The sequence below is a fragment of the Agromyces sp. GL_144 genome, from assembly GCF_057834305.1.
Genome location: NZ_CM174399.1, coordinates 1,139,951 through 1,370,636, shown reverse-complemented (window position 1 = coordinate 1,370,636; position 230,686 = coordinate 1,139,951). Strand labels below are relative to the sequence as shown.

The 230,686-nt window shown below is 71.2% G+C and carries 188 protein-coding genes, 3 tRNA genes, 1 other RNA gene, 2 pseudogenes and 1 riboswitch (2 of these 195 cut by a window edge); of the genes and pseudogenes, 73 read left to right on the top strand and 121 right to left on the bottom strand.

Annotation, left to right across the window (positions count from 1 at the left end; all coding sequences use genetic code 11):
- From AC3IPY_RS06075 to AC3IPY_RS06065, 3 genes are all read right to left on the bottom strand, one after another.
- Positions 1-1,693, bottom strand: the 5' portion of a protein-coding gene (locus tag AC3IPY_RS06075; RefSeq protein WP_489187373.1) for a glycosyl hydrolase family 18 protein. 857 nt of this gene lie to the left of the window's left edge; only the first 1,693 of its 2,550 coding nucleotides appear in the window; the start codon lies at positions 1,691-1,693; its stop codon lies off the left edge, out of view.
- 138 nt (positions 1,694-1,831) lie between these two features.
- Entirely contained in the window at positions 1,832-4,318 is a 2,487-nt protein-coding gene (locus AC3IPY_RS06070) for a helix-turn-helix transcriptional regulator (protein ID WP_489187371.1), read from the bottom strand.
- Between the two features lie 126 nt (positions 4,319-4,444).
- Positions 4,445-5,326: an aminodeoxychorismate lyase gene (locus AC3IPY_RS06065; RefSeq protein ID WP_489187370.1), complete on the bottom strand. Its 882-nt coding sequence runs from the start codon at positions 5,324-5,326 to the stop codon at positions 4,445-4,447.
- Between the two features lie 74 nt (positions 5,327-5,400).
- Here AC3IPY_RS06065 and AC3IPY_RS06060 point away from each other — a divergent pair, with 74 nt between their 5' ends.
- On the top strand, positions 5,401-6,228 hold the full coding sequence (locus AC3IPY_RS06060; RefSeq protein ID WP_489187369.1) for a MerR family transcriptional regulator: 828 nt from the start codon (positions 5,401-5,403) through the stop codon (positions 6,226-6,228).
- A gap of 49 nt (positions 6,229-6,277) precedes the next feature.
- Positions 6,278-7,291 carry a transglutaminase-like domain-containing protein gene (locus AC3IPY_RS06055; protein WP_489187368.1) on the top strand — a complete coding sequence of 338 codons (1,014 nt, stop codon included), beginning with the start codon at positions 6,278-6,280 and terminating at the stop codon, positions 7,289-7,291.
- A 179-nt stretch (positions 7,292-7,470) separates the two neighbouring features.
- Here AC3IPY_RS06055 and AC3IPY_RS06050 read toward each other — a convergent pair whose 3' ends face one another.
- Together AC3IPY_RS06050 and AC3IPY_RS06045 are read right to left on the bottom strand one after the other, a co-directional pair.
- Positions 7,471-8,115, bottom strand: coding sequence for a DNA-directed RNA polymerase subunit beta (locus tag AC3IPY_RS06050; RefSeq protein ID WP_489187367.1), 645 nt, complete (start codon positions 8,113-8,115; stop codon positions 7,471-7,473).
- A gap of 10 nt (positions 8,116-8,125) precedes the next feature.
- A complete protein-coding gene (locus AC3IPY_RS06045) occupies positions 8,126-8,509 on the bottom strand; it encodes a hypothetical protein (RefSeq protein ID WP_489187365.1) in 384 nt (127 codons plus the stop codon).
- A 6-nt stretch (positions 8,510-8,515) separates the two neighbouring features.
- Here AC3IPY_RS06045 and AC3IPY_RS06040 point away from each other — a divergent pair.
- Positions 8,516-8,587 (top strand) — tRNA-Lys (locus AC3IPY_RS06040).
- Positions 8,588-9,161: 574 nt separating this feature from the next.
- On the opposite strand, the gene AC3IPY_RS06035 is transcribed toward AC3IPY_RS06040, so the two are convergent.
- Positions 9,162-10,211, bottom strand: a complete 1,050-nt coding sequence (locus AC3IPY_RS06035; RefSeq protein WP_489187364.1) for an LLM class F420-dependent oxidoreductase — start codon at positions 10,209-10,211, stop codon at positions 9,162-9,164.
- A gap of 342 nt (positions 10,212-10,553) precedes the next feature.
- Between AC3IPY_RS06035 and AC3IPY_RS06030 the strand changes: the two genes are divergently transcribed.
- The gene (locus AC3IPY_RS06030; protein ID WP_489187363.1) at positions 10,554-11,732 is read left to right on the top strand and encodes a MarP family serine protease; all 1,179 of its coding nucleotides are present in this window, start codon (positions 10,554-10,556) and stop codon (positions 11,730-11,732) included.
- Between the two features lie 87 nt (positions 11,733-11,819).
- Here the strand turns inward: AC3IPY_RS06030 and AC3IPY_RS06025 are convergent, their stop codons facing one another.
- Positions 11,820-12,752 carry an aldose 1-epimerase family protein gene (locus AC3IPY_RS06025; protein WP_489187362.1) on the bottom strand — a complete coding sequence of 311 codons (933 nt, stop codon included), beginning with the start codon at positions 12,750-12,752 and terminating at the stop codon, positions 11,820-11,822.
- The gene (locus AC3IPY_RS06020; protein ID WP_489187360.1) at positions 12,749-13,606 is read right to left on the bottom strand and encodes a DeoR/GlpR family DNA-binding transcription regulator; all 858 of its coding nucleotides are present in this window, start codon (positions 13,604-13,606) and stop codon (positions 12,749-12,751) included. The genes AC3IPY_RS06025 and AC3IPY_RS06020 overlap by 4 nt, the downstream gene beginning before the upstream one ends.
- 151 nt (positions 13,607-13,757) lie before the next feature.
- Here AC3IPY_RS06020 and galT point away from each other — a divergent pair, with 151 nt between their 5' ends.
- Positions 13,758-14,966 (top strand): galactose-1-phosphate uridylyltransferase, encoded by a 1,209-nt coding sequence (gene galT, locus AC3IPY_RS06015; protein ID WP_489188255.1) that lies wholly within the window; start codon positions 13,758-13,760, stop codon positions 14,964-14,966.
- On the top strand, positions 14,963-16,141 hold the full coding sequence (galK, locus tag AC3IPY_RS06010) for a galactokinase (protein WP_489187358.1): 1,179 nt from the start codon (positions 14,963-14,965) through the stop codon (positions 16,139-16,141). Before galT ends, galK begins: the two co-directional genes overlap by 4 nt.
- A gap of 100 nt (positions 16,142-16,241) precedes the next feature.
- Here the strand turns inward: galK and AC3IPY_RS06005 are convergent, their stop codons facing one another.
- Entirely contained in the window at positions 16,242-16,919 is a 678-nt protein-coding gene (locus AC3IPY_RS06005; RefSeq protein ID WP_489187356.1) for a helix-turn-helix domain-containing protein, read from the bottom strand.
- A 223-nt stretch (positions 16,920-17,142) separates the two neighbouring features.
- Entirely contained in the window at positions 17,143-17,673 is a 531-nt protein-coding gene (locus AC3IPY_RS06000) for a YbaK/EbsC family protein (RefSeq protein WP_489187355.1), read from the bottom strand.
- Between the two features lie 93 nt (positions 17,674-17,766).
- Here AC3IPY_RS06000 and AC3IPY_RS05995 point away from each other — a divergent pair, with 93 nt between their 5' ends.
- The gene (locus AC3IPY_RS05995) at positions 17,767-18,303 is read left to right on the top strand and encodes a gamma carbonic anhydrase family protein (protein WP_489187353.1); all 537 of its coding nucleotides are present in this window, start codon (positions 17,767-17,769) and stop codon (positions 18,301-18,303) included.
- On the opposite strand, the gene AC3IPY_RS05990 is transcribed toward AC3IPY_RS05995, so the two are convergent.
- The 5 genes from AC3IPY_RS05990 to glyA all read right to left on the bottom strand — a co-directional run bounded on the left by AC3IPY_RS05990 (position 18,238) and on the right by glyA (position 24,403).
- On the bottom strand, positions 18,238-19,683 hold the full coding sequence (locus tag AC3IPY_RS05990) for a DUF6716 putative glycosyltransferase (RefSeq protein WP_489187352.1): 1,446 nt from the start codon (positions 19,681-19,683) through the stop codon (positions 18,238-18,240). The genes AC3IPY_RS05995 and AC3IPY_RS05990 overlap by 66 nt on opposite strands.
- Positions 19,680-20,552, bottom strand: a complete 873-nt coding sequence (locus tag AC3IPY_RS05985; RefSeq protein WP_489187350.1) for an N-acetylneuraminate synthase family protein — start codon at positions 20,550-20,552, stop codon at positions 19,680-19,682. The genes AC3IPY_RS05990 and AC3IPY_RS05985 overlap by 4 nt, the downstream gene beginning before the upstream one ends.
- A 14-nt stretch (positions 20,553-20,566) precedes the next feature.
- Positions 20,567-21,916 carry a cytidylyltransferase domain-containing protein gene (locus tag AC3IPY_RS05980; RefSeq protein WP_489187349.1) on the bottom strand — a complete coding sequence of 450 codons (1,350 nt, stop codon included), beginning with the start codon at positions 21,914-21,916 and terminating at the stop codon, positions 20,567-20,569.
- Positions 21,917-22,104: 188 nt separating this feature from the next.
- Positions 22,105-22,989: a bifunctional methylenetetrahydrofolate dehydrogenase/methenyltetrahydrofolate cyclohydrolase gene (locus AC3IPY_RS05975; protein WP_489187347.1), complete on the bottom strand. Its 885-nt coding sequence runs from the start codon at positions 22,987-22,989 to the stop codon at positions 22,105-22,107.
- A gap of 139 nt (positions 22,990-23,128) precedes the next feature.
- The gene (glyA, locus tag AC3IPY_RS05970; RefSeq protein ID WP_489187346.1) at positions 23,129-24,403 is read right to left on the bottom strand and encodes a serine hydroxymethyltransferase; all 1,275 of its coding nucleotides are present in this window, start codon (positions 24,401-24,403) and stop codon (positions 23,129-23,131) included.
- A gap of 71 nt (positions 24,404-24,474) precedes the next feature.
- Positions 24,475-24,556: riboswitch (ZMP/ZTP riboswitch) on the bottom strand.
- Between the two features lie 360 nt (positions 24,557-24,916).
- Here glyA and AC3IPY_RS05965 point away from each other — a divergent pair.
- On the top strand, positions 24,917-26,506 hold the full coding sequence (locus tag AC3IPY_RS05965; RefSeq protein ID WP_489187344.1) for a beta-N-acetylhexosaminidase: 1,590 nt from the start codon (positions 24,917-24,919) through the stop codon (positions 26,504-26,506).
- Between the two features lie 105 nt (positions 26,507-26,611).
- On the opposite strand, the gene AC3IPY_RS05960 is transcribed toward AC3IPY_RS05965, so the two are convergent.
- The 4 genes from AC3IPY_RS05960 to AC3IPY_RS05945 form a co-directional block, all read right to left on the bottom strand.
- Positions 26,612-28,345: a cation:proton antiporter gene (locus AC3IPY_RS05960; RefSeq protein WP_489187342.1), complete on the bottom strand. Its 1,734-nt coding sequence runs from the start codon at positions 28,343-28,345 to the stop codon at positions 26,612-26,614.
- A gap of 67 nt (positions 28,346-28,412) precedes the next feature.
- A complete protein-coding gene (locus tag AC3IPY_RS05955) occupies positions 28,413-29,321 on the bottom strand; it encodes a carbohydrate ABC transporter permease (RefSeq protein ID WP_489187340.1) in 909 nt (302 codons plus the stop codon).
- Positions 29,322-29,323: 2 nt separating this feature from the next.
- Positions 29,324-30,307, bottom strand: a complete 984-nt coding sequence (locus AC3IPY_RS05950; protein WP_489187338.1) for a carbohydrate ABC transporter permease — start codon at positions 30,305-30,307, stop codon at positions 29,324-29,326.
- Positions 30,308-30,365: 58 nt separating this feature from the next.
- Positions 30,366-31,613 carry an extracellular solute-binding protein gene (locus AC3IPY_RS05945; RefSeq protein WP_489187337.1) on the bottom strand — a complete coding sequence of 416 codons (1,248 nt, stop codon included), beginning with the start codon at positions 31,611-31,613 and terminating at the stop codon, positions 30,366-30,368.
- Between the two features lie 399 nt (positions 31,614-32,012).
- Between AC3IPY_RS05945 and AC3IPY_RS05940 the strand changes: the two genes are divergently transcribed.
- From AC3IPY_RS05940 to AC3IPY_RS05900, 9 genes are all read left to right on the top strand, one after another.
- Positions 32,013-32,882: an SIS domain-containing protein gene (locus AC3IPY_RS05940; protein ID WP_489188253.1), complete on the top strand. Its 870-nt coding sequence runs from the start codon at positions 32,013-32,015 to the stop codon at positions 32,880-32,882.
- 8 nt (positions 32,883-32,890) lie between these two features.
- Positions 32,891-33,856, top strand: a complete 966-nt coding sequence (locus AC3IPY_RS05935; RefSeq protein WP_489187335.1) for an ROK family protein — start codon at positions 32,891-32,893, stop codon at positions 33,854-33,856.
- Positions 33,853-34,902: a 1-phosphofructokinase family hexose kinase gene (locus tag AC3IPY_RS05930; protein ID WP_489187334.1), complete on the top strand. Its 1,050-nt coding sequence runs from the start codon at positions 33,853-33,855 to the stop codon at positions 34,900-34,902. The genes AC3IPY_RS05935 and AC3IPY_RS05930 overlap by 4 nt, the downstream gene beginning before the upstream one ends.
- Positions 34,899-35,753: a class II fructose-bisphosphate aldolase gene (locus AC3IPY_RS05925; protein ID WP_489187333.1), complete on the top strand. Its 855-nt coding sequence runs from the start codon at positions 34,899-34,901 to the stop codon at positions 35,751-35,753. The genes AC3IPY_RS05930 and AC3IPY_RS05925 overlap by 4 nt, the downstream gene beginning before the upstream one ends.
- Positions 35,750-36,538: a DeoR/GlpR family DNA-binding transcription regulator gene (locus tag AC3IPY_RS05920; protein ID WP_489187332.1), complete on the top strand. Its 789-nt coding sequence runs from the start codon at positions 35,750-35,752 to the stop codon at positions 36,536-36,538. Before AC3IPY_RS05925 ends, AC3IPY_RS05920 begins: the two co-directional genes overlap by 4 nt.
- Positions 36,535-37,695 carry an N-acetylglucosamine-6-phosphate deacetylase gene (locus tag AC3IPY_RS05915; protein ID WP_489187331.1) on the top strand — a complete coding sequence of 387 codons (1,161 nt, stop codon included), beginning with the start codon at positions 36,535-36,537 and terminating at the stop codon, positions 37,693-37,695. Before AC3IPY_RS05920 ends, AC3IPY_RS05915 begins: the two co-directional genes overlap by 4 nt.
- A gap of 444 nt (positions 37,696-38,139) precedes the next feature.
- Positions 38,140-40,074, top strand: coding sequence for a sigma-70 family RNA polymerase sigma factor (locus AC3IPY_RS05910; protein ID WP_489187330.1), 1,935 nt, complete (start codon positions 38,140-38,142; stop codon positions 40,072-40,074).
- A gap of 28 nt (positions 40,075-40,102) precedes the next feature.
- The gene (gene purU, locus AC3IPY_RS05905) at positions 40,103-40,975 is read left to right on the top strand and encodes a formyltetrahydrofolate deformylase (RefSeq protein WP_489187329.1); all 873 of its coding nucleotides are present in this window, start codon (positions 40,103-40,105) and stop codon (positions 40,973-40,975) included.
- Between the two features lie 165 nt (positions 40,976-41,140).
- Entirely contained in the window at positions 41,141-41,506 is a 366-nt protein-coding gene (locus AC3IPY_RS05900; RefSeq protein WP_489187327.1) for a YrdB family protein, read from the top strand.
- Between the two features lie 117 nt (positions 41,507-41,623).
- On the opposite strand, the gene AC3IPY_RS05895 is transcribed toward AC3IPY_RS05900, so the two are convergent.
- Entirely contained in the window at positions 41,624-42,676 is a 1,053-nt protein-coding gene (locus AC3IPY_RS05895; protein WP_489187326.1) for an ABC transporter permease, read from the bottom strand.
- 110 nt (positions 42,677-42,786) lie between these two features.
- Between AC3IPY_RS05895 and AC3IPY_RS05890 the strand changes: the two genes are divergently transcribed.
- Entirely contained in the window at positions 42,787-43,377 is a 591-nt protein-coding gene (locus tag AC3IPY_RS05890; RefSeq protein WP_489187325.1) for a TetR/AcrR family transcriptional regulator, read from the top strand.
- 148 nt (positions 43,378-43,525) lie between these two features.
- Here AC3IPY_RS05890 and AC3IPY_RS05885 read toward each other — a convergent pair whose 3' ends face one another.
- From AC3IPY_RS05885 to AC3IPY_RS05850, 8 genes are all read right to left on the bottom strand, one after another.
- Positions 43,526-44,311, bottom strand: a complete 786-nt coding sequence (locus AC3IPY_RS05885; RefSeq protein ID WP_489187323.1) for a glucosamine-6-phosphate deaminase — start codon at positions 44,309-44,311, stop codon at positions 43,526-43,528.
- Complete coding sequence (locus tag AC3IPY_RS05880; RefSeq protein ID WP_489187321.1) at positions 44,296-45,222, bottom strand: ROK family protein; 927 nt, start codon at positions 45,220-45,222, stop codon at positions 44,296-44,298. Before AC3IPY_RS05880 ends, AC3IPY_RS05885 begins: the two co-directional genes overlap by 16 nt.
- Positions 45,219-46,748, bottom strand: coding sequence for a glycoside hydrolase family 3 protein (locus AC3IPY_RS05875; RefSeq protein WP_489187320.1), 1,530 nt, complete (start codon positions 46,746-46,748; stop codon positions 45,219-45,221). The genes AC3IPY_RS05880 and AC3IPY_RS05875 overlap by 4 nt, the downstream gene beginning before the upstream one ends.
- Positions 46,745-47,569, bottom strand: a complete 825-nt coding sequence (locus AC3IPY_RS05870) for a carbohydrate ABC transporter permease (RefSeq protein ID WP_489188252.1) — start codon at positions 47,567-47,569, stop codon at positions 46,745-46,747. Before AC3IPY_RS05870 ends, AC3IPY_RS05875 begins: the two co-directional genes overlap by 4 nt.
- Positions 47,570-47,670: 101 nt before the next feature.
- Positions 47,671-48,654 carry a carbohydrate ABC transporter permease gene (locus tag AC3IPY_RS05865; protein ID WP_489187319.1) on the bottom strand — a complete coding sequence of 328 codons (984 nt, stop codon included), beginning with the start codon at positions 48,652-48,654 and terminating at the stop codon, positions 47,671-47,673.
- Between the two features lie 131 nt (positions 48,655-48,785).
- Entirely contained in the window at positions 48,786-50,033 is a 1,248-nt protein-coding gene (locus tag AC3IPY_RS05860; protein ID WP_489187318.1) for an extracellular solute-binding protein, read from the bottom strand.
- A 69-nt stretch (positions 50,034-50,102) separates the two neighbouring features.
- Positions 50,103-51,338: an ROK family transcriptional regulator gene (locus tag AC3IPY_RS05855; protein WP_489187317.1), complete on the bottom strand. Its 1,236-nt coding sequence runs from the start codon at positions 51,336-51,338 to the stop codon at positions 50,103-50,105.
- 272 nt (positions 51,339-51,610) lie between these two features.
- Complete coding sequence (locus AC3IPY_RS05850) at positions 51,611-52,828, bottom strand: NADP-dependent isocitrate dehydrogenase (RefSeq protein ID WP_489187316.1); 1,218 nt, start codon at positions 52,826-52,828, stop codon at positions 51,611-51,613.
- A 196-nt stretch (positions 52,829-53,024) separates the two neighbouring features.
- Here AC3IPY_RS05850 and AC3IPY_RS05845 point away from each other — a divergent pair, with 196 nt between their 5' ends.
- Both AC3IPY_RS05845 and AC3IPY_RS05840 read left to right on the top strand, forming a co-directional pair.
- Positions 53,025-53,477 (top strand): GNAT family N-acetyltransferase, encoded by a 453-nt coding sequence (locus AC3IPY_RS05845; RefSeq protein ID WP_489187315.1) that lies wholly within the window; start codon positions 53,025-53,027, stop codon positions 53,475-53,477.
- 41 nt (positions 53,478-53,518) lie between these two features.
- On the top strand, positions 53,519-53,836 hold the full coding sequence (locus AC3IPY_RS05840) for an MGMT family protein (RefSeq protein ID WP_489187314.1): 318 nt from the start codon (positions 53,519-53,521) through the stop codon (positions 53,834-53,836).
- A gap of 111 nt (positions 53,837-53,947) precedes the next feature.
- Here AC3IPY_RS05840 and AC3IPY_RS05835 read toward each other — a convergent pair whose 3' ends face one another.
- The 3 genes from AC3IPY_RS05835 to AC3IPY_RS05825 all read right to left on the bottom strand — a co-directional run bounded on the left by AC3IPY_RS05835 (position 53,948) and on the right by AC3IPY_RS05825 (position 57,301).
- Positions 53,948-55,732, bottom strand: a complete 1,785-nt coding sequence (locus AC3IPY_RS05835; RefSeq protein ID WP_489187312.1) for a sensor histidine kinase — start codon at positions 55,730-55,732, stop codon at positions 53,948-53,950.
- Positions 55,732-56,394 carry a response regulator gene (locus tag AC3IPY_RS05830; protein ID WP_489187310.1) on the bottom strand — a complete coding sequence of 221 codons (663 nt, stop codon included), beginning with the start codon at positions 56,392-56,394 and terminating at the stop codon, positions 55,732-55,734. Before AC3IPY_RS05830 ends, AC3IPY_RS05835 begins: the two co-directional genes overlap by 1 nt.
- A gap of 220 nt (positions 56,395-56,614) precedes the next feature.
- A complete protein-coding gene (locus AC3IPY_RS05825) occupies positions 56,615-57,301 on the bottom strand; it encodes an IclR family transcriptional regulator (protein ID WP_489187308.1) in 687 nt (228 codons plus the stop codon).
- Positions 57,302-57,408: 107 nt separating this feature from the next.
- On the opposite strand from AC3IPY_RS05825, the gene AC3IPY_RS05820 reads away from it, so the two are divergent.
- The 6 genes from AC3IPY_RS05820 to AC3IPY_RS05795 all read left to right on the top strand — a co-directional run bounded on the left by AC3IPY_RS05820 (position 57,409) and on the right by AC3IPY_RS05795 (position 65,486).
- Positions 57,409-58,491 (top strand): Ldh family oxidoreductase, encoded by a 1,083-nt coding sequence (locus AC3IPY_RS05820; RefSeq protein WP_489187307.1) that lies wholly within the window; start codon positions 57,409-57,411, stop codon positions 58,489-58,491.
- Positions 58,488-59,747 carry an iron-containing alcohol dehydrogenase gene (locus AC3IPY_RS05815; RefSeq protein ID WP_489187305.1) on the top strand — a complete coding sequence of 420 codons (1,260 nt, stop codon included), beginning with the start codon at positions 58,488-58,490 and terminating at the stop codon, positions 59,745-59,747. The genes AC3IPY_RS05820 and AC3IPY_RS05815 overlap by 4 nt, the downstream gene beginning before the upstream one ends.
- Positions 59,744-61,171 carry an NAD-dependent succinate-semialdehyde dehydrogenase gene (locus AC3IPY_RS05810; RefSeq protein WP_489187304.1) on the top strand — a complete coding sequence of 476 codons (1,428 nt, stop codon included), beginning with the start codon at positions 59,744-59,746 and terminating at the stop codon, positions 61,169-61,171. Before AC3IPY_RS05815 ends, AC3IPY_RS05810 begins: the two co-directional genes overlap by 4 nt.
- A 222-nt stretch (positions 61,172-61,393) precedes the next feature.
- Complete coding sequence (locus AC3IPY_RS05805; protein WP_489187303.1) at positions 61,394-62,710, top strand: amidohydrolase family protein; 1,317 nt, start codon at positions 61,394-61,396, stop codon at positions 62,708-62,710.
- A complete protein-coding gene (locus AC3IPY_RS05800) occupies positions 62,707-64,419 on the top strand; it encodes a GMC family oxidoreductase (protein WP_489187302.1) in 1,713 nt (570 codons plus the stop codon). The genes AC3IPY_RS05805 and AC3IPY_RS05800 overlap by 4 nt, the downstream gene beginning before the upstream one ends.
- Complete coding sequence (locus tag AC3IPY_RS05795; RefSeq protein WP_489187301.1) at positions 64,416-65,486, top strand: alpha-hydroxy acid oxidase; 1,071 nt, start codon at positions 64,416-64,418, stop codon at positions 65,484-65,486. Before AC3IPY_RS05800 ends, AC3IPY_RS05795 begins: the two co-directional genes overlap by 4 nt.
- A 70-nt stretch (positions 65,487-65,556) precedes the next feature.
- Here the strand turns inward: AC3IPY_RS05795 and AC3IPY_RS05790 are convergent, their stop codons facing one another.
- The 4 genes from AC3IPY_RS05790 to AC3IPY_RS05775 form a co-directional block, all read right to left on the bottom strand.
- On the bottom strand, positions 65,557-65,976 hold the full coding sequence (locus AC3IPY_RS05790) for a hypothetical protein (protein ID WP_489187299.1): 420 nt from the start codon (positions 65,974-65,976) through the stop codon (positions 65,557-65,559).
- Positions 65,977-66,096: 120 nt separating this feature from the next.
- The gene (locus AC3IPY_RS05785) at positions 66,097-67,311 is read right to left on the bottom strand and encodes a sugar ABC transporter permease (protein WP_489187298.1); all 1,215 of its coding nucleotides are present in this window, start codon (positions 67,309-67,311) and stop codon (positions 66,097-66,099) included.
- Positions 67,308-68,897, bottom strand: a complete 1,590-nt coding sequence (locus AC3IPY_RS05780; protein ID WP_489187296.1) for a sugar ABC transporter ATP-binding protein — start codon at positions 68,895-68,897, stop codon at positions 67,308-67,310. The genes AC3IPY_RS05785 and AC3IPY_RS05780 overlap by 4 nt, the downstream gene beginning before the upstream one ends.
- A complete protein-coding gene (locus AC3IPY_RS05775; RefSeq protein ID WP_489187294.1) occupies positions 68,882-69,967 on the bottom strand; it encodes a substrate-binding domain-containing protein in 1,086 nt (361 codons plus the stop codon). The genes AC3IPY_RS05780 and AC3IPY_RS05775 overlap by 16 nt, the downstream gene beginning before the upstream one ends.
- Before the next feature lie 241 nt (positions 69,968-70,208).
- Between AC3IPY_RS05775 and AC3IPY_RS05770 the strand changes: the two genes are divergently transcribed.
- From AC3IPY_RS05770 to AC3IPY_RS05750, 5 genes are all read left to right on the top strand, one after another.
- The gene (locus tag AC3IPY_RS05770; RefSeq protein ID WP_489187293.1) at positions 70,209-71,087 is read left to right on the top strand and encodes a FadR/GntR family transcriptional regulator; all 879 of its coding nucleotides are present in this window, start codon (positions 70,209-70,211) and stop codon (positions 71,085-71,087) included.
- 80 nt (positions 71,088-71,167) lie between these two features.
- The gene (locus AC3IPY_RS05765) at positions 71,168-72,076 is read left to right on the top strand and encodes a fumarylacetoacetate hydrolase family protein (RefSeq protein WP_489187292.1); all 909 of its coding nucleotides are present in this window, start codon (positions 71,168-71,170) and stop codon (positions 72,074-72,076) included.
- Positions 72,073-72,771, top strand: a complete 699-nt coding sequence (locus AC3IPY_RS05760; protein ID WP_489187291.1) for an RraA family protein — start codon at positions 72,073-72,075, stop codon at positions 72,769-72,771. The genes AC3IPY_RS05765 and AC3IPY_RS05760 overlap by 4 nt, the downstream gene beginning before the upstream one ends.
- A 28-nt stretch (positions 72,772-72,799) precedes the next feature.
- Positions 72,800-73,852 carry an amidohydrolase family protein gene (locus AC3IPY_RS05755; protein WP_489187289.1) on the top strand — a complete coding sequence of 351 codons (1,053 nt, stop codon included), beginning with the start codon at positions 72,800-72,802 and terminating at the stop codon, positions 73,850-73,852.
- Positions 73,849-74,172: a NifU family protein gene (locus AC3IPY_RS05750; RefSeq protein WP_489187287.1), complete on the top strand. Its 324-nt coding sequence runs from the start codon at positions 73,849-73,851 to the stop codon at positions 74,170-74,172. Before AC3IPY_RS05755 ends, AC3IPY_RS05750 begins: the two co-directional genes overlap by 4 nt.
- 54 nt (positions 74,173-74,226) lie before the next feature.
- Here the strand turns inward: AC3IPY_RS05750 and AC3IPY_RS05745 are convergent, their stop codons facing one another.
- Positions 74,227-76,032, bottom strand: a complete 1,806-nt coding sequence (locus tag AC3IPY_RS05745) for an ABC transporter ATP-binding protein (protein ID WP_489187285.1) — start codon at positions 76,030-76,032, stop codon at positions 74,227-74,229.
- Positions 76,029-77,900: an ABC transporter ATP-binding protein gene (locus AC3IPY_RS05740; protein WP_489187284.1), complete on the bottom strand. Its 1,872-nt coding sequence runs from the start codon at positions 77,898-77,900 to the stop codon at positions 76,029-76,031. The genes AC3IPY_RS05745 and AC3IPY_RS05740 overlap by 4 nt, the downstream gene beginning before the upstream one ends.
- Positions 77,901-78,325: 425 nt before the next feature.
- On the opposite strand from AC3IPY_RS05740, the gene AC3IPY_RS05735 reads away from it, so the two are divergent.
- Genes AC3IPY_RS05735 through AC3IPY_RS05720 form a run of 4 tightly spaced genes read left to right on the top strand, consistent with a single transcriptional unit; the run spans position 78,326 to position 85,854 of the window.
- The gene (locus AC3IPY_RS05735; protein WP_489187282.1) at positions 78,326-81,349 is read left to right on the top strand and encodes a hypothetical protein; all 3,024 of its coding nucleotides are present in this window, start codon (positions 78,326-78,328) and stop codon (positions 81,347-81,349) included.
- Positions 81,346-84,126 carry an FtsX-like permease family protein gene (locus AC3IPY_RS05730; RefSeq protein ID WP_489187280.1) on the top strand — a complete coding sequence of 927 codons (2,781 nt, stop codon included), beginning with the start codon at positions 81,346-81,348 and terminating at the stop codon, positions 84,124-84,126. The genes AC3IPY_RS05735 and AC3IPY_RS05730 overlap by 4 nt, the downstream gene beginning before the upstream one ends.
- A gap of 4 nt (positions 84,127-84,130) precedes the next feature.
- The gene (locus AC3IPY_RS05725; RefSeq protein ID WP_489187279.1) at positions 84,131-85,159 is read left to right on the top strand and encodes an ABC transporter ATP-binding protein; all 1,029 of its coding nucleotides are present in this window, start codon (positions 84,131-84,133) and stop codon (positions 85,157-85,159) included.
- Entirely contained in the window at positions 85,156-85,854 is a 699-nt protein-coding gene (locus AC3IPY_RS05720; protein ID WP_489187278.1) for an ABC transporter ATP-binding protein, read from the top strand. Before AC3IPY_RS05725 ends, AC3IPY_RS05720 begins: the two co-directional genes overlap by 4 nt.
- Here AC3IPY_RS05720 and ddaH read toward each other — a convergent pair.
- The 12 genes from ddaH to AC3IPY_RS05660 form a co-directional block, all read right to left on the bottom strand.
- Positions 85,826-87,079, bottom strand: coding sequence for a dimethylargininase (gene ddaH, locus AC3IPY_RS05715; protein WP_489187277.1), 1,254 nt, complete (start codon positions 87,077-87,079; stop codon positions 85,826-85,828). The two genes, AC3IPY_RS05720 and ddaH, sit on opposite strands and share 29 nt — an antisense overlap.
- Before the next feature lie 31 nt (positions 87,080-87,110).
- Positions 87,111-88,280: a Glu/Leu/Phe/Val dehydrogenase family protein gene (locus tag AC3IPY_RS05710; RefSeq protein WP_489187276.1), complete on the bottom strand. Its 1,170-nt coding sequence runs from the start codon at positions 88,278-88,280 to the stop codon at positions 87,111-87,113.
- A 732-nt stretch (positions 88,281-89,012) separates the two neighbouring features.
- Positions 89,013-90,623 (bottom strand): bifunctional phosphoribosylaminoimidazolecarboxamide formyltransferase/IMP cyclohydrolase, encoded by a 1,611-nt coding sequence (gene purH / locus AC3IPY_RS05705; protein ID WP_489187275.1) that lies wholly within the window; start codon positions 90,621-90,623, stop codon positions 89,013-89,015.
- Positions 90,620-91,210 carry a phosphoribosylglycinamide formyltransferase gene (gene purN, locus AC3IPY_RS05700; protein WP_489187273.1) on the bottom strand — a complete coding sequence of 197 codons (591 nt, stop codon included), beginning with the start codon at positions 91,208-91,210 and terminating at the stop codon, positions 90,620-90,622. Before purN ends, purH begins: the two co-directional genes overlap by 4 nt.
- A 129-nt stretch (positions 91,211-91,339) precedes the next feature.
- Complete coding sequence (locus AC3IPY_RS05695) at positions 91,340-92,815, bottom strand: cell division protein PerM (protein WP_489187271.1); 1,476 nt, start codon at positions 92,813-92,815, stop codon at positions 91,340-91,342.
- Positions 92,816-92,846: 31 nt separating this feature from the next.
- Complete coding sequence (locus AC3IPY_RS05690; RefSeq protein ID WP_489187270.1) at positions 92,847-94,475, bottom strand: hypothetical protein; 1,629 nt, start codon at positions 94,473-94,475, stop codon at positions 92,847-92,849.
- 233 nt (positions 94,476-94,708) lie between these two features.
- Positions 94,709-96,259, bottom strand: a complete 1,551-nt coding sequence (locus tag AC3IPY_RS05685; protein WP_489187269.1) for an APC family permease — start codon at positions 96,257-96,259, stop codon at positions 94,709-94,711.
- Positions 96,260-96,614: 355 nt separating this feature from the next.
- Entirely contained in the window at positions 96,615-97,517 is a 903-nt protein-coding gene (gene sucD, locus AC3IPY_RS05680; RefSeq protein WP_489187268.1) for a succinate--CoA ligase subunit alpha, read from the bottom strand.
- A gap of 21 nt (positions 97,518-97,538) precedes the next feature.
- Positions 97,539-98,705 (bottom strand): ADP-forming succinate--CoA ligase subunit beta, encoded by a 1,167-nt coding sequence (sucC, locus tag AC3IPY_RS05675; RefSeq protein WP_489187267.1) that lies wholly within the window; start codon positions 98,703-98,705, stop codon positions 97,539-97,541.
- Positions 98,706-98,987: 282 nt separating this feature from the next.
- Entirely contained in the window at positions 98,988-100,082 is a 1,095-nt protein-coding gene (locus tag AC3IPY_RS05670) for an FUSC family protein (protein WP_489187266.1), read from the bottom strand.
- Entirely contained in the window at positions 100,079-100,621 is a 543-nt protein-coding gene (locus tag AC3IPY_RS05665) for an NUDIX domain-containing protein (RefSeq protein ID WP_489187265.1), read from the bottom strand. The genes AC3IPY_RS05670 and AC3IPY_RS05665 overlap by 4 nt, the downstream gene beginning before the upstream one ends.
- 8 nt (positions 100,622-100,629) lie before the next feature.
- Entirely contained in the window at positions 100,630-103,137 is a 2,508-nt protein-coding gene (locus AC3IPY_RS05660; RefSeq protein ID WP_489187264.1) for an ATP-dependent helicase, read from the bottom strand.
- Between the two features lie 118 nt (positions 103,138-103,255).
- Between AC3IPY_RS05660 and AC3IPY_RS05655 the strand changes: the two genes are divergently transcribed.
- Positions 103,256-104,671, top strand: a complete 1,416-nt coding sequence (locus AC3IPY_RS05655) for an MFS transporter (protein WP_489187262.1) — start codon at positions 103,256-103,258, stop codon at positions 104,669-104,671.
- A 15-nt stretch (positions 104,672-104,686) separates the two neighbouring features.
- Complete coding sequence (locus tag AC3IPY_RS05650; RefSeq protein ID WP_489187261.1) at positions 104,687-105,508, top strand: carbohydrate deacetylase; 822 nt, start codon at positions 104,687-104,689, stop codon at positions 105,506-105,508.
- A 40-nt stretch (positions 105,509-105,548) separates the two neighbouring features.
- On the opposite strand, the gene AC3IPY_RS05645 is transcribed toward AC3IPY_RS05650, so the two are convergent.
- Together AC3IPY_RS05645 and sp36 are read right to left on the bottom strand one after the other, a co-directional pair.
- The gene (locus AC3IPY_RS05645; protein WP_489187259.1) at positions 105,549-106,019 is read right to left on the bottom strand and encodes a RidA family protein; all 471 of its coding nucleotides are present in this window, start codon (positions 106,017-106,019) and stop codon (positions 105,549-105,551) included.
- Complete coding sequence (gene sp36 / locus AC3IPY_RS05640; RefSeq protein ID WP_489187258.1) at positions 106,019-106,252, bottom strand: Sp36 family protein; 234 nt, start codon at positions 106,250-106,252, stop codon at positions 106,019-106,021. The genes AC3IPY_RS05645 and sp36 overlap by 1 nt, the downstream gene beginning before the upstream one ends.
- Before the next feature lie 150 nt (positions 106,253-106,402).
- Between sp36 and AC3IPY_RS05635 the strand changes: the two genes are divergently transcribed.
- The 3 genes from AC3IPY_RS05635 (at position 106,403) to AC3IPY_RS05625 (ending at position 110,242) form a co-directional block, all read left to right on the top strand.
- Positions 106,403-109,069 (top strand): transglycosylase domain-containing protein, encoded by a 2,667-nt coding sequence (locus AC3IPY_RS05635; RefSeq protein WP_489187257.1) that lies wholly within the window; start codon positions 106,403-106,405, stop codon positions 109,067-109,069.
- Positions 109,066-110,043 (top strand): metallophosphoesterase, encoded by a 978-nt coding sequence (locus tag AC3IPY_RS05630; RefSeq protein ID WP_489187255.1) that lies wholly within the window; start codon positions 109,066-109,068, stop codon positions 110,041-110,043. The genes AC3IPY_RS05635 and AC3IPY_RS05630 overlap by 4 nt, the downstream gene beginning before the upstream one ends.
- 125 nt (positions 110,044-110,168) lie before the next feature.
- Positions 110,169-110,242: transfer RNA gene (locus tag AC3IPY_RS05625), tRNA-Pro, on the top strand.
- Between the two features lie 226 nt (positions 110,243-110,468).
- On the opposite strand, the gene AC3IPY_RS05620 is transcribed toward AC3IPY_RS05625, so the two are convergent.
- The 5 genes from AC3IPY_RS05620 to AC3IPY_RS05600 are packed head-to-tail and all read right to left on the bottom strand — an operon-like array spanning position 110,469 to position 116,617.
- Entirely contained in the window at positions 110,469-111,164 is a 696-nt protein-coding gene (locus tag AC3IPY_RS05620; protein WP_489187254.1) for a 4'-phosphopantetheinyl transferase family protein, read from the bottom strand.
- Entirely contained in the window at positions 111,161-111,415 is a 255-nt protein-coding gene (locus AC3IPY_RS05615) for an acyl carrier protein (RefSeq protein ID WP_489187253.1), read from the bottom strand. The genes AC3IPY_RS05620 and AC3IPY_RS05615 overlap by 4 nt, the downstream gene beginning before the upstream one ends.
- Positions 111,412-113,169 carry an acyl-CoA dehydrogenase family protein gene (locus tag AC3IPY_RS05610; RefSeq protein WP_489187252.1) on the bottom strand — a complete coding sequence of 586 codons (1,758 nt, stop codon included), beginning with the start codon at positions 113,167-113,169 and terminating at the stop codon, positions 111,412-111,414. The genes AC3IPY_RS05615 and AC3IPY_RS05610 overlap by 4 nt, the downstream gene beginning before the upstream one ends.
- Complete coding sequence (locus tag AC3IPY_RS05605) at positions 113,166-114,890, bottom strand: acyl-CoA dehydrogenase family protein (protein ID WP_489187251.1); 1,725 nt, start codon at positions 114,888-114,890, stop codon at positions 113,166-113,168. The genes AC3IPY_RS05610 and AC3IPY_RS05605 overlap by 4 nt, the downstream gene beginning before the upstream one ends.
- On the bottom strand, positions 114,887-116,617 hold the full coding sequence (locus tag AC3IPY_RS05600) for a fatty acyl-AMP ligase (RefSeq protein ID WP_489187250.1): 1,731 nt from the start codon (positions 116,615-116,617) through the stop codon (positions 114,887-114,889). The genes AC3IPY_RS05605 and AC3IPY_RS05600 overlap by 4 nt, the downstream gene beginning before the upstream one ends.
- A 234-nt stretch (positions 116,618-116,851) precedes the next feature.
- Between AC3IPY_RS05600 and AC3IPY_RS05595 the strand changes: the two genes are divergently transcribed.
- The 5 genes from AC3IPY_RS05595 to AC3IPY_RS05575 all read left to right on the top strand — a co-directional run bounded on the left by AC3IPY_RS05595 (position 116,852) and on the right by AC3IPY_RS05575 (position 123,072).
- Positions 116,852-118,090, top strand: coding sequence for a polysaccharide pyruvyl transferase family protein (locus tag AC3IPY_RS05595; RefSeq protein ID WP_489187248.1), 1,239 nt, complete (start codon positions 116,852-116,854; stop codon positions 118,088-118,090).
- Positions 118,091-118,229: 139 nt separating this feature from the next.
- A complete protein-coding gene (locus AC3IPY_RS05590; protein ID WP_489187247.1) occupies positions 118,230-118,790 on the top strand; it encodes an acyltransferase in 561 nt (186 codons plus the stop codon).
- Positions 118,787-120,007 (top strand): glycosyltransferase, encoded by a 1,221-nt coding sequence (locus AC3IPY_RS05585; RefSeq protein ID WP_489187246.1) that lies wholly within the window; start codon positions 118,787-118,789, stop codon positions 120,005-120,007. Before AC3IPY_RS05590 ends, AC3IPY_RS05585 begins: the two co-directional genes overlap by 4 nt.
- Before the next feature lie 354 nt (positions 120,008-120,361).
- The gene (locus AC3IPY_RS05580) at positions 120,362-121,879 is read left to right on the top strand and encodes a sugar transferase (RefSeq protein ID WP_489187244.1); all 1,518 of its coding nucleotides are present in this window, start codon (positions 120,362-120,364) and stop codon (positions 121,877-121,879) included.
- A gap of 35 nt (positions 121,880-121,914) precedes the next feature.
- Positions 121,915-123,072: a glycosyltransferase gene (locus AC3IPY_RS05575; protein WP_489187243.1), complete on the top strand. Its 1,158-nt coding sequence runs from the start codon at positions 121,915-121,917 to the stop codon at positions 123,070-123,072.
- Here AC3IPY_RS05575 and AC3IPY_RS05570 read toward each other — a convergent pair.
- Genes AC3IPY_RS05570 through AC3IPY_RS05540 form a run of 7 tightly spaced genes read right to left on the bottom strand, consistent with a single transcriptional unit; the run spans position 123,021 to position 130,787 of the window.
- Positions 123,021-123,974: a glycosyltransferase family 2 protein gene (locus AC3IPY_RS05570; RefSeq protein WP_489187242.1), complete on the bottom strand. Its 954-nt coding sequence runs from the start codon at positions 123,972-123,974 to the stop codon at positions 123,021-123,023. The two genes, AC3IPY_RS05575 and AC3IPY_RS05570, sit on opposite strands and share 52 nt — an antisense overlap.
- A gap of 30 nt (positions 123,975-124,004) precedes the next feature.
- Positions 124,005-124,955 (bottom strand): glycosyltransferase, encoded by a 951-nt coding sequence (locus AC3IPY_RS05565; protein ID WP_489187241.1) that lies wholly within the window; start codon positions 124,953-124,955, stop codon positions 124,005-124,007.
- Entirely contained in the window at positions 124,952-125,827 is an 876-nt protein-coding gene (locus AC3IPY_RS05560; RefSeq protein ID WP_489187240.1) for an SGNH/GDSL hydrolase family protein, read from the bottom strand. The genes AC3IPY_RS05565 and AC3IPY_RS05560 overlap by 4 nt, the downstream gene beginning before the upstream one ends.
- The gene (locus AC3IPY_RS05555; RefSeq protein WP_489187239.1) at positions 125,824-127,473 is read right to left on the bottom strand and encodes a lipopolysaccharide biosynthesis protein; all 1,650 of its coding nucleotides are present in this window, start codon (positions 127,471-127,473) and stop codon (positions 125,824-125,826) included. The genes AC3IPY_RS05560 and AC3IPY_RS05555 overlap by 4 nt, the downstream gene beginning before the upstream one ends.
- Positions 127,470-128,330: a glycosyltransferase family 2 protein gene (locus AC3IPY_RS05550; RefSeq protein ID WP_489187238.1), complete on the bottom strand. Its 861-nt coding sequence runs from the start codon at positions 128,328-128,330 to the stop codon at positions 127,470-127,472. Before AC3IPY_RS05550 ends, AC3IPY_RS05555 begins: the two co-directional genes overlap by 4 nt.
- Positions 128,327-129,940 carry an O-antigen ligase family protein gene (locus AC3IPY_RS05545; RefSeq protein WP_489187236.1) on the bottom strand — a complete coding sequence of 538 codons (1,614 nt, stop codon included), beginning with the start codon at positions 129,938-129,940 and terminating at the stop codon, positions 128,327-128,329. Before AC3IPY_RS05545 ends, AC3IPY_RS05550 begins: the two co-directional genes overlap by 4 nt.
- Positions 129,941-129,947: 7 nt before the next feature.
- Entirely contained in the window at positions 129,948-130,787 is an 840-nt protein-coding gene (locus tag AC3IPY_RS05540; RefSeq protein WP_489187235.1) for a hypothetical protein, read from the bottom strand.
- Between the two features lie 263 nt (positions 130,788-131,050).
- Between AC3IPY_RS05540 and AC3IPY_RS05535 the strand changes: the two genes are divergently transcribed.
- From AC3IPY_RS05535 to AC3IPY_RS05505, 7 genes are all read left to right on the top strand, one after another.
- Complete coding sequence (locus AC3IPY_RS05535; protein WP_489187234.1) at positions 131,051-132,265, top strand: glycosyltransferase family 4 protein; 1,215 nt, start codon at positions 131,051-131,053, stop codon at positions 132,263-132,265.
- A complete protein-coding gene (locus tag AC3IPY_RS05530; RefSeq protein WP_489187233.1) occupies positions 132,249-133,184 on the top strand; it encodes a glycosyltransferase family 2 protein in 936 nt (311 codons plus the stop codon). The genes AC3IPY_RS05535 and AC3IPY_RS05530 overlap by 17 nt, the downstream gene beginning before the upstream one ends.
- Entirely contained in the window at positions 133,181-134,518 is a 1,338-nt protein-coding gene (locus AC3IPY_RS05525) for a wax ester/triacylglycerol synthase domain-containing protein (RefSeq protein ID WP_489187232.1), read from the top strand. Before AC3IPY_RS05530 ends, AC3IPY_RS05525 begins: the two co-directional genes overlap by 4 nt.
- Positions 134,519-134,520: 2 nt before the next feature.
- Positions 134,521-135,120, top strand: a complete 600-nt coding sequence (locus AC3IPY_RS05520) for an acyltransferase (RefSeq protein ID WP_489187231.1) — start codon at positions 134,521-134,523, stop codon at positions 135,118-135,120.
- On the top strand, positions 135,117-136,271 hold the full coding sequence (locus AC3IPY_RS05515; protein WP_489187230.1) for a glycosyltransferase: 1,155 nt from the start codon (positions 135,117-135,119) through the stop codon (positions 136,269-136,271). Before AC3IPY_RS05520 ends, AC3IPY_RS05515 begins: the two co-directional genes overlap by 4 nt.
- A 90-nt stretch (positions 136,272-136,361) precedes the next feature.
- Positions 136,362-138,134: an Ig-like domain-containing protein gene (locus AC3IPY_RS05510; RefSeq protein ID WP_489187229.1), complete on the top strand. Its 1,773-nt coding sequence runs from the start codon at positions 136,362-136,364 to the stop codon at positions 138,132-138,134.
- 73 nt (positions 138,135-138,207) lie between these two features.
- The gene (locus AC3IPY_RS05505; RefSeq protein ID WP_489187228.1) at positions 138,208-139,509 is read left to right on the top strand and encodes a UDP-glucose dehydrogenase family protein; all 1,302 of its coding nucleotides are present in this window, start codon (positions 138,208-138,210) and stop codon (positions 139,507-139,509) included.
- 61 nt (positions 139,510-139,570) lie between these two features.
- On the opposite strand, the gene AC3IPY_RS05500 is transcribed toward AC3IPY_RS05505, so the two are convergent.
- Positions 139,571-140,821: a hypothetical protein gene (locus AC3IPY_RS05500; protein ID WP_489187227.1), complete on the bottom strand. Its 1,251-nt coding sequence runs from the start codon at positions 140,819-140,821 to the stop codon at positions 139,571-139,573.
- 237 nt (positions 140,822-141,058) lie between these two features.
- Between AC3IPY_RS05500 and AC3IPY_RS05495 the strand changes: the two genes are divergently transcribed.
- Together AC3IPY_RS05495 and AC3IPY_RS05490 are read left to right on the top strand one after the other, a co-directional pair.
- Entirely contained in the window at positions 141,059-141,607 is a 549-nt protein-coding gene (locus AC3IPY_RS05495; protein ID WP_489187225.1) for a VanZ family protein, read from the top strand.
- Positions 141,608-141,688: 81 nt separating this feature from the next.
- Positions 141,689-143,005: a UDP-glucose dehydrogenase family protein gene (locus tag AC3IPY_RS05490; RefSeq protein ID WP_489187224.1), complete on the top strand. Its 1,317-nt coding sequence runs from the start codon at positions 141,689-141,691 to the stop codon at positions 143,003-143,005.
- Positions 143,006-143,084: 79 nt separating this feature from the next.
- On the opposite strand, the gene AC3IPY_RS05485 is transcribed toward AC3IPY_RS05490, so the two are convergent.
- From AC3IPY_RS05485 to AC3IPY_RS05460, 6 genes are all read right to left on the bottom strand, one after another.
- Entirely contained in the window at positions 143,085-144,050 is a 966-nt protein-coding gene (locus AC3IPY_RS05485; RefSeq protein ID WP_489187222.1) for a nitroreductase family protein, read from the bottom strand.
- A gap of 140 nt (positions 144,051-144,190) precedes the next feature.
- A complete protein-coding gene (locus AC3IPY_RS05480) occupies positions 144,191-144,982 on the bottom strand; it encodes an HAD hydrolase family protein (protein ID WP_489188250.1) in 792 nt (263 codons plus the stop codon).
- Positions 144,983-145,050: 68 nt separating this feature from the next.
- Complete coding sequence (gene galU, locus AC3IPY_RS05475) at positions 145,051-145,944, bottom strand: UTP--glucose-1-phosphate uridylyltransferase GalU (RefSeq protein ID WP_489187221.1); 894 nt, start codon at positions 145,942-145,944, stop codon at positions 145,051-145,053.
- Positions 145,945-146,085: 141 nt separating this feature from the next.
- Positions 146,086-147,234, bottom strand: coding sequence for a heparan-alpha-glucosaminide N-acetyltransferase domain-containing protein (locus tag AC3IPY_RS05470; protein WP_489187220.1), 1,149 nt, complete (start codon positions 147,232-147,234; stop codon positions 146,086-146,088).
- Between the two features lie 40 nt (positions 147,235-147,274).
- Positions 147,275-147,793 (bottom strand): hypothetical protein, encoded by a 519-nt coding sequence (locus tag AC3IPY_RS05465; RefSeq protein ID WP_489187219.1) that lies wholly within the window; start codon positions 147,791-147,793, stop codon positions 147,275-147,277.
- A gap of 93 nt (positions 147,794-147,886) precedes the next feature.
- Complete coding sequence (locus tag AC3IPY_RS05460; protein WP_489187218.1) at positions 147,887-149,614, bottom strand: DUF4012 domain-containing protein; 1,728 nt, start codon at positions 149,612-149,614, stop codon at positions 147,887-147,889.
- On the opposite strand from AC3IPY_RS05460, the gene AC3IPY_RS05455 reads away from it, so the two are divergent.
- The gene (locus AC3IPY_RS05455) at positions 149,574-150,059 is read left to right on the top strand and encodes a hypothetical protein (RefSeq protein ID WP_489187217.1); all 486 of its coding nucleotides are present in this window, start codon (positions 149,574-149,576) and stop codon (positions 150,057-150,059) included. The two genes, AC3IPY_RS05460 and AC3IPY_RS05455, sit on opposite strands and share 41 nt — an antisense overlap.
- A gap of 161 nt (positions 150,060-150,220) precedes the next feature.
- Entirely contained in the window at positions 150,221-151,285 is a 1,065-nt protein-coding gene (locus tag AC3IPY_RS05450; protein ID WP_489187216.1) for a polysaccharide pyruvyl transferase family protein, read from the top strand.
- Here the strand turns inward: AC3IPY_RS05450 and AC3IPY_RS05445 are convergent.
- The 9 genes from AC3IPY_RS05445 to AC3IPY_RS05405 are packed head-to-tail and all read right to left on the bottom strand — an operon-like array spanning position 151,270 to position 162,407.
- A complete protein-coding gene (locus AC3IPY_RS05445; RefSeq protein ID WP_489187215.1) occupies positions 151,270-152,739 on the bottom strand; it encodes a lipopolysaccharide biosynthesis protein in 1,470 nt (489 codons plus the stop codon). The two genes, AC3IPY_RS05450 and AC3IPY_RS05445, sit on opposite strands and share 16 nt — an antisense overlap.
- Positions 152,736-154,817, bottom strand: a complete 2,082-nt coding sequence (locus AC3IPY_RS05440) for a glycosyltransferase (RefSeq protein WP_489187214.1) — start codon at positions 154,815-154,817, stop codon at positions 152,736-152,738. Before AC3IPY_RS05440 ends, AC3IPY_RS05445 begins: the two co-directional genes overlap by 4 nt.
- Positions 154,814-156,130 (bottom strand): hypothetical protein, encoded by a 1,317-nt coding sequence (locus tag AC3IPY_RS05435; protein WP_489187213.1) that lies wholly within the window; start codon positions 156,128-156,130, stop codon positions 154,814-154,816. Before AC3IPY_RS05435 ends, AC3IPY_RS05440 begins: the two co-directional genes overlap by 4 nt.
- Before the next feature lie 5 nt (positions 156,131-156,135).
- A complete protein-coding gene (locus AC3IPY_RS05430) occupies positions 156,136-156,951 on the bottom strand; it encodes a glycosyltransferase (protein WP_489187212.1) in 816 nt (271 codons plus the stop codon).
- The gene (locus AC3IPY_RS05425) at positions 156,944-157,861 is read right to left on the bottom strand and encodes a glycosyltransferase family 2 protein (protein WP_489187210.1); all 918 of its coding nucleotides are present in this window, start codon (positions 157,859-157,861) and stop codon (positions 156,944-156,946) included. The genes AC3IPY_RS05430 and AC3IPY_RS05425 overlap by 8 nt, the downstream gene beginning before the upstream one ends.
- Entirely contained in the window at positions 157,858-159,330 is a 1,473-nt protein-coding gene (locus AC3IPY_RS05420; RefSeq protein ID WP_489187208.1) for a sugar transferase, read from the bottom strand. The genes AC3IPY_RS05425 and AC3IPY_RS05420 overlap by 4 nt, the downstream gene beginning before the upstream one ends.
- On the bottom strand, positions 159,324-160,256 hold the full coding sequence (locus AC3IPY_RS05415; protein ID WP_489187207.1) for a beta propeller repeat protein: 933 nt from the start codon (positions 160,254-160,256) through the stop codon (positions 159,324-159,326). The genes AC3IPY_RS05420 and AC3IPY_RS05415 overlap by 7 nt, the downstream gene beginning before the upstream one ends.
- A complete protein-coding gene (locus tag AC3IPY_RS05410; RefSeq protein WP_489187206.1) occupies positions 160,246-160,878 on the bottom strand; it encodes an arsenate reductase/protein-tyrosine-phosphatase family protein in 633 nt (210 codons plus the stop codon). The genes AC3IPY_RS05415 and AC3IPY_RS05410 overlap by 11 nt, the downstream gene beginning before the upstream one ends.
- The gene (locus AC3IPY_RS05405) at positions 160,875-162,407 is read right to left on the bottom strand and encodes a tyrosine-protein kinase domain-containing protein (protein ID WP_489187204.1); all 1,533 of its coding nucleotides are present in this window, start codon (positions 162,405-162,407) and stop codon (positions 160,875-160,877) included. The genes AC3IPY_RS05410 and AC3IPY_RS05405 overlap by 4 nt, the downstream gene beginning before the upstream one ends.
- A gap of 124 nt (positions 162,408-162,531) precedes the next feature.
- On the opposite strand from AC3IPY_RS05405, the gene AC3IPY_RS05400 reads away from it, so the two are divergent.
- On the top strand, positions 162,532-163,260 hold the full coding sequence (locus tag AC3IPY_RS05400) for a CPBP family intramembrane glutamic endopeptidase (protein WP_489187202.1): 729 nt from the start codon (positions 162,532-162,534) through the stop codon (positions 163,258-163,260).
- A gap of 68 nt (positions 163,261-163,328) precedes the next feature.
- Positions 163,329-164,831: an MFS transporter gene (locus AC3IPY_RS05395; RefSeq protein ID WP_489187201.1), complete on the top strand. Its 1,503-nt coding sequence runs from the start codon at positions 163,329-163,331 to the stop codon at positions 164,829-164,831.
- A 54-nt stretch (positions 164,832-164,885) separates the two neighbouring features.
- On the opposite strand, the gene AC3IPY_RS05390 is transcribed toward AC3IPY_RS05395, so the two are convergent.
- From AC3IPY_RS05390 to AC3IPY_RS05365, 6 genes are all read right to left on the bottom strand, one after another.
- Positions 164,886-165,500: a thymidine kinase gene (locus AC3IPY_RS05390; protein WP_489187200.1), complete on the bottom strand. Its 615-nt coding sequence runs from the start codon at positions 165,498-165,500 to the stop codon at positions 164,886-164,888.
- Between the two features lie 105 nt (positions 165,501-165,605).
- On the bottom strand, positions 165,606-166,769 hold the full coding sequence (locus tag AC3IPY_RS05385) for a hypothetical protein (protein WP_489187199.1): 1,164 nt from the start codon (positions 166,767-166,769) through the stop codon (positions 165,606-165,608).
- Positions 166,766-168,109, bottom strand: a complete 1,344-nt coding sequence (locus AC3IPY_RS05380) for a sensor histidine kinase (protein WP_489187197.1) — start codon at positions 168,107-168,109, stop codon at positions 166,766-166,768. Before AC3IPY_RS05380 ends, AC3IPY_RS05385 begins: the two co-directional genes overlap by 4 nt.
- Positions 168,110-168,289: 180 nt before the next feature.
- Entirely contained in the window at positions 168,290-169,882 is a 1,593-nt protein-coding gene (locus AC3IPY_RS05375) for an Rv2578c family radical SAM protein (RefSeq protein ID WP_489187195.1), read from the bottom strand.
- Between the two features lie 355 nt (positions 169,883-170,237).
- Positions 170,238-170,648: an arsenate reductase ArsC gene (locus tag AC3IPY_RS05370; protein WP_489188248.1), complete on the bottom strand. Its 411-nt coding sequence runs from the start codon at positions 170,646-170,648 to the stop codon at positions 170,238-170,240.
- A 20-nt stretch (positions 170,649-170,668) separates the two neighbouring features.
- A complete protein-coding gene (locus AC3IPY_RS05365) occupies positions 170,669-172,096 on the bottom strand; it encodes an FAD-dependent oxidoreductase (RefSeq protein WP_489187193.1) in 1,428 nt (475 codons plus the stop codon).
- 83 nt (positions 172,097-172,179) lie between these two features.
- Here AC3IPY_RS05365 and AC3IPY_RS05360 point away from each other — a divergent pair, with 83 nt between their 5' ends.
- Positions 172,180-172,527 (top strand): metalloregulator ArsR/SmtB family transcription factor, encoded by a 348-nt coding sequence (locus AC3IPY_RS05360; RefSeq protein WP_489187191.1) that lies wholly within the window; start codon positions 172,180-172,182, stop codon positions 172,525-172,527.
- Between the two features lie 283 nt (positions 172,528-172,810).
- Here AC3IPY_RS05360 and AC3IPY_RS05355 read toward each other — a convergent pair whose 3' ends face one another.
- From AC3IPY_RS05355 to AC3IPY_RS05300, 12 genes are all read right to left on the bottom strand, one after another.
- Positions 172,811-174,742: an ABC-F family ATP-binding cassette domain-containing protein gene (locus AC3IPY_RS05355; RefSeq protein WP_489187190.1), complete on the bottom strand. Its 1,932-nt coding sequence runs from the start codon at positions 174,740-174,742 to the stop codon at positions 172,811-172,813.
- A gap of 351 nt (positions 174,743-175,093) precedes the next feature.
- Positions 175,094-176,572 (bottom strand): malate:quinone oxidoreductase, encoded by a 1,479-nt coding sequence (locus AC3IPY_RS05350; protein ID WP_489187188.1) that lies wholly within the window; start codon positions 176,570-176,572, stop codon positions 175,094-175,096.
- A gap of 234 nt (positions 176,573-176,806) precedes the next feature.
- Entirely contained in the window at positions 176,807-177,808 is a 1,002-nt protein-coding gene (locus tag AC3IPY_RS05345) for an N-acetylglucosamine kinase (protein ID WP_489187187.1), read from the bottom strand.
- A complete protein-coding gene (locus tag AC3IPY_RS05340) occupies positions 177,805-179,061 on the bottom strand; it encodes a family 4 glycosyl hydrolase (RefSeq protein WP_489187186.1) in 1,257 nt (418 codons plus the stop codon). The genes AC3IPY_RS05345 and AC3IPY_RS05340 overlap by 4 nt, the downstream gene beginning before the upstream one ends.
- A gap of 178 nt (positions 179,062-179,239) precedes the next feature.
- Positions 179,240-180,457 (bottom strand): ROK family protein, encoded by a 1,218-nt coding sequence (locus AC3IPY_RS05335; RefSeq protein ID WP_489187185.1) that lies wholly within the window; start codon positions 180,455-180,457, stop codon positions 179,240-179,242.
- 49 nt (positions 180,458-180,506) lie between these two features.
- The gene (locus AC3IPY_RS05330; protein ID WP_489187183.1) at positions 180,507-181,340 is read right to left on the bottom strand and encodes an ABC transporter ATP-binding protein; all 834 of its coding nucleotides are present in this window, start codon (positions 181,338-181,340) and stop codon (positions 180,507-180,509) included.
- The gene (locus tag AC3IPY_RS05325) at positions 181,337-182,233 is read right to left on the bottom strand and encodes an ABC transporter ATP-binding protein (protein WP_489187182.1); all 897 of its coding nucleotides are present in this window, start codon (positions 182,231-182,233) and stop codon (positions 181,337-181,339) included. Before AC3IPY_RS05325 ends, AC3IPY_RS05330 begins: the two co-directional genes overlap by 4 nt.
- Complete coding sequence (locus AC3IPY_RS05320) at positions 182,230-183,267, bottom strand: ABC transporter permease (protein ID WP_489187181.1); 1,038 nt, start codon at positions 183,265-183,267, stop codon at positions 182,230-182,232. The genes AC3IPY_RS05325 and AC3IPY_RS05320 overlap by 4 nt, the downstream gene beginning before the upstream one ends.
- The gene (locus AC3IPY_RS05315; RefSeq protein ID WP_489187180.1) at positions 183,260-184,255 is read right to left on the bottom strand and encodes an ABC transporter permease; all 996 of its coding nucleotides are present in this window, start codon (positions 184,253-184,255) and stop codon (positions 183,260-183,262) included. The genes AC3IPY_RS05320 and AC3IPY_RS05315 overlap by 8 nt, the downstream gene beginning before the upstream one ends.
- 49 nt (positions 184,256-184,304) lie before the next feature.
- Complete coding sequence (locus AC3IPY_RS05310; protein ID WP_489187178.1) at positions 184,305-185,984, bottom strand: ABC transporter substrate-binding protein; 1,680 nt, start codon at positions 185,982-185,984, stop codon at positions 184,305-184,307.
- Positions 185,985-186,534: 550 nt separating this feature from the next.
- Positions 186,535-187,203, bottom strand: coding sequence for a bifunctional 4-hydroxy-2-oxoglutarate aldolase/2-dehydro-3-deoxy-phosphogluconate aldolase (locus AC3IPY_RS05305; protein WP_489187176.1), 669 nt, complete (start codon positions 187,201-187,203; stop codon positions 186,535-186,537).
- Positions 187,200-188,153 carry a sugar kinase gene (locus tag AC3IPY_RS05300; RefSeq protein ID WP_489187175.1) on the bottom strand — a complete coding sequence of 318 codons (954 nt, stop codon included), beginning with the start codon at positions 188,151-188,153 and terminating at the stop codon, positions 187,200-187,202. The genes AC3IPY_RS05305 and AC3IPY_RS05300 overlap by 4 nt, the downstream gene beginning before the upstream one ends.
- Positions 188,154-188,275: 122 nt before the next feature.
- Between AC3IPY_RS05300 and AC3IPY_RS05295 the strand changes: the two genes are divergently transcribed.
- From AC3IPY_RS05295 to AC3IPY_RS05280, 4 genes are all read left to right on the top strand, one after another.
- Entirely contained in the window at positions 188,276-189,664 is a 1,389-nt protein-coding gene (locus AC3IPY_RS05295; protein WP_489187173.1) for a type III PLP-dependent enzyme domain-containing protein, read from the top strand.
- Positions 189,664-191,391, top strand: a complete 1,728-nt coding sequence (locus tag AC3IPY_RS05290; RefSeq protein WP_489187171.1) for an N-acyl-D-amino-acid deacylase family protein — start codon at positions 189,664-189,666, stop codon at positions 191,389-191,391. The genes AC3IPY_RS05295 and AC3IPY_RS05290 overlap by 1 nt, the downstream gene beginning before the upstream one ends.
- Before the next feature lies 1 nt (position 191,392).
- The gene (locus AC3IPY_RS05285; RefSeq protein ID WP_489187169.1) at positions 191,393-192,124 is read left to right on the top strand and encodes an IclR family transcriptional regulator; all 732 of its coding nucleotides are present in this window, start codon (positions 191,393-191,395) and stop codon (positions 192,122-192,124) included.
- Between the two features lie 130 nt (positions 192,125-192,254).
- Complete coding sequence (locus AC3IPY_RS05280; RefSeq protein ID WP_489187167.1) at positions 192,255-192,638, top strand: RidA family protein; 384 nt, start codon at positions 192,255-192,257, stop codon at positions 192,636-192,638.
- A 186-nt stretch (positions 192,639-192,824) separates the two neighbouring features.
- On the opposite strand, the gene AC3IPY_RS05275 is transcribed toward AC3IPY_RS05280, so the two are convergent.
- Both AC3IPY_RS05275 and AC3IPY_RS05270 read right to left on the bottom strand, forming a co-directional pair.
- Positions 192,825-193,880 (bottom strand): aspartate-semialdehyde dehydrogenase, encoded by a 1,056-nt coding sequence (locus tag AC3IPY_RS05275; RefSeq protein WP_489187165.1) that lies wholly within the window; start codon positions 193,878-193,880, stop codon positions 192,825-192,827.
- 259 nt (positions 193,881-194,139) lie between these two features.
- Positions 194,140-195,414 (bottom strand): aspartate kinase, encoded by a 1,275-nt coding sequence (locus AC3IPY_RS05270; RefSeq protein ID WP_489187164.1) that lies wholly within the window; start codon positions 195,412-195,414, stop codon positions 194,140-194,142.
- 147 nt (positions 195,415-195,561) lie between these two features.
- On the opposite strand from AC3IPY_RS05270, the gene AC3IPY_RS05265 reads away from it, so the two are divergent.
- Positions 195,562-196,062: a hypothetical protein gene (locus AC3IPY_RS05265; protein ID WP_489187163.1), complete on the top strand. Its 501-nt coding sequence runs from the start codon at positions 195,562-195,564 to the stop codon at positions 196,060-196,062.
- Between the two features lie 33 nt (positions 196,063-196,095).
- Here AC3IPY_RS05265 and AC3IPY_RS05260 read toward each other — a convergent pair whose 3' ends face one another.
- From AC3IPY_RS05260 to AC3IPY_RS05250, 3 genes are all read right to left on the bottom strand, one after another.
- Complete coding sequence (locus AC3IPY_RS05260) at positions 196,096-196,458, bottom strand: nuclear transport factor 2 family protein (RefSeq protein ID WP_489187162.1); 363 nt, start codon at positions 196,456-196,458, stop codon at positions 196,096-196,098.
- Positions 196,459-196,572: 114 nt separating this feature from the next.
- On the bottom strand, positions 196,573-197,169 hold the full coding sequence (gene recR, locus AC3IPY_RS05255) for a recombination mediator RecR (protein ID WP_434070118.1): 597 nt from the start codon (positions 197,167-197,169) through the stop codon (positions 196,573-196,575).
- A gap of 3 nt (positions 197,170-197,172) precedes the next feature.
- Complete coding sequence (locus AC3IPY_RS05250) at positions 197,173-199,881, bottom strand: DNA polymerase III subunit gamma and tau (RefSeq protein ID WP_489187161.1); 2,709 nt, start codon at positions 199,879-199,881, stop codon at positions 197,173-197,175.
- A 78-nt stretch (positions 199,882-199,959) separates the two neighbouring features.
- Between AC3IPY_RS05250 and AC3IPY_RS05245 the strand changes: the two genes are divergently transcribed.
- Positions 199,960-200,334: a TraR/DksA family transcriptional regulator gene (locus AC3IPY_RS05245; RefSeq protein ID WP_489187160.1), complete on the top strand. Its 375-nt coding sequence runs from the start codon at positions 199,960-199,962 to the stop codon at positions 200,332-200,334.
- Between the two features lie 106 nt (positions 200,335-200,440).
- Here the strand turns inward: AC3IPY_RS05245 and AC3IPY_RS05240 are convergent, their stop codons facing one another.
- The 9 genes from AC3IPY_RS05240 to AC3IPY_RS05200 all read right to left on the bottom strand — a co-directional run bounded on the left by AC3IPY_RS05240 (position 200,441) and on the right by AC3IPY_RS05200 (position 214,501).
- Positions 200,441-202,030, bottom strand: coding sequence for an MFS transporter (locus tag AC3IPY_RS05240; RefSeq protein WP_489187159.1), 1,590 nt, complete (start codon positions 202,028-202,030; stop codon positions 200,441-200,443).
- Entirely contained in the window at positions 202,027-202,647 is a 621-nt protein-coding gene (locus AC3IPY_RS05235) for a helix-turn-helix domain-containing protein (RefSeq protein WP_489187158.1), read from the bottom strand. The genes AC3IPY_RS05240 and AC3IPY_RS05235 overlap by 4 nt, the downstream gene beginning before the upstream one ends.
- A gap of 159 nt (positions 202,648-202,806) precedes the next feature.
- Entirely contained in the window at positions 202,807-204,279 is a 1,473-nt protein-coding gene (locus AC3IPY_RS05230) for a phytoene desaturase family protein (RefSeq protein ID WP_489187157.1), read from the bottom strand.
- Positions 204,280-204,286: 7 nt separating this feature from the next.
- Complete coding sequence (locus AC3IPY_RS05225) at positions 204,287-205,372, bottom strand: HTTM domain-containing protein (protein WP_489187155.1); 1,086 nt, start codon at positions 205,370-205,372, stop codon at positions 204,287-204,289.
- Positions 205,369-206,127, bottom strand: a complete 759-nt coding sequence (locus AC3IPY_RS05220; RefSeq protein WP_489187154.1) for a DUF5819 family protein — start codon at positions 206,125-206,127, stop codon at positions 205,369-205,371. The genes AC3IPY_RS05225 and AC3IPY_RS05220 overlap by 4 nt, the downstream gene beginning before the upstream one ends.
- 85 nt (positions 206,128-206,212) lie before the next feature.
- Entirely contained in the window at positions 206,213-210,052 is a 3,840-nt protein-coding gene (locus AC3IPY_RS05215; protein ID WP_489187153.1) for a choice-of-anchor G family protein, read from the bottom strand.
- A gap of 343 nt (positions 210,053-210,395) precedes the next feature.
- Positions 210,396-211,592 (bottom strand): acetate/propionate family kinase, encoded by a 1,197-nt coding sequence (locus tag AC3IPY_RS05210; protein ID WP_489187152.1) that lies wholly within the window; start codon positions 211,590-211,592, stop codon positions 210,396-210,398.
- On the bottom strand, positions 211,589-213,754 hold the full coding sequence (pta, locus tag AC3IPY_RS05205) for a phosphate acetyltransferase (RefSeq protein ID WP_489187151.1): 2,166 nt from the start codon (positions 213,752-213,754) through the stop codon (positions 211,589-211,591). Before pta ends, AC3IPY_RS05210 begins: the two co-directional genes overlap by 4 nt.
- Before the next feature lie 9 nt (positions 213,755-213,763).
- Complete coding sequence (locus tag AC3IPY_RS05200) at positions 213,764-214,501, bottom strand: hypothetical protein (protein WP_489187150.1); 738 nt, start codon at positions 214,499-214,501, stop codon at positions 213,764-213,766.
- Positions 214,502-214,772: 271 nt separating this feature from the next.
- On the opposite strand from AC3IPY_RS05200, the gene AC3IPY_RS05195 reads away from it, so the two are divergent.
- The 6 genes from AC3IPY_RS05195 (at position 214,773) to AC3IPY_RS05170 (ending at position 219,313) form a co-directional block, all read left to right on the top strand.
- Positions 214,773-216,131 (top strand): flavin-containing monooxygenase, encoded by a 1,359-nt coding sequence (locus AC3IPY_RS05195; protein WP_489187148.1) that lies wholly within the window; start codon positions 214,773-214,775, stop codon positions 216,129-216,131.
- A complete protein-coding gene (locus AC3IPY_RS05190; protein ID WP_489187146.1) occupies positions 216,128-217,108 on the top strand; it encodes a bile acid:sodium symporter family protein in 981 nt (326 codons plus the stop codon). Before AC3IPY_RS05195 ends, AC3IPY_RS05190 begins: the two co-directional genes overlap by 4 nt.
- Complete coding sequence (locus tag AC3IPY_RS05185; RefSeq protein WP_489187145.1) at positions 217,105-218,070, top strand: SDR family oxidoreductase; 966 nt, start codon at positions 217,105-217,107, stop codon at positions 218,068-218,070. The genes AC3IPY_RS05190 and AC3IPY_RS05185 overlap by 4 nt, the downstream gene beginning before the upstream one ends.
- 44 nt (positions 218,071-218,114) lie before the next feature.
- Positions 218,115-218,211, top strand: an RNA gene (gene ffs / locus AC3IPY_RS05180) — signal recognition particle sRNA small type.
- Positions 218,210-218,294 (top strand) — tRNA-Ser (locus AC3IPY_RS05175). The genes ffs and AC3IPY_RS05175 overlap by 2 nt, the downstream gene beginning before the upstream one ends.
- 497 nt (positions 218,295-218,791) lie before the next feature.
- On the top strand, positions 218,792-219,313 hold the full coding sequence (locus AC3IPY_RS05170; protein WP_489187143.1) for a hypothetical protein: 522 nt from the start codon (positions 218,792-218,794) through the stop codon (positions 219,311-219,313).
- Between the two features lie 40 nt (positions 219,314-219,353).
- On the opposite strand, the gene AC3IPY_RS05165 is transcribed toward AC3IPY_RS05170, so the two are convergent.
- The 4 genes from AC3IPY_RS05165 to AC3IPY_RS05150 form a co-directional block, all read right to left on the bottom strand.
- Positions 219,354-220,034 (bottom strand): GNAT family N-acetyltransferase, encoded by a 681-nt coding sequence (locus AC3IPY_RS05165; RefSeq protein WP_489187141.1) that lies wholly within the window; start codon positions 220,032-220,034, stop codon positions 219,354-219,356.
- A gap of 71 nt (positions 220,035-220,105) precedes the next feature.
- Positions 220,106-222,073, bottom strand: a complete 1,968-nt coding sequence (locus tag AC3IPY_RS05160) for a helicase HerA-like domain-containing protein (protein ID WP_489187139.1) — start codon at positions 222,071-222,073, stop codon at positions 220,106-220,108.
- 41 nt (positions 222,074-222,114) lie between these two features.
- A complete protein-coding gene (locus AC3IPY_RS05155; RefSeq protein WP_489187138.1) occupies positions 222,115-222,615 on the bottom strand; it encodes a hypothetical protein in 501 nt (166 codons plus the stop codon).
- 67 nt (positions 222,616-222,682) lie between these two features.
- Positions 222,683-223,141: an SRPBCC domain-containing protein gene (locus tag AC3IPY_RS05150; protein WP_489187137.1), complete on the bottom strand. Its 459-nt coding sequence runs from the start codon at positions 223,139-223,141 to the stop codon at positions 222,683-222,685.
- Between the two features lie 327 nt (positions 223,142-223,468).
- Here AC3IPY_RS05150 and AC3IPY_RS05145 point away from each other — a divergent pair, with 327 nt between their 5' ends.
- Together AC3IPY_RS05145 and AC3IPY_RS05140 are read left to right on the top strand one after the other, a co-directional pair.
- Positions 223,469-224,422 carry a helix-turn-helix domain-containing protein gene (locus AC3IPY_RS05145; protein WP_489187136.1) on the top strand — a complete coding sequence of 318 codons (954 nt, stop codon included), beginning with the start codon at positions 223,469-223,471 and terminating at the stop codon, positions 224,420-224,422.
- 77 nt (positions 224,423-224,499) lie between these two features.
- Positions 224,500-225,726: a DNA polymerase domain-containing protein gene (locus AC3IPY_RS05140; RefSeq protein WP_489187135.1), complete on the top strand. Its 1,227-nt coding sequence runs from the start codon at positions 224,500-224,502 to the stop codon at positions 225,724-225,726.
- A 75-nt stretch (positions 225,727-225,801) separates the two neighbouring features.
- Here the strand turns inward: AC3IPY_RS05140 and AC3IPY_RS05135 are convergent, their stop codons facing one another.
- The 6 genes and pseudogenes from AC3IPY_RS05135 to allB all read right to left on the bottom strand — a co-directional run.
- On the bottom strand, positions 225,802-226,899 hold the full coding sequence (locus AC3IPY_RS05135) for a hypothetical protein (RefSeq protein ID WP_489187133.1): 1,098 nt from the start codon (positions 226,897-226,899) through the stop codon (positions 225,802-225,804).
- Positions 226,900-227,184: 285 nt separating this feature from the next.
- Positions 227,185-228,207, bottom strand: a complete 1,023-nt coding sequence (pucL, locus tag AC3IPY_RS05130) for a factor-independent urate hydroxylase (protein WP_489187132.1) — start codon at positions 228,205-228,207, stop codon at positions 227,185-227,187.
- Positions 228,208-228,217: 10 nt separating this feature from the next.
- Positions 228,218-228,559, bottom strand: a complete 342-nt coding sequence (gene uraH / locus AC3IPY_RS05125) for a hydroxyisourate hydrolase (RefSeq protein ID WP_489187131.1) — start codon at positions 228,557-228,559, stop codon at positions 228,218-228,220.
- The gene (uraD, locus tag AC3IPY_RS05120) at positions 228,556-229,071 is read right to left on the bottom strand and encodes a 2-oxo-4-hydroxy-4-carboxy-5-ureidoimidazoline decarboxylase (protein WP_489187130.1); all 516 of its coding nucleotides are present in this window, start codon (positions 229,069-229,071) and stop codon (positions 228,556-228,558) included. Before uraD ends, uraH begins: the two co-directional genes overlap by 4 nt.
- Positions 229,068-229,556 (bottom strand): annotated as a pseudogene (locus tag AC3IPY_RS05115) (peroxiredoxin); the annotation flags it as partial. The pseudogene AC3IPY_RS05115 and the gene uraD, both read right to left, overlap by 4 nt.
- A gap of 252 nt (positions 229,557-229,808) precedes the next feature.
- Positions 229,809-230,686, bottom strand: a pseudogene (allB, locus tag AC3IPY_RS05110) (allantoinase AllB) (its annotated part continues 475 nt past the right edge of the window); the annotation flags it as partial.

Sequence of the window (230,686 nt, the reverse complement as noted above, 5' to 3'; positions counted from 1 at the left end):
TCTTCGTCACCGGGTCGAACTTGTGCGCGTAGGTGCCCACGAGCGGACCGGTGGGCGAGCCGTAGCTCGCGGCGTAGTCGCCGACCTTGCCGTTCTGCAGGTTGAGCACGTGCCAGATCGGGTTCGCGCCCGCGGCCATCTGGATGCCCATGGCGTCGACGTCGTGCCAGAGGTTGTCGATGCCGCCCGCGCCGTTGCCGCATTTGGCGGTGCCGCCGATCGTCGCACCCGTGCCGAAGGCGCATTTCGTCTGGTCGGGCAGCGCCGCAGTGCCGCCGAGCCCGTCGACGCCGCCCGTCACACCCGTCCAGCCGCGCGTGTAGAACGGCACGCCGAGGTTGATGCGGCCGGCCTGGATCGCACCGCGGAAGTAGTGGTACGCCCAGTCGCCGTTCAGGTAGCCGATGTTCTTGTACGCACTGTAGACGCCGCCCGCTGCGAGCTCGGGGTCCTGGCCGTTGTCGAACAGCGGCGCGTTGCCGGCCACGTACTCGTTCCATGCGCCGTGCAGGTCGTAGCTCATCATGTTGACGTAGTCGAGGTACTGCACGACCTGGTGCACCTCCTGACCGCGGAGCAGCCAGCCCGACGCGGGAGCCGCGACGGTGAGCATGTAGTACTGGCCGTCTGCGGCGCCCGCCCGGTCGAGCTTCTCGCGAAGCGTCTTCATGAGCTTGACGTAGTTCGACCAGAGCACGCCGCGTCGAGCGTCGGAGTAGCCGAAGTCGTCGGGGTTGCCGGCCTTGCTGTTGCTCGTGGCGTACTCGTAGTCGATGTCGACGCCGTCGAAGCCGTACTGGCGGATGAACGCGACCGCCGAGTCGGCGAACGTGTCGATCTTCGCCTGCGACTCGGTCATCGTGTAGAAGCCGCCGTCGCCGACCCGCGAGCCGTCGGCCGCGAAGTGGCCGCCGGTCTCGGCCCAGCCGCCGACCGAGACGAGGGATTTCACGCCGGGGTTCGCCTTCTTGTACTTCTCGAGCAGGTTGAGGTGGCCCTTGTACGGCAGTGCCGGGTCCATCTCGGCACCCGCGACTCCGGGCCAGGTGAGCTCGGTCGCCGCGTCGCCGGCAGCCTCCGCGCCGACGGACACCTTGCCCGCACCATCGATGTGGGCGAAGGCGTAGTTGATGTGGCTGAGCTTCGTCCACGGGATGTCGCTCGCGAGGTACCTCGGCGCCCCGTTCTCGCCCGTGCGCCAACTCGTGAAGTAGCCGATCACTCGATGCTCGAGGCCGTTGGGCAGCTTCTCACGGCCGGCGGTGTCGTAGACGTCGCAGTAGGGCACGTCGACGCCCGGGGTCTGGTAGAGACCGTCGGGGCGGCACTGCTCGTCGGGGTTCGTGGTCCACGGGGTGCCGGGCTCGGGATCGGGCGTCGGAGTGGGCGTGGGCGTCGGGGTGGGCGTGGGCGTCGGGGTCGGGGTGGGCGTCGGGGTCGGCGTCGGCGTCGGGTCGGGCGTCGTCGCGCCGCAGGCCCCGTTGCTCTCCCACGGCCCCCACTGCTCGGTGCCCGGCACGTTGTTCTGCGTCCACCACTTGGCCGTGTAGTTCACGCCCTGGTGGGAGGCCTTCTCGCCGCCGGTGTAGGTGGTCGCCGCGCTCCAGGCGGTGGCGCACGGCTCGGCCGCGTTCGCCACCATCGGGGGGACCAGTGCCGCCAGGAGCAGGCCGACGCCGGCCGCGGCGGTCACGATCCGCGCGCGCATTCGACTGGGTGTTCGCATGTCGTTCCCGTCTGATTCGGATGTCTCGTCCCGCACCGCGCGGGCAGCCCGACGCTAGTGCAGGGCGCGACGGCGACGAATCAGCACATCCACGCATACGCAGGACTACGTAGGCGTGCCCGACATGCGCCCGCGCATGCGGTGGGCGAGCACCGCGAGCTCGACGCGCGAGTGCACGGCGAGCTTGGAGAACACGCGCCCGACGTGCACCTCGACGGTGCGCACCGAGACGAAGAGCCGAGCAGCCGCGTCGCGGTTGGAGATGCCCTCGACGACGAGCATCGCGACCTCGAGCTCGCGTTCGGTCAGCACCCGCGCCCAGGCGTCGCGGCACTCCGCGAGATCTGAGGAGTCGGGTTCGGCCGGACGCGCGAGCGGCGTCAGCGGTCGAGCGGATGCCGCGGTCCCACCGGACCCGATGTCGGTGACGTCCGCTCGGCCGACACGCCGGCCATCGTCCGCGGGGTGTGCGCCGGCGACCCGGGACGGGGCGCCTTCCGTCCGGAGACGGCCGGGCGCAGTGAGGTCGTCGGTCCGAGCGCGAGCCGCCTGCGCCGCACGTTCCGCCGCGACCGCTCGGAGCCATCCGATCGCGCCGCTGTCGCCGAAGAGGTGCTCGGCGGCCACGAGGTGCCGATCGGCCCGATCCGCCGCGCCGAACGACGCGCTCACGCGCGCGAGCATGAGTTCGGTGCGGGCCCGTTCGTATGGCGAGACGATCTCCCGCGCCCGTTCGGCGACCACGGCATAGTCCTCCTCGAACGCCGCGCGATCGATGCACCGCATGCGGTGCCGGAGTTCGCTCGCGAGCCTGGCATCGGGCGTTCGCCGCGCCGACTCCCGGCGCGCGCCGGTGGGCGCATCGCCGGCGTCGGCGAGGTGCTCGGCCGCGGCGTCGAGGCCGGGCAGGTGCAGGCCGGATCCGAAGCCGCTGTGGGCCCGCTCGTCGGCGAGCGCGACGAGCGTCTCCGCTTCGGCACGGCGCCCCAGCAGGTGCGCCGACATCGCGCGGTCGATGAGGTCCTCGCGCCGGACTCCGAACGCGGGCTGCGGCAGCGCGGCCTCGAGCGATCGCGCCCACGGCCCGATCTCGCCCGTGGAGATGAGCTCCAGGCGCCGGGCGAGCGCCGCGCCGAGGCCGCCGAACGCGAGCGCGACGGGCAGGTCGGATGCCGCCTGCCGCAGGCCGCTCGCCGCTCGCCGGACCTCACCGGCCCAGAGTTCGAGGAGCGCGATCGCGACGGCCCGCTCGGCGCGCATGAGCGGCGTGCGCTCCACGCATGAGGAGGCCGGCGCGTCGGCACCGCCGACGAGTTCCCGCCGCATGCCGAGGCTGCGGGCCGCACCGCCGGCGCCGCCGCCGAGACCACGTTCGAGCGCGGACGTCAGGGCGCGGATGCCACCGAACAGGGTCGCCTCGGGAATGAGCGCCGAATCGGGCAGCGATGAGTCGGCACCGTCCGTGGGCGCGTGCGGAAGGTCTGCAGCGAACCCCACCGGGCCGAAGAGCGCGCACCAGGCGTACATGATGCGCCACTCGTCGCGCTCGAGGTCCGAGCCGTCGAGCAGGGCATGGGCTTCCGCGAGCCTGCGCGCCGACCGATGCATCGCCCCCTGCTCGGCGAGGAGGCCGGCCGCCAGCAGCACGGCCCGCAGGAGTCCGGCGCGGCCCGCGTCATCGCACGGGTCGAGCTCGCTGCGCTCGAGTCGCTCATCGAGTTCGCGGTCGGGCACATCGCCGGTCAGCATGGCCACCGCGATGAGGTAGTCGCCGAGCACGGCGGTGCGACTGCGCTCGTCGCCCGTGCGGAGCACGACGTCGAACCAGCGCTCGGCCTCCTCGACGAATCCGGCGTGCAGGGCCGCGCGCCCGGCCATGTGCCGCGCCAGGACGGCTTGGTCGCCGAAGGCGTGGCTCACGGCCTCGCGGGCGACCGAGTGGGCCCATTCGGCTTCGCCGGCGGCATCCGCTCGTCTCGCGATCTCGAGGAGCGGCTCGACGAGGTCGCTCGAGCCCTCGAGCGTGGCCAGCGACCGATGCCAGACCGCGAGGTCGCCGACGCCCGTCGCGCCGTAGGCCTCGGCGAGCGCGTCGTGGGCCGCGGTGCGGTCGGCGAGCGACGCATGCGCGTGCGCCCAGACCCGGGTGCGGGGGTCGGCGAAGGCGAAGTGACCCGCGACGAGCAGCAGGTGGCGGCTCAGGCGGCTCTCGACGAGCTCGGCCATCGACCGGCCGGTCGCGGCGAGCAGCACGTCGCTGCGATCGTCGACGCAGACGGCGGCGATGACGAGCGCCTGCCGTTCCCAAGGGGCGAGACGTTCACCGGCGGGGCCGACGGCCGCATCGATCGCGGGCACCAGCGGCAGCGGGTCGGGCAGCGAGGCGAGGCCGAGCCGCTGCGAAGCGCGCAGCTCAGAGGCCACCTCGATGATCGCATCGGCGTCGCCGCCGAGCCCCAGTCCGAGTCGAGCGGCGACGTGCGGCGCGACGACGATGCCGCGCCGCGCAAGGAGTTCGACGATCGCGGTCGAGCCCTCGAACGCCTCGACGGCGGCGCGATGACGTGGTTCCCTGTCCGGTTCCTCGTGCATGGGTGCCACCCTCCGCTCGCTCACTTCACTGATCGCGTGGGGTTATGTTAGCAACATTTACAAACCAGCGTCGAGAGGGAATTCATCCGAGCGCAATTCCCCGTTCAGGGGTCGCTCACGCGGGGCTCAGTCGCGCGGTGTCAGCAGGTAGGCGTTGAACGCGCGCGTCTCGTCGGCGTCGTACGGGAAGACGGCGCCGTCGAGCTCGGTGACGCCCGCGGCCAGTCGAACGCTCGAGACGAGCCAGATGGCGTCGGCCGTCGCGAGCTCGTCGACGCGGATGTCGCGGTACTCCGTGAGCCGCCCGATCTCGGCGAGGTGGTCGAAGAGGCTCATCTGCGTGGTGCCGTGCAGGATCGCGCCCGACGGCGCGGGGGTCGAGTACACGTCGCCGTGACGAAGGATCACGCTCGAGGTCGGGCCCTCCATCACGAACCCGTCGGACGAGGTGAAGATCGTGTCGTCGGCGCCGCGCCGGTGCGCCTCGCGCAGCGCCGCCATGTTCGTCGCGTAGCTCAGCGTCTTCGCGCCGAGCAGGAGCCACGGCGCCTTCGCCGCGGCATCGTGCGCGTAGCCGCGATCGAGCGTGACGACGCCGATGCCCTGCTCGCGCACGCGCGTGAAGTCGGCTGCCGGGGCCGCATGCAGCCAGGCGGTCGGCGCCGGCCCGTGCTCGACGCCGCGGCTCAGCACGAGCTTCAGGGCGAACTCCCCCTCGGCAGGCAGCAGCTCGACCGCCGCGGCGATCGCGGCGCGCCACTGCGGCAGGTTCGGCTCGGGAAGCTCGCAGATCACCGCCGAGTTGCGCAGCCGCTCGAGGTGCGGACCGGTCTCCTGCGCGTGACCGTTCGTGACCGAGATCGTCTCGAAGACGCCGTCGCCGCGCTGCGTCGAGAGCTCGCCGACGCGCAGCGCGGGGGCCTCGGCCGGAACCTCGCGGAACGTCGACGCGAAGTCGTCGACTCGAGCGTCGGCGGGCAGCGGTTCGAGCAGGAGCGTCACGGTCATGCAACGATGCTACGCGGATGCCGCGGGGCCGATCGCACGCTGCCGAGAGACCTCCGACCCGCTAGCGTCGAGCCATGCACGAACTCGGCACCGGCGAGATGTCGCGCGCATCGGGGCTCTCGCCCAAGGCGCTGCGACTCTACGAGGCGAACGGACTGCTCGTCCCGGCATCCGTCGACCCGGCGACCGGGTACCGCAGGTACGGCGAGGCGGAGCTCGCCCGAGCCCGATCGATCCAGGCGCTGCGGCGCATCGGGATGCCGATCGCGCGCGTGCAGGCCATGCTCGACACGCCGCGCGACGCGCTGCGGCGCGAACTCACCCAGTGGTGGAACGCCGAGCGGGCCACGTTCGCCGAGCGCAGCCAGGTCGTCGATCTCGTGGCCGACGACGCGGCGAGGGCGCAGGTCGACCGTGACGCCGCCGAGGCCGCGACGGAACGCGTGCGACTCGTCGACCGGCCTGCACGCAGGATGGCCGCCATCACGCGAGTGGTCGAGCAGTCGGAGCTCCTTCCGACGACGGTCGCCGACGTCATCGCCCTGCGCCGCCATCTCGCCGAGCAGGGCGCGAGCCCCGTCGACGCCCACCAGCTCGTGTTCCACGACCCCGTCGGCTTCGGCCTCCCCGGCCGCATCGAGACCGCGGTGCCCTACGAGGGCAGCGCCGACCCGGTCGACGAGGTCGTGCTGCGCATGGAGCCCGCGCAGCGCCTCGCCGCCGTCGACGTCACCGCCGAGGAACTCGCCTACCCCGCACTGCTGCGGTTCTACGAGGCCGTCGGTCGCGCCGCCGAGCGGCTCGGGGGCGCGACCGGGGCGCCGCGCGAGCTCTACGAACGGCCGTGGAGCACGGCGACGGGAGACCTCGTCGCCACGATCGCGATCCCGGTTCCGTCGTGATCCCGGCTGGGCTTGACTCCGCCCTTGGGGCAGGCCTCACGCTCGTGGCATGACCGAACACCCCATGACCTGGATCCAGACCGCCGACCCCGCCCGAGCCTCGGCCAGGGCCGACCTCGTCGACCGCTATCGCGTGCACTCGGAGTTCTCCGATCCGGGCGAGCACGCCCCGCTCCTCCGCGACGTCGGCACCGACTTCGCGGCGCTGCATCGCGTGGTGACCGGCGTCATCGACCACTACCGCGCGACCCCCGGCGGCGTCGGTCCCGACCAGCTCGCGGACATCGACCGCCGTTGGCTCGGCTCGCTGCTCGACGCCCTCGCCGAGCGGCAGCCCGGCGCGCTCGACGCCCCGCGCGAGGCATCCTGCCGTGTGGGCGGATGCTGCCGCGACCACTCGTTGCTCTCGGTCGCGGTGCTGCGCGAGCACGGCATCCCGGCGCGCACCCGCCTCGGGTTCGCGGGCTACTTCGCCCCCGGGTACCTGCACGACCACGTCGTCGCCGAGCGCTGGGACGAGGCCGAAGGCCGCTGGCGGCGGTTCGACCCCGAACTGGAGCAAGCGGGGTTCGACTTCGCCGTGGACGACCTGCCCCAGGGCGGGGAGTACCCGCGGGGCGGCGCGACCGGATTCCGCACCGCCGCCGAGGCGTGGAGCGCCCACCGCGCCGGGCTCACGGACCTCGCCGATCACGGCGTCGGGCCGGGCACCCCTTACTTCGGCCCCGCCTTCGTGCAGCGGTACGTGCTCGCCGACCTCGCCCACCGGCAGCGCTGCGAGCTGCTGCTCTGGGACGCCTGGGGCGCCATGGCCGCCACCGACGACGACCTCGACGACGAACGCCTGGCCCTCGCGGACCTCGTCGCGGGGCTCACGGTGCGAGCGGATGCCGGTGACGCCGACGCCGACGCGCAGCTGGACGAGGTGTGGGCGCGCCATCCGGGTGTGCGGCCCGAGCGCGTCATCGAGACCTACTCGCCCGCCGGACGCTTCGGACGCACGGACCTGCAACGACGGATCACGGTGTGGGACGAGGGCGGAACCGCAGAACGCATCGCCTGAGACATGGGGTAGCCGGCCGCAGGAACGCCTCTCGGCGCGAGGCCGCTCGGAGCGGCGAATATTGGAGCCCGGGGTTACTGCGGCCGGCCACGTCAAGTCTAAACGAGGCGGAGGGGTGGTCTATTCCGTGCGCCCAGCCCGAGCCTTTCCCCCGCGGCCGATGCCCATGCCGCGCGCAGTCAGTCGAGCGCGTCGCGGCGCCAGAGGCGGGCGCAGGCGAGGAGCTCGTCGGCGAGCTGCGTGAGCCGCAAGGCCCGCCGCGTGAGTTCGCCCGGCCGATCGGGATGCACCGAGTCCGAGGCATCCGCGTCGTCGGCGATGCTCGCGAAGCCGGCCGCCACGACCCGGCAGAACGCAGCGGCCCGGTCGAGCGCGACGGCGAAGTCGCCCGTGAACACGCCCTGCAGGATGCGGTCGGCGAGCTCGCGCACCTCGTCGGGGCCTGCAGGCGCCGGGGCGCCCGCGACGACCTGGTCGATCGTGTGCGAGACCTCGGCGCCGCGCCGGTAGCCGAGACTCACACCCTGCGGGTCCTGACGGATGAGCGTGCGCAGCAGGTAGACCCGCCAGAGCGCGCCCGGCAGGCTCTTCGCCGAAGCATGCGACCAGAGTTCGGCGATCGCGTCGATGCCGTGCTCGTCGGTGTACGACACGAGGCGCGCGACCACCTCGGGGGCGGGGTCCTCGCGCACGCGCGCGAGCAGCGCCGACGCGGTGTCGTGCGCCATGCGGCTGAGCTGCGCGGGATCTTCGCCGCCCACGATCGCGTCGAACTTGTGCGGGGCGAACCTGGTCGGCCGGTGGAAGCTGTCGTCTGAGGCCATCCACGCAAGGCTACTCCGCCGGCCGGGCGTCGCCTGCGGCACGCCTACTCAGGTAGATCGTTCGCCAGGTGTTGCCTTGACGGGCGTACGTCACGCGCGCGTGACAATTACGACAACGCACGTCGCATTTCGCGATCTCGGCCATGACGCGTGCGATCGAATACCCGTCTTGCGCCAGCTTCATGACTTCAGCAGTCTTGTTCTCGTCTTCGCGATGGTCGAAGTCGAGGACGCGACGGATGTGCGCCTCGCGATTGTCGGCGTAGTACCGACGAGCACGCGCGCGATTGCAGGCACGGCAGATGTTCTGGAGACCGTCGGTGGAGGCGCGCCGGACGTTGAACTCGGTCAGTGGCCTAGACTGCTTGCAGCTTGTGCATCGTTTCTCGATCATGAGCTCGCCCCCGTAGCTCAGAGGCAGAGCAGCTGACTTTTAATCAGCGGGTCGGGATGTCGGAATTCCCCGGGGGCACTCGCGGGTTCTTGGTCTCGATGCCGTCCTCGAATACCAGCCTCAGCTTTTTCGGCCTTCATCGCGCCGCTCCCAACACATTCGATCTGCGTTGCGGCAGGCTACCGGGAGCCGCCGACAGGGCTCGCGGCGCGGGCGCTCGTCCGTGACGGCCAGCAGCTCGGCTCACGAAAACAAGCGATGCGGTGGGTGTCCGTGCGTCTCCCTGACAACCGAGAACCGGCGGCACAGGTCGGACTGACCACGCAGAACGAGACATACAACCTGTCGGTCAACTGCCGTGCGTGAAGATCGGGGCACCGCCCGACGGGGATCCGGCCCCGTCACAGCGAGGATCGGACGCTCCCGTCCCGGCGGCTCCTCCCCAAGTGTCCCCTTGGTTCGCACGACCTCGTGCGAATACGCATCACGGTACGCCTGGCGACGCCGTTACACCAGAGTCGGCGCTGGATTCTCGGCGAAATCGACCGGTTCGAGACATCCGTTGTCATGATCGGCGGGTGAGAGCGCGACCACGTTGTCGACGACGCACCGGGGAATGCGTGTCCTGGGCGTCGGCGACGGGGAAGGAGGCTCAGCCCACGATCTCGCGGAACGCCGACATGAGCCCGACGCGCTCGGCCGACGAGCGCGCGAGCGGCGTGACGGCGAGCGTCGTGACGCCCGATTCGCGGAACGCCGCGACGCGCTCGGCGACCTCGGAGGCCGTGCCGACGAGCGAGATCGCCCGCACGAGCTCATCGGGCACGGCGGCGATCGCCTCGTCGCGACGACCCTCGAGGTAGAGGTCTTGAATGCGCGCGGCATCCGCCTCGAAGCCGTAGCTCGAGATCAGGTCGTTGTAGAAGTTCTTGCCGCGCGCGCCCATGCCGCCGACGTAGAGCGCGAGCTGCGGCTTCACCGAGGCAAGGGCCATCGCCGCCAGCTCCGGCCGGTCGGTGATCGCGAGCGCCGGGCTCGCGTAGACGTCGAGCGCACCGAGCTCGTCGGAGCGCTTCGCGCCGCCCGCGGCGAGCGCACCGCCCCACACGTCGGCCGCCTTCTCGGGGTGGTAGAACATGGGCAGCCAGCCGTCGGCGATCTCGGCCGTCTGCTCGACGGACTTCGGCCCGAGCGCGGCGACCGAGATCGGGATGCGGTCGCGCACGGGGTGGTTGATGAGCTTCAGCGGCTTGCCGAGTCCGGTGCCCTCGCCCGCCGGCAGCGGGATGCGGTAGTTGCGGCCCTGGTGGATGACGGGCTCGCGACGCCAGGTCATGCGGCAGATCTCGATGATCTCGCGGATGCGACCGACCGGCGCGTCGTACTTGACCCCATGGAAGCCCTCGATGACCTGCGGACCGGATGCCCCGATGCCGAGCTCGAACCGGCCGTCGCTGACGTAGTCGAGGCCCGCCGCGGTCATCGCGGTCAGGCTCGGCGTGCGCGTGTAGAGCTGCAGGATGCCGGAGGCCAGCGTGATGCGCGAGGTGCGCGCCGCGAGGAATCCGAGCTGGCTGACCGCGTCGAACGAGTACGCCTCGGGCATCGCGATGAGGTCGACGCCGGCCTGCTCGAGTTCGACGACCTCGTCGGCCACCTCGCGGAATCCGCCCGCGTAGTTCAGGAACATGCCGACGCGCATGGGTCACTCCTCATCGTGTGAACGCCCGAACGGCCCGGGCTGGTGTCGAGGCTAGCCGACCGCCGCGCTCGGGCGGCGGGCGATTGTGCGGCGTCCACGAGCCGGCGCGGCGTCGACGCATCGAGCATGGTGGAATCGCGCACACGCGACGCGCGGCCGGCCTCGGCTCGGCTCGGCTCGGCTCGGCTCGGCTCGGCTCGGCTCGGCTCGGCTCGCAGCATGCTCAGAGGCGGATGCCGCAGGCTGGACTCCTCGGCTCACGCCGACGTGCGGCGCCCCGGCCCTGACACGCGACCTCGCAACGCCCGACCCGATCATGCCGACCCGAAGAACGGAGCACCGATGGACTGGAGCCTGGTGCTCGACATCCTCCTCGTCATCGTCTTCATCGGCGCGGTCGCGAACGGCTACCGTGCCGGCCTGCTGCGAACGGCGGCGGGACTCATCGGCGTCGTGCTCGGCGCGGCCGCGGCGGCCCTGGCCATGCCATGGGTCACCGGCCTCGTCGCCGCTCCGGAGTGGCGCGCACCCGCAGCGCTGGGCGCGGCCCTGCTGCTCATCGGCATCGGCGCCTCGATCGGCGGCGCCATCGGCGCGGCCCTCGGGCGCGGTGCGGCGGCCGTGAAGCTCGGCATCGTCGACCGCCTGCTCGGCGCGGTCGGCAACCTGCTCGTCACGGTGTTCGTGGTGGTGCTCGTCGCCTCGGGCGTCTCGGCCATGGGCGTGCCCGTGCTCTCCCCCGCGATCGCGGGATCGCGCGTGCTGTCCACGGTCGATGCACTGACCCCCGAACCCGCGCAGCGCTTCCTCGCCGAGGTGCGCAGCGCGGCCGTCGGCGAGGCGCTGCCGTGGCTCGTCGACGTGCTCGAGGTGCCCGAGGTCGCGCCGCAGGTGCCGTCGGGCGAGGTCGACGATCCCGAGATCGTGGCGGCCGCGGCATCCGTCGTCCGCATCACCGGCACGGCCTTCGAATGCGGCGTCTCGATGTCGGGCAGCGGGTTCGTCATCGCGCCCGACCGCATCGTGACGAACGCGCATGTCGTGGCCGGGGTGAGCGAACCCGTCGTGGAGACGCCGGGCCTCCCGGCACGTTCGGGCCGCATCGTGGCCTTCGACGCCGGCCTCGACCTCGCGGTCATCGCCGTCGACGACCTCGACGCCGCCCCGCTGCCGATCGCCGACCCGCCGACCGGGTCGCAGATCGCCGTGGCGGGGTATCCGTTCGGCGGTCCGCTCGATCTGCGCCCCGGCACCGTCATGGCCGAGGGGCCGGTGACCTTCGTCGAGGGCGGCGGATCGTCGACCCGCGACGTGATGACCCTCGCGGCGCAGGTCGATCACGGCAACTCGGGCGGGCCGGTGCTGACGGGCGACGGCGCGGTGGGCGGCGTCGTCTTCGCCAAGTCGGAGGGCGTCGAGAACGTCGGCTTCGCCATTCCGGTGTCGACGCTCACCGCGTTCGCGGGCGACGCGACCTCGCTCGTGCGGCAGGTCGGCTCGGGCAGCTGCGCGACCGGCTGAGCTGGGCGCCGCCGAGCGGGGCGCCGCTGAGCTGGGCGCCGCCGAGCTGGGCGCCACCGAGCAGCGCGAGCGGTCGGGCGGATGCCGCTACTCGGCCGTGAACCCCTCGAAGCGGATGCCCCACGAGAGCTCCCACGCCTCGCCAGGATCGAGCCAGCGCAGTCCGCGCCCCGAGTTGAACGCCTCGGCAGGCGCCGTCATGGGCTCGATCGCGATGGCGACGTCACCCTCCTCGCCCGGGAAGCTGCGGCTCGTGAAGACCTGCACGTACTCGAACTCGTCGTCGGCCCAGACCGACACGCGTCGGCCGTCGGGTGCGGTGAGCGAGTGCAGGACCTCGCCGTCGCGGCTCGCGACCTCGCCGAACGCATCGTCGAGCTGGAGGTCGCCGACCCGGCGCCCGTCGCGGAGATCCCATTCGGTGCCGTCGACCGGCACCTCGCCCGTGGGCAGCAGCCGCTCGTCGACCTCGATGTGGCTGGCGGCGTCGAGCCGCAGCACGAGGTCTGCCGTGGGCACGCCGCCGATCTTGAGGAACGGGTGCGTGCCGATGGCGACCGGGGCCGCCTCGCCGCCCTGGTTCTCGAGGTGGTGGGTGACGCGGAGCCCGTCGGCGACGAGCTCGTAGTGCACCGCCGTCTCGAGCAGGTACGGGTAGCCGAGCTGCGGGAACACGGTCGCCGCGAGCGTGACCGAGTCGCGCTGCTGGTCGACGAGCCGGTACTCGGTGTAGCGCAGCAGCCCGTGGATCGCGTTGTTCAGCTTGGGCTCGGTGATCGCGAGGCGGTGCTCGACGCCGTCGTTCGTCCAGATGCCGTCGCGGATGCGGTTCGGCCAGGGCACCAGCACGATGCCCGCCCCGCTCGGCGGCGGCACGTCTTCGGCGAACGGGGGCACGAGGTCGATGCCGTTGATGCTGAGGGCGCGGATACCCGCGGCGACGCCGGTGATGGTCGCGCTGAGGTCACCGCTCGCGGTCGAGGTCTCGAGCACGAACTGCTCGCCCGTGGGAAGCGTCATGCCTCCACTCTAGGGTCTCGAGCGGGGCCGTTCGCGAGCACGGTCGCGAGCCCCGCCTCGTGCAATTCCTCGACGAGGGCCGGCGGCGCCGCGGCATCCGTGATGAGGGTGTCGAAGGCGTCGACGGCGGCGATCCTGCCGAGGTGCACCTCGCCGAGCTTGGCGGCGTCGGCGACGACGACCGAACGGGCGGCGGCGCGCAGCATGAGCGTCTTCACCGAGGCCTCTGGCAGGTTCGCGTTCGTGACGCCGTGCACGGGGTCGACCCCGTTGCATCCGATGAACGCGAGGTCGACGTGCACCTCGTCGAGCATCGAGCCGGCGAGCGGATGCACGAGCGAATGCTGCTTCGGCCTCAGGGTTCCGCCGGTGACGATGACCGTGAACCGCGGGATCTCGGGCTCGAGCTCGAGGGCGATCGACAGGCCGTTCGTGAAGATCGTGACGTCGTCGAGGTCGCCTCGCGCCCGCAGCGCTCGGGCGATCTGCAGCGTCGTCGTGCCGACGTCGAGGATGATGCTCTGGCCGCTGCGCACGAGGGACGCCGCGAGCACGCCGATGAGCCGCTTCGGTTCGACGGATGCCGCGAGCGCCTCTTCGAACGTCGGTTCGCGTTCGGGGCGCTCGGCCTCGATGAGCGACGAGATGGGAACCGCGCCGCCGTGCACCCGCCGGATGGAGCCCTGCCGCTCGAGCGCGTCGAGGTCGGCGCGCGCGGTGACGGTCGTGACGCCGAAGACGCCGCTCAGCTCGGCGACGCGCACGAAGCCGCGTTCGGCGACGAGGGCGAGCGCACGTTCGCGCCGTTCGGGCGCGCTCAGCGCGGTGTGTGGCCCGGTCGCGACATCCGTCATATGGGCATCTTCGACGACGCAGGCGCATTTTGCAATACGAAACCCGGTTGTTTGCAAAACGAAGATCGCGTAGGGTTGCCGCGTGCACGACACCGAACCGGGTTCCGCCTCCGCCTCTTCCTCTGCCTCTGCCTTCGTCGCCGACGACCGCATCGCGGTGCGCCGGGCCGAGCTCGCCGACGGCCGCGAGCTCATCTACTTCGACGACGCCGACACGACGCTGCCGTCCGAGCGGGCGGTCGACGAGCGCGCGCTCGACCCCCGCCCGGCGAACGCGCATATGCGGCAGGACCCGCTCACCGGCGAGTGGATCTCGATCGCGGCCGCCCGGCAGAACCGCGTCTTCCTGCCACCAGCGCATCTCGATCCGCTCGCCCCGCAGACCGCCGAGAACCCCTCCGAGATCCCGAGCGTGTACGACGTCGCCGTGTTCGAGAACCGGTCGCCGTCGTTCGGACCAGAGCTCGCCGACCCTGATTCGCTCGGTGCCTCACCGGCCGAGACGCTCGCCGATCTCCGCCGCATCGGGCTCGAGCGCACCCGCACCTCGGTCGGCCGGTGCGAGGTCGTCTGCTTCAGCCCCGCGCACGAGGGGTCGTTCGGCTCGCTGAGCCGCTCGCGCGCCCGCACCGTCATCGAGGCGTGGGCGCAGCGCACCGCGGCGCTGTCGGCGATGCCCGGCGTCGCGGAGGTCTTCCCGTTCGAGAACCGCGGGCGCGAGATCGGCGTGACGCTGCCGCATCCGCACGGGCAGATCTACTCCTACCCCTACGTGACCCCGCGCACCGAGCGGCTGCTCGCGGCGATCGACGACTACGGCCCCGGCCTCATGGCCGACATCCTCGAGCGCGAGCGCAACGGCCCCCGCGTGCTGATCTCGGGCGAGCACTGGACCGCGTTCGTGCCGTTCGCCGCGCGCTGGCCGATCGAGATCCACCTGCTCCCCCACCGGCACGTGCCCGACTTCGCGGCGACCTCGCTCGCCGAGCGCGACGAACTCGCCGGCCTCTACCTGCGCCTGCTGCGCGGCGTCGACCGGCTCTACGACACCCCCACGCCGTACATCGCCGCCTGGCACCAGGCCCCCGTGCACGAGCATCGCGACGATGTGCGCCTCATGCTGCAGCTGACGAGCCCGCGCCGCGCGGCCGACAAGCTCAAGTACCTCGCCGGGTCCGAGGCGGCGATGGGCGCGTGGATCGGCGACGTCACGCCCGAGGCGGCGGCCGACGCGCTGCGACGCGCGATCGCCGAGGCGGATGCCGTCGTCGACACCGACTCCGCTGCCGACTCCGCACTCACCGCCGACCCCGCTGTCGGCCCCGCACCCACGACCGACTCCGAAGGAACTCGAGCATGACCGACGCCGCCAACGCCGTGGACCCCGCCGCAGAGACCGCCGCCGGCTTCATCGAGCGGTACGGCCGCAACCCGGTCGGCGTCTGGTCGGCCCCCGGACGCGTCAACCTCATCGGGGAGCACACCGACTACAACGACGGCTTCGTCTTCCCGTTCGCGATCGACCAGCGGGCCTGCGTCGCCCTCGGCGCCCGCGACGATCGTGTCGTACGCGTCTCCTCGACGTTCACGAGCGAGGTCGTCGAGGTGCATCTCGACGAGCTGTCGCCCGAGTCGCTCGACGGGTGGTCGGCCTATCCCCTCGGCGTCGCGTGGGCCCTCGGACAGTTCGGCGCCGATCTCGCCTCGGTGCCGGGCGTCGACCTGCACATCTCGAGCACGGTGCCCGTCGGGGCCGGCCTGTCGTCATCGGCGGCGATCGAGTGCTCGGTCGCCCTCGCCCTCGACGAGCACTGGCGGCTCGGCCTCGATCGGCCCGCACTGGCCAAAGTCGGTCAACTCGCCGAGAACCGCGTCGTCGGAGCGCCGACCGGCATCCTCGATCAGTCGGCCTCGTTGCTCTCGCAGGTCGACGCGGCGGTGTTCCTCGACTGCCGCAGCCTCGACGCCGAGGTGATCCCGCTGGGGCTCGTCGCCGATGGCCTCTCGATCCTCGTCATCGACACGAACGTCACGCATGCGCATGCGACCGGCGGGTACGCCGCAAGGCGCGCGTCATGCGAGGCGGGCGCGAGGGCGCTGGGCGTCGAGTCGCTGCGCGACGTGCGCGTGGACGACCTCGAACGCGCGGCCGCCGTGCTCGATGACGAGACCTTCCGCCGCGTGCGACACATCGTGACCGAGAACCAGCGCGTGCTCGACACGGTCCGCACGCTGCGCGAGCACGGCGCGGGCTCTATCGGACCGCTGCTCGACGCCTCGCACGTCTCGATGCGCGACGATTTCGAGATCACCGTGCCCGAGATCGACCTCGCGGTGAGCACCGCGCAGGCGAACGGCGCGATCGGCGCGCGCATGACCGGCGGCGGCTTCGGCGGCTCCGCGATCGCACTCGTCATCGACGCGCTCGTGCCCGTGGTCGAGCGCGAGGTGCGCACGGCGTTCGCCGAGCAGGGCTTCGGCGCACCGACGACCTTCGTCGTGCGCCCGAGCGACGGCGCCAGGCGCGACGTCTGAGCGCCGCCTCGGCACCGGGCACCTCGATGCCGGCCATGCCGCTGCGCGTGGGCCTGCCGCGTCTGGCATCGTCGCACCCGGCATGCCCGGTCCTTGGCGCTCACTTCGTCCAACCCGGCCGAGCAGCGTCAAGGCTCTGATCAGTCTCGTGGAACGATGCCTCGCATCGGCATGAGCAGTCCGGCACGCAACCCTCCGACTCCCAGCAGGCGACCGGACAAGCGCAGTCGACGCTGAGCAGGTCCGAAGTTCGGATCGCCGCGCGATTCCGCCGCGCCTCCCGATCGGTTTCAACGGCGTGGAGCAATTCCTGTCGCGTCGGTTGGTCATCGAGGACCTGGTCACCGGTCATCTGCGAACTTGCTCGCCGTCGCCGGTCGCGCGCTTCACGGTGCTGATACGAGGCGATCGGTTCGACACGATCACGATGCCCGACGAGCAACCTGGAGAGCGGCGGACGAACGTGCGCCTCAACGTCGAGGTGTGCGGGAAGACGTCGGTCGGCATTGTCTCGAATCGCGTCCGATGAAATCGATCTCACCTCCGCACCATCCTCGTCGAGGACCGCGAGGCGCAATCCACCGAGCTGCAGGATCCTATCGAGCACCTCGACATCGACCGGTCGTTGAGCGTTCTCCATGCGCGCCACCTGCGACTGCGAGAGCCCGATTGCGGCAGCGAGCTCGCGCTGGTTCAGGTCGCACCTGCGGCGAATGCGCAGGATGTACCCCACCGAGTCTGTTCGACGCGCCTGCCCGGAGGCGTCGTGTTCGGCCATCAGTCCTCCGTCGAGGTCTCCTGCTCACCGCCCCTCGCAGTTCGGCCAGCCCAAGGGAATCAGAGCGCGTCGCCCTTGTGACGATGCGCAGACTCCGACACTGACCCCGCCACAGCATCAGTGTCGGAGTCTGCGACAGGTTGTGACCGCAGCGGAGCAGCCGGCCCTTGGGGAGGAGCTGTTGCGACGGGCGCGGATGGCGCGGGGGTCGGGGAGATGCAGGCTACGCCTCCGAAGGGACGACGGGGTGGGGCGTGCCGGCCGTGATGCGCACGAGCTCGTCGAAGGTCGTCGGGAAGACCGTCTTCGCGTGCCCGGCCGCCGCCCACACCTCGTCGAAGGCCGCGAGGTCGACGTCGACGTACGTGCGCACCGGCGTCGGATGTCCCACGGGCGCGACCCCGCCGATGACCTGCCCCGTCGCGGTCTTGACCACGTCCTTCGAGGCGCGGCCGATGACACCGCCGAGACGCTCGCCGAGCCATTCGGTGTCGACGCGGTGCGCGCCCGAGGTCAGCACGAGGATCGGCTCGTCGTCGAGCGTGAAGATGAGCGAGTTCGCGATCTGGCCGACCTCGACGCCGAGGGCGTCGGCCGCGAGCTGCGCCGTCGTCACGGCGTCGTCGAACCACACCACGCGCGGTTCCACGCCCTGCGCGGTGAGGGCGGCGATGACCGCGTCGACGGCCGAATGGCTCGGCGCGGGCGTGGCTGCGGCGGACACGGACTCGGCGGAGCTGGCATCGGTCGACATCCTCCGATCCTACGAGCGCTCGGAGCGGCGAACCGCACCCATGCTGCATGCGGCGCCCCGCCGGGCATCGACTCCGGCGCATAGGCTGGCGGCATGAAATCCGATCCCGCCTCCCGCGTGCTCACGATCGCCGACGTGCCGGCTCCCGTCCTCGACCCCACCGCGTTCGTCGCGGCCGGCGCCGTCATCGTGGGCGACGTGCGCCTGGCCGCTGAATCGAGCGTCTGGTACAACGCGGTGCTGCGCGCCGAGGCGGAACCGATCGTGCTCGGCGAGCGCTCGAACCTGCAGGACACCGTCGTCTGCCATGTCGACCGGGGCTTCCCGCTCACCATCGGCACCGACGTCTCGGTGGGACACGGCGCCGTGCTGCACGGCTGCACGATCGAAGACGGCAGCCTCATCGGCATGAGCGCAACCGTGCTGAACGGCGCGGTGATCGGCGCCGGCTCGCTCGTGGCCGCCGGCGCCGTGGTGCTCGAGGGCACCATCGTTCCGCCCGGCTCGCTCGTCGCGGGCGTCCCCGCCAAGGTCCGGCGCGAACTCACCGCCGACGAGCAGGCGTCACTGCACCGGAACGCGCAGGCCTACCTCGGTCACGTCGGCCTGCACACCGCTCCCGTCGACTGAGACCCAGGACGAAGGCCCGCTGCGGTCCACCCCCGTCGCAACCGGCACGGGCGACGGCCCGCCCGTCACGCGCCCGCGCAGGCGACGCATCCGCCGCACGACGCCGCGCGCCGGCACGCCCACGCCCCATGCGAGCGCTCCGAGCAGGCTCCGGTCGTGCTCGCCGAGCATGCGTCGACGCTCGAACGCGATGCGCAGTCGCCCGCCGGCGAGGTCCAGCCGACGCTCGAGGCGCCGGAGCGGCACGATCTCCCGCGCTTCGACGAAGGCCTCGAGCCGACGCAGCCAGTCGTCGGCGTCGGGCGGATGGAAGTAGTTGTCGGCGAGCCACGCGGCATCCGCCGTCCTGAAGCGGGAGGCGACGAGCTCGTCGGTGGATCCCAGCAGGCCGGAGCCCTCGAAGACCGTGTTGATCATCGCCGGCGAGACGCCGTAGTCGTCGACGAGCAGTGTCGGGATTCCGAGCGCGATCGCCTCGAGCGCCGCCGTCGAGCTCACGGTCACGAGGGCGCCCGCGTGTGAGAGCTTCTCGGCCATGGGGCCGTCCTCGACGACGAGGTTCACGGGCGCGCCGACCTCGGGCATGAGGTCGGCGTAGTCGAACGTCTCCTCGTGCGTCTGCGCCTCCCCGCGGCGAGCGCGCACCTTCACGATGACCCGCCGGCCGGGCTCGCGCCGCGCGAGCTCGGCGAACGCGGCCAGCAGGTGCACACGGTCCGAGCGCTCCGCCGGCACCTTCGCCTGCGTGGCGAACACGACGTCGCCACGAGCGGCTGCCTCGGGCACGGCGGGCTCCACAGGTGCGACGGGTTCTGCCGGCACGACGGCTGCCGCCTCGAGCCGCGCCCGCCCGCCGGCGAGGAACGGCAGCGTCGCGAGCGCGAAGGTCGTGCCGAAGCCGAGCTCGGCCGCGTTCGCGCGGAACTCGCGCACCTCGCGGCGACTGTGCAGCACGACGAGGTCGGTCTGCTCGCGGTAGACGACGGCCTTCGGCACGGCCGGGATCGTGAGGCCGGGGAACCCGCTCACGAGCACGGGCCGGTTCGGCCGCTGCTCGATGCGGGGCGCGACGACCCGCACGAACGGTCCGCGCAGCGAGAGCAGCACGGCATGCGGGTCGAACTCGTCGAGCAGTGCATCGAGCTCGTCGAGGCGAAGCACGAGGGCGTCCGCGGGCGTGAACCGGGTGCCGGCGAGCGCGTGGGCGAGCTGCGTCGCACTCGGCCGCACGGGCGAGGCGAGCACCGCGAGTTGCACGTGCCACGGGGCGGGCAGCTTCGAGGCGAGCGCCGCGCCCCACTTCACGTAGGAGTCGGAATCGGCGATCACGAGCAGGCGCCGGCTCGAGGCATCCGCTCGCTTCGGGGCTTCGACGCTCACGCCGGCACCCGGCGGAGCTTCGCGCGCGGCGCCTCCTCGCCGGGGAACACGCGCTTGACGCCGTCGCCCATGGCGTCGCCGATGATGCGGATGTCGCGCACGAGGTGCTCGAAGCCCTGCGGCTCGAGCGAGGCCGCCTGGTCCGATCCCCACATGGCACGATCGAGGGTGATGTGGCGTTCGACCGCGACCGCGCCGAGCGCGACGGCGGCGAGCGAGATCTGCAGGCCCCGCTCGTGCCCCGAGTAGCCGATCGGCACGCCCGGGTAGCGCGCGTGCAGCGTGTCGATCATGCGCAGGTTCGCCTCCTCGGGCGGCATCGGGTAGCTCGAGGTGGCGTGCATCAGCACGAGCCGGTCGGTGCCGAGGCGGTCGACGGCCCGGTCGATCTCCTCGATCGTCGACATGCCGGTCGAGGCGATGATCGGCTTGCCGGTCGCGGCGAGCGCGTCGAGCAGGTCGAGGTCGGTGAGCGAGGCCGAGGCGACCTTGTGGGCGACCACGTCGAGCCGCTCGAGGAACCCGACCGACGGCACATCCCACGGGGAGGCGAACCAGTCGAGGCCGGCGCGCATCGCGTACGAGGCGATCTCGAGGTACTCGGCCTCGCCGAACTCGACTCGGTGGCGGTACTCGAGGTAGGTCATCGTGCCCCACGGCGTCTCGCGCTCGACGTCGCGCATGTGCTCGGGCGTCGCGATCTCGGGCGTGCGCTTCTGGAACTTCACCGCCTGCGCGCCGGACTCGAGCGCGACGTCGATGAGTCGCTTCGCGATCTCGACGTCGCCGTTGTGGTTCAGGCCGATCTCGCCGATCACGTACACGGGCTGCCCCGGGCCGATCAGCGAACGTCCGATGCGGACCGACATGTGGTGCTCCTTCGTCATCGCGCGGTGGCGGGTTCGCGGTGGTCTTCGCGATAGTCTTCGCGGTGCTCGTCCCGGCGCTCTTCGCGCCGTGCGGCGAGCTCGCGCGAGGCGAGGATGAGGTCGGCCGCCTCGCGCACGGCTCCGTGGCCGCCTCGACGGCCCAGCACGTGCCTGGCGGCGGCGAGCACGTCGGGCACCGCGTCGCGCACCGCGATCGGCCAGCCCACCAGTTCGAGCGCCGGCAGGTCGTTGCGGTCGTTGCCGAGGTAGGCGATGCGATCCAGGCGGATGCCACGACCCGACGCCCAATCGGCGAGCGCCTCGCCCTTCGCCTCGACGCCGTGCAGGCACTCGACGCCGAGCTTCTCGGCCCGGCGGGCGACGACGGGATCCGCCTCGCGGCTGAGGATCAGCACCGGCAGGCCGGCAGCGCGCAGGCGGGCGATGCCGGCGCCGTCCGAGCGGCTCACGCGCACCGACTCCCGGCCGAGGGTGTCGACCCAGGCGGTGTCGTCGGTGTGCACGCCGTCGAAGTCGGTCACGAGCGCGTCGACGTCGATGATCGGAGGCCCGGGCGCGACCGCCGCGTCGATGGCGGGTGCGAGCAGTCGTGCGCGCGCGAGGTCGGCCGCGTCGTCGATCTCGATCGCATGGTCGGGATGCACCCGCTCGATGCCGATACGGCCGAAGAACCGGTGCCCCGCCTGTGCGAACCCGTCGGCGCGCATGACGTAGAACGCGCCCGTCTCGGCGAACTCCGGCTCGCGGTCCTGCCGACGCGGGCGAGCGGATGCCTCGTGGTTGACGCCGACCATGCCGCGGGGCGCCTCGCCGCGGGGTTCGGGCGCCTCTGCTCCGCCGGGCGCCTCGCCCCCGCCCTGCGCTTCGCGCCAGAGGAACACATGACTCGGCGCGGCCGAGAACACGACATCGGCCTCGCCGTGCAGCACGCGCTCGACCGCGGCGTCGAGCGAAGCCGGATCGATGAACGGCGACGTCGCCTGCACGAACACGAGCACCTCGGGCCGAACTCCCGTGTGGGCGGCGACGCTGTGCAATGCGTGCAGCAGGGCGGACTCCGAGGTCGCCGTGTCGCTCGCGAGGTCGTCGGGGCGCCTGACCACGCCCGCGCCGGCGGCCTTCGCCGCTTCGGCGATGCCGTCGTCGTCGGTGGAGACCAGCACGGCGTCGATGCGACGGGCGGAACCGGCTGCCCGCACCGCGCGCGTCACGAGCGGGACCCCGCCGACCTCGGCGAGGTTCTTGCCCGGCAGCCCCTTGGATCCGCCCCGTGCGGGGATCACCGCGACCACCCGCGGGGCGGGGTGCATGGCGCGGCCCGAGGGCCGCCCGTCTTCGAGCATGCTGCGACGCTACGGGCGACGCGTTGCCGCCCGATGAGCGTGCGGTGAACGCCGGGCGACCGTCAGGCGACGCGCACCGGCGCCGGCACCGTCCGTCACCCTGCTCTGCCGGCCCGCCCTGCAACCAGAACGACGGATGCCACGAGCCTCGGCCCGCGGCATCCGCCGTTCTCAGTGCGTGGTGCCGGTCAGCCCGCCAGGCGCAGCTCGGCCGCCTTCACGACGTTCGCGAGCAGCATCGCGCGGGTCATCGGGCCGACGCCGCCGGGGTTCGGCGAGAGGTGGCCTGCGACCTCGGCGACCGCGGGGTCGACGTCGCCCGTGAGGCGGCCCTTGCCGGTCGCCTCGTCGAGCACGCGCGTGATGCCCACGTCGAGCACGGCGGCACCCGACTTGACCCAGTCGGGCTTCACGAGATGCGGCACGCCGACGGCGGCCACGACGATGTCGGCCCGCCGCACCTCGGCGGCGAGGTCGATCGTGCGCGAGTGCGTGAGCGTGACGGTCGCGTCGAGGCCCTTGCGCGTGAGCAGCAGCCCGAGCGGGCGCCCGACCGTGATGCCGCGGCCGATGACCGTGACGTGGCGCCCGGCGATCGGCACGTCGTAGCGCCGCAGCATCTCGACGATGCCGGCCGGGGTGCAGGGCAGCGGCGACGCGAGCTCGCCCGAGACGCCGAGCACGAGGCGCCCGAGGTTGGTCGGGTGCAGCCCGTCGGCGTCCTTGTCGGGGTCGATGAGCTCGAGCATCGCGTTCTCATCGTGGCCCGCCGGCAGCGGGAGCTGCACGATGTAGCCGGTGACCTCGGATGCCGCGTTGAGGTCGGCGATCGCGGCGCGCACGTCGGCCGGCGTGGCCGTGGCCGGGAGGTCGACGCGGATCGACTCGATGCCGACCTCGGCGCAGTCGCGGTGCTTGCCCGCGACGTACGAGCGCGAACCGGGGTCATCGCCGACGAGCAGCGTGCCGAGACCCGGCACGACGCCCGCGGTGCGCAGCGCCGCGATGCGGGCCGCGAGTTCGGACTTGACGGCGGACGCCGTGGCGACCCCGTCGAGCGTGATGGCGGTCATGGTTGTCTCACTCTCTGCTGCCCCGTCCGCAACCCAGGAGATCTGCGCCGACACGCCGACCGGAGCGTCGAGCGCCGGCGTGTCGCGCCGGAGGTCCTGAGTTGCGAACAGGTGAGCGGGTTGCTCGGAACGGCGACGTCTACTGGGCGAGGCCCGGGTAGAGCGGGAAGGCCGCCGTGAGGGACTCGACCCGCGAGCGGAGCTCGGCGACATCCGCCTCGCCCTGCAGCGCGAGCGCGATGATGTCGGCGACCTGCGTGAACTCGGCGTCGCCGAAGCCGCGGGTCGCGAGCGCGGGCGTGCCGATGCGCAGGCCCGAGGTGACCATCGGCGGGCGCGGGTCGAACGGCACCGAGTTGCGGTTGACGGTGATGCGCGCCTCGTGCAGGAGGTCTTCGGCCTGCTGGCCGTCGATCTTCGAGTTGCGGAGGTCCGCGAGCACGAGGTGCACGTCGGTGCCGCCCGTGAGCACGTCGATGCCCGCGGCACGCGAGTCATCCGCCGTGAGGCGCGAGGCGAGGATCTGCGCGCCGCGGATGGTGCGCTCCTGGCGGTCGCGGAACTCTTCGGAGGCGGCGATCTTGAACGCCGTGGCCTTGGCCGCGATGACGTGCATGAGCGGGCCGCCCTGCTGGCCGGGGAACACGTTGGAGTTGAGCTTCTTCGCGAGCTCGGTGTCGCGCGAGACGATGAAGCCCGAGCGCGGGCCGCCGATCGTCTTGTGCACCGTGCTCGACACGACGTCGGCGTAGGGCACGGGCGACGGGTGCAGGCCCGCGGCCACGAGGCCCGCGAAATGCGCCATGTCGACCCAGAGCTTGGCGCCGACCTCGTCGGCGATCGCCCGGAACGCGGCGAAGTCGAGGTGACGCGGGTACGCCGACCAGCCGGCGATGATGACCTGCGGCTTGTGCTCGAGGGCCTTGTCGCGCACGACGTTCATGTCGACGAGGAAGGTCTCGGGGTCGACGCCGTAGGAGACGGCGTTGTAGAGCTTGCCCGAGAAGTTGAGCTTCATGCCGTGCGTGAGGTGGCCGCCGTGCGCGAGCTCGAGGCCGAGGATCGTGTCGCCGGGGGTGGCGATCGCGCTCAGGACCGCGGCGTTCGCGGTGGCGCCCGAGTGCGGCTGCACGTTGGCGTACTCGGCGCCGAACAGGCTCTTCGCACGCGCGATGGCGAGCGACTCGGCGACGTCGACGAACTCGCAGCCGCCGTAGTAGCGGCGGCCGGGGTAGCCCTCGGCGTACTTGTTCGTGAGCACCGAGCCCTGCGACTGCAGCACGGAGACGGGGACGAAGTTCTCGCTCGCGATCATCTCGAGGTAGTCGCGCTGGCGACCGAGCTCGAGTTCGAGCACCTCGGCGATCTCGGGATCGACCTCGGACAGGGGGGCGTTGAAAACGGACTCGGCCAAGACTGGCTCCTTCAGTGACGGTACGGACCAAACGAGGGTTCTGCCTCGTGCGACTCGCGCGACGAAGCTTCCGTACCGGCCCAGGCGTGCGGTCGATGCGTGCCAGTCGCTCCCCGATGGGAATCCATCTCAACGCCAGTCGCGACCCCGCAAGCATAGCAACGGATGCCGCGAGCCGATCGTTCGATCCGACGCATCCGGTCATCGGCGCGGGCGCACGCCCGGCCGCTTCGCGCTGAGGTCCTCGACGGTTCGACCCTGTTGCTCGGCTCGCTCGACTGGCAGGATGGGAGGACCTGATTGTCAAGATCCCTTCCCTATCCGGCCATGGCGGCCGGCACCCGCACCCGCACCCGCACCCGAGGACGCATGCACCGACGCACCCGCACCACGACCCGAACCTCCGGCCGCGCTATCGTTGCCCGCGCGGCCACGACCGCCGCGGCCGCACTCCTCGCGGCCTCGGCGCTCACCGCGTGCACCGCAGCCGCACCATCCCAGAACGGAGACGCCGTGACCGGCATCGTCCCCGCGCCCGTCAGCGCCTCCTATCCCGCGGGCGCTGCGCCCTTCACGCTCGAGGAGTCCAGCCGACTCGTCGTCTCCGGCGACGGCGCCTCGGCCGTGGCCGAGACGTTCGCCGCGGTGGCACGCCCCTCGACGGGGTTCGAGCTGCCGGTCGTCGAGGCGTCCGACGGCGCCGAGCCCGAGGCATCCGACCTCGTGTTCGTGATCGCCGACGGCGAGGGGCCCGACGGCGCGGCCGAGGGCTACACGCTCGAGTCCGGCGCCGACGGCGTGCGGCTCGCGGCGGACTCCCCCGCCGGGCTGTTCTGGGCGACCCAATCGCTGCGCCAGCTGCTGCCCGCCGAGATCGAGCGAGCGGATGCCTCGAAGACGCCATCGGGCGGATGGACCGTGCCCGCGGCATCCGTCGCCGATGCACCCCGGTTCGCCTACCGCGGGTCGATGCTCGACGTGGCGCGCCACTTCTTCCCGGTTGAAGACGTGCTCGACCACATCGACCGCATCGCGCTGCTGAAGCTGAACGTGCTGCACCTGCACCTCACCGACGACCAGGGCTGGCGCATCCAGATCGACTCGTGGCCCGCGCTCACCGAGGCGGGCGCGGCGACCTCGGTCGGCGGCGACGGCGGCGGCTTCTACACGAAGGAGGACTACCGCCGCATCGTCGAGTACGCCGCGGAACGGTTCGTCACCGTCGTGCCCGAGGTCGACCTGCCCGGCCACACGAACGCCGCGCTGAACGCGTACCCCGAGCTGAACTGCGACGGCGTCGCGCCCAAGCCGTACGAGGGCGTCGAGGTCGGATTCTCCTCGCTCTGCGCCTCGGCCGACCGCGCCGAGGTCACCGACCGGTTCCTCGCCGACGTCACGCGCGAGATCGCCGAGATGACTCCGGGGCCGTGGCTGCACGTCGGCGGCGACGAGTCGCTGTCGACCTCCGAGGCCGACTACCTCGACCTCGTACGCCGCATCACGGCCGCCGGCGCGGCCACGGGCAAGACGATCATCGGCTGGCACGAGATGGGCGCCTCGCGCGAGCTGCCGGCCGGCACGATCGGCCAGTACTGGGACTACGTCGTCCCGCGGGAGCAGGCCGGCGAGCACACGACCTCGTTCGTCGAGCAGGGCGGAGGCGTCATCATGTCCCCGGCCGACGCCGCCTACCTCGACATGAAGTACCCCGACGACCCTGCCGGCCCGCTCGGCACGAAACTCGGCACCACGTGGGCCGACGGAGGGACGACCCTCGAGGAGGCCTACGGCTGGGAGCCGACCGCGATCGTGCCCGGACTCGGCGAGGCCGACATCCTCGGCGTCGAGGCGCCCGTCTGGACCGAGACGCTCGGCACCACGCCCGACCTCGAGTTCATGGTGTTCCCGCGCATCGCGGCCGTCGCGGAGATCGCCTGGTCGCCCGCGCCCAGCGCCGAGGCGCTGGCGTCGGCCCGTCCCGTGGTCGAGGGCGGCGCGCGCGACGTCGACGACTTCCACGCGCGCCTCGCCGGCCTCGGCACGCACCTCGACGCGTTGGGCGTCGAGTTCCGCCGCGTCGGCGGGGTGCCCTGGGTCGGCTGATCCGTTGAGCCCTCGGTCACCGACCGCGAGTGACGAGAGCGGATGCCTCGGGCGGTCCGGTTTCACAACCCTGCTCGACGACCGCGCCTGACGGTGCGGCGCCGCTCAGTGCCCCTCGCGGGGCGGGCGCAGTCGGGTCTCCTCGAGATCGAGCATCGTCTGCGCCTGCGCGAGGATCCGCGACGGGAAGGCGCCGTGGCGGCGGGCCTCGGCGAGCGCCGCGCGTTCGGCGTCGACGATCGCGAGCCGCAGCTGGCGGTACTCGTGATGCGGGGCGGTGTCGAGCGCGTCGACGCCGTCCTGATCGTCATGCGCCGCCTCCCAGGCCGATTCGGCGCGCAGGAACGAGGTCTGCCTGGCACGCTCGATCACGTCGGGGGACGGGTCGACGCCCGCGGTCGTCACGGGGTGGTCGAGCGCGGCGAGCCCGGCGTATCCGATCTGGTCGAGCAGGGTCGCCAGGGCGCGGCGGTCTTCGAGCTCGTCGCCTCCGCTGATGCCGAGCCACCGGATGAGCAGCGGCAGCGTGCCGCCCTGCACGACGACGGTGAGCACGGCGACGGTGAACGCGATGAGCACGAGCTGCTCGCGGTACGGCGTGGTCGGCGGCAGCGACTGCGCTGCCGCCAGCGTGACGACACCGCGCATGCCCGACCAGCCGAGCACGACGCCGCCGCGCCAGTCGATGTGCGCGTTGCGCAGTTCGTCGAGGTCGGCGCGCTTGCGCTCGTAGAACCGGCGGGCTCGCTTGCGGCGACGGGCTTCGGCGGCGTTCGCGGGTGGATGGTCGCGCGCGGCGAGCAGCGCGAGGTGCATGCGGTACGTCGAGACCTCGGCGCGTTGCGCGTCGCGCCCCATGAAGAAGAGCATCGGGAACACCCAGGCGAACCGTATGACGACCAGCACGACCGAGATGAGCGCACCGACGCCGATGGCATCCCAGACGCCGAACTCGGTCGACCGCACGTGCTCGACGAGCGAGCGGATCTCGAGCCCGATGAGCAGGAACACCGCGTTCTCGAGCATGAACTGGATCGTTCGCCAGTTGATGCGATCGCTGATGCGCGCCTGGGCAGAGAACGCGGTGGGGCTCGCGTGGCCCGTGTAGAGCCCGGCGACCACGACCGCGAGCACACCCGACGCATCCAGTTGCTCGGTCGGCATGAAGGCGACGAACGGCACGACGATCGACACGGCGGTGTCGAGCACGGGATCGCCGAAGCGGCTGCGCACCCGAACCGTGAGCCAGCCGACGGCGAGCCCGATCACGACCGCCACGACGACCGCGTAGAGGAAGTCGAGCGAGATCTCCCACGGGCTCAGCATGCCGCCCGCGATCGCCGCGACCGCCGATCGAAGCAGCACGAGCGCGGTCGCGTCGTTCACGAGCCCCTCGCCCTCGAGCACGGTGAGGATGCGCGGCGGCAGCCCGAGCCGGCGACCGACCGAGGTCGCCGCGACGGCGTCGGGCGGGCTCACGATCGCGCCGAGCGCGAGCGCCACGGCGAACCCGACCGGGATGATCGCCGTCAGCAGCCAGCCCACGATGAAGGCCGTCACGATGACGAGCGCGACCGACAGGCTCGCGATCGTCGAGAAGTTGCGACGGAAGTCCATCGTCGGCACCGAGATCGCGGCCGCGTAGAGGATCGGGGGCAGCAGCCCGTCGAGGATGAGTTCGTGCGGCACCTCGAACGACGGCAGGCCGGGGATGTACGAGATGCCGATGCCCACGAGCACCAGGATGATCGGCGCCGCGATACCGAGGCGCTTCGAGAACGCCGTGACCGCGACGATCACCGCGACGCCGAGTACCGCGATCACTCCGAAATCGAGCATGCCTTCGACGGTATCCGCTGACCGTGCCGCGCACCGAATCGTGCGCGGCATCCGATGATCGGTTCGCCTACTTGACGCTGCCCGCGGTGAGGCCGCCGACGAGGCGCTTCTCGATGAGCATGAACAGGATGACGACGGGCACGATCGCGACGATCGAGACGCCGAACACGTACTGCCAGCTCGTCTCGTACTGTCCGACGAACTTCGTGAGCGCGACCGACAGGGGCTGGTTGCCGGCCGTGGAGAGGATCACGAGCGAGGCCGCGAACTCGTTCCAGCAGGCGACGAAGGTGAACACGATGGCCGTGACGATGCCCGGCCAGACGAGCGGGAGGCTGATCTTGAACAGCACCGTCAGCCGGCTCGCGCCGTCGATCTGGGCGGCCTCGTCGACCTCCTTCGGGATGCCGGCGAAGAAGGAGTGCATGATCCAGACCGCGAACGAGAGGTTGAACGCGGCGTTGATGAGGATCATCGCCGCCCACGTGTCGATGAGGTCGAGCGCGACGAACTGGCGGAACAGGCCGGAGGTCAGCACGGCGGGCTGGAGCATCTGCGTGACGATCACGAGGAAGAGGAAGACCATGCGCCCCGGGAACTTGAACCTGGCCGTGTAGTACGCCGCCGGCATCGCGACGAGCAGCACGAGCAGCGTCGCGAAGACCGAGATCACGATCGTCGAGACGAGGTTCTGCGGCAGCGGCGTCTCGGGGGTGGACCACATGTTGATGTAGTTCTCCCAGTGCCACTCCGTGGGGAAGTAGGTGGGGTCGACCGAGCGGATCTGCGACTTCGTCTTCACCGAGCCGAAGAACATGATCGTGTAGGGCAGCACGAAGACGACGAGCACGATGAGCCCGCCGAGCATGCGCAGCAGGACCTTGCCGAGCGGCACCTGGTCCTCGGTGTACCGGCGCTTGCGGGCGGAGGTCGCGGGCGGGTCGATCGTCTCGAACGCGGGGGCGGTGACGGCCACGATCAGACCTCCTTCATGGGCTTGACCACGCGCACGTAGATGGCGACGATCACGATGACGATGACGAACGCGACGACCGAGAGGGCGCTGGCGACATCGACCTTGTGCTGGTTCTGGATGTACTTGAAGATCATCGTCATGATCGTGTCGGCGTCGTAGCCCGGTATGGACCCGGTCATCACCTTCAGGATCGGCAACGAGTTGAACACGTTGATGATGTTGATGAGCACCGCGACCGCGAGCGCGCTGCGCAGTTGCGGGAGCACGACCGCCCAGTACGTGCGCACGGGTCCGGCGCCGTCCATCTTGGCCGCCTCGAGCACCTCGCCGGGCACGGTCTGCAGGCCGGCGAGGATCGTGTACGTCGTGAACGGGAGCGACACGAAGATCGCGACGACGATCGACCAGGCGAAGGCGGTCGTGGGGTTGCGGGTCCAGCCGTAGCCCTCGGGCGTGTCGACGAGGCCGACGTCGACGAGGAACTTGTTGATGATGCCGAAGTACGGCTCGAGGCCGTAGTAGACGACCATCGTCGTCATCACGACGGATGCCGCCCACGGGATGATCACCGCGAGGCGCACGATGCGCCGGCCGGGGAAGGCCTTGTTCAGGATCTGGGCGAGGCCGAGCGAGATGAGCACGGTCACGGCGACGACCACGACGACCCACACGATCGTGCGGCCGAAGATGGGCCAGAAGTAGGGGAAGGAGAAGACCTCGATGTAGTTGTCGAAGCCGACCGAGCCCTTGTCGAGGCCCGAGATCGAGATGTCGCGGGTCGAGTTGTAGAACATGACCACGGCGGGGTAGAGCACCACGCCGAAGATCAGGATCAGGGCGGGCCCGATCCACGGGAGCGAGCGGAGCAGGTCGCGACCGCCGCGCTTGGGGCGCACGCTCTCGGGTTCGGCGGGCGACCCGCCGGGGCGGGGGCGGCCCTCGGCCGCCCCCGCTCGGGTCGATGACGCATCTGACGTGGTGCTCATGAGTCGGTGGTCACCGATCCCTCCGGGTCGTGCTGTCGTTGCCTGGGTCGCGCGGGGATCAGCCGGCGTCGGCCTGGGCCTGGATCTCGGTCAGGACGTCTTGGGCCGGCTTCGTCTGGAGCTGGCCGAAGAGCGCCTTGAACGCGGCATCCGTGGCGGACCACTGCGGGTTGGTGCTCGGGTAGAACTGCGCGTCGGGCAGCACGTCGAGGAAGGGCTTGAGCGCCTCTTCACCCGAGAGCGCCTCGGCGCCCGACTTCGTGACGGGGAGGAAGCCCTCGGCCTGCACCCACGGCACGTACACGTCGGCCGAGTAGTAGTAGTCGAAGAACTTCGTGATGGCTTCCTTCTTGTCGCCGTCGTTCTGGAACGCCATGAGCTGATCCATGACGCCGAGCGTGAACGGCGAGCCGTCCTTCGTCGGGATCGGGACGATCGAGTAGTCGAGGTCGGGGTTGCCGTCGGCGATCTGGCCGACGGTCGGCGGGAGGCCGACCTGCATGCCGATCTTGCCCTGCACGAAGATGTCCATCAGCGGCGAGCGGTTCGTCGAACCGGGGTCGGCCTGGGTCGCACCCGCGTCGATCATCTTCTTGACCTGCTCCGCGCCGGGCAGGTTCGACGGGTCGTCGACGGTGATCGCGTCGGCGTCGCCGAACGTGCCGCCGCCGCCCCAGAGCCACACGGCCGCCTCGGCCTGCGCCTCTTCGGAACCGAGCGGCATGCCGTAGCCGGCGATGCCGCCGCCGAGCGCGGAGACCTTGGTCGCGGCGTCGAGCAGCTCATCCCAGTTGGTGGGCGGTGCGGTCACACCGGCCTGCTCGAGCAGCGCGTTGTTCACGAACAGCGCACGGGCCGACGCGATCAGCGGCAGCGCGTAGGCGGTGCCATCGACCTCGGCGTTGGCGAGGAACGAGTCCTGGAAGTCCGAGAACGTGTCGGGCGACACGACGTCTTCGACCGGGTACAGCAGGTCGTCTGCGGTGAATCCGGCGAAGGCGCCGCCGTTGTAGATGTCGGGAGCCTCGCCGCCCTGGATCTTCGTGGCGATGACGGACTCGAGGTTGTCCCACGACTGGACCTCGAGGTTGACGTCGATGTCGGGGTTCGCGTCCTCGAAGCCGTCGATGACGTCTTCCCAGAGGCCCTGGGTCGCGTCGGAGTAGCTGGGCACGAGCAGGTCGAGCGTCGTCGCGCCGGAGGCGCTGTCATCGTCGCCGCCGCCGCCGAAGCCGCAGGAGGCGAGTGTCATCGAAGCGACGGCGGCGATCGCGACCGCCGAGCCGAAGCGCAGTGACTTCTTCATGGATGGATTCCTCACTCTGGTGGGTGGTGCACCGCGCAGGAACAGCTCACGCGACGGCGCGTGCGTTCAGGGCGGAGCATTCGCACGATACACAAATGCTGTTTCCTGAACGTTTCTCGGAATAAACGAGCAGTATCGTTCACTCGGTGCGGAAAACCTACGACGGTCATCCGTCGCCCGTCAAGACTTCGTGATTGATCGTTACCGAATTTGTTCAGAACCTTCACAAACCGGCGGCTCGTCGGACGATGCCGCCAATGAACGCATTCGAGTGATTGTTAGACAGCAGATACGGTCATCTGCAATCATTGATCGATCACGCTCGTCGAGGACGAGCCCGCCACCCCGTCAGGAGCCGAACACGTGAGATCCACGCCCTCCACCCCAGCTGCAGCGCACATGGCGGCAGAGCTCGAATCCCAGCCGCAGACCTGGGCTCGGGCCGCCGCCCTCCTCGACGAGCAGGCCGTGCTTCCGGCCCGCGGCGAGCGCATCGCCGTCATCGGCTGCGGCACCTCGTGGTTCATGGCGCAGTCCTACGCCTGGCTCCGCGAATCGGGCGGCCACGGCGAGACCGACGCGTTCACGGCGTCGGAGGCGTTCGTGGATCGCGGCTACGACGCCGTCGTCGCGCTCACCCGCTCGGGCACCACGACCGAGGTGCTGCAGGTCGTCGAACGCCTCAAGGGTCGCGTGCGCACCGTCGGCGTCATCGGCGACGCGGACTCGCCGCTCGTCGGCCTCGTCGACGACGCGATCACCCTGCCGTTCGCCGACGAGCGGTCGGTCGTGCAGACCCGGTTCGCGACGACGGCGCTCGCGCTGTTCCGCGCCTCGCTCGGCGAGTCGCTCGACCAGGCCGTGGCGGATGCCGCGACCGCCGTCGCCGAGACGCTCGACCCCGCGCTGGTCGACGCCGAGCAGTACTCGTTCCTCGGACAGGGCTGGTCGATCGGACTCGCGCACGAGGCCGCGCTGAAGATGCGCGAGGCGTCGCAGTCCTGGACCGAGTCGTACCCGTCGATGGAGTACCGCCACGGCCCGATCGCGATCGCCGCCCCCGGTCGGGTCACCTGGCAGTTCGGCGAGGCCCCCGCCGGCCTCGCGGGCGACGTGCTCGCGACCGGCGCCAGGTTCGAGGCCGGAACGCTCGACCCGATGGCCGAGCTCGTCCGCGCGCAGCGCGTCGCCCTCGCCCGTGCGGTGGCCAGGGGCCTCGACCCCGACTCGCCCCGCAACCTCACCCGTTCCGTCATCCTCGACGACTGACGACCGGGATGAACGCCGCAGAGGTCTCCGCGCTCGGACCGGGCGCCGTCGTGCTCGCCTTCGACATCGGGGGAACCGACACGAAGTCGGCGCTCGTCGACGCCGACGGCCGCCTGCTCGGCCTGCGTCGCACGCGGACGCCGATCGATGCCGCCGATCCGGCCGGCAGCGTCGTCGCCTCCCTCCCGGGGCTCGCGTCGACCCTGCTGTCCGAGCATCCCGGCGTCGTGCCCGCCGCGGTCGGCCTCAGCGTTCCCGGACTCGTCGACGAGCAGGCCGGAACGGGCGTGTTCGCCTCGAACTTCGGCTGGCGCGACGCCCCGATCCGCGCCCTCGCCGAGCAGGCGCTCGGCCTGCCGGTGGCGTTCGGCCACGACGTCCGCGCCGCGGGCGACGCCGAGCACCGGCTCGGCGCGGCGAGCGGCTTCGGCGACGTGATCGTGCTCGCGATCGGCACCGGCATCGCGGGGGCGATCATCCTCGGCGGGCACCCGTACTCGGCGGGCGGGTACGCGGGCGAGATCGGCCACGCGCTGGCCGACCCCGACGGGGAGCCCTGCACCTGCGGCGCGGTCGGATGCCTCGAGACGATCGCCTCGGCCGGCGCGATCGCGAGGCGCTACGCCGCGGCATCCGGCATCGACGTGCCCGGCGCCCGCGAGGTGCTCGACGCGGCGCGCACCGGCGACCCGATCGCGGCGTCCGTCTGGGACGACGCAATCGACGCCCTCGCCGACGCCCTCGCACGCCTGTCGGCGATCGTCGCCCCCGAGGCCATCGTCATCGGCGGCGGCCTGTCCCAGGCGGGCGACGCCCTGTTCGACCCGCTGCGCGAGCGCCTCGAGGCGCGGCTGAGCTTCCACCGCAGGCCGCAGCTCGTGCAGGCGAGGCTGGGCGACGACGCCGGGCTGCTCGGCACCGCCCTCGCCGCCCGCGACCTCGCCGAGGCCCTCGCCGACGAGGCGACGCCGTGATCCTCACGGTCACGCCGAATCCCGCGCTCGACCTCACCTGGCGGGTCGCGGGGCTCCGGCCCGGCGAGACCCATCGCGTCGGCACCGGTGTCGCGCGGGCGGGCGGCAAGGGACTGAACGTCGCCCGTGTGCTGCACGCGCAGGGACTCGACGTGCTCGCGCTGGCCACGGTGGGCGGGGCGTCCGGTGCCGAGTTCGCCGACGACCTCGTCGAGAGCGGCGTGCCGCACCAGCTCGTCCCGGTCGGGGGCGCCACGAGGCGCAGCGTCGCGATCGTCGACACGGATGCCGCGGAGGCCTCGATCCTGAACGAGCACGGCTCCCCGCTCGACGCCGACGAGGCCGCGGCATTCGCCTCGCAGGCCAGGAGCCTCGCGCTCGACGGGTCGTCGGTCGCACGCGTCGCCGCGATCTGCGGCAGCCTTCCGCCGGGCTTCACCGGCGAGCACGTGCGCGACCTCGTACACGATCTCACCGCGGGCGGCGTGCGCGTGATCGTCGACACGAGCGGGCCGTCGATGCTCGACGCGGCAAGAGCCGGCGCCTACGCCATGAAGCCCAACGCCGAGGAGCTCGCCGCGGCGACCGGCCTCGCCGATCCCGTCGACGGCGCGCGAGCGCTGCTCGAGCTCGGCGCCCGACTCGTCGTCGTGTCGCTCGGCCCGGAGGGGCTCATGCTCGTCAGCCGGGCCGAGGGCGGCGTGCCCGTGCGCGCGCGGCTGCCGCGCGTGCTGCGCGGCAACGCGACCGGGGCCGGCGACGCGGCGGTCGCGGCCATCGCGGCGTCGCTGCGCCTGCCCGTCGAGTTCGACGCCGACACGACCGAGGCATCCGAAGCGCGCCGCGATCTCGCCCGGCTCGCGACCGCGTGGTCGGCCTCGGCGGTGCTCGCCCCCCTCGCGGGCTCGCTCGCGCCGAACCACCGCGACCTCGAGGCCGAGGTCGTCGTCACCGGTCGCGCCACCGCGCCCGCGCCCGCGCCGGAAGACGGACGCACGGGCGCCCGTGACCCCGAAGCACCCCGAGACCCCGAGGACCCCGTATGACGCTCACCCCCACCGCCCGACTCCTCGACGAGGCCGTCGCCGCCCGGCGCGGCGTCGGGGCGTTCAACGTGCTGCACCTCGAGACCGCCGAGGGGCTCGTCGCGGCGGCCGAACGCACCCGGCGGCCGGTCATCCTGCAGATCTCCGAGAACTGCGTGGGCTACCACGGCGCCCTCGATCCGATCGCCCACGCGACCCTCGCGATCGCCGAGGCCTCGACCGCACGCGTGGCCGTGCACCTCGACCACGCCGAGAGCGCAGACCTCGCCCTGCGCGCGATCGACCTCGGCTTCGGCTCCGTCATGTACGACGGCGCGAAGCTCGACTTCGCCGACAACGTGGCCACCACCCGGCGAGTGGTCGCGCACGCGGCATCCGCGGGGGTGCTCGTCGAGGCCGAGCTCGGCGAGATCGGCGGAAAGGACGGCGCGCACGCGCCGGGGGTGCGCACCGACCCCGACGAGGCCGCGAGGTTCGTCGCCGAGACCGGCGTCGGCGCGCTGGCCGTCGCCGTCGGCTCCTCGCACGCCATGGTCGAGCGGGTCGCCGCGATCGACCTCGACCTCATCGCCCGCCTGCGCGCGGCCGTGCCCGTGCCGCTCGTGCTGCACGGCTCCTCGGGCGTCGGCGACGAGCTCATCGTCGATGGCATCCGCGCCGGCCTCGTGAAGATCAACGTGTCCACCCACCTGAACGTGCAGTTCACGGGCGCCATCAGGAGCTACCTCGATGCGCACCCGTCGACCGTAGACTCGCGGAAGATCATGGCCGCCGGCCGCGACGCCCTCGCCGCCGAGGCCGCGAGACTGCTCGACCTCTTCGCCTCCGCAGGAAAGGATCGCCCCGCATGAACCGTGCCGAGCGCCTCAGCGCCGTGCTCGACCTGCTCGCCGAAGACAGCCAGGTCGAGGTCGAGCAGATCGTCGAGCGCCTCGGCGTCTCGGCCGCCACCGCCAGGCGCGACCTCGACGCGCTCGCCCAGCAGCAGCTGCTCACCCGCACGAGGGGCGGCGCGGTCGCGCACTCCGTCGCATACGACCTGCCGATCCGGTACAAGAACCAGCAGAACCCGAGCGCGAAGTCGGCCATCGCCAGGGCTGCGAGCGCGCTCGTGCCGCGCGGCGCCGTCATCGGCCTCTGCGGCGGCACCACGGCGACGGCCATCGCCGACGCGCTGATGTCGCGCGCCGACATCATGGAGCCCGCCGCCGATCCCGGCCTCACGGTCGTCACGAACGCGCTCAACATCGCCATGCAGCTCGCGGTGCGCCCGCAGATCAAGACCGTCGTGACCGGCGGCGTCGTGCACGCGCGCTCGTACGAGCTCGTCGGCTCGTACGCCGACACGGTGCTCGGCAGCATCACGCTCGACCTCGCGTTCATCGGCGTGAACGGCATCGACTCCGTCGTCGGCCCGACCTCGCACGACGAGCGCGAGGCCGCGGTGAACTCGCTCATGGCCTCGCGTGCGGCGCATGCCGTGCTCGTGGCCGACTCGTCGAAGATCGACAAGCGCGCCTTCGCGGCAGTCGGCCCGCGCCGCCTCTTCACGACCGTCATCACCGACGAGGGGGCGACCTCCGAGCAGCGACAGCGTCTCGCCGAATACGGCTTCGACGTTATCGTTGCCTCGTGAGTCCACGATCCGCCGCCGTCATCCATTCCGCACGCCTGATCCGCTCGAGCGGGGTCGTCGACGACGCCTGGGTGCGCTTCGACGGCGACCGCGTCGCGGCCGTCGGCCGGGGCGACGGCTGGCGCGACGGGCTCCCGGCCGATGCGACGACGACGGATGCCTCGGGGCGCATGCTCGCGCCCGGGTTCATCGACCTGCACTGCCACGGTGCCGGCGGCGCGGCCGCCGACGAGGGCGAAGAGGCCATCGACCGCATCCTCGCGGTGCACAACGCCCACGGCACGACGCGCACGGTGCTCTCCCTCGTGACCGCCGCCGTCGACGACCTCGTCGAGCAGCTGCAGGTCATCGCCTCGGTCGCCGCCCGCGACCCGCGCGTGCTCGGCTCGCACCTCGAGGGCCCCTTCCTCGACACCGAGTTCCGGGGCGCCCATGATCCGTCCCTTCTGCGGGACGCGGATGCCTCGGCCGTCGACCGCATGCTCGAGGCCGCAGACGGCACGCTCCGCCAGATCACGATCGCGCCCGAACACCACGGCGCCGCCGAGGCCATCGCGCGCTTCACGGCCGCCGGCGTGCGCGTCGCCGTCGGCCACACCGGCGCGGACTTCGACACGGCGCTCGCCGCGTTCGACGCCGGCGCGTCGCTGCTCACCCATGCGTTCAACGGCATGCGCGGCATCCACCACCGCGCACCCGGTCCGGTCGTCGCGGCCATGCACGCGCAGCACGTCACGCTCGAGGTCATCAACGACGGCGTGCACGTGCACCCCGACGTCGTGCGGCTCGCGTTCGCGGGCGCACCCGGCCGCATCGCCCTCATCACCGACGCGATGGCCGCGACCGGCACCGCCGACGGACGCTACCTGCTCGGCACGCTCGAGGTCGACGTGGTCGACGGCGTCGCCAGGCTCGTCGAGGGCGGCTCGATCGCCGGCTCCACCCTGACCCAGGACGTCGCGCTGCGGCAGGCCGTGCTCGAGGCCGGGCTGCCCGTCGAGGTCGCCGTGGCGGCGCTCACCGAGGTGCCCGCTGCCGCCATCGGGCGCGGGCACGAGCTCGGGCGGCTCGACGTCGGGTACGCGGCCGATGCCGTGCTCCTCGCCGACGACCTCGGCGTCGACGCGGTCTGGGGCGCGGGCACCCGACTGGCCTGAGTTCCGCGGAGACTGTTGCGCCCGCAGCCACCATGCGATGAGCGGATGCCCCATGGCGTCCGCCGCGCATGGACGGCGTCGACCCGTGGCATCCGCTCGTTCGTGGCATCCGCTCGGCTCCTCCTGGAGGCCGGGCCCGGATGAGCGGGTCCGGAGGCGTGTTCCCCTTCGCCTCCGGACCCGCTCGGGCGACCGGCCGCCACCCCCATGGCCGACCGATCGAACGGGCGACCGGCACGAGGTTGGGGTCCGCATGCCGGCCGGCCGCAAGGGCTTCACTCGGTCGCCCTCATCTATGAGACGTGCGGGGCACGGATTCATGACGCGGAAACCTGAGAAATCTGGTGGAATGGGGAAGAGCCACCCCCCAACCGCGTCATGATCCCGCCCAGGTCCCGTCTCTCGGTTGGAACCACCCGACTACCCGAACCCACAGGAGGCGGTATGCCTCGCGTCCGCGAAGCGCCCTCCGCCGACGCCGCGCTCATCGAGCGCGTGCGCCGCGGCGACCGCGCTGCGTACGGCGAGCTCTGGCAGCGCCACTCCGGCGCCGCACGCACCGTCGCGCGCTCGTACAGCTCGCTCGACCCCGACGACCTCGTGTCGGAGTCGTTCACCCGCATCTACGACGCGATCCTCGCCGGCGGCGGTCCGACGGGCGCGTTCCGGCCCTACCTGTTCACGACCGTGCGCAACACCGCGTCGAGCTGGGGCCGCGCGCGGCACGAGACCACGCTCGACACGCTGGAGTCGTTCGAGGACCCGAACACGAACGAGGCCGCGACGCTCGATGCCCTCGACCGGTCGACGACCGCGCAGGCGTTCCGTTCCCTGCCGACGCGCTGGCAGGAGGTGCTCTGGTACTCCGAGGTCGAGCGCATGACGCCGGCCCAGATCGCCCCACTCGTCGGCATGAGCGCGAACAGCACCGCCGCACTCGCCTATCGGGCTCGCGAGGGCCTGCGCCAGGCGTGGATCCGGGCGCACCTGCGCGATGCGAAGAACGAACCCGAGTGCGACTGGAGCATCGAGCGCCTCGGCACCTACACGCGCGGCAAGCTCGGCAACCGCGAGACCACGCGACTCGAGAACCACCTCGACGGCTGCGCGCGCTGCACGATCGTCGCCGCAGAGGCCCGCGAGGTCGGCTCGCGGCTCGCCCTCGTGCTGCTGCCGCTCGTCGCGGGCGTCGGCGGCGCCACCGCGTACTCGGCCTGGCTGTCGCAGGGCGCGCCCGTCACGAACATGGCGCTCGGGGCCGGGGCCGCCGGACTCGGCGCGAGCGGTGGGTCGACGACAGCCGGTGCGTCCGGCACCGCGGGCGGTGCCGCGGGCGGCGCGGGCGGCGCGGGCGGTTCGGTCGCGGCCGGCGTCGGCGGCGCCTCGGCCGCGGGTCTCGGCGGCGTCGCCATCGGAACCGGCGTGGGAGTGCTCACCCTCGCGGCCGCGGTGGTCGCCGTCGCCGTCGTGCTCCCGTCGTTCGGCCCGGCCGAAGCGGATCCCGTGCCGGCCGCGGCCTCGGAGTCCGCCGCAGAACCGGCCGCCGGGTCCGATCCGGCTCCGCCCGCGGCGCCGCCCGCGTCGCAGGCCGCTCCCGCGCCGATCCCCCCGCCGTCGATCGCCCCCACGGTGCCGTCCGATCCCCCGAGTGCCGACGCGGCGCCACCTCTCGCGCCGCCGATCGCCCGGCCCGCGGTCCCGACGCAGGCGCCCGCGCCCCAACCGTCGCAGCCGAGTCCCGAACCGACCACGGCACCCGAACCGACGCCGAGCCCGAGCCCCACGCCGACGCCGAGGCCCACGTCGACGCCGACGCCGACGCCGACACCCACGCCGACGCCGACGCCGACGCCCGATCCTGAGCCCGACGACACCGTGGCGCTGCCCCCCATCGTCGCCGAACCCGACACCGCGGGCGGGCTGGTCGACCCGATCCTCACGGGAACCGCCGAGCCGGGGGCGAGCATCGAGGCATCCGCCGACGGACGCACCGCATCGACGATCGCCGACGCCGAGGGCTCGTGGAGTCTGTCGATCCTCGGGCTGCCTGCCGGCACGACCGAGATCTCCGTCACGCAGACCGATGTCGCGGGCAACCGATCCGAACCCTCCTCCGTCGCGGTCTCGCTCCTGAGCCCGCAGCTCGTGCTCGCGCATGACGGCGACCGATGGCGCGGCGAGTACGTCGGCGCCCCGGGCGCGACGGTCGAGTTGCGCATCTCGTGGTTCTGGTCCGACGAGGTGCACCTCGACGACGAGGGTCGTGCCGAGGCATCCTCCGGCACCCTGCTCGCGATCCTGTCGGATTTCCTCGACGTCTCCGTGCGGTACGTCTCCGGCGATCGCACCGGGCCCGCGGCCGGCATCACGCGCGGCTGACACGGCGGGGCCCCGGTACGCTGGGCGGATGACCTCGGCCGCCGCCCCCGAACACCTGAACCACTGGGTCCTGACCCTGAGTTGCCTCGACTCGCCCGGCATCGTGCACGCCATCAGCGGCGCCATCGTCGCCGCCCGCGGAAACATCTCCGAGAGCCAGCAGTTCGCGAGCACCGAGACCGGGCGCTTCTTCATGCGCGTGCAGATCGAGTCCCCTGCGCAGCGCGACGAGTTCGAGGCCGCGCTGCTGCCGGTCACCGCGCGCTGGGACATGACCTGGGAGCTCGACGAGGTCGGCCGGCCGCTGCGCACGCTCGTGCTGGCCTCGACCGCCGGGCACTGCGTCAACGACCTCCTGTTCCGCCAGCACGCCGGCCAACTGCCGATCGAGATCCCGCTGGTGCTCTCGAACCACGGCACGCTGCGTGACCTCGTCGACTTCTACGGGGTGCCGTTCGAGTCGGCGGCCGTGACCTCGCCCGAGGCGAAGGCCGCGTTCGAGGCGCGGGTGCTCGAGGCCGTCGACGCGCATGCCGTCGAGCTCGTCGTGCTCGCCCGGTACATGCAGATCCTCTCGCCCGAGCTGTGCGAGGCGCTCGCGGGCCGCTGCATCAACATCCACCACTCGTTCCTGCCCGGGTTCAAGGGTGCGAACCCGTACCGTCAGGCCCATGCGCGCGGCGTCAAGCTCATCGGCGCGACCGCGCATTTCGTCACGAGCGACCTCGACGAGGGGCCCATCATCGAGCAGAACGTCGTGCGCGTCGACCACTCCCGCTCGGTGTCCGAGCTCGTCGCGATCGGTCAGGACGAAGAGAGCCGCACCCTCAGTCAGGCCGTCAAGTGGTTCGCCGAGCGCCGGGTGCTGCTCGACGGCGCGCGCACGATCATCTTCCGCTGATCGCGTCGCATTCCGGGCGGATGCCTCGAGCAGAATCCTCGAGCAGATGCCCCGAGCGGATGCCTCGATTCCGAAAGCCCTGAGCGGATGCCTCGAGTCGGCCTGCGCCCGTTCGACACCGTTCGAGGCGGTTGCACGCCGCCGCGCGAAGTAGGCTGGACTCCCGTGAGCACCGCAGTCCCCCAGCCCCAACCCAAGATCGGCCCGAACGACATCCTCCGCTTCCTGCTGGAGCTGTTCGCCTTCGTGAGCCTCGGCATCTGGGGCTTCCTGGCCTTCCCGTTGCCGTGGCCCGGCGTGCTCGTCGGCCTCGGGGCACCGGCACTCGCGATCCTGGTGTGGGCGCTCTTCCTCTCGCCGAAGGCCGTGTTCCGCATCGACCTCTTCGGACAGGCCCTGGTCGAGATCGTCGTCTTCACGAGTGCGGCCCTCGCCTGGTGGACGCTCGGCCAGCCCGTCGTCGCGATCGTGTTCGCGGTCGTCGCCGCGGTCAGCGGCCTCATCCATGGTCGCAGCCGGCTGGCCGACTGACCTCGCCGGGTCGCCCGCACCGCGCTGACTCGGTTCCTGCGACGTCTTCCGGGCTGAAGGGCACCCGTCAGGGCCCCTCCAGCCCGGATTCCGTCGCGGGAGCGCGGAGACTCGCGCTCAGGCGGCGACGGCCGCCTCGACGTCGGACTCGGCCCCGCCCGCCGTGCGGAAGTGGCCCACGATCGAGAGCAGCAGGCCGCCGATCGTCCAGGCGCCGAGCACGAGCCACGGGAAGGTGTTGTCGGCTTCGGGGAAGTACGACAGGTTGCGCAGCAGCGTGCCCGCCGCTCCCGGCGGGAACCACTGGCCGACCTCGCCCCACGGGGCCGCGAGGAACTCCTTCGGCGCATTGGCGCTCGAGAGCGGGTTGGCGAAGAGCAGCATGACGACGGGCCCGAACGCGATGCCGGCCCGGCCGATGAGCGCGACGAACCCGGTGATCGGCGCGGCGATGGCCGTGAGCGCGAGGCCGAGGCTCGCGGCATCCACCCAGAAGCCGCCCTGCAGCGCGCCGAACCAGCCGCCGAGGATCGCCGAGAGCACGAGTCCGCCGACGGCGCCGTAGACGACGACCGCGAAGACCCGGCGCATGGCGCCGATGACGAGGAGCGAGATCGCGATGCCGCCCAGCATGCCGCCGAGCACGAGCGGGAACATCGCCGTGGCGATGCCCGTGCCGCGGGGGTCGCTCTCGGCGAGGGGCACGATGTCGGTGACCTCGACGACGATCGTGTCGGGCGCCGGGGCGCCGGCGGCCGCAGCAGCGGCCTGCGCCTGCGCGTTCACGCCCTGCTGCAGGCTCCCGGCGACTCCGGTGAGCATCTGGGCGACGACCGGGCTGCCCGCCGAGGCGATGAGCACCTCTGGCTCGGGTCCGACGATGACCGCACCGTAGACGTCGCGCTGCTCGATCGCCTGCACGGCGGCGTCGCGGTCGTCGACGGTCTCGAGCGCGATGGCGCCGTCGGCATGCTCGTCGATCGCCTCCGAGGCGGCATCGACGGCCTCGGCCGGGCCAGCGATCGCGACCGGGAGGTCTTTCGGTTCGGACGTGACCGAGGGCCACGAGAACGCCAGCACGACCACGCTGACGAGGGCGACGAGGGCGATGGCGATCGCCGTGACACGCAGGAGCGGCGTGTGCGCCTTCATCGCGTCGGGATGCGACATGGATGTTCCTCCACGAGTTCTTGGATAAAAAGCGAATGTTCGTTCTTTATTATGAGCCCGGCCGATAGGCTTGTCAAAGAATGTCCGTTCGGTTTCAGGAGGAGCCCGAAGTGCCCAAGGTCAGCGATGCCCACCGTGCGGCCAGACGCGACGAGATCATCGACGCGGCCCTGCGGTGCTTCAGCGAACGGGGGCTGCAGCGCACCTCGATGGCGGACATCATCGAGGCGTCGGGCCTCTCGGCCGGGGCCATCTACGGACACTTCGCCGGCAAGCAGGAGCTCTTCGCCGCCACGGCCGACCGCGTGCTGAACGCCCGCACCGCCGAGCTCGAGGCACTGCGCGAGGGCGGCGAGGTGCCCTCCCCCGGCGATCTCATGTCGACCATCCTGCACGGCATCGACCGCGAGCCGTTCGGCAGGGTCATCGTGCAGCTGTGGGGCGACGCGGCCGCCGATCCGGCCATCCGCTCGATCGTGCGCGGCGTGTTCGCCCGCCTCCGCGGCCTCATCGCGTCGAACCTGCTGGCGTGGGCCGAGGCCAACCCCGACCGCGTCGACGGCCCACCCGAGCAATGGGCCGCACGCGTCGCCCCCGCCGTCCTCGGCATGGGGCCGGGCTTCCTCCTGCAGCGCGCACTCGTCGAGGACTTCGACGCCGAGGCGTACATCGGCGCGATCCGAGAACTGCTCCCCCACTGAACGGAGCGGGCATGCGGCGCGCGCTCGGCACGCACACCCCGGGAACGACGGATGCCGCGGAGCGGCGCCTCAGCGCGCGCTCCGCGGCATCCGTCCCGTTCGATCGATCCGCCCGGGCTCTCGACCCGAAGAACTCAGGCGAGCGGGCTCAGATGCCCTGCCAGACGGGCTTGTTGTTCCACGCGTGGCGGTAGTACGCCAGGTTCTCGAGCTTGGACGCGGCCGCCTCGTCGACGATCACGGTCGTGTGCGGATGCAACTGCACGGCCGAACCGGGCTGGCTCGCCGTGACCGGCCCCTCGATCGCCGCGGCGATCGCGTCGGCCTTGGCCTCGCCGAACGCGAGCAGCACGAGGTGCCTGGCCCGCAGGATCGTGCCGATGCCCTGGGTCATGCAGTGCATCGGGACGTCTTCGGGCGAATCGAAGAACCGGGCGTTGTCGGCGCGCGTCGCCTCGGTCAGCGTCTTCACGCGCGTGAGCGAGGCGAGCGAGGAACCCGGCTCGTTGAAGCCGATGTGCCCGGTGCGGCCGATGCCGAGGATCTGCAGGTCGACGCCGCCCGCGGCGATGATCGCCGCCTCGTAGTCGCTGCCGGCGTGCTCGACCGAGGCGGGGTCGCCGTTCGGCACGCGGACGAGCTCGGGGGTCAGCCCCAGGGGCTCGACGACCTCGCGCGTGATGACGGCGCGATAGCTCTCGGGGTGCCCCGCCGGAAGCCCGACGTACTCGTCGAGCGCGAACCCGCGCACGCCGCGCACGTCGAGCGCGCCGTCGCCGATGCGGGTCGCGAGCGCGCGATACGTCGCGAGGGGGGTCGAACCGGTGGCCAGGCCGAGGACGGCGTCGGGCTTGCGGTGGATGAGCGAGACGATCGCGTCGGCGACGAGCGCGCCTGCGGCCTGCTCATCGGCGACGACTACGAGTTCTGCCATGAAGGTTCTCCTACCAGCGCAGCACCGACGGCTGCTGCCGGGAATCCGAGGGGAATGACCTGCACGCGTTCCGCGAGGTCGGTGGAGGCGAGGAAAGCGGAATCCCCCGCCCACTCGATCAGGATACGGCGTACGCCGAGCAGGAGCGGTTCGCCGAGCGCCGCGAGTCCCCCGCCGATGACGATGTCGTCGACGTCGGTCGTCAGCGCGAGGAGGCGGACGGCGGATGCCGCGCCGCGGAGGAACTGCTCGCGCACCTCGATCGCCCGCGCGTCGCCGGCGGCCGCGAGGTCGAAGAGCTCGCGTGCCGGAAGCGGGTTGGCGGTCGGCCACATTCGGGCGATCGCGGAGCCCGAGGCGAACGTCTCGAGGCATCCGCGCTGCCCGCAGCTGCAGATCACGCCGGACGGGTCGACCGGGATGTGGCCGATCTCGCCCGCGACGCCGTGCCCCCCGCGCAGGAGCTCGCCGTCGAGCACGATGCCCGCCGCGAGACCCGTGCCGAGGTTGAGGTACGCCATCGAATGCGCCGAGACGCCGTCGGCGACGCCGAGCAGGTGATGCGCGCCGAGCGCGGCGGCCTTCACGTCGTTCTCGACGCGGACCCGGACTCCGAGCTCTTCGGAGAGCCTCGGGCCGAGGTCGAGCCCCTCGAGGCCCAGGTTGACGGCATGCTCGACGCGGCCGGTCGCGGTGTCGACCGCACCGGGGATGCCGATGCCGATCGAGTCGAACGAGGACACGGCGACCCCGGCGAGCTCGCTCATGCGCTGCACGACCTGGCGTGCGGTCGACAGCACGGCCGGTGCGCCGAATCCGGTGGGCAGGCGCACGAGGTCGCTCAGCTCGCCGTCGGAGCCGATGGCGACCGCGGCCGTCTTCGTGCCGCCGATGTCGATGCCGAGCCTCATGTCGCGTCCACCGGGGTTGCGGCGAGGGCTCCGCCGACGAATGCGAGCACGGCCGCACCCAGCAGGCGCGAGGCGCCGAAGGTCGCGACGTCGGCGTAGGCACGATCGTTGGAGGGCCAGCCCATGTCGACCGTCACCACGTCGTCGCGCGACGCGCGGAGCCGGTCGATCGCGTCGACCGCGAACGGATGCCGGTGCAGGTCCTTGCCCACGACGAGCACGGGGCCCGCCAGGAGCTCGGGGGCCCCGAGGCGCTGCTCGTCGGACACGACGACGGCCGCGGCATCCGCGAACCAGTCGGGAGCGCCGTCGGCCGACGCCGAGGCGAACGGCCCCCAGGGAGCGATGCCGACGGCGATGTTGGCCACCGTGTCGATGCGCACGATCGTGCCGACGCGCTCGGCGTCCGCGAGACGCGTGCGCGCGGCATCCGTCACCTCGAAGGCCGCCGCGAACGCCGCGAGCTCCTCGGCGCCGTGCACGGGCTCGAGGCCCGCGGTCGAGGTCGGGACCGCCGGGGCGTCGGAGGCGAGGGCGCGAACCCGCGCCGCCGCCTCGCGGATGCGTTCGGCCGGGATGCGCCCGGCGGCGACCGCGGCCTCGACGGCCGCGCTGATCTCGTCCATCTGCGCGTCGGTGTTCTCGGAGCCGATGCAGAGCAGGTCGCAACCGGCGGCGAGGGCGAGCACGGCAGCCTCGGGGATGCCGTGCACGCCGCTCGCCCCCTTCATGTCGAGGGCGTCGCTGACGATGACGCCCTCGAACCCCAGTTCCTCGCGGAGCAGGCCTTGCAGGATGCGAGGAGACAGGGTGGCCGGGTTCTCCGCATCGAGCTGCGGAAGGAGGAGGTGGCTGGTCATGATCGTGCGGGTGCCCGATGCGATCGCCGCTCGGAACGGCACGAGCTCGCGTTCGCGGAGCACGTCGAGCGATTCGTCGACGACCGGCAGCGCGAGATGCGAGTCCGTCGCGGTGTCGCCGTGGCCGGGGAAGTGCTTGGCGCTCGCGGCGACGCCCGTGGACTGCACGCCGCGGATCCAGGCCGACGTGTGCCGCGCGACGAGTTCGGGATCCGTGCCGAAGCTGCGGACGCCGATGACGGGGTTGTCGGGGTTGGAGTTCACGTCGACGTCGGGGGCGAAGGTCACCGTGCAGCCCGTGGCCGCCAGCGCCGCGCCGACCTCGCGGGCGACCCGCTCGGTCAGCTCGGTCTCGTCGAGTCGGCCCAGCACCGCGTTGCCCGGGTACGGGGCGCCGCGGTCGTAGAAGAGCCGCGTGACGTCGCCGCCCTCCTCGTCGATCGCGACGACCGCGAGCGGGTTCGCCTCGCGCAGGCTCGCGTTGAGCGAGCGGAGCTGCTCGGCGTCGACGATGTTCGGACCGAACACGCAGACGCCGCCGAGGCCGTCGCGGAGCCTCGCGAGCAGCCACTCGGGCGCCGTGGTGCCGACGAACCCCGGGAGCAGGGTCGTGTGGATGTCCCGGCGCAGCTCGCTGGCCGCGCCGGGGTGGTGCTGCTCGCTCATCCCTTGACGGCTCCGCTCACGAGGCCGCCGGTCATGCGGCCCTGCACGAAGAGGAAGAAGATCACGACGGGCAGCGCGATGAGCGTGGACCCGGCCATGACGGCACCCCAGTTCGTCGCCTCGGTCGCCGACTGGAAGGAGTTCAGCCACGGCGGCAGGGTGAGGTTGTAGCCCTTGAGGAAGAGCAGCGCCATGAGGAACTCGTTCCAGCTCTGGATGAACGCGAAGATGCCGGTCGACACCAGGCCGGGAGCCAGCAGCGGGAAGGTGACCTTCCAGAACGCCTGGGCCTTCGTGCAGCCGTCGATCTGGGCGGCCTCCTCGAGGTCGGCGGGCACGCCGGCGACGAAGCCGCGCAGGGTCCAGATCGTGAACGGCACGACGGAGGCGAGGTGCACGATGAACAACCCGACGAGGGTGTTCATGAGGTGCCAGTCGTCGACCATGTTGTAGATCGTGAACATCATCGCCTCGCCGGGCACCATCTGCACGACGAGCACGGAGACGATGAACACGTACCGGCCGCGGAACGCGAACCGGGCGATCGCGATCGACGCGAGGAATGCGAAGATCGCGCAGACGATGACGACCGCGATCGCCACGATCAGGCTCGAGGCGAGCGCGTGCGGGAAGTCGGTCTGGCCGGGGGCCGCCTCGCGGGTCCACGCCGTGATGTAGTTCTTGAAGGTGAACTCGGTCGGGAAGAAGCTCGGGTTGCGGCTGATGATCTGGTTCGACGGGGTGAACGACATGTTCACCATCCAGTAGACCGGGAAGACCGAGCAGAGGAACACCAGGATCGCGACCGTGTTGATGACGATCTTGGGCGCCCCGAAGCGATGCGTACGACGGGGCTTCTGGGTACGGGGGGTCACCGCCGACGGGGTCTCGGCGAGCTGGACGGCGGGAGAGATCTGCGTGGTCACGCTTCCTCCTCCTTCAGGCTGGAACGGACGTTGTAGTAGGAGATGCCCATCAGGAGGAGGACCATGAACACGCCGATGGCGGCGGTCACGCCGAACTCGCCGAGGCCCTGGCGGAAGAGGTAGGTGCCGAGCACGTTCGTCTCGGAGGCGAGGCCGCCCTGCTGTTGCAGCGCGTAGACCTGCGTGAAGATGCGGAGGTTCCAGATCGTCTCGAGCACGATCACCGCCGTGAGCACGTTGCGCATGTACGGCAGGACGATGAGGCGGAACCGCTGCCAAGCGCCCGCGCCGTCGAGCTGCGAGGCCTCGAGCACCTCGTCGGGCACCTGGCCGAGGCCGGCGTAGAAGGTGAACACCGCGAACGGGATGGACTGCCAGACGATGATGATGACGAGCACCATCATGAACGACCAGGGGTTGGCGAGCCAGCCGTGGCCGCGGAAGTCCTGCGTGCCGGTGATGGTGTTCAGCGCCCAGTTGACGAGACCGTAGTCGGTGTCGAAGATCCAGCCCCAGACGACGGTCGCCGACAGCGGCGGCATCGCCCAGGCGAGCAGGAGGCCGACGGAGACGAGGAGGCGCCACCCCTTCGTGAGCCGCAGCATGAGCAGTGCGATCAGCATGCCGCCGATCACGATGAGCACGGTCAGCACGACCATGAGTCCCAGGCTTCGGGCGAGCACCGCCGGGAAGTCGGACTTGGTGAAGACCTCGAGGTAGTTGTCGAACCCGACGAAGTTCGCCGGGGTGTCGAGCATCTTGTTCTTGATCTCGAGGTCGGTGAACGACGTGATGAACATCACGATCGTCGGGTAGACGACCATGACGCCCAGGAGCACGATGCTGGGGGCGAGCAGCATCCACGGCGCGAACGGGAACTTGTTCTTCTTGGGGGCGCGACCGGCGGAGGAATCGGGTCGTGGGGGGCGGGTACCGGGCGTGCGCGGCGCTGCGTCGTGTTCCGTGAGGGTTGCGCTCATCGGCTGCTCCTCGGGTGGTTCGCGGCGGGACCGCGGTGGGACTGATGGTACGCCGGGCGGGGGCTCTCCCGGCAGGGGAACGGGGGGCGGAGCTGTGTGGGACTCCGCCCCCCGCGCTGGGTCAACAGCGACTAGCTGTTGAGGATGTCCTCGATCTGCTTGTCGAGGTCGGTGGCGATCGACTTCACGTCGCCGCCCTGGGCGATCTTGACGAGCGCCTCCTGGATGATCTGCGCAGCCTCGACCTCGGCCCACTTGGGCGTCGTCGGGGTGACCTGCGAGTTCTCGAGCGCGACGGCCTGGGCCTTGGCGATCTCGGTGTCGGGCAGGTTCGCCGCCGAAGCGGTGAGGCCCGGGGTCAGGCCACCGGCGGCCAGGAGGTCCTGGTAGCCGGCGCTCGCCATGATGTCGAGCGCGGCGCGAGCCTGCTCGGGGTTGGCGCTCTTCGTGGCGACGGCGATGTTCGAGCCGCCGGCGAAGATCGGAGCGGTCTCGCCCGCCTCGAGGCCCGGGAGGGCGAAGGCGTGCAGGTCCGAACCGTAGGTGTCGGGGCAGCCGGGCGCGTCGGCGTCGGCCGGCGCGGTGATCGACCACTGCACCCACGCGGGAGCCGAGAGGAAGACGTCTTCACCGGCGCAGAAGGGAACCTGCGGGTCGGTCTCGTCGCCGTCCTTGGCCGCGTTGGACGCGTTGACGTACACGTCCTGCAGCTGCGTCAGGCCCTCGATGCCGCCTTCGCTGGAGAAGCCGGCCTTCCAGGTGTCGCCGTCCTGCTCGGCGATGAATCCGCCGTGCGACCAGACGTAGGGAAGGGCGTTGTACCAGTCGCGGCCCGGTGCCCAGATGCCCGACACCGTGTCGGTCTTGCGCTCCTTGCCCGTGGCGACGTACTCGTCGAGCGTGGTGGGGATCGCCGTGTCGCCGAGGATCTGCTGGCTGTAGAAGACGATGCGGCCACCGGCGTAGTACGGGGCGGCGTAGAGGTCGCCGTCGTACGTCGCCGACTGCACGAGGCCCGGCAGGTAGTCGTCGGTCGCGAAGTCGTCGAGCGGCAGGAACAGGCCCTGGTCCGCGAAGCTCGCGGTCTGGGTGTTGCCGACCTCGACCACGTCGGGCGAGTCGTTCGACTGGAGCGCAGCAGCGTAGGTGTCGCTCACGTCGGCCCAGGTCTTCTCCTCGACCGTGAGCTTCCAGCCCTCGTTCTCGGATTCGAACGTGTCCTTGAGGTAGGCACGCGCGTCATCGGGGGTGTCGGTGCCGACGACCCACACGGTGATGCTGCCGCCGTCGGACGACGCCGAGTCACTGCCACCGGTGCTGCAACCGGCGAGGGTCAGGGCAGCAGCGGCGCCGAGCGCCACAATGCCGAGTTTCCTCATTTGCGTTTCCTTTCATGGGGTGTGGGCGACAGCGGGGGTTCGCTGCACCCTTGGTGCGTGGGGCCTCGGTCAGGAGACCCCGAGTTGTCCGGAGAGGACCATGACGGCCGCGCCGCGAAGGACGATGTCCTGCGCCTGCTCGGTCATCCGGAGCCTCAGATCACGGTTGTGTTCCGCCATCGTCCGCGTCCGGAGCGTTTCGACGGCCGCGAGTGCGAGCGGACCGTCAAGCAGTTCGGCGGGGCCGCTGAGCGCGACCTCCGACAGGTTGAGGGCACCGACGACCGGTGCCAGCACGATGCCGAGCCTGCGCCCGGCCTCGGTGAGGATCGCCTCGCGGTCGGATGCCGCGTGCTCGCCGTTCTCGACGGCGTCGAGCTGCGCGGTGAGCCGAGGCACGGCCAGCCAGGTCTCGAGGCAGCCGTTCTTGCCGCATGCGCAGCGGGGACCGCCGTCGGTGCCGACGATGACGTGGCCGATCTCGCCCGCGGCGAAGCCGCCGCCGATGACCGGCCGACCGCCGATGATGAGGCCGGCGCCGACACCGTGGCCGACCTTGACGAGGAGGAGGTCGTCGCTCGTGGAAGCGCCGTGCTCGGCGAGCACCGCGACGTTCGCGTCGTTGCCGACGTGCACGGGAAGGGCGAACGCGGCATGCAGCCGGCCCTGGAGGTCGAGGCCCTGCCAGCCGAGGTTGGGGGCGAGCCGGATGACGCCGTTGGGGTCGACGACACCCGGCGATCCGACGCCGATGCCGAGCACCGGGGCGGTCGCGGCGGCGACGAGCCTGGCCACCAGGTCGTCGACGAGCGCGACGGCGGCCTCGCCCGTCGCGCCGTCGCGTGCGACCTCTGCACGTGCGACGATGCCGCCGTCGAGGTCGACGACGGCGCCGAGGAAGCGCTCGTGGTCGGAGAGGTCGACGCCGACGATCTGGAAGGCTGCCCGGTCGACGTCGATGAGGATCGCGGGCTTGCCCGGCCGCGCGATCTCGCGCTGGCCGAGCTCGACGACGAGCCCCTCGGCGATGAGCTCGGCGACCAGGTCGGAGATGGTCACGCGGGTCAGCCCGGTCTCGCGCGCGACATCCGCTCGGCTCTGCGCGCCCGCGGTGTAGAGCGTCTGCAGCACGAGGGCCCGGTTGTGGCTGCGGGCGTGCTCGGGGAGCACCTTGCCTGTGGGGCGGAGGGCCCGCGACCTGGTGAAGATCGGGGCGTCGACGAACGGCGTGGTCAGCACGTCTGCGCCGACCCCCTGGGGAGTCGGGCTCTCGAGGATCGTGCCTCGCTGCGCCTCCGTTGACATGTTTGTTAGTAAAGCTTACGAACAAATGAATTGCAAGACTTCATCCGAGCTTTTCCGCCTCGTTACCGTTTCGTGATCGTGTTCTCGGCCGCGTCGCGAACGCCATGCCTTTCTGAGGAGATCTTCGGGGCTCACGGGTTGGATCGGGGCACCTGCTCCTGAGAAGGGCCATGTTTCGAGGGGTCGTCCCTGAGAAAGGAGAGGGCAGCCGGGGCATACGAGGACGGGGGTCGGATGCCGCGGCACCCGACCCCCGTCTCGAGGCGTGTCGACTACGCGGCGACGCGCGCCTTCAGGTTGTCGGACAGCGTCTGGAGGAACTCCTCGGTCGTCTGGTAGGCCTGCTCGGGGCCGACGAGGGCCGCGAGGTCCTTCGTCATGGCGCCCGACTCGACCGTCTTGATGACGACGTCTTCGAGGGTCAGCGAGAAGTCGATGAGCTCCTGGTTGCCGTCGAGCTTGCCGCGGTGCGCGAGGCCGCGCGTCCAGGCGTAGATCGAGGCGATCGGGTTCGTCGACGTGGGCTTGCCCTGCTGGTGCTGGCGGTAGTGGCGCGTGACCGTGCCGTGCGCCGCCTCGGCCTCGACGACCTTGCCGTCGGGCGTGGCCAGCACGCTGGTCATGAGGCCGAGCGAGCCGAAGCCCTGCGCGACGGTGTCGGACTGCACGTCGCCGTCGTAGTTCTTGCAGGCCCAGACATAGCCGCCCTCCCACTTGAGCGAGGCCGCGACCATGTCGTCGATGAGGCGGTGCTCGTAGGTGAGGCCGGCATCGTCGAACGCCTGCTTGAACTCGGCGTCGAAGACCTCCTGGAACAGGTCCTTGAAGCGGCCGTCGTAAGCCTTGAGGATCGTGTTCTTGGTGGAGAGGTACACCGGGTAGTTGCGCGAGAGGCCGTAGTTCAGCGAGGCGCGCGCGAAGTCGCGGATCGACTCGTCGAGGTTGTACATGCCCATGGCGACGCCCGAGCCCGGCGACTGGAAGACCTCGAACTGCTGGGGCTCGGAGCCGTCCTTCGGGGTGAAGGTCATCGTGAGCGTGCCCTCGCCCTCGAAGCGGAAGTCGGTGGCGCGGTACTGGTCGCCGAACGCGTGGCGGCCGACGATGATCGGCTTGTTCCAGCCGGGCACGAGGCGCGGGATGTTCGAGATGATGATGGGCTCGCGGAAGATGACGCCGCCGAGGATGTTGCGGATCGTGCCGTTCGGCGAACGCCACATCTTCTTCAGGCCGAACTCCTCGACGCGGGCCTCGTCGGGCGTGATGGTCGCGCACTTGACGCCGACGCCGTGCTTCTGGATCGCGTGCGCCGCGTCGACCGTGATCTGGTCGTCGGTCTCGTCGCGCTTCTGGATCGACAGGTCGTAGTACTCGAGGTCGATGTCGAGGTACGGGTGGATGAGCTGGTCCTTGATGGCCTGCCAGATGATGCGGGTCATCTCGTCGCCGTCGAGTTCGACGACGGTGCCTTCAACCTTGATCTTGGACACGGTGCGTGGTCTCCTTGCGGTCGTTCGGGGAAAATCGAGGAAGTCTCGAGAGGGGCGCGCGAACGCCAACGGAGAGTTTACCGCGTCGCCCGGAATATCTTGACATCGAGACATTCACGCCTCGTCCACGCCCTGTTCTCCACAGAATGACGACTCGGCTACCGACACCGGCACCGCACGGGTTAGCCTTGGCTGCATGGCTGAGCTGCTTCTGGAAGAACTGAACGCGTCCAACATCGTGGCGGCGAACACGCTCTCGCTCAAGCCCGGCCAGGAGCAGTTCATCGCTCCCGTCACCTACTCCGCCGAGGCGACGGTCGTGAACCCGGCCACCTCGTGGCAGCGCATCGTGACCCTCGACGGCCGTGTCGTCGGCTTCATCCACGGCAACTTCGACCCCGAGAACGCGCACGAAGAGTTCCGCGCCTGCATCTGGCGCATCAACGTCGACGCCGATGTGCAGGGCAAGGGCGTCGGCCGCTTCCTCACCAAGTCCCTCGCGAAAGAGGCCAAGCAGCGCGGCTTCGACCGCATCACCGTGCTCTGGGAGCCGGGCGAAGAGGGGCCGGAGGCGTTCTTCCACCGCATCGGCTTCGTCGACATCGGCGAGACCGCCTACGGCGACGTGATCGGCGCGCTCGAGCTCTGAGGCCGCGCGCGCCGGCACAGCACACGAGAAGAGCAGAGCGGATGCCGCAGCAGCAGCCCGTCGGCTTCGTCGAGGCCGTGCTCACCGTGGTGGCCGACATCCCCGCGGGGCAGGTCGCGACCTACGGCGACGTCGCGGCGCTGCTCGGATCCCGCGGGGCCCGCGCCGTCGGCGGGGTCATGGCCAGGTACGGATCCGACACCCCGTGGTGGCGGGTCGTGCGGGCCGGCGGTCATCCGCCGTCGGGGCACGCCGAGTCCGCGCGAGGGCATTACGAGCGCGAGGGCACCCCGCTCGTGCCTGCGCCGGGCGACGACGGGTACCGCATCGACCTCTCCGTCGCCCGCTGGCGACCGTAGCCCACGTCGGTCGAGCAGCACCGCCGGTCGAGGAGCGACGAAGGAGCGTATCGAGACCGAGACTCGCGTGCGGGCCTCGATACGGCGCTGACGCGCCCACTCGACCAGCGACTACTCGACCGGCGGCGCGAGCGGGATCCGCACGACGACGGTCGTGCCCGCCCCCGGCGGACTCTCGACCCTGATGGTGCCGTCGACGGCGTCGACGCGGTCGCTGATGCCGAGCATGCCGGTGCCGGCGTCGACGGACGCCCCGCCGACGCCGTTGTCGCGCACCTCGAGCAGGAGCTCGTCGCCGACCACATGCGCCCCGACCCAGGCCCGGGTGGCGCGCGAGTGCTTCGCGACGTTCGCGAGCGTCTCGGCGAGCACGAAGTACGCGGTGGACTCGATGATCTCGGGCAGCCGGCCCTCGGCCTGCACGTCGACCTCGACCGGCACGGGGCAGCGGCCGGCGACCTCGGGCACCGCGAGCGCGAGCCCGCCCGAGGAGAGCAGGCTGGGGTGGATGCCGTGGGCGAGCTCGCGCAGGTCGCGCAGCGCCTGGTTGAGCATGGCGATCGTCTGCTCGAGGTCCTCGGCGAGCGCGGCGTCTCCGGCGTCGCGGGCGGCGTTCGCCGCGAGCCGCAGCCGCATGCCGAGGGAGACGAGGTGCTGCTGCGCCCCGTCGTGCAGGTCGCGCTCGATGCGCCTGCGGGCCTCGACGCCCGCCTCGACGATGCGCTGGCGCGACTGGCGCACCTGCTCGAGCGTGCGCTCGATCTCGGAGCGCAGGCGCCCGTTGTCGACCGAGAGCCGCAGCGCGCTGGAGACCCCGTCGAGCAGGCGCATGTTGTCGGTCAGCACCCGGTCGTGGCGGATGAGCGCGATCGGCGTGCCGAGCGGGGAGGCGACGGGCAGCACGCCCCGGCCTCGTCGGGTGTCGGCATCCTCCTCGGTGATGGGTTCGCCCGCGGCATCCGCGTACCTGCCCTTCGCCTCGTCCCACCAGTAGACGCGCACCGAGTCGTCGCGGAGGGTGCGCGCGAGGGACTCGGCCCAGAGGCCGCGGTCGGCGCCCTCGCGCGTGATGCGCATGAGGTCGGCGACGCGGGCGCGCATGTTGCGTGCGTGCGCGATGCCGGCGTCGAAGCTCACGGGAATGGAGGCGATCGCCACGAGCGACACGGTCGCGAGCACGCCGTCGTCGGCGGCGGTCGCGTAGTTCACGGCCTGCGCCGCGAGCGTGAGCGCCCAGGCGAGCAGGGCGACCGGCATGAGGAACGCGACGGTGCGGGCCGGCACGCTCGCCCGCATCCAGCGCACGAGCAGTCGACCGGCGATCACGAGGGCCAGTGCTCCCCCGATGACGCGGTACCCCGTGTCGACCGCGGCGAAGAGCGCCGGCGCCTCACCGATGCGGTACGCGTTCGGGGCGCAGTCGCAGGGGTTGGCGTCGGGCCCGGCGAAGAGCACGACCACGACGAGGTTCACGAGGAAGGAGGCCAGGGCGATCGCGGCGATCGTGCGGTCGAACCGTCCGCTCAGCCGCCCCTTGGGGTACACCAGCACGAGGATGCCGGCGATGACGGCCCAGGCGAGGTCGACGCCGCGCACGATCGGCCAGACCCACTCCCATTCGCCGATGACCCGGTAGATGGACTGCGGGATCCAGAGCACGACGAAGGCGATCATGAGTCGCGCCGGTGCGCGCGCGGGGCCGATGTGCCACGCCACGCCCGCGCAGGCCGCGAAGACGAGCGGCACCATCGCGTGCAGCGTCGAGTACGAGACCTCGGGCCGGGCGGCGACGGGCGTCGCGAGGAATCCGCCGATCTCCATGGCCAGGCTGAGGGCGACGGCCAGGGTGATCGTGATCGTGCGCTTGATGATCCGGCCCTTGCGGCCGGGGGCCATCACCTCTCGCCGAGGAGGGTGAGCACGGCCAGCACGCGGCGGTGGTGCTCGGGCGACTCCTCGAGGTCGAGCTTCTGCAGGATGCTGCGCACATGCGTCTCGACCGTCTTCAGCCCGAGGAACAGGGTCTGGGCGATGCCGCCGTTCGAGTAGCCCTGCGCCATGAGTTCGAGCACCGAGCGTTCGCGCTCGGTCAGCCGCGAGATGGGGTCGTCGGCGCGCGAGCGCTTGACGAGCTGCTCGACGACCTCGGGGTCGACGACCGAGCCTCCGCCGGCGACCGTCTCGATCGCACGCACGAGCGTCTCGGGTTCGGAGACGCGCTCCTTGAGCAGGTAGCCGGTGCCGCTGCCAGCCTGCATGACCCTCAGCGCGTACTCGGGCGTCGCGTACATCGAGAGCAGCAGCACGCCGATCTCGGAGCCGCTCGCCCGGATCTGCTCGAGCGCGATGATGCCCTCGTCGCGATGCGTCGGCGGCATGCGGATGTCGAGCACGGCGGCGTCGATGCCGCCGGCGCGCACGATCTCGACGAGCTCGTCGCCCGTGCCGACCGACGCGACCACGTCGACGCCGCCGCCCTCGAGCACCTTCGCGATGCCCTCGCGCAGCAGCAGGGCATCATCGGCGATGGCGACGCGCAGGGGGGAGGCGTCGTTCATGGCACCCTCCGGTCGTCAGGCACGAGAACGCGGCGGCAGCCGCTTCCCGAAAACCTATCGTGCGCCGGGCGGCGCCTGTACCCCCAAACTGGGGGCGCATCGGCGGCGCCGCGCGGCCGGGCGCGACGAGCGGGCCGTGTCGCGGCATCCGCTCGGCTGACAGCGAGGGCCCGGTCGCGGCATCCGCTCGGGTGAACGGATGCCGCGACGCGGCCGGCACTCACCTGCTCGAAGGCCGAAGGGCGTCGCCCAGCGCGCGCTCGACCGCGCGTGCCGTGGCGATAACCGTCGGGCCGTAGCGCTCAGCCTGCGCGAGCGCCGTCGCGCCGGTGACCGACACCGCACCGACCACGTCGCCACGACGGTCGAGCACGGGCGCGGCAGCACAGAACAAGCCGAGACGCGACTCCTCGACATCGAACGCGATCCCCGTCCTGCGCACGTGGGCGAGCTCCGCCCTGAGGCTTTCCCCACTCGTCATCGTCTTCGGCGTGAGAGGTTCGAGGGCGCCCCCGACGAACTCCGCGACGATACCCGGATCCGAGAACGCGAGCATCGCCTTGCCAAGAGCCGTGGCGTGCATCGAGCCGCGTCCGCCGAGCCTGGAGTGCGGGACCATGAGCGCCGCGGAGGAGATCTTCTCGAGGTACACGATGTGGTCGCCTTCACGTGTCGCGAGGTTCGCCGTCAACTTCGTGACCTCGGCCAACGTGTGCAGGTATGGCGCCGCGGCGTCACGCAGTGTCGCCGGAGCATGCGCCATGCTCCCGAGTTCGAACAGCCGCATTCCCAGCCGAACCCCGTCGGGTCCGCGCTCGAGCGCACCCCACTCGACGAGGTCGGAGACGAGTCGATGGGTGGTAGAACGTGGCGTTCCCGAACGGCGAGCCAGGTCGCGGACGCTCATCCGGGGACGGTCGGGCGTGAAGGTGTCCAGGAGGCGGAGTGCACGCAGGAGTGACGAACCTCCGTCCCGGATGTCGGGACGTGTCATGGCCGCCATCGTACGAGTCTGTGACCATCGCCTCAACTCGAATCCATGAAGACGAGCGCGAAGGGACGGCCGTGAACCCGAAGATCCGCGTCAACGCCGCACAGGCGATCGAGCTCGCCTGCGCGGCGCTGGTCGCCCATGGCGCCGTCCGTGACGATGCCGCCGTCCAAGCTGGCCATCTCGTCGAGGCCGAGCTTCGCGGCCACCCGTCGCATGGCCTCAGAAGACTCCCGATGCTCTGCGCACGCCTCGACGCTGGACTCATCGTCTCGGGCGTACAGGCGGACCTCGATTGGCTGGAACGTCCGATCCTCGCCGTCGACGGTCGGTTCGGTTTCGGCCCGTGCGTCGCCTATGGCGTCATCGACGCACTCATCGACCGCGCCGCCCAAACGGGTGTCGCGTTCGCGGCGATGCGAAGAACGCACCACCTGGGAATGCTTGCTCCGTACCTCGAGACCATCGTGGGTCGGCACGCGATTGGCCTGATCGTCACGACGAGCGAGGCGCTGGTCCATCCATGGGGCGGCGTCGGCGCACTCATCGGAACAACGCCGATCGGGATCGGTGTCCCGGCACCCGGAGGACCGGTGGTCCTCGACATGTCGACCGGCGCCGTGTCTGCTGGAAAGATCTCCGAGCACGCCGAGCAGGGTCGGCCGCTCCTCCCCGGATGGGCGATCGACGCCGACGGGCTCGCGACGACGGATCCGGTGGCGGCAACCCACGGCGCGATCTCGCCGTTCGGCGGCCCGAAGGGGTATGCGCTCGGGCTTGCGTTGGGAACGATGGTCGGTCTGCTGACGCGGACCGCGTACGGGACCGACGTGCGCGGGACGCTCGACGCCACCGACCCGACGACGAAGGGCGACATCATGCTCGTGCTCTCACCCGCAGCCTTCGGAGCGTCGTTCTCGGACGTCGAACTCGGCGCATATCTCGATCTCATCCGATCGAGCGCGGCCGAGCCCTCGTCTCCGGTGCGGATTCCGGGCGATCGGGCACGCGAGAATCGCGCACGGTCGCTCGAGCACGGCCTCGAGCTCGATGCGCGGCTATGGTCCGAGACCAACCGTCTCGCAGAACGTGAGACCACGTCATGACGCTGCAGACCGGCACCCTTCGCCCAGCCCCGTACATCCACTTCGGATACGGGGTGCGTCGGCAACTGCCCGCGGCGATCCACACGCTCGGCCTGCGCGTGTTCGTCGTGGCCGACCCCGCCGTGGCGGGCACCGCACTCTTCAGGGAGTTCGTCGACGAGTCGGAGTCATCCGGCCTGACGCTCTCGGTCTACCGCGAGATCGAGGCCGAGCTCCCGGTGGACTCGATCGCGCGGGCCGCCGATGCGGCCCGCGCGTTCGCCCCGGACGTCGTCGTGGGATACGGCGGCGGAAGCGCCATCGATGCCGCCAAGCTGGTCGCCCTGCTCGCCATGTATGACGGTCGCCTCTCCGCGTACTACGGCGAGAACGCCGTCCCCGGACCGATCCTGCCCGTTGTCGCCGTGCCGACGACCGCCGGAACCGGATCCGAGGTGACCCCGGTCGCCGTCGTATCCGACCCCGGCCAGGAGATGAAGACCGGCATCTCGAGTCCGCACCTGGTGCCACGGGTCGCCATCGTCGACCCCGAGCTCACCCTCGGCGCCCCGCAGAGCGTGACGCGGCATGCGGGCATCGACGCGCTGGTGCATGCGATCGAGGCGTACACCGCGGCACCCCTGCCCATCGCATGGCACCGCACTCTGCCCGTCTTCACTGGTCGCAACATGCTCGCCGATCTGCTCGCGCTCGAGGCGATCGAGCGCATCGCCTCTTCGCTTCCGATCGCTGTCGCCGATCCGAGCGACCGCGTCGCTCGCGCAGATGTCGCCTACGGCAGCCTGCTCGCGGGCATGGCGTTCGGACCGACGGGCACCCACCTGTCCCATGCCCTGCAGTATCCGATCGGCGCCGCCACCAAGACGCCGCACGGGCTTGGCACCGGGCTCATGCTGCCCTACGTGATGCAGGCCTGCCTGCCGATCATTCCCTCGCGCCTCGCCGCGATCGGGCGCGCCCTTGGATCATCCGAGACCGAAGAGCGGGCGCTTGCCGCGGATGCGATCGAGATCGTGTTCCGCATCGGTCGAGACATCGGGCTCCCCGGCAGCCTGCGCGACATCGGCGTGACGCGCAGTCAACTTCCGCGGATCGCTGCGCTCGCGATGCGCGCCGAGCGGCTCATCGCGATCGCACCGATCGACGTCGACGAGGCCGCGCTCCTCGCCATCCTCGAGTCGGCATTGGCGGGAGACCCACGGGCCGGCGCGGATCCGTTCCCGACCGACCAGGCCCGACCGAAGGACGCACCATGACGTTGCATGCCGATCTACACATCGCCGGACACTGGCGCGGGGGCGGCGACGGTGGCCGATTCCCCGTCGTCGACCCAGCGGACGGCCGAACGATCGCCGAGTTCGCCGCTGCGACGGAAGCCGACTGCCTCGATGCCGTCGACGCGGCCTCCGCGGCGCTTCCCGCGTGGAGTTCGGCCGCGCCGCGCGTGCGCAGCGAGATCCTCCGAAACGCCTATGAGCTGCTCACCGCCGAGATCGAGGAGTTCGCGACCGTCATCGTACGGGAGAACGGCAAGTCCTTCGACGACGCGATGGGCGAGGCGGCATACGCCAAAGAGTTCTTCCGATGGTTCGCCGAGGAGGCGGTACGCGTGCCGGGCGACTACCGGCTGTCGCCTTCGGGCGACAAGCGGATCGTCGTCGCCCGTCATCCGATCGGCGTCTCGTTGCTGATCACCCCGTGGAACTTCCCGGCCGCGATGGCGACACGGAAGCTCGCACCGGCGCTCGCAGCCGGATGCACCACGGTGCTGAAGCCCGCGCGCGAAACCCCGCTCACGGCGGCGTACATCGTCGAGGCCCTGCACCGGTCCGGAGTGCCCGACGGGGTCGTGAATCTCGTCACGCCGGTGCCGACGGGACCTGCGGTCGCACGTATGCTCGCCCACCCTGCGGTGCGGAAGCTCTCCTTCACGGGATCCACCGAGGTCGGCCGGGAACTCCTGCACGCCTGCGCCGACACCGTCGTGAGCGCGTCGATGGAACTCGGCGGAAACGCGCCTGTGCTCGTACTGCCGGGTGCCGACCTCGAAACGGCCGTCGCCGGCTCCATAGTCGCGAAGATGCGCAACGGCGGTGCCGCGTGCACGGCGGCGAACCGCTTCTACGTCCACCGCTCGCTGCACGACGCCTTCGTCGCCCGGATCGACGATGAACTGGCGGGTATCAGTGTCGGGCCAGGTCTGGACCGGTCGAATCGTCTCGGCGCCCACGTCTCGATCTCAGAACGAGACAAGGTCGCCACGTTGGTCGAGAGGGGTGTCGCCGACGGTGCGGTGCTCGTCCGCGGCGGCGGCGTTTCGGAGGTCGGCGCATTCTCGGATCCCGTCCTCCTCGTCGACGTTCGGCACGGGAGCGAGATCAATCGCACCGAGATCTTCGGCCCGGTCGTCGCGGTCGTCGTCTATGACGATGTGAACGAAGCCATCCGGATGGCGAACGACTCGATCCACGGCCTCATGGCGTACGTGTTCGGCCCTGAACGCGAGGCCGTCCAGGTGGGTCTCCGTCTCGAGGCCGGCATGGTCGCGGTCAATCGCGGCGTCTTGAGCGACCCGGCCGCGCCGTTCGGCGGCGTGAAGCAGAGCGGCCTCGGCCGCGAAGGCGGATCCGAGGGCATCCTCGAATTCCTCGAGGAGCAGTACCTGGCCATCGACGTCTGAGACCCGGGTCTCGCTGCGGATCTCAGCCACGCGACGCTGCGGTCGGCCGTGCGCGCGGATATGCGACCGTGGATGCATCGCGGGCGCCGCCCTGAGGTGATAATGTGACCTGGATACCAGGAGAATGTGGGATTCGGCATGGATGACGAAACACTGGATCGGCTACGGCAGACGACCAGCGGCCCCCGCCGCGTGTTGATCGCGGGCGGAACGGTACTCAGCATGGATCCAGCGGTCGGTGATTTCGATACGGGCGACGTGCTCATCGAAGGCTCCACGATCAGCGAAGTCGGTCCTCATCTCCCGGATCGGGTCGTCCCCGACGACGTCGTCGTCGTCGACGCGACCGGATCGATCGTGCTGCCGGGGTTCCAGGACACGCATCGCCACTGCTGGCAGACTCAGCTCCGGCGCATGTTCGCCGGGGTGGATTTCGAGCAGTACCTGCAGGCGGCCCACCGCGATCTCGCACCGGTATACGAACCCGAAGACACGTACGCCGCGACCCTCCTCGCCGCGATCGGCGCCATCGACAGCGGCATCACAACCATGCTCGACTTCTCGCACAACACGCGGGCCGCCGAGTTCGCCGATGCGAGCCTGCAGGGACTCCATGAGTCGCACATCCGCGCCGTGTACGCGTCCGGTCCCGCGCTTTCGGGAACCTGGCACCGCGAATGGCCTGGCGACGTCGCCAGGCTCCGCGACGAGCCCGTGCTCCGCTCCGACCTGCTGACGTTGCGACTCGCCGTCTTCGGCGAGCCCGCTCTCGGCGGGCCCGAAATCCTCCTCACTCCTGAGAACTTGGCGTTCGCACGCGACCACGGGCTTGCGATCACCGTCGACGCGACATTCGGTCCCGCCGCCTCGCGCAACATCGAGGCGCTCGGCCGCGCCGGCCTCCTCGGACCCGACGTCACCCTCATCCACTGCACCCACCTCGGCGCAGAGGCCTGGCGTGCGATCGCCGACTCGGGCGTGCGGGTCTCGCTCACGACGACGTCCGACGCGCAGATCGGCACCTACGGCGGCCTGCCGCCGATTCAGGCGGCCCTCGACCACGGCGTACGCCCCGGGCTCAGCATCGACGTCGAGTGCACCGTGAGTTCCGACATGTTCGTGCAGATGCAGGGAACTTATACCCTGCAACGACTCGCCGCATTCACGCGCGAACACGACGGCGACCCAGACGCTCCGGAGCCGATCAGTCCGCGACGCGTTCTGGAGATGGCAACGGTCGACGGTGCCGCGGTGAACGGACTCGCCGACGTCACCGGTGCGCTCGCACCGGGAAAGGCCGCCGACCTCGTGCTGCTCTCAGCAGAGACCGTCAACACGATGCCGCTGAACAATGCGACCGGCACCGTCGTGCTCGGCGCCGATACTGCGAACGTCGACACGGTGTTCGTCGGAGGACAGGTCAGGAAGTGGCGCGGCAAGCTCGTCGGCTACGACCTCGCCCTGCTCAGCAGCCTCGTGCATGCCTCCAGGGATCGGCTCGTCGCAAAGAGCGGCTATCGGATGGATGTACTTCGATGAGCCTCCGCGATCGCTATGACGTCATCGTGGTCGGTGGCGGGTCGGCCGGGTGCGTCCTGGCCAACCGACTCTCGGAGGACGGTCGGACCGTGCTCCTGGTCGAGGCGGGGTCGGATACCACGCCCACCGCGACCCCGCCCGACATCCTCGATCTGTACCCTCGCAGCTACTACAACAAGGACTACATGTGGCGCGGCCTCCGTGCCCGACTCGGTTCGGCCGAACGCCCGGGCACGCCCGTCCCGTTCACACAGGCCAAGGTCATGGGCGGAGGGTCGAGCCTGATGGGGATGATCGCCGTTCGCGGCCTGCCCGACGACTACGACGCCTGGGATGCCGCAGGCGCGAGCGGTTGGTCGTATGCCGATGTCGTCGACGACTTCGCCCGGATCGAGGCGGACTGGGACTACGGAGATCGCGACGACCACGGTGAGGACGGCCGCGTCGTGATCCGTCGGCACCGCCCCGGAGACTGGCCGCCCTTCACGACCGCGATCGCTGCAGCGGCCGTCGCGCGCGGGCTGCCGCTCATTGAGGATATGAACACGGACTTCCGCGACGGCGTGTGCGCGCTTCCCATGAGCGCCTACCTCTCTCGCCGCTCCTCGTCGACCGAGTACCTCTCTGCCGACGTCCGCGCCCGGCCGAATCTCGACGTGGTGAGCAACACCTTCGTCGAGCGCCTGCTCTTCACCGGGACGCGCTGCGACGGCATCGAGGCGCGCACAGAGCGGCGGCATCGACGCCGCATCCACGCCGGCGAGGTCGTGCTCGCGGCGGGCGCCATTCACTCCCCGGCGCTGCTGCAGCGTTCAGGCATCGGTCCGGCGGGGGTCCTGGCCGCAGCCGGAGTTCCCGTGGTGGCCGACTCTCCCGGGGTCGGCGAGAACCTGCAGAATCACCCCGTGGTCTACCTCGCAACGCATGTGAAACACGGCGCACGGCAGTCGAGCATGTTGCGACCGCAGTTCCTCAGCGGCATCCGCTACAGCTCCGGCGAACCCGAGACCGGCGCCGCGGACATGATGATGCTCGTCGTCAACAAGTCCTCGTGGCACGGACTCGGGCAATCGATCGCGGGTCTCGGCGTGAGCGTCTACCAGCCCTTCTCGCGCGGACAGGTCCGGATCACGGACGCCGATCCGGAGACGATGCCCGACGTTCGGTTCGGTCTGCTGAGCGACAAGCGCGACCGCGACCGGATGCTCGACGGGCTCCGGTTCGCCGTCGATCTCATGAAGGATCAAGGCGTCCGCGCGGTGCGGAACGAGCTCTTCGCCACGGGCTACACGGCGGTTGTGCGTAAGCTCAACGAGCCCGGTCGTGTCAACACGTTCGCCACGTCGTTCCTTGCGAGGCTGCTCGACGGTCCCGACCCGCTCCGGCGAGCGATCATCCGCTGGGGCGTCGCCCACGGCGATGTCGACGAGTCGCGTATGGGCGGCGACGCCTGGCTCGAGACCACGCTCGCACGCCACACCTTCGGCATGTACCACGCGGCGGGTACCTGCAAGATGGGTGGCCCGGATGATCCGCTCGCGGTCGTCGACCCCGATTGCCGCGTCTACGGGGTCGAGGGCCTCCGGGTCGTGGATGCGTCGATCATGCCGCAGCTCGTCCGCGCCAACACCAACATCCCGGTCATGATGCTAGCCGAGCACGCGTCGGCGCGCATCCTGCGCGGGAGTTCGATCGGGATCCGATCGTGATCGACGAGGCTGCGGCCGCCGCCGCTCTGCCGTCGGCCGTTTACGACTACATCGCGGCCGGCGCGGGCGACGAGTTCACCGCCCGTGCGAACCTGGCCGCATGGAGCGACATCCGGCTGCTTCCTCACGTGCTGCGGGATGTCTCGCATTGCGACCCCTCGACAACCGTGCTCGGCACGCTCATCCCGACGCCGATCGGCATCGCGCCCACCGGGCGCCACCTTCTGATCCACCCGGGCGGCGAGTCGGCGACTGCAGCGGCCGCAGCGGCATCCGGCGTCCCGTTCATCCTCTCGTTCTTCTCGACGCAATCCCTCGAGGAGGTGGCGGCTGCTGCGCCCGACGGGATCCGGTGGCTCCAGGTTCCGGCCGGGCTCCCCCGTCGCACCGCCGCCGAGATCGTCGACCGGGCGCAGCGTGCCGGTTATCGGGCACTCGTCGTGACCGTCGACCAGCCGGTCGGCGGAACGAGCCCGCGCGCGGCACGCAACCCGGTCGCGGTGCCCGAGCACCTCCGGCTGCCGCACGTGCCGGGCAGTCCACGAGCGGTCATCGGTTTCGATGAGCTGTGGGAGCAGACCGTCGTCCTCGACGAGGACCGCACGTTCGGCGATCTCGCGGCGTTCATCGCGGCCTCCCCGCTGCCGGTGCTCGCGAAGGGCGTGGTCAGGGCCGACGACGCGAGGCGCGCCCTCGACGCGGGCGTGTCGGGCATCATCGTGTCGAACCATGCCGGCCGCCACCTCGATCATGTGCTCCCGACGGCGGAGGCGCTTGGCGACGTCGTCGCCGCCGTAGACCAGGCGGTCGAAGTCTATGTCGACGGCGGCATCCGAAAGCCGGGAGACGTCATGAAGGCGCTCTGCCTCGGAGCACGCGCGGTCTTCATCGGACAGCCTTCGCTCTGGGGCCTCGCCGTCGACGGCGAGGACGGCGTGCGAGCGGTGCTGGAGGACCTGGGTCGCGATCTCCGCACCGATATGAAGCTGCTGGGGGTCGCCCGTGCCGACGAGCTGACCCGCGATCTCGTGCGGGTTCCACTCGGCTGGGGCACGTCCGCCGGCTGAGTCTGGCGGTGTCGCGAGCCCATCGGGAAGGGCGACGCGGATCCCCTGCGTGCCGGTCGCGCTCAACCCGTCAGTCCGCCCGCGGACGCCATCTCCGCGTGGCATGCGCGATCTCGATCGCCGCCGACACGCTCGGCCCGCCCGACGCGATGTACTCGAGCTCGCAGATCACCCCGTCCCGCTCCCACGCGATCTGCCGCCGTGTGCGATGCCAGTGCCAGCCGTCGACGGGCTCGCCCGCGGCCCATGCCCCGTCGAACACGTAATACCTCGTCGAGCGGGCGTCGATCGTGCGATGCGGGTGGCCGACGATCGCGACCTCCTCGGGGAGCGGCACGGTCGGGGTCCGCTGCGAGATCTTGAACGCACGACGGTCGGGGCCGGCGAACCGTAGCGTCGCGAGCACACGAACACCGGGGACGAGGTCGACGCCGACGAGTTGCCAGCGCTGCGCGAGCCGGGCAGGAGCCACGAGATCGAACTCGAGCATGCGCGCCGCCTCGTCGAGCAAGCGCGACGCGTCCGCGTCGGGACGCCATCGCGCGCGCCGGAGCGACGAGTGGGACGCCCACTGCTCCGGCGCGCGAGACTGGACTCGAAGTCGCCCCATCTACCCGCCCCCACCGCGGCCGCGCCGGGCGCGGAGGTCAACGTAGACGGCGACCAGCAGCACCAGTCCGACCGCGATCTGCTGCCAGTACGAGGGCAGGTTCAGCAGGCTCATGCCGTTGTTGAGGCTCTCCATGAGGATTGCTCCGATGACGGCGCCCCCGACCGTGCCGATGCCGCCGAGCAGGCTCGTACCGCCGATGACCGCAGCCGCGATGACGTTCAGTTCGAGGCCGTTCGCAGCACCAGGCGGCGCACTGCCGAGCCGCGAGACCAGCAGGAGTCCCCCGGCGCCCGCGAGGAGGCCCATCACAGCGAACACGACGAACGAGTGCAGGCGGGTGCGCACTCCCGCGTATCCGGCAGCCACCACGTTGCCGCCGATCGCGTACAGCTGCCGACCGAACCGGGTGTACCGCAGGACGATGGAGATCACCACGACCACGAAGACCAGCACGGCCACGGGCAGCGGCAGGCCCTGGTAGGCGAGGTAGACCCAGAGCGCCGCAGCGCAACCGAGTCCGGCGGTCACGGCCGGAACGATCACGAGACTCGCGAGGGGCGCCGCCATTCCGGCGCTCCGCCGGGCCCGTCGTTCCCGCACGGCGAGGAGGACTGTGCCGACGAACAGCAGGCTGAAGATCGCGATCGTCCATTGTGCGGGCAGATATGTGGTCGCGAGTGCCGAGATCTCAGGGCCGGGTGCCGGTGTGGAACCCTGCGTCAGCAGCAGCGCGACGCCGCGGAGCCCGAGCAGGCTTGCGAGCGTGACGATGAACGAGGGCACGTTCATCACGGCGATCCAGAAGCCGTGCCAGACCCCGATCAGCAATCCTGCGGAAAGCGTCAGGATCGCCGCGACCGCGGGCGGAAGTCCGAAGTCCTGAACGCTCAACGCGGTGACGATGCCGGTGAGCGCGACGGCCGCGCCGATCGAGAGATCGATGTGCCCCGGCACCATGACGAGAACGATGCCTGCGGCGAGCATTGCGGTGAGCGCCACCTGCACACTCAGCAGGCTCAAGTTCCTCGGGCTCAGGAACAGCCCGGAGGTCAACACCTGGAAGGTCACCGCCAGAAGTGCGAGGATCAGCAGCAGGCCCGCCGAGCGCAGGCGATCGCTCGAGGCGAACCGCCGGACGGACTGCATCGTGGTGGGCCGGATCTTCACGGGCACCGGAGCGGCCACTGCCGGTTCACTGAGTCGTGTCGTCATCGGGCGACCTCCATCGCTCGGGTAGCGGAATCGACGCGGTCGGCGGTCGCCGCCGCGATCACCTGGGCCTGAGTGACGTCCGCCGCGCTCCATTCGCCGGCGATGCGCCCCTTGTTGACAGCGAGCACCCGGTCGGACATCCCGAGCACCTCAGGCAAATCGGTGGAAATGAGGAGGATCGCCATCCCCATCGCGGTGCATTCGTTGATCAGTCCGTAGATCTCGACCCTGGCGCCGACGTCGACGCCGCGGGTCGGTTCCTCGAAGAGCAGGAGATCGGGGTGCGTCGCCATCCATTTGCCGACGAGCACCTTCTGCTGGTTTCCACCGCTCAGTTCGACGATGCGTTGACCGACGTCCTGCACTTTGACCCGGAGCCGGGTCACGTACTCGTCGACCATGCCGAGCTCTGCAGCACGGTCCATGAAGAGCCCTCTCGAGAGCCGTTTGAGCACCGCGAGCGACAGATTGTCGGCCACCGAGGCGCGTGGCACAAGACCCGTGTGCTTGCGATCCGCCGTGAGATACGCCAGGCCCGCGGAGATCGCCGCGCGCGGAGACGTGAACCTCACGCCGACCGAGTTGAGGCGGACCTCCCCCTCGACGCGGTGTGCTTCAGCTCCGAACAGCGCGGGGGCGAGGTCGGATGCCCCGGAGCCGGCCGGCCCGTACACGCCGAGCACCTCGCCGCGTCGAATCTCGAAGGCGACGTCCTCGAGGACCGGCGGGAGGGTCTTCCGGTGATTCTGCACTGTCAGTCCCGCCACCTCGAGAACCCGCTCGCCCGGCTCGGTGCTTCGCCGGGGATAGAGGTCGTCGAGGTCCCGGCCGACCATGGCGCGAATGATCCGACGTGGCACCTCTTCGGCATCTCCGCCGGCGATCTCCTCGACGACGTGGCCGTCGCGCATCACCGTGACCCGGTCGGCGAGGCGCCCGATCTCGGACAGGCGGTGGGAGATGTAGAGGATCGACACGCCGCGGGCACGGCAGGCCTCGATGTGGTGGAAGAGCAGTTCGGTCTCGACGTCGGTCAATGAGGTCGACGGCTCGTCGAGGATCAAGATCCTGGCACCACGACTCATCGCCCGCGCGATGCTGATCAATTGCTGCTCACCGACGCTCAACCACCGCATCTGCTGGGCGGGGTCGATGTCGAGCTCGAACGCGTCGATCCACTTCCGTGTCTCGGACCAGAGCACCGCGGGGTCGATGAACCCCCACCTGTTGAGGGGTTCGTGTCCGAGCATCAGATTCTCGGCGACCGTCGTCTCAGGGACGACCGTGATCTCCTGTGGGACCAGGAAGATGCCATCCGCCTCGGCATCTCGCGAATTCGCGAACGAGCGGCGCTCACCGTCTGCCACGAAGCCGCCCGCGTCGAGGGAAGACGTCGGCAGCACGCCGGCGATGAAGCTGACGAGCGTCGACTTGCCCGCACCATTCTCACCGACGATGGCATGGACCTCACCGGACCGTATCTCCAGCGAGACATCCGCCAGCGCGTGGGTGAGGCCGAAACGCTTCTCGAGTCCGTTGATTTCCAGGACGACATGACCGTGTTCGGGCATCAGGCTTCGGTCCACCACGGATAGTCGCTCTGGAACTGCGCCAGGTTGCTCTTGTCCACGTTGAACGCCTCGATCTCGACCCACGGCACCTCCCTCGAACCGGCGTCGATCGATTTCGCCCCGGCGACGGGCTTGCCGGCCGCGAGATCCGCGGCCGCTCTCGCCGCTGCCGCCGCCATCTCGCTGAACGGCGTGAACGAGGATGCCGTCATCTCGCCCGACCCGATGAGCTTCTGCCCGTTCGGCTCCGCGTCCTCGGAGGTGACCACCACCTTGCCGGCGACCTGTTGGGCGGTCAGCGCCTGGATGACGCCGTAGCCCATGTTGTCGTTCTGCACGATGACCGCGGCGATGTCGTTGTTGTTCGCGGTGAGCGCCCCCTCGACCTGCTTCAGAGCGAGGTCGGCCGACCAGTCCTTGTTGAATCGGTCGGAGACGATGGTGATCGCACCGGAGTCGATGTGCGGCTGGAGCACTTCCATCGTGCCTGCAGCCTTGTCCCTCGACACGCTCGTGCCCTGGTCGCCCGAGGCGAGCGTGTAGTTGCCGGTCGGAGCGGCCGCCAGCGCCGCCATGGCCATGTCGCGCCCGACCTTGACGGCGTCGCGAGAGACGATGACCTCCACGCCCGCAGCATCGAACACGTAGTTGTAGGCCACCACCGGAACGTTCTGCGCCTTCGCCTTCGCGACGAGGTCGGCGGAGGAGTCGACGTTCACGGGAACGAGGACGATGACGTCGACCCCTTGGGTGAGCACTTGGTCGACCTGGGTCGACTGGAGGGCGACGTCGTCGTTGGCCGCCTGCACGACGACGTCGAGTCCGAGCTTCTGCGCCTCCTGCTCGAAGAACGGCTGGTCGGCCGCCTTCCAGCGCGCCTGGGTGTAACTCGGCAGCAGGAGGGCCACCCGTTTGCGCGCGGCATCGCCTCCTCCGCCCCCGGAACCTGCCGGGACCGCGCACGAGGTGAGGACGCCCACCGAACCGATGGCGAGCATTGCACCAAACCCGCGAAGCACCGAGCGACGGGTCAGCTGCCCGGTCAGTTCTCCCACCATCGCCTTACTGCCGCTGTCTACCTGCATCTTTCGATCTCTCCCTTGAGACGTGCCCGAAATAGACGGCCGGACGTCGGCTTGCGCCTTCATCTCCGTCGATGACCCCTGCCTGAGCAAGCACCGCTGGGTCGCGGTACCAGCGATCGTAGAACACTTTGACAAAACTGGCCAGGATACTTGGTTATTTGGTTGCATAGTCCCGATTGCATTGGCCATGCGAAGTCTTCGGGTGACCAAGTAAGCTCGGCTACGAGGAAAGGCGAACTCCGTGACAACTCCAGACGACCTCGAGTCGGCGCGAATGCGCGCATCGGCAAGAAACTCGGCCACCAGCGGCGTCGACGGGCGCGTGACGATGCTTCCGGCCCGACCGAAGGCATCCGACGTCATCATCAAAGCCCTTCGAATGGACATCGCGACCGGCCGCCTTCAACTCGGTTCGAAGCTGCCGACCGAGAAAGCGCTGGCCGCCCACTACGGCGTCAGCCAGCCGACCGTTCGCGAGGCCGTCCGCGCGCTCGACGCGATGGGCCTCCTGGAGAGCAGACACGGAAGCGGCGTCTACGTGACGAACACGACGCGGGACTTCGTGACCAGCACACTCGAAACGCTGCTGCAGATGGAGCAGGTCGAGATGATGGAGGCGGTCGGCGTTCGGCGCGTCCTCGGACTGCATTCCGGCCGGCTCGCCTGCGAGCACGCGACCGAGTCCGACCTGAATGCGCTGCGAGAGGCGGTGCAACGGTGCGACGCCGCGGAAGAGGTCCAAGACCTCGCAGAGGCGACCGTCGCGTTCCAGGTCGCATTCTCAGCCGCTGCTCACAATCCACTCCTGTTCGCATTGGAGACGTTCCTCATCCGACTCACGATGCAGTTCCAGCTTCTCGTCACCGGCGACAAGGGAATCGAGTTCTGGCGTCGCCAGGCGGGGCCGTACACCGTGCACCGCCACCGGATGCTCGATCGGCTCGAGTCGGGCGATACCGACGGCGTGGTCGCCGAATGGGAGTCGTACTTCGACGATCTGCACGTGCTGTTCTCCACGGACCCCAATCTTGCGAACATCAGCCTGTCGGACCCCGAATCGATCAAGGCCGTCGACGAGATCGTGCTGAGCATGCCGACGTTCACCACCAGACCACGGTGACCCGAGCCCGTCACACGCTCCAGGAGCCATCCGTTGCGGCGCGCATCGCAGGGTGGTAACTTACCAGGACACTTGGAGACTTGGGCGAATTCGCCAATGATGTGCGAGGGTGCCCGGGTGGAACTGGAGTCCTCATGCGCGTGGCCCGCATCACTACGTCGGCGGGAGCCGAGTTCGCCGTATCCGATGACGACGCTTGGATCGTCCTCTCATCCCTCGGATTCGACACACCCGACACGTCGGCCGTCATCGAGTCGATCTCGGAGATCGGTCGGGCGATCGCCGACTACGACGGCGAGCGCCTGACCGACGTCGAGCTGCTGTCGCCGGTCGTCCGCCCCCCGAAGATCCTCGCCATCGGGCTGAACTACCTCGACCACATCAAGGAGACCCGATCGGTGCGTCCCGACGTGCCCCTGGTGTTCGCGAAGTACACGAACTCGCTGAACGGCCCGTTCGCCCCGGTCGTGATCGATGCAGAGCTCACTGCAGAGGGCGACTACGAGAGCGAACTCGCCGTCGTGATCGGTCGACACGCGAGACATGTATCGCGGGCGGACGCACTGTCGGTGGTGTTCGGCTATGCGGTCGCCAACGATGTGTCCGCCCGAGACCTGCAGCGAAGCGACGCGCAATTCTCTCGATCCAAGAGCTTCGACACCTTCTGTCCGATCGGACCGTGGATCACCACGGCCGACGAAGTCCCCGACCCGCAGGGATTGCGGATCTCGTCGAACGTCAATGGCGAGGTCCGCCAGGATGCCAGTACCGCGGACATGATCTTCGACGTCCAGACTCTCATCGCCTTCCTCTCGACGACGATGACGCTCGAGCCCGGGGACGTGATCTTGACGGGCACGCCGCCCGGTGTCGGAATCGGGCGCACTCCCCCGGTCTTCCTCGTTCCCGGGGACGTGGTCCGCTGCGAGATCGAGGGTCTCGGTGCGATCGAGAACAACGTGGAAGCCCCGACCACGGGCGCACCGTGAACACGGTGCAGGTGTACGAACGCCGGGTCCTCCCGTTCGGCGAACAGGAGCGTTCCCGCGCCTGCGATCTCCCGACCGCAGTGCTGTCCGACTGTCTCGAGCGCGATATCGGCCTCACCGGTCTGAGTGCCATCGGAGACTCCCTCGCCACGGTCAGGGTATCGATGGCCGGCCCGGCGATGACCGTCCGCACTCGTCCGGGTGACAACCTCGCGGTGCACCTTGCACTCGAACTCGTGGAACCGGGCGACGTCCTCGTCATCGATGCTCGGGGACGGCTCGAGAACGCGATCCTCGGCGAGCTGATGGTGCGCTACGCGGCGAAACGCGGGGTCGTCGGGATCGTGGTCGACGGTGCGGTTCGTGATACGGCATGGATCTCGACCGGACCGATTCCCGTGTTCGCACGCGGTTGGACCCATCAGGGGCCGTATCGATCAGGTCCGGGTGCGATCCACGGGACCATCTCAGCCGGAGGGCGTCCGGTCGAGGACGGCGATATCGTCGTCGGCGATCACGACGGCGTGGCCGTCGTGCCTCGACGCCGGCTCGCACTCGCGCTCGACGAGGCCGAGGCGAAACTCGCCGACGAAGCGCGGCAGCGCACGGCGATCGATGCAGGGGCGTGGGACCGCTCGTGGATCCGACAGCAGGCCGAGATCGTTTCTCTGACCCACCCCTCCTCCTCTCTGTAATCCCACCCCCCAGCAAAGGACAATCGACATGCGCGACGGAAACGTGATCTTCGACATGGTGGTGCACGTGCACAACCTGCTCGACGAGAACTTCAACACTCCCCCGGCCCGGATCGCCCAGCCGTGGAAGTACGACTACATGATGATGTACAAGCAAGGACTGGAGCAGCTGCCTCCGCCGGCCGAGTTCCACAAGATCCCGGCGAATCCGCAGAAGATCATCGACAAGATCTTCGGCAATGGATCCCAGGTCGACTACGCGATGGCCCAGGTGGTTCCGCTCTTCGAGCTGTTCGTCGAGGACGCGGAGGTCAACATCCAGCGCGTCTACGACATGACCCAGCTCCTGCCCGACCGCATGATCTTCTGCGGCGGCACGGATCCTGTGATCCGAGGCACGAAGCAGTCCCTGCGGGACATCGACCTGCAGATCACCGACCTCGGCGCCAAGTCGATCAAGCTCTACAACGCGCATTCGCTGGGCGCCTCATGGCGCATGGACGACCGGACTCTGGCGTATCCGATGTTCGAGAAGATGCTCGAACTCGGCTGCAACCTCGTCCAGGTGCACAAGGGCGACCCGCAGGGCATGGAACCGCTTCACGACCTTCGGCCCGACGACGTCCACCAAGCCGCCATCGACTTCCCCGAGATGAACTTCATCGTGCATCACCTTGCGTTCCCGTTCGAGGACTCGGCGATCGATCTCGGGTCACGGCTGCCGAACGTGTACCTGTCGATGTCGACCTGGATCAACATGATCAAGATCGCCCCGATCGAGACCGCGATGCGCTTCGGGAAGATGCTCGCCTGGTGCCGGCCCGAGAAGGTGCTCTGGGGCAGCGAGACTCCGCTGTGGCCGAGCACGCAGAAGCTCCTCGACCTGTCGTACGACTTCCAGATCCCGGAGGATCTTCGAGACGGGTGGGGGTTCCCCGAGATCACCGACGCCGACCGGAAGCTCATGTTCGGCGGCAATATGCTCCGTCTCCTGGGCATGCCGGACTCGCCGCCGCGCACGACCGCGGATCTCGAGACCGAACCGGACAAGGCACTCGCGAGCATCGGCGACGTCGCATGAACGGGGGTGCGGTCGCAGCGACGGGTGGGCAGTCGCTCGAGGTCGGCCTCGAGGCGCAAGACACCGGCTCGATCGCGGAAGCCGCCCTCGTCGACGCCGTCGAGCGCACCCTGGACGAGGAGATTCGTCCGGCGCTCGGCGCGCATGCCGGATCGATCAGGTTCCTGGGTTATCGGTCGAATGTCGTCCACCTCGAGATGCGGGCGTCGTGCTCCTCGTGCTACTTCCGGCGCGGATGCGTCGTCAACCTCGTGCGGCCGACCCTCGAAGAGGCGATCGGCGACGATGTGCAGTTCGTCGTGGACAACGTCCGGGCCTGACCCGGTCGCGGCATCCGCTCGGGTGAACGGATGCCGCGACGCGGCCCCCGCGGGTCAGACGAGCGAGTCCCGCCAGGCCGCGTGCATCGCCGCGAACCTGCCCGAGCCGCCGATGAGGTCGGCGGGCGAGCCGTCTTCGATGATGCGGCCGTGCTCCATGACGAGCACGCGGTCGGCGATGGCCACCGTCGACAGCCGGTGCGCGATGATCACCGCCGTGCGGTCGGCGAGCAGGGTCTGCAGCCCCTCTTGCACGAGGCGTTCGCTCGGGATGTCGAGCGAGCTGGTCGCCTCGTCGAGGATCAGCACGGCCGGGTCGGCGAGGAACGCCCTGGCGAACGAGATGAGCTGACGCTGGCCGGCGCTGACGCGCCCGCCCCGCTTGTTCACGTCGGTGTCGTAGCCGTTCGGCAGGCCCTCGATGAACTCGTGCGCGCCGACCGCCTGCGCCGCCGCGACGATCTCGTCGAACGTCGCGTCGGGCTTGCCGAGGGCGATGTTGTCGGCGACCGAGCCAGAGAAGAGGTACGCCTCTTGGGTGACCATGACGATCGCGCGGCGCAGGTCTTTGGGGTGCAGGTCGCGCAGGTTCACGCCGTCGAGCGTCACGACGCCGTCGCTCGGGTCGTAGAACCTGGCGAGCAGCTTCGCGAGCGTGGTCTTGCCCGCACCCGTCGAGCCGACGAGGGCGATCGTCTGCCCGGCCGGCAGGTCGAGGTCGAAGCGCGGCAAAATGACGCGGTCGCGCGTGTACGCGAACTCGACGCCCTCGAACGCGACGTGCCCCTTCGCCTTGCGCAGGTCGACCGGGTGCACGGGGTCGGGCACGCTCGGCTCCTCCTCGAGCACGCCAGAGATCTTCTCGAGCGCACTCGACGCGGACTGGTACCCGTTGTAGAACATCGCCATGTCCTCCATCGGGTCGAAGAACCGCTTCGTGTAGAGCACGGCCGCCAGCAGCACGCCGATCTCGAGGGCGCCGTCGACGACCCGGAAGCCGCCGAGCACGAGGGTCGCCGCGACCGCGGTGTTGCCGATGAAGGCCAGGCCAGGGTTGTAGACGGCGAACAGGCCGAGCACGCGGGCGTTGACGTCGCGGTAGTCCTCGACGAGGCCGCCGAACTCCGCCTCGTTGCGCTTCTCGGAGCGGAACGCCTGCACCGCGCGCATGCCGGTCATCGTCTCGACGAACTTCACGATGAGCTTCGCGGATGCCACGCGCGAGCGCCGGAACAGCGCCTGCGAGCGCACCTGGAACCAGCGCGTGAGGATGCCGAGCGGGATGAGGGCGACGAGCAGCACGAGGCCCGACGTCGGGTCGATGATCACGAGCGCACCGGCGGTGAAGACCATGTACATGAGCCCGCGCACGAGCAGCGTGAGCCCCTCGTCGAGGAGCTCGCGGATCGCGTCGAGGTCGCTCGTCTGCCGCGAGATGATGCGCCCCGACGTGTACGACTCGTGGAACTCGAGGCTCAGCCGCTGCGTGTGCAGGAACACGCGCGTGCGCAGGTCGATGAGGATCGCCTGCCCGATGCGCGCGGAGAGCCGGATGTACGTCGAGATGAGGAACGCGCCGACGATGCCCGTGAGCAGGTAGGCCAGCCCCGCGAGGGCGGCCGGGTACCAGTTCTGGTCGATGAGGGCGGGGATGCCCTGGTCGATGCCGAACGCGATGATCGCGGGACCGGCTGCCTGCCCGGCCGACGACACGACGATCGCCGCGGCCGTGAGCCAGAGCTTGCCGCGCTGCGGACGCAGCAGCGACCCCAGCAGATGCACCGATCTCGCGCGGATCTCGCGGGCCTCCGCCTTGGTGTAGTCGAGGCGTTCCTCGCCCTGCACGCCGGTGACGCTCATGATGCCGCTCCTCTCGTGGTCTGGGGTTCTCGAAGGTCGGGCCCGTCTGGATCGGGTTCGACCCGGTGCTCGCCCGATTCGTCTTCGAGGCTCGAGATGACGAAGCGGTAGTGCTCGCTCTCGCGGAGCAGCTCGGAATGCGTGCCGACGGCGGTGACCCGGCCTGCCTCGAGCAGCGCGACGCGATCGGCGAGCATGACCGTCGACGGACGGTGCGCCACGATGAGCGCGGTCGTCGAGGCGAGCACGCTGCGGAGCTCGGCCTCGACCCTCGCCTCGGTCGCGACGTCGAGCGCGGAGAGCGGGTCGTCGAGCACGAGCACGGCCGGCTTGGCCGCGACCGCGCGCGCGAGCGCGAGGCGCTGACGCTGGCCGCCCGAGAGGCTCATGCCCTCTTCGCCGACCTTCGTGTCGAGGCCGTCGGGCAGGTCGTAGGCGAACCCGGCCTGCGCGATGCGCAGCGCCTCGTGCAGCACCTCGTCGGCGGCCCCGCCCTCGAGCTCGGGCCGGCCGAGCAGCACGTTCTCGCGCACGGAGGCGCTGAACAGCGTGGCGTCCTCGAACGCCATCGCGATGTGCCGGCGCAGCTCCTCGCGCGTGAAGGCGCGCACGTCGACGCCGTCGAGCGTCACCGAGCCGGCCGTCACGTCGTAGAGGCGCGTCGTGAGCGCGGTGAGCGTGGTCTTGCCGCACCCCGTGAGCCCGACGAGCGCCATGGTCTCGCCCGGGCGGATGTCGAGGTCGATGCCGTCGAGCAGGTCGCCGAACCGCTCGGGCGAGTCCTGGTAGCGGAAGTGCACGCCGGTGAAGCTCAGCGCGCCGTGCGGCTCGCCGAGCACGCGCGGCGTCTCGGGGTCGACGATCTGGTTCTCGCTGTCGAGCACCTCGAAGAAGCGATCGGTCGCGGTGCGGGCGTCGAGCGAGAACGCCAGGAGGAACCCGACGGACTCGATGGGCCACGCCAGCACGGTCGCGGTCGCGAAGAACGCGACGAGCGTGCCGACGGTGATCACGCCGTTGGCCGCGAGCCAGATGCCGAGCCCGAGGCAGATCGAGAGCGCCACGGCGGGCACGAGGATGAGCCACACCCAGATGTTCGAGTCGAGGCGCGCCTTGGCGATCTCGGTGCTGCGCAGCGACTCGGCCTGCGCACGGAACGTCGAGAGCGCGTGCTTGCCCCGCCCGAACGCCTTCAGCACGCGGATGCCGTGCACCGATTCCTCGACGGCGGTCGCGAGGTCGCCCGCCTGATCTTGACTGCGCCGCGACATCTCGGAGTAGCGGCCCTCGAAGAGGTAGCCGACCACCCACAGCGGCAGCGAGCAGACGAGGAACACGAGGCCGAGCATCCAGTTCATCGAGATCAGGATGCCGACCCCCACGATGATCGTGATGAGGTTCACCGCCGTCAGCACGAGGCCGAACGAGAGCCAGCGGCGGATCAGGCCGAGGTCGCTGACGGCGCGCGAGAGCAGCTGCCCGCTGGGCCACCGGTCGTGGAAGCTGACCGGGAGGTCCTGGAGCTTGGCGTACAGGGCGTTGCGCATGCGCGACTCGACCCTCGTGCCCGGACCGACGACGAACCAGCGGCGCAGGCCGTACATGACGGCCTCGACGGTGCCGAGGCCGAAGACCAGGAGCGCGAACGGCACGACCGCGTGAGGGTCGCCGCCGGCGAGCGGGCCGTCGACCATCGACTCGAGCACCTGCGGGATGGAGAGCGCGACGAGCTGGCCGATGAGGGCCGCGATGCCGCTGAACAGGAACGCGGGCGCCGAGCGGCCGACGTAGAAGCGCAGGCGCCACAGCGCCCGGACGGTGCCGAGGCGCGGCTGATCGGTTTCGGGGTGGTGCGAGATGGCGGACAAGCCGGATCCCTTTCGAGAGTGGTGCGAGACGACCGCGCACGGAATGCGGTCGGGCAGCGCGAGGGGCGCTGAAGACGTCCGGGAGGACGTGGATGCGGGGCTACCGCCGAACGTGCAGGCCGAGCCTGCGGGGCTGGGTGCGAACTACCCGGAGATGCCCGCCGAGACGTGGAGCACCGGACGCAGAGCGCTACCGGCCACGAACGGGCGGGTGTAGCTGTGTGTCTGCATGGTGTCCTCCTGCGTCGTCATCGTCTTCGTCCATGCGGCCGCGGCGAGCGCAGCCAGCCCTGTAGCTTATGCCCGCAGCGTGGTGGCATGCAAGATCACCCGTGAGAGTAGGCTGTGCGGATTCGTCATCCGCACGAGGTTCGCCCTGCATCGACCTCGGCCGACGACCCGAACGACCGAACCCAGGAGATCGCGTGGGAGCGACATCGACCGCCGTCGCGCGCGCGAACGCGCATCGCGGCGTGTTCGCCGCGATCGGAGCGGTCGTGCTGGCGCTCGCGTTCCTCGGCACCGCGGTGGTCGATTCGCTCGCGAGCGCCTCCGGCACCGGGCTCCGCGACGGGCTCGCCGCGGCGACCGGCACCGACGGGGCTGCGCGCTGGCAGATCCGAATGGCCGCCGACGCCGACGCGCAGGCCGATGCCGCGGCATCCGTGCTCGATCGCATGCTCGTGCCCGACGGCGCGACGTGGTCCCGTTCCGTGCAGACCGCGGCCGTCGACGCGACGGCCGGCGACGACACGGCGTTCGGCGCGGTGCTGCTCGCCGACGCCTCCGTCGGGGCGCGCGCCGACCTCGTGAGCGGGGCCTGGCCCGAAGGTGCCGACGCGCAGCCGGGCGCGGTCCCGACCGCGGTGCAGGCGACGGCCGCCCGAGACCTCGGCCTCGGCCTCGGCGACGTGATCGTCGTCGGCGGCATCGAGCCCGTGCGGTTGCAGGTCGTGGGCACGTGGATGCCGTCCGATCCCTCCGATCCGGCGTGGTTCGCGGAGCCCCTCGTCTCGGCCGGCGTGCTCGACGACGTCGCCGGCCCGTTCGTCGTGGCCGATGACGCCGATCTCGCCGGGCTGCCCGCCGCGGTCGTCGTGCGCTGGACCGCGATCATCGGGCCGGGCGAGATGACGCCGGAGCTCACCGCGGGCCTGCGCGCCGCCCTGCCGAACGTGGAACCGGCCCTGCGCGCGCAGGACGACATCGGCACCGACGGGCTCGGCGCCTCCGGCGCGCTCGTCGCGACGCTCGACCGCCTGCTCGCCGGGCTCACGACGGTGCGCGCGATCGCGCCGCTGCCCGTGCTCCTCCTCGCGTTCGCGGGGTTCGCCGCGCTCGACCGCCTCGCGGCGCTGCTCGCCGCCGGGCGGCGCGGCGAGACCGTGCTGCTGCGGGCGCGCGGGGCGTCGGCGAAGCGGCTCGCCGCGACCGCGGCCGTCGAGGCGGTGGTCGTCGCCGCACCCGCCGCGCTCGTCGGCGTCGTGCTGGCCGAGGCCGCCCTCGCGCTCATCCGTCCGGCCGAAGCCGGGTCCTGGGCCGTCGCGGGCCTCGTCGCGACGGTGTGCGCCGTCGGTGCCGTGGCGCTGCTCGGCGCCCGCGCCTGGCGGGAGGCCACGAGGCCGATGCTCCGCGGCTCGGGCGACGAGGTCGGTCGCATGCCCAGGGCCGCGGCCGCGGGCGGTGTGCTCCTCGTGGTCGTCGCCGCGGCGGTGTCGCTCTGGCAGTTCCGCCTCTACGGCTCCCCTCTCGTGGCGAACCCGTCGGGCGTGCTCGAGGTGGATCCCATCGCCGTGCTCGCCCCGATGCTCGTGCTCATCGCGCTCGCGCTGCTCGGCAACGGGCTCGTCCGCCCGGTCGCGCACCTGCTCGAGCGGCTCGCGACGGCGCGACCGGGGCTGGTGCCGTCGCTGCCGATGCGGCAGCTCGCCCGGCGCGCGGGCCTCTACGCCTCGGCGTCGCTCATGACGATGCTCGCCGTCGGCGCCCTCACGCTCGCCGGTGCGTTCGCCGGCAGCTGGCAGGCGTTCGACCGCGCCGCCTCGGCGATCGAGGTCGGCGGCGATGTGCGCGTCGCCTACGCCGCCCGCTCGGTCGTGTACGGCGCCGACCCGCTCGCCCTCGACGACCCGTTCGCAGGCCTCGACGCCGTCGATGCGAGCCTGCCAGTGTTCCGCGGCGAGGCCAGGATCGGCTCCGACCCCGTGACCCTCGTCGCCCTGCCCGGTTCCGACGCCGGGCGGTTCGGGCCGGCGCTGGCGGCGGCCTCGTCCGATCTCCCCCCGGCAGCGGTCCCGACCATGCTCCCCGCGGGCGCGTCGACGCTCGAGGTCGAGGTGGGCCTCGACGCGCCCGAGGGAACGCCGGGCGAGGTCGCCCTCTCCGCCTGGGTCCTCGGGGCGGGCGGCGAGGCGAGCCGGCTCGCGGCCGGCACGATCCGCGTCGACGCCGGCGTCGGCATCGCACACGTCGAGCTGCCGGATGCCGCGGGGCTGCGCCTGCTCGGATTCGACGCCTCGCTCTCCGGAGCCCAGGGCGGCGAGGTCGTCGCGCGCTTCGGTTCCGTCTCGATCGACGGCGTCGCCGCAGCATCCGACCTGCAGGTCGAGGCCGGTGAGACGACGCTCGGCGCGAAGCGGCCCACCGGCCGGGTCGTCGTCGCGGGCGCGGCCGGCGCAGGCCCGGTGCCCGTGGTGCTCGGCGCCGCGCTGGCCGAGCGCATCGACGCCGCGCCCGGCGGCGCCTTCACCTTCCGGATCCTCACCGGGGGCGCCGACGTGGACGCGACCGTGGCCGGCACCGCCGCCGCGGTGCCCGGTGCCGGCGACACGGGACTGCTCGCCGACCTCGCCGAGATCTCCCGGGCCGCCTTCGTCAGCGGAGCGGCGGTGCCCGCCTATACCGAACGCTGGCTCGCGACCGGCGAGCCGGAGACGGTCGCCGACGGGATCCGGCAGCAGCCCGCCGTCGCGCTCACCACGACCACACGCGCCGACGCCTCCTCCGCGCCGCTCATCGGCCCCGCCGTCGGGGCGCTCTGGGCCGGCGCGGCCGGTGCGCTGCTCTTCGCCGCCGTCGCGCTCGCGGCGCTCACGGCCGCGCTCTCCCGAGCGCGGTTCGGCGAGGTCGTCGTGTTGCGCGCGCTCGGCATGCCCGCATCGCAGCAGGCCGGGGCCCGGTTCGCCGAGCTCGCCGTGTCGATCGTCACGGCGGTCGTCGTCGGCATCGGCATCGGCGCGATCACCGCCGTGGCGACCATGCGCGAGCTCGCCAGGGCGGCGGTCGCCGGCGCCCCGGGCCGGTTGGCCGTCGACCTCGGCATCGACGCACTGCCGTGGGCTCTGGGGCTGATCGCCTTCCTCGGCGCCTCGGCCGCGATCGGCTGGATCGCCGCGGCATCCGTCCGACGCCTGGCCGCCACGCCCGGCATCCGCGAGGAGGAACGATGAGCGCGCCGCGTCCGCCGCAGCATCCGCACCGTCGCTCGGGCCTCTCGTCGGCAGGCTTGGTCCGGCGACAGCTGACGACCGCGCCCGGCGCGTCGATCGCGCTCGCCCTGCTCGTGCTCGTCGGCGCGTTCCTCGCCACCGCGGTGCCCCGTGCCGCCACGACGCTGCACACCCAGGCCGTGCACGAGCAGCTCGCCGACGTTCCGGCGGTCGAGCTGGACCTCACGGCGATCTCGCGCGAGCGTCCGTCGGTCGGGTCCGCCGACGGCGCGACGACGCTCGACGCCGACGTCGCCGAGGTCTGGGGCGCGACCGAGGAGCGCCTCACGGCGCTCGTCGACGGCATGCCCGCCGAGCTCGAGTCGATCATGGCGCCGCCGCTCGCCATGCTCACGATCGCGCCCGTGCGCGCGGTGGTCGAGGGTGCAGGGCCGAGTGCCCCGTCGTACCGCATCATGGCGGGCTTCGACCCGCGCCTGCGCGAGCACGTCGAACTCACCTCGGGCGCCTGGCCCGCCGCGGTCGACGCGCCCGTGCCCTCGGCGGCCCCGGTCGAGATCGTGCTCACCGACGCCGTCGCCGACCGCATGGAGTGGACCGTCGGCGAGACGCGCACGATCGACGTCGACGGCGCCCCGCAGCCGGTGCTCCTCTCGGGAACGGTCGCGCCGATCGACCCCGACGACGGCATCTGGACCCACATCGTGCCGGCGCTCGAGCCGTCGGTCGTCGACAACGGCATCGCACCGCCCGAGATCACCGCCGTCGCATTCCTCGACCCGGCCTCCTGGTCGGACTTCGCATCGGCGAACGTGCCGCTCACGCTCGAGGTCTGGGTCCCCGTCGACACCGGCCGCATCACGGCCGACCTGTCGACGCGGCTGCAGACCCAGCTCGGCGGGTTCACGAGCGGCCTGCACGCGGTCGGCCGCGGCGAGTGGATCGACCAGTACTTCACCGTCGGCGACCTCGGGTTCTCGAGCACGCTGCGCGACCAGCTCGCGACCGCCGCGGCGGCGGCCGCGGCCGGCGACGCCGTGCTCGCCACCGTCGCCTCCGGGCCCATCGGCGTGATGATCGCCGTGCTGGTGCTCGGGGCCCGCGTCGTGTTCGAACGCCGGCGGGAGGGCCTCGAGCTCGTCGCCGCACGCGGCGCCTCGACGGGCCAGCTGCGCGGCATCCTCGCCATCGAGGGACTCGCCATCGGCATCCCGGCCGCGCTCCTCGGCGGCATCGGCGGAACCCTCGCCTTCGCGGCCGACGGCGGCCCCGCGGGCGTCGCCGTGGCGGCGCTGTTCGCCTTCACCCCCACGGCGCTGCTGCTGGCCTCGGCCCCCTCGCTGAGTCCGTTGCGCCGCGCCCGCGCCGACCTCGGCACCACGGGCGGCGGGCGCCTGCGCCGGCTGGGGGAGCTCGTCGTGCTGCTCCTCGCCGCAGCGGCCGTCGCCCTGCTGCTCCGCCGCGGCCTCGCGACCTCGGCGGCCGCCGTCGGCGTCGACCCGTTGCTCGCGGCCGTGCCGCTGCTGCTCTCGCTCGTGGCCTGCATCGTCGTGCTGCGCATCTACCCCATCCCGCTCGCCCGCGTCGTCAGGTCGATGGCCGCCAGGCCCGGCCTCGTCGGCTTCCTCGGCTCGGCTCGCGCCCTCCGCGACCCCTCGGCCGGCCTCGTGCCCGTGCTCGCGGTCGTCGTCGGCGTCTCGGTCGCGGTGTTCTCGTCGGTGCTGCTCGGCACGATCCGCTCTGGCGTCGAGGCTGCGGCATCCCATCGGGTGGGGGCGGATGCCTCGGTGTCGGGCCTGCCGCTCACGCGGGCGCAGCTCGACGGGATGCGCGACGTGCCCGGTGTCGAGGCGATCGCCCCGGTGTACTCGACGCGCAACGTCTCGCTCTCGATCGACGGCCGGCAGCGCACGACGACCCTGATCGTGATCGACGTCGCCGAGATGCAGGCCGTGCAGGCCGGACGACCAGATGCGACGCCCCTGCCCGACTCGCTCGCCGAGCCACCGGGCGAGCAGGGCGTCCCGGTGCTCGTGTCCGGCGTCGTCGACGCGGTCACCGCCGACGCGACCGCCGTGACCGTCGACGGCGACCCGTACTCGGTCGTCGGCGTGGTCGACGGCACCACGGCGTACTCGCCGCGCGCGAACTGGATGCTCATGGATCGCGCGAACGCCGAGCCGTACACCGACACGCTCGTTCCGCGCACCGTGCTCGTGCGCTTCGACGCGGGCGCCGACGTCGACACGCGGGCGATCGTCGACGACCTCGCCGAGATCGCGGGCGAGGGCACCACGGTCGAGACGGCCGAGAGCGTGGCCGACCGTCTCGGCTCGTCGACCACCGTGCGCGGGCTCGTCGCGGCCCTCATCGCCGCGATCGTGCTCTCGAGCCTGCTGACGGCCCTCGCGATCGTGCTGACGCTCGTGGTCGGGCGGCCGGCCCGCGACCGCCTCCTGCCGCTGCTCGCGACGCTCGGGCTCGACCGCCGCGGGCAGCGCGCGCTCGTGGCCTGGGAGATCGGCCCGGTCACCGCGATCTCGCTCGTCGTCGGCGCGGTGCTCGGCGCCGTCCTGCCGCACATCGTGCTCGGCGGCATCGACCTCAGCGCGTTCACGGGCGGCGACGCGCAACCCGACGTCGCCTACGATCCGTGGCTCATCACGGCCGTGCTCGCGGCATCCGTCATCGTCACCGTCGTGGCGTCGACGCTCGCCGCATCGCTCGGGTCGCGCATCGACGTGGCGCGCGCCCTGCGCAAGGAGGAGGAAGGATGAAGACGTGGCTGACACGCTGACCCACCCGCACATCCTGTGCAACGACCTGGTGCGCATCTTCACGGCCGACGGGGTCGAGGTGCAGGCGCTGCAGGGGCTGAACCTGCGCGTCGACCCAGGCGAGATGGTCGCCGTCGTCGGCGCTTCGGGCTCGGGCAAGTCGACCCTGCTCACGATCCTCTCGGGCCTCGACACCGCCACGGCCGGCAGCGCGAGCGTGGCCGGTCACGACCTGCTCGCGATGCGGTCGCGCGAACGCGTCGAGTACCGTCGCCGCACGGTCGGCTTCGTCTGGCAGCAGACCTCTCGCAACCTGCTCCCCTACCTCACCGCCGCCGAGAACATCGCGCTCGCGATGAACGTCGCGCACGCCTTCCGCGGCGCAGCGCGGGCATCGCGCATCGACGAGCTGCTCGACCTGCTGCAGGTCGGCGAGTTCCGCGATCGCCGGCCCGCGGAGCTCTCGGGCGGGCAGCAGCAGCGCGTCGCGATCGCCGTCGCCCTCGCGAACGCACCGCTCGTGCTGCTCGCCGACGAACCGACCGGCGAGCTCGACGAGGCCACCTCCGCGAGCGTGCTCGAGGCCATGCGCAGCGTGAACGAGGAGCTCGGGGTCACCACGCTCATCGTCACCCACGACCCGACCGTGTCGGGGCACGTGCGGCGCACGGTGCAGATCCGCGACGGCCGCACCTCCACCGAGGTGCTGCGCTCGACCCGACTCGACGAGCACGGGGCCGAGGAGCACATCGCCGAGGAGTTCGCCGTGCTCGACCGCGTCGGCCGGCTGCAGCTCCCCCACGAGTTCGTGCAGCGGCTCGACCTGCGCGACCGGGTTCGCCTCGCGCTCGAGCCCGACCACGTCGGGGTGTGGCCCGGCAGCGGCGATGGCGGCGGCACCGGCATCGGCACCGAGACGCCCGGCGGCGGGTCGGTTCCCGAAGCGGATGCCGCGAGCTCGGCCGAGACCGATGCGACGACGGATGCCGCGATCCACGCCGATGACCGACCCACGACCGAGGAGCCGCGATGACCACGCTCAAGGCCGAGAACGTCAGCCGGGACTTCGAGACGGATGCCGGCGTCGTGCACGCCGTCGGCGAGGTCTCGCTCGAGGTGCGCCCCGGCGAACTGCTCGTCGTCACCGGGCCCTCGGGCGCGGGCAAGACGACGCTGCTGAACCTGCTCGGCGGACTCGACCGTCCGACGTCGGGGCGCGTGCTGCTCGGCGACGCCGACCTGTCCACGCTCGGCGACGACGAGCTCGCGGCCATGCGGCGCGAGCAGCTCGGGTACGTCTTCCAGTCGTTCGGGCTGATCCCGGTGCTCTCCGCATCCGAGAACGTCGAGGTGCCGCTGCGACTGCTGCGCATGGCGCCCGCCGAACGCGACGCGCGTGTGACCGAGGCGCTCGACGCCGTCGGACTGGGCGCCCACGGCGCGCAGCGACCGTACGAGCTCTCGGGCGGCCAGCAGCGCCGCGTCGGCATCGCCAGGGCGATCGCGGCGCGGCCGCGACTGCTGCTCGCCGACGAGCCGACGGGTCAGCTCGACAGCAGCACTGCGGCCACGGTCATGGACCTCATCGGCGACCTCGTGCACGCCCGCGGCGTGGCCGCCGTCGTCACGACGCATGACCCCGCGCTCGCGGGGCGCGCCGACCGCGTGCTCGAACTGCACGACGGCCGGGTGCGATCGATCAGCGCACCCGCACCGACAGGCACGTGACGCAGCCCTCGAGCTTCTCGAACTCGCTGATGTCGACCGTGACGACGCGGTAGCCGAGGTTCGAGAGCATCGCCGCGGTCTGCGGCGCGGCCGAGGACATGAGCAGCGACTCGTCGCTCAACGCGACCACGGCCACGCCCTCGGGCTCGACCACGGGCAGGAACCGCGGGAACAGGCTCGGCACGTCGATGCGCTCGACGTCGCCGATGACCGTGCCGTCGGGCAGCGCGGTCACGGCGCTCTTGAGGTGCAGGGCCTTGGTGAGCGGCACCGCGACGACCTCGTAGCCGTGCGGGGCGAGCAACGCCCGCAGCTGGCGGATGCCCTCGGCGTTCGTGCGCGAACCCGCGCCGACGTAGACGGTGGAGCCGACCTTCAGCACGTCGCCGCCGTCGAGGGTGCCGGGGGCGAGGATGCTCGCCACGCTGATGCCCGGGATCGACCGGACCGCGCGCTCGACCGCGTCGACCTCCGGGCGGCGCGAGGGCGCCCCCGGGTACGCGAGCACGGCGAGGTCGCCGAACATCACCACGGCGTCTTCGACGAAGACGGAGTCGGCGAGCTCGGGGGCGGCGTCGACCTCGATCGTCTCCCATCCCTCGGCGACGAGGGCCGCGCAGTAGTTGTCCCACTGCTCGTCGGCCAGCGCGTGGTCGACGGGCCGTCGCTCGAGGTGGGTGAGCAGGCCCTCGTCGAGGTTCGTCGCGGGGATGCGCACGAGCGCGATGCGGCGCGCCGCCCGCTCGGGCGCGTACTCGAGGATCGCGCGCAGCACGCGCGGCGCGAGGAACATCTCACCCGCGATGACGGCGAGGATGAACACGAGGTTGAGGCTCACGAGCGAGCCCACGACGAACAGGAACAGCGGGCCCGAGAGCGGGTTGCCGACAGCGGCCGCCGTGACCGTGGTCGCGAGGAGGGCGGCGAGGCAGGCCGAGGTGAAGCCCGTGATGAGCGTGAGGAACCACGCCCTCGTGGCGCCGGCGGCGTTCGCGACCGAGAGCAGCACGAAGGCGATGAACGCCGCGAGCGTGAAGTGCCCGGCGAGCTGGCCGAAGGTGTTCGGCGTCTGCCCGTTGCCGATGAAGAACGCGAACAGCGCGATGAGCGCGGCGAGCACGGCGACCGCCGCCGACGAGGCGAACACGGCGAGCACGCGGCGTCCGGGGGTCGGCGCGGGCTTGAACCGGGCAGGGCTCACGGGCGTGGCGGCGGGGGACGTCATGCGGACGAGCCTAGCGGCCCCCGCCACCCGCTCAGACCGCGGCTTCGAGGCGGGCCCGTGCGAGGCGCTCGGCGGCCGCCAGCGTCGTGGTTCCGTGTTCTTCGGCCGATCGCAGCACGGATGCCACGGTGTCGCCGATGCCCGCGATGCGCGCGTCGAGCTCGGCCTGGACCGCGCCCGGCTCGCTCGCGACGTCGAGGTAGATGACCCCGCCGGCGTTCACGACGAAGTCGGGGGCCCAGACGATGCCGCGCTCGGTCAGCAGGCCGGCCACCTCGCGGCTCGCGAGTTGGTTGTTCGCGGCTCCGACCACGGCGCGCACGCGCAGGTCGCCCACCACCTCAGCCGTGAGCACGCCGCCGAGCCCGCACGGGACGAAAACGTCGGCGCCGACGAGGTGGGCCTGCTGCGGGTCGACCCAGGCCGCGCCGAGCTCGTCGGCGAGCGCACGCTTGCCGTCGGCGACATCCGTCACCGTCAGGCGCGCACCGCCCGCGGCGAGCGAGCGGGCGAGGCGACCGCCGACCTGGCCGAGGCCCGAGATCACGAGGTGGCGGCCGGCGAGGTCGCGCGTGCCGAAGACGTGCTCGAGCGTCGCCAGGATGGAGGCGTGCACGCCGGCCGCGGTCGCGTCGGCGGGCTCGCCGACGCCGCCCTGCTCGGGCGGGAGGCCGCAGACGTGGGCGGTGCGCTCGGCGACGACGGCCATGAGCTCGGCGCTCGTGCCGACGTCTTCGGCGGTCATGTAGGCGCCGCCGAGCGACTCGACGGCGTCGCCGAGGTCGAGCATCGCGGCGCGGGTGCCGCGCTCGTCGAGCGAGACGCCCTCTGGGATCACGACCACGGACTTGCCGCCGCCGCGCGCGAGGCCGGCCGCGGCGTTCTTCATGGTCATCGCCTGCGAGAGGCGCAGGGCGTCGGCGAGGCCGTCGGTCCAGCTCGCGTAGCGCCAGAGTCGAGCGCCGCCGAGGGCCTGCCCGAGTCGCGTGGAGTGCACCGCGACGATGATGGTGAGCCCGGAGCGGCGACCGTGCGTGATGAGCACGCGCTCGTGGTCGGGGGCTTCGAGCGGGAGCGCGGCGGCTGCGGCCGGGATCGTGCTGGTTCGGGTTGCTGCACCTGTCGCCGGTGCACCGGTTGCCGGTGAACCTGCTGCTGCGCCTGCCGCGAGGGGTTCGGTCAGGGCGTGGCTGATCGTCATCGATCGTTCTCCTTGTTCATCCGCCTTGTGGGCGGAACGGTTGCCGGCGCCTCATGAGCGCCGCTGCCTCAAGGATACCGCCGCCGCCTCTTCGCCACGCGGTGCGGGAGCCGTTCGCCGCCGGCTGCCCGGCGGCCCGCCCGCCTGCCCGAGTTCGCCGACCGATCGACCCCTGCATGGCCGGGGTGGATCGCCCGCCGGTTCCGCGAGGTCCCGCCGAAGCCCGGCGAGGTCCCGCCGAAGTCCGGCGAGGTCCCGCGAGGTCCCGCGGGGTCCCGCGGGGCCGCCCGTGAATCGGCGGCTACACGGCTACACGGCTACACGGCTACACGACTACACGACTACACGGCCACACGACTACACGACTACACGGCCACACGGCCACACGGCCACACGGCCACACGGCCACACGGCCACACGGCCACACGGCCACACGGCCACAGCATGCGGAGAAGAGGCCCAACAGCCGAGCACCAGACCGGCCCTGCGTGGTCGCACGTTCAGAACTCGCGCCACTTCGCCACTTCGCCACTTCGCCACCGAGTTCCACGGCGGATACTGCGCTGACCGCACCGTGCCGCGGCATCCGCTTCCACCCCAGCGGAAGCGTCGCGCGAAGGCGACACTCCGCGCAGGAGAAGCCCAGCACAGAGGCCCAGCGCAGACGCCCGGCACCGCAGACGCTCGGCACCGCAGACGCCCGGCGCAAGTCGCGCTCAGTGGAAGTCGCGCTCAGTGGAAGAAGTGCCGCTCGCCCGTGAAGTACATCGTGACGCCGGCCGCGCGGGCGGCTTCGACGACCTCGTCGTCGCGGATGGATCCGCCGGGCTGCACGACCGCGCGCACCCCGCCGTCGAGCAGGATCTGCAGTCCGTCGGCGAACGGGAAGAAGGCGTCGGATGCCGCGACCGAACCGGACGCCCGGTCGCCCGCGCGCTCGACCGCGAGCTTGCACGAGTCGACGCGGTTGACCTGGCCCATGCCGACGCCGACCGAGGCGCCGTCGGAGGCGAGCAGGATCGCGTTCGACTTCACGGCGCGGCAGGCCCGCCACGCGAACTCGAGGTCGGCGAGGGTCGCCTCGTCAGCCGGCTCCCCTGCGGCGAGGGTCCACTCCGCGGCGGGCGCGAAGTGCCGGTCGGACTGCTGCAGCAGCAGTCCGCCCGAGACCTGCTTCAGCTCCACGACCGTGGACTCGAAACCCTCGGGCAGTGTGAGCAGGCGGATGTTCTTCTTCTTCGCGAGCAGCTCGAACGCCTCGGCCTCGAACGCGGGCGCGATGAGCACCTCGGTGAAGATGCCCGAGACCGTCTCGGCCATCTCGAGCGTGACGATGCGGTTCGCCGCGATCACGCCGCCGAACGCCGACACGGGGTCGCATTCGTGCGCGCGCCGGTGGGCGTCGGCGATGGGGTCGGTCGCCCCGGCCGAGGCCACGGCGATGCCGCACGGGTTCGCGTGCTTGATGATCGCGACCGCGGGCTCGTCGAAGTCGAACGCGGAGCGCACTGCGGCATCGGCGTCGACGTAGTTGTTGTACGACATCTCCTTTCCGTGCAGCAGCACGGCCTGCGCGATGCCGGGGCGCCCTCCGTTGGAGGCGTACAGCGCGGCCCGCTGGTGCGAGTTCTCGCCGTAGCGCAGGTCGGTGTCCTTCGACCACGTGCCGCCGACCCAGGCCGGGAACGGGGACTCCTCGGCGGGCTGATCGGGCGCGACGACGCTGCCGATGTACGAGGCGACGGCCACGTCGTACGACGCCGTGTGGCGGAACGCCTCGCGAGCGAGCACCTGGCGCTGGGCGAGCGTGGTCCCGCCGGCGACGACCGCGGCGGCGATCTCGTCGTAGCGGTCGGGCGAGACGACGACCGCGACGTTCGCGTGGTTCTTCGCCGAGGCGCGCACCATGGCGGGCCCGCCGATGTCGATCTGCTCGATCGCCTCGTCGGGCGCGGCACCCGCGGCGACGGTCTCGGTGAACGGGTAGAGGTTCACGACCACGAGCTCGTAGGGCTTGATGTCGAGCTCGGCGAGCTGGGTCTCGTGGTGCTGCAGGCGCAGGTCGGCGAGCAGGCCAGAGTGCACGGCGGGGTGCAGCGTGCGCACGCGCCCGTCGAGGTGCTCGGGGTAGCCGGTCACCTCGGCGACCTGCGTGACCGGCAGGCCCGCGTCGGCGATCGCCTTGCCGGTGCCGCCCGTGGAGACGACCTCGACGCCCGCCTCGATGAGCTTCGTCGCGAGTTCGACGAGGCCGCGCTTGTCGCTCACGGCGATGAGGGCGCGGCGCACGGGCACCACGTCGCGGGGTCGGTAGAGGCTCGGATCGATCGTGGCTGCGCTCATCGGGCGAGCTCCTTCAGGTCGAGGTGGGCGTTGGCGATGTCGAGCACGGCCTGGATGAGCAGGCGCCGCTCGACGGGCTTGATGCGGTCGTGCAGCGACGACTCCGTGTCGCCCGGCAGCACGGGCACGCGCTCCTGCGCGATGATGGGGCCCCCGTCGACGGAGTTGTCGACGACGATGAGGCTCGCGCCGGTCTGCTCGACCCCGGCGGCGAGGGCGTCGCGCACGCCGTGCGCGCCCGGGAACTCGGGCAGGTAGGCGGGGTGCGTGTTGATGAGCTGCGGCGAGAACGCGTCGACCACGGCCGGCGGAACGAGCCGCATGAGCCCCGACAGGATGACGAGGTCGGGCTCCCAGAGCCGCACCTGCTCGATGAGCTCGGCGCCCCAGGCGTCGCGGTCGGGGAACGCGGTGAACGGCACCGTGAAGGTCGGGATGCCGAACTCCTCGCCGAGCGCGAGCCCGTCGGCGTCGCGGTCGGCGCCGATCGCGACCACCCGGGCCGGGAATCGGGCGTCTTCGGAGGCCTCGAGGAGCGAACGCAGGTTGGATCCGGTGCCAGAGATGAGCACGACGAGCTTCAGCACCATCCGAGCCTACCGGGTGGGCGGCGTCGCCTCGTTCCGGCGCATGCCGCCGGGCCGGCCTCCGCCGCTCGAGTGGGAGCCCCGGCCCTCGCGCCCGTATCGAGACCAGCGGATGCCGCCGGGCCGGCGTCAGCGGTCGGCCGAGTCGCCGCGGTCCCGACGCCACCAGGGCACGTCGTCCTCTTCGCGCGTCGGCTCGGACCTCGGAGGCTCGGGGGTCGACACGGAGACGACCGGCTCCGACGCCGGCAGCGGATCGAACGCCTCCGTCGCGTCGAACGCCTCGGTCGCGGCATCCGCTCGCCCTGCCGCTCGAGGAACGTCGTCGTCGCGGCGCGCGAGCGAGGTGCCCGCCGATGCCCCGGCGAAGGATGTCGCGCCGTCGGCGCGTTCGGTGCGCCCGGCGAACGCCGCATAGCCGCCCGCGAGCGCGCCGAGCCCGACCGTGATCGCGGCGACGAGGCCGACGGCGAACCCGTCGGGGCCGACGACCGCCAGGCGACCCGGGCCCACGGCGCCCGACGACCACCTCGCGAGCAGGCCGATCATGAGGCCCGCGACGAGGGCCGAGCCCGCGGCCACCGCGAGCGGCCGCCACCACTCCACCTCGGTCGAGGCGCGGCGACGCTCGGCCCCCACGATCCAGGCGCCGACGAACCCGAGCAGCACCGGCACGACCAGGAGCAGTGCGCCGAGCAGCGGGGCCGCACCGGGCAGGGCGCCGAGCACCGGGATTCCGGGCACCGGGCCGAGCAGGGTGCCGCCGGGAGCGACCGAGGTTCCGGCTCCGAGGGCGAATCCGGGGCCGAGCATCCACGCGGCCGCCCACACGACGAGGTTCGGAAGCACCGCGAGTTCGGCCATCGTCAGGGCGATGCCGCCGTCGACGCCCGCGTCGAGCGCCTGGTAGAGGCTCGCGATCGTCGCGTAGTCGACGATGATCACGATGCCGAGCAGGGCCGCCGCGAACGAGAGCACCCCGAACGCCGCTCCCCCGCCGACGCGCATCGCCGCAGCGGTGATCTCGCCGACGAGCGGTGGCACGGACTGCACCGCCCTGCGCACGAAGCCGGCGTTGGCGACATCCGTCGACGGGTTGCGCACCGATTCCTCGATCGCGCCGGCCAGTGCCCCGAGGCCGACGACGAACGCCGGCAGTCCGATCGCCCACCACGGGTTCGTGTGCAGCGCGGGCGTGTCGGCGAGGGTCGCGGCGCCGGCGCCCGCCGCACCGTAGACGACCATCGCGGCGATCGCGCCCGTGAGCGCGTGGCCGCCGACGGCCGATCGTCGGCCGATGCGCACGCCGGCCGCGAAGCTCAGCAGGGCGATGCCGAGCAGGGCGATCGCGATCGGGAACGGGTCGCCCGCACCCGGCAGCCCGGTGGTCGCGGCGATCAGCGGATCGATCTGCACGGTCACGTTCACGCCGTGGCCGAGCAGCCACACCCCCGCGGCCGCATGCACGAAGGCCATCGCGTCGACCGCGAGCCCGAAGTGCACGGCCCAGAGCAGCATCAACGGCACGAACGCGAGCGCGAAGCCGATGAGCGCCGCGACGACCGCCTCCAGCGAGGCGAGCAGGGCGATGGTCGGGCGTCTCATTCCTCCGGGAGCCTAGCCCGGAGTGGCACCCTCACTCGGCAGGACGCCCGCGCTTCTTCGGACTCGTCGACCTCGACGCCGGCTTCGATGCGGGCGCCCCGCCCACGTCGATGACGTCGGTCGCCTTGGCGTCTTCTGAGACGTCGGCCTCGATCTCGGCGCCGGGTGCCTCGACGAGCACGGCCGTGTCGGTCGCGGAGCCCTCCTCGACGCCGACGAGCACCGCGGTGTCGCCGTCGAGGTCGGTCGCGGCATCCGTCGCCTCGTCATCGAGCAGGACAGATGCCTCGGCCTCGGCCAGCTCGGCCTCGGCGGCCGCCGCATCGGCCTCGGCGACCTCGACCGGCGGGCGCTGCAGCAGCTCGACGATCGCGATGAGCACGAGCGCGATGACGAGGGTCCAGACGACGAGCCCCATGGAGATCGGCCGCACGAACAGGATCAGGGCGACCGCGCCGAGCATGATGACGGCGAACACGACCCCGCGCTGCCGGCCGAGCCACGCACCGAACGAGCCAGTGGTCAGGCCGCGCTCGGCCGCCGAGCGGCGCACCGATCCGAAGCCGGCATCGGCGAACCCGCGCAGCTTCGTCGGCAGCGCACCCGGGCCGCTGAGCCACGCGAACAGCGCGACGACGACCGCGAAGACGACGAGCGCGATGGTCGTGGCGAACATGCGGTCGATGATCTGGTCGTAGATCACCTCGGCCGCCCCCGTCGGCACGATGCCCGGCGAGACGCTGCCGATGAAGTAGAGACGCCCGATGCCGAAGCCGCTCGCGAGGATCGCGAGCACGACGGCCAGGGTCGATGCCGTCCAGATGATGGCCGTGCGCCGACGCGGGGCGACCAGGATGCCGCCGATGAGGAAGAGCAGCGCGACCCACGGCAGCCAGGTGCCGGCCGAGACGGCGAGTCCGTAGGCGATCTGCACGGTCGTGAGCGACTCGGACTTGGCCACGACGATCGTCTTGTCGATCGCCGGGATCGCCGAGGCGAAGCCGACGCCCGCGTCGACCAGCCGTTGCTTGACCGCCTCGATGATGGGCCCCAGCTGGATGCCGATCTCGCCCGAGTCCGTGATCTGCAACGCCGCGTCGGGGTCGCCCTGCAACGCCGCGATCACCTGGGTGTGCGTCGTGCGCAACGCCTGCTCGAAGATGTCGCCGAAGGCGTCGGAGGTCACGAACCGGTTCACGATCTGGCCGATGAGCGACTCGATGCCCTGCGTGGCCGGCCCCTCGAGCAGCTGCAGCGCCTGCTCCGCACGCGGCGGCAGGCCGAGCTCCGAGATGCCGTCGAAGACCGACGAGGTCAGGCTCTCGATGTTCGCCGCATCGATGATCGCCGTCGTCGCCTCGTCGGCGACGTACGCCTGCACGGCCGGGTCGTCGGCGATGGGCGCGAAGGTGGCGACGAAGGTGTCGGTGTCGACGAGCTGGTTCTTCGCCCACCCGCCGAGCACGGCGACCGGGGTCAGGATGGCGCCGATGAGCACGAGGATCGTGGCCACGGCGACGCGCGCACGACCGGTCGAACGCTTGGGCGCGCGGGCCGCGGACGCCTCGCGGGGCGTCACCGCCTCGTCGCGCAGCCGGGCGTTCTCGGCCTCGAGCGCCTCGATCCTGGCCAGGAGTTCGTCGTCCCGCGTCTGTGCCATGCCATCCCCCTCGGACTCGCCTTCCCACACCATATCGGCGGGCGTGCCGCGGGCGCATCAGTTGCGCGCACGATGACGCGAGGGATTCATGCGGCACGCGGCATCCGCTCGCCCTGACCGTCGGCACGCTGATCAGAATTCAGGATGCCGCGAGCATTCGCCCGCAGAAACCCGCGGATGCCGCCGCGAACCGTTGCCCATAAACGTCACTTGTTCCTGAATTCTGCGGGGGGTCAGATGCCGCCGTCGACCGAGCGGATCTGCACCTGCTCGCTGTCGGGCACGAGCACCTCGGTGTCGCGGTTCAGCGACTCGCCGCGGAAGAACGGCTTCGAGCGCGGGAAGAACGACCACACGACCATGAGCACGGCGCCGAGCGCGAGCGATCCGACGCCGACGACGAACACGCCGCCGACCCCGAACAGCACGGTGTACCCGTAGTCGGGGTCGAGCATGTCGATCGCCGAGTAGACGAACGCGAACGTGAGCAGGCCCGCGCCGACGAGCGGGAACACGAGCCGGTTCCAGAAGTTGGCCCACGACGAGAACAGCGTCCTGCGGAAGTACCAGACGCAGGCGAACCCCGTGATGGCGTAGTAGAAGGCGATCGCGAGCCCGAGCGAGAGGATCGTGTCCTGCAGGATGTTGTCGCTGATGAGCGTCATGCCGACGTAGAAGCAGATCGCCACGAATCCCATGAGCAGCGTCGAGAACGACGGCGTGTGGAAGCGGGGGTGCACCGTCGCGAACCGCTTCGGCAGCGCCTTGTAGACCGCCATCGCGAGGGTGCCGCGCGCGGTCGGCAGGATCGTCGTCTGGGTCGACGACACGGCCGAGATCATGACCGCCACGACGAGCAGCCACGCCCACGGTCCGAACAGGGCGTCCTTCACGGCGAAGAACACGTCGTCGGCGTTCGCCTCGTTGCCGAGCCCCATGCCCGTCTCGCCGAGACCCGAGTACGACATCGCGGCGACCGTGACGCCGACGTAGGTGACGAGCAGGATGACGGTCGTGAGCACGGCGGCCCGGCCCGGGATGCGCTTGGGGTCGCGGGTCTCCTCGTTGAGCGCGAGGCAGGTGTCCCAGCCCCAGTAGATGAAGAGGGCGAGCAGCACGGACTCGATGAAGCCGTCGAACGACGAGAACGCGAACGGGTCGAACCAACTCCACTGCGGCGTGGTCGAGCCCTCGGGAGCGGTGCCGGAGATCACGGCCCAGCCCGCGAAGACGACGAAGAGCACTAGCGCGAGGTACTGCACGCCGAGCAGCACGTTCTGCATGCGCTCGCCGATCTCGAGGCCGCGCCAGCTGATCCAGCTCATGAGCGCGATGAAGACGACGCCGGTGATCGTGACGATCGGCACGTTCTCGGCGAGGTCGGGCGCCACGAGCAGCCAGAAGTAGATGCCGCCGATCTGCGCGAGGTTCGCGAGCACGACGGTGCCCGCGACCGCGACGCCCCAGCCGCCCATCCACCCGACCCACGGACCGAACGCCTTCGTCGCCCAGGTGAAGGTCGTGCCGCAGTCGGGCACGTCGCGATTGAGCTCTCTGTAGGCGAACGCGATGAGCAGCATCGGCACGAACGCGATGATGAACGCGATGGGCGCCTGCTCGCCGACCGTGAGCACGACGAAGCCGAGCGTCGCGGCGAGCGAGTAGACGGGTGCCGTCGAGGCGAGCCCGATGACCGTGGAACCCCACAGGCCGAGCGTCCCGGCCGCGAGGCCCTTGCCCGCGCTGCCGTCGTGCGTTCCGGCTGGCTCCGTCTGCGTCGACATCGCTCCCCCTCCCCGGGTGGCCGTCGAGCGCAGGCTAGCACGCGCGCCGTTGCGCCAGAAGGCACCTCTTCGGGTCGTCGACGCCCTGCCGCCGTGCGTCCTGCCGGCCCCTGCCGCCGAGCCGTGTCGCCGAGCCGTGTCGCCGACCACGAGCGCGAGCAGATGCGACGAGCGCGCGGTTCCCGGACACGCGCACTCGTCGCATCTGCTCGCATTCGAGATCACGCAGGCATGCGCGCGCCCGAAACGCGAGAACGCGACTCCCGGGCGGGAGTCGCGTTCTCGGTGGTGCGTGAATGCCCCGAGCGGATGCCACGGTGCAGCCTCTCGGCTGCGGCGGCGTTCGCCCTGCCTGCTACAGCGCGGCGTAGACCTCGCGGAGCAGGGTCGCCGTCTCGGACGGCGTCTTGCCGACCTTGACGCCGGCGGCCTCGAGGGCCTCCTTCTTCGCCTGCGCGGTGCCGGCCGAGCCGGACACGATCGCACCGGCGTGGCCCATGGTCTTGCCCTCGGGGGCGGTGAAGCCCGCGACGTAGCCGACGACCGGCTTCGTGACGTTGGCCTTGATGAAATCGGCCGCGCGCTCTTCGGCGTCGCCGCCGATCTCGCCGATCATGACGATGGCCTTCGTCTCGGGGTCGGCCTCGAACGCCGCGAGGGCGTCGATGTGCGTCGTGCCGATGATGGGGTCGCCGCCGATGCCGATGGCGGTCGAGAAGCCGAGGTCGCGCAGCTCGTACATCATCTGGTACGTGAGCGTGCCCGACTTGGAGACGAGGCCGATCGGGCCCTTGCCGGTGATGTTCGCCGGGGTGATGCCGACGAGCGACTCACCGGGGCTGATGATGCCGGGGCAGTTCGGGCCGATGATGCGGGTCGTGTCGCCCTTCTCCTTGGCGTACGCCCAGAACTCCGCGGAGTCTTGAACGGGCACGCCCTCGGTGATGATCACGAGGAGCGGGATCTCGGCGTCGATGGCCTCGACCACGGCGTCTTTCGTGAACGCCGGGGGCACGAACGCGATCGAGACATCCGCGCCGGTCTGCTCGATGGCCTCGGCCACCGTGGCGAACACGGGGAGTTCGACCGAGTTGCCGGCGGCGTCGGTGTGCAGCACGGTGGTGCCGGCCTTGCGTGCGTTCACGCCGCCGACCACCTGGGTGCCCGCCGCGAGCATGCGCGCGGTGTGCTTGGAGCCCTCGCCGCCGGTGATGCCCTGGACGATGACCTTGGAGTCCTTGTTGAGGAAGATCGTCATTGCTCTGCAGTCCTTCTTCTACTACGCGGCGTTCGCGAGCTCGGCGGCCTTGTCGGCGCCCTGGTCCATGTTCTCGGCGAGGGTGACGAGCGGGTGCGCGGCCTCCTCGAGGATGCGGCGGCCCTCGACGACGTTGTTGCCGTCGAGACGCACGACGAGCGGCTTGTTCGCGGTCGAGCCGAGCTCGGCGAGCGCGCCGACGATGCCCTTGGCGACCTGGTCGCATGCCGTGATGCCGCCGAAGACGTTCACGAACACGCTCTTGACCTGCGGGTCGCCGAGGATGATGCCGAGGCCGTTGGCCATGACCTCTGCCGAGGCTCCGCCGCCGATGTCGAGGAAGTTGGCGGGCTTGACGCCGCCGTGGTTCTCGCCGGCGTAGGCGACGACGTCGAGCGTGGACATGACCAGCCCGGCGCCGTTGCCGATGATGCCGACCTCGCCGTCGAGCTTGACGTAGTTGAGCTCGAGCTCCTTCGCCTTCGCCTCGAGGGGGTCGGCCGCGGCCTTGTCTTCGAGGAGGGCGTGGTTGGCGTGACGGAACTCGGCGTTCTCGTCGAGCGTGACCTTGCCGTCGAGGGCGATGACGTTGCCGTCTTCGTCGAGGATGAGCGGGTTGACCTCGACGAGAGTCGCGTCTTCGCCCTTGTAGACCTCGTAGAGCTTCACGAAGACGTCGGCGACCTTGTCGACCAGGTCGGCCGGGAAGTTGGCGGCGACCGCGATCTCACGGGCCTTCGCCGCGTCGATGCCGGCGATCGGGTCGACCTCGATGCGCGCGAGCGCCTCGGGCTTCTCGACGGCGAGCTGCTCGATCTCCATGCCGCCCTCGACGCTCGTGAGCGAGAGGTAGGAGCGGTTGGCGCGGTCGAGCAGCACCGAGAAGTAGAACTCCTGGGCGATGCGGGCGCCGCCGGCGACCATGACGCGCTTGACGACGTGGCCCTTGATGTCGAGGCCGAGGATGGCCTGGGCCGCCTCGAACGCCTCGTCGGGGGTCTTCGCGACCTTGACGCCGCCGGCCTTGCCGCGGCCGCCGGTCTTCACCTGCGCCTTGACGACGACCACGCCGCCGAGCTTCTCAGCGGCTGCACGCACCTCTTCGGCGGTGTCGGCGACGATGCCAGGGAGCACCGGCACCCCGTACTGTTCGAACAGGTCTCTGGCCTGGTACTCGTAAAGATCCACGCTCTACTTCCAATCGGTCCGCACGCGCGACCGCGCACAGTGGCTGGTGGGTGTCGCCCCGCGAAAGTCTCTCGAAGTCGAGAGATACGGGACCGTCGTCCATGCTACTCCGCTTGCGGGAGCCCTCAGAATCGTGCGTGCGGTGGACATCGGGCTCATTGCCGGTTCACGGGCGTCGGATGCCGCGGCTCGTGCTCGTCTCACGGCGATCGGATGCCGCGACCCGGCGCCCGGCTGCAGGCGATCGGATGCCGCAGCTCGGGCACCCGGCACGCGCACGCGTCAGGGGCGCTGCGGCCCGACGCTCGGCATGGTGCCGGTCGGCGGCGGCATCGGCCGCAGCTCGACGAAGCGCCGCGCGGCGAGCACGGCGAGCAGGCCGACGGCCGCGCCGAGCACGGTCTCGAGCACGCGGTCGGCCAGCAGCCCCACGAGCGGCGCGGGCGAGGCGAGGTGCACGACCGTGAGGGCGAGCGGCGTGACGAAGACGAGCGCCGCCCCGTAGTGCCGGCCGACGAGGATCTCGGCGCCGAACTGGCAGAGCGCGATCACGATGATGAGCACCCACGGCGGCGGCCCGGGCCAGAGCACGAGTCCGGTGACGACGACGCCGATCAGGGTGCCGACGACCCGGTGCACGGCCCGTTGCGCGGTATGCGCCGCTCGCGCGGGCGGGATCACGGCGACGGCGCTGACGACGGCCCAGTACGGGTGCCCGAGGCCGAGGGCGATCGCGATCGCGCCGGCGACGAGCGCGGCCACGACGTTCTGCACGACGTTGAGTCGGAGCCGCGGGTCGGACCAGACGCGCATGCGCATCGGCGTGCGCCGGGCCAGTTCGCGGAACACGGCGCTCGTGCGTGGCGGGGCTGCACGACGCAGGAGCCATCCCGACATCGCGAGCAGCCAGGCGAACCCGGCGGCCGCCCACGCGACGCCCCAGCGTTGCCAACCCGTGCCGTCGTCGACGGGCTGGGCGGCGCACACGAGCAGGCCGAAGACCGCGAACAGCGGGCCCGACGGCGTGACGCCCAGCAGGTTGAACGCGACGATCACGGCGGCGATGAGCACCGCGAGCACGACCGCCTCGACCGCGATCGGGGCCGCCGTCGCCGCGAGCAGGATGCCGAGCCCGGTGGCCGCGAGTTGGGCGGCCGCCGCCGTGGTGACCGTGCGGACGCGGGTGCGGTACGGCTCGCTGCGACCGAAGATCGCGGTCATGGCGCCGAATGCGGCGTAGGCCGCGTAGTCGGTGCGCCCGATCGCGACGAGCACGGCGAGCGGGACGGCCGCGGCGATGGCCGCACGCAGGGCGACCTCGACGTCGAGGGTGCGGAACTCCCGCCACCACCGGCCGGCAGCCCGCGCGGGGCTCACGAGATGCGGCCCAGATGCACCGCCGCGAACCCGAGCGCGGCGATCGTCTCGCCGTCGGTGATCTCGCCGGAACGCACGAGCCGCCAGACCTCCGGCCACGGCACCGCGCGCACCTGGCTGATGCCCTCTTCGGTCTGCGAGTGCAGGGCGGATGCCGCGGGCCGGAGCCCGGTCGCGAGGAACACGTGCTCCGGCGCCTTGGCGATGCCGTTGAGCGCCGTCATGAAGCCGATGCCGGCCCAGTGCTCGGCCTCGTACCCGGTCTCTTCGAGCAGCTCGCGCCGTGCGGCGAGGAGCGGGTCTTCACCGTCGGACCCGCCGGCGGGCACCTCGATCGAGGTGCCGACGGTGTGCCGGTCGACCGTGACGAGCAGCACCTCGTCGTCGTCGGTCATGGCCACGACGAACACGGCGTCGTGCCGCATCTCGACGACGCCGTAGATGCCGGTCTCGCCGTCGGGTCGAACGACCTCGTCTTCGACGACGCGGATCCAGGGGTTCTCGTACACCGCGCGGGTGGAGCGGATCGGCCAGGCCATCGGGGTGCTCAGAGCTTCTCGATGGGGGCGATCTTGATGAGCAGCTTCTTCTGCCCCGCGCTGTCGAAGCTCACGTGGGCGATGCGCTTGGTGCCCTCGCCGGTGACCTGGTTGACGCGCCCCTCGCCGAAGTCGACGTGGCGGATGCGGTCGCCCGCCTCGAGCGTGAGGTCGCCGTTGTCGCGCACGGTGCCCGTGACGCGGTTGGCCCATTCGGCCTTGGGCTTGGCGGACGCCGTGACGCTGAAGCGCTCGAGGTCGCGATCGCGCGTGCCCCACGACCCGCCCTGGCCGGGCCGCGCGTTCAGCGCGCGGGGCCGGGTGCCGCCGCGCGAGGTCGCCATACCGGGCGACTGCTTCCAGTCGACGAGGTCTTCGGGGATCTCTTGCAGGTAGCGCGAAGGCATCGCGACGGCGACCTCGCCGAACTGGGCGCGGCTCATCGCGAGCGAGATGTAGAGGCGCTGCCTGGCGCGGGTGATGCCGACGTAGAACAGGCGGCGCTCTTCGGCAGGGCCGCCCGGCTCGGACGCCGACATCTGATGCGGCAGCAGCCCCTCTTCGAGCCCGGTGAGGAACACCGCGTGGTACTCGAGCCCCTTGGCCGTGTGCAGGGTCATGAGCGACACGGTGCCCGAGGCGTCGTCGAGCTCGTCGGCGGCGGCCACGAGCGAGACCTGGGTGAGGAAGTCGACGAGCGTGGCCTGCGGGTTGTCGCGGTCGAAGTCGCGCGTCTGCGCAACGAGTTCGTCGACGTTCTCGGCGCGGGTCTCGTCTTGCGGGTCGCGGCTGTTGCGGAGTGCGTCGATGAGCCCCGACTTCTCGAGCAGGAACACGAGCACGTCGGAGACCTTGGACGCGCCCTCGTTGGTGCCGGCCTCGATGCCCGCCGACGACGGCACGAGCATGGCCGCGGCCTCGTCGAGCACCTTCGCGAGCGCCATGATGGCCCCGGTGACCTTGGGCCCGAGCCCGAGCGCGTCGGCCGAGCGCATCGCCTCGCGGAACGTGAGGCCGTTGGCCTCGGCGAAACCGGACAGTGCGGTCTCGGTCGCCGGCCCGATGCCGCGCTTGGGCGTGTTCAGGATGCGCCGCAGCGCGAGTTCGTCGAGCGGGTTGGCCACCGAGATGAGGTAGGCCATGGCGTCTTTGATCTCGGCGCGCTCGTAGAACTTCGTGCCGCCGACCACGCGGTAGGGCAGCGCCGAGCGCACGAAGATCTCTTCGAGCGCACGCGTCTGCGCGTTGGTACGGTAGAACACGGCGATGTCGCGGTAGGCGACGCCGGTGCGATGCAGGGCCTCGATCTCGTCGGCGACGAACTGGGCCTCGTCGTGCGCGGTGTAGCCCGTGTACCCGGTGATCTTGTCGCCGTCGCCGACGGCCGTCCAGAGCTTCTTGTCTTTGCGGTCGAAGTTGTTGGAGATGACGGCGTTGGCGGCCGAGAGGATGTTCTGGGTCGAGCGGTAGTTCTGCTCGAGCAGCACCACCTTGGCGCCGGGGAAGTCGCGCTCGAACTCGGAGATGTTGCGGATGTCGGCCCCGCGGAACGCGTAGATCGACTGGTCGGAGTCGCCGACGACCGTGAGGCTCGCACCCGGGATGCCGCCCGTGGCGTCGGTGACCCCCCTGACGTTGAACCCGTGGTCGGCCATCTCGGCGACGCGATCGGGCGACACGGGCTGCGTGAACTCGCGGATGAGCGAGTACTGCGCGTGGTTGGTGTCTTGGTACTCGTCGACCAGGATGTGCCGGAACCGGCGCTGGTAGAGCGAGGCGACGTTCGGGAAGGCGCGGAACAGGTAGACGGTCTCGGCGATGAGGTCGTCGAAGTCGAGCGCGCTGGCCGCGCGCAGTCGCCGCGTGTACTGCCGGAAGATCTCGAGGAACATGACCTCTTGCGGGTCGTTCATGTTCGCGTTGCGCGCGTAGGACTCGACGTCGGAGAGCTCGTTCTTGAGCTTGGAGATCTTGGACTGCGCGCTCGCGGGCGTGAAGCCCATGGTGTCGGCGTCGAGCTCTTTGATGATGCGCTTGAGCACCGTGCGGGTGTCGGCCGAGTCGTAGATGGTGAACGTGGACGACAGGCCGATGGCCTCGGCCTCGCGCCGCAGGATGCGCACGCAGGCCGAGTGGAACGTCGAGATCCACATGCCTGAGGCGCCTTCGCCGAGCAGGCTCTCGACGCGCTCGCGCATCTCGGCCGCGGCCTTGTTCGTGAACGTGATGGCGAGGATCTGGCTCGGCCACGCCTCGCGGCTGTCGATGAGCCCGGCGATGCGGTGCGTGAGCACGCGCGTCTTGCCGGAGCCCGCGCCCGCGACGATGAGCAGCGCCTGCCCGCGGTACTCGACCGCCTCGCGCTGCTCTGGATTCAGGCCGTCGGTGAAGCGGCTGCCGGATGCCGCGTGGCCGGCGGATGTCGCAGGGGCACCGGGCGTCGCGGGGGAGCCGGAAGCCGCGGCGGGCGCCTCGCGCCAGCCGGCCGGGTCGTCGGGGTCGAGGATCAGCGTCATGTCCCTCCAAGTCTAGGCGCGGCATCCGACACCGTTCCCGGCTGCGGCGTTCGGCTCCCGTTCACCCATGGATCCTCAGAATGTCGTAACATTTCCGCACCCCCAGCGAAGGACGATGATGACCGACCGCGCCCAGACGACGCCTCCCCCAGCCGCGCCCGCTCCGGCACCCCGCGCCACCGCCCCGTGGCGCTACGCCGTCGGCATGTTCGGCACCTCGATCCCGATCAACATGATCAAGGGGTCGATGATCCTCTACTACGTCGACATCCTCGGGCTCGACGTGCGCGTCTACGCCGCGGTCATGGTCGTCTACGCGATCATCGACGCGATCGACAATCCCGTGCTCGGCTACCTCTCCGACCGCACGCGCACGCGCTGGGGCCGGCGCCGCCCGTGGCTCGTGATCGGGGCGCCGCTGCTCGCGGCCTCGATGATCGGCTTCTTCTCGGCGCCCGACTCGCTCGACGGCCTCGGCCTGGTCATCTGGTTCGCGGTGTTCGCGATCGCCTGCGAGGCGTTCGACTCCATGCTGAACGCGAACTACGGCGCGCTGCTGCCCGAGCTCTTCCCGCAGGAGCGCCGCCGAGCGGTCGCGAACTCGATGCGGCAGGGCTTCCAGCTCGTCGCGCTCGTGATCTCGCTCGCCGTGACGCCGCTGCTCACGACGAGCGTCTTCGGCACCGAGGACACCACGGTCGGCTTCCAGACGACGGCGATCATCTACGGCGCCATCGCGGTCGTCGTGATCCTCTTCATGGCGTTCAGCGCGAAGGAGAACCCGCGCTACGCGACCGACGCACGCCCGCGGTTCCTCGCCTCGCTCGGCGCGATCGTGAAGAACCGGGCGTTCTGGAGCATCGGGGTCGCCGGCGCCTGCTATGCGACGGCGATGGCCCTCGTGCTCTCGGGCCTGCAGCTGTACGTGCGCTACTCGCTCGGGCTCCCGGTGGCCAACGCGCTCTACCTGCAGGCCGTCGTCATCCTCTTCTCCGTCGGCGGCCTGTTCGTCTGGACGCGCGTCGTGCGCCGGCGCGGGGCGGCCTTCACCTGGCGCCTCGCGTTCATCGTGCTCGCCCTGAGCTTCGTGCCGCTCTTCTTCGCGAACGACCTCGTCACGGCGATCCTCGCGGGCGTGCTCGTCGGCGCGGGCTACTCGGGCATGCTCGCCACGAACGACCTCATCGTCGCGCGCGTGCTCGACGACGACTCGCGCCGCCACGGCGAGCATCGCGAGGGCCTGTTCCTCTCGGCGTTCGGCTTCTTCGGCCGCCTGAACGGCATCGTCACGGGTCTCGCCCTCGCCTCGCTCGGCGTGTTCTTCGGCTACAACTCGGGCGACGACCCCGGCACGGCCCCCGACCTCGCCTACCGCTTCTACCTCTGCGTGTACCCGTTCCTGCTGTGCGCGATCGGCGCGGTGCTCGCCCGCGTCATCCGCGTGCCGGAGGGGCCGGCCGAGGCCGAGGCGGATGCCGCGACCACCGTCTCGACGACCGTGGCCAACGCCGCCGACGACGAGACCGTGAACTGAAGGCCGGGTGCCCCGATGAGACGTCTCGTCATCACCGCCGACGACCTCGGCCGCGACCCGGCCACCGACCGCGCCATCGCCGGGCTCGCCGCCGAGGGGTTCATCACGGCCACCACGGCCATCGCCGTGTCGCCGCACGCCGCCGACGCCGTGGCATCCGTCGTCCGGGCCGGCCTGGTGCCACGCGTGCATGCGACGCTCTCGAGCGAACGGGGCGTGCCGCCGTGGCATCCGCTCGCCGCCGGACCCTCGCTCATCGACGCTGGGGGCACGCTCCCCCTCGACCCGTCGACGGTGGGTCGCGATGCGGCGCCGGGCGAGGTCGCGGCCGAGCTCGCGGCGCAGCTGTCGTGGTTCACCGAACGCGGCATCCGCCCGCCGGCACTCGATTCGCACGCCGGCACGCTCTACGGCCTCGCCGGTCGGAGCTTCATCGGCGAGGCACTGGCGCTCTGCGCGCGGCACGGCATGGGGCTCCGGCTGCCACGCGACCCCGCTCCGTACTTCGGCAGCGGCCTGCCGCCCGAGCTCGTGCGCCTGCACGCCATGGCCGTCGAGGCGGCGGATGCCGCGGGCGTGCCGATCCCGGCCGCGATGATCACGAATCGGCTGGGCGCCGCCGGACTCGGTGCCTTCGAGGCGCTGCGCGAGCAGACGCTGCGACAGCTCGCCGCGCTGCCGGAGGGCACGAGCGAGCTGTTCCTGCATCCGGCGCCGGAGGGCGCACTCGAGGGCCCGGACGGCACGACGCGCGCCTGGGAGCTGCGGATGCTGCGCGACGACGTGTTCCGTGCCGCGCTGGAGGCCGAGGGCATCGAGCCGGTCGGCGCCTGGTAGGCGCGGCCGAGCGCGGCCGAGCGGAGGACGCGGGTTCGGGCTACGCGAACTCGACGACGAGCTCGACCTCGACGGGCGAGTCGAGCGGGAGCACCGCGACGCCGACGGCCGAACGGGCGTGCCGCCCGGCCTCGCCGAAGACCTCGCCGAGCAGTTCGGAGGCGCCGTTGATGACGCCGGGCTGGCCGGTGAACGACGGATCGGAGGCCACGAAGCCGACGACCTTCACGATGCGCGTGATGCGGTCGAGCGAGCCGATCTCGGCGCGCACCGCGGCCAGCGCGTTGAGGATCGACGTGCGCGCGTACGCCTTGGCGTCGTCGGCGGGCACGAGTCCGTGGCCGTCGCCGACCTTGCCCGTGGCCGGCAGCGCACCGGCGGTGAAGGGCAGCTGGCCCGACGTGTAGACGTGGGAGCCGGTCGCGACGGCGGGGATGTAGGCCGCCACCGGCGGCGCGACATCCGGCAGCTCGATGCCGAGCTCGGCGAGCCGTGCCTCGAAGCCGGCCATCAGGCGCGCCCCTCGCCCTCGAAGGCCTTCGCGGCCTGGGCTGCCGCGGCTGCACCGGCGGATGCCGCGGCCGAGGCCGAGTCGCCGATCGGACGCTTGAGGTACGCGACGAGGCCGCCCTCGGGCCCCTGCACGATCTGCACGAGCTCCCACCCCTCGGATCCCCAGTTGTTCAGGATCGCGGCCGTGTTGTGGATGAGCAGCGGGGTGGTGATGTACTCCCAGGTGACCATGGGAACCTCGTCTCTACGTCGCGGGTGCGGAAGTCGGTTCGGTTTCGTGGCGCACGCCGAAGCGGACACATCGGGTTTCCCCAGCGTCCGTGCCGTGGTTTGCCAGCCTTCTCCGTTAAGCTCCACTATATGTCTGCCCAAAAACGTTCGATGAGCGATCTCGGCTCCGGCATCCTCGGATTCGTCGGCATGAGCGCTCTCGCCGGCGTGCTCGTGACCGCCGCGGTGACCCCCGCGCTGGCCGTCACCGGACTGGCCGCCAACAACAGCATCACGATGTTCGAGAACCTCCCCGGATTCCTCGACATCGAGGAGCTCGCGCAGAAGTCCACGATCTACGCGACCAAGCCCGACGGCACGTACGCGCCCATCACGTCGTTCTATGAGGACAACCGCGAAGAGGTCGACTTCGAATACATCTCGCAGTACCTGAAGGACGCCGCGGTCGCCGGCGAAGATCCGCGGTACTACGAGCACGGCGGCATCGACATCAAGGGCACGATGAGCGCCGTCGTCAACGAGTTCATCCCCGGAGGCCCGCAGCGAGGCGGCTCCTCGATCACGCAGCAGTACGTGAAGAACGTGCTGCTGAACAACGGCCTGAACAAGGCGACGTCCGAGGAGGAGCGGCAGGCCGCCATCGACGAGGCGACCGCGCCCACCCCCGAGCGCAAGCTGAAAGAGATGCGCTACGCGATCTCGGTCGACAAGAAGTACTCCAAAGACGACATCCTCAAGGGCTACCTGAACATCGCCGCGTTCGGCGGAACGGTCTACGGCGTGCAGGCGGCCGCCGAGTACTACTTCAGCACCAATGCGAAAGACCTGACGCTGCCGCAGGCGGCGAGCCTCATCGCGATCGTCAACTGGCCCGAGAAGTTCCGCCTCGACTACCCCGACAGCGAGACGAACGGCGCGAACACGGTCGTCGACGGCGAGAACGTGCCGTACGCCGCCAACAAGGATCGCCGCGACTACATCTTGAAAGAGATGCTCAAGGAGAAGAAGATCACGCAGGAGGACTACGACGCCGCCGTCGCGACTCCCGTGGAGCCCGTGATCCAGGAGCCCACCAGCGGCTGCCAGGCCTCTCCGTACTACGCGTACTTCTGCGACTACGTGACGTGGGAGATCAAGGACAAGCTCGACGACGCCTCGACGCCCGACGTCAACGAGGGCGCCGAGATGCTCTCGCGCGGTGGCCTGAACATCTACACGACCATCGACATGGAGATGCAGGACGTCGCGACGCAGGCCATTCGAGAGAACGTCCCGTCGACGATCCCCGAGATGGACCTCGGCGGCTCGGTCGTCTCGGTCGAGGTCGGCACCGGGCGCATCCTCGCGATGGTGCAGAACACCGACTACAACGTCGACCCCGACGTGACCGGCGACCAGTACTCCGCCGTCAACTACAACTCGGGCATCGACTACGGCGGTTCGAGCGGCTTCCAGCCCGGCTCGACGTTCAAGACGTTCACGCTCGCCGAATGGCTCATCGAGGGTCATTCGCTGAACGAGAGCATGAACGCGACCAAGCGCAGCAACTGGGGCTCGTTCAACGACAGCTGCAACGGCCCGGTGGATGTCGGCGGCTGGGATCCCGGCAACGACGAGGGCGGCAACGGTGGGTTCTGGACCGCGCTGTTCAACACCATCAACTCCGAGAACACGGGCTTCGTCGCCATGGCGAAGCAGCTCGACCTCTGCGGCATCAAGAACACCGCGACCGCGCTCATGAGCGCCGGCCGTGCCGACGGCGGCGAGCTCGGCACTCCGGCCGGCACCGACTGGACCTTCCAGCCCTCCGCGGTGCTCGGCACCGAAGAGGTCGCCCCGCTCTCGATGGCGACCGCGTTCGCCGCGTTCGCGGGCGGCGGCGTGTCCTGCACGCCCATCGCCATCGACAGGATCACGAACGCCGACGGCGAAGACCAGCCCTCGCCGAAGTCGACCTGCACGCAGGCGATCACCGCCGACGTCGCAGCCGGCATGGACTACGCGCTGCAGCGCGTCATGACCGAGGGCACGGGCACCTCGTCCCGTGGCCGCATGGACACGGCGGGCACCCCGATGATCGGCAAGACCGGAACCACCGACAACAACGAGGCCACGTGGATGAGCGGCGCCTCGTCGAAGGTCGCGACCGTGGTCGGCGTCTACAACGCCACCGGCCACGTCAACCTGCGCAACACGTACATCAACGGCGAGCAGGCGGCGGTGCTGCGCCACAACATCTGGCCGCGCGTCATGGACTTCGCGAACATGAAATACGGCGGCGACCCGTTCCCCGAGCCCAAGAGCGAGTTCCTCACCGCGCCGCAGGCGAACGTGCCCGACGTGCTCGGACTCGCACCCGACGCCGCGCAGAAGGCGATCACGGACGCCGGCTTCGGCGTCGCGCTCGACGGCGAGATCGACTCGGCCCAGCCGAAGGGCACCATCGGATGGGCCAGCGCCTCCGGCACGGCACCTCGTGGCTCGCAGATCATGCTCAAGGTCAGCAAGGGAAACCTCAGCGCCGTGCCGAACGTGGTCGGCACGCAGGCCGACCAGGCCGAGGCCGCGCTGAAGCAGGCCGGCTACAAGGTGAAGCGCACGAACGAGGACACGACCGACGACAGCAAGGTCGGCCTCGTGGTCTCGCAGAACCCCGGTGCCGACGGCACGGCGAAGCCCGGTGACACGATCACCATCGGCATCGGCAAGAAGTCGGGCAACAGCGGCAACGGCGGTGACGGCGGCGGCACCGACGGCGGAACTGACGGCGGTGGCGACGGCGGCACCGACGGCGCCCTCCCCGGCGGCGGCGGTTGACCCGCGCACGTCTCGCGCCGGCCGCGCAGATCGCCATCGCGATCGGCGCGGCCGGCGCTGCCGCGTTCGCGTGGGGTTCGCTCGTCGAGCGCAAGCGCTGGACCCTTCGCCGCGTCGAGGTGCCCGTGCTGCCGGCCGGTTCCCGGCCGATCAAGGTGCTGCACCTCTCCGACCTGCACATGGCTCCGTGGCAGCGTGAGAAGCAGGCGTGGGTTCGCGGGCTCGCCGAACTCGAGCCCGACCTCGTCGTCGACACGGGCGACAACCTCGGCCACGAGCGCGGCCTCGAGGGCATCCGGGCGGCGTTCGAGCCGTTCCGCGGAATCCCCGGCGTCTTCGTCAACGGGTCGAACGACTACTTCGGCCCGGTTCCGAAGAACCCGTTCCTCTACTTCGCGGGTCCGTCGGGTCATGTGCCCCGCAGCACGCGGCTCGACATCGCGGCACTGCACGAGTACTTCGGCGAACTCGGCTGGCAAGACCTCGACAACACCGCGACGACGCTCGACCTGCGCGGCACCCACTTCGAGTTCTTCGGCGTCGACGACCCGCACAAGGGCTTCGACCGGCTCGACCTCATCACCAGCGCGATCGACGACCTGCGCGCCGAAGACCCGCTCGGCGACGAGTCGTGGCCCGATGCGGCATCCGCGGCACAGCCCCGGCCGACGGTCACGGTCGGCGTCGCGCACGCCCCGTACCAGCGCGTGCTGAACTCGTTCGTGAACCACGGCGCGCAGCTCATCCTCGCGGGCCACACCCACGGCGGCCAGGTCTGCGTGCCCGGATTCGGCGCGCTCGTCACCAACTGCGACATCCCGCGCGACCAGGTCAAGGGCCTGAGCGTCTGGCGCCACGGCCTGCGCTCGGCCTTCCTCAACGTGTCGGCCGGACTCGGCACCTCGATCTTCGCGCCCGTGCGCTTCGCCTGCCCGCCAGAGGCCACGCTGCTCACGCTCGTCCCGTCGCGCTGAGGGCGCGTCGCGCGAGGCATCCGCTCGTGATCTTCTCGCACAGCGCCGGTCGGTGCGCGGGCATCGCCGTCGTGGTCGGAGCGCCTCGGTTTATCGGCTATCCTTGTTGAGGCCCGCAAGGGCACCGGGGTGTGGCGCAGCTTGGTAGCGCGCGTCGTTCGGGACGACGAGGTCGCAGGTTCAAATCCTGTCACCCCGACACACACTGTCTCTCTTCGAGACACGCAGAAGGCCTCCGCGAGAGCGGGGGCCTTCTTGCTTGCCAGGTCGCGCTTGCCAGGTCGCCCTTGCCATGTCGCGCTTGCCAGGTCGCGCTTGCCAGGTCGCGTTCGCCGATACGTCGTGTGTGGGAGATGAGGCTCTGTCCCTGCCCGCAGCCGGGGATGTGTCCTGATCTCCTGCAGCACGAGTCGAGGGTGCGCGCGTCAGGTCCGCGGGTGCACGACCTCGACGGTTCGGCCGATGAGGCGCACGATCGACGACTCCGGCCGGGTCGGGGCCTCCGCCGCGGGCACGACGGTCACCGCCGCCGAGATCGAGCCGGCGTCGACGGCGACGGCGCGCGGGTCCCCGGCGAGGCCGATGCCGCGGGCCTTCAGCACGGCTTCCTTGATCGTCCAGGCGCGGGCGAGCGCGCGCCGTCGATGCTGGCCCGCCGACAGCGACTCGAAGACCTCGCGCTCGCCGGGCGAGCACATCCGGCGCAGCAGCGCGGAGCTCGCGAACGCGTCGAACGGCGCCGCCTCGACGTCTGCGCCGATGCGCCCGCCGCGACCGACGGCCACGAGCATGGTCGGCCCGCTGTGCGAGATGCCGACGTCGAGGCCGTGCTCGCCGCGCAGCCGCGGCTTCTCGCCGGCGCGATGCTCGACGAAGCCTGGCCACGAACCGTCGAGCCGCTCGGTCACGAGTTCTCGCGCCCACGCCCGCCCGATCGCGCGCCGGGCGTCGATCAGCCGTCGACGGGCTTCAGGGGCGGATGCCTCCGGCGGAGCCGCGATCGGGCGGGGAACCCGGGCGATCCAGTCCCCGACGATCCACCACAGGCCGTCGGCCTCGCCGAATGCCCTGGCCCGCTCGCCCGGTGCGGTGGCCGGCTCGCGTCGGCGAAGCTCGATCACGCCGCGGTGAGCCGTTCGGAGATGCCCTCGGCGAGTTCGCCGATCGTCGGGTGGTCCCAGACGATCGTCGGGTCGACGTCGAGGTCGAACTCGTCCTCGATGTCGCCGCAGAGGGTGAGCGCGTAGACCGAGTCGAGGCCGAGGTCGGCGAGCGGGGTCGAGGCGTCGAACGTGCCGGCGTCGACCTTGCCGTAGGCGACGACACGTGCCATCAGCCAGGTCTCGATGGTCGGGGCATCCGTCGTGGTCATCTGGTCTCTCCTTCTTCGTGGGGAAGCGCGGGCGACGCCGTCGTCTCCGAGATGGTGAACCTCGAGCCGCGGTCGACGCGGTCCGAGGCGATGCCGACGAGGTGATCGACGGCACGCGGGTCGAGCGGGACGACGCGGCCGGCCAGCCGCGCCTCGAGGCGGGCGAACACGGCCGCGCGCACGAGGTCGTCGTGCAGCGCCGAACCCGACGGCGCGTGCGCGCAGACGCCGGCCCAGGCCCCGCCTGCGAGGAGCAGCGTGAGCCGGTGCGCGAGCGCGAACGCCTCGGGCGGGGCATCCGCTCCGAGGAGCGAGGGCGACACCTCCGCGATCTCGGTTCGAAGCCGTTCGAGCTCGTCGGCAAGGCCCGCGACGGCCGACGCCGAGGCCGGATCGAGCCGGGCACGCACCGAGTCGTCGGTCAGCGCGGCACCGAGCGGGTCGCTCGAGCCCGCCCCGAGCGACAGCCGGGAGAAGTCGAGCTCGTCCAGCGGCGCGCCGAGGCGGAACAGGTCGGGATCCGTCGCCTGCGTGCGCCGCGATCGGCGCACCCACGCCGGGAGGTTCGGCAGGATCGTGAGCAGGCACGCCGTGGAGCCCGCATGCCCGATGGGCACGACGGCCAGGTCGCGCACGAACTTCTCGACGATGTCGTACGGTGCGACCCTGGCGTAGAAGGTCGATCCGAAGAGCACCGAGAGGTCCTGCATCGCCGATTGCAGCAGCTGCGGCACGAGGTACTTCGACGCCGCCGTCAGCACGAGGCACTCGGCGGGCGCCAGGTGGAGCGCCCGCACGACGACCGCGCTCAGGGCGTCGGCGAGCCAGAGGTCGGCCATCGCTCCGGCCAGCAGCGCCCTCGCATGCGGAAGGTCGAGCACCGCCCCGCCGTAGAGCGATCGCTCGCGCCCGTAGCGCACGGCCAGGTCGAGGGTCGCGTCGACGGTCGCCACGGCCAGCGCGGGGATGACGGCCCGGCTCACCTGGAACGCCGTGAGCGCCGTCTGCGCCGCGGTCCCGGTGGCGCCGACGACCGCGGTCGACGACAGCGGCAGGCCGTCGAACCGGGCGACGCCGATGCGGCAGCCGCGCATGCCCGCCGTGAGCACGCGACGACTCGTGTCGACGAAGGGCCGGGTCGCGGCATCCTTGTGCCAGAGCAGCAGGGAATGGCTCCTGGCCCCGGGTTCCGGCGAGGTCCTCGCCATCACGAGCACGGTTTCGGCGCGGTCGACGTTGTTGATCACCTGCTTGACGCCGTCGAGCACCCACCCGTCGCCGTCGGGGCGCGCCGTGAACCCGTTCGCCAGCAGGTCGTTGCCGTGGTCGAGCTCGTGGAAGCCGACGGCGATGCGCTCGCCGCGCAGCAGCCGGGCGGCGACCTCGCCGCGCTGTGCGGGGTCGCCGGCCACCCAGACGTTGAGCGCCGCCATGAGCGAGGTGACGCCGTAGCCGAGGCCGAGCGCCGGATCGCGCCGGAAGATGGGGCGCCAGCGGCGCACGAGGTCTTCGGTGGAGACCCATCGGCCGCCGAGCGAGGCCGGCACGAACTCCGCCGCGGCGCCCCACTCGTCGAGCAGGGACTCCGCGGCCGAGCTCAGGCGCCGGGCGTCGTCATCGGCCACGATCGAGGCGTGGTCGAACGGCCCCGGATGCCGCGGGTCGCCGAAGAGCTCGTCGAGGTCTTCCGGCGGGGTCGCGGCATCCGGAAGCCTCGGGAGCTTCGGAGCGCCGGTGCGATCGAGCATCGTCATGCGGCCTCCGCCCACGCGTCGAGCATCGAGACCGTGCGTGCGCGGCCCGCCTCCTCGAGGGCGAGGTCGGCGAGCACGGCGGCCGACGCCGAGGCGGCGGTCGAGGCCTGCAGCCCGAGGCGTACCGCCAATCGATCGAGGACCGCGGCCAGGCGGATCTCGGACGGCGCGCTCCCCCGCTGCGGCGAGGCCAGTTCGGTCGCGATCGCGCACGCGGCACCGAAGCAGAGGGCGATGCGCTCGGCCAGGTCGAAGGATGCCGCCGACGGCGCCGATTCCCGCGGGGCGGCGCCGGCCTCGGCGACGAGACGGGCGAACTCGGTCGCGATGCGCCTCGCCGGCCGGGCCGCCCGACGTGCGCCGAGCAGCTCGACGAGGGCCGGAAGCCCGCGCAGCAGTCGCGAGCCGCGCTTGGTGACGAGGCGCAGGCGGGCGGTGTCGACCCAGCCGTCATCGCCCTCGAACGCGAAGTCGGCGACGAGGCCCTCGACGTCGACGGGCTCGGCGGCCCGAGCGATCGCCGGGAGCTCGTTGACGATCATGTTCAGGTTCACGACCGAGTTGCCGTCGAAGATGCCGACGACCCGGTTGTCGCGCGCGGCCTTCTGGAACGCACCGGCACCGGCGATGCCGAGCAGTTGCGAGCGCGCCCCGACGAACGCGGTGAGGTCCCGGAACAGCAGGTCGACCGTGTCGGGCACGAGGAACTTCACGAGGGCGCTCACGAGCGACATCTCGTCAGGCGTGCGGTGCGCGCCGCGGGCTCCCGCGTACATCACGGCCTCGGCGAGGAGCGAGTCCGCGATCGCGGTGCCGAGGGTCGCGCGGGCCGTCGGCAGGTCGCCGAGCCGTCGTCCGAAGAGCCGGCGCGAGGACGCGAACTCCGTCGCGATGGCGACCGCGTGGTCGGCCGCCCCGAGCGAGAGCGCCGTGGTGAGGGGCCGCGTGAGCTGCAGGCTCTTCAGCACGAGTTCGAGTCCGTGACCCGGCTCGCCGACGAGTCGATCACGCTCGAGGACCGCGCCCCGCAGCTCGAGTCCGCTGATGTCGGCGCCGCGGATGCCGTGCGTCGCGACCTTCGGCCGGTACGCGAGCGCGCGCGAGTCGATGCGCTGCTTGTCGACCAGCACGAGCGAGAGCGATCGCGGTCCGGGCTGGTCGGAGGTGCGCGCGAGCACCGTCATCGCGCGACCGCGGGTGGCGTTGTTCACGGGCCACTTCACGCCCGTGACGCTGAGGCGTTCGCCGAGCACGGCGGTCGTGGCCGTGTTCGAGAGGTCCGACCCGCGGCCCTGCTCGGTGAGCCCCCACGACACCGGATGCCCCGCGAGCACGAGATCCGCCATGTCGCCGGCGATCGGCCCGCCGGCGATCCACGCCCCGACGGCGCCGAGGAACGTCTTGCCGTGGGCGACGGCCACGGTGAGGTCGCGGCTCGCGAGGCGCCTGATCATCATCATGGGCACGAGCACGTCGCCGAGCCCTCCGCCGTGCGCCTCGGGCACGTAGGCGCGCGCCAGGCCCCAGCCGTCCACGGCGGCGACGGCGTCGCCCGGGAATGCGGATGCCTCGTCGAGGTCGATCGATCGCTCGATCGAGATCACCGAGCCGAACTCGTCTGCGCGGCCGAGGAACGCGTCGAATGCGCGGACCGATGCCCGGTCGAGACGGGCGGAGACCGACGTGGTCGCCGGCATCGCCCCGGACATCGGCGCGGTCATGCCGCGCTCCGGTCGAAGCCCACGCTCAGCACGGTCGCGAGCCGCTCGTCGGCGAGCAGCGACCTCGTGAGCGCGCGCTGCACCTTGCCGCTCGTCGTACGCGGCAGGGTGCCCTTGCGGATGAACGCGATGCCGAGCTCGGGCAGCGTGTACTCGTCGACGACGCTGCGCCGCACCTGCTCGGCGAGCCGTTCGAGCTCCTCGAGCGGCACGCGCGCCGAGTCGACCTCGGCGACGAGCCCGACCGCGGGCTGGGACGCGAGACCCTCGAACGCCGCGCTGAGGCATCCGGAGTGCAGGAAGCCCCCTGCGGTCGTCTCGAGGTCCTGGGGATACAGGTTGCGGCCGCGGATGATGATGAGGTCCTTGATGCGGCCGGTGATGACGAGCTCGCCGTCGACGAGCGACCCGAGGTCGCCCGTGCGGAGGTGGCGACGGTCGTCGGGCTCGCCCACGACGGTCGCGCCGAACACGCGCTCGGTCTCGTCGGGTCGCCCCCAGTAGCCCCGGGCGACGCTCGGCCCGCGCACGAAGATCTCGCCGATGGCGCCCTCCGAGGCCCGAAGGCCCGAGGCCGGGTCGACGATCACGACCTCGTGGCCCGCGGCCGCCGGCCCGCACGAGACGAGCTCGACGGCCCGACCGCCGGGCGAGGGCTCGTGCAGCTCGCCGGACTCGACGCCGCCGGCGTCGACCCGGATGGGCTCGACCGGCCAGGGCCGCACGCTCGCCGTCACGAGCAGGGTGGTCTCGGCCATGCCGTAGGCCGGGATGAAGGCGCGCCCGTCGAAGCCGGCGGCGGCGAACCGCTCGGAGAACGCGGCGAGCGTCGAGCTGCGCACCGGCTCCGCGCCCGTGATGACGCCCTCGACCGACGAGAGGTCGAGCGACGCGAGCTGCTCGTCGGTGACGAGCCTCGTGCAGAGGCCGTAGGCGAAGTCGGGGCCGACGGTGTGGGTCGAGCGGTGCTCGCTGATGAGGCGGAGCCAGAGCAGCGGACGCCGCAGGAACTGGCTCGGCGAGGTGAAGACGCTGTCGGCCCCGACCGAGATCGGCTGGAGCAACTGCCCCACCAGCCCCATGTCGTGGTAGTGCGGCAACCACCCCATGGTGCGCGACTCGGCGGTGATGCCGACGGCGGCCGTGATCGCGGCCTCGTTCGCCACGAGGTTGCCGTGGCTCACCATGACGCCCTTCGGCGTGCCGGTCGATCCCGACGTGTACTGCAGCAGGGCGAGCGAGTCGGCGCCGATGGGCGGCGGCGTCCACTCCGCGGCATCCGCCCCCTGCTCGAGGCTCGTGACCTGCACGACCGTCGCATCGGCGGGCGAGTCCCCCGGCTCGACGCCCACCGCGGCGAGCGCGGTGCCGTCGGTCAGCACGAGGCGGCTGCCGGAGTCGGCGATGATCGCCTCGAGGCGGCGGAGCGCCGCACCGGGCTGGCGCAGCGCCGCCACCGGCACGGGTGCCGCGATGAGTCCGGCGTAGAAGGCCGCGTACAGCGCACGCAGGAAGGCCAGCCCCGGATCGAAGGCGAGGATCACGACCTCGCCGGCCGCATGCCCGCCCGCGACCAGCGCCGCGGCGTCGGCGCGTGCCCGCCGGTCGAGGGCGGCGTACGAGACGAACTCGGAATCGCTCTGGCTCGAGTAGAACCGGAACCCCCGCGCTTCGCCGGCGGTCGCCGCCGCACGCGTCATGACGTCGACGAACGTGCTGGTCGTCACCACATCGGCCCCCTCCCCTGTCGACCCCCGACGGGCACACCGTCGATGACGGAGCCTTCGGTGGTGAGGGCGAGCATATGGAGCGTTGTTGAACACCACGCACACGTGGTGTTGCGCGCATGTTACGGCTTGCTCCCCGTGCACCCCCAGGCCAGGGGGCGGCATCCGGGTGTGGATATGCTGTGCGCCTGTCAGCGACCCGCGCTGCATCCCACGCCACCGGAAGGATCCTCGATGGCCGCACTCGGCGCACTCCGGCAACGCCTCTCCCAGCCGCTGCGGGCGCCGGGGCTGCTCGCCGCCGCCGACCGCGTGCTGCTCGCCCGGCGGCACGTCGCCGGCGTGCGCGACGGGGAGCACCACGTGCTGCTCGCCCCGGCCGGCGGCGGCAACATCGGCGACCAGGCCCTCGTCGAGGCGTTCATCGAGAACGTCTCGGGGCGCGTGAGCGTGATCTGCCGTCGGCCGGCCGACTACGCGATCGACGACGAGCGGGTGCGGATCGTGCCGCTGCTCTCGCTCGTCTACGGCGATCTCGTCGGGCACGCCCGCGACGTGCGGGCCTTCAGGGCGCTGCTGCGCACGGCGACCTCGTTCTCGGTCGTGGGAGCAGACGTGATGGACGGCGGCTACGGGTACCGGGCGTCGGCGAACCGCGCGAACCTCGCACGCCGCGTCGCCGAGGTCGGCATCGATGCGAGGGTGCTCGGGTTCAGCTGGAACGCGGCACCGCATCCGACCGCCGCGCGCGCCGTGCGCGAGGCCGCCGCGCACGGCGTCACCATGGTCCTGCGCGACCCGAGGTCTGCGGCGCGGGCGCGGGCCGACGGCATCGCCCCCGTGGCCGACGGCGCCGACATCGTCTTCCTCGCCGGCAGCGTCGATGCCGAGAGCGCCGCGGCGTGGGCCGATCGCGTGCCCGGCCCGCTCGCACTCGTGAACTTCTCGGGCCTGGTGCCGTCGGGCGGCGGCCTCGAGCCGTACCTCGAGGTCGTGCGCACGCTCCGGGATCGCGGCCACGGCGTGCTGCTCGTGCCCCACGTCTCCCGGCCCGGCGCCGACGACCTGCCGCTCTGCCGCGCCGTCGCCGAGCGGTTCGCCGACGACCCCGGTGTCGTGCTCGTCGACCGGCTCCTGACCCCGGCCGCGATCCGCGGGCTGACCGCGCGGGCGCGGCTCACGGTCACCGGCCGCATGCACCTCGCGGTCATGAGCCTCATGCACGGCGTGCCGGCGGTGACGGTGGCCACGCAGGGCAAGGTCGAGGGGCTCATGGACCTCTTCGGCCTGCCGCAGCTGTGCGTGGCGAGCGATCGCCTGGCCGAGGACCTCGCACCGGCCGCCGCGGCCACGGCCGATGACGCCGACGCGCTCTCGCGCACGATCGCCGAGCGGCTGGGCGAGGTGCGCACGCTCGCCGGTCGCAACCTCGTCGGCCTGCCGCGAATGGAGCGGACTGTTACCTCCGGGTAAACAATCGGGTCGCGGCCCTCGCTCCGACCCCCGTGAAGGTTACGCTGAGCGGGCTGGCGACTCGGCCGAAGACGGACGCTCGATCGACGTACTCGGACTCGGGCACCAGGTCGGGGTTCCGCCACATGGGGAGGCGGATGTGAACGGTCTGGACCTGATGCTGCTCATGCAGCGGGCGCGCGACGCGATCTTCTCGAGGGTCGCGTCGACGGGCTTCGCGAGCTTCGGCGCCCGAACGCGGATCCTGCTCCCGTTCCGGGTCGGCAACGCGCACCGCATCGCCGTGGGTTCCGACGTGCTCATCGGCCCGGGCTCCTGGCTGATCGTCCCGCGCCTCGACGGCCCCACGCCGACGATCGTCATCGGCGATCGCGTGCGCATGAACCAGACCTCGATCTCGGCCGTGCAGAGCGTCGTCCTCGAGGACGGCGTCGCCATCGCCCGCGGCGTGTACATCTCCGATCACACGCACGGCTTCGACCAGCCCGACGTGTTCATCCGCGACCAACCGCTGGACCGGGTCGCCCCCGTCCGCATCTGCCGGGGGGCGTGGATCGGGCAGAACGCCGTGATCATGCCGGGCGTCACGATCGGGGCGGGCGCGGTCGTCGGCGCGAACTCGGTCGTGCGCGAGGACGTGCCGCCGCGCAGCGTCGTCGCCGGCGCGCCGGCCAGGGTGATCAGGGAGCTGGCCGCGTGAGCGAGCACTCCGACGCCCCCTACGCCGTCTCCGACGAGCGATCCGAAGCGGATGCCGCGGGCCGGCCGATGCCGCCGACCCCGGCCGACTACGTGTTCACGTTCAGCTACGAGACGTATCCCGACGCCGTGCGCCGGGGCATGATGCGCCCGCCCGACCGCATCCTGTCCAGCCTCATGCGCAGCCCCGAGGTGCGTCGGCTGCTCGTCGCCGATCCGTTCCGCTGGCTGCCGCGGGTCGCGGCGGCCCCGCTGCTGGATCGCGACGTGCGGTTCCCGTCCGATGCGCGCGTCGGCTATCACCGGCCCGCGAGGCTGCGGCGGGGGGACCCGGTCGACCTGCCCGGCATCGCGGCGGAGTACGCCCGCTACGACCGGTCGCTCGAACGCGCCGCCGGCCGGCTGGGCCTCGTCTCCCCCAGCGTGCTCACGACGAATCCGCTCGTGGCCGGCTTCGCGCCGTTCGGCTGGGCGTCGGGCGCGACCTTCTTCGCCCGCGACGACTGGTCGAGCTCCCCGGCGAGACGGGCCTACTGGCCGGCGTACCGGGAGGCGTACCGGCGCATCGGGGCCACCGGTCGCCCGGTCGCCGCCGTGTCGGCCGAGATCATCGATCGCATCGCGCCGACGGGCCCGGCGATCGTCGTGCCGAACGGCGTCGAGCCCGACGAGTGGCTCGGGCCGCTCCCCGATCCGCCGGCGTGGTTCGCCGAGATCCCCGGTCCGCGTGCGGTCTACGTGGGCACGCTCGACTCCCGTCTCGACGTGCCCGGCATCGCGGACCTGGCCACGCGCAGACCCGACGTGCACGTCGTGCTGCTCGGCCCGCTGCCCGATCCCCGGTACGTCGCGAGCCTGCGTCCGTTCGCGAACGTGCACCTGCACCCCAGCGTCGCCAGGGCGGAGCTCGTCGCGACGCTGCGCAACGCCGACGTGTGCCTGCTGGCGCATCGCCGCACCCCGCTCACCGAGGCGATGAGCCCCCTCAAGGTCTACGAGTACCTCGCGGCGGGCGTGCCGGTCGTCTCGATCGACCTTCCGCCGGTGCGCGGCATCGACGACCGCGTGCTGCTCGTCGAGGGCGTCGCGGACTTCGCCGACGTGGTGGACTCGGCGCTCGGCCTCGGCCGCACCCGCGAGGCCGATCGCCTCGACTTCATCGACGCCAACTCGTGGTCCGCGCGGCACGAGATGGTGCTCGCACTCGCTCGTCCCTGAACCGCGTCACCCGGTATCCGAGCGATCCCGCCCCCGTTCGGGGGGCGCGCACGAGCCGTTTGTGTCGGGGGTGTATCGACCGCCTGAAGAGGCTGTGAACAGCGTGCCCCACCGCTTCCGGCGAGCCCCCTCGGCTGCTTTGATCGCCGCAGAGCGCGTTTCGATGTCGTCGGCTTCTCCAGCCGGACACACGGCGGGGGAAGCCGAGGGACCGCTCCACCCGAATCACCCGAATCACCCGAACCACCCACAGGCGACGACCGCCTAGCCAAGCACCCGTTTCACCTTGCGGGCACCGGCGGTCGTCCGCGACGCCGGTACCGCTGAACGCCGACTGACGTCCGAGGGGGTCCGATGTCCAGTGAAGCCGAACCGATCGCACGTCTCGGCATGCCGACCGAGCGCCTGCTGGAGCGCGCGTCGACGGTCAAGCAGCGCGTGGTCGCGCAGCCGCGACGGCTTGGCTGGCGGCACCGGCTCGTCTTCGCGCTCTCGGTGACCGACGCCGCCCTCGTGCTCGGCGCCCTGCTCGTGGCCCAGCTCCTCCGCTTCCAGACCACGGGACTGCGTGCGTCGACGCCGCAGGCGGACCTCGCGTACCTCACCCTCACGGCGGTGATCGCGGTCGGATGGCTCATCGCGCTGTCGGCGACGAGGTCGCGCATGCTGCGCAACATCGGCACGGGCATGGTCGAGTACCAGCGGGTCGTCAACGCCACCTTCCTCACGTTCGGCACGCTCGCGGCCGTCGCGTTCCTGTTCCAGATCGACATCGCCCGCGGATACCTCGCCGTGGCGTTCCCCCTCGGGCTGGTGCTGCTCGTGCTCGGGCGCATGACCTGGCGCTGGGTGCTGCATCGCATGCGTCGTTCCGGCCGGTGCACGACCGGGGCGATCATCGTCGGCCGGCCAGACGACGTGGCCCGCGTCGTCGCTGAGCTCCGGCGTCAGTACCGCGTGGGCTACCGCGCCATCGGCGCGACGTACGCGGGATCGTCGCGATCGAGCGTGCGGGCCGCGGTCGACCTGCCGGCCGTCGAGTTCAAGGACCTCGCGGCCACCTCCAAGCGCACCAGGACGCGCGCGGTGATCGTCGCCGGCGACCTGCCGGGCGGCAATGCCACGATCCGGCGCCTCGGCTGGGACCTCGAGAACTCCAACACCGAGCTCATCCTCGTCTCCAGGCTCACGGATGTCGCGGGTCCCCGCATCCACCTCAGGCCGATCAGCGGGCTGCCGATGGTGCACGTCGACCTGCCGCAGTACACGGGCGTCACGCACGCCGTGAAGCGGATCTTCGACGTGGTCGTCGCGGGCGGGCTCCTGTTGCTGCTGCTGCCCCTCATCACCGCGATCGCGATGACCGTGCGCCTGTCGAGCGTCGGCCCCGTGCTGTTCCGCCAGGAGCGCGTCGGGGTCGGCGGGTCGCGGTTCACGATGCTGAAGTTCCGGTCGATGGTCGTGGACGCCGAGGCCCGGCTCGCCGAACTGGCGTCGCGCAACGAGGCCGACGGGGTGCTCTTCAAGGTGAAGGACGATCCGCGCATCACCCCGATCGGCCGCACGCTGCGCCGCTACTCGCTCGACGAACTGCCCCAGCTGTGGAACGTGCTCGTCGGCGACATGAGCCTCGTCGGCCCTCGGCCCCCGCTGCCGGCCGAGGTCGAGCGCTACGAGGAGGACGTCAACCGCCGCCTGCTCACCAAGCCCGGCATCACCGGGCTCTGGCAGGTCAGCGGCCGCTCGAACCTCACGTGGGACGAGAGCGTGAAGATCGACCTCTACTACGTCGAGAACTGGTCGCTCACGGGCGACATCGTCATCCTCCTGAAGACCGCGCGCGCGGTGCTCGGCAGCCACGGCGCCTACTGACCCCCGAACACCCGACGAGCAGAGCGGACGAGCACATGACCGGATTGATCGTTCAGGAATGGATCGAGGAGTCGGGCGGCGCCGAACAGGTGCTCGACGGCCTGCGCATGGCCTTGCCCCAGGCCCGTGTCGCCTGCCTCTGGAACGACGACCCGACGAGGTTCCCGCCCGACACCGTCGACGAGTCCTGGCTCGCGCGCACGCCGCTGCGCGGCAGGAAGGCGCTCTCGCTCCCGCTCATGTCGGGTACGTGGCGCCGCGGATGGGGCGAGCTCGAGCCCGAGTGGGTGGTCACCAGCAGCTACGTGTTCGCGCACCATGCCGGATTCGGCACGTCGCAGGGCGTGCCGAAGTTCTCGTACGTGCACACGCCGGCGCGCTACCTCTGGGAACCCGACCTCGACAGCCGCACCGTCGTGCCGCTCGCCGGGCTGGCCAGGGCGTACCTGCGGGGCATGGACCGGCGCGCGGCGGCGGCATCCGGTTCCCTGGCTGCGAACAGCGCGTTCGTGCGCGACCGCATCCGGCGCGCCTGGGACCGCGACGCACGCGTCATCCACCCGCCGGTCGACGCCGCGTCGATCGCCGGCGTGCCCGACTGGGCGGTGCACCTCACGCCGACCGAGCGGGAACTGCTCGAGACGCTGCCCGATCGCGGGTTCCTCATGGCGGCGTCGCGCCTCGTGCCGTACAAGCGCCACGACGCCGTCATCCGCATGGGCGCCCACCTCGGCCTGCCCGTCGTGGTCGCGGGCTCCGGGCCCGAACGCGAGCGACTCGAGGCGCTCGCGGCGACGGCGGCCGTTCCGGTGCACGTGCTCGGACGCGTCTCCGACGAGATGATGCGGGCCCTCTTCCAACGGGCGCTGGCGTTCGTGTTCTCGCCCGTCGAGGACTTCGGCATCATCCCGGTCGAGGCGATGGCCGCCGGATGCCCCGTGGTCGTGAACCGCGTCGGAGGGGCCGCCGAGTCCGTGGTCGACGGGGTGACGGGCGTGCACTACGAGCCCGACGACCCGAGCGGGTTCGCCGCGGCCGTCGACGCGGTGCGGGCGATCGCGCCGGATGCCGCACGCGCCCGCGCCCTGGAGTTCGACACCTCGCGCTTCGTCGACGAGGTGCGCGACTGGGTGTTCGGGGTTCAGGCCGTCGCCGGCTCGCGTCCGAACAGGGTGACCTCGGCCCGCGGGTAGCCCCCGAGCCAGTCGGCCCGGCGTCGCCAGACCGTGCGCCACGGCGCACGACCGCGCCGGGTCGCGGTCTCGAGCGCCGCGCGCATGCCCACCCCGGCGAGGAGCAGGCCGACGCCGATCGACGCACGGGTCGGCGACCAGGTCTTGCGGAGCAGGGTGACCTTGCCGGCCATGACCATGCAGCCCTTCGCCCCGCCCGCGTCGCTCGAGCCGCCGACCTCGTGCACGATGGCCGCGGCCGGCACGACGACCCGCCGCAGCCCGGAGCGCGCGGCGCGCAGGCTGAACTCGGCGTCCTCGCCGTAGAGGAAGTAGTCCTCATCCATGCCGCCGAGGCGCTGCCAGTCGCCCAGCCGAACGAGCAGGAGGCATCCGGTGATGATGGGCACCTCGCGCACGGTGTCGCGCTGCCAGCGCCCGAGCGACTCGGGGTCGAAGAGGCGCGTGCGCTTGAAGGCGGTCGAGGCCATCGTCGCGAACATCGCCAGCGACCAGAGGCTCGGCGCGCCCCAGCAGGAGCTCGGGTCCACGGTTCCGTCGGGCCGCAGCGTGCGCCCGCCGAAGACGCCGTACTCGGGGTGCACGCGCGCGAACGAGAGGAGCGCCTCGAGCGAGCCCGGCAACGTGATCGTGTCGGGGTTCAGCAGCAGCAGCCAGGTGCCGGTCGCCGCGCGCGCACCGAGGTTGACGCCGCGCGCGAAGCCGAGGTTCTCACCTGCCTCGATGACGTGCACCCCGGGGAATCGCTCGCGGAAGGCCTCGGCGCTCCCGTCGACCGAGCCGTTGTCGACGACGACGAGCTCGAGGTCGACGCCCGGCGAGGCCTCGATCACCGAGGCCAGGCACGCGCTCGTGGCCTCGCGCGTGTTGTAGTTGACGACCACGATGCTGAGTTCCGGCACGATGTTCTCCGCTCGCCGCTTCGTCCGGGCTCAGATGCTCACGGGCGCGAGGTCGTCGCGCCGGGTGACGCGGCGGCGCATCGCCTCGCGGAGGTCCTCGGGGGTGATCTCGTCGGCCGGCCGCACGATCGCGAGGCCGCGCTCGGCGAGGAAGGCCGCGAGGTCGTCCTGGTGGCCGTCGACATGCTCGCCCTGCGCGACGGACCGCGCCGCGAGCACGGGCACCTTGCCCGCGCTGAGCGCCGCGAGCGCGGTGCCGGTGCCCGCGTGCCCGATGACGACGTCGGCCTCGGCGAGGGCGGCCGAGAGGGTCGCGGAGGGCACCGTCGGGGTCGCGTGGATCGCGAGGCCCGAGACATCCGTCGACCCCGTCTGCCACAGCACCTCGGCATCGGCCGGAAGCACGCGGGCGGCCGAGGCGATGAGCCGGCGGAACCCGTAGTCGCCGTTGCCGCCCACCGTCACGACGGCGCGCTCCACGGGCCGCTCGACGGATGCGGCTTCGGGTTCGATGGCCTCGACGCGGAACCCGTCGAAGACCGAGAGCGCGTAGCCCCAGCGCTCCGACGCGCGGTTCGGGTACTGCACGTAGCGCCGCACCGACGGGATGCGGTCGATGAGCCTGCCCGTCGTCGAGAGGTCGGTGACGCGCGTCGCGGACTCGACGTAGCTGAACGGCACGCGCCGCAGCAGGGCCGGGATGAGCGCCGACAGCGCGATCTGCGCACCCGAGCTCACCACGCGGTCGACCCCGTGCTCCGAGAGGGCCCGGGTCGCGATGCGGGTGTCGCGCAGCACGCCCATGGTGTCCCTCGGCGGCCTGGTGGGCACGTGCACGACCTTCTGCCCCTCGAGGAGCGAACGGCTCTGCGCCGTGTCGTCGGTCATCCAGACGACCTCGTCGCCCGCCGCGATGCGCGGCGCGAGCATGTGCAGCTGGGCGAGGTGGCCTCCGGAGATCGCCACGAGCATGGTGGTCATCGCGTGCCCTTCTCGAGTGCGTCCCAGGCGATCCCGGCGATCACCCGCTGCCCGGCCGCCGACGGATGGAAGTGGTCGATGGCGGAGATCTCGTCGGTCGTGAACGGGTAGGCGTACACGGCGCCGTCGTCGTCGATGCAGCGCTCGGCGGCGGCGCAGACCCGTTCGATCGCCGCGTTGTACTCGAGCACCCGTGCGGCGACGGCGTCGCGGCGCTCGTTCGCCTCGGCGGAGTCGTCGTCGGCCGAGCCGAGCAGGTTCTTGCACGACGGGCTGCTGTTCCACGCCCGCACGGCAGCGGGGTCGCCGCGGCCGATCTCCCAGAGGTGGTGCAGGTCGGGCACCGAGAGCACGAGGATGCCCGCACCGGGCACGTCGGCGTTCAGCCTCGCGAGCAGCTCGCCGAGGCGGGCCTCGTAGTCGGCCGCCGAGGTCATCTCGGCGAGCGACGGCGCGCAGGCGTCGTTGCCGCCGAGCAGCACCGTCACGAGCTCGGGCTGCGCGGCGACGATCTCGTCGGCCAGGCGGAGCGCATCGGCGACATCGCCGCCGTCCTTCGCGGCGTTCACGACGGCGGGTTCGATTCCGGATGCCGCGGCCAGCCGCCTGGCGACCGAGTCGACCGCCGGCTCGCTGCCGCCCGACCACGATGCCGCCGCGCACTGCCCCTGCTCGGCGCAGGCGTTCACGCCGAGCGACACGGAGTCGCCCAGGATCCCGAGGGTCGCCACGGTCGGGAGCGCCGCGGGCTGCACCGTCTCGACGGGGGCGGTGGCCTCGGGCGGAGCCGCGGCACTCGGCGAGCAGGCGGCGAGTGCGACCGCCACGAGCACGGCGAGCGCGCCGCCGATGAGCTTCGAGGAGCGGGTCATGCGCCGGCCCCCCGTTCGGCGGAGGCGTCGGCGGTGCGCTTCGCGGCGGCATCCGTCGTGCCCGAGGCATCCGTCGTGCCCGAGGCATCCGCACCGCCCGAGGCACCGCCCGAGGCGCCGCCCGAGGTGTCGGCTGAGTCATCGCCCGAGGCATCCGTGGGGCTCTGGACCTTCGCCGCGGCCGGCTTGCGCACCTGCTTGACGAACCCGATGATGACGACGAGGTCGCGTCGGTAGGCCGGGATCGCGAGGCAGGCGAACAGGGGCACGACGCCCGCCGCGACCCCGAGCAGCAGCTGCACGATCGTCGGCATCGCGTCGGTGGCGCGCTCGACCGCGAAGGCGGCCCCGAAGCAGAGCGGCGCGAGCAGCACCGGCCGGAGGATCGGCCGGAGGATGTCGCCCACCCGCACGAAGGTGCCGGACACGGCGTAGTAGAAGCCGGGCACGAGCAGGAGGAGGCTCAGCAGCCCGTACACGAGCGCGAGCCCCTCGACGCCGGCCCACCAGAGGCCGAGGAAGTAGCCGCCGATGATGATCGGCCGGGTGATGAGGTAGTACACGAGCTGGCGGTGCGCCCGCCCGAGCGTGATGTAGAGCCAGCCGAGCACGCTGCCGATCGACTGGGCGATGCCGGCGATCGCGAGCAGGCTGAAGAGCGTGGCCGCCTGCTCCCACCCCGGCCCGAGGAGGATCGCGATCAGCGGCGACGAGACGGCCGCGGCGACCGCGTACACCGGGATCGTGAGGTAGCCGATGATCATGAGCGCCCCGCGCACGTACCGGCGGTAGCGGTCGCCGTCGTCCTGCAGCTTGCTCAGCACGGGCAGCGCGACCCGGCCGAGCGTGCCGTTCAGCTGCTGCATCGGCAGCAGGTAGAGCGCATAGGCCCGCGAGTACTGGCCGAGGGCGGCCGGACCCATCTGCTGGCCGATGATGACGTTGTCGGCGTTCTTGGCCGCGTAGTTCAGCAGCTGCACGCCGAAGATGCTGCCGCCGGTCGTGACGAGCGGCACGACCTCGCGCGAGATGTGCGGCCGACCGAACCTCGGTCGCGCTGCGACCCAGAGGGCGATGAGCCGGTACAGCTGCCCGGCCCCCGACATGACGACGAGCGACCAGACCCCCCAGCCGAGCGCCGCGGCGCCGATGCCCAGCACCACGCCGCAGAGCATCGAGACGACGTCGATGTTCGCGAGCGTGCCGAACCTGAGGTCGCGCTGCACGCGCGCCTGCATGGGCATCGAGAGCCCGTTGATGAGCAGGATCGGGGCGATCGCGAGGGTCAGCGGCACCAGCCGTTCCTCGTCGTAGAGCATCGCGATGAGCGGCGCGCAGGCGGCGATGATCGCCATGAGCCCGACGCCGAGGGCGACCGAGAGCCACATGACGCTCATCCACATGCGCTCGCTCAGCTGCCTGGCCTGGAGGATCGCGCCGGTCAGGCCGAAGTCGCGCACGAGGTCGGCCACGCCGACGATCGCCGTGACCATCGCGACGAGGCCGAAGTCCGCCGGCGTCAGCATGCGCGCCAGCACGACCGTGGAGGCCACCTGGATGAGCGTCTTGCCGCCGAAGCCGCCCATCGTCACGAAGACGCCGCGCGAGGAGGTGTGCGCGAGGCGGTCGGTGCCGGGTCCGCTCATGCGCTCACCCGGCTCGTGTCGTCGCGTGCCCAGTCCCGCGAGGCCTGGTCGAGCACCGCCCGCCTGGCCCGCAGGCGCGGCACGGTCGCGGTCACGCAGTACACCGCGAAGGCCGGCCAGAGCGACGGGCGTCTCGCGACGCGGCCGACGAGGTTCGACATGCGGTCTCCGATCGGTTCGTCGGAACGCAGCTGCGCGTCGTCGGGGAGCTCGAGGTTGCCGCGCGCGATGCGCGTCGTGCGGCGCAGGTGCGCGCCGAGCGTTCGCGCGCTGCGCACCGAGAAGACGTGGTCGTCGAGCGTGCCGCGCTCGTCGAGCTCGAAGAGCTGCTGCACGAAGCGGTCGTCGGCGATCACGTCGGGCCACGAGCCGAACCGCTCGCGCCCGGCCCGAGAGAGGGCGTAGACACCGGAGCCGATGTGCCCCGCGGTGCGATAGTCGGTCAGCTCCCAGATGCGGTAGTGCTGGCGCACCGCCCAGGATGCCTCGGACGTGTCGACCTCGAAGCGCGGCGAGGCGATGAGCGGGCCGCCCGGCCGGTCGAGCAGGTCGGCGAGCGCGAGCAGGGCCGACAGGTCGACGAGCACGTCGGCGTCGACGTAGGCGCGCGGGAACGCCGTGGCCGTGGCATCGCCGGCCTCGAGGGCCGCGATCTTGGACGCGGTGTCGATCTCGACGACCCGCACGAGCGGCTCGAAGGTGCGGGCGATGCGCACGGTCGCATCGGTGCATCCGTTCGCGACCACGACGATCTCGCAGTCGGCCGCGCGCGGGTCCTCCGCCAGCGCCTCGAGCAGCCGGGAGATGACCGCGGCCTCATCGTGCGCGGGGATCACGATGGACATCGTCGGACTCATCGCGCGGCCTCCTCGAGGTGCGACGCGTCGACGGGTGCGGGGTCGGATGCCGCGACCGGCGTCTTCGCGGCGGACGATCGCCTCGGCGCCTCGGTGAGGAGCCAGGCGCCCGCCGCGAGCAGCATGCAGAGGATGAAGAACGTCTGGAAGAAGCCGAACGCGTCGTAGAAGAAGATCGCGGCGATGTATCCCGAGATCGCCACGGCGATCGCGAGCGCGAGCACAGCGTGTTGTCGTTCGGCGGCCTGCGCGAAGGCGAAGCGCAGGAGCATGATCGGCGGCACGAGCAGCAGCACCGCGAGCCCGAGCACGCCGAGGGCGCCGGTCTCCATGAGCGTGCCGAGGAACTGGTTGTCGAGGATGAAGGCGTTGCGTTCGTCGCCGATCACGATGCGGCTGCCGAAGCCGCTGCCGAAGAACGGTTGCTGCTGCACGAGCGCCATCGCGGGCTCGAGGTCGGCCAGTCGCCCGGCGCCGCCCATGCCGGCCGAGGTGTACTGCGAGGCGACGAGCGAGTCGATGTCGAGGAACGAGAGCACCATCGAGTCGAACACCTTCGGGATCACGGCCGCCGCGAGCAGCATGACCGGCAGCGCGATCGCGAAGAGCACGCCGGCGACCCTGGGGTGGAAGACGAGCGTCACGAGGAACATGACGGCGAGCACGACGACCGCGGTGCGCGAGATCGCGGCCATGATGCCGCCGAAGAGCATGATGGTCGCGCCGCCGTAGACGATGCGCCGGTTGATCTCGTTGAGCGGCCAGGCCGCGTACTTCGCGAGGTACACCGCGAGCGGAATGAGGATGCAGAGCGCGACGGCGAGGGCGATCGGATGCTGCGCGGAGCCGAACGCCCTGGCGACGCCGGCGCGGCTCACGTCGCCGCCCTCGCGCAGGAGGGTCAGCGGCAGCACGTTGCCGAGCATGAGGAACAGGTTGAACCGCGAGAGCCGTTCGACGATCGCGAAGAACGAGACGAACACGCCGGCCCAGGTGACGAAGGTGATCAGGAGCATGACGTCGCGCTCACTGCGCATGAGCAGCCGGAAGGTGAAGAACACCGCCAGCATGAAGAGCATCTGGAGCGTGCCGCCGAGCGCGGTGCCGATGAGCGCCTCGTTCGCGAGCGTGGTCGCGTTGACCACGAAGGAGACCGCGATGGTCGCGAGGAAGATGCCGATGGGCCAGCCGAACGCGACCGGACGCCACCGCACGTCGGGCTTCAGGATGAGCGAGACGACGAGCGCGATGATGACGATGCCGAGCACGAGCCGATAGGGCTCGAGCTGGAACGGCAGCGGGATCGGGATCGCGTACCGCCGGGCGGGCACGAGCATGATGACCGCGGCCAGGCCGATGATCATCGCGTTCCAGGTGAAGACGTACCGCCGGAACAGCACGAGCAGCGCGAGGAGCGCGAGTGCGGCCGCGGCGATCATCGGCGGCATGAGCAGCACGGCGCCGAGGGCGCCGGCCGCGAGCACGGCCGCGGCGACGGCGACGCGGCGACGACTCGGCCGATCGGGCCGCGATGCGACCGGAACGGCGTTCCGGTCGAGGCCGCGAGCCGACTCGTCGGCCGCCCGCGACGTGCCGTGGGCGATGCTCATGCGAGCCTCAGTCCGCCCGGGTGCCGGCGCCGACGAGCACGTGCTGGTCGTCATCGGCGCCGATCTCCTCGATGGCGCCCGTGGTCGGCCTCGGATCGTCGCCGTTCGGGGCGGCGGTACGCGAACGACGGCGAGGGCGGTTGCGCTTGCCGCGGCCGGACCTGATCGCCGCGAGCACGAAGGCGAGGGCGACGAACGCCAGGAACACGGCGAAGCCGGTCGCCACGATCGGGATGGCGGGATTGCTCGTCTCGCCGGCGACGGCGGCGCCCGAGACGAGGACCTCGAGCTCGACCCGATCCTCGGGTGCGATCTGCTTGGCCTGCTGCTGCTCGGCGACGTACCCGAGGAAGACGTCGGTCGCCGTGGCGCTGAGCTCCTCGGCGCGGTCGGCCGTCGGCGCGGTGCCCACGATCTGCAGCACGGGCAGCTTGAGCGAGCCGGGGAACCGCTCGTCGCCCGCCGGCTGGGTCGTGCGGCGGATCGCCGTGATCGACTCGGTGTCCTCGTCGAGCGGGCCGGTCGTCGCCTCGACCTCGGCGCGGATCTGCATGCCCGAGACGAGGTACGCGTAGATCTGCGTCGCGGCGGCCAGGTCGAGCGGTTCGGGCGATGAGACGCCCTCCTCGATGGTCTGGCCCGGGATCTGCGACTGGAAGAGCGTGTCGTTCGGACTCGTCACGAGCACCGTCGTGCTCGCGGTGTAGGACTTGACCGCCCGCGACTGGATCTCGCCGTTCGTCACGGTGAAGCCGGCGAAGAACGCGGCGACGACGGCCACGACGAGGCCGAAGGCCAGCAGCCACTTGTAGCTCCACAACGTCTGGAGGTACTTCGGAGTCTCCATGTGTTCGTTCCCCTCGGATTCGCGACCGGACGGCCCGGATGCTTCGACGTGCCCCCGTACCGATCACTCGGAACCCGGTGCGCCGTCGCAGATGAGATGGAGAACACTTCGTCACGTTCATGCTGGGACCGGGGTATTAACGGCGTCCCCGCTTTCTGTTGCGCGCCTGTTAACTCTGCGAGTCGAAGGGCGGCATCCCGTTGTGTCCGTCGGGCTCGCCCTCGATGGTTGGAAGGACACAGTCCGCGTCACGGGGGTATCTCATGGGCTCGACGAGATCGGCGGGGGGCGGCAGACGCCTCTCGGTCCTCTACAGCTTTCCGCACGCCTTCGGTGCGCCCGGCATCGGCTGGACCGCCTGGAACCAGGTCAACGAGCTCGTTCGCGCCGGCCACGACGTGCACCTCGTCGCCGCGAGCGTCGCGCGCCCGGTGCACGGGCTCTCCTCCGTGACGACCTCGCTCGAGATCGCCGGCCGGCGCGTCCCGCACCGTGCCCTCGGACGCGATCGCGCCCTCGCCTGGCACGACCGGGTCGCGGCGCGGGCGACCGCCCGGCGCCGACCCGAGCTCGTGCACGTGTGGCCGCTCGCCGCGACGCGCACGATCGAGGCGGCGCAGGCACGAGGCATCCGCTCGTATCGCGAGGTGCCGAACACGCACACGGCGAACGCCTACGAGGTCGTCGCGGCGGAGTCCGCCCGGCTGGGGCTCGCACCGCGCGAGGGCTCCTCGCACGCCGCCGACCCCGTGCGGCTCGCGACCGAGGAGCGGGAGTGGGCGACCGCCACGGCGCTGCTCGTGCCGTCCGACGCCGTCGCGACGACGTTCCTCGACCGCGGTTTCGACGAGTCTCGCCTGCGCCGTCATCGATACGGCTGCACGCCCGCGGCACCGGTCGAACGGCACGACGTCGAGGGCGCACCGCTGACGGCGGTCTTCCTCGGGCGGGTCGAGCCGCGCAAGGGACTCCACTTCGCCCTCGACGCCTGGCTCGCCTCCTCGGCGAGCGAGCGGGGCAGCCTGCTCGTGTTCGGCGCCGTCGACGAGGCCTACCGCGCGGTGCTCGGCGACCGGCTCGAGCATCCGAGCGTGCAGCTGCGCGGCATCACGGCGTCGCCACTCGACGAGCTCGCGAGGGCCGACGTGCTGCTGCTGCCGAGCATCGAGGAGGGCAGCGCCCTCGTGACCTACGAGGCCCAGGCGGCCGGATGCGTGCCCCTGGTCTCGACCGCGGCGGGCGCGCTGCTCGAGCACGACGTGCAGGGCCTCGTGCACGAGACCGGCGACGTCGCGGCCCTCACGGCCCAGCTCGACCGGCTCTCGGAGAACCCCGCGACGCTCGCACGTCTTCGGCGCGGCGCGCTCGCGCACTCGCCCGAACTCACCTGGGCAGCGGCGGCGCGCAGCCTCGTCGAGGCGTACACGTCGACCATCGCCCCCGCAGCGAACAGGGCCCTGCGTGCCGACGCCGCATGACCTCGCCGTGATCGTCTGCACGCGCAACCGTGCCACGATGCTCGGCGCCGCGCTCGAGTCGATCCTCGCGTCGCTGCCGCAGGGCGTCGAGGTGCTCGTCGTGGACTCGGCCTCCGACGACTGGCGCACCAAGGACGCCGCGGATGCCGCGGGCGCGTCGTACGTGCGCAGCGACGTGCGCGGGCTCTCGATCGCCCGCGACCTCGGGCTGCAGACGAGCACCCGGCCGCTCGTGCTCTTCACCGACGACGACTGCATCGCGGTCGCGGGGTGGATCGATCCGGTGCTCGCGCATTTCGAGGACGTGCGGGTGGGGGCCGTCACCGGGCGCATGCTCGACCACACCCTGGTGGGCACCGGCGAGGTCGAGCCGGCCAGGCGGTTCACGCGTGCGGTGCAGGGCATCGACGCCGGGCACGGCGCGGTCATGGCCTTCCGTCGCGAGCTCGTGCTCGAGCTCGGCGGCTTCGACCCCGTGCTCGGCGCGGGGCGCACGCTGGCCGGCGCGGAGGACCTGGACATGTTCTGCCGCCTCCTCGAGGCGGGGCACGCGATCGTGCACGACCCCTCGTGCGTGATCCACCACATGAACACGCGGCAGGGCGACTCGTACACCGAGCTGCACCACGGCTACGGCCTCGGCCTCGGCGCGCTCGCGAACAAGCTCCTGCGCCTGCGGTTCACGCTCGGCGTCGCGACGCTCGCGGTGCTGCTCAAGCGCACGGGCGGCCGTGTCGTTCGACACATGCGGGATCCGCGACGCGGCAAGGCCGATCGGGCGATGCTCCGCGGCATCCGCCAGGGCTTCTTCGCGGGCGCCGGCATGCGGCTCGACGGATCGACCTTCGTCGACGAGCATCCGCCGCCCGCCACGGTGCTGGAGACCCCCATCGATCGAGACCACGGGAGGGCCAGATGAGCGCAGGCGAGACGAGGGCCGAGCTGATCGGCACGCTCGACGAGAAGTACGTCGCCAACGTGGTGGCCTTCGAGTCGATGATCGCGGCCGCCGCGCTCGTGCTCGACGGCGAGCGCCTGCGGGCCGTCGACGGCACGATCGACCTCGCCGCCGTCCGCGACCGCCTCGACGCGCTGACCTGGCGCGTGCCCGCCATGCGGCAGCGCCTCGTGCCCACCCCCCTGCGCCTCACGACGCCGGCCTGGGTGCCCGTCGAGCACCTCGACATCGCGCGGCACGTCACGCTGCATCCGACGATCGAGCCCGACGACCCGCAGCGGGTGGAGGCGCTCACGGGTCGACTGAACGGCCCGTTGGACCCGGCCCGGCCGCTCTGGGACTTCCGCGTCGTCGAACTCGACAGCGGCAGGGTCGCGATCGTGGCCCGCTACCATCACGTCATCGGCGATGCGCTGTTCGGCCTGAAGATCGGCGACGTGGTGGCCGGCACGACGCCGACGCCGTCGCTGCCCGAGATCACCGAGGCCGACCGCGACGCCGTCGGCGTTCCGCCGCGCACCGGCTTCGGCGTGCTCGCCATCGCGTTCCGCGCCTGGCGGGCCGACCGCGACGGCATCGGGGCGGCCTGGCACGAGTACTGGCGCAAGCCCTTCCTGCGGCGCCTGCGCCGCTGGGGCGGCCGACTCATCCGCCCGCTGAAGAACCAGGCGATCGTGGCCTCTGGTGAGGCCGAGCGCTTGCTCGTGCCGCGCCATTCGCGCTCCCTCGAGGTCGACCTCGCACCCGCGACGAAGCTCGCCTACCGACTCGGCGGCACGATCCACGACCTCACCGTCGCGGCGACGCTGCGGGCGGTCGCAGGCCTCGAACCCGGTTCCGAGACGGTGTCGCTGCTCGTGCCGATCTCGCGTCGAACCCGAGCGGATGCCTCGGTGCGCAACCACATCAGCATCGTGAAGGTGACCGTGCCGAGCGCCGACCCGCTCGAGCTCGTGGTGCCCTCCGTGCGGGCCCAGGTGCAGTCCGCGGTCGACGACCGCGCCCCCCGCGACCTGGGGGCGACGGACTGGCGCGGCTACGCGACCTACATCACGTGGGGTCCGAAGCAGCGCTTCTTCGGCGAGGCGCCCATCGAGTCGGTGACGGGCTGGCCCGCCGGCGACCCGCGCGACGACCTCGCCTGCCTCGCCTGCTCGTACGGCACGCAGCTCTCGATCTCGGTCACCGCCCGCGCGACGACCGACATCGACGCCGTCATGGCCGTGATCGCCGAGTCGTTCGCAGCCGCGCCCTCGGTCGTGCCCTCGGCCGTCCCCTCGATCGCGGGCAGGTGAGCATGCCGAAGATCTCCGGTGCCGCCCGTTCACTGCTCGACCTGCGCACGTACCTGCACGCGTTCCGCCTCGCGCATTTCTCGAGCTACTCGCATGTGCGCCAGGTGCGGCTGTTGACGCTCGGCGAGGGCGTGTCGATGGCGCCGAACGTGTCGTTCCGCAACGCGGAGCGCATCAGCATCGGCGCGGGCAGCCACATCGGCGAGCACAGCGTCATCTGGGCGGGCAACAGCACGGGTCGCATCGTCATCGGAGAGAAGTGCCTGTTCGCGCCGAACGTGACGCTCACGGCGTCGAACTACGGCATCGTGCAGGGCGAGGTCGCGATCATGGACCAGCCGAAGATCGAGCAGGACGTCGTCATCGGCGACGGCGCGTGGCTCGGCGCCAATGTCGTCGTGCTCGCGGGCGTCACGATCGGCGCGGGTGCGGTCATCGCCGCGGGCGCCGTGGTGACCAGGGACGTGCCGCCGCAGGCGATCGCGGGCGGCGTGCCGGCGAAGCTGATCGGCGAGCGTCCGAGGGCCGCCGCCGCCCTCCCGAAGGCCGACGCCGATGCTGCGAAGGCCGACGCCGAGCTCCCCGAGGCGGTCGCGACATGAGCGGCGAGCGCGGCGAGCGCGGCCTGCGCGACGAGACCGTCCTGAGCGACGCCGATCGCCCGCTCGTGATCGAGGCCGAACCCGCGTTCCGCACGGCGCACGCGAACCCGTACAACGCCCGCCTCTACGCCACGATCGCCGCCGACGGCCACACCGTGCGCGACCTGTCCTACGTGCGGCTGTTCACGAGCCGCATCGACATCGTGCACCTGCACTGGCCCGAGCTGACCTTCCTGACCGGTCGGCGGTGGCGGGTGCGCGCGCGCCTGCTCCTCTTCCGCGCAGGCCTGCGCGTCGCGCGCCTGCGCAACGACACGAAGCTCGTGTGGACGGTGCACAACGTCGCCTCGCACGAGCAGCGTTCGACGCCGCGCCTGCGCGCGATGCACCGCCGGCTGCTCGTCGACGAGGTCGACGCCCTGCTCTCGCTCAGCGAGGGCGGGCTCGAGGCCGCACGCGCCGCGTATCCGGAGTTCGCCGCGGCGCAGGGCGCGGTCACCCCGCACGGGCACTACCGGCTCGACTACGACGTGTCGATCCCACGGGCGGATGCCAGGACCGAGCGCGGGCTCGACGGCGATGCCCTCGTCGTGGCATCCGTCGGCATGATCCGCAGCTACAAGAACATCCCCGATCTCGTGCGCACCGTCGTGGCGCACACGGGCGACGAGCGCCTGCGCCTCGTGATCGCAGGCAAGCCCGCGGGCGCCGGGCTCGCGGCCGAGATCGTCGCGGCCGCCGCGTCGGATCCGCGCGTGGTGCTCGACCTCGCATTTCAGTCGGATGCCGCGATCATGGGCTGGATCCGCGCCGCAGACGTGGTCGTGCTCCCGTATCGGGCGATCCAGAACTCGGGGTCCGCGATCCTCGCCCTCTCGGCCGACCGCCCCGTGGTGGTGCCCTCGCTCGGCGCGATGCGCGAGCTGCAGGCGCTGGTCGGCTCCGACTGGGTGCGCTGCTACGAGGGCGACTTCGACGCGGCCGAGCTCGCGCGCACCCTCGAGTGGGCCGCGATGCCGCGCGCCGCACGCGCACCGCTGGAGCGCCTCGACTGGGAGCCCATCGCCCGCGAGACCGTCGCGCTCTACCGGGCCGTCCGAGATCCGGGGCGGGTCGCCGATCCGCTCCCGGAGGCGTCGATGCGCCGCTGAGCCCTACGGTCGCACCGTCGCGACACCCGTTCACCAGAACCGACCCTGTCACCCGTGCAGTCGTCGCCATCGCAGAACCGAGGAGTCCCGATGTCCGAGATCGAATCCACCCCGCCGCGAACGGTCGGCGGCGCCCGCCGCCGGTTCGTCGCACTCGCGAGCCTGGCCGCCGCCGTGCTCGTGACGTCGGCCGTCATCGGCGCTCCGCGGGCTGCCGCCGAGACGCCTCCGGCGGGTCCGTACACGGTCAGCTTCACGGATGTCGCGGCTCGCGATGCGGCGATCGAGGCCTCCGGCGTGGTTCCGGCCCGCAGCTATGACGCGATCTTCGCCGGGTTCTCGGCCACGCTCACGGCCGAGCAGGCCGCCCTGCTCTCGGAGGATCCGTCGGTGCTCGGGGTCATGCCCGAGGCGCCGGTGAAGGCGCTCGCCCAGACCGTGCCGCCGGCGGTCGGCGCCGTCGAGGCGGACCAGCCGCCCGTGAGTGCCGGCAGCGGCGCGGCATGGAACGGGCCGGGGGTCGCGGTGATCGACTCGGGCGTCAGCACCCACACCGATCTCAATCTCGCGACGGCGATCAACTGCCTCCCGACGGGCACGGCCGCCGATGGTGACGGACACGGCACCGGCGTCGCCGGCGTGCTCGGCGCGATCGACAACGCGAACGGCATCCTCGGCACCGCACCCGGCGTGCCGATCCACTCCGTGCGCGTGCTCGGCAACGACCTGCTCGGCACCGTGCAGTCGCTGCTCTGCGGCCTCGAATGGGTGGCCGAGAACGCCGCGGCGAAGGACATCGCCGTGGTCAACATGAGCATCGCCTACACCGGTTCCGACGACGGCGACTGCGGCAGGACGAACGGCGACGCCGTGCACCAGGCGGTCTGCGCCCTGACCGCGCGCGGGATCTCGATCGTGGTCGGCGCGGGCAACTCCAGCCGGGACCTCGCCCTGTATTCCCCCGGAAACTTCGACGAGGTGCTCGCCGTGACGAACATGGCCGACTTCGACGGCAAGCCGGGCGGGCGCGGCACGGCGCCGTGCAGCTCGAACACGGTCGACGACGCCTACGCCTCGACGACGAACTACGCGGTGAGCGCGGCCGACCAGGCCCACACGATCGCGGCGCCCGGAGTCTGCCCGTACACGACCAAGAAGGGCAACCAGTACGGGTACATCGCGAGCGGCACGAGCATGGCGACGGGCGCCGCGAGCGGCGTCGTCGTCGCCTGCTACGCGTACGGCCCCTGCGACGGCCGCTCGACCGACGAGGTCATCGACATCATCCGCGGCCAGGCTGCCGCCGCCGCCGCGCGCGGGCACGTCTTCGCCGGCGACCCCACGAGGCCGGTGGCGGGCAAGTACTTCGGCTACCTGATCTCGGCCGTGCCGACGGGCTCGACGCCCACACCGACCCCGACACCCACACCCACGCCGACGCCCACACCGACGCCGACCCCGACCCCCACACCGACGCCCACCCCGACCCCGACGCCCACACCGACGCCCACACCCACACCGACGCCGACGCCCACACCGACGCCGACGCCCACCCCGACCCCGACGCCCGACCGAACGCCTCCGGTCGTCGCGCTCACGTCACCGGACTCGGGCAGCTCGGTCTCGGGGGCATCCGTCGTCGTCACCGCCACGGCCACCGATGACGTGGGCGTCACGACCGTGGTGCTCTGGGCCGGCACGACCAAGCTCGGCAACATGACCAGGCAGGCCGACGGAACCTGGCGGGCCGTGATGGACTCGCGCAAGTACCCGAACGGCGCCTACGGCGTGACCGCGAAGGCGACGGACGCCGCGGGCAACGTCGGCACGAGCGCGCCCATCACGGTCGCGATCCGCAACTGAGCACCGCCACCACCCGGCGCCCGCCATGTCGCGTGCGCCGTCCCGTCCACGTCCCCGAGGAGAGGATCCACGTATGAAGCTGTCCGTGATCGGATGCGGCTATCTCGGCGCGGTCCACGCGTCGGCGATGGCCGAGCTCGGCCATGAGGTCATCGGCATCGACGTCGACCCCGTCAAGGTGAGCGCCCTGCAGGCGGGCCGGCCCCCGTTCTTCGAACCGGGGCTGCCCGAGGTGCTCACCTCGGCGGGCGCGACGGGGCGGCTGCGGTTCTCGACCGACATCGCCGAGGCCGGCGAGGCGACCGTGCACTTCATCGCGGTCGGCACCCCGCAGGCGGCCGACGGGTACGCCGCCGACCTGAAGTACGTGGATGCCGCGATCGAGGCGCTCGTGCCGCACCTGAAGGAGGGCGACCTCATCGTGGGCAAGAGCACTGTGCCGGTGGGCACCGCACGCCGGCTGGCCGACCGCATCGCCGAGTCCGGCACGGGTGCGAGCCTCGCCTGGAACCCCGAGTTCCTGCGCGAGGGCTACGCCGTGAAAGACACGATCGAGCCCGACCGGCTCGTCTACGGGGTCGACGAGGCGAGCGCCGCAGAGGTGCTCGACCGGGTGTACGCGACGGCGATCGCCGCGGGCACGCCCCGCATCGTGACGGACTACGCCACCGCGGAGCTCGTGAAGGTCGCCGCCAACGCGTTCCTCGCGACGAAGATCTCGTTCATCAACGCGATGGCCGAGATCGCCGAGGTGACGGGGGCCGACATCACGAGCCTGGCCGATGCGATCGGGCACGACGCGCGCATCGGGCGCCGGTTCCTGAACGCGGGCGTCGGGTTCGGCGGCGGATGCCTCCCGAAGGACATCCGCGCGTTCACGGCCAGGGCCGAGGAGCTCGGCCGGGGCGAGTCCGTCGCCTTCCTCAAGGAGGTCGACGCGATCAACCTGCGGCGCCGCGTGCGCGTCGTCGACCTCGCCGTGGACGCCCTCGGCGGGGCGCCGTTCGGCAAGAAGGTCGCGGTGCTCGGCGTCACGTTCAAGCCGCATTCCGACGACGTGCGCGACTCGCCGGCGCTCGACGTGGCGGTGCAGCTGAAGGGGCTCGGGGCCGACGTCGTCGTCACCGACCCCGAGGGCATCGACAACGCCAGGCTGCGGCATCCGCAGCTGCTCTACACCTCGGCGACCGAGGAGGCCCTGCGTCACGCCGACCTCGTGGTGCTCGTGACGGAGTGGCCCGAGTACGTCGCCCTCGACCCGGCGCATGTGAAGTCGATCGCCCGCGCCGAGACGGTCATCGACGGCCGCAACACCCTCGACGCCGCGGCCTGGAAGGCCGCCGGCTGGCGCTACGTGGGCATGGGCCGGGGCTAGCCCGGCCGGACCGGGCGCCGCTCGCTCGAGCGGCGCCCCGGTCGGCACGGCGAGCGCCGCCTCAGGCCCAGATGCGCTTCAGGTACGCGTCGGTGGGCGTGGGCGTCTGCTGGTCGAACCACGCGGCGCCGAGCGAGCTCATCGACGTGTCGACGTGCCATCCGCCGGTCGCGGCGGGGTTCTTCGCCGCGGCCCGCTCGTACGAGGTGGAGCTGTTCACGACCGAGGCCCACTGGGTGTCGTACATCGAGCCGAACACGAAGGTGTCCTTCGCGTAGAGCTGGCCGGGCTCGCCGCTGCCGTTGATCGCCTGTCCGAGCTTGGGCTCGTACGCGCCCGCGGGCAGCGGGTAGCGTGCACGGATGGCGGCGCTCTGCGCCGCGATGATCGAGTGGTCCAAGGTCACGAACGGGGTGCCGAGGTCGGGGTCCTGCACCTTCGCACCGCCGATCTGCAGGGCGCTGTTCAGGCCGCCGAAGAAGGTGGAGTCCCGGATCGTCAGGCCGCGGTAGGCGCCGTTGCCGTACATCTGCAACGTGTCGATGTGGTCCTTCGCCCCGCTCGGGCGGAAGACGGGGGCGCAGTAGCACCCCTCCCAGAGCGAGTCCGTGATCATCGAGTTGGCGCCTGCGGCGTAGCCGAACGGGTCGTTGATGTCGATCTTCGCGTCGGCCATCACGACCTCGTGCGCCGAACACTCCTTGAGGATGCCGTTCGAGGAGGTCATCCGGAATCCCTGAGACACCTTGGACTGCGCCCACGCCGTGCGGTTGCAGTCGGTGAGCAGCATGAACCGGCCGTTGATGCGGGCGAAGGTGACGCCCTTGACCGCGACGAGGCGCGCCGAATCGGCGACCGTCACCGAGCCCCAGCCGTTCTTCGGCGACACGAGGATGTTCTTCGACGCGGTGCCGCGGCCCACGCCCTTGAGCGCCGCCGCGGAACCCGACGACGCTCCGTAGCCCGGCAGGGTGCCGGACGCGACGCGGATGTGCACGCCCGCGGCGATCTGCGCGTCGGTGACGGAGGCGATGGCGCGGCCGATCGCCGTCCAGTCGCAGGCGACGTCGATGACCGTCTTGAACGTGGATCCGATCTTGGGCGTATGGGTCGGCCAGTGCGTGCCGTTCGGGCCGAACGAGCGAACCGTGGTCGCGGAGACCGCCGCCGTCACCGAGGCCGGCTGGGCGGCGGCATCCGGCCGCCAGAACTCGGGAGCCAGCGGGTCGACGTAGGCGACGGTCGCCAGGGCGGCGGGGGCCAGCAGCGCGGCTCCGGTGAGCAGGGTTCGTCGGGAGATGGGATTCGTCATGCGCTTCTCCGATCGTCGAGGGACCCGGTGGCGCATCAGTGCCGATGGAGCGCCAGAACACATGCGAACTGCCGCCCGAGCCCCCTTGTGCGACAGTTCGACGTTAGTCGGGAAGCGTTAACCCGTCATTACGATCACGCGACGTCCCCGCGACGCACGGCGCCCGCACAGGCCTGCGACACCGGCCCGATCACGGCCGGAAACCACGCGGTCATCGCGCGGCGCTAGTCTTGCCCGATGACGGGGCAGGCACGGCGTCGCTGGCGCATCGCACTGGCGGCGGCCTACGCCGTCGGCCTCGCGGTGCTCCTGCTCTGGCCGGTGCACATCGACGGCGCGGGCGGCCTGGTGCGGTTCGGTCCGCTGCTCGACGCCATCGCCGTGCTCGGCATCCCGCAGTGGGCGAGCTACCCGTTCGTCGAGTTCGCCTTCAACATGGCCCTGTTCGCGCCGCTCGGGCTGCTCATCGCTGTGGGTTCGCCCCGGTCGGGCCGGTCTCGCGTCGTGACCGCAAGCGTCGCCGGGCTGGTGCTGAGCTGCCTCGCCGAGCTCGTGCAGCACCTGTTCCTGCCTGGCCGCACGACCGACGTGCGCGACGTGATCGCCAACACGCTGGGCGCGACGCTCGGTGCCGTCATCGTCGTCGCGGTCGAGGCCGGCGCACGCCGCGGCCGCGCGGCCACGCCGGCGGAGGCGCCCCCGGCGCCCGCGGCAGCGGTCCCGGCACCGCCGCCGACTCCCGGCGGTTCCCCCGAACGACACCGGCCCGTAACCGACGCCGACTAGCGTGCACGCGGCTCTGCTAGAACTGGGGCAGGGCCGGTGGGGCGCCCGAGCGGGCGTCCACCGCGATGAGAGGGCGGCGACGTGCGAGTTTCAGTGATCGGGTGCGGATACCTCGGGGCGGTGCATGCGGCGAGCATGGCCGAGCTCGGCCACGAGGTCGTCGGCATCGACGTCGACGCCGCGAAGATCGCCCGCCTCGCGGTGGGCGAGGCCCCGTTCTTCGAGCCCGGCCTGCCGGAGCTGCTGCGTTCGGCCGTGGCATCCGGTCGGCTGACCTTCTCGACGGACATGGCGGATGCCGCGGGCGCCTCGGTGCATTTCGTGGCGGTGGGCACGCCGCAGCTGCGCGGGTCGTTCTCGGCCGACCTGAGCTACGTGGACTCGGCGATCGAGGAGCTGCTCGCGCACGTCTCGCCCGGCGACCTCATCGTGGGCAAGTCGACCGTGCCGGTGGGCACGGCGCAGCGGCTCGCGGCGCAGATCGACGACAGCGGCACGGGCGCGTTCCTCGCCTGGAACCCCGAGTTCCTGCGCGAGGGCTTCGCCGTGAAGGACACGATCAGCCCCGACCGCCTCGTCTACGGCGTGCCCGTCGACCCCGAGGCGGCGGCGACCGCCGAGGCGATGCTGAACGAGGTCTACGCGCAGGCGCTGGCCGCCGAGACCCCGCTCATCGTCACCGACTACGCCACCGCGGAGCTCGTGAAGGTGTCGGCAAACGCGTTCCTCGCGACGAAGATCTCGTTCATCAACGCGATGGCCGAGATCGCCGAGGTGACGGGCGCCGACGTGACCCAGCTCGCCGACGCGATCGGCCTCGACGCCCGCATCGGGCGCCGCTTCCTCGGCGCGGGCGTCGGGTTCGGCGGCGGCTGCCTGCCGAAGGACATCCGCGCCTTCACCGCACGGGCCGAGGAGATCGGCCGCGGCGAGTCGGTCGCGTTCCTGAAGGAGGTCGACGCGATCAACCTGCGGCGCCGCCAGCGCGTGGTCGACCTCGCGGTCGACGCGCTCGACGGCGAGCCGCACGGCAAGAAGGTCGCGGTGCTCGGCCTCGCCTTCAAGCCCTTCTCCGACGACATCCGCGACTCCCCCGCGATCGACGTCGCGGTGCGCCTGCGCGGGCTCGGCGCCGACGTGGTCGCGATCGACCCCGAGGCCATCGAGAACGCCCGGCGCATGCATCCGCAGCTCGAGTTCGACGAGAACCTCGAGGCCGTGCTCGGCGGCGCCGACCTCGTCGTGCTCGTGACCGAGTGGAACGAGTACCGCCACCTGGATCCGGTGTGGGCGGGCGCGCTGGTCGGCACGCGCAAGGTCATCGACGGGCGCAACTGCCTCGACCCCAAGGCGTGGCGCGCCGCGGGCTGGACGTACCAGGGCCTCGGCCGCCCCTGAGGGCCGCCGCGAAACGTGCACCACGACGAGCGGTTGCCTCGGGCCCGACGTGCGGCCCGAGGCATCCGCTCGCTCGTGGTCAGTGGGTGGTGAGCACCTGGCCGACGGGGCGACGCGGCGAGCGCGCGACCCGGAAGCCCTGCTCGGGCGGGTAGCCGATCGCGATGAGGCAGATGACGTCTTCGCTGTCGGGGATGCCGGCCTCCTCGCGCAGGGCGTCGGACTGCGCGTTCGTCATCGACCAGTTGAGCATGCAGGTGCTCACGCCGAGCCCGTGCAGTGCCCACACGAGCGTCATGGCGAACAGGCCGCCGTCGATCCAGCGCTGGTTGCGTTCGTCGGTGCCGGCGAAGAGGCCGCGCTCGACGGTGACGACGAGCACCGAGCGCACCTGGCGGCGGAACCCGGCGTTGCCGTTCTGGTGCGCGAGGATGCGCGCGGCGTCGTCGGCCCCGCTGAAGGCGTGCACGCGGCCCGCCTGCCGGTTGCACACCGAGGGCGTGTAGGTCGCGAGGCGCACGGCCTCCTCGACCGTGGCGGGCTCGACGGGGCGGTGCTCGTCGAAGTCGCGCACGCTGTGCCGTGTCGCGAAGAGGCGGTCCATCTCGACGGCGCCGAAGAGCGGCGCGGGCAGGGCCTGCGGGCTCAGCTCGTCGTCGACGGTGCCACTGTGGTTCCAGGTGCCGAGGGCGCCCCTCGCCTCCTCGGCGAACCGCAGGTAGGGCGCTTCGACCGTTCCGGCACCGGCACCGGCACCGGCCCCCGCCCCCGCGACCGGGATCAGCATCGAGAGCCGCCGCTCGACGGCCGCGCCGAAGGGCTGCTTCGGCTCGCGCAGGCTCAGGCCCTTCTCGACCCGGTGGTAGTCCTTGGTGAGCTGGGCCTCGAGGTTCACGCCCGAGACGACCTCGGTGACGGTCTGGTCGGACGGCGCGGCCGAGTCGCGGTACCTGCGGTAGTCGCGCAGGAACTCCGAGTACATGGCCCAGTTGCGCTGCGCCCGGCGCACCGGGCCCCGCAACGGCTTCTTGAGCGTGTCGAACATGGAGCCTCCCCTGATGAGGTCACTGCGCGAGGTCAGTCACTGCGCCGGTCACTGCACGAGGTCGGTGCGCCCCCGCTGATGGGAACGTACCGCCGACCCGGGCGCGCGCGACCGGCCGGGCGCCAGAGTTAACACGATCTTCATTGCCCCGCCGCGACGAGCCCGTCGATCACGACGAGCGTGTCGCGCCACCCGTCGACGGCGAGGCAGGGCACCCCGGTGGCGACGACCGGGAAGTCGTTGCCGTCGGGGTCGAGGCGGTCGCCGACGAACAGCATGTCCGCCGCCGCGATGCCGGTGGCCTCGATGAGGCGGCGCATGCCGTAGGCCTTGTCGACGCCCTTGCGGGTCACGTCGATCGAGGTCGAGCCGCCCGAGCGCACCTCGAGGTCGGGCACGTCGACCGCGACCGCGGCGCGCAGGGCGGCCTTCTTCGCGCCGCTCGGATCCCAGCGCACCTTGGCCGCGACGGGCGCCGCCTGGCCGAGCGCCGAGAAGGTCACCTGCGATCCGCGATGCTCGATGCGCGGCCCCCAGGTCTCGCCCTCGTCGTAGCCGAGCTCGCCCGCGCGACGCTCGATCGACGCGGTGGCGCGGCCGGCCTCGTCGTCGGTGAGGTCCTCGGCGTAGACCTGCCGCCAGTCGCCGGCCTCGAAGCGCAGGTAGCGCGTGCCGCAGGTGGGCATGAGGTGCAGGCGGCCGAGGTCGGCGGGCGGGGCATCCCCGGCGCCCCCGGCTCCCCCGACGAGCGAGTGGTCCCCGATGAGCGCATCGACCACCTGCGTGCGGAACTGCGAGAAGTCCCCGCCCGAGATGACGCAGACCTCGGCGTGCGCGAGCAGCCGCGCCAGGGCGTCGGCCATGGCGGGCTCGATGCGGCTCTTCGACGGGGCGAGCGTGTCGTCGAGGTCGAAGGCGACGAGTCGAGGCATCCGCCGGTCTGCAAGCTCCGCAGGGGAGAGCAGACCCCGAGCGGATGCCGCGGGCACGACGCGCTCGGTCACGGCAGCTTCTCGGCGAGGTCCTTGAGCCAGGCCGCGAGGTCGGGCCCGAGGTCGTCGCGGTCGAGGGCGAGCAGCATGACCGACTTGATGTAGTCGAGCCGGTCGCCGGTGTCGTAGCGGCGCCCGCGGAACACGACCCCGTAGACGCCGCCCGCGATCTGCTCGTCGGCGGCGAGCACCTCGAGCGCGTCGGTCAGCTGGATCTCGTCGCCCTTGCCCGGCGGCGTCTCTTCGAGCACGTCGAAGATCTCGGGGCGCAGCACGTAGCGGCCGATGATCGCGAGGTTCGAGGGCGCGTCTTCGGCCGCGGGCTTCTCGACGAGGCCCGTGACGCGCACCACGTCGGGGTCATCGGTCGGCTCGACCGCGGCGGCGCCGTACATGTGGATCTGGTCGGGCTCGACCTCCATGAGCGCGATCACGGTCGCCGCACGGGCGGTGCTCTCGTCGATCATCTTCGTGAGCAGCACGTCGCGCTCGTCGATGAGGTCGTCGCCGAGCAGCACGGCGAACGTCTCGTCGCCCACGTGCTTGCGCGCCCGGAGCACCGCGTGCCCGAGCCCCCTCGGGTCGCCCTGCCGCACGAAGTGGATGTCGGCGAGGCTGCTGGAGTGCATGACCCGTTCGAGCTTGGACGCGTCGCCCTTGGCCTCGAGCGTGTGCTCGAGCTCGGTGACCCGGTCGAAGTGGTTCGCGAGCGCGTTCTTGTTGCGGCCGATGATGACGAGGATGTCGTCGATACCCGCGGCGACGGCCTCCTCGACGACGTACTGGATGGCCGGCTTGTCGACGACCGGCAGCATCTCCTTCGGCATGGCCTTGGTGGCCGGCAGGAACCTGGTGCCGAGACCCGCGGCAGGAATGACGGCCTTCATCGATGTTCTCCCCATTCGCCGACCGTATCCACCGCGTGTGAAGCGGGGATGACGAACGTGGGACGATCTCGTGCCCCGAGCGCCCCGAGTGCGCCGAGTGCCCCGAGTGCCCGGGCGCCCCGAGTGCCCCCGGCGAGCGGATGCCTCGTGCCGGCGTCATGCCGGCGGCTCGGACCCGCGCGGGGTGTCCTGCCGGGCCCGCCCACTCGCCCACCGCAGCGCCCACTCGAGCGGTCCGCGGCCGATGAAGCGGCGCCAGAGCCAGGCGAAGACCATGGATCCGACGACGAGGCCGACGAGCAGCGGCCACGAGTCATCCGTCACGATGCCGGTGTCGGGCTCGGTCTGCTTGGCGAGCGCGATGACCACGAGGTGCAGCGTGTAGATGGTGAGGGGCATGCCGCCCATCGCGGCGATCGGCGAGGTCAGCGCCACGCTGACGCGGCGCACGGCGGGCGCCGTGAACGCGGTGAGCGCGAGCAGCACGGCCACGACCGCGGCGGCGACCCCCGTGTTGCCGAAGGTCTCGAGCGAGGCGCGCAGGGGCACCGACCACGCGGCATCCGCCACCAGGAACGGCGAGGGCAGCGTCGACGCCAGCGGCAGCGCGATGCAGGCCGCGGCGGCACCGGCGAGTCCCGTGACGGCGACGGTGGGCCGGGAGCCGAGGTCGAGGCGCGCGATCGCGAGGCCGATGAGCATCACCGGCACCCAGATGATGACCGGGTAGGCGCCGCTCACGACCCAGTCCGCGAGAAACACCATCGGGGTCTGCCGCACGTCGTCGACGAACGGGGTGGCGGCGGCCATCGCGGCGAGCGCCGGCGTGACGGCGAGCAACCCGATGCCGAGCCCGAGCGCAACGCGCGGCGGCACGAACAAGAGCGGCAGCATGAGCAGGAACGCCACCCCGTACACGTCGAGGATGATGAACACGAGCGGATGCAGCGTGGCCGCGATGAGCACGCCGAGGGCGATGAGGATCACGGCGCGAATGGCGATCTGCCGCCGAAGGATGCCGCGTGCCCGGGGTTCGGCGGTCGGCCGGGTGCCGCCCGAGATGAGGCCGAGGCCGATGCCGGCCGTCAGGGCGAAGAGCAGCCGGGGGCGTTCGTCGGCGACGGCGATGAGCGCCGCGACGCCCGCATCGTCGACCGCCGGGGCGACATGCGCGACGAACATGCCGATGAGCGCGAGCCCCCGCGCGATGTCGACGCCGACGACGCGCGAGCCCGGCGCCGCGCCCCGTGGCCGGGCACGCCGGATGCCCGGATCGGCCGATCCGGGCATCCGTGGTGCGGTCACCGCGCGCAGAGGGGCTTCGCGGCCCGACGCCGTGGGGTGATCAGGACTGGTTGCGTGCGCGTCGCACCGTGGTCAGCACCACGATGAGGGCGGCACCGAGCAGCAGCGCTCCGCCGCCGATCCAGAGCCACAGCACCGGCATGTCGTAGCCGGTCGCGGCGATGCCTCCCGCCGAGTCGGCGGGCACCGCGGGTGTCGCAGCCACCACGGTGAGCGTGCCGGTCGCGACGGACTCGCCCGCGGTCGCCGAGATCGTGTACGTGCCGACCGTGTTCGAGGACATGTCGTACGACACCGTGCCCGAAGCATCGGTGGGCTTCGAGGCCGTGGAGGCCTTGAGCACGGCCAGCGTCACGAGGTCGTCGGCGGTGGCCGTCGACGGCGTGCTCGCGGTGAGGCCGCTGAACACCATGGTGCCGACCTCGCCGACGGTGAGCGTGATGTTCGTGCCCTGCCCGACGTAGCCGGCCGTCGGCTCCTCGGCGGCGTTGGCCGCTGCCGGAACGGCGATGATCGCAGCCGCGGCGACCACGACGGTCGCCAGAATCTTTCGGATCATGATTGCGTTACCCCTCGTAGTGCTTCATGACACCGAGGGACGCATTTCGGAAACCCCCCGGAGATGCCACCCTTCCGAAAAGGTGACACCGTCTCACCATAGGGCAGATTCACAGGAAAGCGCGACCCCTAATGTTTCGGGCGTGTAAACGAGCGGCGTCGACTCGATGGCCGTAAGCTTTTCGCCCGCTTCGCCGCCGAGGAAGCCGAACCGGTACTCGGCGCTCTCCCCCGGCGCGAGCCGCGAGGTGACCTTGCTCACCTCGTAGCCGGCGTCGGTGGCCGGCCGGTACTTCGTCGGATCGCCGTTCAACGCGACCCCGAGGTTGTACGTGCCGCGGGCGCTGTAGACGTGCACGGTCGTGCTGATCGAGCCGGGCGGGGTGCCGTAGACGCCGCCACCGGTGACGTACTCGGGCAGGCTGGTCGCGGCATCCGCCGGCGCCGTGTTCGTGAGCTTCACGACGATCTCGTAGTTCGGCAGGCCGTCGTTGCGGCACACCGCGGTGGCCGCGCCGACCTGCACGTCGAGGTACGGGTCCATCTTCGAACCGGTCTGGTCGTTGAGGTACACGCCGAAGTTCTGCGTCGCCTGGTCGCTCTCGGGCAGTCCGCCGGCGAGCGTGGTGTCGGCGAGGATCGCCTGCTCCTGCGCATCCGCGTTCCAGACGAGGATGCGCCGCTCGGCGCCCGCCTGCGTGAGCGCCTCGATGAGCGTCTGCGAGTCGAGTCCGCCGGTGGTGAGGGCGCGGAACGCGGCGGCCGCGGCATCCGCGAAGATCGCGTCCTGCTGCGACACCGGGTAGTTCGCGTACACGTCGCTCAGCAGGAACTGCACGGCGTTCTCGCTCGTGAGCTGCTCGCCGGTGGCGAGCGTGATCGGCCCGGTGGCGCGCAGCAGGTAGCTCAGCATCACGGGGTCGACGGCCACGACCGACTGCACCTCGGTGCCGAACTGGAGCCGCCACATCTCGCGCGCGATGGTCGCGCTGAGCGAGAACTGCGGCGTGAAGTTCACGTCCTGGATGTACCGGGCGGTGTTCTCGCTCCAGAGCGCCAGGGTGTCGGCGGGCAGGTCGATGACCGGCTCGGCGAACGGCGGGAAGTCGCGCGTGCCGGCCTGCTGCGTCATCGACACGGCACCGCCGTCGGCGTGCACGATCGCGAGGGAGCCCGGAATGCCGCCGCTCGAGCGCAGCTCGGCGTTGTTCTGGAACAGCAGCAGCGTGTCGCGCGGCCCGTCGGCGCCGAGCATCGACGGCAGCAGGCGCACGGCGCGGTCGAGGCCGCCGACCGTTGCCCCGCCGTCGGCGACGAGGGTCGTGAGCTCGTCGCGCGCGTCGGCCAGCGGACCGATGACCGCGGCGCCCTGCACGGTTGCGAGGGCCGCGTCGGCGCTGTCGAACGCGACGCGCGCCCCGTGCACCGGCATCTGCAGGTCGATCATCGGCTGCAGGTCGATGCGGCCGTCGACGGGCGCGAACGACGCCAGGTCGATGGCCCCCGCGCTCGTCGCGAGCGGCACGACGGCGTCGCGCGCGATGCGATCGACGGATGCCGCGACCACGCGCATGACCTCGAGGTTGGGTCCGACGCCCGGCAGAACCTCGGCCCCGCGCCAGATCGGGTCGCCCGTCAACGAGGCAGCGGATGCCGCGTGCCCGGCCAGTTCGTCGGCGGTCTTCTGCGCCGCCTTCGCGTCGCCCGCGACGACCTGCTGCTGCGCGGTCTTCGCGAGCGGCACGGCGGCCTGCAACTCGCCCACGGCGAGGAACCCGCGGATGCCCACCCACGCCACGCAGAACACGAGCAGCGCGAGCACGCCGACGATCGACCAGGTGATGATGCGCTTTCGGCGCTTGGCCCGCCGCGCCTTGCTCGAGCGATGGTGGTGGTGCGAGCGGCCGGAGCCTGAACTGGAACTCGAACGGGATCCTGAGCTGGAGCCGTGCGACCGGCCTGAGCTCGAACCTGAACTCGCGCCGGAGCCGTGCGACCGGCTGCTCGAGCTGGAACCCGAGCTGGAGCTGGAGCTGTGCGATCGGCTCGACCCGCTCGAACTCGACCCGTGCGAACGGCTCGACTCATGGCGCCGGCCGGATGCCCCATCCCCATGGTCCGGACCCGACGACTCCGAACCCCCGGAAGACGGCGTCACGATCAGTAGCGTAGCCCGATCGCCCAGCGAAATCGGGAGCACCGGACATGTCTCGATGGCGACGCTCCGCGCGTGCACCGGCAGGGACGACTTCCAACCCCTACCGTGAGACGCGTGCGGACACGGCTACGGAACACGGCTCTTCTACTCGAGCGATCGGTCGAGGCGGTCATCACCACCGCGGTGCGCGCCGGGTCGAATCGAGTAGAGACGGGGAACCGCCACGTCCTGGTCACGGGTCCGGGCGGCGGAAGTGTCGGCGACGAGGCGATGTATCAGGCCTTCGTCCGCAACGTCGAGGAACCGGTCACCGTCGTCGCACGCCGACGCTCGGACCTTCTCCATGTGATCGACGACCGGGACGTCGAGTACCTCTACCTGCCGAACCTGCTCTACGGATCTCCAGCTCGGCGCCTCCCGCAGTTGCTGAGCTTCCTGAAGCTGGCCCGAACCGCCGCGAGCGTGTCGTTCATCGGCGCCGACACGATGGACGGCGTCTACAGCAATCCTTCTTCGGTGCGGCGCTTCCGGACGGCTCGGCAGGTAGCGCGATCCGGCGTCCGCACACGGATCCTCGGATTCAGTTGGAACAGTCACCCGACACCGCAGGCGTTGGGCGAAATGCGTCGTTCGGCACGGTTCGTCGACTATCTAATGCGGGACCAGGGCTCCCGAGACCGCATCATCGCCGACGGAGCGATCCGCGTCCATGACGTCGCCGACCTCGCGTTCCTCACGAGGCCTCGGCCCGGAGACTCCGCACTCGAGCGCTGGATACGCGAGCAACGACAAGCCGGGCGTCGCATCATCCTGGTGAATGCGAACCCCTTCCTCGAGCGCTGGTATCCGGACCAGCTCGCAGCGTACCGGCGGCTTGTGAAGCAGGGCCTTGGGTCCGGTCTCTCGTTCGCCTTCATCCCCCACGACACGAGCGGCACCTCGAACGATCTGACGTTCGAACGCGAGATCGCGGAGTCCATCGAACCCTCGCCGCACCTCTTCCAGCAGGAGGACCTCATCCCCCCGCCTGATCTCGTCCGCGCGACGCGGCTCGCCGATGCGGCCGTGAGCGGCCGGATGCACTTCATGATCCTCTGCGCGGTCGCTCGTACGCCGGCGATCACATTGTCTTACCAAGACAAGGTGTCCGGCCTGTACGAGCTCCTCGGGCTCACGTACTGGATGACTCCCGGAGCACCGTTAGCCGATGCGCTGCATGCTCGGCTCGTGGCGCTGCTCTCGGATGCTGCGGCACGGACGACTCTCGAAGCGAACGTACCCCGAGCGATCGCCCTGGCTGGGCGAAACCTGCCGGCGGCTCAACTCGACACGTAGCGCCGCAGGTGCCGGCCGCTGTGCACTACGCTCAGGGCATCGCGGCGCAGTCTGGGCCAGCAGAGCAACCCGATCGCGAACACCATGAGATACCCGGCCGCACCGATTGCGATCGTCCCCCAATCATCCAGCTCGGGAGTGACCCAGAGCGTCAGGCAGAACGCCGCGACCGCCGGAACACCGTAGCCGACGAACGCAACGACCCCGTTTGAGAACAGGGCTCCCGCGGGCGCAGCAGCGAGTCGTCCGTACATGAAAACGCCGACGGGCCACATGACGAGGTTCACGATCGCGAAGCCGGCCGCCACACCCACGATCCCGAAACTCGACCCGATGATCACCGCCACGATGAGGAGAGGGGTGGTGATCAGGGCAACGTAGAGCGACACGCGGGTGAGCCCCTTCGATAACCCCACCCAGAACGTTGCGTAGCCGGCGATCCTTGCGGTCGCTGCGACAGTGAGAATCTGGAACACCGGCGCGCTCTGCATCCAGGAGGAGCCGAGTAACACGGTGATGAGCGGCACCGCGACGGCCGCCCCAAGGAAGAAGAGCGGCATCAGCGCATGCAGCAAGATGGACTGGCCCAAGAGCAGGAACGCCCGATACCGCTCCTGCTCGCCCTGCAGCCTCGACAAGACGGGAACCGCGACCTTCGAGGCAGGCGCCTGCACTTGGTTGAGCGGTGCAGTCACGAGTTGGAAGGCACGGTCATAGATACCGAGCTGCTGCGCGCCGAATCGCACGCCAATGACCACCGAGTCCGCGTTGCGTCCGACGTAGGTGACCAGTTGGGCACCAAGGAGGTTCAGACCGTACCCGAGGAGGGGCCGGAGCCCGCTAGTTCGCCTCGGGAATCCAGGCGCCCAGCCGCCGAGCACGATCACCGACACCGCGCCCACGAAGGCGATCACGACCTGTTGGACGACGAGGGCCCAGTATGCCCAACCGACGAGCGCGGCTACCATGGCCGCACCGAGACCCACGGCCGGAGCAACGGAGTCCACCACCGCGAGCACCGTGAATCTCAACGACCGCGCTAGGCCGGCACGATGCTGCGTGGCGAACCCGTTGAGCAGGAAAACGACCGCCAACGCTTGTGTGACGGCGGTCAGGCGAGCATCCCCGTAGAGGGCTGAGAGCAGCGGCGCCGCGACCACGGTGAGTACGGCGAGTACAACGCCGAGCCCCGTGTTGATCCAGAAGAGTGCGTCCCGTTGTCGTCGACTCAAATGAGGAGTCTGAATCGCGGCGTTCGAGAGACCGAAGTCGCGAACTAACTCGCCGATCCCGATGACGGCAGCTACCATGACCACGATTCCGAAGTCCTCGGGACGGAGCATCCTGGCCAGGATGATGATCCCGAGGAGTTGGACGAGAAGCCGGATGATCTGGCCCGCGAGCGTAACGACGGCTCCTCGGGCGGCGACCGTGGCGAGCGGCTGTGAACTCATTCGAACCGCACTTTCAGCGCTTCGGCATACGCAGCCCGGTGACGCAGCCCGACGACCGACCAGTCCCGATCTGAAAGGTCCGGCGGTGGTCGTTCCGCGGACCGCAGCGCGAGGAGCGTGGTGCGAAGAGTCTGGGCGTTGACCGTGCCGTCGAAGAGATGTACCCACCCGTCACCGATCTCGTCGGCGAGCGACTCGTTCGCCGGCGTCCTGGGGGCAAGAACGGGAGTGCCGAGCGAGAGTGCCACCAGGATCGCCCCAGAGTTGTGCATCTCGGTGTACGGCAGAACCACGAGTTCAGCCGCGCGCACTTGCTCGGCGAGCTCGGCGTCTGGCACGAACTCGAGCCTCAATCGAATGCCGTCAGCTCCTTCGCAGGCACTGCGAAGATCTTCGCCGTACTCGACCGAGTACGGCCGTCCGACGATCCGAAGGCTCGTCGTCGGATCATCCAAGCTGCGAAACGCGGCGATGAGCGATTCCACGCCCTTGTAAGGCCGGAGGAGGCCGAACTGAAGGATCCGACCTGGAACCGGTCGCCGCTCCGACGCCCCGTAGACCGAGCGGTAGTGACCATGCGGGATATCCATCGTACGGACTCCGTCGGCGAGTACGGTGGTCGGATTGAGTCGAATCCACAGGGCGGTACGACGGTCGATCGCATCGAGCATCCTCTGCTCGCGGGCGGATCCGCGCTCATGCGGGACCGTGTTGTGCACCGTGCGCACGATAGGCGTCCTGCGCAGCGCGAGTCGCAACAGGAGCAGACGCAGCGCGATCGTCTTGGCGAGGGTGCCGGTGCGCGTGCTGTGGCGAGCGAGGTACTCCGGCCAGTGCACATGCAGTACGTCGTAGCGCCCGAGAAGCGCATGCGACCAGGAGAAGGTCAGCACGCGCACATCAGGCGTCGCACTCCCGATCATATGGTCAACGTATCGGGTCGTCCCGTCGGGCGCGGGCAGCGTGTGCAGGACCCGAATCGTTCTCACCTCGGCATGATCCGTCAACTCTTTCCCGACATCGCGAATCTCGGAACGCGCAGAGACGATGACGCTGCGCGTGGCCACCTCGAGCTCGGCCAGCCGATCGTCGTCAAGACCATCGAGCAGGCCGCTCGGGTCCATCCAGTTCGGGGCCACCCAGCCTGCCTCGACCTGATCGAAGTGTCGTGCGATTTTGTCGCTCGTGGATTCGCACCACCCAATCGGCACTGCCCCTTCGGTTGCTCCCATCACCAGTGCGTGCAACCGGTCCGAAAGAATGATCCGAGCCTCGCGATACACCGCTCGTACCGACTGCTCCTGGTCCCAATGGTCATCGGTGATCCACGAGTGCAGCCGCGAATCGAGCCGGGCTGCGAGCGCTTGGCCAGGCGCCTGATCGCGTGCGACCTGCACGACAACCACAATCTCCAAGCCGAGTCGAGCGGCGACGGAACGTACAGCCCCGATCCAGCGATCCGTTGGCGGCGGCCGGTCTCCACGGAGTGCGATGGCCAGGCTGTGCCGATGAGGTGCCGGCGGAGTTCCGTTCTCGGCACTGCGTGAGCGATCGTCGCCCGACGCGAAAGCCCAATCTGGCATCGTGCCGCCACGTCCCATGAGCTGTGCCGATCTCGCATCCCGCCAGCGCAACGGATCGCTCCATCTTGCGATCAGCGAGAACGGCCAGGTGAAGCCCGGCAACGTGCGCCGGACCCCGGCTCCGAGCCAAACGATCCGTCCTCCACGAGCACGATGCAGGAGGATGGCGGGCAGCAGCGTCACGGCCCCAGCGAAGTACCGGCGGGTCGGCACGAATTCACCCGCGTTGAATGCGAACACGGCGTCGCCCTTCGCCGCGGAACGGGCGAAGCTCGCACTCCACCTGAACCACCCGGTCGCGACCTCACCCGGTTCGAGCCGCAGCCCGGCCACATAACCGGCCGCCGGATTCCCCGCCCACACCATGAGTCGACCCATGCGACGCAGACGATCAGCGTAAATGCGACGCAACATCGAGTCACCCACATTGTCGCTCTGCCCGCTCAGCCAGACATGGACGACGGGTCGACGGTCCGAGGAACTCGCGGCGTTCATCGTGCCCTGCGTGGGACGGGAACGGCTGATTGTCGAACATTAGCGCGGGCACGGACGTCGTCGGCAGCTCTCGGACCTCCTGCGCTCGCCGCGACGGAGATGATGCCGGTCCACGCCACGCAGAAGTACAGCTCGGTCTGGCTGCTATAGAACAGTGTGGCCGCGAAAAAGCCTACGAGGAACCACATCATGACCCATTCACGGTTGCGGTAGAGGCGGATGAGCGCCCAACCGACCAGGACGAGATACGAGATCGACACCCAAATCGGGAACTCGAGCATGATCGACCCCAGGCTCGAGTGCATCGGCGCCGTTCCCTCCATCAACTTCTCATAGCCTGGCGGATCGATGCTCGAGAACTCGCTCACATCGATGCGGCTTCGGTACAGCACCCCGGCGAAGCCGCCGGGTGTGACGCCCAGTAAGAAATTGCCCAGGCTCTCGACCTTCAACTCGACGGCGTACTGGAGCAGCAAGAGATGCGCGGTCGTCGATGCGTTCGTGTAGTCGCCCGAATCGAAAACGCGTTCAAAAGAGCGGAAGAATCCGGCGGCCCTCGCGGCAAGGATGAGCGGTGTCAGGATCGTTCCGGCGAGTGTGAGATGTGCGATGTAGACGTCGAGTGGGGTGCGTGCCTCGGCGCGCACCTTCCGGTACTCAACGAGGAACGCAAGCACGTACACCGGAGCGAAAACGAACGGGAGGCGCGAGATCGTCAGAAACGCAAGTATGAAGAAGGCCAACGAGACGAGGAGCCGACCTCGGCCTGGGAGAAATCGTAAAGCCGCGAACGCGAGGAAGCTGGCGTAAACGGAGGCATGCGACTTGTCGTCGAAACCGAGTCGCCGGCGGTCGGTGCCGACCGAGAAGTCCAGGCCCAACTGCACCAGGAGGTACACGAGGGCAAGCGGAATAGCCCATTTGAACCCACGAGCGACCGCAGGAGTCGCGCCGTGCTCGTGACACGCTCGGTAAACACCGACGAGCCAGATCGCCGCAGAAAGGTAGTAGCCAGTGAACTCGGGCGCTATCGCGTAGCGATACGCCTCCGAAACATGTACTGCGGCCAGAAGAACTCCGGCAAGGCCGAGAAGTATGAAGAGCACGTCTTTCGATCGCAGGAGCCTGGGCACCGAAACGAACAGCACTACGAGGGCGAAGATCTGCGCAACGTTCGACAGCGCAAAGCGTCCGTCGATCTTATAGCTGAGCAATGCGCCGAGGACGGCCACCACCACCGAGATCGAGATGCCCGCGGCGGCTCGCGTTGACAACGCCGTTGAACCTTCCGCCTCCGTCTCGCGAACCGCCATGGTGCTCATGATGCCCTCGCATCCGAAGCGGGTGCGTTGCGCCGTCCGCTGGAGGCAGAGCCACGTGACGCGATGCCCGGTCGCAGGTACGCGCGCACGATGAGCCTGGCCAACGCGGCGGGGTGTCGTACGAAGAGTCTCGCGTGCCGACGCAGGATCCGGCGAAGGCTTGCCGATCGTAACGTCGTGCTGCCCTCGGAGATGCTGTCCTCGAGCCGATACAGCGTTGCGGCAACCGTCGGCTCGTGAATGAACCTGATCCCGCCTTGTTCGAGCAAGGTCAGGCAGAGATCCCAATCCTGAAACCGATGAAGTTCGCCATCGAACGATCGATCGCGCAACTGCACGGACGGGATCATGAGGGTCTGCGTCGAAGCGATGCTCCGATACAGCAACTCCTGCTCGGGACGCCTGATAGGCGCTGCCGGAACGACCCTCTCCGATCCGTCTCGAAGACGCACGCGATGCGATACGAACGCGATCACGTGGGATCTCCCGGCGACATGCGGCAACAATCGCTCAACGAAGTCCGACTCCCACAAGTCATCACTGTCTTGGAACGCGATGTAATCGCTTCGTGCTGCGTCGATTCCCCGGTTGCGCGCCGCCGCCGCCCCAGCGTGGGGCGCGACCAGAATCCGAATTCTCGGGTCGGTGCGAGCACGCTCGATCAGATACTCGACCGTGCCGTCTGTCGAACCATCGTCAACGACGATGAGTTCGGCGACCGGCACCGTCTGACCGAGCACGCTGTCGATGGCTCGCGGAAGGACGTGGAGTCGGTTGTATGTGGGCAATACCACACTGACGGTGTCAGCCATGCGAGACCTCGCGAAGCCGACCTTTTGCTCGGTTCAATGTGTTCAGCAGCGTCGAGACGCCAAATCTGACCCAGATCGCCGCCACGACGAAGACATCGAAGATCGTGCTCCTGGAACGCAAGTGGCGGAGATAGAACAGCGCCATGCTTCGATGGAACTGGTAGTTGAGGGGCATCCGCCGAGGGCCATCGGAGCTTCCACCCTTCAAGTGGTGCGCGATCACGCGTCCGTCATAGACGACCCGCCACCCTGCCTTTCGGAAGCGCACACACCAGTCGAGGTCTTCGGCATACATCCAGTAGCGCTCATCGAGAAGGCCAACTTCGGCGAGGGCAGCGCTTCGCACCAGCATGAAAGCGCCATTAACTGCATCCACATCCGCCACCGCGTCGATAGCCACGTCGGGCCGCACGTAGTCCGAACCGGTACGCCCGACCGAGCGGAGCACGAAGTACTTCGCCGCCATTGCAACGGAGGGGATGCTTCTCTTGGCCGCATGGTCGAGCGTTCCGTCTGCCGTCAACAGTCGGCATCCGATCATGCCAATATCGGGTTCGCGCTCCAGAACGTCGACCAGATGATCGATCGTCCCGGGTTCTACCCGGGTATCGGGGTTGAGCAGCAGCGCGTATGTGGATACGGATGTCCGAAGGGCAGCGTTGTTCGCGACGGCGAATCCATCATTTCCCGCACGCCGGGTTAGGTGAACATTTGGATACTCGCGCTCGACGACATCCGGAGTGTCATCAGGCGAGTCATTGTCGACGACGAGCACACGGGTCTTGATCTGTGGCATGGCGGACACGAGCGAGTCGAGGCAGTCCCTGACAAGGTCGCTCCTTCCATATGTGACGATCACGATGTCGAGGTCCAGTGCCTGTTGGTTCGTGACGGCATCCCCCTTGCTCATAGGGCGCTCCCACCGGGGTTGACGACAGCCCGAAAGGTGCGTACCAGAATGGTTACATCTCCAGTTACGGACCAGTTCTCCACGTAATAGAGGTCGAGCCGCACACTCTGCTCCCACGACAAGGTTGATCGCCCGCTCACCTGCCAGAGGCCGGTCATGCCCGGCTGTACGAAGAGCCGGCGACCGGCCGCACCCTCGTAGAGCGCAACCTCGGCCCGGCGCTGCGGCCTCGGGCCGACGAGGCTCATCGTGCCGTGCAGCACGTTGAACAGCTGAGGCAACTCGTCGAGCGAGTACTTGCGCAGCACGCGTCCGATGCGCGTGACGCGCGGGTCATTCTGCACCTTGAACAGCGGTGCCGTATCGGTTCCGTTCGCGGCGAGCAGACCGGCGAGCTGCGCGTCGGCGCCGTCGCTCATGGAACGGAACTTCAGCATCGTAAAGGGGCTTCCCTTCAGCCCGACGCGCTCCTGCCGGTAGAACACCGGCCCGGGCGACGAGAGCTTCACCATCACGGCGAGCACCACGAAGAGCGGCGAGAGCAGTACGACCAGCGCGAACGCGACGATGAGGTCGAACACGCGCTTGGCGACGAGCTTGCGGCCCTCGAACTTCGGCGTCTCCACGTGCATGAGCGGCAGGCCGGCCACCGGCCGGGTGTGGATGCGGGGGCCGCCGATGTCGATGAGGCTCGGGGCGACCACGAGGTGCTCGGCGCCCGGAATGAGGCCCCAGCTGAGTTCGCGTACGCGCTCGGGCCCGAGCTCGTCGGAGCTCGTGATGATCACCGTGTCGGCGCCGAAATCGCGCATGACGGCGAGCGCGTGCTGCATGCCGTACTCCACCGGAATGTTCGTGCCCGGCAGGTACGGCTCACCGTGGCCGGGCAGGCAGGCGCCGGCCACGCGGTATCCGGCCTGGGGCATGCGCTCGAGCTCGCGGGCGATCACGGTGACGGATGCCTCGGAGCCGACGAGCAGCACCCGCGACGAGTACTCGCCCCGCTGGCGCATGACGCCGAGCCACTGCCGCCACATCCACCGCGAGAACATGAGCACGAGCACGCCGAGCGGGAACGAGATGAGGATGTACCCGCGCCCGATGTCGATCTTGAAGAGGAACGCCACGATCGCGACGAGCCCGAACAGGCGCACCGTGGCGTCGGCGACGGCGCGATACTCCTGCGATCCGAGGCCGAGCACGCGCGGCGACCGGGTGTCGTAGAGCTCGAGCGCGAGCATCCAGGCCGCGACGATGATGATCGACACGATGGTGTAGCTGATCTCGATGTCGCCGCGAGACCCGCCGTATCCGGGAGTGTTGTAGTCGATGCCGACCCACGCGATCTGCGTGCCGAACACGACCCACAGCAGCACGAGCAGGTCGGTGATGCGCACGCGCGACGCGAGCTTGGCCGCCCACGCCGTCGTGGTCAGCGTCGCCGCCGCATAGAACCGGCGCATCACCATGTGGCGCCCCCGTCCGCCGAACGCGCGAGCACTCCCCCGGTCCACGCCCACACGGTGCCGTCGGAGGCCACGTCGATGACCGTCGTGCCCGCCGCGACGTCGGCCTCGAGGCATCCGCCGGTCGAGGCATCCGCTACAAGCAAAGCAACGCGGATGCCGCGACAGCCGTCACCCGCGACCGCGACCAGATAGCCCTCGGGCGCCGACGCGATCGCCACGGCGCCCGCCGGTGCCTGCGCGTCGACCCAGGTGACGCCCGAGTCGCTCGTCGTGAGCACCGCGCCCGAGTCGCAGAGCACGGCCGCCGCGTCGATCGACGTCGCCGCGACCTGCGCGGGCGATCCGTCGCAGGGCGTGGATGCCGCGCCTGGCCCGACGACCTGCTCGCCGTCGAGGTACCAGGTGGGCTCGAGCTGGTCGGTCGCCTCCCAGTCGGCGCCCTGCACGAAGCTGCGGTAGCGCGCGACGCCGCACGAACCGGGGTCGCGGGCGACCATCGTGACGATGTCGGCCTCGCCCGGCTCGATCGACTGCAGGTCGCTGAGCCCCTCGAGGTTGGCCGGCGACCAGGTCGCGCCGCCGTCGGTCGTGACCTCGAGCGTCGCGGCGGCATCGGGGCAGCTGCCGACCGTGCCGCGGTAGGCGAGGTTCAGGTTCAGCGCGGCCAGCACCACCGTCGGCCGTGCCACCGATGCACCGGCGCCGCCCGACGCGGGCGCGGCGGTCGGGTCGGGCGTCGACGGCGGCGTCGACGTCACCGGCGGAAGGGTCGGCAGCACCTCGCCCTGCGGCGAACCCGTGTCGGAGCGCACCGAGGCGACCGCCCACCAGACGAGCGCCGCATCGACGAGCACGAACACGACGATCGCCGCCACCGCCCAGGGGGCCGTGACATGGCGCGCGTGCGGGTTCTCGTTACGAGCCACGGCGGCCATCCGAAACCGATGGAGCAGCGAGCGCGGACACGAGTTGATCGATGGCTTGGTCGATGAGTCGGCCGGCCTCGTCGTAGACCGCGTCGGGAGCGCGGTACGGATCGAGGATGTCGTCGTCGGTCGGGTCGGACGGCGGTGGGGCGAAGCCACGGGATCTGGCTGCGGCATCCGTCGCCCGCTGCAGGCGGGAGGTGGAGCCGGATTCGGGTTCGGGAGCGCTCGGGTCGAACGCGCCCTCGTCGGCGAGGCTGCCCTCGTCGGCGAGGAAGGCGAGCAGGCGCGCGAACTCGCGCAGCGTGTAGGCGCGACGGGCCGCGCGCGGCACGAGCTCGGCGACCTCGGCGCGGTGGGCCCGCGTCGCCGTGAGCACGAGGTCGGCGCCCTGCACGAGCTGCTCGGTCAACTGCCGGGCGACGTGGCCGGCCGGGTCGGCGCCGTATCGCGCCGACTGCGCCGCGGCCTCGGGGGTCATCGGCTGCCCGGTGAGGGCGTGCGTGCCGGCGCTCGACACCTGCACGTCGTCGATGCCGGCCGCGGCCAGGCGCTCGACGAGCATCTGCTCGGCCATGGGCGACCTGCAGATGTTGCCGGTGCAGACGACGAGCACGTTCACGCGCCGCCCACCGGTTCGGTGCTCGGTGCGGGCGAGGGGTCCGGGTTCGGCTGCCCGGCCGACTGCCCGTGCTGCGCGGTCTGCCCGGCCTGCCCGGTCTGTCGCGGCTGCCTCGACTGCTGCGCCTCGGGCGTCGGGGTGTACCCGTAGCCGTATCCGTAGCCATAGCCGTACTTGCCGTAGCCGTATGCGTCGGGGCCGCGGGTCGGCAGCATCGTAAGCACGATGCCCGAGACCTTCGCGTCCACGTTCTCGAGCACCGAGAACGCACCCCTGACCTGGCCCTTGTGCACGCGCCCGACGGCGACCACGAGGATCGCCCCACCGGCGGCACGCGACAGCACCGCGGCATCCGTCACCGGAAGCAGCGGCGGGGCATCGAAGAGCACGACGTCGAAGGCCCGGTTGAGCTCCGCGATCGTGTCGGCCATGGCCGTGGAACCGAGCAGCTCGCTCGGGTTCGGGGGCACCCGGCCGGCCGGCAGCACGTAGAGCTGACCGCGGCCCCATGGCTGGATCACGTCCTGCAGCTCGGCGCGCCCGATGAGCAGGTCGGTGAGGCCCACGGCACCCTCGATGCCGAGATACGAGGCGACCTTCGGGCGTCGCAGGTCGGCGTCGACGAGCAGCACCCGCGCACCGGCATCCGCCAGCGCGATGGCCAGGTTCGCGGCCGTCGTGGACTTGCCCTCGGACTCGATCGACGAGGTCACCACGAACGAGCGCTCGGGCCGGGCCGCGTCGAGGAACTGCAGGTTCGTGCGCAGCGCGCGGAACGACTCGGCCCGCGGCGAATGCGGATCGGCGTGCACGATGAGCGGGCGGTCCTTCGCCTTCGGATCGAACACGATGCCGCCGATGACCGGGGTGTCTGTGACGAGCTCGATGTCGCGCTCGTTGCGGATGCGGGTGTCGAGCGTCTCGCGCAGCACCGCCGCGCCGATGCCGAGCGCGAGGCCGATGAGCCCGCCGAGCGCGATGTTCAGCGGCACGTTCGGGCTCACGGGCTTCTGCGGCACCGCGGCGTGCTGCACGAGCGTCAAGCGCACCGGGGATGCCTCGACCGGATTGCCGTCGGCATCGGTCGCGCCGGTCGTCTCGATCGAGGCCACGACCGCGGTCAGGCTCTCGGACACGCCGGTGGCGACCTGGGCCGCGAGCGCCGGATCCTCGTCGGTCACCGTGATCTCGATGATCGACGTGTCGACGAGCGAGTTGGCCGTGACCTCGGCCGCGAGCTGGTCGCTCGTCATGTCGAGCTGCAGCTCGGCGATCGTCGGCAGCAGCACGATGGGCGTCGTCGCCAGGTCGGCGTAGGTCTTCACGCGGTTCTGCGTATAGGCGTTGCCCTGCGCCATCTCGCCGATCGTGCCGCCGTTCGAGGTCGACACGAACACCTTCGCCGACGAGCTGTAGAGCGGCGTCTGGGCGATCGAGTAGACGGCGCCGGCGGCGACGCCGAGGAGCGTGAGCAACACGATCAACACCCAGCTCTGCCGCAGGATGCGGATGTAATCGCGTAGCTCCACGTTGTTCAGTCCCCGTCCCCACAGCGTGCTGAATCGCGACACGGTTACGCTAGGCCCCGTGGCACCCTCTCAACATGCCCCGCGCAATGGGGGCCTGTCAACAACCGACACTCCCCCATTCGGAGTGTTCGACGCCGCCGGGCAGCGCTGGGGAGCGACGGATGCCGCGATCGGCATCCTCCTCGCGACCCTCGCCTCGCTCGGCTGGTCGTGGCTGACGCGCACCGTCGTCATCGACGAATGGGTGCAGGTGCTCGGCGCCTACCTCGCCGTCTGGGTGCCGCTCGTGCTCGTGCTCTGCATCGCGGATGCCTCGCGCGGGCGCCACTCGCGCGGGCGGGACTTCGGGCTGGGGTTCACCTGGCTCGACCTGCTCTGGGGTGCCGGCATCGGCCTGCTCGCGCGCGGCGTCGTCACCCTCATCGAGCTCGCGGCCACCGGTCGCAGCTCGCTCTCGGGCGCGGTGCTCGTGCTGCCCGAGGGGTTCGCGTTCTGGTTCGGCGTGATCCTCGCGCCCATCGTGCTCGGCCCCTTCATCGAGGAGGTCTTCTACCGCGGGCTCGTGCTGCGGGCCGTCGCGCGGGCGAAGGCGCGGGGCGGCCGGGCCGACGGGAGCGGCCGGTTCGCGGCATCCGTCGCCGTCATCGTGAGCGCGCTCGTGTTCGCACTCGCCCACCTCGCCGTCGGAGGCGCCATGTCGGCGGCCGCCGCGTGGACGACCTTCACCGGCGCACTCGTGCTCGGGCTCGCGACCGGGGCCCTGGCCGTCACGACCGGGCGCCTCGGCGGCGCGATCGTCGCGCACCTGGTGTTCAACGGCACGCTCATCGCTGCTGTCGTCAGCCTCGGCTGAAGGTCTACAGTTCTCGGCATGGAGCCGCGTTCGCGCGGCGCGGTGCGGTGCCCGACGAAGGGGAACTCATGACCGGAAACGACGCGGAGGCTCCGGCGGCCTCGATCGCCGCCAAGGCGGCGGGCGCCACGCTGCTCGTCACCTGCATCTCGACGCTCGTGGTCAACGCGAACACCTCGGCCGTCTCGATCCTGCTGCCGGCGATCTCCGAGGACACCGGCACGCCCATCGAGACCCTGCAATGGGCCGTGACCGGGTACTCGCTCGTGGGCGCCGCGACCATCGTCACCTCGGGCGCCCTCGCCGATGTGTTCGGCCGCCGCCGCATCTTCCTGCTCGGCCTCGCGCTCTTCGTGCTCTCCTGCGCGATGATCGCCCTCGCGCCCGACGGCGCCCTCGTCATCGCCGGGCGCTGCATCCAGGGCGCCGCGGGCGCCGCGATCCTCGCGAGCGGCATGAGCCTCATCGCCGCCGCGAACACCGGCAAGGCGCAACTTCGAGCCGTGACCCTCTGGGGTGCGGCCTCCGCGATCGGCGCCGCCGCCGGCCCGCTCATCGGCGGCGTGCTCGCCTCCACCACCGGATGGCAGGGCCTCTTCTGGATCGACGCCGTGATCGCCGCGATCTGCATCCCCATCGCGATGGCCCGGGTGCTCGAATCGCGCGACCCCAAGCGCTCGCGCTCCATCGACATCGGCGGCACCGTGCTGATCGCCGCGATCCTCGCACCGCTCATCTTCGGACTCACCAACGGTTCCGCCTGGGGCTGGGCCTCCTGGCAGACGATCGGATGCTTCGCCGTCTCGGTCGCCGCGATCTTCGCGTTCGTCGCGGTCGAACGCCGGGTCAAGGCGCCCCTGCTGGATCTCGCGCTGCTGCGCAACAAGATCCTCGTGGGCTCGACGCTCGCGATCCTGCTCGGCTCCGGCACGATCAACGGCATCATGTTCGTCGTCAGCCTCTACTTCCAGGACCCGTCGACGCTCGCGCTCTCGCCCATGGAGACCGGCCTCGCGACCCTGCCCGTGGCCGCGACCGCCGTCGTGCTCGCGCCCGTGATCGCGCCCGTCGTCTCGAAGATCGGTGCCCGCGGCACCATCGCCCTCGGCTTCGTGATCATGACCGTGTCGTTCGCCGGACTCGCCTTCGTCGACGCCTCATGGGTCTACGGGCTGTTCGTGCTGCCGCTCATCGGCGTCGCCGCCGGCATGAGCCTGCAGAACGGACCCGCCTCGTCGATCTCGACCGCCTGCGTCGACGCGAACGAGGTCGGCGCGGCGTCTGGCATCTCGAACATGGCGCGCTACGTCGGAGCCGCCGTGATGACCGCGGTCGTGGCATCCGTCTACACCTCGGTGGGCACGCGGCAGACCGACGCCGGCGCCGCGGCCTCCGACGCCGTCGCCTCGGCGCTCGCCTGGTCGTCGGTCGCCATGGGCATCTGGTGCGCCCTCGGCATCGCGCTGGCGCTGCTCGTCGGCCGGCAGCGCATCCCCAAGCCGACCTCGATCGACCTGGCCGCCGCGGCCGCGAACACGGCGCAGGTGGTCACGCCGACGCCGCGGGTCTGACGCCGGGTCGCGGCATCCGCTCGGATGGCGGGCTGGGCGGCCGGGTGTCTGGCGTCAGTGGCGGCCGTTGAGCACGCCGCCCGACTCCTCGAGGTAGCAGACGCCGCAGAGCGACTCGTAGGTGACGGCCTCGCCGTCGATCGCGACCTGGTCGCCGTCGAACACGAATCGGCCGTCGATGGTTCGGCCGTTGAAGATCGCCTTGCGGCCGCAACGGCAGATCGTCTTGAGCTCCTCGAGGCTGTGCGCGATCTCGAGCAGGCGCCGGCTGCCCGGGAACGCGACCGTCTGGAAGTCGGTGCGGATGCCGTACGCGAGCACCGGAACGCCCTCGATGAGCGCGATGCGCAGCAGGTCGTCGGCCTGTTCGGACGTGAGGAACTGCGCCTCGTCGATGAGCAGGCAACTCACGTCGCGGCCCGTCTCGGCGGCCACGATCGAGCGGTGCTGCTCGAACAGGTCGCGCACGTTCGCGTCGGGGGCGATCACGAAGTCGACCTCGCGCACCACGCCGAGCCGCGACACGATGTCGCGGTCGCCCTTGGTGTCGACCGCGGGCTTGGCGAGCAGCACGCTGTGCCCGCGCTCTTCGTAGTTGAACGCGGCCTGCAGCAGGGCCGTGGACTTGCCCGAGTTCATCGCTCCGTAGCGGAAGTACAGCTTCGCCATCAGGCGACCCCGGCCTCGAGGCTCGGGCTAGGGCCGGGGCGGGTGCTGGTGCTCGGGCCGGCGCCGGGACTCAGCAGCGGTCGGGCCTGTCGGGGCTGTCGGGGCTCAACTGATCTCATGACGCAACTCCACCCTGACATTCTCCTCCGTGATCTCGGACTGGGCGACCAGGCCGACCGCACGGGCGACCGAGGCGAACCGCTCGAGTTCGCGTCGCTGCGGCGGTTCGCTGCCGAAGGGGCCGAGCACCTCGAACACCACGACGCGACCGTGGATCGCCCCGCGCTCATTCGGAACCACGCTCACCTCGACGCGCAGCGCGCTCGCGCGGCCCTCGCCCGCGAGCCACGACATGAGCGCGGTCAGCGCGGCACGCTGGCCCTCGTGCAGGTTCGACGCGGCCGACGCCGGATCGACGACGACGACCTCGATGCCGCGACGCCGCTCGAGCTCGGCCGCGAGGTCGCCGAGCCAGGTCGAGGCGATCTCGTTCGTCAGCGCCGTGCGCAGCGACTCCGCCAGGTGCCGCGCCCGGTCGGCATCGGCGACCGACACCCGCTCGACCCGCAGCATGCCCGCGAGGAACGGCAGCACCTCGTGGCGCAGCACGGCGACCCGGCCGTGATCGTACGATCTCGCGAGGCCCGCCCGCAGTTCGGCGTCGCGGGCCAGCACGACCTGGTTCGCCTTGCGTTGCCACTCGAGCGTGACCTGCACGATCGCCCACGAGTACCCGGCGGCCGCCGACGTGGCGACGAGCGTCGGCGCGACGAACACGAAGATCATCGACCCCAGCGGGATGCCGCCCCACGTGGGGTTCACCGCTCCGGCGATGAGCACCGAGAGCACGGCCGACGAGAGCACCCCCGCCGCGAGCAGCGAGAGCCAGTTGCAGAACGGCGCGAACGTGATCACGAGGATGCCGATCACGAGCGGCCCGAAGTCGTCGTAGAGGTACCGGTCGTGTCCGATCGTGCTGAGGTACTCGGCGACCGCCGCCCCCACGCCCACCACGACGACGACCCAGAGGCGCTCGGGCGTGACGGGTGCCCGCTCGGGCCTGGTCGCGAACGTCGCGAGCGTTCCCGCGAACGCGACGAGCACGATCGCGGCGACTGCGGCCATCTCGGACTGCACCTCCGACCAGTGCGCGACCGTCAGCGCGATGGCGATCGCCGTCGCCACGGCGCCGCCGAGCGGCGCGATGGCCGCCGACGTGACGCCCGCGATCGGGTCGATGTCCTGCTGGGTCAGTCGCCTGGTGCTCACGATCCGCCCTCCGGAACCGTCAGTACGACCGTGGTGCCCACGCCGATGGCCGACCACACGCGCGCCGACCCGCCGTGCCGCTCGACCCGCTGCTGCACCCCGATGCGGATGCCTCGCCGGTCGGCCGGAACCAGCTCGGGATCGAAGCCGACCCCCGCGTCCATGACCGCGACCGTCACCTCGCCGCCGCCGTGCCCCAGGAGCAGTTCGGCCTCCCGCACCGCGGCATGTCGCACGACGTTGCGCAGGCACTCCGCGACGGCGTCGTCGAGGTCGGCCGCACGCTCGGGGCCGAGCACGCCGAGCACGGCGAGGTCTCCCGTCATCTGCACGTCGAGGCCCTCTTCGGCCGCCGCCGTGAACGCATGGTCGAGGGTCGGGAGGGCGTCGGGGTGGGCTGGCACGTCGGCATCGCGTGCTCGGCTCGCGCCGCCTCGGTTGCGTTCGTCGCCGGTGGCGTCGCCCGTGCCCGTTGCGTTGCCGGTGGCGGTGCCGGTTGCGCTGCGGTCGCCGGTTGCGGTGCGGTCGCCGGTTGCGGTGCGGTCTGCGTCGCCGGTCGGCGCGGTCGCGCCCGAGCCGTGTGCGTCGATCCAGTCGCGGCCGATGACGAGCTCGAGATCCTGGCGGATGTCGGCGCGCCGGCGTTCGTCGATCGGACCCGAGCCCGCCGATGCGATCGCCAGCAGGTGCCCCATCGAGATGTCGTGCAGGCTCGTGATCGCCTCGAGCTCGTGGTCGCGGCGGGCGACGGCCTCGCGGGCGCTCACGTTGGCGTGCACGAGCTCGGTCTCACGGCGCAGCCCGGCTCGGCGCGTGAGGCCGTCGAAGCTGCGGATCAGGATCACGAACGCCGCCGTGCCGACGGCGGCGACGTTGACGGCGAACGGGGCGTCGGCGAACCCTGCTCCGATCCAGGTCGCGGCCTGGCCGACGCCGAGGCCGGTGAGCACCCACGCGATCGCCGTGATGGATCCGGATCCGGCGCCGCCGACGAGCACCAGCGCCACGCACGGGATCGCGACGATCGAGTTGTTCGTGGTGCCGAGCGCGTACACCGGGTCCATCGCCAGCACGGTCAGGCCGACCGTCGCGGCCCCGCCGAGCACGAGGTAGACGAGCGTGGTGAGCACCGTGCGATGCAACGACACGAGCACGAGCAGCGCGGCCATGGCGGCTGCCAGCGACGCCGCGACCCACGACGACACCATGCCGGTCAGCGCCATCGCCACCGAGGTCAGGCCGCCCATGGCGAGGTACACCCATGCGCCGACGTGGCCGGCGTGCACGATGGCGCGCCCCACGGAGTCGCGCGAGAGGTCGCCGGGCAGCCCAAGCGTCATCGGCGTCCTCCGGGTTCAGCGCCGGTGCAATCGGGAAATGCACCGGTTCACCGGATTATGTCAGCTTCAGTGCTGCGGGGCGCAAGCCGTTGACGCGAACCGAACATCTGCGCAAGCGCGGCGATGCTGCGCGATCTGGCCGCGCCGCGGCATCCGCTCGGGGTCTGACGGGCCGGCAGGTCAGAACAGGGCGGCGGGGTCTGCCGGGAACGCGGCCTGCGGTGCGTGTCGCTCGAACCTCGTCGCCGCCGACCGGACTCCCCCGGTGACCGGGTCTTCTCTGCCGCGCTCGAGCCCGTGCGCGCGCACCAGCGGCGAGACTCGGGCGGCGAGCCACTTGCGGTACTCCTTGGGTGCGTAGCTGTTCTGGCCGTAGTACATCGAGCGGTACTGCTGCTCGAGTTCTGGGTGCTCGCGAGCCAGCCACTGCATGAACCACGTCTTGACTCCTGGCCGCAGATGCAGGGCCGAGTACACGACGCTCGTGGCGCCGGCCGCCTTGATCTGCCGCAGCGCCTCATCGAGGTGCGCCCGCGTGTCGGTGAGGTAGGGAAGGATCGGCATGAGGAACACGCTGCAGTCGAGCCCCGCCTCGCGCACGGCCGTGACCGTCGCCAGCCGCGCCTTCGTCGTGGGGGTGCCCGGTTCGATGGCCTGCTGCAGTTCGTCGTCGTACACGGCGATCGACATCGCGAGGTCGACGGGCACGAGCCCCGCGGCATCCGCGATCTGTGCAAGGTCGCGTCGCAGCAGCGTGCCCTTCGTGAGGATGCTGAACGGCGTGCCGCTCGACGCGAACGCGTCGATGATGCCCGGCATGAGCTTGTATCGCCCCTCGGCCCGCTGGTACGGATCGGTGTTCGTGCCGAGCGCGACGGGCTCGTGCCGCCACGACCGCTTCGCCAGTTCACCCGTGAGCACCTCGGCCACGTTCACCTTGACGATGATCTGCCGATCGAAGTCGTCGCCCGCGTCGAGGTCGAGGTAGGTGTGCGTCGGCCGGGCGAAGCAATTGTGGCTCACCACACCGTTTGCGATGAAGTCACCGGTGGTCGTGGTGATGTCCATCAACTCGCGCTCGCCGCCGAGCGGCTCGATCGAGACCACGCGAAGGTCGGCGCTGCTCTTGATCGCGGCCCCCGCGATCGCGAGCTTGCCCAACGTCGTGTCTGCGGCGGCAAGCCGAGTCGTGCTCGCCGACTCAGCCGAGATCTGGCTTCGGATGCCGGAGCGACCGAAGCCCATGAGCGAATTGCCGGTCGTCAGATATGGCCGCTGGCCTGGGCCGCTCATGGCGCCGGTGACGTGCTTCCAGCCGCGCTCGGTCAGGAACCGATGATCGCCGCTCGCGACCATCTGCGTGCCGTCGCCAAGCGTGATGCGGTAGGCGGGCTTGTACGTCGACCACTTCGCGAGCACCTTCGCCGGCGTGTAGCGGCGATAACGGCCTTCGACACGGGTCCCCAGAATCTCGTCGCCGACCTCGACCGCCCAGAGCGGCTTCTCGCGTCCATCGCTCATCGCGATCTGCGTGTCGGGGTCTATGCAATAGACGCAAGCATGGCTGCAGCCCCGGTAGGGGTTCACCGTCCAGGTGAAGGGCATCGACGAGGCGCCCGGCACGTGGTTCAGCGCCGACTTGGCGAGCACCTCGTGGAACGTGATGCCCGCGAACTCGGGCGTCTGCACCGACCGCACGAGATTGTTCAGCCGCGCGAGCCCGGGCAACGTGCCGGCCTGATCGACCCCGAGTTGCTGCCCGCTCCAACGCATACCTGCATTCGAACACATCTTCGAATCTCGGGCAAGCCGACGCGCCCATGGTCCCTGTCTCGTGCCTGCACGGCGTGACTCAGACACTGACCCCGCTGCAGCATCAGTGTCGGAGTCCGGCCGGGCTTCCGGCCGCCGAGGCCGTGCGACATCCCGGCCGTGCGTCGCCCCGGCGGTGCCGGCGTCGCCAACTCAGGACGCGCGAACGACACGCCGCACGGCATCGCGCGACACGCCGCCGACGGTCGCGATCTCCTGAATTCGCGACAGCTGTCGAGCGACGACGGATGCCACGAGCCGGCGCAGCACGACGCGAGAGGTCGGCTCGAGGCATCCGCTCGCTCGGGCGCTCGCCCTACGGCGCCTCGGGCAGCAGTTCGGCGATGAGCGCCTCGACGCGCGCGCGGATCTCGTCGCGGATCGGCCGCACCGCCTCGATGCCCTGCCCGGCGGGGTCGTCGAGCTCCCAGTCCTCGTAGCGCTTGCCGGGGAAGATCGGGCACGCGTCACCGCATCCCATCGTGATCACCACGTCGGACTCGCGCACCGCGTCGACCGTGAGGATCTTCGGCGTGTTGCCCGTGATGTCGACGCCGTGCTCGGCCATCGCCTCGACGGCGATCGGGTTGATCTCGTCCTTCGGCTCCGAGCCGGCCGAGCGCACCTCGATGCGGCCGTCGGCCAGCTCGCGCAGGTACCCGGCCGCCATCTGCGACCGCCCGGCATTGTGCACGCAGACGAACAGCACGCTCGGGGTCTCGTTCATGTCGGCGGTCTCCCTCTCGGTCATGCGCAGCAGCTCTGCGCGGATGCGGTTCCGCATGCGGATGCGGTTCCGGATGCGGATGCGGTTCCGGTCGAGCACACGCCGGTCGCCGGGAGCACGAGCTCGACCTTCGACGCCGAGTCCAGGTCGCCCGCGAGCCAGGCCGCGACGGACCGCACCTGCTCGTACCCGGTGGCCAGCAGGAACGTCGGCGCACGTCCATAGGATTTCATGCCGACGATGAAGAATCCGTGCTCCGGATGCCGCAGCTCGGCGAACCCGTGCGGTTCGACGGTGCCGCAGGAGTGCAGGTTCGGATCGATGAGCGGGGCGAGCCGCGCGGGCGCCTCGACGACCTCGTCGAGGTCGAGCCGGATCTCGCGCAACGGCTCGAGGTCGGGGCGGAAGCCCGTCGCGTTGACCACGAGGTCGGTCGCGTGCGTGACGAGCTCGCCGTCGCGGTGACCGACGAGTTCGACGCCGTCGCCGGCCTCGCCGGTCTCGCCGGCCTCGCCGGCCTCGCCTGCCTCGCCGGTTCGGCGTGCCCGCACGATCTCGAACCGATCGACGACCCGTACGTCGCCGCGGGCGACCGCGGCGGCCACGCGACCGCCCAACCTCGCGCGGTCGGCCAGCTCGTCATCGTCGGAGGAGGAGACGCGCGCAGCCTGCGCATTGCGGATGAGCCAGGTGACCGTCGTGCCCGGCTCCTCGCGAGCGAGCTGCACGAGCTTCACGAGGGTGTTGGCCGCCGAGTGCCCGGCGCCGACCACGGTCGTGTGCCGACCCGCGAAGCTCGCCCGGTCGCGACCGAGCACGTCGGGCAGGGCGGGGTGCACCCGATCGGCGATCTCGGCGAGGCCGAGCAGCTCGAGCCCGGTGGAGCCCAGCGGATTCGGCGAGCGGTACGTGCCGGAGGCGTCGATGACGGCGCGGGCCTGGAGTTCCTCGAGTCCCTGCGAGGTTCGGACCCGGACCACGAACGGCGTGGCGGCCCGACCGGTGCTGCGCGTGCGGTCCATGCCGTCGCGCGAGACCGCGACGACCTCGACCCCCGTGCGGATGCGGGAGGAGATCGACGCCACGCGCGACAGCGGCAGCAGGTAGGCCTCGATCAGCTCGGCGCCGGTCGGCGCGAGATCGGGATCGGGCAGGCTCCAGCGCGGGCCGGCCGCGGCCACCACTCCGGCCTCGGCCTCGGCCTCGAGGAGCCGACGCGATGCCGGATCGACGAGATGCCGCCACGGCGAGAACAGGCGCGTATGGCCCCAGGCCTGCACGCTGTCGGCCACCCGGTCACCGGCCTCGAGCACGGTGAAGTCGATGCCGCGTTCGACGAAGTTCGCGGCGGCCGCCAACCCGATCGGGCCGGCCCCGATGATCACGACGGGCAGTGCCGCCGTCCGCTCGACGACCGGCACCCGCGGAGTCTCCAACAGCGTCACCATCTGCTCCCTCATATCGATGAACTTCGATGCCTTGAGTATGACCAGATCTATCGAAGCCTGTCAATATCGAATACTGTCGATGCATGACATTGCTCGAGCTCACCGACATCAGCGCGGCGACCTGCTGCGCACCGCTCGTGCGCGAGCCGCTCGGAGCCGACGACGCCGAGGCGCTCGCCGCCACGATGAAGGCCCTCGCCGACCCGACACGGCTCCGACTGCTCTCGATCGTCGCCGCGTCGGCCGACCAGGAGGCCTGCGTGTGCGACCTCATCGAGCCCGTCGGACTCAGCCAGCCCACCGTGTCGCATCACCTCAAGATCCTGACCAACGCCGGTTTCCTCAGCCGGAGCAAGCGCGGCACCTGGGCCTACTACCGGCTCGTGCCAGACGCCCTCGGCCGCGTCGCGGACCTGCTCGTCGCCGGCTGAACCCTGCTCTGCCGCTGACGGGCGTGGCAGCCGACGGGGCGTGGCAGCCGTGCGCAATTCAGGATGGAGCGGCGACACGCCGGCCTGCGTCGCTCCGCGGACGGCGCGTCGCACGCGCATCCTGATTTCGCTGCGCCGACCTCGGCTGAGCGGCGGATGCCACGACGAGTACGACGAGCGGATGCCACGACGAGCAGCTCCTCGTCGCGGCATCCGCTCGCCGAGCTCGAGCGTCAGGCCGCGACCACCGCCCCGACCGGGCGGCCCGCGCCGAGCTCGTGCGTCAGGCCGCGACCACGGCCCCGACCGGGCGGCCCGCGGCGAGCTCGAGGGTCTCCCCCGCCCAGCGCCGCCGCAGCCACCGGTCGTGACTGGCGATCACGACCGCGCCGGGGTAGGTGCCGAGCGCCTCCTCGAGGTCGGTCGCGAGCGCGAGCGAGAGGTGGTTCGTCGGCTCGTCGAGCAGGAACACATGCGGCGGCCGCGCGATCACGAGCGCCAGCGCGAGCCGTCGCTGCTGCCCGACCGAGAGCGTGCCGACCGGGCGGTCGGCGTCGCGCGGGGCGATGAGCCCGAGCCCCGAGAGCGGCACCTGCTCCGCCCGCCGCGCACCCACGATGCGCTCGTAGACGCGCCGCGGCGAGGCATCCGGATCGGCGAAGCGCACGTCCTGCTCGAGCAGCTGCACGCGCAGGCCCTTGCGGCGCTGCACGGATCCGCGCTCGCATGCGAGCGAACCCGCGAGCACGTTCAGCAGGGTCGACTTGCCCGCCCCGTTCGCGCCCGTCACGAGCAGCCGCGTGAGCGGCGCCACCTGCAGCGACGGCACGTCGAGGCGGCCGTCGATCGCGACGTCCGACAGGTTCAGCAGCAGGCCCGACTCGTCGTCGAACGCCTGCGACCCCGACGGGATTCCCGCGAACGCGAGCGGCTTCGGCGGCCGCTGCACCTGCTCGCGCTCGAGGGTCGCGAGGCGCTGCTCGGTGTTGCGCAGCCGCCGCGAGATCGTGCGGTCCACGGTCTCGCCCTTGAAGTGCCGGATGAACTTGTCGTTGTCGGTCGCCGCGCGCCCGTGCGCCACCGAGCGGGCCGAGCCGCCGCCCGAGACATCCGCCCGCAGGCGCGTGAGCTCCTGCTGCTCGGCCTCGTACTGGCGCTGCCAGCGCGCCCGCTCCTCGGCCTTGACCGCGAGGAACTCGCTGAACCCCGCTCCGAACACCGTGCCACCGGATGCCGCGAGCGCGTCGTCGCGGGTCGCACCGGCGTTGCCCTCGCTGCCGCCCTGCCGCGCGCTGCCCCGCCTGCCGTCGCCGGTTCGGCCCCCGGCCACGGCCAGCGCCCCCTGCCGCCCCGGATCGAGGTCGAGCAGCCCGGTCGCGACACGATCCAGGAACTCGCGGTCATGGCTCGCGAAGAGCACCGGCCCGCGCCAGGCGCGCAGCCGGCCCTCGAGGAAGGCCGCCGCGTCGTCGTCGAGGTGGTTCGTCGGCTCGTCGAGCAGCAGCGCGTCAGGTGCGCGCAGCAGCAGCGCCACCAGCGCGAACCGGCTGCGCTGCCCGCCCGACATCTCGTCGATGCGGCGGTCGAGGCCGAGCCCTGTGACGCCGAGCCCGGCGAGCAGTTCGTCGCGGCGCGACTCGGCGCTCCAGACGTCGGCGCGTTCGGCGGCGTCGAGCGCGGCCGAGTAGCGAGCGGCGGATGCCTCGGCGCGGCCCTCGTCGCCGGCCACGGCCGGGTCGGCGAGCGCCGCCGCCGCCTCGTCGAGCTCGCGCTCGATCGTGCGCACCTCGCCGAGGGCGTCCTCGAGCACGGCGCCGATGAGGTCGTCGGGCGCGAACGGGAGCTCCTGCGTGAGCAGGCCAGTGCGCGCCGGCCGGCTGATGCGGCCCTGCACGAGGGCGTCGAAGGCGGCGGGCATGCGGTGGCTCGCGGCATCCGCTCGCTCGCCGTCGCCAGGGTCGCTGCCGGGTTCGTTCGCGGAGTGGCTCGTCGGCGGGCTCGCGGGATGACTCGTCGGCGGCCTCGCGGGTACGCTCGCCGGCATGGCGAGCAGCTGCAGCAGCGTGGACTTGCCCACGCCGTTCTCGCCGATGAGGCCGAGTCGTTCGCCCGGTGAGACGGTGAATCCGAGATCGCTGAACACGCGACGCGCGGGGTAGGCGGCCGACAGTCCGTCGGCGCGCAGGTAGCTGGAATTCGAGACGTGTACCGCCATGCGGACGCCCTTTCACGAATGCCCCCGGGTCGTCGACAGATGCTGCGCCAGGGGCGGCAGGTCGAGCGATGCACCGCCGGAACCGCCGCGTGCGCGCAGCAGCGCCGACGACCCGGGAGCGGAGTGTGGGTCCCGCCGGGCATTGCCGAGATGGGTGCACGCGATCACCGTCGCGATCAGTGGAAGGTGCACACCCGTGGTCTACGGCGCCTCAGGCGCGGGACGATGGGGTGTACTCACTTCATAGCGGGATCGACGATAGCAGAGGGCGCGCGCGAATGCACGCCCGGGCGTGTCGGATGCCTCGGGGCGCACGAACCGCGGAGCCGGCCGGATGCCGCGTGGCGGGCGTCAGGCCGTGAGCTGCAGCGCCTCGGCCGTGGCGGCGGTCGACGCCTCGGCGGTGGCGGCGTCGCCCGAGAGCTGCGTGCCGTAGCTCGGGATCATCTCGCGGAGCCGCGGCTCCCATTCGGCCATGCGGTCGGGGAAGCAGCGCGCGAGCACGTCGAGCATGATCGGCGCCGCCGTGGAGGCGCCGGGAGAGGCGCCGAGCAGGCCCGCGATGGTGCCGTCGGCGCCCGTGATGACCTCGGTGCCGAACTGCAGCACGCCGCCCTTCTCGGGATCTTTCTTCATGACCTGCACGCGCTGGCCGGCCGTGATGAGCTCCCAGTCCTCGGTCTTCGCCGTGGGCATGAACTCGCGCAGCACCTGCATCTTCTTCTCGCGCGAGGCCATGAGCTCGGAGACGAGGTACTTGACGAGGTCGAAGTTCTTCAGGCCGACCTGGATCATCGGGCCGAGGTTGTGCAGCCGGATCGAGAACGGCAGGTCGAACCACGTGCTCGTCTTCAGGAACTTCGGCGTGAAGCCGGCGTAGGGCCCGAAGAGCAGCGCGGTCTCGCCGTCGACGACGCGGGTGTCGAGGTGCGGAACCGACATCGGCGGTGCCCCGACGGCGGCCTTGCCGTAGACCTTCGCCTGGTGCTGGGCGACGAGCTTTGGGTTCGTGGTGCGCAGGAACTGGCCCGAGATCGGGAACCCGCCGAAGCCCTTGATCTCGGGGATGCCCGAGTTCTGCAGCAGGGCGAGGGCGCCGCCGCCGGCGCCGACGAAGACGAACTTCGCGTTCACGGTCTTGGGCGTGCCGCCGACCAGGTGCTTCAGGCGCAGCCGCCAGGTGCCGTCCTTCAGGCGCTTGAGCCGGGTGACCTGGTGGTTGGTCTGGATCGACGCCCCGCGGTTCTCGATGTCGGTGAGGAGGTACTTCGTGAGCGCGCCGAAGTCGACGTCGGTGCCCGCGACGATGCGGGTCGCGGCGATCTTCTGCTTCGGGTTGCGCTTCTTCGCGAGGAGCGGGGTCCACTCGGCGATGCGCTCGAGGTCTTCGGTGTACTCCATGTCGGGGAACAGCGGCTGATCCTTCAGTGCGTCGACGCGCTTCTTCAGGTACTCGATGTTCGCCTTGCCGCGCACGAACGTCATGTGCGGCGTGGAGTTGATGAAGTTGTGCGGCTCGGGCAGGGCGCCGATCGACACGAGGTGCGCCCAGTACTGGCGGCTGATCTGGAACTGCTCGTTGATCGAGACGGCCTTGGCGGCGCTGACCGTGCCGTCGGCGTTCTCGGGCATGTAGTTCAGCTCGCAGAGCGCGGCGTGGCCGGTGCCCGCGTTGTTCCATGCGTTGGAGGACTCCTGCGCGACCTCGCCGAGACGCTCGTAGACGCGGATCGACCAGTCGGGCTGAAGCCTCGAGATGAGGGATCCGAGCGTCGCGCTCATGATGCCCCCGCCGATGAGCACGACGTCGACGGTTTCCTCTGAGTTCACGGATTCCAGTCTATGCGCCGTGAACGGGGCCTCGGACCACGACCGCTCGACGTCGAGACAGCCCGGCTCCGAGCCTCAGGGTGCGTGTGCATGGCGACTCCGACACTGACCCCGCTGGAGCATCAGTGGCAGAGTCGGCGTGCGTCTGTCGTGACTCTGCCACTGAGAATAAGTACGTATCAGTGGCAGCGTCGCGAATACTGAACGGCCGCGCAGCCCCACGCGCGCGGCCGTTCAGCCCCCCACCGGCACCGACGCACCCGTGGCCGCCGCGACGTCGTCGCGGGCCAGCAGCAGTGCGTCGGGTCCGGCTCCCCCGGCCTCGAGCGCGAGCAGCGCCGCACCGATGATCGGCGCGCTCGCGAAGAACTCGAGGTTCGCCGCCGGCGCGATCGAGGCAAGCCCCGTCTCGATGCGCCCGAGCATCCGGGGGTCTCCCGACCGCACGATGCCGCCGCCCAACACGACGGGCACCGCATGGTCGAGCAGGTCGAGTCGCGTGAGACAGGCCCTCGCGAAGGCGACGATCTCGTCGGCCTGACGGTCGACGAGCGATGCGGCCACCTCGTCGCCGGCCCGCGCGGCCTCGAAGACGACCGGAGCCAGCTTCGAGAGCTCGGTCATCGGCCGCCGCCCGAAGTGCAGGTCCTCGATGAGCTCCGGCAGCGAGGCCGCCTCGAGCGCTCCGGCGATCGCGTCGGTGAGCGCCGTCGGCGATCCTCGGCCGTCGAGGTCGCGGGCGGCGAACCAGAGCGCCTGCTCGCCGAGCCCGTACCCGCCGCCCCAGTCCCCCGAGATGCCGCCGAGCGACGGGAACCGCGCGGTCGCGCCATCCGCTCGCCGGCCGACGGCATTGACCCCGGTGCCGCAGACGACGGCGACCGCGTCGGGGGCATCCGTTCCCGCGCGGAGCAGGGCGAACAGGTCGTTGTCGACGACGGCCGAGGGCGAGGCCCACGACAGCCATCCGATCGCCTCGCGGAACCGCTCGATCTCGATCGGCAGGTCGAGGCCGGACAGGTAGAGGTCGATCTGCACGACGGGGTGCGCGCCGGCGACCGCGGTCACGAGCTCGTCGATGACGGCGACGGATGCCGCGAGCCCCTCGAGCTGCGGACTCGAACCGGGTCCGCGGCGATGCGCGACGACCCGGCCGTCGAGGGTCAGGGCGACGGCGTCGGTCTTGGATCCGCCGCCGTCGACGGCGACGACGATCGCGTCGCGCGCGCCGCTCATGCCCACTCCAGGAAGCGCGCGTTCTCGGCGAGCAACAGGTCGGTGAGGCGCTCGGCACGGTCGTGCTGCAGCACGAGCGGATGCGCCCGCATCGCGCGCAGCACGCGGTCGCGCCCGCCGTGCACGGCCGCGTCGAGGGCGAGCCGCTCGTATCCGGCGACCGAGGCGATGAGGCCCCGGAGGTCGTCGGCGAGGGGCTCGACGGGCTCGGCGTGGAAGCGGCCGCCGCGGAACACCGCCGGCACCTCGATCACGTGGTCGTCGGGCAGGAACGGGAGCACCCCGTCGTTGCGCAGGTTGACGACGCGCGGGCGGCCGGCGTCGTCGCGCATCGCGGCGAGCAGCTCGATCGCCGCCTCCGAGTAGAAGGCGCCGCCGCGCCCCTCGAGCGCCGCGGGCTTCACCCGCTGCGACGGGTCGGCGTAGAGCGCGAGCAGCTCGCGCTCGATGGCCTGCACGGCCTCGGCGCGCGTCGGCGAGGTCAGCTGCTCGCGCAGCACCTCGTCGTGCTCGTAGAAGTAGCGCAGGTAGTACGAGGGCAGCGCGCCGAGCTGGGCGACGAGCTCGGGCGCCAGGTGCACGTCGCCGGCGAGCTCGGCCAACCGGTCGCGCAGCAGGCTCGGCAGCTCGTCGCGGCCGTCGACCTGCACACTGCGCTCCCAGGTGAGGTGGTTGAGGCCCACGTGCCCGAGCTGCACGCGGTCGTGCTCGACCTCGAAGAGCGCCGCGAACCGGCGCTGGAACCCGATCGCGACGTTGCAGAGCCCGACGGCCCGGTGCCCGGCCTCGAGCAGCGCGCGCGTGACGATGCCGACCGGGTTCGTGAAGTCCACGATCCACGCGTCGGGCTTCGCATGCTCGCGCACGACCTCCGCGATGCGCAGCACGACCGGCACCGTGCGGAGCGCCTTGGCGAGGCCGCCCGGCCCCGTGGTCTCCTGACCGATGCAGTCGACCTCGTGCGGCCAGGTCTCGTCGGCATGCCGGGCGTCCTGTCCGCCCACCCGCAGCTGGATCAGCACCGCATCGGCATCGGCGACGCCCGCCACGAGGTCGCTCGTGCCCGTCACGCGACCCGGGTGGCCGGCGTGCGCGAACATGCGCTGCGACATGCCCACGACGAGGGCGAGACGCCGCTCGTCGGGGTCGACGAGCACGACCTCCTCGATCGGCAGCACGTCGCGCAGCCGCGCGAATCCGTCGATGAGTTCGGGTGTGTACGTCGAGCCGCCACCCACGATCGTGAGCTTCATGCGTCCTCCTGAGGTCGGTGCTGGTGTGCGTGTCTGAGTCGATGTCGGTCGGCGGGGCGAGCGGGCAGGGCGAGCGGATGCCGCAGTGCGGGCGCGCGGCATCGGCGAAGGTGCGCCGACGAGGCGTCGGAGCAGCGGGCGGTCGGATCGGGCGGCGTGCGTCGCGCCGCCCGGCGGATCAGGCGGCGGGGTTGATGCGGGCCTCGAGCAGGTCGCGGATGCGCTCGACGAGCAGGCGCCGTGCGCCCGAGAGCACCGGCTGGTCGCCCGTGCCGCTCGATCGCACCACGAGATCGGGATGGGACTGACGGTCGATGCGCGCCGACACCCGATCGGCGAGAGCGTCGCCGCCCATCGATCCGGTGGGTCCGCCGAGCACCACCAGGTCGGGATCGACGATCGCGAGCATCGACTCGAGCGCGACCGCGACCCGGTCGGCGACGGCGTCGAGCGCCGCCTCGTCGTCGGGCAGCCGGTGCAGCACGTCGCCGAGGCCCTCGCCTGCGCCCGCCCCGAGCAGGCGCGCGACCACGCGCCCGCCGACCACCGCCGTCAGGTCGTCGGCACCGGGCTCGATGTCACCCGCGCTGCGGGGCACCGAGAGGTATCCGACCTCGCCCGCGCCTCCGGCCGCACCGCGGTGCACGGTGCCGCCGAAGTCGAGCGCCATGCCGAGACCGTGTCCGATCCAGAACAGCACCGAGGTCGCGGCATCCGCCGACACCCCGGAGGCCCGCTCGGCCATGGCCGCGAGGTTCACGTCGTTCTCGAGCACGACGGTGAGGCCCAGCCGTTGCTCGATGCGCTCGCGGGCACCGGTCGCCGGCCAGCCGGGCAGCGTGTCGGTGAGCGAGAGCGTGTCGCCCGCGACGTTGACCGCGGCCTGCACGCCGACGACGACGTTGCTCACGGTCGCCACGTCGACGCCCGCCGCCGCGCACGCCGCCTCAACGGCCCGGCGCACATCGGACTCGGGGGTGCGCCCGGCGTCGTCGAACCGGATCTCGGCGATCGGATGCTCGGCGTCGCTCGCGTCGACGACGACCGCGTGGATCGCGTCGGCGAGCATGCTCACCGCGACGCCGGTGATGCGGTCGTCGCGCACGCCGTAGCTCACGGCGTTGGGCCCGCGGCCCGCCGAGACCTCGCCGACCGGGCGGATGAGCTCGACGCGCTCGAGCCGCGCGAGCATCTGCGCCGCCGTGGGCTTGGACATGCCCGAGAGGGCGCCGAGCTGGGCCCTCGTCAGCGGTCCGTGCTCGAGCAGCAGCCGGAACGCGGTGCGGTCGTTGTGCGCACGCAGCCAGGTGGGCGTGCCGGGGTCGATCTGGCTCACGGTCTCTCCTCTCTGCTGCGGCGGCAGCGGTCGCACGGTCTCGTTCATCGTCTCGGTCATCGGGCGGGATCTCGGGCGGGTCTTCGGCCTCTGGTTCTCGGCGCCGCGGTCAGCCCGCGTCTCGGACCTCGTCGCGCAGGGCGCCGAGCCGTTCGGGATCGGCGGCCGCCTCGAGGAGCCGCTTCGTGTAGTCGTGCTGCGGATCGAGGATGACGGTGTCGGCCGGCCCCCGCTCGACGATCTCGCCACGGTACATCACGAGGATCTCGTCGGAGAAGTGCCTCGCGGTGGCGAGGTCGTGCGTGATGTAGAGCACGCCGAGGCGCTCCTCGCGCTGCAGCGCGGCGAGCAGGTTCAGCACGCCGAGCCGGATCGAGACGTCGAGCATCGAGACGGGCTCGTCGGCCACGATGAACCGGGCTCCGGGCGCGAGGGCCCGCGCGATGGCGACGCGTTGCCGCTGCCCGCCCGAGAGCTCGTGCGGTCGGCGCTCGGCGAACTGCGTCGCCGGCGTCAGCCGCACGCGCTCGAGCAGCGACAGCACGCGGTCGCGCACCTCGTCGCGCCCGAGCTCGGGGTGGTGGATGCGGATCGGGCGCTCGAGGTGGTGCTCGATCGAGTGGAACGGGTTCAGCGAGGCGAACGGGTCCTGGAAGACCATCTGCACGTCGCCGCGGTAGGCGGCGAGCGCCCGCCCACGGGTGCCGCTCGTCGCACCGTCGAGCAGGATGCCGCCGCTCGTCGGGGTCTCGAGCTTCGCGATCATGCGGGCGATGGTCGACTTGCCGCTGCCGCTCTCGCCCACGAGGGCGATGGTCTTGCCCGCCTCGAGCGTGAACGAGACATCCTTCACGGCGTGCAGCGTGGAGAAGGTGAGCCCGCTGCGCAGGCGGAAGTCCTTGACGAGGTTGCGGGCCTCGAGGCTCGCGATCGGCTGGGTCATACGGCCTCCGTGCTCGTCGTCAGGGCGGATGCCACGGGCATGGCGCCCGTGCGGATGAAGTCGCCCCGGTCGCCGCGAAGGCTCGGGAAGGACTCGAGCAGCTTCTTCGTGTAGTCGTGCTGCGCGTGGCGGTAGATCTCGTCGGCCGTGCCGAGCTCGACGATCTCGCCGCGCAGCATGACCGCGATGCGGTCGCTGATCTCGATGAGCAGCGGCAGGTCGTGCGTGATGAAGATCACGGCGAAGCCGAGCCGCTCGCGCAGGCGCATGATCTCGCGGATGATGCCGCGCTGCACGACGACGTCGAGCGCCGTGGTCGGCTCGTCCATGATCATGACCTGCGGGTCGAGGGCGAGCGCCATCGCGATCATCATGCGCTGGCGCATGCCGCCCGAGAGCTCGTGCGGAAAGCTCGTGAGCCGGTCGGGGTCGACGCCGACGAGCTCGAGCAGTTCACGGCTGCGAGCGACGCGCTCGGCCTTGCGCATCTTCGGACGATGCGTGCGGAACACGTCGTCGAGCTGCTCCTTGACGCTGAGCACGGGGTTCAGCGAGTTCATCGCGCCCTGGAACACCATCGACACCTTGTCCCAGCGGAACGCGCGGAGCTGCTCGCCGTCGAGGCCGACGACGTCGATGTCGTGGCCGTCGCGGTCGTGGAAGACGACCTCGCCCGAGTTCATCATCGCGGGCGGCTTGAGCAGGCGGTTCAGGCCGTATGCGAGCGTCGACTTGCCGCAGCCCGACTCGCCGGCGAGGCCGAGGATCTCGCCCCGGTGCAGCGTGAGCGAGACGTTCTTCACGGCCTCGACGGGCGGGTCGACGAGGTACTCGATCGAGACGTTCGTCGCGGTCAGCACGGCGTCGGTGCGAACCGGTTCTGCGGCGGTCATGCGATGCTCCCCTCGACGGCGATGCCGCGGCCTTCGCGCGCGGCCTTGCGCACGCGGCGGGTGTACTCCGGCGCGATGCGGAGCTTCGGGTTGATGATCTCGTCGATGCTGAAGTTGATGAGGGACAGACCCGCACCGAGCAGGGCGATCATGAGGCCCGGCGGCACGAACCACCACCACGCGCCGGTGCCGATGGCCTGGCCGGTCTGCGCGTCGTTCAGCATGGTGCCCCAGGTGATGGAGCCGGTCGGGCCGAGGCCGAGGTAGGAGAGCCCGGCCTCGCCGAGGATCGCGAAGATGATCGCGAAGAGGAACTGCGCGGTCAGCAGCGGCAGCAGGTTCGGGAGGATCTCGACGAGGATGATGCGGTGCGTGCGCTCGCCGGCGACGCGCGAGGCGGCGACGTACTCCCGGGCCCTGAGCGACCTGGACTGCGCTCGCAGCACCACGGCCGGCCCCGCCCACGCGGTGATGCCGAGCACGATGGCCACGAGCAGCCAGCTGCGGCCGGGCACGTAGGTGGCGATGACCATGACGAGCGGCAGGCCGGGGATCACGAGCATGATGTTCGTCACGAGCGAGAGGATCTCGTCGGACCAGTTGCCGAGGTATCCGGCGAGCACGCCGAACAGCACCGAGAACACGAGGGCGATGCTGCCGGCGACGATGCCGATGAGCAACGAGCCACGAGTGCCCTGCGCGAGCTGGGCGAACACGTCGTAGCCGAGCTTGGTGGTGCCGAGCCAGTGATCGGCGCTCGGGGGCTGCAGCGACGGGTTGCCGCTGAACGTCGGGCTCTGCGTGAAGAAGGGGGCGATGATGCCGAAGAGGGTGATGCCGACCACGAGCACGAGACCCGACGCGAGCTTGAGCGTCAGCTTCGGCATGCGTCGACGGATGCCGCGCTTCGCGGCCTCGGCCTCTTCGCGGCCGTCTTCGGGAACGGAGCTGATGATGCCCATCGGGGCGACGAACGTGTCTTCTTGCGTGCGGTCGACGACGGCCTCGTCGACGGCGGCGTGCGGCTCAGGCATTGTGACGTGCTCTCGGGTCGATGAATCCGTAGACGAGGTCCATGAGGAAGTTGGCGGCCAGCACGGTGATGGTGATCACGAGGAAGACGCCCTGCATGAGCGCGTAGTCGTTGTTCTGCACCGCCTGGAACATGAGCTTGCCGACACCCGGGTAGGTGAAGACCTGCTCCATGACGATCGACCCGGCGACGACGAAGCCGAGCGTGATCGAGAAGCCGGCGATCGACGGGATCGCCGCGTTGCGCGAGGCGTAGGCCTTGAGGATGCGGCCCGGTCGCAGGCCCTTCGCCTCGGCCGTGATGATGTAGTCCTCGCTGAGCGTCGCGACCATCATGTTGCGCATGCCGAACAGCCAGCCGCCGACCGAGCTCAGCACGATCGTGATCGCGGGCAGGATGCCGTGGTAGATCGCGTCGCTGAGGAACGCCCAGCTGAACTCCGGGCCGCTCGGGAAGGCGAACACGTCGTAGCCGCCGAAGATCGGGAACCAGCGCAGGTTCACCGCGAACACGGCCACGAGGATGAGGGCGAGCCAGAAGTACGGGATCGACTGCAGCACCGTCGTGCCGGGCACGAGGTGGTCGACCCACGTGCCGCGGCGCCAGCCGACCCAGGCGCCGATGCCGACCCCCAGCACGAACGCGATGACCGTCGAGAGTCCGACGAGCACGAGCGTCCACGGCAGCGCGTTGGCGATGAGCTCGGTCACCGGGGTCGGGTACTTCGTCACGGAGATGCCGAGATCTCCCTGAAGCAACCGACCCCAGTAGCCGAGGTACTGCTCCCAGAGGGGAACGTCACTGCCGGAACCCAGGATGAGCCTGATGTTGCGGATGGTGGTCTCGGAGACCTCGCCGGCACGCTGCATCTTCGCGATGAGGATTTCGGCGGGATCCCCGGGCATCAGCCGCGGGAGGAGGAAGTTGAGCGAGATCGTCGCCCACAGGGTCACGAGGTAGATCGTGATCCGTCGTGCGTAGAACTTCATCGGGTGTGCTCTTCTTCGGGCTCGGTGCTGGGTTCCGGCAGTGTGGGGGTTACTTCGCGGGCGTCAGGTTCGCGAGGATGACGCCTGCGGCCGACGCGCCCCATGCGGGCGGGAAGGCGTAGAGGTCGCTCTCGGTCGGCCAGCCCGTGTAGTCCTTCGAGTTCGTGAAGGTCTGCGTGGCGTTGATGACGAGCGGGATGTAGGGCAGGTCGCGCACGATCTCGGTCTGGATCTTGGCGTACTCGGCCTGCTTGGCCGCCTCGTCGTTCGTGGCCGCGGCCGCGGTGACGGCGGCGTTCACGATCGGGTTGTCGTACCGGCTGAAGTTCCACGTGCCCGGTGCGAGCTGCTCGCCGACCTTGACCGTCGAGGCGCCCGAGAACCAGTCGTTGTAGATCTGGTACGGGTCGGCGACCGAGGTGCCGATGACGCCGCCCATGATCAGCTCGTACTGGCCGGTCTGGCGTGCGTCGGAGAACTCCTGCCACTGCACGGTCGAGGCGTTGACCTTGATGCCGGCTGCGGCCGCCTCTTCGGCGATGAGCTTCGCGGCGTCGTTGTAGTCGGTCCATCCGTCGACCGAGATGAGGTCGAGTTCGATGGGGGCGCCGTCCTTGCCGTAGAAGCCGTCGGCGTCCTTGGTGTAGCCGGCTGCCTCGAGGATCGAGCCCGCCTCGGCCACGTTCGGCGACTGCGGGCTGACCGCGTTCGCCGGGTCGGCGAGCCACTTCTCGTCGCGCGGGAGCAGCGCGAAGGTGGGCGAGATGTCGCCCGTGAGGCCCACGAACGCCTTCTCCTTGATGGTCGAGCGGTCGATGGCCACGTTGAGCGCCTGGCGCACCGCGACATCCGTCTGCTCACCGGCGCAGCCGAGGTCGACGTTCGCGCAGGTGTAGAGCACGGTCGGGTCCTGCGGCGTGTTGATCGTGGAGATGATGCCGTTGGAGGTGACGTCGTCGGGGTTCGGGATGAACATGCCGGTCCAGTCGAGCTCGCCCGCGCTCAACAGGTCCTGGGCCGACTGGTTCGCGTCGAGGCCGATGTACTGCACCTTCTTGACGGCGGGCTTGCCCTCTTCGCGGTAGTTCTCGTTCGCGACGACGGTGTACGAGGCCTCGGTGACCGAGTCGACCACGTAGGGGCCGGTGCCGACCGGGTTCTCGTCGGTGAAGGTGGCGAAGTCGTCGACCTCGCTCCAGATGTGCTCGGGCAGGATCCAGGTCGAGCCGAGGATCGCGAACTCGCGCGTGTACTGGGGGCTGTCGAACGTGAGCACGACGGTGGTGTCGTCGGTCGCCTCGGCGCTGACGAGGCCCTTGTCGGTGTAGGCGTTGGCCTCGTACTCGAACGTGAACACGACGTCGTCGGCCGTGAAGGCCTCGCCGTCGTTCCACTTGACGCCGTCCTTCAGCTTGACGGTCAGGACGGTGCCGTCCTCGTTGAACTCGAACGAGTCGCCGATGAGGCCGGTGGGCGCCTCGTCGGCCGTCTTGTTGAAGAAGAACAGGGTCTCGTAGATCGGGCCCAGTGCCGCGTGCAGCACGGTGGGTGCGAACGGGTTGAAGTTCGCGGTGATGGGGGTCTGGCTGCCGGCCCAGACGCGCAGGGCGGCCTGGCTGTCAGAGGACCCGCCGTCGTCTGACGAGGGAGCACAGCCCGTGAAGGCGAGTGCGAGGGCTGCCGCGCCGGCAGCCAGCGCGAGGGCGGTCGAACGCTTGGTTCGGTTCATCGTTGCGTCGTTCCTTTCAGTGCTTCGTTGCGTGGAAGGTGCAGTGTGACGCCGCTGTGGTGCAGGATCTGTCCGGCGTGACTGTAAGGGAACCTAACAGAAAAGAAGGTAACTGGAAAGAGTCTTTTTTGTTTTTGTTTCGGCGGCGCGACGACCGTGTTTCAACCGGCGACCGGCACGCGGCCGCAAGGCGCACGGGGGCACGCCGAACCACCTGATCAGCATGGTTTTCAGGCCCCACGCCGAAGAATGCTGCGGCCCGGCGTTTTCTGCGGCCCGGCGTACACCGGAGTCACCGGCCCTGCGACTCCGACACTGACCCCGCTGCAGCATCAGTGTCGGAGCCGCCGATGAGGAGTGACCTCGCGCTGCCGACGCCGGCCCGCGGCGGTCACGTCGGTCACCGCCCTGCTACTGATACGAATCTGTTGTCAGTGGCAGAGTCGCCAAGAGGGAACGACTTCGCCCACCCGGCGCAACGTGCCGCGCGGGCGGCGAAGGGTCGTCGCGGCTCAGGCGAGCGGGCCGGGCGGCGAGGGGCCGTCGCGCGTCAGGCGAGCAGCGCGGCGAGCGCGGGCAGCTGCTCGGGGTCCTCGAGTGCGGATCCGACGGCGACCGTGCGCACGCCGACGTCGAGGAAGCGGCGGGCGTTCGACGCGTCAATGCCGCCGGTCGCGACGAAGCGGGCTGTCGGGAACGGGCCCGCCATCGCCCGGAACCAGTCGGTGCCGATGACCGAGGCCGGGAACGCCTTCATCCAGGTGAGGCCGAGCGCCAGGGCCGCCTGCACCTCGGTCGCGGTCGCCACGCCGGGCAGGCTCGGGAGTCCGGCCGCGGTCGAGGCGCGCACGATGTCGGGGTCGAAGCCCGGGCTCACGGTGAATGCGGCCCCCGCGGATGCCGCGAGCTCGACGTGCCGGGCGGTCAGCACGGTGCCCGCCCCGATCAGGCGCCCCTCGGCACGGCCGGCCTCGGCGACGGCGGCGAGTGCCGCGACATCCGCTTCGGACTGGATGGGCAGCTCGACGAGGTCGATGCCGAGCCCCCACGCCGTGCGGGCGAGTTCGAGGCTCCTGGCCTCGCCGAGCCCGCGGAAGAGCGCCATGAGCGGGCGTCCGGCGAAGATCTCGTCGAACTCGGCGTTGGAGACGGCGGCCGAGGCAGAGCCCGAGCCGGGGGCCGGGGCGGGGGTCGGGTTCGTGGTCGGGTTCGTGGTCACAGGGTGCCTCTCGGGAAGTCGGCCGTATCGGCGATGGTGAGCACGGCGCGCGCGTGCCCCGATCTGAGTCGTTCGGCGGCGGGCGCCCCGGCGAGCAGGGCGTGGAGGTATCCGGCGGCGAAGGCGTCGCCGGCCCCGACGAGTTCGACGGCGGCGACGACGAGCGCGGGCTCGTGCACCTCGCTGTCGACGACCGGGCCGGTCGGGCCGGTCGTGCCGTCGCCGACACCGCCATCGTCGACGGGCTCGCGCTCGAACGAGGTGGCCCCGACGGCGCCGTCCTTGACGACGAGCAGGCGCGGCTGCGGCAGGAGCGCACGCACGTCGGCCGGAGTCGACGTGCCCCACAGCCCCTGCGCCTCGTCGAGGCCGACGAACACCAGGTCGGCACGGGCTGCGAGCTCGAGCAGGCGCCGGCTCGCGGCATCCGTCGACGGCCAGAGCGGTCGCCGGTGGTTGACGTCGAAGCTCACGAGAACGTCGTGCGCAGCGGCACGGTCGATGAGCGCGTCGATCAGAGCATCGCACGAGGCGGAGAGTGCGGGCGTGATGCCCGAGACATGCAGGAGCCGGAGGCCGTCGAACGGCAGCGCCTCGGCGAAGCCGGCGTCGAGGCGCGAGGCCGCGGATCCGGCGCGGTAGTACAGCACGCCGTTTCCGGGGTCCTTCACGTAGAGCCCCGTGGGCGCGGCCGGGTCGCGCCGCACGAGCGACGTGTCGACGCCGCGGTCGGCGAGCTGTCGCACGAGCCGGCGGCCGAGGGCGTCGTCGCCGACGGCGCTCGCCCATGCTGCAGGCGTGCCGAGCGCGGCGAGATGCGATGCGACGTTGGATTCGGCGCCGCCGGCGTCGAGGTGGAAGTTCGTCGCATGCTCGATCGACTCGGCGATCGTCGGCGCGACGAGCACCATGGTCTCGCCGACGGTGAGGACTTCTGGGCGTGCGGTCACGCCCCCTATGCTGAACGGTGTGCAGATACGGCGCAAGCCGGTTGCAACATATGCAACACTCGCGATGACGAGGGATCGCCGCGAAGACGATGCGAAGACGACGAGAACCTGAGGAGCAGCGGATGCCACGCCGAATCGCCGACCTCGCCGACGAGGTGCTGTCGGGCGCCGACACCGGCCTGCCGGCGCGCGCCGACGGCCTCACCGTCGCGGAGTTCCTGGCGACGAAGCCGCGACTCGACGAGTTCTGGACGCCACTGACCGTACTCGACGCGGGGGCCCTGCACCGCAACGCCGAGACGATCCAGGCGTGGGCGATCTCGCACGGCCTCGAACTCATGCCGCACGGCAAGACGACCATGTCGCCCGCGCTCTGGCAGCTGCAGCTCGACGCCGGAGCGACGGGCATCACCCTCGCGACCCCCGGCCAGGTGCGCACGGCGCGCACCTTCGGCGTCGGGTCGATCATGCTCGCGAACGCGCTCGTCGCGCCCGCCGCTCTCGCCTGGATCGCGGGTGAACTCGCCGATCCCGACCTCGCGTTCTGCTGCTGGGCCGACTCGGTCCAGACCGTGGAGGCGATGGAGCGAGGGCTCGCCGACGCCTCGGCCGAAGCCGAAGCCGGCGCCGGGGCCGCCGCGCTCCCCCGCCCGATCGACGTGCTCGTCGAGCTCGGCGCACCCGGCGGGCGCACGGGCGCCCGCTCGCTCGATGCCGCGCTCGAGCTCGCGCGTCGCGTCGCCGACTCCCCCGTGCTGCGCCTCGCGGGCGTCTCCGGCTACGAGGGCAGCCTCGGCCATGATCGCTCGCCCGTCGCGCTCGCGGCCGTGCGCGACTACCTGGGCGACCTCGTCGAGCTCCGTGAGACCGTGCTCGACCTCGGGCTCGCGGCATCCGACGGCTTCATCGTCACGGCGGGCGGCAGCGCCTACCTCGACCTCGTCGCCGACGTCTTCGGTCCGACGATCGAGGCGGATGCCGCAGCAGGGGGCGGCACGCGCTGGATCCTCCGCTCGGGGGCGTCGCTGCTGCACGACCAGGGCTTCTACCGCGGCATCTCGCCGCTCGACGCGGGCCGGTTCGGCACCGCAGAGGCGACCCCCGACGCGCATGACGACCCCGCCCGCCGCCCGCTCGTGCCCGCGATGCGCGGCTACGCGCGCGTCGTCTCGCACCCCGAACCGGGCCTCGCGCTGCTCGACGGCGGCAAGCGCGACTTCCCGTACGACGAGGGGCTGCCGGTGCCGCTCGGGGTCTCGACGAGGCTCGGCGCGATGGCGGCCGGCGAGTCCGAGCGGTCGCTCGCCGCGGCATCCGTCACCGCCCTGAACGACCAGCACGCGTTCCTGCGCGCCGATGCGCCCGCCACCGCGCTGCCCGTCGCGGTCGGCGACGTCGTGTCGCTCGGCCTCTCGCACCCGTGCACCGCGTTCGACAAGCGACGCTGGCTGCCCGTCGTCGAGCACGCCGGCAGCGATCTCGTCGTCGACCTCGTGCGGACGTTCTTCTGATGGGTGAGACGAGGGCCGGCACGACGGGCGACGCGCTGGGCGGCGCGACGGGCGACACGCTGCGCATCATCCGCGACGTCGTGCCGATCGACGGCGACAGTGCGGCAGGCGGCAGCCCAGCCGGCGGTCGCCCCGCAGGCGCCGAGCATGCCGACCCCGTCGACGTCGTGCTCCGCGGCGAGCGCATCGCGCGCCTCGAACCGCGCGGCACGACTCCCGACGCCGATGCCGCCCACGTGATCGACGGCGCCGGTCGCCTGCTGCTGCCCGGATTCGTCGACGCGCACGCGCACGCCGACGGCCGCATCTTCGACCCCGAGGTGCAGCTCGCGCTCCTCCGTCAGGGCGTGACCACGGTCATCGGCGGGCAGGACGGCGTCTCGTACGCGCCCGGCGACGGCGCCTACGCGAGCGAGTACTTCGCCGCGATCAACGGACCGCATCCGGGCTACGACGGCCGAGGCATCCGCTCGCTGCTGGCCTCGTACGACGGCACGACGCCGCTGAACCAGGGCGTGCTCGTGCCCGCGGGAACGCTGCGCGACCTCGTCTGCGGGCGATCGACGGATGCCGCGGGGCCGGCCGAGCGCGACGCGATGCTCGCCCTCGTGGCCGTCGGCCTCGCCGAGGGCGCGCTCGGACTCTCGACGGGGCTCGACTACGTGCCGGGCGTCTTCGCCACGACCGAGGAGCTCGCGCGCCTCGCCGAGCCCGTCGCCGCCGCGGGCGGCGTCTACGTGTCGCACATGCGCGGCGGCTACGAGGCGAACTCCGCCGCGGGCATCGCCGAGATCCAGGCCATCGCGACCGGTTCCGGCGTCGCCGTGCACGTGTCGCACTTCCACGCGGAACCGCCCATCGTGCACGAGCTCATGGGCCGGCTCGAGGCATCCGGAATCGACGCCACGTTCGACGCGTACCCGTACACGCGCGGCTGCTCGATCCTCGCGATGCCGGTGCTGCCCGCCTGGCTCACGGTGCGCCCGACGGCCGAGGTGCTCGCCGTCATCGCCGACCCGGCCGAGCGCCGGCGCCTGCTCGACGAGTGGTTCCCGACGATCGTCGACTACCCGAGCCTCGGCCCCGACTGGCCCGAGATGCTCACGCTCGCGCACATCGCCGCGCCCGAGTTCGCCTGGGCGCACGGTCTCCCGATCGGCGCCGCCGCCGCCCGCGCGGGCACGAGCCCCGCCGAGTTCGCCCTCGACGTGCTCGCCGCCTCACGCCTCGAGGTCAACGTCGTGATGGCCGTGCGGTACGCGCGCGGCCACGCCGACCTCGCCGCGATCCTGTCGCATCCGCGGGCTCTCGGGGGTTCGGACGGCATCTTCATCGGGGCGCATCCGCACCCCAGGGCACGCGGTTCGTTCGCACGCTACCTGCGCATGCTCGTCGTCTCGCGCGGGGCCATGGGGTGGGCGGATGCCGCGGGCCTGGTCTCGACTCGGGCCGTCGACCGGTTCGGACTCGGCGACCGCGGGCGGGTGCGTACCGGCGCCATCGCCGACCTCGTGCTCGTCGACCCCTCCCGCGTCGCCGACCGCGCGACCTACGACGACCCGCTCGCCCTCGCCGAGGGCATCGACGACGTGCTCGTCGCCGGCGTGCCAGTGCTCGAGGGCGGCCGACTCACCGCGGCGACGCCGGGTCGCGGCATCCGTCGCTCGCCCACCGTCGGTCGACCGGCGAAGCACATCGAGACCCCGATCACGGCAGGAGGGGCCTGAGATGTCGCAGTCCGTCACCCGCGCCGCACGCATCATCGAGGCGATCGCGGCCGACCCGCGCACCGTCGCCGAGCTCGCCGAGCAGTTCTCGTTGCACCGCTCGACGATGTTCCGCGAACTGCAGGCGCTCGAGGAGGTCGGCTGGGTGCGCCGCCGCAGCACCGGCCGCTACAGCCTCGGAACCCGGCTCGCCGCCCTCTCGAAGGAGGCGCTCGACTCCCTCGACCTGCGCGAGGCCGGCGCGGAGCACGTGCGCCGCCTGCAGCGCCGCACCGGCAACACCGTGCACCTGGCCGCCCTCATGGATCGCTCGATCGTCTACGTCGACAAGGCCGAAGACGAGTCGGGCGTGCGCATGTACTCGCGCATCGGCAAGTCCGTGATCCCGTACTGCTCCGCCGTCGGCAAGGCGATCCTCGCGAACCTCGACGAGCCGCGACGCGACGCCCTGCTCGACGGCGTCACGTGGGAGCGCTTCACCGACCTCACCATCACCACGCGCGAACGCCTCGACGACGAGCTCGTGCGCGTGCGCGCCCGCGGCTGGGCCACCGACGACCGCGAGTTCGAGCCGTACGTCAACTGCCTCGCCGTGCCCATCGACAGCCCGCTCGGCGTCGTCGGCGCGATCTCGGTCACCGCCGTGCGCGTGGTCGCCGACCTCGACCGGCTGAAGTCGTTCCTGCCCGCGGTGCGCGAGGCCTCGGCCGCGATCTCGGCCGAGATCGCGTGACGCCCTCGCTCGCCGGCCCGCCGGCCGGCTCCGACTCGCCGACCCGCTGACCTGCCGACCTGCCGACCCGCCGACCGCCGACCTGTCCGATCCGAATCACCGCACCACCGAAACCCCCACTGGAGGAACCATGTCCAAGACCGCCGTCACCCTCTCGAACGCGCCCAAGCCCGCCGGCCCCTACAGCCACGGCGTCGTCGCGAACGGCTTCCTGTACACGGCCGGCTTCGGCCCGCAGGACCCGGCGACCGGCCTCGTCGTCGAGGGCGGCGCGGCCGAGCAGACCCGTCAGGTGCTGCGCAACATCGGCGCCGTGCTCGCCGAGTACGACCTGACGTTCGACGACGTCGTGAAGGTCACCGCGCACCTCGAGGACCTCGCCGACTTCGCCGAGTACAACGTGGCGTACGCCGAGTTCTTCACCGAGCCGTACCCCGTGCGCACCACGGTCGGCTCGCGCCTCGCGAACATCCTCGTCGAGATCGACGTGGTCGCGGCGATCCCGCAGGGCTGAGCCGCACACGCCACGAGCGAGCGGATGCCGCGGGGCATGTCTGCCAGATTCGGAGATTCTGCGACGCGCCGGCATGACCGCAGCGAATCCACGGCGTGACGCCAGAAATCCGAATCCGGCAGACATGAACAGATGCCCCGTGGCCGATGATCGGCCACGGGGCATCCGCTGTGCTGAACGAGGCTGCTACACCGCCGCCGGCAGCTTCGCCGCGATGAGCTCGGCGATCTGCACGGCGTTCAGGGCCGCGCCCTTGCGCAGGTTGTCGTTCGAGACGAAGAGCACGAGGCCCTTGCCGTCGGCGGCCGACTGGTCTTGACGGATGCGGCCGACGTAGCTCGGGTCGGTGCCGGCCGCCTGCAGCGGCGTGGGCACGTCGCTGAGGGCGACGCCGGGGGCGTCGGAGAGCAGCTCGGTCGCACGCTCGGGCGTGATCGGGTTCGCGAACTCGGCGTGGATCGACAGCGAGTGGCCCGTGAAGACCGGCACGCGCACGCAGGTGCCCGCGACGCGGAGGCCCGGCAGCTCGAGGATCTTGCGGCTCTCGTTGCGGAGCTTCTTCTCTTCGTCGGTCTCGAGGTCGCCGTCGTCGACGATCGAGCCGGCGAGCGGGATCACGTCGAACGCGATCGTGCGCGGGAACTTCGACGCCTCGGGGAACTCGACGGCGCGGCCGTCGTGCACCAGCTGGATCGCGTCTTGCGCGACCGCGGCGCGCGCCTGCTCGAGCAGCTCTTCGCCGCCGGCGAGACCCGCGCCCGACACGGCCTGGTACGTCGAGATCATGAGGCGCTCGAGGCCGGCCTCGTCGTGCAGCACCTTGAGCACCGGCATGGCCGCCATCGTGGTGCAGTTCGGGTTGGCGATGATGCCCTTGACGGCCTCGTCGATGGCGTGCGGGTTGACCTCGCTCACGACGAGCGGGACCTCGGGGTCCATGCGCCAGCCGCTGGAGTTGTCGACGACCGTGACGCCCGCCGCGGCGAAGCGCGGGGCCTGCGCCTTCGAGAGCGTCGCACCGGCGGAGAAGATCGCGATGTCGAGGCCCGTCGGGTCGGCCGTCGAGGCGTCTTCGACGACGATCTGCTCGCCCTTGAACGGCAGCGTCGTGCCGGCCGAGCGCGCCGAGGCGAAGTAGCGGATCGAGGCGACCGGGAAGTCGCGCTCCTCGAGCAGTCGGCGCACGACCGCGCCGACCTGACCGGTGGCGCCGACGACGCCGATGTTCACTCCCTGTGCCATGCGTGATTCCCATCTCTGCGGGCCGCGGCTCGCGCCGTGCCCGTACGTCCGGCGGATGCCGTCATTCCAGTGTGCAGGACAACGGCGCCGGATCAGGACGGAATCCGAGGAACCGTCCTGTTCTGGCAGCTTTCTCCTGATTTGCGGCAGGGAGCGGATGTCGCGACATCCGCTCTCGCGATCGGTGAGACGGATGCCGCGGCATCCGCTCGCCCGCTCGGTTGCGTTCGTTCAGCCGAGGCGGCCCAGCGGCCCGCGCTCAGCGGCCGGTGCCGCCATGCACGACCGCGTCGACGTCGGAGTCGAGCTCGAACGCCGTGTGCACCGCGCGTGCGGCGTCGGCGACGCTGTCGGCGCGGGTGACGACCGAGATGCGGATCTCGCTCGTGGAGATCATCTCGATGTTGATGCCGGCCTCGTAGAGCGCCTCGAAGAGCTTCGCCGAGACGCCGGACGCACTGCGCATGGCGTTGCCGACGAGCGAGAGCTTGCCGATCTGGTCGTCGTACTGCAGCGACTCGAAGCCGATCGAGTCCTTCGCGTTGGCGAGGGCGGTGAGCGCCCGCTCGCCGTCGGCCTTGGGCAGCGTGAACGAGATGTCGGTGCGCCCCGTGGTGGCCGCCGACACGTTCTGCACGATGACGTCGACGTTGGCGTTGGTGTTCGCGACGATCTTGAAGATCTTCGCGGCGACGCCCGGCTTGTCGGGCACGCCGACGACGGTGATCTTCGCTTCGGACAGATCGACCGCGACTCCGGCGATGACGGACTCTTCCACAGCTGCTCCTTCGGGAAGACGCGAGGGGTCGTAGACGATCGTCCCCTCGTTGTTGTTGAACGAGGACCGCACGTGCAGCGTCACGCCGTGGCGGCGCGCGTACTCGACGGCTCGGATGTGCAGGACCTTGGCCCCGGATGCCGCGAGCTCGAGCATCTCTTCGCTCGTCACGCGGTCGAGCTTCTGCGCGCGCTTGACCATGCGCGGGTCGGAGGTGAACACGCCGTCGACGTCGGTGTAGATCTCGCAGACGTCGGCGTTCAGCGCCGCGGCGAGCGCGACGGCGGTCGTGTCGCTGCCGCCGCGACCGAGGGTCGTGATGTCGCGCGACTCGCGGCTGAAGCCCTGGAAGCCGGCGACGATGACGATCGCGCCGTCGTCGAGCGCCTCGCGCAGGCGCACCGGAGTGACGTCGACGATGCGGGCGGCGCCGTGCGTGGCGTCGGTGATCATTCCGGCCTGGCTGCCCGTGAACGAGCGCGCGTCGTGTCCCATGCTCTTGATCGCCATCGCGAGCAGCGCCATCGAGATGCGCTCGCCCGCGGAGAGCAGCATGTCGAGTTCGCGCGGCGCCTGGATGGGCGTGACGTCGTTCGCGAGATCGAGCAGTTCGTCGGTGGTGTCGCCCATCGCGGAGACGGCCACGACGACGTCGTTGCCCGCCTTGCGGGTCTCGACGATGCGCTTGGCGACTCGCTTGATGCTCTCCGCGTCGGCGACGGAGGACCCGCCGAACTTCTGCACGATCAAGCTCACGTGGTCTCCAAGGGGGTAGGAATTGGCGCCGGAATGCACCTCGGAACGCCGGAACCCCCATCATACGGCGGCGCGTATACGGCGCACGCAATGTGACGGCGGCGCATCCGAGGCCCATCGGCGGCCCGACGGCGCTAGAGTGCGGGCATGCCAGAGGCGCTGGATCAGTGGTCCGAGTTCAACGTGGCGATGCTCGGGGCGACCGCCGCCCTCGCGGGTCTGCTCATCGTCGCGATGTCGGTCAACATCGAGACGATCATGAAGTCCGGCACGCTCCCCGCGCGTGCGGCCGCATCGATCGCGACGCTCGTGCTCGCGATCACGGCGACGGCGCTCGGGCTCGCCCCGGGCCAGCCTGCCTGGGCGTACGGGCTGGAACTCCTCGTCGCGTCGGCGGTCGTGGCCGGGTTCGCGGTGCACGCGGTGCGCACGGTCTTCGCCGACGAGGTGCACAACGCGACGACCGGCGAACGCCTGGCGAAGTCCGGGGCCGCCCTGCTGCCCCCGCTCGTGTACCTCGCCGGCGCGATCGTGCTGCTCCTCGGCGGCGTGACCACCGGGCTGTGGCTGCTCGCGATCGGAGCGATCGTCGCGATCGCCTCGTCGATCCTGCTCGCCTGGGTCGTGCTCGTCGAGGTGCTGCGCTGACGGCTTCCGGCCGCCCCGCCGGCTCGGCCGCGATCAGCCCTTGTGCTCCCTCGGCATGTACCACTCGGTGAACTCGGTCGCGCGGCCGTCGTCGGCCAGCCGGATGATCCAGAGGTTCAGGTAGTCCTTTCGCGCCGGGTAGACGGTTCGCCCTTGCACGATGACGAGGTCGTCGTGCTCGTGCAGGATGCTCCAGTCGAACGCCCACGTGCCGGGCTCGTCGAGGTCTTCGATCCATCCGTCGACGATCGCCTCATGCCCCACGCGCGGTGGCGAGTCGGGGCTCGTGCGATAGATCGCGAGCTCGGTGAAGAGGTTCGCGATCTCGCCGGGGTCGTTGCTCTGCCAGGCCGAGACGTACCCGGCGACCCACTCGGCACCTCGACTGACGGCCATGCGTCAAGTCCACTCGCCTCGCCCCCGCGCGTCAACCCTGCGCGGCCACTCGTCATGCGGTGCGGCTCGCTGAAGCGCGACGACGATCAGCAGACAGCGATCAGCCGGCCGCGATCAGCCGACGACGCGGCGCCCCTCGAACGCACGGCCGAGGGTGACCTCGTCGGCGTACTCGAGGTCGCCGCCGACGGGGAGGCCCGAGGCGAGCCGGGTGACCCGGATCTCGAGGGTCGTGAGCAGCCGGCTGAGGTAGGTGGCCGTGGCCTCGCCCTCGAGGTTGGGGTCGGTCGCGATGATGACCTCGGTGACGGTGCCGTCGGCGAGACGCTGCATGAGCTGGCGGATGCGCAGCTCGTCTGGGCCGATGCCGTCGATCGGGCTGATCGCTCCGCCGAGCACGTGGTAGAGCCCGCGGAACTCGCGGGTGCGCTCGATGGCGACGACGTCTTTGGCCTCTTCGACGACGCAGATGAGTGCCGGGTCGCGGCGCGGGTCGCGACAGATGCCGCACGTCTGCTGCTCGGAGACGTTGCCGCAGATCTCGCAGAAGCGCACCTTCGTGCGCACCTCGGAGAGGATCTCGGCGAGCCGGCTCACGTCGAACTGCTCGGTCTGCACGATGTGGAACGCGATGCGCTGCGCCGACTTCGGCCCGATGCCGGGGAGCCGGCCGAGTTCGTCGATGAGTTCTTGGACGATGCCCTCGTACATGCGCTAGCCCCGCTCACCGAAGCCGGGACGCGCGGGCGCCTCGACCTCTTCGAGGAACGTGGCGCCGAGCACCTCGCGCACCACGGCCTCGCCGTAGCGCTGGATGCCGCCGTGCACGGAGTTCGCCGCCGGCTTGGTGCGGCGCTGCGGGTCGGCGACGGTCTTGGCCGCAGACGCCTGCGCGCCGCTCGTCACGGCGCCGCCTGCGACAGCGGGAGCCGACGACGGGGCCGAGGGCGCCGGGGCGGACCCGGGCTCGTCGGCCGGGGCGACCCGGTCGAAGTCGGGATCGAACGGCGCCTCGTCGTCGAGCGGCGGGGCGTCGAGATCATCGGGCACGGTGGCGACCGAGCGGGCCGCAGGCGCATCGACGATGGCCTGCGCCACCGGGTCGGCCTGCTGCGGCCGATCGGTCGACGCCGCGACCGGCGCCTCGGCCTCGCGCACCGCCGTGAGCACGGCCGTCGCCGACCCGGCGGAGGCCTCGGACGCGGGCTCGTCGCGCGGGATCGCGACCGTCGCCCACGAGTCGACCGGGCCGGTCGAGGCGGAGGCGGCCGGCGCCGACGGCGCCGAACCCGAAGCCGCACGACCCGACTGCGACGCGGCCGATGCCGAACCCGAAGGGGCGCGACCCGACTGCGATGCACCCGACTGCGCGGGCGTCGCGCCGGCGGATGCCGAACCCGACCCGGGCTGCGGAGAGCCCGCTGCCGAGCCGGACGGTGCCGAGCCTGCGACCGACGGCTGCTCGGCAGCCGGCGTGCCGGTGACCGACGGCGGAGTCGACGAAGGAGCCGACGAAGGAGCCGACGAGCCGGCCGCCGAGGTCGGCGCAGGAGCCTGCGGCGAGGACCCCGGAGGCTCGGACGCCGGCGCCTGCTGCGCCTGGCCCCCCTGCCCGCCGATGACCCGTGGAAGGAACTTGACCTGCACGCCCAGCACCTCGGCGATGGCCGCGCGCAGGAGCTCGGCCGGGCTCTGGGCGCCGACGCTGCCCTTGAGGTCGTTCACGTCGTTCTGGCTCGGGAATCCGAGGACGAGCACGTCGTCGTCGGAGCGGTACTCGATGACCTGCGCGGTGAGCGCGGCCATCCAGGCGGTGCGCCTGACGCGCTTCAGCGAGGCGAGCACCTCGGGCCAGGCGTCGCGCATCTGCTGCAGGGAGACCGGGCCGACGGGGCGCGCCGGAGCGGGAGCCGCGAGGGTCGCGGGGGCAGCGTCGTCGGCCGACGCGGGGGCCGAGGAGGAGGAGGAGGAGGAGGAGGAGGAGGCCGCAGACGCGGAGGCCGCAGACGCCGCAGACGCGGAGGAGGCGCCGCCGGGAGCCGAGGCCTCGGACGCGAGCACCCGAGCCGCCTCGGTGACGTCGACGCGCGAGGGCTCGGAGTTCGGCCGGTCGGCCGCAGCCGGGGTCGCCGAGGCGGACACCGGCGCGGGCGCGGGCGCGGCAGTCGGCACGGAGGCCGCCGGCGCCGGCGCCACCCGAGCGGGCGCGCGCTCGGTCGCGGGCGGGCCGCCGCCACCAACGGAACCCGGGGCATCGATCACGCCGACGCGGCGCTCGAGCCGCTCGACGCGGGCGAGTGCCCCGCGCTGGGTGTCGTCGGCCGCGGGCACGAGCACGCGCGCGAGCATGAGCTCGAGATGCAGGCGCGGCGAGGTGGCGCCGCTCATCTCGGTGAGGGTCTGGTTGACGAGGTCGGCCACGCGGGAGAGCTCGGCCGTGCCGAAGGCGGCGGCCTGCGTGGCCATGCGGGCGAGCTCGTCGGCGGGAACGCCGCGCAGCACGGCGGCGGCCGCCTCGGGCGAGGAGGCCGCGACGACGATGAGGTCGCGCAGCCGCTCGAGCAGGTCTTCGACGAAACGGCGGGGGTCTTGCCCCGTCTGCACCACCCGGTCGGCGGCCGCGAACGCGCCGGCGGCGTCGCCGCGCCCGACGGCGTCGACGACCTCGTCGAGCAGGGCGCCGTGGGTGTAGCCGAGCAGCGCGACCGCGCGCTCGTAGTCGATGCTCGTGCCCTCTGAGCCCGCGATGAGCTGGTCGAGCAGCGAGAGCGTGTCACGCGGCGAACCGCCGCCGGCGCGCACCACGAGCGGCAGCACGCCGGGCGCCACCTCGACGCCCTCCTCGGTGCAGAGCTGCTGCACGTACTCGAGCATGGGCCCCGGCGGCACGAGCCGGAACGGGTAGTGGTGCGTGCGCGAGCGGATGGTGCCGAGCACCTTGTCGGGCTCGGTCGTCGCGAAGATGAACTTGACGTGCTCGGGCGGCTCTTCGACGAGCTTGAGCAGCGCGTTGAACCCCTGCGGGGTGACCATGTGCGCCTCGTCGAGGATGAAGATCTTGTAGCGGTCGCGAGCCGGGGCGAAGATCGCGCGCTCACGCAGGTCGCGCGCGTCGTCGACGCCGTTGTGGCTCGCGGCGTCGATCTCGACCACGTCGAGCGAGCCGCCGCCGCCGCGGGCGAGCTCGACGCAGCTCGCGCACACCCCGCACGGGACATCGGTCGCGCCCTCGGCGCAGTTCAGGCAGCGGGCGAGGATGCGCGCCGACGTCGTCTTGCCGCAGCCGCGCGGGCCGCTGAACAGGTAGGCATGGTTGACGCGATCGGTGCGCAGCGCCGTCATGAGCGGATCGGTCACCTGCGACTGTCCGATCATCTCGGCGAACGTCTCGGGCCGGTAACGGCGATACAGGGCGGTGACCACGGGCTCCATGTTAGTTGCCGCGTCCGACACTGGAACCGGCGGCCCCTGGCGTAGCATGCGGTGACCGAAGGGGGACGCATGACGGCGACGACGATGACACCGGCACAGCTCACGAGGTTCGAGGCCAGGCTGCGTGCCGAGCGCGCCGACGCCGAGCAGCGCCTCGCCGAGTTCGACGATGCGATGACCGAGGTGCGCATCGCGCGAACGGACGCCACGGCCGACGACGAGCACGACCCCGAGGGCCCGACCATGACGCAGGAGTGGTCGCAGCGCAGCGCCGTGCTCGTCGACGTTCGCGCCGAACTCGCCGACATCGACCACGCGCTCGCCCGCATCGCCGACGGCAGCTACGGCAACTGCTCGAACTGCGGCAACCGCATCACGGTCGCCCGCCTCGACGCACGCCCCACCGCGGAGCTCTGCATCGACTGCGCACGCCACGTGCGCTGAGTCCGGCCTCTCGATCCGAAGCCAGCGGATGCCGCGACATCCGCGGTCCTGAACGGCGACGCCGCGACATCCGCGGGTCTCGAAGGGCGGATGCCACGACCCGGCCTCAGTCCGCAGCCGGCACCGTCGGCCGCCCCGACGCCTTCGAGAGCCCGCCGAACGCCCGCACGAACAGCGGCGTCGAGCCGAGCACCAGGTAGAGGCATCCGGCCGCGACGAGGGTGGGAGTGAGGCCCAGGTGCTCGACCGCGAGCCCGCCGAGCAGTGCGCCGAGCGGCATCGACGCCGCCACGCCGGCGGTCATCGCCCCGAAGACGCGCGCGCGCATGCCGTCGGGCACCTCCTGGTACATGGCGGTGGCGATCATCGGGTTCAGCATGCCGGCGGCCAGCCCCGAGCCGACGAGCACCACGAGCAGCACGGGCAGCGGCGCACCGAGTGCCATCGTGAGGTACGGCGGACCGCCCGCGAGCATGAAGCAGACCGCGAACATCGCGCGGCCCGACCAACGGTGCCCGATCCAGCCGAACACCGCGGATCCCGTGAGCGCTCCCCCGGCGAAGCACGCGATCATGCCGCCGAGCAGCGCCGGCTCGCCGAGCACCTCGGTCGCGTACACGGGCTTCAGCACGGTCATGCCGGCCGCGTCGATCGCGTTCGTCAGCGTCACGAGCAGCACCACGGCGAGCAGCAGCGGCGAGCGCACCAGGAAGCGGATGCCGGCGACGAATCCCCCGGCGGATGTCTCGTGCCCGGCGGATGTCTCGTGCCCGGCGGATGTCTCGTGCCCGGCGGATGTCTCGTGCCCGGCGCCCGACGCGGCCCCGGGCAGGGTCTCGTGCCCGTTCTCGGTCTCGCGCTCGGACTGGTGCTCGTGCTCGCGCTCGTGTTCGCGTGCCGCCCGCGCGGCCGCCCGCGGCACGAAGGCGAACACGAGCAGCGCGGAGACGAGGAAGCCGGCCGCGTCGAACAGCAGCGCCGGCATCGGCCCGGCGAGGGCGACCGCGGCTCCGGCGATGCCCGCGCCGATCATCGTGGCGGTGCGCTGCACGGTCGACTGCACGCCCGCCGCGCGCGCCAGCGGCATGCGCGCGAGCGCGGCGAGGTCGGGCACGAGCACGGTCTTCGCCGTGTCGCCGGGCGGGTCGAGCAGCCCGCCGAGGAACACGAGCGCGAGCAGCACGCCGAAGTGCAGGCCGACCGTCGCCGCGAGCACCGGGATCGCGACGACCGTGAGCCCGCTCGCGAGGTCGGCGACGATGCTCGACACGCGGTAGCCGAACCGGTCGACGAGCACGCCGCCGAAGGCCCCGCCGAGCACGAGCGGCACGGTCGCGAACACGCCCGCGACACCCGCGGCGAGCGGCGACCCGGTCTGCTGCAGCGCGATGATCGGGATCGCGATGAGCGCGATCGCGTTGCCCGAGAGCGAGAAGAACTGCGCCGTGAACAGCGCGAGGATCGGCAGGCGCCGGCGCGGGGCGCCCTGCGCCGTCGGCGTCCCGGTCGGCGTGTCCTGTTCCGTCGACGGACGGGTCAGGGCGTCCGCGGCACCGGGCGACGGCGGCGCGGCGACGGAAGTCGGGGTCGCGGCATCCGTCACCCTCGAGGCATCCGTCACGCTCGAGGCATCCGTCACGCTCGAGGCATCCGTCACCGCCGTCGCCTGCGAGCCGGCCGCCGGTCGCGTGCTCATCGCTCGGGCCTCGGGAACACATGCGTGATCCAGCGCACCAGGCGTGTGTCGGGCCCGGGCTCGCGCCCGCGACCGAGGGCCCACCACTTGTCGTGGACGGCGGCGAGCTCGGCCGAGAGCTCGCGCATCTCGTCGATCGTGAGGTGGCCGCCCGCGTCGCTCGAGTCGGATGCGGCGACCCATTCGGGCTCGAGCGAGAGCTCGGCGTCGAGCGCGTCGAGCAGCTCGCGGTGGTAAGACTCGAGCACGGTGCGCCGCATCGCCTCGGCCGCCTCGCGCCGCTCGGGGTCGCCCAGGTAGTCCTCGGCGTGCATCACGGTCATCTCGTGCGCGGACTTCCACCAGCGCTCGCGGCCGTCTCGCTCGCGCTCGGGGGCGGGCACCACGAAGCCGTGCTTGGCGAGCGTGCTCACGTGGTAGCTCACGGAGCCGGATGCCGCGCCCGTCGCCTGCACGAGCATGCCGACCGAGTGCGGACCGCCGGTGCGCAGCACGCCCAGGATGCGCAGCCGCAGCGGATGCGCGAGCGCCCGCATCGAGCCCGCATCGTGGAGGTCGATGCGCGTCTCGTCGCGCTCGCCTCGGCGTTCGGGTCGGGGGTCCGCTGATTCGGTCATGGGCCCAGCGTACTTCTGCAAGGCTTCTTGCACAACATCTCTTGCAGATCAGAGGCAGTCGTTTCCGCGACGGTTTCCGCGCTGGAGGATGCTCGCCGAGGTGCCTCCACCCCGGAACGCCTCGCAGGAGCGCGCCCGGCTGGGCCCGAGCCCCGGCCCTCAGGCCACGCGCGTGCGCGGAGCGAGCAGCGCCTCGTCGAACTCCACGCCGAACCGGTCGCGCAGCAGAGTGCGGGCCGCCTGGTGCCCCGCCATCCCGTGCACGCCGGGCCCCGGCACGGTCGCGGCCGAGCAGAGGTAGACGCCCGGCGCTGGAGTGCGCCACGGATGCCGCCCCACGACCGGGCGCGCGAGCAGCCCCCTGATCGACGGCATCCCACCGCCGATGTCGCCGCCGACGAGCGTCGCATCGGCCGCCTCCAACGCGGCGGCCGGCGTCGCCCGCCCGGCGAGGATCGTGTCGCGGAATCCGGGAGCGTACCGCTCGAGGTGCGCGGTGACCATCGGCTCGGCGTCGACCGTGGACCCGTGGGGCACATGCGCATACGCCCAGAGCACGTGGCGTCCGGCGGGCGCGCGCGTCGGGTCGAATCGGCTCGGCTGCGAGACCAGCACGTACGGATGCCTCGCCACCCCGCCCGCGGACACGGTGGCCTCGGCCACGCGCACGTCGGCGGCCGTGCCGCCCAGGTGCACGGTGCCGGCGTCGGCCAGCCGCGCATCCGCCCACGGAACCGGCTCGCTCAACACGTAGTCGACCTTGCAGAGGCCGTTGCCCGGGCGCCCGTGGTCGGCGACGTACCGGTCGAGCGCCCGGAGCGCGCGATCGGGCAGCAGCGCCTCGGCCACGAGATCGGGAAGCGCCGCGAGCGGCACGTCGAGCACGACGGCGTCGACGTCGCCGAGCTCGGCGACGGATGCCACGCGCCGACCGGTCTCGATGCGTCCGCCGTGCGCGAGCAGCTCCGCGACGAGCGCGTCGACGATGGCCTGCGAACCGCCGATCGGAATCGGCCAGCCGTCGCCGTGCGCGAGCGCCGCGAGCACGAGGCCGGTCGCCGCCGAGGGGATCGACGGCTGCGGCCCGCTCGCATGCGCCGCGACGCCGGCGAGCAGCGCGGATGCCGCCTGGCCGGTGAACGCCGAGCGCGCGAGCATCGTGCCGTGCCGGAGCGCCGTGACGCCGAGCCGGGCCATGACGAGCGGATGCCGCGGCGGCAGCACCGGCCGCAGCACGGTGTCGAGCAGCTCGTCGCGCGCCTCGACGAGCGGACGGAGCATCCGGCCCCATCGTGCGCCGTCGGCGCCGAGCCCCTCGGCGGTGCGCTCGAGCGACCGCCACGCGAGCGCCGCACCGCCGGGCATCGCCTGCGCGTACGAGAGCTCGGGCGTCGAGAACGAGACCCGCCTGGCCAGGCCGAACGCGCGGAAGAACGGCGACGCGATCGCCATCGGGTGCACGGCCGACCCCCAGTCGTGCCGTGCGCCCGACTCGAGCGCCTCGATCGTGCGCGCCCCGCCGCCGATCGTCTGCTCGGCCTCGTAGACGACCACGTCGATGCCGGCGACCGCGAGCGTGACGGCCGCGGCGAGCCCGTTCGGCCCGCTGCCGACCACCGCGACCGACGGCATGCGCTGCTCAGGCTTCTGCGGCCGTGGCCGCGCCGGCGGCAGCGGATGCGCCCGCGACGGCACCCGCGGGAGCCGCCGCAGTCCCCTCGGTCGCGACATCCGCTCGGGGTGATGCAGCGGAGCGCAGGGCCGCCCACACCCGGCGCGCCCAGGCGAACGCACGCTCCCACGAGGCATCCCGCACGAAGACGAGATCGAGCGCGATCATCGCCATAGAGAACGGCCACAGCCCGAGGAACAGTCCGATGCCGAAGTGCATCGCCATGATGAACGCGAGTGCCGCATACCGCGTCGGTCGCCAGAGCAGCATCACGGGGAACAGCAGCTGCACCCAGATCGAGAGCCAGGAGCCGACGACGACGAACGGCGACACCTGCCAGGCCAGGTCGCTGAGCCCCGGGAAGACCCGGAACACGTCGAGGTTGAGCGCGTAGTACAGGGCGCTGCCCTCGACCCACTCGGCGCCCATCAGCTTGAAGACGCCCGAGTTCACGTAGATGAGCATGATCTGGTAGGCGCAGAGCACCACGACCGTGTTGTGCAGCACCGGACTCAGCCACGCGGGGATGCGGCTCGTGATCACCCGTGGATAGACGGATGCCACGCCACGGCGCCTTCGGATCCATGCGTCGACCGACCAGTGCCTGGACAGCTCCGCGAACACGCAGAACGTCAGGGTGATCCGCATCACGAGGTCGCCGCCGTTCGTCAGGAACACGCTGTTCGTCGAGAGGCCCACCCAGAAGACGAGCAGGACGGGCGTCACGATGCGCGTCGCGAATCCGGCGGTGAACAGCAGCGCCAGGGCGATGAGGATGCCGTAGTTCAGGTCGAAGACGAACGGGTCGTCCTTCGGGAAGACGATGCGGAACAGCTCGGGATACCCGCGGCGGTCGACCGCCGGATCGACCCAGGTCGAGGCGAGGCCCCAGAGGTAGTGCCGGTCGGCGGCGCTCACGAGGAGGAACCAGAGCATCGCGGCGCCGTAGAGGATCCGCAGCGCCGACATGCTGTACGTCGCACGCTCGGTGCCGGTCATCCACTCGGTCGCCCGGTCGAACAGCCGACCCGGCTTCAGTTCGGTCGCGTTCATGCCCGGCCCCCGTATCGTGCGATGACATCCTCGAAGACGGCGATCGTCGCCGGCGGCACCCGGTCGTCGGCCTGCCGCCATCCGAATCGCACCTGCGTGGGCTCGTGCTGCTGCTGCGTCGAGAACCGTTCTTCGTAGTCGTTCGGCCGCTCCCGGGTGATCTCCCACCGGATGCGCTCGATGTCGTGGTCGAAGTACGCCGTCGCGAACAACGTCGCGTACTCCTTGACCATGTAGTCGTATCGCAGCAGGTCGACCACGGTGCCACGGCTCGAACCGAGTTCGGTGAGCTGGTCGATCAGCTCGTCGGACGGCTTCGCACGGTACCCGCCGTCGTGACGTTCGATGAACGTGTCCTGCACGACCGCGCGCTGGTCGTCGTCGAGCTTGCGGAACCGGCTGAGGTAGGAGCTCAGGGTGTTCCACGACTGCTTCTGGATGCGCGACGGCAGCGGGTTGCCGGGAACCGCGCCGAACTCGACCTCGGTGATGCTGACCCAGTCGCTCTTCACGAGACTGCCGTCGTCGGCCCGCCACTGCGCTTGGACGCGCAACTCGGGGTTGGAGCGCATGATGTTCGGCGCGAAGACGTTCCACTTCTGGGAGAAGTACGGACTCGCCGCCTTCGTCACCCCCGACAGTGCCGTCTTCACCGGATTCGGTGGGGAGACGAACAGGAGCGTGAGTGCGACGTACGCTCCCACGACGACGAACGCGACGATCGTCGCGACCTTCTTGATCCGGATACTGCGCAAGAGGATCCTCATTCTTCGCTGGTGCGGGCGATGGTGAGAAGGGGTGCGGCCGCGTCAAGCGCGACGCGGCCGCACCCGCAGTGGATCAGTTCTCGATCCGCCTCCTTCGTGCGATGAGGAACGTCGCTCCGAGCATCAGCAGCACCGCGCCGGCCGGGGCCAGCCAGAGCTGGTCGAAGCCGGTCGACGGAAGCGTGCTTCCGCCGCCCGAGGACGACGTGACCGGTGCCGGTGACGGTGCCGTGGCCGGCGTCGTCACGGTGAACGCGGTGTCCTCCCGCTCGGTGGGCAGCTCACCCGATTCCGAGCCGACCAGGTCGACCCGGTGGTCGCCGAGCTCGAAGGCCGCGTCGATCGGGAACGTCCACGTGACGTTGCCCGAGTCGTCGGCCACCGCCGGAGCGAGGTTGAACGGCGTCGAGTGAACCGTGCCGGTCACGGTCTCACCGGGCTGGAACCCGGTGCCGTAGACCTCCTGCACGACCCCGGTCGCCCGCACGATCGAACGGTACTTGACCGTCGCCTGCGCTTCGTCCACGGGCTCACCGGCGTCGGTGTCGGCGTCGGCATCGGCATCGGCCGCTGCGTCGGCGTCCGTGTCGGCCGCGGCGTCGGCGTCAGCCGCGACGTCGGCGTCCGTGTCGGCGTCAGCCGCGGCGTCGGCGTCCGTGTCGGCGTCAGCCGCGGCGTCGGCGTCGGCGTCGGCGTCAGCTGCGGCGTCGGCATCGACGGTACCCAGATCGGCGTCTGCGTCAGCATCCGCGTCGACGTCGGCTGCGGCGTCGGTGTCTGCGTCCGCATCCACGTCAGCTGCGGCATCCGTGTCGGCATCGGCATCGGCATCGACATCTGCAGCCGCGTCGGTGTCGGCGTCAACGTCCACATCTGCAGCGGCATCCGTGTCAGCATCAGCGTCCACGTCAGCAGCGGCGTCGGTGTCAGCATCGGCGTCGACATCTGCAGCCGCGTCGGTGTCGGCGTCAACGTCCACATCTGCAGCGGCATCCGTGTCAGCATCAGCGTCCACATCAGCAGCGGCATCCGTGTCAGCATCGGCATCGACATCTGCAGCCGCGTCGGTGTCAGCATCGGCGTCCACATCTGCAGCGGCATCCGTGTCAGCATCAGCGTCCACATCAGCAGCGGCATCCGTGTCAGCATCCGCATCCACATCTGCAGCGGCATCCGTGTCAGCATCAGCGTCCACATCCACGTCAGCTGCGGCATCCGTGTCCGCATCAGCGTCCACATCTGCAGCGGCATCCGTGTCAGCATCAGCGTCCACGTCGGCTGCGGCGTCGGTGTCAGCATCGGCGTCCACATCTGCAGCGGCATCCGTGTCAGCATCCGCATCCACATCTGCAGCGGCATCCGCGTCCGCATCCGCATCCACATCTGCAGCGGCATCCGTGTCCGCATCCGCGTCCACATCCACGTCAGCTGCGGCATCCGTGTCAGCATCCACGTCAGCTGCGGCATCCGTGTCAGCATCCGCATCCACATCAGCTGCGGCATCCGTGTCCGCATCCGCATCCACATCCACATCAGCTGCGGCATCGGTGTCAGCATCCGCGTCCACGTCGGCAGCCGCGTCCGTGTCAGCATCAGCGTCCGCGTCCACATCGGCATCCGCGTCCACGTCAGCTGCGGCGTCCGTGTCCGCATCCGCGTCCACATCTGCAGCGGCATCCGTGTCCACGTCCACGTCCACATCCACGTCAGCTGCGGCATCCGTGTCCGCATCCGCGTCCACATCTGCGTCAACGTCTGCAGCGGCATCCGTGTCCACGTCCACGTCCACATCCACGTCAGCAGCGACATCCGTATCGGCGTCGGCGTCCACATCGGCGTCCGCGTCCACATCGGCGTCCGCGTCCACATCGGCATCCGCATCGACGTCAGCCGCGGCATCCGCGGCATCGGTGTCGGCGTCGGCATCCGTGTCGACATCGACCGCGACATCCGTGTCGGCATCGACGGCGACATCGAGCACCTCGACCGTGTCGGTCGCGGTGGCGGGGCCCTGCGTGGCGGTGACGGTGACGGTGCCCGGGTCGGTTCCCTCGGGAACCGTCCAGGTCGTCGAGATGGTGCCGTCGTCGCCGACCGTCGTGGTCGCCGTGCCGATCTCCGTTCCGCCGGCGTCGGTGAACACGAGCGTCACGTCGCCGCCGTCGGGGTTCCAGCCGTCGCCCTCGATGGTGATGTCGTCACCGGGCTCGACCGAGTCCTCGACGATGTCGACCGTGGCCACGGCCTCAGCCGCGATCACCGACGACGAGGCGAGATCGAGCTTCACGACGTTCGAGTTCGCGACGTTCGGCAGGAGCGTGACCGCGAGAGCGCGCACCGTGAACGATCCGGGCCCGAGATCACCGCCGGAGGCGTTGATCGGCGCCGCGGTGGGCTGCTCGTTGATGACGATCGTCACGATGTTCGCGAGCAGTCCGTCGAGCGCGGGCTCGAGCAGGCCGAGCACCTCGCCGATGACCACGTCGAGCGATGCCGTGATGGCCGGCCCGCTCGCCGTCAGCACATCCGACACCGGACCGAGCACGCCGGCGAGGATCGTCGGCGCGACCGTGTCGACGACGAGGTCGAGCACCGAGCCCAGCAGGACGTTGATGTCGACGCCGACGCAGGCTCCGAGCACGATCGCCCCGAGGCAGCTCGGCGCGCCGGGCAGCAGGGTGAGACCCGAGGTGTCGACCTCGGCCGTGCCTGCGGCGAACTCGGCGAGCGTGCCGTCGATGACGATCGGCGCGTTGATCAGCGGGATCCCGCCGAGCGCCGGGAGGGCGACGGCGCTGAGCTCGATGTCGACCGTGAGTCCGGTCGACTGGAGCGCGGTGTCGATGCCGGCCGTGAGGTTGCCCACGACCTTTCCGAGCGCGTTCGTCACGCCCGCGGTGATCGCCGAGATGGTCTCGGTGGTCAGCACGGAGGTGTTCGGGGCGAGCCCGTTCAGGTTCGGCCCTCCCGGGTTCACGAGCGCCGCGAGGTCGACCGAGATGGTGCCGGCGACGAGGTCGATCGTGACCGCACCGTCGTCGCTCACCAGGATCGCGCCGGGCCCGCCGAGCAGATCGTCGACCACCCCTTCGAGATCGGGTGGCGTGACCGCCACGGTCGCGTTGCCGAGGCTGACGGATGCCACGCCCAGCAGGTTCACGTCGCTGATCGCGTCGACGACCGACTGGATCGCACCGCCGGGTCCGACGAGCGCATTGAGGTCGGAGGTGAGATCGCCGGTCGCCGCGGTGAGCACCCCGCGCAACGATTCGGCGAGTTCGCCGACTGCGGGGCTCGAGACCTGCAACTTCAGGTCGGTCACCCGGTAGTCGGAGGTCGGATCGCTGAACGCCTCGTCGACCGCACGGGTCGCGAGTGCGCCGACCTCGAGGGAGACCTCGTCGACGAGCTGGTCGGTCACCGCGGCGACGCCGAGCTGGTCGAGCAGGTCGGTGAGGTTGACGGTGGCGTTGCCGTGGTCTGCCGGGTCCGCGTCTTCGCTGACGGCGATCGTGCCGTCGTCGGCGATGAGGCCGGTCGCGGCCACTGCCTCGTTCTCTGACGGCGATGAGGCATAACTGCTCACCGCTCCGACCTCGCCGAGGTCGAGCAGGCCCGGGCCGGTGCCATCGGTGACCAGCGGCACCTGCAGGAGCCCGTCGCCGATGAGGTCGAGTTCGAGCCCGAGCGCGTCGAGCACGGACGCGTTGAACGGGTCGGTGTCGAGCGGCGGACCGCCCGGGTCCGACGCGTACGCGAACGCGAGGTCCGCGGCGTCGAAGTCGAGCAGGTCGGCACCGACGAATTGCCCCAGTGCTTCGGATGGATCTCCGGTCGCGGCGTTCGCGGTCGTCACCGACCCGAACGCGAAGAGCGCCGCTGCGCCGGTGGCCGCGACCCCCCTCAGTGCCAATGATCGTCTTCGCATGCTGTGTTTCCCCCGAAATCGCGTCTGACCGTCCTGACGGACAGCGGTGTCCATGTACTTCAGGACGGTAGTGAGGGGTGACCGCCCTGCCCGAGGGCGATCGCCCGCACGCCGGAGCGTTCACATCGCGATTCACATCGACGCCGTTCGAGGTGCGTGAAGGTCCCCCCCGAACGGGGGGTCGCGTCGATCGACCCCGAGCGATCCCCGATCGGCGCCCGAGTGCCGGATCGGTGACACCGGATGCGCACTCTGGCGCCCGATCGGGCGTGCGAGGACGGCCGCCGGATCGGGCGCGCCGGAGCGGGGCGCCGAGCCCCGCGCCGCGCTACGCCCCGACGACCTCGAGGGTCTGGCGGGCGATCTCGAGCTCCTCGTTCGTGGGCACGACGAGCACGGCCGTGCGCGAGGCATCGGTCGAGATGCGCCGCGCACCCTGCTCGCGCGACGCGTTTCGTTCGTCGTCGAGCTCGACGCCGAACCATTCGAGCCCCTCGAGCGCGGCGGTGCGCACGGTCGCGGAGTTCTCGCCGACGCCCGCGGTGAACACGATCGCGTCGACGCGGCCGAGCTGGGCGGCGTAGGCGCCGACGTACGAGCGGATGCGGTGCGCGTACACGTCGAAGGCGATGACGGATGCCTCGTCGCCGGCCGCGCGGGCCGCCTCGAGGTCGCGCATGTCGGCGTGCCCGCTGAGGCCGAGGATGCCGCTCTGCGAGTTGAGCAGGCGGTCGGTGGCCTCGGCGTCGAGCCCGGCACGGCGCTGGAGGTGCAGCAGCACGGCGGGGTCGATGTCGCCGGAGCGCGTGCCCATGACGAGCCCCTCGAGCGGGGTCATGCCCATGCTGGTGTCTACCGAACGCCCCTCGGCCACCGCGCAGGCGGAGGCCCCGTTGCCGAGGTGCAGCACGATGAGGCGCAGGTTCTCGACCGGCTGCCCGAGGAACTCGGCCGCCGCACGCGAGACGAACCGGTGCGACGTGCCGTGGAACCCGTAGCGGCGCACCCGGTGCTTCTCGGCGAGCCCGCGGTCGATCGCGTAGGTGTAGGCCGCGGGCGGCATGGTCTGGTGGAACGCGGTGTCGAACACGGCGATGTGCGGCACGCCGGGGAACGCCCGCTCGGCCGCACGGATGCCCGCGAGGTTCGCCGGGTTGTGCAGCGGCGCGAGCACCGAGAGCTCGTCGATGTTGATCTTCACGAGGTCGGTGATGACGGTCGGCTCGAAGAAGCGCGCGCCGCCCTGCACCACGCGATGCCCGACCGCGACCGGGGCATGCGCCTCGAGCGACGGTCCGTGCGCGGCGAACGCCTCGAGCATGACCGCGAAGGCGGCCTCGTGGTCGGGCACGTCGACGTCCACATCCCAGGAGGAGTCGGCCCCCTCGTCGCGGTGCCGCGCGTGCCCCTCACCCCGCCCGATGCGCTCGATGAGTCCGCTCGCGAGGGTCTCGGAGCGCTCGACCTCGATGAGCTGATACTTCAGCGACGAGGAACCCGAGTTGACGACGAGGACGACGCTCACGAGGCATCCGCCGCCTGGATCGCCGTGATGGCCACGGTGTTCACGATGTCTTGGACGAGCGCGCCCCTCGAGAGGTCGTTGACGGGCTTGTTGAGCCCCTGCAGCACGGGGCCGATGGCCACGGCGCCGGCGGAGCGCTGCACCGCCTTGTAGGTGTTGTTGCCCGTGTTGAGGTCGGGGAAGATGAAGACGGTCGCCCGCCCCGCCACATCGGACTCGGGCAGCTTGGTGCGCGCGACCGCGGCGTCGGCGGCCGCGTCGTACTGGATGGGCCCCTCGACCGCGAGCTCCGGCGCCCGCTCGCGCACGAGGGCCGTGGCCCGGCGCACCTTGTCGACGTCGGCGCCCGTGCCCGACTCGCCAGTGGAGTACGAGAGCATCGCCACGCGCGGCTCGATGCCGAACTGCGCCGCGGTGAGCGCCGACGAGATGGCGATGTCGGCGAGCTGCTCGGCCGTGGGGTCGGGAACGACGGCGCAGTCGCCGTAGACGAGCACGCGATCGGCGAGCGCCATGAGGAACACGCTCGAGACGACGTCGACGCCGGGCTTGGTCTTCACGATCTCGAAGGACGGGCGGATGGTGTGCGCGGTCGTGTGCATCGCGCCCGAGACCATGCCGTCGGCGAGGCCGAGCTCGACCATCATCGTGCCGAAGTACGAGACGTCCTGCACGGTGTCGCGCGCCTGCTCGAGGGTGACGCCCTTGTGCGCGCGGCGGCGCTGGTACTCCTCGGCGAAGCGCGTGACGTAGACGTAGTCGTGGTTGGAGAGCACGGTCGCCCGCGAGATGTCGAGGCCGAGGCCGATCGCGCGCGAGCGCACCTCGATCTCTTCGCCGAGGATCGTGAGGTCGGCGACGTCGCGCGCGAGCAGCGTGGCCGCGGCGCGGAGCACCCGGTCGTCGTAGCCCTCTGGCAGTACGATGTGCTTTCGCGCGCTGCGGGCGCGCTCGAGCAGGCCGTACTCGAACATGAGCGGCGTGACGACCTCTGGCGTGGCGACGTCGAGCAGGTCGAGCAGCGCCTGGCCGTCGACGTGCTTCTCGAAGAGCGAGAGGGCCGTGTCGCGCTTGCGCTGGGACTCGGCCGCGAGCCGCCCGCGGGTCTGCGTGACGGCGACCGCGGTGTCGTAGCTGCCGAGGTCGGTGCGGATGATCGGCAGGCCCGCGCGGAGGCCCTCGACGAGCCGCTCGACCTGCTCGGTGAGCGGGAAGCCGCCCACGAGCACGATGCCCGAGATCGACGGGAACGTGGCCGACGCGTGCGCGGTGAGCACGCCGATGAGCACCTCGCTGCGGTCGGCCGGCACGAGCACGACCGAGCCCTCGATGAGGCGGGTCAGCACGTTCTCCATGGACATCGCCGCGATGACGACGCCGAGCGCCTCGCGGTCGAGCAGGTCGGGGTCGCCCGCGTAGAGCTCGCCGTCGACGGCCTGCATGATCGAGCGCATCGACGGTGCGACGAGCACCTGGTCTTCTGGGATGGCCCACACGCCGACGGATGCCGCGCCGCGGTCGTCGTGGCCGACGGCCTCATGTGCCGGCACACGTCGCATGACGGGCCGAACGGCGTCGACGATCTCGTCGAGCCGGTCGGCGTCGGCGCGGTTGACGACGACGCCGAGCAGGCTCGCATGCTCGCGCGCGAGCTCGTCGACGGCGAGGTCGGCCAGCTGCGCCACCTCGTCTGGCGTGCGCGCCTCGGCGTGGCCGATGTGCTCGGAGCGGGGGCGCCCGCCGCCGACGCGACCGCCGAGCACGAGCAGCACGGGGGCGCCGAGGTTCGCGGCGATGCGCGCGTTGTAGGCGAGCTCGGTCGGGCTGCCGACGTCGGTGAAGTCGGAGCCGATGATGACGACGGCGTCGCAGCGCTCTTCGACCGCCTTGAAGCGCCGCACGATCTCGGCGAGCGCCTCGTCGGGGTTCGCGTGCACGGCGTCGTAGTCGACCCCGATCGCCTCTTCGTAGGCGAGCGGCACGACGGCCTCGTGCGCGAGGAGCAGGTCGAGCACGTAGTCGCGCTCGTCGGTCGACCTCGCGATGGGGCGGAACACGCCGACCCGGCTCGTGCGCCTCGTGAGCGTGTCGAGCGCGCCGAGCGCGACCGTGGACTTGCCGGTGTTGCCCTCGGCAGAGCAGATGTAGATGCGGTGCGCCACGCGTCCAGCCTATTGGGCGGGCAGCGCGTGGCGACTGGGAATCCCCCGCCGATCATCCGCCCGCGGCGCCGTCATGACCCGGTGCTGGGTCGCCCAGGAGACCGCGGCGAGCCAGAGCAGCGCGGCCGTCGTGGCGATGAGCTCCAGCCAGCCGCCGAGCCCGGTGGCGACGCCCGCGAGCGAGAGGATGCCGCCCGCGGCCGAGGTCGCGACGACGAGCAGGAGGCTCGGCGCGGCGAGCATCGCGTACGCCCGCCCGAGCCGGAGCGTCTGGATGATCGCGACGCCGGCGAACGCGAAGCCGAGCACGGCGGCGGCGGTGTGCACGAGGTCCTGCGGCGCGGCACCCGGCGTGAGCGGGATCGGGCAGCCGCTGCTGCACGGCACGGCGGCGCCGATCGCGAACATCCCGCTCGCGGCCAGGAGGCTCGTGCTCACCGCCCACGCGCCGAACAGGCCTCGCCCGCTGCGAAGGCCCCAGAGCCCGGCGGCCGCGGCCGCTCCGCCGAGCGCGACCATGCCGAGCGAGACGTTGAAGGCGAGCGCGGTGATCTCCCCCGCCGCGCCCAGCCCGCTCACGTACGTGTTGCCCGGGAACACGATGCGCGCGGCCCACATCATGCCGAGGGCGAGCAGCACCAGCCACGTGCCGGCGAGACGGAGGGCGGTCGCCGCCGGGTGGCGAAGCCAGGCCGAGGCCGACGGCGAGACGGCGGGAAGGAGGGGAAGCGCGGTGGATCTGTTCACTGTCTCCACGCTACGAACGGGCTCGGCGGCGCACATCGGCTGCGGGTGCCCACCACGTCGTACCGGGGTCTGAACCACGGATGCCGCGGCATCCGTCGTGCGGATGACACGGCGATGCCGGCGCACCTCCTCGACCGGCAGGCCGCACGGCGGAAAACCGAGCCGTCGTCGCTTATGCTGATTCGGCCCCCGAGGCAGGCGCAACCCCGCCACGCCGCCCCGGAGCCGGGCCGTCTCCCCCATCGGCCCGAACCCAGCCCAGGAACCGCCAGTGAACCCCATCGCCCTCATCGGAGCGGGCCCCTCCGGCCTCGCCGGTGCCCGCGCGCTCAGCCGCGCCGGCATCCCCTTCCACGGTTTCGAGGCCGGCGCCGACGTCGGCGGCCTCTGGAACATCGACAACCCGCGCTCGACCATGTACGAGTCTGCGCACCTCATCTCGAGCCGCACGACGACCGAGTTCGCCGAGTTCCCGATGCGTTCGACCGCCGACTACCCGAGTCATCGCGAGCTGCTCGCGTACTTCCGCGAGTACGCCGACGCCTTCGGGCTGCGCGAGCACTTCCGCTTCGACACCCGGGTCACCTCGGTCGAGCCCGTCGACGGCGACGACACCGGGGCGAGCGGATGGCTCGTCACGGCCACCGGCCCCGACGGCGAGGTCACCACGGGCGAGTACTCGGCCGTCGTGCTCGCCAACGGCACGCTCGCCGAGCCCAACGTGCCGAGCTTCCGCGGCGAGTTCGCCGGCGAGATCATGCACACGAGCGCGTACAAGTCGCCCAAGGTGTTCGACGGCCGGCGCGTGCTCATCATCGGCGCCGGCAACTCGGGCTGCGACATCGCCGTCGACGCCGTGCACCACGCGGCATCCGTCGACATGTCGGTTCGCCGCGGCTACTACTTCGTGCCCCGCTACCTCTTCGGCAAGCCCTCGGACACGCTCAACCAGGGCCGCCCGCTGCCCGCGCCGATCAAGCAGTTCCTCGACAAGCGCGTGCTGCAGGCGTTCACGGGCGACCCCGTGCGGTTCGGCTTCCCGAAGCCGGATTACAAGATCTACGAGTCGCACCCGATCGTGAACACGCTGATCCTGAACCACCTCGGTCAGGGCGACCTGCGCATCGTGGCCGACATCGACCGCTTCGACGGGCACACCGTGCACTTCGTCGGCGGAACCTCGGGCGAGTACGACCTCATCATGCTGGCGACCGGCTACCACCTCGACTATCCGTTCGTCGATCGCGCGCACCTGAACTGGACTGCCGCGTCGCCGAAGCTCTACCTCAACATGTTCCCGCCGTCGTTCAACGGCCTCTTCGTGCTCGGCATGATCGAGGCATCCGGCATCGGCTGGCAGGGCCGCGCCGAGCAGGCCGACCTCATCGCCGCCTACCTCGCCGCGAGCCGGCGCGAGCCCGAGGCCGCAGCCGCGTTCCGATCCGGGGCGGATGCCTCGTGGCCCGACCTCAGCGGAGGCTACAGGTACCTCGGGCTCGAACGCATGTCGTACTACGTGAACAAGGACGCCTACCGGCGCACCGTGAAGAAGCTGCTCGGCACCCTGCCCGCGGCATCCGCCCCTGTGACCTCACCCGCGGGAACCGCAGCCGAGGAGGCACGCGCATGAACATCGACGACGTCGTCCTGAACTTCACGCCCGGCTCGATGATCGCGCTGAACGTGGTGCTCGGGTTCATCATGTTCGGCATCGCGCTCGACACGGCGCCGTCGGACTTCAAGGCCGTGCTCAAGGCGCCGAAGGCCATGATCATCGCGCTGCTCGCGCAGATCATCCTGCTGCCGGCGGTCACGTTCGGGCTCACGCTGCTGCTCGACGTGCAGGCCTCGATCGCGCTCGGCATGATCCTCGTGGCGTGCTGCCCGCCCGGCAACATCTCGCAGGTGCTCACGTACCGCGCCCGCGGCAACGTCGCCCTGTCGGTGTCGATGACGGCCGTCGCGAACGTGCTGTACATCTTCATCCTGCCGATCAGCGTCGTGTTCTGGGGCAGCATCCACCCGAAGGCCGCCGACCTCACGCACTCCGTGAGCCTGAACGGCTGGCAGATGCTGCTCGAGATCTTCCTCATCATCGGCGTGCCGTTCTTCGCCGGGCTCCTGATCCGGGCGAAGTGGCCTCGCTTCGCGGGGCGCGTTCAGCCGTACGCCCGCTGGATCAGCCTCGCCGCGCTCGTCGGCTTCATCGTCATCGCGCTCGTCGGCAACTGGACGATCTTCATGGCCTACATCGGCGTCGTGCTCGTCGCCGTGTTCCTGCACGACGCCGTCGCGCTCGGGCTCGGCTACGCGAGCGCACGCATCGGCGGCCTGCCGAGCCGGGAGCGCAAGGCCCTCACGTTCGAGGTCGGCATCCGCAACGCCGGCCTCGGGCTGGGCCTCGTGTTCACCTTCTTCGGCGGCCTCGGCGGCATGGCGATCGTCGCGGGCTGGTGGGGCATCTGGGACATCATCGCCGGCCTCACGCTCGCCACGGTCTGGGCCCGCGTCACAAGGAAGGCGGATGCCGCGTACGCGGCGTCGCTCGCATCCTCGGCGCCGTCCGCCGCGGCGCCTGCGGCGCCGTCCTCGGAGCCCTCCGCATGAGGCGCGTGCTCGTCACGGGCGGCAGCGGATTCCTCGGCTCGAACGCTGTGCGCGCCCTGGCCGCGCACCCCGACGTGGAGCTCGTCGTCTCGGGAGATGTGCGCCCGCCCGCGGCATCCGCCCCTCAGGGTGTGATCGTCGAGACCTGCGACGTGACCGAGGCCGCGACCGTGACCGACGTGGTGCAGCGCCACGCGATCGACACGATCGTGCACCTCGCCGCGATCGTGAACCCCGGCGGACTCAGCGAAGAGATCGAGCGCCGCGTCGACGTCGACGGCACACGCAACGTGCTCGAGGCCGCCGTCGCGGGCGGCGTGCGGCGCATCGTCGTGTCGTCGTCGGGCGCCGCCTACGGCTACCACGCCGACAGCCCCGAGTGGCTGACCGAGACCGACCCGATCCGGGGCAACGAGGAGTTCAGCTACTCGCGCCACAAGCGCCTCGTCGAGGAGATGCTCGCCTCGTACCGCGAGTCGCACCCCGAGCTCGGCCAGGTCGTGCTGCGCATCGGCACGATCCTCGGCCCGTCGGTGTCGAACCAGATCACGGCGCTCTGGGAGGGTCGGCGCATCCTGAAGATCCGCGGCTCCGAGAGCCCGTTCGTGTTCATCTGGGTCGACGACGTCGTGGGCGCCATCGTGCAGGGCGCCACGGGTTCGGTCACCGGCGCGTTCAACGTCGCCGGCGACGGCAAGGTCACCGTGAGCGAGATCGCCGAGGCGTTCGGCACCCCGACGCTCGAGGTCTCGCCCGGCCTGCTCGCGACCGCGCTGCGCATCGGCCACGCCCTGCGGCTGACCGTGCACGACGCCGACCGCGTCGGGTTCCTGCGGTACCGCCCCGTGCTCGACAACACGCGGCTCAAGGCCGAGCTCGGCTACACGCCCGGCAAGACGAGCCGCGAGGCGTTCGACGCGTACCTCGCGGTGCGACGCCGAGCCGCGGCATCCGCTCGCTGAACCCGCCCGCGTTCATTCGGGCCGCGCGGCTCGGGTAGACTGTCCGAGGCTCCTCACGTGGCGCCATCCAGGCCAACTCCCCCAGGGCGGAAACGCAGCAAGGGTAACCGGGCTCTGGCGGGTGCGTGAGGGGTCATCAGGAGGATTCGCCTAGTGGCCTATGGCGCACGCTTGGAAAGCGTGTTGGGTGCAAGCCCTCGGGGGTTCGAATCCCCCATCCTCCGCCGAAGAGGGAACGAATTCCGGGTGACGCACGGCGCTCATCCGGGGTTCGAATCCCCCATCCTCCGCCGAAGAGGGAACGAATTCCGGGTGACGCACAGCGCTCATCCGGGGTTCGAATCCCCCATCCTCCGCCAGCATCGCCCGAACGGCCCGGCCAGCTCCTGATCGGGCCGTTTCGCGTTCCGCCGCCGCCCGGCCCCTGGCCCGTGGCCCGTGGCCCGGACGGAATGTCGGAGAATCGGTGCCTTCGCCTTCCCGTGCAGCCGCATGGGCCCGAATCTCCGACATCTCGGCGCCGGTAGGGCTGCCAGCGAGGCCGGAGACGACGGCGAGACGACACGCTGCGGCATCCGTGTCCTCATTAATGCCGAATAGCGCAGGTGGCCCCGTCTCCCGCATGCTGTCAGAGATGTCAGCGGCGAGGATGGATACACGGAGTGGGGACGCAGGGGGCTCCTCCATCGGATCCGGGGCAGTAAGGGGCGACGGCCTCAGGGTGTACACCCTGAGGCCGCGTCGCACCCTCGGCCGCAACATCGGCTTCTCGATCGCGGCGCTGCTGCTGCCGATCGTCGCGACGCAGCTCTGGATCCTCGATCCGTCGAGTGCCTGGTGGCTGTTCGCGTGGGCGGCGGCGATCATCGCGGCATTGCTCGTGTTCGCATGGATCGCGTACCAGCGCACGCAGGCCTCGGTCAGCCGCTACGGCATCGTCGAGCGGGGCTTCTTCGGCGGCACGTACACGATCGCCGCGCGCGACGTCGCGACCGTGCTGCGCGTGCAGCTCTACCAGGGCAACAGCCTCGAGACCACGCAGGAGCTCTTCGTCGTGAGCCGCAACGGCCGCGGCGTCTTCCGCATGCGCGGCCGCTTCTGGAACACCTCGACCATGGACCGGGTCGCCGGGATCCTCGACGTGAACGAGACCGTGCGCACCGATCCGGTGACGCTCGCCGAACTGCGCGAGACCGATCCGCACCTGCTCTACTGGTTCGAGCGGCGCTCGCTCACGCGCTGAGCGCTGCCGCGGGACGCGGGTCTCGATACGCGCTGGCGCGCTACTCGACCGGCCGGGCGCGGGCGGTCGCGATGCCGAGCAGCGGCGAGTTCGGCTTGCTCGACGCGAGCTCATGGAATCCGAGCCGGTCGTAGAAGGCGCGTGCGTTCGTGTTGTTCGGGTCCATGCTGAGGTGCACGCCCGGAACGCCGCGCTCGGCGAGGGCGTCGCGCAGCGTGTCGACGAGCCGCCGGCCGAAACCCTTGCCCTGCAGTTCGGGCAGCAGGTCGATGTGCAGATGCGCGGGGTACTCGCCGAGTTCGGCGATGCGCATGCGCGACGGATCGGCGCCGGCCTTCAGCAGGTCGGCCTCGGAGAACTTCGGCGTGTGGGCGGTGGCAGCACCGGGCGACGGATGCCGCGACACGAAGCCGGGGGTCCATTCGCGGGTCCACCACTCGATGAAGGCCGCGGTGTCGGCGACGCCGATGATGTAGCCGACCGCACGCCCCGCGCCGTCGTCGACGACGAACGCGAGCTCGGGCGCGTAGGTCACGTAGGGCAGCGCGAAGACCTCGGACATGAGCGAGTCGTCGGAGTAGACCCCCGTCGCGTCGCCGCCGCCCGACGCCGTGAGCAGGCAGATGCGCGAGACATCCGCTCGGTCTTCTGGGCGGTAGCCCCTGATGAACGGATGCCGCGTCGCGGCGCTTTCGACGGAGGCTGACGTCTGTTCGGGCACGAACGGTGAGCCTACGGCATCCGACCGACGCGGAGCTGGAGGGTCGGGGCGCGCGCCGGACCGGCGGCCGCTCAGCGGCGGCGGCGCGTGCCGAAGATGCCCTCGACGACGCTCGTGAGCACGTCGCGCGTCGCCTTGGAGCCGAGCACCTGCTCGAGCACCGAGTCGTTCTTCGCCCGGCTGCGGCTGCCGGCGCCGGTGCTGCGCGAGGTGGTGCGCGAGCCGCCGGTCTGCTTCATGATGCGGTCGTACTCGGCCTGCGCGGCCTTCGCCTCCTTGGCGCGCTGCTTCTCGACGGCGGCCTGCTGCTTGGCGAACTCGGCGTCGGCCTTCGCCTTCGCCGCGGCGTCCTCGACGGCCTGCGCGGCGGTCGCGGCGGCGTTCATCTTCGCGGTCAGGATCTCGTGCGCCGACTCCCGGTCGACGGCGGTGCCGTACCTCGCCTGCAACGGCGACGCTGCGACGGCGGCGTCGATCGCGGCATCCGGCGTCGGCGACATGAGGCCCTGCGGGGCGCGCAGGCGCGTCCAGGCGACCGGGCTGGGAGCGCCCTTCTCGTTCATGACGGTGACGATCGCCTCGCCCGTGCCGAGGCTCGTGAGCACCTCCTCGAGCGCGTAGCCCGACTTCGGGTACGTCGACACGGTGGCCCGCAGCGCCTTCGCGTCGTCGGGCGTGAACGCGCGCAGCTGGTGCTGCACCCGCGATCCGAGCTGCGCGAGCACGTCGGCGGGCACGTCCTTCGGGGTCTGCGTGACGAAGAAGATGCCGACCCCCTTCGAACGGATGAGCCGCACGGTCTGCACGACCTGCTGCAGGAAGTCCTTCGACGCGTCGGTGAAGAGCAGGTGCGCCTCGTCGAAGAAGAACACGAGCTTGGGCTTGTCGAGGTCGCCGACCTCGGGCAGGTCGTTGAAGAGGTCGGCGAGCAGCCACATGAGGAACGTCGAGTAGAGCGTCGGCTTGTCGGCGACGCCCGGGACCTCGAGCAGGCTCACCACGCCGCGACCGTCGGATGCCACGCGCAGGAACTCCGCCGTGTCGATCTCGGGTTCGCCGAAGAAGGCGTCGGCGCCCGACTCGGCGAACGCGACGAGCTCGCGGAGGATCACGCCGACCGTCGCCTTCGAGAGTCCGCCGAGCCCGTCGAGCTCGCCCTTGCCGTCGTCGCTCGTGAGGTACTGCAGCACGGCGCGGAGGTCTTCGAGGTCGAGCAGGGCGAGGCCGTTGTTCTCGGCGTAGTGGAAGACGAGCCCGAGGCTCGACTCCTGCGTGCCGTTGAGCCCGAGCACCTTGCTGAGCAGCAGCGGTCCGAACCCCGCGACCGTCGCCCTGATGGGCACGCCCTTGCCGATGCCGCCGAGCGAGAAGTACTCGACCGGGAAGGATGCCGCCTCCCAGGCCTGCCCGATGCCCGCGGTACGCGTCAGGAGCTTCTCGTTGCCCTCGCCCGGCGTCGCGATGCCCGACAGGTCGCCCTTGATGTCGGCGGCGAACACGGCCACGCCGTTCGCGGCGAGCTGCTCGGCGAGCACCTGCAGCGTGCGCGTCTTGCCCGTGCCTGTGGCGCCCGCGACCAGTCCGTGCCGGTTCGTCATCGCGAGCGGGATGCGCACCTGCACGTCAGCCAGTGCCTCGCCGTTCACGAGCGCGCCCATCTCGAGCGCGGCGCCCTCGAACGTGTAGCCCGCGCGGATCGCGGCGACGGCGTCGGCGTCGAGCGGGCCGGCCGGCGCGGCGGTGTCGGGCTGCGGCGCGGGCGGCAGGTCGGGGGCGGATGCCGCGGGACCGGCGTCCGTGGTCGGTGGCGCCTTCGCCGCATCGGCCTCGGGGGCGGATGCCGCGGGGGCGGCGTCTGCGGGCGCGGCCGGCCCCGCGGCATCCGTCGCCTGTTGCTGCGCGTCGAGCGCCGCCTGCGCGAGCGCCGCGGCCTCCTCGGCCTTGCGGATCGCCTCCTGCGCCTGCGCCTGCAGCGCCGCCGCCGCCTCGGCCGCTGCCGCCGCCGCTTCCTGTGCCTGCCTGACCGCGTCGTCCCCCATGGGCACGATCCTAGCGACGGGCCCTCCGGCGTCGGCGGTACCTACAGCTTCAGCTTCGGGTCGGGTCGCAGCGGCACGGGCTTCACGATGCCGAGCCGCTTCATGCGGGTCGCCGAGTTCAGGTAGAGGAAGGCGAGCGCCGCGCTCTGCAGCATGGCACCGAACGCGGTCGCGGCCGCCGAGCCGTCGACCCGCGTCGACGCGAGTTCGGGCACGCCCGCCGCGTCGAGCCCGAAACCGACCGCGCACACCGCGGTCAGGACGACGAACAGGATCCCGAGCCGCCGGCTCAGCGTCGGCCACGCGGTCATGCGCCACCACGCCCTGGGCGGCTCGACGGGCTCGTCGGCGCCACGGAAGATCCGCACGGCGAGCGTGAACGCCGCCGCGTTGATCACCAGGTCGACGAACACGATGAGGAGCGGGGGCGCACCGGTCGATCGCACCGGGTTCGAGATCACGAATCCGACGATCCACGCGACCGCCACGTAGAGCACCTTCATCTCCCAGCGCACGATCCTGAAGTCGAGCAGTCGCCGCATGGTCTCCCTCTCGCCGGACGCGCAGGCCGCGTGATCGCGTGCGCGTGGTCGCCCCACGCTACTCCCGCTACTCGGACGGGAAGGGCAGCGCCGTGCCGGTCTCGATCCACGACTTGAAGCTCGAGAGCACGAGCGGCCACGTCTCGGAGGTCTCGGCCTCGGCGGGGTGCGCGTCGCTCCACCGGTCGTTCGTGAAGGTGAGCCTCGTGAGGTTCTCGCCCGCGGCCTCGAGGCGCCAGGTCATGCGACTCGTGAGCTCGACGTGGTTCTCGCGGTAGGTCGGACCGGGGTGCTCGGTCAGCTGCAGCACGACACCGGGCTCGGCCTGCAGCACGTCGCCGTAGACGTGCACCGTGTCGTCGCCGTCCTGCCCGGGCCCGACGTACTCGAAGCGACCGCCGGGCGTCAGTTCACCCCGCAGCGCCGAGCCCCACATGACGGCGCGGCTGCCCTCCTCGCCCGTGATCGCGTCCCAGACGCGCTGCGGGTCGGCGGCGATGTACAGGGTCATCTCGAAGTCGCTCATGTTCTCCTCCTCGGTTGCGTCACGACGGTGCGTCGCGGCGGTGCGTCGCGGCGGTGCGTCGCGGCGGTGCGTCGCGGCGGTGCGTCGCGGCGGTTCGTCGCGGCGGTTCGTCGTGCCTGTTCTCCAGGTCGTCCGCCACGGTACGGATGCCGCGAGCCGAGGTCTTGAACAAACGCGACGCCCGTGCGGGGAGGACGGGACCGCTTCGCGACCGGATGCCGCGGGCGCGGCGTCGACGGGCGCCGCGTCGGCGGCGCCGGCGGGAGCGATGTCGGCGGGAGCGATGTCGGTGGGAGCGATGTCGGTGGTGCCGGCCAGACTGAGGGCATGGCGGATGGCGCGCAGCGACCGGCGCGCGGCGACGCGCGTGCCGGCGACGACTACTGGCGCTCACGCGCGGGTGCCGCCGCAGTCGCCACCAAGGGGGTGCTCGCGAACGCGTCGGGCGAGCCGGGCATCGCCCCGCTCGGCGACGCCGCGGCCGAGCAGGCGGTCTCGCCCGACGCACCCGTGCGGCTCGCCCGCCACTCCGTGAGCGACGACCTGGCGCACCTCGTGCGGCACGTCTGGATCCCGCGCTGGCGCCTGCCGCCCGACGTCGTCGTCGAACAGGGGGTGCTCGACTATCCCTCGGCGAACCTCGTCGTCGAGGCGTCGACGGCAGGCCTGTACGGGCCCGAGATCGGGCACAGCGTGCAGCGCCTCGAGGGTGAGGGCGCGGCCTTCGGCGTGCTCCTGCAGCCCGGCGTCGCGCGCCTGCTCGTGCACGGGCGCGTGAGCGCGCTCATCGGGTCGTCGATCCCGCTCGATGAGCTTCGCACCGTCGATGCCGAAGCCTCCGCCGGGTTCGCCGTTCGCGTGCGCGAGGTGGTCGCCGCGGGCGACGACGCGGCCGCGATCACCGTGTTCGAGCACTGGCTCCGCGCGCAGCGGCTCGAGCTCGGCGCCGACGCCGACCTGCTGCGACGCATCGTCGAGCTCGCCGAGACCGACCGAGGCATCCTCCGCGTCGACCAGCTCGCCGACGCCGCGGGCCTCGGTACCCGGGCGCTGCAACGGCTCGTGCACGAACAGCTCGGGCTCACGCCGAAATGGCTCATCGGCCGCTACCGCATGCAAGAGGCGGCGCAGGCGCTCGCGGCACCCGATCCTCCCCCGCTCGCCGCGCTGGCGGCCGACCTCGGCTTCGCCGACCAGGCGCACTTCTCGCGCCGGTTCCGGGTGGTGATCGGCCAGACGCCGCGCCGATACGCCGGCTCCGCGGCATCCGTCGCCGTCTGACTCCGCGCTCGAGCCGAGCCGACCGGCCGCCCGGCCACCCCTGTCGCCCGGGCGCGGCCCGCCATAGTGTGGAACCCGTGAGTCCTTCGAAGGGCGAAGCCACGACGATCGAGGTCGACGGGAACGAGGTGCGCATCTCGAGCCCGGGCAAGGTCGTGTTCCCCGAGCCCGGCATCACGAAGCTCGACCTCGTGCACTACTACCTCGCCGTCGCCGAGGGAGCCCTGCGGGGCGCGGGCGGTCGCCCGATGGTGCTGAAGCGGTTCGTGAAGGGCATCGGCGCCGAGGCGTTCTTCCAGAAGCGCGTGCCGGAGAACCACCCCGACTTCGTCGACACCGCGACCCTGCACTACGCGCGGGGCACGTCGGCCGAGGAGGCGGTGATCCGCAACCCGGCGGCGCTCGCCTGGGTCGTGAACCTCGGATGCCTCGACCTGAACCCGCACCCGGTGCGTGCTGAAGACCTCGACCACCCCGACGAGCTGCGCGTGGACCTCGACCCCATGCCCGGCGTCGAATGGGCGCAGATCGTCGACGTCGCGATGGTCGCCCGCGAGGTGCTCGAAGACCACGGGCTCGTGGGCTGGCCCAAGACGTCGGGCTCGCGAGGCCTGCACATCAACGTGCGCATCGAGCCGAAGTGGGACTACCGCGAGGTGCGCCTCGCCGCCGAGACCCTCGCCCGCGAGGTCGAGAACCGGGCACCCGGCATGGCCTCGGCGAGGTGGTGGAAGGAGGAGCGCGGCGAGGCCGTGTTCGTCGACTTCAACCAGAACGCGAAGGATCGCACCGTGGCATCCGCCTACTCGGTGCGTCCGCTGCCCGACGCGCGCGTGTCGACGCCGCTCGACTGGAGCGAGGTGCGCGGGTCGCATCCCGAGCTCTTCACCGTGCCGACGGTGCTGCAGCGGTTCGAGGAGCGCGGGGACGCGGCATCCGGCATCGACGACCCCGACGCCGTCGGAGGCCTCGACGCGCTGCTGCGCCTCGCCGAGGAGCTCGGCCCCGCCGAGAAGCCGCCCTCCTCGAAGGACGGGTCGGGGCGGCGCGCGTCGAGCATGCCGCTCATCGAGATCGCGCGCACGAAGACCAAGCCCGAGGCGATGGCGGCGCTCGAGCGGTGGAAGGCGGAGCATCCCGACGTGGCGCGGTCGTTGCATCCGGCCGACGTGCTCGTCGACGGCATGCGCGGGTCGAGTTCGCTCTGGTACCGCATCCGGGTCAACCTGCAGCATGTGCCCGAGGGCGAGCGGCCGGAGCAGGGGGAACTGCTGGCCGACTACGACCCTTGGGAGAGCAAGTGAGTTGCAGGAACTCTCGGCCTGCCGTCGGCATGTCGGAGCCGGACACGCCGACGGAGACACAGAAGTTCCTGCAGTTCACGTGAGGTCGAGGCCTCGATGCCGTCGGACGATGCGGGCGTCGCCGACCACGCGCAGCACCGCGGCCTCGACCGTCGCCCAATCCTCGAGCACGTGGCGTGCACTCGGACGGATGACCGGAAGACCGAACGCCTGGCCGACGAGCGTGCGATCCCGGTCGGAGAAGAACTCCGCAGACCCGGAGTGGTACCCGCGTCCGTCGACCTCGAACAGCACGCACTCCTCGATCAGGCCGTCGTACCGGCCGAACCCGGCGAGATCGATCTGCGGCTCGACGCGAAGACCGATGCCGGCGAGACGCCGCACGAACAGGCTCTCGACGCCCGACTCCGGTCGACCGGTGAAGGCGTCGACGAGACCCGCGGCGTGAGCCGGCGCCTCGGCGATGACGCCGTCGACCTGCGCCCTGGTGAGCACCCGCTCGCGCAACGCCGAATCGATCGTCGCGGCCGCGTGCTCGGCGTCGAGACAGCGGATCGCGCAGGCGAGGGCCGCTTGCGGCGAGACGATCCAGTCGAGCGCGGAGGCGGGCACCGATTCACGCGTCCAATGGATCCGGATCCTGTCGCCCTCATCGTTCGCATCGGCGTGCGCCTCGCTGTCGCCGTGCGGGTCGTCGTGGCGGTGGGCGTCGTCGTCGCGTTGCGGGTCGTCGCACTGCGCGTCGTCGCGTTGCGGGTCGTCGTCGCAGGCGCAATCGGCCAGGCGGATGCTCCGCCCTCGACGCCGGCGCTCGTGCACGTTCGGGTGCCAGACGCCGGGCTGCGCCGAACGCGCAGACGCCTGGCAGCCCGATGCCGGGCGGCGGAGCCGCGAGGCCGTGCGCGGAACCTGCAGATGGAGGTCGCGCTCGACGCCCGCCCAGACGCCCCACCTCGAGAGCGCCGAGACGCAACCCAGACGGGCGCCGACCGCGACCGCACGGAGCTGGTCATGATCCGCCGAACGCGAGGCGACCCACCCCTGCCTCGGGCGAACGAGTTCGCCGGTCTCGACGGCGACCCGGAGCATCCGCTCGTCGACGCCGTGGATGCCGAGGGTGCGAACGCGAGCGACCTCGCCGAGGCTCCGAAGGATGCGATCGAGTCGGGTCATGCCACGATCATGCGCACGGAGTGGGGCGTCGACCCGGGGCGATGCCCGCGGCATCCGCTCTGCTTGTCGGTTCGGAGCTGTGGAGGAACGGTCGCTGCAGGAAGAATGCGCCGCGCGGCGGCGTGTCGTGGCCGTACACGCCGACACCACGGCGAAAGTTCCTGCAGGTCGCGCGACGAGGTGTCGACGAGGTGGGTATCGGTCGCCGACAGGTCGCGTGAAGGGTGTCGTGGTGGCCGGCGCACGGCCTCGACGCGCGGCGCCGGCCCCCCACGACGGTCTCGATCAGCAGAAGGCGCCGAGGCTGCCCCACGCTTCCGCCGGACTGGTCGCGCCCTCGCGCTCGACGCTCGCCTCGATGAGGCCGTACGAGCGGTCGGAGGCGTAGAAGACCTCGTTCGGGTTGTCGAGCCCGAACGGCTCGAGATCCACGACGAAGTGGTGCTTGTTCGGCATCGAGAAGCGGATCTCCGCGATCTCGGGGTGCGCCTCGAGCACGGCCTGGCCCATCTCGAACAGGGTCGTCTGCAGGGCGGCGGAGTAGTTCTCGGTGAACGCCTCGAGCAGGATCGCCTTCACGTTGTCGTAGACGGCGTTGTAGTCGACCTCGGCGCCGTCGGCGTAGCGCCACCGGGTCGAGACGCTCGTCGCGAGGATGCGGTCCGTCGTCTCCTGCAGGGTCGTGTAGCGGTCCTTCGGGTAGCCCTCGAAGCCCGATCGCGTGGTCTTCAGCACGGTGAGGTCCTTGAGGCCCGCGAAGACGTGGCGCGTGTCGCCGTCGGCGATGACGGCAGCCGTGCGCACCTCCTGGCCCTTGCGCACGAAGGAGTGGTCGTGCGGGGCGCCGTGCGCGACGATGCGCTCCCAGGCGTAGCTCTCGGCGAGCCAGCGGCCGCCGGTGACCCAGTCGAACGAGCCGGTGAAGTGGTCGGCCAGGCGCAGCAGGAACTGCTCGGGCGAGCCGACCCCGTCGCGCGCGAACGCGAAGATCGTGTTCTTCTGGGTGTCGGTCGCGACCACGTGCGCGTTGTCGCCGTCGAGGTGGGCGCCCGCGAAGTCGCCGCGCAGTTGCGAGGTGACGTTGAGGTCCTCGATCTCGTGGCGGTCGGTGTCCCGCGTGACCTTGACGACGCGGACCTCGGCCTTGCCGTACTGGTTGGCCCCGAGCACGATGCCGGCGGGGTTCGCGTGCGAGGCGGGGTTCGCCTGCGAGTCGGGGTTCGCGGCGTTCGCTGGGCCGGCGGCCTTCGCGGGGTTCGATGCGTTCTTCACTGCGGCGTCTTCGGTGCGGGTGAGGATGTCGGTCATGTTCTTCTCTCTAGCTTCCTCGGTAGGTTGAATAGGCGAACGGGCTCAGCAGCAACGGCACGTGGTAGTGCCGCCCCTCCTCGTCGACGAGGAAGGTGAGCTGCACCTCGGGGTAGAAGGTCGGGGTGTCGCGGGCCGCGAACCAGGCGCCGGTGTCGAACCGCAGGCGGTACTCGCCGGTGGGCACCGATGCCGGGCCGAGCTGCTTCGCCCGCCCGTCGAGGTCGGTCGTGCCCGTGCCGATGAGGCGCCAGCCGGCGCCGTCGCGGGCGTGCAGCTCGACCGCGACGCCGGCAGCCGGACGACCGACGGTGGAGTCGAGCACGTGCGTGGTGATCTGGGAGATGCTCATGGCGCGAAGATTCCTTTCAGCCGGAGCACGGCGATCTGCCGCAGTTGGTCGGCGACGACCGCCGCCTCGTCGGCGTCGGTGTTGCCGAGTCGTTCGGTCAGTGCGGCGAGGATCTCGCTCGCGCTGCGCCCGGCGGCCCGGATCAGGAAGACCCGGCCGAAGCGCCGCTCGTAGGCCCGGTTGCCCTCGACGAGCGCGGCGGCCACGGCGGCGTCCGTCTGGTCGACGCCCGCCTGCTCGGCGCGGGACAGCGCCGCCTCGGTGTGCCCGCCGGAGGCCCGCTCGCCGATGCGCGGGTGGTGCGCGAGCGCCTGCTCGACCTCGTCGGCCTCGAAGGGCGACGCCGCGAGCTCGGCCGCCGCGAACAGCAGCTCAGCGGAGGCGAAGGGCCGCGCATCGGCGAGCTGCTCGCACCAGCGGTCGACATCGACGCAGGGGCGCAGCAGCGTGATCGCCTCCTCGCGGTCCATCGAGTTGAACGCGTCGACCGCGGTCACCGTCGTCGTGCTCATGCGGTCGCCGCCTCGGGAACGGATGCCGCGGGCCCGACGGCCTCCGCGGGCCCGACGGACCCGACGGACCCGACCGACCCGGCCGACTCCGCGCCCAGCGCCTCGCGGAGGCGGGCGACGTGCCCGACGGGCGTCACGTCGTACTCCAGGTGCGAGACCCGTCCGTCGGCGTCGACGACGACGGTCGAGCGGATGAGTCCGTCGAACGTGCGCCCGTCGACCGTCTTCTGCCCCCAGGCGCCCCAGGCCCGCGCCACCTCGGCGTCGACGTCGGAGAGCAGCGGGAAGCCCAACTGCTCGGCGGCCGCGAACTCGGCGAGCCGCTCGACGGGGTCGGGCGAGATGCCGAGCACGGTGTACCCCTGCGCCTGGAACGCAGCGAGGTTGTCGCGGAAGTCGCAGGCCTCGACCGTGCACCCCGGGGTGAACGCGGCCGGGTAGAAGTAGACGATGACCGGCGCGCCGCGGAACGAGGAGAGCGTGCGGGCCGTGCCCGTGGCATCCGCAAGCGTGAAATCGGGCGCGAGCTGACCCGGCTCGAGTTCGTCGGACGAGTTGATCATGAGGCTCCGTTCGTGGGTTCGGTTCTGAGGTGCGGATGTCGCGGGGTTCGCGGATGCCGCGGGGTTCGCGGATGCCGCGGGGCTCGCGGATGTCGCGGGGTTCGCGGATGCCGCGGGGTTCGCGGTCGGAGCCGGGCGTCGACCCGGCCCCGACGCGCGGGCGGCGGCCGCATCGCCCCTTCGCAGCAGCCTGCCGCGTGCGTGCTCGCGGTCGACGGGCGCGCCGGCCAGGTAGGTCCGTCGCACCGCCCCCATGAGCTCGCGCCCGTCGTACGGCGTCACCGGGTGCCGATGCTCGAGGGCACGGGCATCGACGGTGAACCGCGCATCGGGGGCGAACACGGCGAAGTCGGCGGCGGCCCCCACCGAGATGCGCCCCTTCGCCGTGAGCCCGACGCGACGGGCCGGCGCCGCGGACATCCACTCGACCACGCGGGCGAGCGGGATGCCCCGGCGACGTGCCTCGGTCCAGACGACCGGGAGTCCGAGCTGCAGGGAGGCGATGCCGCCCCACGCCTCGACGAAGTCCCCGTCGCCCGCGAACTTCAGCTCGGGTGTCGCCGGCGAATGGTCGGTGACGACGAAGTCGATGCCACCGCGTTCGAGGCCCTGCCAGAGCGCGTCGCGGTTGCCCGCCTCGCGGATGGGCGGGCAGCACTTGAACGCGGTGGCGCCCTGCGGGATCTCTTCGGCGGTGAGGGTCAGGTAGTGCGGGCAGGTCTCGACGCTGATCGCGACGCCCTCGCGGCGGGCGGCGGCGATGCGCTCGAGCGAGTCGCCCGAGCTCAGGTGCAGGATGTGCGCGCGGGCACCCGTGCGGGTCGCGCGTTCGATGACGTCGGCGATGGCCGCATCCTCGGCGGCGCGCGGGCGCGAGGCGAGGAAGTCGCCGTAGTCGGTGCTGTGCGGATGCGGGGCCTCGTCGATGACGTGCGCGTCTTCGGCGTGCACGATGAGCATCGAGTCGGCGTCGGCGATGACCCGCATCGCCTGCTCCATCTCGTCGGCCGTGACCGCCGGGAACTCGTCGACGCCCGAGTGCAGGAGGAAGC

Excerpts from the sequence above, each read along its gene's own strand:
- AC3IPY_RS05790 (WP_489187299.1), bottom strand. The coding sequence starts at position 65,976 with ATGCTCGAGTTCGATCTCGTGGCTCCTGCCCGGCTCGCGCAGCGCTGG.
- AC3IPY_RS05800 (WP_489187302.1), top strand. The coding sequence starts at position 62,707 with ATGAGCCTCCGCGATCGCTATGACGTCATCGTGGTCGGTGGCGGGTCG.
- AC3IPY_RS05655 (WP_489187262.1), top strand. The coding sequence starts at position 103,256 with ATGACCGACCGCGCCCAGACGACGCCTCCCCCAGCCGCGCCCGCTCCG.
- AC3IPY_RS05480 (WP_489188250.1), bottom strand. The coding sequence starts at position 144,982 with ATGCCTCGACTCGTCGCCTTCGACCTCGACGACACGCTCGCCCCGTCG.
- pucL (WP_489187132.1), bottom strand. The coding sequence starts at position 228,207 with ATGACCGACATCCTCACCCGCACCGAAGACGCCGCAGTGAAGAACGCA.
- AC3IPY_RS05340 (WP_489187186.1), bottom strand. The coding sequence starts at position 179,061 with ATGAAGCTCACGATCGTGGGTGGCGGCTCGACGTACACACCCGAACTC.
- AC3IPY_RS05540 (WP_489187235.1), bottom strand. The coding sequence starts at position 130,787 with ATGGAGACTCCGAAGTACCTCCAGACGTTGTGGAGCTACAAGTGGCTG.
- AC3IPY_RS05865 (WP_489187319.1), bottom strand. The coding sequence starts at position 48,654 with ATGAGCGCAACCCTCACGGAACACGACGCAGCGCCGCGCACGCCCGGT.
- AC3IPY_RS05815 (WP_489187305.1), top strand. The coding sequence starts at position 58,488 with ATGACGCTGCAGACCGGCACCCTTCGCCCAGCCCCGTACATCCACTTC.
- AC3IPY_RS05375 (WP_489187195.1), bottom strand. The coding sequence starts at position 169,882 with ATGCGTTGGAGCGGGCAGCAACTCGGGGTCGATCAGGCCGGCACGTTG.
- AC3IPY_RS05275 (WP_489187165.1), bottom strand. The coding sequence starts at position 193,880 with ATGGCACAGGGAGTGAACATCGGCGTCGTCGGCGCCACCGGTCAGGTC.
- recR (WP_434070118.1), bottom strand. The coding sequence starts at position 197,169 with ATGTACGAGGGCATCGTCCAAGAACTCATCGACGAACTCGGCCGGCTC.
- AC3IPY_RS05155 (WP_489187138.1), bottom strand. The coding sequence starts at position 222,615 with ATGCGGCGACTGCTCGACTTCAGGATCGTGCGCTGGGAGATGAAGGTG.
- AC3IPY_RS05440 (WP_489187214.1), bottom strand. The coding sequence starts at position 154,817 with ATGAACGCCGCGAGTTCCTCGGACCGTCGACCCGTCGTCCATGTCTGG.
- AC3IPY_RS05745 (WP_489187285.1), bottom strand. The coding sequence starts at position 76,032 with ATGAGCGTCACCGGCGTGCAGGGCGAGGAACGCCTCGACTACACCAAG.
- AC3IPY_RS05315 (WP_489187180.1), bottom strand. The coding sequence starts at position 184,255 with ATGAAGTTCTACGCACGACGGATCACGATCTACCTCGTGACCCTGTGG.
- AC3IPY_RS05265 (WP_489187163.1), top strand. The coding sequence starts at position 195,562 with ATGCCAGAGGCGCTGGATCAGTGGTCCGAGTTCAACGTGGCGATGCTC.
- AC3IPY_RS05395 (WP_489187201.1), top strand. The coding sequence starts at position 163,329 with ATGACCGGAAACGACGCGGAGGCTCCGGCGGCCTCGATCGCCGCCAAG.
- AC3IPY_RS05985 (WP_489187350.1), bottom strand. The coding sequence starts at position 20,552 with ATGTCGGTCCGCATCGGACGTTCGCTGATCGGCCCGGGGCAGCCCGTG.
- AC3IPY_RS05525 (WP_489187232.1), top strand. The coding sequence starts at position 133,181 with ATGAGCGCAGGCGAGACGAGGGCCGAGCTGATCGGCACGCTCGACGAG.
- AC3IPY_RS05595 (WP_489187248.1), top strand. The coding sequence starts at position 116,852 with ATGGCCGCACTCGGCGCACTCCGGCAACGCCTCTCCCAGCCGCTGCGG.
- AC3IPY_RS05370 (WP_489188248.1), bottom strand. The coding sequence starts at position 170,648 with ATGAACGAGACCCCGAGCGTGCTGTTCGTCTGCGTGCACAATGCCGGG.
- AC3IPY_RS05230 (WP_489187157.1), bottom strand. The coding sequence starts at position 204,279 with ATGCCGTCGGTCGCGGTGGTCGGCAGCGGGCCGAACGGGCTCGCCGCG.
- AC3IPY_RS05755 (WP_489187289.1), top strand. The coding sequence starts at position 72,800 with ATGCGCGACGGAAACGTGATCTTCGACATGGTGGTGCACGTGCACAAC.
- AC3IPY_RS05330 (WP_489187183.1), bottom strand. The coding sequence starts at position 181,340 with ATGACCCAGCCGATCGCGAGCCTCGAGGCCCGCAACCTCGTCAAGGAC.
- AC3IPY_RS05895 (WP_489187326.1), bottom strand. The coding sequence starts at position 42,676 with ATGTCGCATCCCGACGCGATGAAGGCGCACACGCCGCTCCTGCGTGTC.
- AC3IPY_RS05345 (WP_489187187.1), bottom strand. The coding sequence starts at position 177,808 with ATGAGCGGCGCGCGCGACGCGATCGTCGTCGCCGTCGACGGCGGCGGA.
- AC3IPY_RS05335 (WP_489187185.1), bottom strand. The coding sequence starts at position 180,457 with ATGACCGAGACGATGAACGAGACCGTGCGACCGCTGCCGCCGCAGCAG.
- AC3IPY_RS05615 (WP_489187253.1), bottom strand. The coding sequence starts at position 111,415 with ATGACCACGACGGATGCCCCGACCATCGAGACCTGGCTGATGGCACGT.
- AC3IPY_RS05950 (WP_489187338.1), bottom strand. The coding sequence starts at position 30,307 with ATGAGCACCACGTCAGATGCGTCATCGACCCGAGCGGGGGCGGCCGAG.
- AC3IPY_RS05160 (WP_489187139.1), bottom strand. The coding sequence starts at position 222,073 with ATGGGGGACGACGCGGTCAGGCAGGCACAGGAAGCGGCGGCGGCAGCG.
- AC3IPY_RS05975 (WP_489187347.1), bottom strand. The coding sequence starts at position 22,989 with ATGACCGCCATCACGCTCGACGGGGTCGCCACGGCGTCCGCCGTCAAG.
- AC3IPY_RS05730 (WP_489187280.1), top strand. The coding sequence starts at position 81,346 with ATGAGCGCGCCGCGTCCGCCGCAGCATCCGCACCGTCGCTCGGGCCTC.
- AC3IPY_RS05910 (WP_489187330.1), top strand. The coding sequence starts at position 38,140 with ATGCCTCGCGTCCGCGAAGCGCCCTCCGCCGACGCCGCGCTCATCGAG.
- AC3IPY_RS05995 (WP_489187353.1), top strand. The coding sequence starts at position 17,767 with ATGAAATCCGATCCCGCCTCCCGCGTGCTCACGATCGCCGACGTGCCG.
- AC3IPY_RS05660 (WP_489187264.1), bottom strand. The coding sequence starts at position 103,137 with ATGACGCTGATCCTCGACCCCGACGACCCGGCCGGCTGGCGCGAGGCG.
- AC3IPY_RS05720 (WP_489187278.1), top strand. The coding sequence starts at position 85,156 with ATGACCACGCTCAAGGCCGAGAACGTCAGCCGGGACTTCGAGACGGAT.
- AC3IPY_RS05840 (WP_489187314.1), top strand. The coding sequence starts at position 53,519 with ATGCCGCAGCAGCAGCCCGTCGGCTTCGTCGAGGCCGTGCTCACCGTG.
- AC3IPY_RS05575 (WP_489187243.1), top strand. The coding sequence starts at position 121,915 with ATGACCGGATTGATCGTTCAGGAATGGATCGAGGAGTCGGGCGGCGCC.
- AC3IPY_RS05380 (WP_489187197.1), bottom strand. The coding sequence starts at position 168,109 with ATGACGCTTGGGCTGCCCGGCGACCTCTCGCGCGACTCCGTGGGGCGC.
- AC3IPY_RS05830 (WP_489187310.1), bottom strand. The coding sequence starts at position 56,394 with ATGAACGACGCCTCCCCCCTGCGCGTCGCCATCGCCGATGATGCCCTG.
- AC3IPY_RS05610 (WP_489187252.1), bottom strand. The coding sequence starts at position 113,169 with ATGACGATGCTCGATCGCACCGGCGCTCCGAAGCTCCCGAGGCTTCCG.
- AC3IPY_RS05390 (WP_489187200.1), bottom strand. The coding sequence starts at position 165,500 with ATGGCGAAGCTGTACTTCCGCTACGGAGCGATGAACTCGGGCAAGTCC.
- AC3IPY_RS05285 (WP_489187169.1), top strand. The coding sequence starts at position 191,393 with ATGTCGCAGTCCGTCACCCGCGCCGCACGCATCATCGAGGCGATCGCG.
- AC3IPY_RS05845 (WP_489187315.1), top strand. The coding sequence starts at position 53,025 with ATGGCTGAGCTGCTTCTGGAAGAACTGAACGCGTCCAACATCGTGGCG.
- AC3IPY_RS05810 (WP_489187304.1), top strand. The coding sequence starts at position 59,744 with ATGACGTTGCATGCCGATCTACACATCGCCGGACACTGGCGCGGGGGC.
- AC3IPY_RS06020 (WP_489187360.1), bottom strand. The coding sequence starts at position 13,606 with ATGACGGATGTCGCGACCGGGCCACACACCGCGCTGAGCGCGCCCGAA.
- AC3IPY_RS05855 (WP_489187317.1), bottom strand. The coding sequence starts at position 51,338 with ATGTCAACGGAGGCGCAGCGAGGCACGATCCTCGAGAGCCCGACTCCC.
- AC3IPY_RS05445 (WP_489187215.1), bottom strand. The coding sequence starts at position 152,739 with ATGAGTTCACAGCCGCTCGCCACGGTCGCCGCCCGAGGAGCCGTCGTT.
- AC3IPY_RS05320 (WP_489187181.1), bottom strand. The coding sequence starts at position 183,267 with ATGCCTGAGCCGCACGCCGCCGTCGACGAGGCCGTCGTCGACCGCACG.
- AC3IPY_RS05325 (WP_489187182.1), bottom strand. The coding sequence starts at position 182,233 with ATGACCGCCGCAGAACCGGTTCGCACCGACGCCGTGCTGACCGCGACG.
- AC3IPY_RS05465 (WP_489187219.1), bottom strand. The coding sequence starts at position 147,793 with ATGATCCGAAAGATTCTGGCGACCGTCGTGGTCGCCGCGGCTGCGATC.
- purU (WP_489187329.1), top strand. The coding sequence starts at position 40,103 with ATGACCTCGGCCGCCGCCCCCGAACACCTGAACCACTGGGTCCTGACC.
- AC3IPY_RS06005 (WP_489187356.1), bottom strand. The coding sequence starts at position 16,919 with ATGGCCGAACACGACGCCTCCGGGCAGGCGCGTCGAACAGACTCGGTG.
- AC3IPY_RS06070 (WP_489187371.1), bottom strand. The coding sequence starts at position 4,318 with ATGCACGAGGAACCGGACAGGGAACCACGTCATCGCGCCGCCGTCGAG.
- AC3IPY_RS05835 (WP_489187312.1), bottom strand. The coding sequence starts at position 55,732 with ATGGCCCCCGGCCGCAAGGGCCGGATCATCAAGCGCACGATCACGATC.
- AC3IPY_RS06065 (WP_489187370.1), bottom strand. The coding sequence starts at position 5,326 with ATGACCGTGACGCTCCTGCTCGAACCGCTGCCCGCCGACGCTCGAGTC.
- AC3IPY_RS05690 (WP_489187270.1), bottom strand. The coding sequence starts at position 94,475 with ATGGCACAGACGCGGGACGACGAACTCCTGGCCAGGATCGAGGCGCTC.
- AC3IPY_RS05960 (WP_489187342.1), bottom strand. The coding sequence starts at position 28,345 with ATGCTCGATTTCGGAGTGATCGCGGTACTCGGCGTCGCGGTGATCGTC.
- AC3IPY_RS05185 (WP_489187145.1), top strand. The coding sequence starts at position 217,105 with ATGAGGCGCGTGCTCGTCACGGGCGGCAGCGGATTCCTCGGCTCGAAC.
- AC3IPY_RS05420 (WP_489187208.1), bottom strand. The coding sequence starts at position 159,330 with ATGGTGATGCGCCGGTTCTATGCGGCGGCGACGCTGACCACGACGGCG.
- AC3IPY_RS05550 (WP_489187238.1), bottom strand. The coding sequence starts at position 128,330 with ATGAGTCCGACGATGTCCATCGTGATCCCCGCGCACGATGAGGCCGCG.
- AC3IPY_RS05825 (WP_489187308.1), bottom strand. The coding sequence starts at position 57,301 with ATGAGCGTCCGCGACCTGGCTCGCCGTTCGGGAACGCCACGTTCTACC.
- AC3IPY_RS05290 (WP_489187171.1), top strand. The coding sequence starts at position 189,664 with ATGGGTGAGACGAGGGCCGGCACGACGGGCGACGCGCTGGGCGGCGCG.
- AC3IPY_RS06035 (WP_489187364.1), bottom strand. The coding sequence starts at position 10,211 with ATGCGCGTCGGCATGTTCCTGAACTACGCGGGCGGATTCCGCGAGGTG.
- AC3IPY_RS05605 (WP_489187251.1), bottom strand. The coding sequence starts at position 114,890 with ATGACCGCGCCGATGTCCGGGGCGATGCCGGCGACCACGTCGGTCTCC.
- galU (WP_489187221.1), bottom strand. The coding sequence starts at position 145,944 with ATGGGGAGAACATCGATGAAGGCCGTCATTCCTGCCGCGGGTCTCGGC.
- galK (WP_489187358.1), top strand. The coding sequence starts at position 14,963 with ATGACCGACGCCGCCAACGCCGTGGACCCCGCCGCAGAGACCGCCGCC.
- AC3IPY_RS05635 (WP_489187257.1), top strand. The coding sequence starts at position 106,403 with ATGAGCGATCTCGGCTCCGGCATCCTCGGATTCGTCGGCATGAGCGCT.
- AC3IPY_RS05685 (WP_489187269.1), bottom strand. The coding sequence starts at position 96,259 with ATGTCGACGCAGACGGAGCCAGCCGGAACGCACGACGGCAGCGCGGGC.
- AC3IPY_RS05665 (WP_489187265.1), bottom strand. The coding sequence starts at position 100,621 with ATGGCCTGGCCGATCCGCTCCACCCGCGCGGTGTACGAGAACCCCTGG.
- AC3IPY_RS05435 (WP_489187213.1), bottom strand. The coding sequence starts at position 156,130 with ATGGCGGTTCGCGAGACGGAGGCGGAAGGTTCAACGGCGTTGTCAACG.
- AC3IPY_RS06030 (WP_489187363.1), top strand. The coding sequence starts at position 10,554 with ATGGACTGGAGCCTGGTGCTCGACATCCTCCTCGTCATCGTCTTCATC.
- AC3IPY_RS05295 (WP_489187173.1), top strand. The coding sequence starts at position 188,276 with ATGCCACGCCGAATCGCCGACCTCGCCGACGAGGTGCTGTCGGGCGCC.
- AC3IPY_RS05545 (WP_489187236.1), bottom strand. The coding sequence starts at position 129,940 with ATGAGCATCGCCCACGGCACGTCGCGGGCGGCCGACGAGTCGGCTCGC.
- AC3IPY_RS05580 (WP_489187244.1), top strand. The coding sequence starts at position 120,362 with ATGTCCAGTGAAGCCGAACCGATCGCACGTCTCGGCATGCCGACCGAG.
- AC3IPY_RS05505 (WP_489187228.1), top strand. The coding sequence starts at position 138,208 with ATGAAGCTGTCCGTGATCGGATGCGGCTATCTCGGCGCGGTCCACGCG.
- AC3IPY_RS06000 (WP_489187355.1), bottom strand. The coding sequence starts at position 17,673 with ATGTCGACCGATGCCAGCTCCGCCGAGTCCGTGTCCGCCGCAGCCACG.
- AC3IPY_RS05365 (WP_489187193.1), bottom strand. The coding sequence starts at position 172,096 with ATGGTGACGCTGTTGGAGACTCCGCGGGTGCCGGTCGTCGAGCGGACG.
- AC3IPY_RS05425 (WP_489187210.1), bottom strand. The coding sequence starts at position 157,861 with ATGAGCAAGGGGGATGCCGTCACGAACCAACAGGCACTGGACCTCGAC.
- AC3IPY_RS05750 (WP_489187287.1), top strand. The coding sequence starts at position 73,849 with ATGAACGGGGGTGCGGTCGCAGCGACGGGTGGGCAGTCGCTCGAGGTC.
- AC3IPY_RS05260 (WP_489187162.1), bottom strand. The coding sequence starts at position 196,458 with ATGGCCGTCAGTCGAGGTGCCGAGTGGGTCGCCGGGTACGTCTCGGCC.
- AC3IPY_RS05560 (WP_489187240.1), bottom strand. The coding sequence starts at position 125,827 with ATGACCCGCTCCTCGAAGCTCATCGGCGGCGCGCTCGCCGTGCTCGTG.
- AC3IPY_RS05355 (WP_489187190.1), bottom strand. The coding sequence starts at position 174,742 with ATGGCGGTACACGTCTCGAATTCCAGCTACCTGCGCGCCGACGGACTG.
- ddaH (WP_489187277.1), bottom strand. The coding sequence starts at position 87,079 with ATGACGTCCCCCGCCGCCACGCCCGTGAGCCCTGCCCGGTTCAAGCCC.
- AC3IPY_RS06045 (WP_489187365.1), bottom strand. The coding sequence starts at position 8,509 with ATGATCGAGAAACGATGCACAAGCTGCAAGCAGTCTAGGCCACTGACC.
- AC3IPY_RS05925 (WP_489187333.1), top strand. The coding sequence starts at position 34,899 with ATGACGCTCACCCCCACCGCCCGACTCCTCGACGAGGCCGTCGCCGCC.
- AC3IPY_RS05875 (WP_489187320.1), bottom strand. The coding sequence starts at position 46,748 with ATGAGCGAGCAGCACCACCCCGGCGCGGCCAGCGAGCTGCGCCGGGAC.
- AC3IPY_RS06050 (WP_489187367.1), bottom strand. The coding sequence starts at position 8,115 with ATGGCCTCAGACGACAGCTTCCACCGGCCGACCAGGTTCGCCCCGCAC.
- AC3IPY_RS05430 (WP_489187212.1), bottom strand. The coding sequence starts at position 156,951 with ATGGCTGACACCGTCAGTGTGGTATTGCCCACATACAACCGACTCCAC.
- AC3IPY_RS05135 (WP_489187133.1), bottom strand. The coding sequence starts at position 226,899 with ATGACCCGACTCGATCGCATCCTTCGGAGCCTCGGCGAGGTCGCTCGC.
- uraH (WP_489187131.1), bottom strand. The coding sequence starts at position 228,559 with ATGAGCATCTCCCAGATCACCACGCACGTGCTCGACTCCACCGTCGGT.
- uraD (WP_489187130.1), bottom strand. The coding sequence starts at position 229,071 with ATGAGCACGACGACGGTGACCGCGGTCGACGCGTTCAACTCGATGGAC.
- AC3IPY_RS05980 (WP_489187349.1), bottom strand. The coding sequence starts at position 21,916 with ATGCTCGAAGACGGGCGGCCCTCGGGCCGCGCCATGCACCCCGCCCCG.
- AC3IPY_RS05535 (WP_489187234.1), top strand. The coding sequence starts at position 131,051 with ATGGGCTCGACGAGATCGGCGGGGGGCGGCAGACGCCTCTCGGTCCTC.
- AC3IPY_RS05450 (WP_489187216.1), top strand. The coding sequence starts at position 150,221 with ATGTATCAGGCCTTCGTCCGCAACGTCGAGGAACCGGTCACCGTCGTC.
- AC3IPY_RS05520 (WP_489187231.1), top strand. The coding sequence starts at position 134,521 with ATGCCGAAGATCTCCGGTGCCGCCCGTTCACTGCTCGACCTGCGCACG.
- AC3IPY_RS05310 (WP_489187178.1), bottom strand. The coding sequence starts at position 185,984 with ATGAACCGAACCAAGCGTTCGACCGCCCTCGCGCTGGCTGCCGGCGCG.
- AC3IPY_RS06060 (WP_489187369.1), top strand. The coding sequence starts at position 5,401 with ATGCACGAACTCGGCACCGGCGAGATGTCGCGCGCATCGGGGCTCTCG.
- AC3IPY_RS05150 (WP_489187137.1), bottom strand. The coding sequence starts at position 223,141 with ATGAGCGACTTCGAGATGACCCTGTACATCGCCGCCGACCCGCAGCGC.
- AC3IPY_RS05360 (WP_489187191.1), top strand. The coding sequence starts at position 172,180 with ATGACATTGCTCGAGCTCACCGACATCAGCGCGGCGACCTGCTGCGCA.
- AC3IPY_RS05510 (WP_489187229.1), top strand. The coding sequence starts at position 136,362 with ATGTCCGAGATCGAATCCACCCCGCCGCGAACGGTCGGCGGCGCCCGC.
- AC3IPY_RS05495 (WP_489187225.1), top strand. The coding sequence starts at position 141,059 with ATGACGGGGCAGGCACGGCGTCGCTGGCGCATCGCACTGGCGGCGGCC.
- AC3IPY_RS05775 (WP_489187294.1), bottom strand. The coding sequence starts at position 69,967 with ATGCAGGTAGACAGCGGCAGTAAGGCGATGGTGGGAGAACTGACCGGG.
- AC3IPY_RS05565 (WP_489187241.1), bottom strand. The coding sequence starts at position 124,955 with ATGACCACCATGCTCGTGGCGATCTCCGGAGGCCACCTCGCCCAGCTG.
- AC3IPY_RS05225 (WP_489187155.1), bottom strand. The coding sequence starts at position 205,372 with ATGAACGCGACCGAACTGAAGCCGGGTCGGCTGTTCGACCGGGCGACC.
- AC3IPY_RS05485 (WP_489187222.1), bottom strand. The coding sequence starts at position 144,050 with ATGTTCGACACGCTCAAGAAGCCGTTGCGGGGCCCGGTGCGCCGGGCG.
- AC3IPY_RS05145 (WP_489187136.1), top strand. The coding sequence starts at position 223,469 with ATGGCGGATGGCGCGCAGCGACCGGCGCGCGGCGACGCGCGTGCCGGC.
- AC3IPY_RS05935 (WP_489187335.1), top strand. The coding sequence starts at position 32,891 with ATGAACGCCGCAGAGGTCTCCGCGCTCGGACCGGGCGCCGTCGTGCTC.
- AC3IPY_RS05500 (WP_489187227.1), bottom strand. The coding sequence starts at position 140,821 with ATGACGAATCCCATCTCCCGACGAACCCTGCTCACCGGAGCCGCGCTG.
- purH (WP_489187275.1), bottom strand. The coding sequence starts at position 90,623 with ATGAGCGCAGCCACGATCGATCCGAGCCTCTACCGACCCCGCGACGTG.
- AC3IPY_RS06055 (WP_489187368.1), top strand. The coding sequence starts at position 6,278 with ATGACCGAACACCCCATGACCTGGATCCAGACCGCCGACCCCGCCCGA.
- AC3IPY_RS05650 (WP_489187261.1), top strand. The coding sequence starts at position 104,687 with ATGAGACGTCTCGTCATCACCGCCGACGACCTCGGCCGCGACCCGGCC.
- AC3IPY_RS05695 (WP_489187271.1), bottom strand. The coding sequence starts at position 92,815 with ATGAGACGCCCGACCATCGCCCTGCTCGCCTCGCTGGAGGCGGTCGTC.
- AC3IPY_RS05920 (WP_489187332.1), top strand. The coding sequence starts at position 35,750 with ATGAACCGTGCCGAGCGCCTCAGCGCCGTGCTCGACCTGCTCGCCGAA.
- sp36 (WP_489187258.1), bottom strand. The coding sequence starts at position 106,252 with ATGGTCACCTGGGAGTACATCACCACCCCGCTGCTCATCCACAACACG.
- AC3IPY_RS05860 (WP_489187318.1), bottom strand. The coding sequence starts at position 50,033 with ATGAGGAAACTCGGCATTGTGGCGCTCGGCGCCGCTGCTGCCCTGACC.
- AC3IPY_RS05555 (WP_489187239.1), bottom strand. The coding sequence starts at position 127,473 with ATGAGCGGACCCGGCACCGACCGCCTCGCGCACACCTCCTCGCGCGGC.
- AC3IPY_RS05245 (WP_489187160.1), top strand. The coding sequence starts at position 199,960 with ATGACGGCGACGACGATGACACCGGCACAGCTCACGAGGTTCGAGGCC.
- AC3IPY_RS05940 (WP_489188253.1), top strand. The coding sequence starts at position 32,013 with ATGGCGGCAGAGCTCGAATCCCAGCCGCAGACCTGGGCTCGGGCCGCC.
- AC3IPY_RS05235 (WP_489187158.1), bottom strand. The coding sequence starts at position 202,647 with ATGACCGAATCAGCGGACCCCCGACCCGAACGCCGAGGCGAGCGCGAC.
- AC3IPY_RS05880 (WP_489187321.1), bottom strand. The coding sequence starts at position 45,222 with ATGAGGCTCGGCATCGACATCGGCGGCACGAAGACGGCCGCGGTCGCC.
- AC3IPY_RS05455 (WP_489187217.1), top strand. The coding sequence starts at position 149,574 with ATGCCCACCCACGCCACGCAGAACACGAGCAGCGCGAGCACGCCGACG.
- AC3IPY_RS05515 (WP_489187230.1), top strand. The coding sequence starts at position 135,117 with ATGAGCGGCGAGCGCGGCGAGCGCGGCCTGCGCGACGAGACCGTCCTG.
- AC3IPY_RS05785 (WP_489187298.1), bottom strand. The coding sequence starts at position 67,311 with ATGACGACACGACTCAGTGAACCGGCAGTGGCCGCTCCGGTGCCCGTG.
- AC3IPY_RS05645 (WP_489187259.1), bottom strand. The coding sequence starts at position 106,019 with ATGGCCGGCTTCGAGGCACGGCTCGCCGAGCTCGGCATCGAGCTGCCG.
- AC3IPY_RS05280 (WP_489187167.1), top strand. The coding sequence starts at position 192,255 with ATGTCCAAGACCGCCGTCACCCTCTCGAACGCGCCCAAGCCCGCCGGC.
- AC3IPY_RS05190 (WP_489187146.1), top strand. The coding sequence starts at position 216,128 with ATGAACATCGACGACGTCGTCCTGAACTTCACGCCCGGCTCGATGATC.
- AC3IPY_RS05710 (WP_489187276.1), bottom strand. The coding sequence starts at position 88,280 with ATGACGATCAGCCACGCCCTGACCGAACCCCTCGCGGCAGGCGCAGCA.
- AC3IPY_RS05945 (WP_489187337.1), bottom strand. The coding sequence starts at position 31,613 with ATGAAGAAGTCACTGCGCTTCGGCTCGGCGGTCGCGATCGCCGCCGTC.
- sucD (WP_489187268.1), bottom strand. The coding sequence starts at position 97,517 with ATGACGATCTTCCTCAACAAGGACTCCAAGGTCATCGTCCAGGGCATC.
- AC3IPY_RS06025 (WP_489187362.1), bottom strand. The coding sequence starts at position 12,752 with ATGACGCTTCCCACGGGCGAGCAGTTCGTGCTCGAGACCTCGACCGCG.
- AC3IPY_RS05240 (WP_489187159.1), bottom strand. The coding sequence starts at position 202,030 with ATGAGCACGCGACCGGCGGCCGGCTCGCAGGCGACGGCGGTGACGGAT.
- AC3IPY_RS05885 (WP_489187323.1), bottom strand. The coding sequence starts at position 44,311 with ATGGCAGAACTCGTAGTCGTCGCCGATGAGCAGGCCGCAGGCGCGCTC.
- AC3IPY_RS05805 (WP_489187303.1), top strand. The coding sequence starts at position 61,394 with ATGGATCCAGCGGTCGGTGATTTCGATACGGGCGACGTGCTCATCGAA.